This window comes from Rhodoferax sediminis, from assembly GCF_006970865.1.
Classification (GTDB): Bacteria; Pseudomonadota; Gammaproteobacteria; order Burkholderiales; family Burkholderiaceae_C; genus Rhodoferax_A; species Rhodoferax_A sediminis.
Genome location: NZ_CP035503.1, coordinates 2,195,281 through 2,419,969, shown reverse-complemented (window position 1 = coordinate 2,419,969; position 224,689 = coordinate 2,195,281). Strand labels below are relative to the sequence as shown.

Sequence of the window (224,689 nt, the reverse complement as noted above, 5' to 3'; positions counted from 1 at the left end):
GATGCGCGAGACCATGCCGTTGCAGTAGTTGTTGATGGCGGTCAGGGGCTGGTTCAATTCATGCGCCACGCTGGACGCCATCTCGCCCATGGTGATGAGCCGGCTGGCCGATTGCGCGCGCTCGGCCTGCGAGGCGGACAGTTCCTCCGCGTGGCGCCGCGGCGTGATGTCGGTGGCAATCACCATCTGGGCCAGACGCCCGTCCACCCAGGTGAGGTAACGCGAGCGCACCTCGAGCCATTTGCCGAGCTCCGGCACAAAAACCTCGGAATGGCCCGCATGCGCCTGTGTCAGCGTATCGGTCGGCAGACCCATGAAGCCGTCGACGTCGTCCTGTGCGTCGTCGCTGCCGGGGTGGCTGCTGGAGACCACGCCCGCCTGCGCCACCAGTTGCAGGTGGCCCACCGTGTGAGAGCCAAACCAGAGCCGGTACAGCTTGTTGGCAAACAGCAGCTCCTTGCTGCCCAGCGGCGCCACCGACACCGAAGCGTCGAGCGCCTCCAGCACGGTGGTGAAGCGCTCGTACGAGGCCGACAGCTGCTCGCGAATGCGGTTCGGCTCGGTGATGTCGGTCATCGAGGTCATCCAGCCGGTTTGCTGGCCGCGGGCGTCGATCAGCGGCGAGGTGTACATCCGGGCATCGAACAGCGAGTTGCTCTTGCGCTTGACACGCACCTGAAAGCCGCCGGGGATGGTGCGCCCGTGCAGCTCGTCCTCGAGCCGCGCGGACAGCGATTCGAGGTCGGCCTCGGGCCAGTAGGGGAAGGGCGCGGTGCGTCCCACCAGCTCGCGCTCGCTCCAGCCCGTCATCTGGCAGAAGGCCGCGTTGACGTAGGTGATGCGTCCCTGCAGGTCCAGCGCACGCATGCCGGTCAGCATGGAGTTCTCCATCGCACGGCGGAAGTTGGTTTCCGACACCAGCGCCTGCTGCACCTGCACGCGGCGCCGGGTGTGGCGCCAGGTGGCAATCAGCATCCAGGCCGTGAGCATGCTCAGCGCGCTGACCAGCCAGAACAGGCCACTGCCGATCACCCCCATCGACGTCCGGTAGGCCTGGGCCCGGATGATCAGGCCGTTGCCCACGGGCGAGACCGGCACCTCGTACTCGTTGGGCGGCGTGGTCCACGGCAACAGGCTGGCCGCGGGGTTGCGTGCCGGCACCGTATTGCCCGCCAGCAGTTTGCCTTTGTCGTCGAGCAGCGCCACGGAGTACTTGGCAGACACCTCTGTCGGCACGCCGTAGCGCAGCAGGCCGTCGAGCGAGTATTCGCCCAGTACCACACCGGCGAACTTGCCGCCGTCGGCCAGCGGTACGTGCAACTGCAGCAGGGCGACCCGGTCGGCACGCGCCGGCGGCTGGGCATACACGGGCTGCTGCAGCTCGCGCGTCAGGCTGTAGCTGTTTTCGGTCTCGCCGATCTTCAGGATGTCGCCCGCGGTGCGCTGCTGGGCCGTGGGAACGCTGGGCGCGGCCCGGCTGGCGATGATGCGGCGCCTGGCATTGATCCAGGTGATGGCCAGCATTTCGGGGTACTGCGCCTCCAGCGATTCGGAGCGGGCCATGAATTCTTCGGGGTCGACTTCCTTGTTGGACACATCGCGCGCCAGCCGCATGAGTTGTTCCTGGCGCTCCAGCAGGCGCAGGCGCACTCGCTGCTGCGCGTACTCGACATCGCGTTTGACGGCTTCCTGCTCCCGGTCGATTTCCTCCACCTGCAGGTACCAGAAGGCCACGACGATAGCGGCCAGGAACAGCAGCACCGAGGCCATCGGCGCCAGCAAGGCCAGTCGATCCTGATGGGTCGGGCTCTGGCGGCGCCACCAGTTGCGCCATGAAGTGATCGGCGCGGCGGCCACTGGTTTGGCCGTGCCTGGCTGGCTTGGCGGGGGACGGTTCTGCATGGCTGAAGTGTAGGTGACTGACTTCGAAAGGGTGGACGCATTTATTAATTCTAAATTTCATATAACGGCATTTATAGCCACTATTTGAAATTTGAGAAAAATATGAGAAACTAGAGAAGTCGTACTAAATTACGTCTTAAATACGAGGAGATAAAAATGTCAGCATTGCCCGAAAACGCGTTTGGTGCGCCGGCGAATGACGCAGATTCCCAGGAAACCCGCGAATGGATGGATGCCCTGTCGGCCGTGATCGAAAGCGAAGGCCCCGAACGGGCTCACGCCCTGCTGGAGCAACTGCTCGAGCATGCGCGGCAGAACAGCATCGACATGCCGTTTTCGGCCAACACGGGCTATGTGAACACCATCGAGCCCGACCAGGAGGAGCGCAGTCCCGGCAACCTGCAGATGGAAGGCCGTCTGCGCGCCTACATGCGCTGGAATGCGATGGCCATGGTGGTCAAGGCGAACCGCCACCACCCCGAGGACGGCGGCGACCTGGGCGGCCACATCGGCTCGTTCGCCTCGGTGGCCAGCATGTTCGGCGCCGGCTTCAACCACTTCTGGCATGCCGAGAGCGAAAACCATGGCGGCGACTGCCTCTACATCCAGGGCCACAGCTCGCCCGGTGTCTATGCACGCGCCTATCTGGAGGGCCGGCTCACCGAGGAGCAGCTGCTCAATTTCCGCCAGGAGGTCGACGGCCGGGGCCTGTCCAGCTACCCGCACCCCAAGCTGATGCCCAACTTCTGGCAGTTCTCCACCGTCTCCATGGGCCTGGGGCCGCTGATGGCGATCTACCAGGCGCGCTTCCTCAAGTACCTGCATGCGCGTGGCATCGCCAACACCGAGAACCGCAAGGTCTGGGTGTTCTGCGGCGACGGCGAGATGGACGAGGTGGAAAGCCTGGGTGCGATCGGCCTGGCCGCGCGCGAGAATCTCGACAACCTGATCTTCGTGATCAACTGCAACCTGCAGCGCCTGGACGGTCCGGTGCGCGGCAACGGCAAGATCATCCAGGAGCTGGAGGGCACGTTCCGCGGTGCCGGCTGGAACGTCATCAAGCTCTTGTGGGGCACGGACTGGGACCCGCTGCTGGCGCGCGACAAGGACGGCGCACTGCGCAGGATCATGATGGACACGCTGGACGGCGACTACCAGGCGTTCAAGGCCAACGACGGCGCCTACGTGCGCAAGGAATTCTTCGGTCGTGACCCGAAGGCGCTGGAGCTGGTGGCCAAGATGAGCGACGACGACATCTGGGCCCTGCGCCGCGGTGGGCACGATCCGCAAAAAGTCTATGCGGCCTACCACGCGGCCGTGCACCACAAGGACCAGCCCTCGGTGCTGCTGGTCAAGACCGTCAAGGGCTACGGCATGGGCAAGATGGGTGAGGGCAAGAACACCGTCCACCAGACCAAAAAGCTCACCGATGAAGCGGTCAAGGAGTTTCGCGACCGCTTCAACATCCCGATCCCGGACAGCCAGCTGGCCGACATCCCGTTTTACAAACCGGCCGACGACACGCCCGAGATGCAGTACCTGCACGAGCGCCGCAAGGCGCTTGGCGGCTACCTGCCGCACCGCCGCGCCAAGGCCGACGAGCAGTTCACCGTGCCCGCGCTGGACATCTTCAAGCCGGTGCTGGAGCCCACGGCCGAAGGCCGCGAAATCTCGACCACGCAGGCCTTCGTGCGATTTCTCACGCAACTGCTGCGCGACAAGGCGCTGGGGCCGCGCGTGGTGCCCATCGTGGTGGATGAGGCCCGCACCTTCGGCATGGAAGGCCTGTTTCGCCAGATCGGTATCTACAACCCGGCCGGCCAGCAATACACGCCGGTGGACAAAGGCCAGGTGAGCTACTACAAGGAGGACAAGCAGGGCCAGGTGCTGCAGGAGGGCATCAACGAGGCCGGCGGCATGGCCAGCTGGATCGCGGCGGCCACCTCGTACAGCACCAGCAACCGCATCATGGTGCCGTTCTATGTGTACTACTCGATGTTCGGCTTCCAGCGCGTCGGCGATCTGGCCTGGGCCGCGGGCGACATGCTGGCGCGCGGCTTTCTGCTGGGCGGCACCGCGGGGCGCACCACGCTGAACGGCGAAGGCCTGCAGCACGAGGACGGCCACAGCCACATCCTGGCCGGCACCATTCCGAACTGCGTGAGCTACGACCCGACCTTCGCGCACGAGGTCGGCGTGATCATGCAGCACGGCCTCAAGCGCATGGTGGAAAAGCAGGAGAACGTGTATTACTACATCACGCTGCTCAATGAGAACTACCCCATGCCGGGTCTGAAGGCCGGCACCGAAGAGCAGATCATCAAGGGCATGTACCTGTGCAAGGAAGGCCCCAAGCTCAAGACCACCGTGCAGTTGCTGGGCTCGGGCACGATCCTGCGCGAATCCATTGCCGCCCAGGCGCTGCTGGAGCAAGACTGGGGCATTGCCGCCAACGTGTGGAGCTGCCCGAGCTTCAACGAGCTGGCGCGCGAGGGCCAGGATTGCGAGCGCTGGAACCTGCTGCATCCGACGGAAGGTCCACGCGTTTCCTTTGTGAGCCAGCAGCTCGAGCCGCACAGCGGCCCCGTGGTGGCGTCCACCGATTACATCAAGGCCTTTGCCGATCAGATCCGTCCCTTTATCCCGAAGGGGCGCACCTACAAGGTGCTGGGCACCGATGGTTTTGGCCGCAGCGACTTCCGCAGCAAACTGCGCGAGCACTTCGAAGTCAATCGTCACTACATCGTGGTCGCCGCACTCAAGGCCTTGTCCGAGGAGGGCGCCGTGCCGGCCGCGAAGGTGGCCGAGGCGATCAAGAAATACGGGATTCAGGCCGATAAAGTCAATCCACTGCACGCCTGACCCATTGTCGATACGAGCGCAGCGTGGCAACCCCGGCGGACTGCCACGCTGCGCGCGCAATAAGAACCCGAATAACTGGAGACGAAGAATATGTCCGTCATAGAAATCAAAGTTCCCGACATTGGCGATTTCGACGAGGTTGCCGTCATCGAGTTGCTGGTCAAGCCGGGCGACTCCGTCAGCGCCGAGCAATCGCTGATCACCGTGGAATCCGACAAGGCCTCGATGGAAATTCCGTCCTCGGCCGCCGGCGTGGTCAAGGAACTCAAGGTCAAGCTGGGCGACAAGGTCAAGGAAGGTTCGGTGCTGCTGCTGCTGGAAGCGGAAGTGGCTGGCGCCGCCGCGGCCCCCGCCGCCTCTTCATCTGCTCCCGTTGCACCGTCAAAACCTGCTGAAGCCCCCGCCCCTCAAGCGCAAGCTGCTACAAATGTTGAAGCGGCCGCTGCTCCGGCGAGTGCGGGCCTGATCGAAGTGCGGGTGCCCGATATCGGCGACTTCAAGGATGTGGCGGTGATCGAAGTCATGGTCAAGGCGGGCGACAGCGTGAAGGTGGAGCAGTCGCTGATCACGGTCGAGTCCGACAAGGCCTCGATGGAGATTCCGTCCTCGGCAGCCGGCGTGATCAAGGATCTGAAGGTCAAGCTGGGCGACAAACTCAACATCGGCGATTTGCTGGCCATCGTGCAGGGTGCGGCTCCAGCGGCCGGCGCGGCCGCGCCAGCGGCACCCGCCGCGCCGGCATCCGCACCTGCAGCTGCCGCACCCGCTGCGCCTGTGGCCACCTCATCTGTTGCGGCCCTCGCCGCGCCGGCCGTTGCCGTGCCGCCTCACGATCCGACGGCGCCGCAGGGCCATTTGCCGCATGCCTCGCCGTCGGTACGCAAGTTCGCGCGGGAGCTCGGTGTGCCGCTGGCCGAGGTCAAGGGCAGCGGCCCCAAGGGCCGCATCACGCAGGACGACGTGCAGGGCTTCACCCGGGCCGTGATGGCCGGCGCGGCGCAGACCCAGGCGCAGGCCGCCAGGGCACCGGCGGGCGGCGGCGATGGCGCGGCGCTGGGTCTGATCCCGTGGCCGAAGGTCGACTTCACCAAGTTCGGGCCAGTCGAGCGCCGCGATCTCTCGCGCATCAAGAAGCTCAGCGGTGCCAACCTGCATCGCAACTGGGTGATGATCCCGCACGTCACGAACAACGACGAGGCCGACATCACCGAGCTCGAAGCCTTTCGCGTCGCCACCAACAAGGAAAACGAGAAGTCGGGCGTGAAGGTCACGATGCTGGCCTTCGTCATCAAGGCGGTGGTGGCGGGGCTGAAGAAGTTCCCCGACTTCAACACCAGCCTGGACGGCGACCAGCTCGTTTACAAGCAGTACTACAACATCGGCTTCGCGGCGGACACGCCGAACGGCCTGGTGGTGCCGGTGCTCAAGGACGCCAACAGGAAGGGCATTCTGCAGATCAGCGCGGAGATGGGCGAGCTGGCGAAGAAGGCGCGCGACGGCAAGCTGGGCTCGGCCGAGATGCAGGGCGGGTGCCTGTCGATCAGCTCGCTCGGCGGCATCGGCGGCACGCACTTCACGCCCATCATCAATGCCCCCGAAGTTGCCATTCTGGGGCTGTCCAGGGGCCAGATGAAGCCGGTGTGGGACGGCAAGCAGTTCGTGCCACGCCTGGTACTGCCGCTGTCGCTGTCGTACGACCACCGCGTGATCGACGGCGCCTCCGCCGCGCGCTTCAATGCCTACCTCGGCCAGGTGCTGGCCGACTTCCGGCGCATCCTTCTGTGACGACGGTGGTTGTGGTCAAGAAGGCGGGCCAGGTGGCGATTGCCGCCGATACGCTGGTGACGTTTGGCGATACGCGCCTGGGTCACCGTTTCGAGGCCAACAGCAAACTCTTCAAGGTGGACACGGTGGCCGGGGTCAGTTATGTGGGGATTGCGGGCACGGTGGCGCACTTTCCGGTGCTGCGCAAGGCCATGACGGCGCTGCCGCCGGACCAGCTCAAACTGGGCAGCAGGGACGAGGTGTTCGACACCTTCACCAGGCTGCACCCGCTCCTGAAAGAAACGTTCTTCCTGCAAACCAAGGAAGACGACAACGACCCCTACGAATCGAGCCAGTTCAGCGTGGTGATTGCCAACGCGAGTGGCATTTATGGCCTGTACAGCTACCGCGAAGTGTTCGAGTTCAAGGAGTTCTGGGGCATCGGCTCGGGGCGCAGCTTTGCGCTCGGCGCCATGCACGCCAGCTGGGACAGGGCCAAAACGGCCCGCGAAGTCGCCACCGTCGGCGTGCATGCGGGTTGCGAATTCGACAGGAACTCCGCCGGCCCGGTGGAAGTTTTCACCATCAAATTGAAGCAATAAGACAAGAGAGACAAACATGGCACTCCTGGAAATCAAGGTTCCCGACATTGGCGATTTCGATGAAGTCGCGGTCATCGAGCTGCTGGTCAAGCCCGGCGACACGGTGCAGGCCGAGCAGAGCCTGATCACGGTAGAGAGCGACAAGGCCTCCATGGAGATTCCGTCAAGCCACGCCGGCGTGGTGAAGGAGCTCAAGGTCAAGCTGGGCGACAAGGTCAAGGAGGGTTCCGTGCTGCTGCTGCTTGAAGCCGCTTCCGTTGAAGCTGAGTCTGTCAAAGCCCCTGCGAGTCCTTTGACAGGCTCTGGGCGAACGGAACCACAGCCAAAACAGGCTGCGGCCACCGCTGCGCCTGCGCCAGCCGCTACACAAAGCGTAGCAACGCCGGCGCCCGCCGCCGCCAGTTTTGCCGGCACGGCCGATCTGGACTGCGACGTGCTGGTGCTCGGCGCCGGTCCCGGCGGGTATTCGGCCGCGTTCCGCGCCGCCGACCTGGGTCTCAAGGTGGTGCTGGTGGAGCGCTACGCCACGCTGGGCGGTGTCTGCCTCAACGTGGGCTGCATCCCGTCCAAGGCCTTGCTGCACGTGGCCGCCGTGATGGATGAAGTGAGTCACTTCGAGGCGCTGGGCGTGAGTTTCGGCAAGCCGGTGGTGAACATCGAGAAGCTGCGCGCCCACAAGGACAAGGTCGTCGGCAAGCTGACCGGCGGCCTGGCTGCCATGGCCAAGATACGCAAGGTCACTACGGTGCGCGGCTACGGCTCCTTCGTGGGCGCCAACCACGTGCAGGTCGAGGAAACCACGGGCGACGGCCAGGAGAAGACCGGTAAGACGCAGACCATCGCATTCAAGAATTGCATCATCGCGGCCGGCTCGCAGGCGGTGCGCCTGCCGTTCATGCCGCAGGACCCGCGCGTGGTCGATTCCACGGGCGCGCTGAACCTGCAGAGTGTTCCCAAGCGCATGCTGGTCCTGGGCGGCGGCATCATCGGCCTGGAGATGGGCACCGTCTACAGCACGCTGGGCGCGCGCCTGGATGTGGTCGAAATGCTGGACGGCCTGATGCTGGGCGCGGACCGCGATCTGGTCAAGGTCTGGCAGAAGCTGAACGCGCCGCGCTTTGACAACATCATGCTCAAAACCAAGACCGTGGGCGCCAGGGCGACCGCGGCCGGCATCGAGGTGACGTTCGCCTCGGCCGGAGAGGGCGGCAGCGCGCCCGCACCGCAAACCTACGACCTGGTGCTGCAGGCAGTCGGGCGCTCACCCAACGGCAAGAAGATCGGCGCGGAGAAGGCCGGCGTGGCCGTGAGCGATCGCGGCTTCATCCCGGTCGACATCCAGATGCGCACCAATGTGCCGCACATCTTCGCGATCGGCGACATCGTGGGCCAGCCCATGCTGGCGCACAAGGCGGTGCACGAGGCGCATGTGGCGGCCGAGGTGATCGCCGGTGAACTGCAGGGCAACAGGGAGCTTGCCAGCACCGCCTTCAACGCCCGCGTGATCCCGAGCGTGGCCTACACCGACCCCGAAGTGGCGTGGGTCGGCCTGACCGAAGACCAGGCCCGGGCCGAAGGCATCAAGGTCAGGAAGGGCCTGTTCCCCTGGACCGCATCCGGCCGCGCCATCGCCAACGGGCGCGATGAAGGCTTTACCAAGCTGCTGTTCGACGACAGCCCGGAGGCGCACGGACACGGCCGGATCCTGGGCGGCGGCATCGTCGGCACCCACGCGGGCGACATGATCGGCGAGATTGCGCTGGCGATCGAAATGGGCGCCGATGCGGTCGATATCGGCAAGACCATCCACCCGCACCCCACGCTGGGCGAGAGCATCGGCATGGCGGCGGAGGTGGCGCACGGCAGCTGTACCGATTTGCCGCCTGCGCGAAAATAGCCCTGCGACGCGCGCCTCAATACAGGCTTCCAAGCAAGGCCCGAGCCGTCGACGGTTCGGGCTTTTTACTTTTTGCGTGGGGCCGGAATTTCACCCGCCTCCTACCAATTTGCGCTCATTCGACAAGATCCGTTCGCGCTGAGCTGGTCGAAGCCGGGGAGCCTTTCGACCCTTCGACGGGCTCACGCCGGCCCAAGCTCCAGGCGAATGGTTTCTGCGAGCCATCAGGCAAGACGTGACATTCGACCTCTTGAAACCATTTTGGCAGACCCTATTTCCAGAAACGAGCCGGCAGGAACGGGTCTCCAGCCGGTGCCTTTGAACCATCGGAGGACATACCATGTATGCATCGTTGTTGAATCAGCCGAACAGCCTGTTCGGTCAATTTGATCTCTTGCGCCGGGAGCTGGACCAGGCGTTCGGCGTGTTGGATCTGCCCAGCAGCATCCGTTCGGTCACGCCGGGCACCTTGCCCGCCATCAACGTGGGGCAAACGCCTACCAGCGTGGAGGTCTACGCCTTCGCGCCGGGCCTGGATGCCTCGAAAATCGACGTGAGTCTGGACCATGGCTTGCTGCGCATTGCCGGCGAGCGAGCTCCCGACATCCCGGATGAAGACGCCAACATACACGTTTACGCCCACGAGCGTGGTACGGGCAGCTTCAGCCGCGCGATCTCGTTGCCAGACGACGTCAATCCGGACGCAGTAAACGCGAGCTACCGCGACGGCGTCTTGCAGATCAGCATCGCCCGACGCGAATCGGTCCAACCCAAGCGCATTGCCGTGCAGTGACGCGCAACGCATTCAAGGAGAAACCACCATGAGCGACAACAAGCAAGTGACGAACCCGGCATCGGGCTCTGTAACGGCAGTGCAGGAGCAGCAGCGCGCCGTGCTGCCGCCAGTCGACGTGTTCGAGGATGCCAGCGGCATCACGCTGCTGGCCGACATGCCGGGTGTTCCGAAAGAGAAACTGGAGTTGAAGGTTGAAGGAGATGCCCTGTTGATTGAAGGCGACGTGCAGTCGCACACCCCGGACGGTCTGGAGGCCCTCTATGCGGAGTTGCGCGTGCCGCGCTATCGGCGCAGCTTCACCCTGAGCCGTGAGCTTGATACAACCCGCATCGAGGCCAACCTGAAAGACGGCGTGCTGAAACTGCGCATTCCCAAACAAGCGCATGCGCAGCCGCGGCGGATTGCCGTGACGGCGGGTTGACATCCGCAGTGGGTAGAACCTGATGCGAACTTTCGAAAGGATGAACCATGACCAAGCTTGCAGAACAACTGAAGCAGGGCGCGGATCAGGCCTGGGAGTCGCTGTCGGAAGGCTGGCGCGAGCTCAGCGCCCGCGCCAGCGGCGCTCTGACGCGCTTCTGGCCCACAAGCGCCGACCCATTGCCAACCAGCCAGCCCACGGCGCCGGAGGGTTTCATGCCCCGGCAGACGGGCTGGGCCTTCATGGCGGCAGACGTGTTCGATGACGCTGACAAGGTGATCGTGCGCATTGAAGCACCCGGCATGCGGCGTGAGGACATCCATGTCGAGCTAAACGGCGACATGCTGACAGTGTGGGGCGAGAAGCGCATCGATCGCGAGGCGACCGAAGGCCGCTGGCGTGCCGTGCAATGCGCCTACGGCAGTTTCCGCCGCGACGTGGCCTTACCGGTGTCGGTGAAGGCCGACAAGACGCAGGCCAGCTACCGCGACGGCGTGCTGCGCATTCAACTGCCCAAGTCCGATGCAGCGCGCGCACGGCGCATCGAGGTGCAGACCGCCTGAATTCCTGGTTCGGCATGCACGCCAGGATCGGCCCGTTGGTCGAGACCGCCCGGCAACGTCCGGGCGATCTGTTTGCGGGGACCGAAACCTCCGTGGTGGTTTAAAGGATAGGATCCGGTTTGAAAGTGAATTCGGTGAAGATCGCGAACAAAGGCGTATTGCGGTACCCGTAGCAAATTCCAGTGAAGCAGCCTCCGCCTCTCGTGTTCTCGGCGAGAACGGCTACAAATCCGGTCCATCGCAAGTTCGTCCATCGGTGCCCTGGTGGGCGGCATCTACGCCACGCAAAAGCTCGCAGTCTATGCGGAGTGGGTTCTGGCGCTGGAACGCATGCTTGCTCGGCCCGCGCTGCGAGCAATGGTCCTCAGTGGCTCCGCTGGCAGTCACCCTGTGTCCGGTTGACGTTGCCAGTCGTGCGTTGCGAAATTGCGGCGCCGACAAGCGATGCGGTGCGCTGCACACGCCGCACTGCATCACGCGCCAGGAGGTAGGCCTGCGTTTGCCGCTCCGAAATATACGCAGCAGCGCCAGACCGGGTGGCCGAATTTCGGCCGGCAAGATTTTTTCCCGAAGTGGGAGTCACAGAAGGCAAATTCATCATCAAACTCCTTTCGTCTATCGGTACGCTGGGTACTCATAGGGAGCGAAGAAAAATCCGCTCCTTAGAATAAGAGCTGAGAGTTTAAATTTCAAGGGGGGTAGTTTTTGCAGAAAGTTGGCAAAACCTGGCCTGAGCCCAGTGACCGCCTATAGCACGTTGGGCGCGGACCGCGACCTGGTCAGGGTCTGGCAGAAGCTGAACGCGCCGCGTTTTGACAACATCATGCTTGGGGACCAAGACCGTGGCCCTGTCCGAGCGTGGCCTACACCAACCCTGAGGTGGCTTGGGTCCAGAGGTCCGGCGGTCCAAGAGCCCGGTTTTGCGGCCACAGCGTCAGGCGGAGTCTGGCGGCAGCCTGGCGCGCAGATAGGCCAGCAGGTCCGTGAGGGTGACGAGCGCTCCGTAGTCCGACTCGGCAATTTCGACCTTCAGCTGCTGGCTCAGACCGATCAGGAAATTGAGCCAGTCCATCGAGTCCAGGTCCACCTGCTGGCGCAAGGGCCGGCTGTCACGCAGCAGGGCCACATCGACCTCGGGCGCAATTGATAGCAGCGTGGCCAGTACGGTGGCACGTAACTGGGAATCGTTCATGTGCGGGGTTCTCCGGTGAAATTTTTCGCGCCGGGACAGCGCTTCTACAAGGCCTCTGGCTCCTGCAGCAATTCGCGCAGCTCGGCCAGAAAAAGCGCTCCGCGGTGGCCGTCCGACACCCGGTGATCGGCGGCCAGGCTCGCGATGACGGTCGGCAGGGCGCCCAGCCTGCCTTCGGCATCCACCCATGGGCGCCTGGCCACGCTGCCAAAGCCCACCAGCGCCACCTGAGGGGGGTAAATAACACCCATGACCGCCTCCACGCCCCGGTCGCCCAGGTTGGTGACGGTCACGCAGGCGTCGCTCATTTCAGAGCTGCGCAGCGAGCCGGCGCGGCATCGCCTGACCAGGTCGGCCAGCTCCTGCATCAGCGGCGCCAGTGGCTTGGCTGCAACGTCGTGCAGGGCCGGGGCGATCAGTCCGCCCTGCCGAAGCGAGATCGCCACGCCCAGGTGGATGGCGGCAGCCGGCTTGAACTGCCCGTCCTGGTACACGCCGTTGAACTCGGGGTATTTTTTCAGCGCCAGCGCGACCGCCTTGAGCTGCAGCACGGCCATCAGCAGCCGCTCAGTGATGGGTCGGGCGGCGTTTTCCTGCTCCAGCCATTGCTGCGCCCGCGCCATCGGAACGGTCTCCAGCAGGTAGTAGTGGGGAATCTCGCGGTTGGAGCGGCTCATGGCGGCGGCGATCGCGCGGCGGGTTTCCAGCTGGCGGTCTGCCGTGGGGGCGGTGGGTTGGGGCGTGGCGGGTGTTGGCGCGCCCGCCGATGCTGCGGCCCGTTCGATGTCGGCCAGCGTGACGGCGCCGTCCGCGCCGCTTCCGGAGAGGGTACTGATGTCCAGCTTCAGCGCCTGGGCTTTCTGGCGTGCCGCCGGGGAAATGCGCTGGCGGCGCGTGGCTGCTGGCGGGGCCGCCGGCGGGGCCGTTTCGCCCGGGGCCATCAAGGTCGCCAGTGCCGCTCCTACCGGCAGCTTGTCGCCGGGCTCGGCCAGCAGTTCCCGCACCGTGCCGTCCTGCCAGATCTCGATGTCGATGGCCGCCTTGGAGGTGTCCACAACGGCCACGACCTGGCCCTTGTGCACGACCTCGCCGGGTTTGACTTTCCACTGCAGCAGCGTGCCCTCGTCCATGTCGGCGCCCAGCGACGGCAGCTTGAACTCAAACATTGAGCATCCCCCTTACGGCGGCGATGATTTTCGCCACCTGCGGCAGCGCGGCGTCTTCCAGGTGTTTGGCATAGGGAATCGGCACCTCCTCGCTGCACACGCGGGCTACCGGGGCATCCAGTTCGTAAAAGCAGTTTTCCATGAGCCGCGCCATGATCTCGGCCGCCAGGCTGCAGGTTTTCCAGCCCTCGTCGACGATGACGGCGCGGTGCGTCTTGCACACCGACGCTGTCAAGGTGTCGCTGTCCAGCGGCCGCAGCACGCGCAGGTCTATCACTTCCGCGTCTATGCCTTCGCTGGCCAGTTCGCTGGCCGCCTGCATGGCCTTGGGCAGGCTGCCGCCGTAGCTGATCAGCGTGAGCTGCGTGCCGGGGCGCCGCACGGCGGCGTGCGTGATGTCGCACTGCCAGTCATCGGGCAGCTCGTCCTCCAGGTTATAGAGTTGCGCATGCTCGAACATCACCACCGGGTCCGGGTCGGCCAGGGCTTGGACGAGCATGCCGCGCGCGTCGGCCACGGTCGCCGGCGCCAGCACGCGGATGCCGGGAATGTGGGCGTACCAGTTCTCCAGGCTGTGCGAATGCTGGGCCGCCAGTTGCCGGCCCGCGCCGGTGGCCATGCGCACGACCAGCGGCACCGAAAACTTCCCGCCCGACATGTGGCGCAGTGCCGCCGCCGTGTTCACGATGGGGTCCAGCGCCAGCAGGCTGAAGTTCACTGTCATCACTTCAACGATGGGCCGCATGCCGCCCAGCGCCGCGCCCACGCCCGCGCCGACGAAGCCCAGCTCCGATAGCGGCGTGTCACGAATGCGTTCCGGGCCGAACTCATCAAGCAAGCCTTTGGACACGGCATAACTTCCGCCATAGCGGCCCACGTCCTCGCCCATCAGGAACACGCGCGGATCGGTGCTGAGTGCCTCGCGCAGGGCCTGGCGCAGGGCTTCGCGGTAACTGATTTTCATGACGTTTCCTGCGACGTGTAGACATCCTTCAGCAGATCGGCTATCGGCTCCATCTCGGCCGCTTCGGCATAGGCCACCGCATCCGCCACCTCGGCCTCGGCGCTGGCGTCCAGGGCCAGAAACGCCTCCTCGGTCAACTCGCCGGCGGCCTTGAGCTGCGCCGTGAAGCTGTGGATGGGGCCTCGCTGCTTCCATTGCTCGATTTCCGCCTTGTCGCGGTACAGGTCCGGGTCGAACATGGAATGGGCGCGGAAACGGTAGGTGGCGTATTCCAGGAAGAAGGGGCCGGCGCCCGCGCGCACCTGCTGCGTGGCCTGGCGCGTAGCCTCATGAACCGCCCGCACGTCCATGCCGTCCACCTCGACGGCCGCCACCCTGTAGCTCGCGGCCTTGGCGCACAGGTCGGTCTGCGACTCGGAGCGCGCCAGCGCCGTGCCCATGGCGTACAGGTTGTTCTCGCAGCAAAACAGCACCGGCAAGCGCCACAGCGCGGCCAGGTTGATGGCCTCGTGGAAGGCGCCTTCGGCCATGGCGCCTTCGCCAAAAAAGCAGGCGGTGACGCGCGCAATGCCCTGCAGTTTGTCGGCCAGCGCCAGACCCACGGCCAGCGGCAGCCCACCGCCCACGATGGCGTTGCCGCCATAAAAGCGCCGGGCGGCGTCGAACAGGTGCATGGAGCCGCCGCGGCCTCGGCAGCAGCCGGCCGCCTTGCCGTACATCTCGGCCATGATGGCGCGCAGGGGCACGCCGCGCAGCAGCGCGTGGGCGTGTTCGCGGTAGGTGGCGACGATGTTGTCCTCGGGCGCCAAGGCGCGCAGGGCGCCTGCCGCGCAGGCTTCCTCGCCGATGTAGAGGTGCAGGAAGCCGCGTATCTTGCCGGCGCCGTAGAGCTCGGCGCATTTTTCCTCCATGCGGCGTATGCGCAGCATGTCGGCCAGCAGTTGCAGCGACAGGGGCTGGCCGGATTCGGGTGGAGCGGTCATGCGCCTGCCTCCAGCGTGGAGGTGTCGCCTTCGGGCAGGCCCAGCTCGCGCGCCTTGAGCAGGCGCCGCATGATCTTGCCGCTGCGCGTGCGCGGCAGCGTGGCCAGGAAATCGATCTCTTTGGGCGCCACGGCGGCGCCCAGCTTCTTGCGGGCGTGGCCCAGCAGTTCCATGCGCAGCGCTTCGCTGGGCTCGAAGCCTTCTTTCAGCGAGACGAAGGCTTTCACCACTTCGCCGACCAGCGCGTCGGGCTTGCCGATGACGCCGGCCTCGGCCACTGCCGGATGTTCCATGAGCGCGCTTTCCACCTCGAACGGGCCGATCAGGTGCCCGGCCGACTTGATCACGTCATCAAGCCGGCCGACGAACCAGTAGTAGCCATCGGCATCGCGCCGCGCCAGGTCGCCGGTGAGGTACCAGTCGCCCGCAAAGCATTTGCGGTAGCGCTCCTCGTTGTTCAGATAGCCGCGCAGCATCGAGGGCCAGCCGCGCTTGAGGGCCAGTTCGCCCTCCCGGCCGGGCTGGTCCAGCACCTCGACCGGGCCATCGGCGTGCTGCCGCACGATGGCGGCCTCGACGCCCGGCAAGGGCAGGCCCATGGAGCCTGGTTTGATGTCCAGCGCCGGCAGGTTGGCGATCATGATGCCGCCGGTCTCGGTCTGCCACCAGTTGTCGTGAATCGGCTTGCCCAGCACATCCAGGCCCCACCAGACGGCTTCCGGGTTCAGCGGCTCGCCCACGCTGGCGACAAAGCGCAGCCTGGGGTAGCTGTACTTGCGGGCCAACTCCGCCCCGGCCTTCATGAGCATGCGTATCGCCGTGGGCGCCGTGTACCAGACGCTGACCTGCTGCTCGTGCAGGATGCGCCACCAGCGCTCGGCGTCGAACTCGGCCTCGTCGACGATGGAGGTCACACCATGCAGCAGCGGCGCGATGATGCCGTAGGACGTGCCGGTGACCCAGCCGGGGTCGGCGGTGCACCAGAAAATGTCGTCGGCGTGCAGGTCCAGCGTGTAGCGCCCGGTCGCCCAGTGCGTCACCACCGCGCCATGCACATGCAGCGCGCCCTTCGGTGTGCCGGTGGTGCCGCTGGTGAAGTGCAGCAGGGCAGGGTCTTCCGCCTGCGTGGCGACGATGTCGAAGGCGTCCGGGGCTTGGGCCATGAGCCGGGCCAGATCGTGCGTGTCCGGCAGGTTGGTCGGCTGCCCTTCGTCGCCCACCAGCAGCACATGCCGCAGCGCCGGCAACTGCTGGCGGATTTTCGCCACCTTGTGCTCGTACAGCCCTTCAGTGGTGACCAGCACCGCGCCCTCGCCGAGCTTCAGGCGCGTGGCCAGCGGCTCGGGACCGAAAGCGGAAAACAGCGGCGACACCACGCAGCCGTTCTTGAAGCTGCCCAGCACTGCCGTGTACAACTCCGGGATGCGCCCGGTCAGCACGAACACGCGTTCGCCACGCTGGACGCCCAGTGTCTTGAGCACGTTGGCAAAGCGATTGGTGAGCCGTGACAGTTCGCGATAGCTGATGTCGCGCTGGGCCTGGCTGCCCAGAAAGCGGAACGCCACATGGTCGGCGCGCGCGCCCTGCGCATGGCGATCCACCGCCTCAAAAGCGATGTTCAAGCCGCCGCCGGGCAGGCCCGCCAGTTCACGCCGGGCCGCGTCCCATGAAAACGCACGGCAGGTGGCGGCGTAGTCGGCCAAGTGAGGCGGCACCGCCAGGTCGGCGGCAGTTTTGTGAATGATGGCAGGGCGACCCATGGCGCGCTCCTTGAATTCAGGTCATTGTGGAGACCTGCCTGCCGCGCTGGCTTGATGTGCGTCAAGCCCGGCCTTGATCCGGCAGCCGTTCAGGCGTAGCCCAGCGCGTGCGCTACGGCGGGGTGCGTGACGCGGCCGTTCTGCACGTTGAGCCCCATGGCCAGGTGCGCATCGTCTGCCAGCGCCTGGCGCCAGCCCTTGTCGGCCAGCGCGAGCGCAAATGGCAGCGTGGCCTGGGTGAGCGCGAACGTCGAGGTGCGCGCCACCGCGCCCGGCATATTGGCCACGCAGTAATGCACGATGCCATCGACGACGAAGGTCGGGTCGGCATGGGTGGTCGGGTGGCTGGTCTCAAAACAGCCGCCCTGGTCGATGGACACGTCCACCAGCACCGAACCCGGCCGCATGCGCGCCAGCCACTCGCGTTGCACCAGCCTGGGAGCCGCGGCTCCCGCCACCAGCGCCGCGCCTATGACCAGGTCAGCGCCCAGCACCAGCGTTTCAATGGCGGTCGTGGTGGCGTATCGGGTCTGGATGCGGTTGCCGAACACCTCGTCAAGACGGCGCAGGCGCTGCGCCGTGCGGTTCAGGACTGTGACCTGGGCTCCGAGTCCCACGGCCATCATGGCGGCGTTACCGCCCACCACGCCGGCCCCCAGGATCACCACCCTGCCCGGTGCAACGCCGGGCACCCCGCCCAGCAGCACGCCAGCGCCGCCATGGGGCTTTTCCAGGCAGGCCGCGCCTGCCTGGATGGCCATGCGGCCCGCCACCTCGCTCATGGGCGCCAGCAGCGGCAGGCCGCCGTTCGGGCTGGTCACGGTTTCGTAGCCGATGGCGGTGACGCCCGACGCCAGCAGCAGCCGGGTCAGGTCCGGATTGGGGGCCAGGTGCAGGTAGGTGAACAGCACCTGGTCAGGGCGCAGCAGCCGGCATTCATGCGGCTGGGGCTCCTTGACTTTCAGGATCAGGGCGGCCAGGGCAAAGACCTCCTGCGGTGTGTCGGCCAGTTCGGCACCGGCGGCCAGGTACTGGGCGTCAGTCAGGCCTATGGCAGCGCCGGCGCCTTTTTCCAGCAGCACCTGGTGCCCATGCGCGACCAGTTCCCGAACGCCGTCAGGCGTGGCGCCTACCCGGTATTCGTGGCTCTTGATTTCCCTGGGTATGCCGACGAGCATGGCGCAACTCCCTGATAAGGCCTCCGGCCAGCGACAGGCTGATCAGGGGGTGTGGTCGATACAGACAGTTAACAGCTTCAGACTATCACAAGCGCTCGAAAATCGCTGCAATGCCCTGGTCGCCGCCTATGCACATTGCGGCCAGCGCGCCCAAAGCCGCACAAGCGCCTCGCACACCCATTCCGGGAAACGTCCCCTACCCTGTTCAGGGGATGGGCTGCGACAGCGCAGGCGCGTAGGCTGGATGGGGTCGTGATTCTTTGGCATCTTGGACCGGAGGCAGGCATTGCAGGCTGTTTCCTGTTGGCAATGGCACGTCAGCGCAACGGGGCCGTCGCTGGCTGCTTTGATGCGTGAGGCCTCTTTGTCTGAAGGAGAACCAATATGGTTACGTACATTGCACTTTCCAACTTTACCGATCAGGGGATTCGCACCATCAAGGACAGCACCAAACGAGCCGATGCCGTCAAGGAGGCCGCGAAAAAATTTGGTGCCACCATGACGCATATCTACTGGACGCTGGGGAAATATGATTTGGTGGCGATCATCGAAGCACCAGATGACGCGTCGGCCACCGCATTCGCGCTGGCCATTGGAACGGCGGGCAATGTGCGCATGCAAAGCCTGCGCGCTTTCTCCAGGGATGAGATGAACGGGATTCTGGCCAAGATGGCCTAGCGGCGCGGCTGCCCATTCCCTCAGGCGTGTGCGGCACCGCCTTCGAATGCCGCAGCATATGGAGAACATCCCATGAAAATGCTACTGACGGTCGAGATTCCCCATGAGCCTTTCAACTCCCTTGTCCGAAGTGGCAAGGCGGGCGAGATCATTGGCCGCATCCTCGAAACCATCAAGCCAGAGACCGCCTACTTCACGGAGCAAGACGGAACACGCGGCGCAATCTTCGTGATTGACGTAAAAACCCCCTCGGATGTGCCCAGCTTTTCAGAGCCCTTCTTTCTCAACTTCCAGGCCGATTGCAAATTTCGTATTCTGATGAGCCCGGAGGATTTGCAAAAGGCGGGACTGGAGGCGCTCGGCAAGAAGTGGGCGTGATATCTGCCTAACTATGTCTTGAACCGCAAATCGCCCATTTCCGAAAACTCGCACATCGGCGCCCAGGCCACTTCCCAGTAATGGCCGTCCAGGTCGGTAAAGTAGCCGCTGAAACCGCCCCAGAAGGTGTTGTGCGGCGGAGTGACGATGGTGGCGCCGGCGGCTTGGGCGGCCTCAAACGCGGCGAGCACGTCTTCGCGGCTCCCGACGTTGTGACCCAGGGTGATACCGCTGAAGCTGCGCGCGGTGGGCTCCAGTGCGGGGTCCAGTGCCGGTGAGATGTCGCGCGCCAGGTCCGCGCGCGGGTACAGCGCGATCCAGACGCCGGGCAGGGTGAAGAAGGCCACGCCCTCGTTGTCGCCGGTGGGCGCGGTGCCGAAGACGCGGGTGTAGAACGCCCTGGCGCGTGCGAGATCGTTCACGCCCAGGGTAATCAGGCTCATGCGGGGGATGGTCATCGTGGGGCCTCGTCTTTTGATGGTCCACCAGAGTACGACTTCTTTTACAGCCGGGCAACACGGCGACCCGCCTTGGCGGCTACCGCTGCCTGTCAGCGCTCAGCGCGCTCAGGGTTGTGAACGGGGTGTGAAATCAGCGCAGCAGGGCAGCCGCGGCAGAAGCAGAAACCGGCGTTGAAACGGGCGCGGCAGAAGTCACCGCCCTGTCGGCGTTGGCCGTCTCGACGCGGCGGGCGCCGTTGAAGCGCGAACGCCAGTAGCTCCCGCCCATGTCCTCGACCCGAATTTCGGCGCCGGTACGGGGAGCATGGATGAATTTGCCGTTGCCCACGTAGATGCCGACGTGGCTGAAGGCGCGCCGCATGGTATTGAAAAACACCAGGTCACCGGGTTGCAGGTCCTTGCGGTCGATGGCCTGCGTGGCGGCGGCTTGCTGGTCCGAGCGGCGCGGCAGCACCAGACCCAGCGTTTGCTCATAGATGGCGCGCACGAAGCCGCTGCAGTCAAAGCCGCCGGTATCGACCGAATTGCCACCATATTTGTACGGTACGCCAAGGAACCCCATGGCGTTGACCACCAGGTCGGAAGCCTTGCTGCTGACCGACTGGCGAACCTGCTCGAGCTGGCCGCCGATCTGGGTGATCAGGCCCCTGTCGCTGAGAAGTTTGTCCATGTCGTCCGTACCTGGACTGGAGGAAGGAGCGGCTCGGGCACTTGCGCAGAGGAACAGGAAAAGCAGGAGCCATTTGGACATGGGCTGCAGGTTAGGGGCATTTTGCTGCGAAGTCAAGTGAAGAAGCCGTTGTAAGTTATTGATTCATAATGAGTTCGTTGAACTTTACTTTACTGAACCTCACAAAATGGCTATTTGGGGAGCTTGCCAGCGGCACCGGCCATCCGATAAAAGTGTTTCAATTCAATCCACTCTAACCCCATTTTTCTGGAGACGAATCCATGTTCAAAGCCCTGCTGCTGGAAAAAAACGAGACATTCTCGGCCACCGTCAAAGAGGTGGATGATGCAGCGCTGCCGGCCGGCGATGTGACTGTCAAGGTGGATTACTCCACGCTTAACTACAAGGACGGACTGGCCATCACCAACAAGGGCCCGGTGGTGCGCCACTGGCCCATGGTGGCGGGCATCGACGGCGCGGGCACCGTGCTCGAATCCAGCCACCCGGCCTGGCGCGCGGGCGACGCGTTCATTCACAACGGCTGGGGCGTTGGCGAGACGCAGTGGGGCTGCCTGGCCGAAAAGGCGCGGCTCAAGGGCGACTGGCTGGTCAAGCTGCCGTCCGCCTTCACCGCGCGCCAGGCCATGGCCATCGGCACGGCGGGCTACACCGCCATGCTGTGTGTGCTGGCGCTGGAAGATCACGGCGTCAAACCCGAGGCTGGCGAGGTGCTGGTCACCGGTGCCACCGGCGGCGTCGGCAGCGTGGCGATCGCGCTGCTGGGCAAGCTGGGCTATACCGTGGTGGCGGCCACGGGCAAGGCGAGCGAGGAGGCCTACCTCAAGTCTCTGGGTGCCGCGTCGATCATCGACCGCGCCGGGTTGTCCGCCGCGGGCAAGCCGTTCCAGAAGGAGCGCTGGGCCGCGGTGGTGGACCCGGTCGGCTCGCACACGCTGGCCAATGCGCTGGCGCAGACGCGCTACGGCGGTGTGGTGGCGGCCTGCGGGCTGGCACAGGGCGCGGATCTGCCGACCACGGTGATGCCCTTCATCCTGCGCGGCGTCACACTGGCCGGTGTGGACTCAGTCATGGCGCCTTTGCCGAAGCGCCAGCGCGCCTGGGACCGGCTGGCGCGCGACCTGAACCCCCAGTTGCTGGAATCGATCACCACGGAAGTAACGCTGGACGCCGCGATTGCCAAGGCCCATGAATTGATGTCGGGCCAGTTGCGCGGGCGCGTCGTCGTGAAGATCGGCTGACCGGTGCTGCCTTTGATTACGAGGGAAATATGCCTCCAGCCCTTGTCAAACAAGCGCTTGTAGCTATTGTTTTGATAGTTTCCGGCTGGAGTGCCCAAGCCCAGACCGTGCGCCCCGAGGTGGTGGCGACCCACCTCGAACATCCCTGGGCCGTGGCGTTTTTGCCGGAAGGGCGCTTCCTGGTGACCGAACGCCCGGGGCGCCTGCGCGTGGTCGAGGCCGACGGGCATCTGGGCGCGCCCGTGGCGGGCGTGCCGGCGGTGGCTGCGGGCGGGCAGGGCGGCCTGCTCGACCTGGTGCTGGACTCGGGCTTCGCGCGCAACCGCACGCTGTACTTCTGTTATTCGGAGCCCGCCGCCACCGGCAACACCAACGGCACGGCCCTGGCACGCGCCGAACTCTCGCCGGACCGCACGCGGCTCGAGAACGTCCGGGTGATTTTTCGCCAGCAGCCCAAGGTCGCCGGCAGCCTGCAGTTCGGCTGCCGGATTGTCGAGCGGCTAGAGGATGGCAAGCCCGATGGCACGCTGTTCCTGACGCTGGGCGAGCGCTACACGCACATGCAGGATGCACAGACGCTGGACAACGACCTCGGCAAGATCGTGCGCATCGCCAAGGACGGCACGGTGCCTCAGGACAATCCGTTCGTGGGACGGCCCGGGGCCCTGCCCGAGATCTGGAGCTATGGGCATCGCAATCCGGAGGGCGCCACGCTCGCGCCCGATGGCACGCTGTGGGAGCACGAACACGGCCCGCAGGGCGGCGACGAGATCAACCTGCCGCTGCCCGGGCGCAACTACGGCTGGCCCGTCATCACCTATGGCGAAAACTACGGCGGCGGCAAGATCGGCGCGGGGCTGACCGCCAAAGGGGGCATGGAGCAGCCGCTGCATTACTGGACGCCGTCGATCGCGCCGTCCGGCATGACCTTCCTGAGCAGCGAGCGCTATGGCCGCGCCTGGCGGGGCAACCTGTTCGTCGGCTCGCTCAAGTTTCATTACCTTGACCGGATCGAGCTGAGCGAGCCGTTCAAGGGCCGGGTGGTGCATGAGGAGAAGCTGCTGACCGAACTCGATGAGCGCATCCGCGATGTGCGGCAGGGGCCGGATGGCCTGTTGTATGTGCTGACCGATAATCCGGCAGGCCGGCTGATCCGGCTGTTGCCTCAGTGAACCCACCGGTCTGAAACCCGGCCCAAATTTCTCAACATCCCCGTCTGCTGTCCATGATTCCCTTTTCCATTCTCGACCTGTCCCCCATCATCGAAGGGGGCGACGCCGCCCTGTCGTTTCGCAACACCCGTGATCTGGCCCAGCACGCCGAACGCTGGGGCTACCGGCGCTTCTGGCTGGCCGAACACCACGGCATGCCGGGCATCGCGAGCGCGGCGACCTCGATCCTGATCGGGCACGTGGCCGGCGCGACCTCGACGATTCGCGTGGGCGCCGGCGGCATCATGCTGCCCAACCATTCGCCGCTGGTGATCGCCGAGCAGTTCGGCACGCTGGAGTCGCTGTATCCGGGGCGCATCGACCTCGGACTGGGCCGCGCGCCCGGTTCGGACCAGGTCACGGCGCGTGTGCTGCGGCGCAACCTCGCCTCGGACGCCGACGAGTTTCCGCAGGACGTGGTCGAGTTGATGGCGTACTTCGCGGCCGATCCGCGCCTGCCGGTGCGCGCCGTACCCGGCTCCGGCGCCAACGTGCCGGTCTGGATCCTGGGCTCCAGCCTGTTCGGCGCCCAACTGGCGGCGGCGCTCGGCTTGCCGTATGCGTTCGCCTCGCATTTCGCGCCCGCCCAGATGATGGAGGCCGTGGCGCTGTATCGCGAAAGGTTCAAGCCGTCCAAGCAGTTGCAAAAGCCCTATGTGATGCTGGGCTTCAACGTCATCGCGGCCGACACCGACGAGGAGGCCGCGTTTCTGGCCACCTCGAAGCAGCAGGCCTTTGTGAACCTGCGCAGCGGGCGTCCGTCGCGCCTGCCGCCGCCGATGGCCGACTATTTGAGCCGCATCGGCCCGCAGGAGCATGCGCTGCTCGCGCAGGTTCTGTCGTGCTCGGCGATCGGCTCCCCCGCCACGGTGCAGGCAGGGCTCCAGTCCTTTATCGACCGCACCGGCGCGGACGAGTTGATGATTGTGGCGCAGTGCTTCGACCATGGCGCAAGCCTTCGCTCCTACGAGATCACGGCGCAAGTCCGAAGCGCATTGCGCTGAGCCGGGCGCCGACAAGGCCCCTCTGGCATGGCCCCTGCCGCCGCGCAGGCACTGACTGTCCAGTGTCGCCCTGCGCATAAATTCAGTTACGATTCACCCGTATTTGGTGCGCGCGGTAACCCCATAGCACCAAGGCAGGATCCGGACGGCGAGCGCTACCCGCGCGTGCCGATCCGGCCACAGCGACCAGACGCAAGACATGATCGAGCGAGGAGTGACGCGAATGAGCCAGAACGAACCCCTGCATCTTCACGTGCCGGAGCCAACCGGGCGCCCCGGCCGCGAGACCGACTTTTCCTACCTGGATTTGTCCCGCGCCGGCGAGGTGCGCCGGCCACCGGTGGATACCTTGCCGGCCGACACCGGCGACCTCGCTCATAGTCTGGTGCGGGTGCTCGATGACGACGGCCATGCCGTCGGACCCTGGACGCCGCAGGTTGACACAGAGCTGCTGCGCCGCGGACTGCGCGCCATGATGAAGACGCGTGTCTTCGATGCCCGCATGCTGATCGCGCAGCGCCAGAAAAAAATCTCGTTCTACATGCAATGCCTGGGCGAGGAGGCGATTGCCACCGCGCATGCACTGGCGCTGGCACCCGGCGACATGTGCTTTCCGACCTACCGGCAGCAGGGCCTGCTGCTCTCGCGCGACGATATTTCCCTGGTCGAGATGATCTGCCAGCTCATGTCGAACGAGCACGATCCGCTCAAGGGCCGCCAGCTGCCCGTGATGTATTCGTACAAGCGCGCCGGCTTCTTCTCGATCTCGGGCAACCTGGCGACGCAGTTCATCCAGGCGGTGGGCTGGGGCATGGCCTCGGCGATCAAGGGCGACACCAAGATCGCCTCGGGCTGGATCGGCGATGGCGCCACCGCCGAAGCCGATTTCCATACCGCGCTCACGTTTGCCCACGTGTACCGCGCGCCCGTCATCCTCAACGTGGTGAATAACCAGTGGGCAATCTCGACCTTCCAGGCGATTGCCGGCGGCGAGGGCACGACGTTCGCGGGACGCGGTGTTGGCTGCGGCATCGCCTCGCTGCGCGTCGACGGCAATGATTTTCTTGCGGTGTACGCCGCCTCCATGTGGGCCGCCGAGCGCGCGCGCAGCAACCTCGGGCCGACGCTGATTGAATGGGTGACCTATCGGGCCGGCCCGCACTCGACCTCGGACGATCCCAGCAAGTACCGCCCCGCCGATGATGCCGCCCGCTTCCCGCTCGGCGATCCGATCGCTCGTCTGAAGCAGCATCTGATCGGCATCAAAGCATGGTCACCGCAGGAGCACGAGCGGCTGCAAAAGGAACTGGAGGCCGAGGTCGGCGCCGCGCAGAAAGAGGCGGAGCGCTATGGAACGCTGACCGACGGCCGAATGCCCAGTGCCGCGACCATGTTCGAGGGCGTGTACAAAGACATGCCCGAGCACCTGCGCCGGCAGCGTCAGCAGCTCGGAGTCTGACCATGGCCGATGAAAACAACAACCTGAAAAAGACGCCGATGTCCATGATCCAGGCGCTGCGCTCGGCGATGGATGTGATGCTGGCGCGCGACAGCAACGTCGTGGTGTTCGGCCAGGACGTGGGTTATTTTGGCGGCGTGTTCCGCTGCACCGAAGGGCTGCAGGCGAAGTACGGCACTTCGCGTGTGTTCGACACGCCCATCTCCGAGGGCGGCATCGTCGGTGTCGCGGTCGGCATGGGCGCCTACGGCCTGCGCCCGGTGGCCGAGATCCAGTTTGCCGACTACTTCTACCCGGCCTCCGACCAGATCGTCTCGGAGGCGGCGCGCCTGCGCCATCGCTCCGCCGGCGATTTCACGGCGCCCCTGACGATCCGCATGCCCTGCGGCGGCGGCATCTACGGCGGGCAGACGCACAGCCAGAGCCCGGAGGCCCTGTTCACGCATGTCAGCGGATTGCGCACGGTGATTCCGTCCAATCCCTACGACGCCAAGGGCCTGCTGATCGCCTCGATCGAGAACGACGATCCGGTCATCTTTCTGGAACCCAAGCGCCTGTACAACGGGCCATTCGACGGCCACCACGACAAGCCGGTGGTGCCGTGGTTCAGGCACCCGCTGGGCGAGGTGCCCGAGGGCTATTACACGGTCCCGCTGGAGTCGGCCGCCGTCTTCCGCCCCGGCGCGCAATTGACGGTGCTGACCTACGGCACCATGGTATTCGTGTCCGAAGCAGCAGCTAGCGAGACCGGCATCGATGCCGAGATCATCGACTTGCGCAGCCTGTGGCCGCTGGACCTGGACACCATCGTCGCGTCGGTCAAGAAGACCGGGCGCTGCGTGGTGGTGCACGAGGCGACGCGCACCAGCGGCTTTGGTGCCGAACTGACGGCGCTGGTGCAGGAGCACTGCTTCTACCATTTAGAGGCACCCATAGAGCGCGTGACCGGCTGGGACACGCCGTATCCGCACGCGCAGGAGTGGGCGTATTTCCCCGGGCCGGCGCGGGTCGCGGCGGCGTTCCAGCGCGCGATGGAGGCATGATGGGCGTTCATGTAATCAAAATGCCGGACATCGGCGAAGGCATTGCCGAAGTGGAACTGGTGGCCTGGCGCGTGCAGCCCGGCGAGACGGTGGCCGAGGACCAGATTCTGGCCGACGTCATGACCGACAAGGCGACCGTCGAGATTCCCTCGCCGGTGGTGGGCAAGGTACTGGCGCTCGGCGGCGCGGTCGGTCAGGTGATGGCGGTGGGCAGTGAGTTGATCCGCATCGAAGTGGAGGGCGAGGGCAATGCCAGTGCCACCAGTGCGGCCGCCGCTCCCCCCCCAGCCCCCGCTTCGGTCCCACCTCCTGTGGCGAAGGCTATGGCACCGGCCCCGCCTGCCGTCTCTGTGGCCCCGGCGGCGGCCCAGCCCAAGCCCGCGCCGGGGCGCGCTGCGCCGGCTACTGCTGCACCGTCAACGCGCCAACCCGGCGACAAACCAATTGCCTCACCGGCGGTGCGCCGACGCGCCTGGGAGCTCGGCATCGAGTTGCAATATGTGCACGGCAGCGGTGCCGCGGGCCGCATCATGCACGAGGACCTCGACGCTTACGTCGCGCGCGGCGCGGCAGGGCAGCAGCAGCCAGTTGCCGGTGGCGCGCGTTACGCGCTGCGGCATGACGAAGAGGCGATTCCCGTCATTGGGCTGCGCCGCAAGATCGCGCAGAAGATGCAGGAAGCCAAGCGCCGCATTCCGCACTTCACCTACGTCGAAGAAATCGATGTGACCGAACTGGAGGCGCTGCGCAAGCGTCTGAACGAGCGCTGGGGCGCCGAGCGCACGCGTCTGACGGTACTGCCCCTGCTGATCCGCGCCGTGGTGCTGGCGGTGCGCGAGTTTCCGCAGATCAACGCACGCTTCGACGACGACACCGGTGTGGTGACGCGCCACGGCGCCGTTCACATCGGCATTGCCACGCAGACCGAAGCCGGCCTGATGGTGCCGGTGTTGCGCCACGCTGAAGGCCACGACCTGTGGGCCAGCGCGGCCGAGATCGCGCGCCTGGCCGAGGCTGCACGCACAGGCAAGGCCACGCGCGAGGAACTGACGGGTTCGACCATCACCATCACCAGCCTGGGTGCGCTGGGCGGCGTTGTGTCCACACCGGTGATCAACCACCCGGAAGTGGCGATCGTCGGCGTCAACCGCATGGTCGAGCGCCCGATGATGCGCGCTAGCGTGGTGGTGCCGCGGCTGATGATGAACCTGTCGTCGTCGTTTGATCATCGCGTCGTCGACGGCCTGCATGCCGCCGAATTTATCCAGGTGCTGCGCGGCTTGCTCGAGTGCCCGGCCACCCTGTTTGTGGAGTAAGGCATGGCCACGCAATCAACCAAGCTGCTGGTCATCGGTGGCGGCCCGGGCGGTTATGTTGCCGCGATCCGCGCCGCGCAACTGGGCGTCGCCACCACGCTGGTGGAGGGTGAGCAACTGGGCGGCACCTGTCTGAACATTGGCTGCATCCCGTCCAAGGCGCTGATCCACGCCGCCGAGGAGTTCGAGAAGACATGCCACTATGCGCAGGATTCCGCGCTGGGCATTCATGTCGCAGCGCCACGCATCGATCTGGCGCAAACGGTGCGCTGGAAGGATGGCATCGTCCACAAGCTGACCAGCGGCGTGGCCGCGCTGCTGAAGAAAAACGGCGTGCAGGTGGTGCGGGGCTGGGCCAGGATCATCGACGGCAAGACGGTCGAGGTGCAGGAACACGGCGCGAGTGCAGAGGCCGCGCCGCGGCGCATCGTCTGCGAACAGCTGCTGCTGGCGCCGGGCTCGCTGGCGGTGGCCCTGCCGTTCATGCCGTTTGGCGGGCGCGTCATCTCGTCCACGCAGGCGCTGGCGCCGCTAACGCTGCCCAAGCGTCTGGTCGTCGTCGGTGCCGGTTACATCGGTCTGGAACTGGGCATGGCCTACCGCAAGCTCGGGGCCGAGGTCGCGGTGGTCGAGGCGCTGGACCACGTGTTGCCCGCCTACGACGAAGAACTCACCAAACCGGTGCTGGCGTCGCTGCGTCGCCAGGGCGTGCAACTGCTGCTCGGTCACACGGTGCAGGGCTTGAATGCCAGTGGTGATGCGGTGCGGGTGCGCGATGTGAAGGGTGAAGAATCGGAGTTGCCGGCTGACCAGGTGCTGGTGGCCGTTGGCCGGCGCCCGCGCACGCAGGGCTGGGGGCTGGAAACCCTGGCGCTCGACATGAAAGGGCCGGCGGTGCAGATCGACAACCAGTGTCGCACCTCGATGCGCGGCGTCTGGGCGATCGGCGACTTGACGGGCGAGCCCATGCTGGCACACCGCGCCATGGCACAGGGCGAAATGGTGGCGGAGATCATTGCAGGCAAGCGCCGGCACTTTGCGCCGGCAGCGATCCCCGCCGTGTGTTTTACCGATCCCGAAGTGGTAGTGGTTGGCCAGACGCCGCAGGACGCGGCCCAGGCTGGCCTGGACTGCATCACTGCATTGTTTCCCTTCGCCGCCAACGGCCGCGCGATGACGATCGAGTCGACCGACGGTTTCGTGCGCGTCGTGGCGCGGCGCGACAACCACCTGATCGTCGGCTGGCAGGCGGTGGGTCGTGGCGTATCGGAGCTTGGCGCCGCATTCTCGCAATCCATCGAGATGGGTGCACGGCTCGAGGATGTGGCCGGCACCATTCATGCACACCCTACGCTCGGCGAGGCCGTGCAGGAAGCCGCATTGCGCGCGCTGGGCCACGCGCTGCATATCTGAGGTGCCCCAGAGAATGGCCACGCTGCCGTCCGGCGGAGCACTGCGCTGCGCACTCATTCGGAGACGACCAGCGTGCCGTTCATGTCCTCATGGCCGCTGCCGCAGAATACGTCGCACAGGAACGTGAAGCTGCCGGCCTTGTCCGGCGTGAACTGGAGTGTGTTGATCTTGCCGGGAATGACGTCGGTGCGCACGCCGAAGTCGGGCAGGTTGAAGCCCATTGGCACTTCAGGCGCCGTGAGTTGCAGGACCACGGGTTGCCCCTTCCTGACATGAATCTCGCCCGGCACGAACACGAACTTCTTCGCGATGACATTGATCACCACCGGCTTGGGCTGGGCCAGCAGCCGGGCCGTCAGCGGAACCAGGGCCAGGGCGGTGGCGGCGCTTATCAGCGCTCGTCGGTTGGTATCCATGGAGCGGCCTCAGGCTTGTCGTACCGGGAACTCGGTGATGGCGTAGTCAGCCGTCTTGGGTTCCGCCTCGATCTCACGGAACCCGAGCCCGCGATAGGGCTGCGCCGGGTCCCAGTCCAGCGGCGTTCGCTTGGGTTGCGAGCCAGGCGCCGGCAGCGGGTAGATCAACGATCTGGCCGAGTGGTGGGCGATGTGCCCGGTCATGTGGTGGTTCTCCTGGTGGATGTGGCCATAAAACACCGTCACGTTCGCATGCGGCAGCAGCAAATCAACCGCCTTGGCGCCGTCGCGCGTGGCCCAATCCCACTGCGGGTACAGGTCGAACAGCGGCCGATGCGCGAATACGACGATGCGCGCGTCGGCCGGCTGGTGCTGGAGGTCATCGGCCAGCCAGGCCAGCTGTGCATCGCCTAGCTGGGCGGCGGGGTCGCTCACATTGTCGAGCGCGATGAAATGCACGCCCTTGTGGTCAAAGGTGTAATTGGTCGGTCCGAAGAATTCCTTGAAGGCTCGGCCGTTGTCGAGCGCAGCGTCGTGCTCGCCCGGAATGAAGCGCACCGTCTTGACTTTCAGGGTGGCCACGATGTCGCGAACCTCCGCCATGCGTTTGCGGCGCTCCCGCGGGTCGTCGGTGGTGTGGGTCAGGTCGCCGGTGAAGATCACGAAGTCGGGCGCTTCACTGAGCGCGTTGACGGCGGCCACGGCCTTGGGCAGCGTGCCTCTGGCGTCCGGGTTGGGCGGGCCTTCGAAGCCCCAGTGCGCGTCGGACAGCTGCACGAAGAAGAAATCGTCGTAGCCCGGTCCGGTCCTGGTGCCCGCAGCGTATGCCATGCCGCCGAGGCCGGAGACGAACACAGCACCCCCGACGCCGGCCAATTGCAGAAACTGTCTTCGGTAGCAAGTGCTCATAATGATCTCCTGGGTTGAGCGAGACGCTGCGTGTCGCTGGCTTGCGAACTGCGCAGCCTCATATGGGATACCGGTACGAGGCCGGGAAAATTCCCGGCTCGACCGATAGCCGGACGAATCGTCCGGGTTTCGGGAAATTCGGGAATAAATGCGGGGCGCTGCCGATATGACACACACAGAGAGGGTTCCCTGTGACCGAAAGTGACGATCTGCGGCGGTTCGAAATACTGGTGATTCCACACCTGGACGCGGCCTACAACCTCGCGCGCTGGCTGACCCGCAACGACCAGGATGCGCAGGACGTGGTGCAGGACGCGTCAATGCGCGCCATGCGCTACTTTGGCGGGTTTCGCGGCGACCAGGCGCGTGCCTGGTGGCTGCAAATCGTGCGCCACACCTGCTACGCCTGGCTCAAGGAAAACCGTCCTGCGGAGGTGGTGGCCTTTGACGACGGCGAGGACGCGTGGCGCGAGCTCGCCGCGCCGGCGGCCGATGAGCCGCACGCCATCGCGGTGCGCAACGCCGACCGGGCCCAGATCAACCAGGCCATTGCCGCGCTGCCCATCGCCTACCGCGAGGTGCTGGTGCTGCGCGAGCTGGAAGACCTGCCGTACAAGGACATCGCACGCATCGCCGATATTCCTGTGGGTACCGTGATGTCGCGCCTGGCGCGTGCCCGCGGCCTGCTGCGCCAGGCACTGTTGCACGGCGCCCGGCCCGTGTTGCGCACGGTGGCGCGGTCCACACCCGGTGGAGTGAAATGATGGCCCCTGAACTTGATACCCGGCAATTGAATGCCTTCATTGATGGCGAGCTGGACCTGCACAGCCAGCTCGAGATCGAGGCGCGCCTGGTCCACGATGCCGGCTTGCGCACGCAGGTGGAGGCGCTGCGTGGCCTGCGCCAGGTTGTGATGCGCCACGCCGACTATCATGCGGCACCGGCCGCACTGCGCGCCCGCATCGAGGCGCTTGGCGCTCCGCCGGCGTCGGCGCCCGCACCGACGCCGCGTGGCCCGTCGGCCTGGCCCGCCGCTGTGCAGCGCTGGTTCGCATGGCGCCCGCTGGTGGCGTCGTTCGGTGTGCTGGCGGTGTTGACCGTTGCGCTCAACCTCGCGCTGCTGCAGTCGGGCCGGGATGAGGCGTTGGGGCAGGAGGTCATCGCGAGCCACGTGCGCGCGACGTTGACGCAGCACCTGGTCGACGTGGCCTCGTCAGACCACCATACCGTCAAGCCGTGGCTGTCGGCCAGGCTCGATTTTTCACCGCCGGTGCCTGAACTGAACTTGCCGGGATCGACTTTTCTGGGCGGCCGGGTCGACTACCTGGACGGTCGCCCCGTTGCCGTCCTGGTGTATCGGCAGGGGGCGCATATCGTGAATTCCTTCGTGTGGCCGGGCGCCGGCGACAGCCGCATTGCGTTCGTATCGCAGCGCGGCTTTCATCTTGCCCACTGGTCGCGCGGTGGTATGACCCATTGGGTGGTCTCGGACGTAAGTCCTGACGAGTTCGCCACCGTTGTGCACGCGATCGATCACGCCGACGAAAGCCACTGACGCTAGTTGGATGCACGCCTGGATGGCAGCGTCGCCTGCACGCTGGGCAAATCCACCATCACCGGCTGACCCGGCGTGGTGCAGCCCGTGTCACAGCATCGGCCCGGTTGCCGGTTCTTCGTGATGGCGCGGTCGGGGTCGTGCGCCACGCCGCGGTCCAGCAGCCGCTCGACCAGCTCCACCTTGGAGCCGATCGGGTAATTTCGGTAAATCTCCTGCTTCATCGCGGCGGGGGAGCCACCGCCGTGCAGGCTGATCACGCTGTACCAGCCGCCCTGGTAGCCGGCCGTCAGGTCTTCGATGAAACGCGCCGTCTCGATGCGCTGCTCATACGGCACGTCGGGGTTGGCGCGCAGCACCTCCGATAGCCGCGCGGCGGTCTCGGGGTTGTGGTCCTCGTCGGGGCCGGGCAGGGTGACGATCAGGCCGCCACTCACGTAGTGGGCAATGCGGTGCATGTCGTAGATTTTGGTGGCCAGCAGCAGCTTGCCGATGTTGCTGAACACCGGGTCGGGCATGAAGGTGTGGCTGTGTTCGTCGGCCTTGCCATACACGCTGGCAGCGACGCCACAGGCGAAGAAGCTCTCAACGATGGTGATGAGTTCGACCATTTGCTCGCGCAGGTGCGACTCCTTGCCCGGATCGAAGCCGTTGGCCTCGCACATCAGCGCGCCGGCGCCGATCAGCAGATCGCCAAAACCGGCGCGCGCACCAATGCAGGTGTGGCGATGATGCGTGGCGTAGCTGTAGGTCAGGTGGCCCGAATGTTCCCACTCGCCGGCATAGAACACGTGCTCCATCGGCACAAACACCTTGTCGAACATCACCACGCCGGTGCTTTGGCCGTATTTGCGGCTGAACAGCGCGGCGCCGTGCTCGACCTTTTCGCCGGGGCGGCCCGCGGGCCGGGCCACGATGGTGAGGCCCGGTGCGTCGATGGGCACGGCGCAGCAGACGGCGAAGTCCGCGTCCTCGCGGCCCATGTTGCGGCACGGCATGACCAGCAGCTCGTGCACGTAGGGCGCGCCGGTCACGATGGCCTTGGTGCCGCTGATGACGATGCCGCGCCGGCCATTGCGCAGCGCGCTGCGCTCGACGACGTGAAGATACGTGTCGATGTTGGCCTGTTCGTGCGGGCGCCGGCTGCGGTCGCCCTTGGCATCGGTCATGGCCACGCCCAGCGTCAGGTCCTGGTCCTGCACGCGGTGCAGGTACTCGGTGAAGCGCGCGGTGTTCTCGGTCGTGCCGCGGGCGTCGTCAATGCGCGCGCTGACCTGGCCGATGGCGTTGAGCGCGTCGTGCGTCAGGTAGCGCTGGGCGCAGCCGGTTTCCTGGCAGACCAGGCGCACGGCCTCGAGCTTGTTGAGCAGATCGCCCGAACTGGTGTTGATATGGCTCAGCCGGTTCACCAGTTTGCCGCTGGTGTGCTGCACCGCTGTCATGAGGGGCGCGTACTGGGGTTTCAGGGCGTAGTCGTAGGTCAGCGCGATGGCATTGATGCCGGGCTGGAACGTCCGCTCGTCGGCCACGCTGTCGACCTTGCGGCCATCGACATAGATGGTGGGCTGGTAGCGGCGCAGCGACTCGCGGTAGTCGGCGCCAGACATCATCAGAGCGGTGGGGGCGGGCGTGTTCATGGCAGAGCTTCCTTGTATTCAGGAAAGGGGTTACAGGTGACAAAAGCTGATGGAAAAGTCATTTAATTGGTGAATGTACAATAAATTAAACGTTGTTCAAATTAATTTTCTAGTGTTCGTAAAATTAATGAGTGTGTCAAATGGGCCGCTATAGTGAACCCATGCAAGCCAAGCTCCAGCGCCAGCAAACCATGACCGATGCACGCCGCGCCCTGGTGCTCGACGCCGCTCGCGCGGTGTTTTCTGAGGCCGGCATCGAAGGCGCCAGCATCCGCGAAATTGCCAAAAAGGCTGGCTACACGCCGGGCGCGATTTATTCCTATTTCGACAGCAAGGAGGCCATTTACGGCGTGCTGCTGGGTGAGTCGCTGGAGCGTCTGAACGGTGCGGTCGAGGCGGCGCGGGTGGTGAAGAACCGGCCCGACAAAACCCTGCAATCCAAGGCCCAGGCCTGGTTTGGCTTTTATGCGGCCAACCCGCGCGATCTGGATCTGGGCTTTTACCTGGTGCAGGGCCTGCGCCCGCGCGGCCTGACCAGCGAACTCAACTCCCGGCTTAACAAACGCCTGCATGACGCGCTGCGTCCCTGCGAGGTGGCGTTGCGGGCGATGGGCTTGGCACCGGGGGACGCGCTGCGCGAAGCCACGGCGCTGTTCGCTCATGGCGTGGGCCTGCTGCTGCTCCAGCACACCGGTCGCATCCGCATGTTCGGGCAATCGGCGCCGGCGCTGTTCAAACGCTACGTGGAACAACTGGGCGCGCGGTATGTCCAAACGGATGCGTTGCTGAATGCAGGCGGCGCGGAATCAGACCCGGCCGCCTCGCCGCAGGCCGATCTTTTTTGAGCGATGGTGCGCGCTGCGGTTAAAGTTGAATCGCAACCCGCCTTGCGCTCTTTAGAAACTGCTAACTCCCACCGGATGCCCATCATGCTGCTCGACGCCGCCGAATCCCAACTCGTGCTGGTGGACTACCAGATCCGCCTGCTGCCTGCGATTTTTGAGGGCGCAGCGGTCGTCGCCAATGCCGTGCGCCTGGGGCAGCTGGGCCGCCTGATGGGTGTGCCCGTGTGGGGGACCGAGCAAAACCCGTCCCGGCTTGGCGAAAATGCGCCCGAGCTGCGCGCCCTGTGCGACAGGACGCTGAGCAAAATGCACTTCAGCGCGGTGGAGGAGGGCCTGGGCGAATGGCTGCGCCCGCCCGTCAAAGCGCCGCAGGGCAATGCACGCAGTCTGCCCAAGCACCTGCAAAAACCGGCTGGCGGGAGCGAGCGCGACATGATTGTGATCGCCGGTTGCGAGGCCCATGTCTGTCTGCTGCAGACGGCGCTCGATTTGCTCGAAGACGAGTTCGACGTGTGGGTCGTGACCGACGCCTGCGGTTCGCGTACCGAGCGCAACCGCGATGCCGCCTTTGACCGGCTGGCCGGTGCGGGGGCCGAGCTGGTGACCACCGAAATGGTGGCGTTCGAGTGGCTGCGCACGGCCGAGCACCCGGACTTCAAGGCGGCGCACGCGTTGATCAAGTGAAATTGAAGTGAAGTAAAGTGGAGTGCAACAAGATTCGAAGGAGACATGGATGACGAAGTACGCCGACTTTTACCGCCGCTCGCTGCACGATCGCGACGCCTTTTGGTCCGAGCAGGCCGGGCTGATCGACTGGAAAACCCCGCCGCAGCAGATCTGCGACTACAGCAAGCCGCCGTTCGTGCGCTGGTACGTCGGCGGCACCACCAACCTGTGCCACAACGCGGTGGACCGGCACCTCAAGGACCGGCCCGACCAGGCCGCCCTGATCTACGTATCGACCGAAACCGGCACCGAGAAGACCTACTCGTTCCGCGAGCTGCACGCGGAGGTGCAGCGCACTGCCGCCGTCTTGAGGGAGATCGGGGTGCAAAAGGGCGATCGCGTGCTGATCTATATGCCCATGATTGCTGAAGCCGCTTTTGCCATGCTGGCGTGCGCGCGCATCGGGGCCATTCATTCCGTGGTGTTCGGCGGCTTTGCCAGTGTCAGCGTGGCCAGCCGCATCGAGGATGCCAGCCCCAAACTCATCATCAGCGCCGATGCGGGCTCGCGTGGCGGCAAGGTGGTGGAGTACAAGCCGCTGCTTGATGAGGCGATTCGCCTGTCCAGCCACAAACCCGACGCCGTGCTGCTGGTGGATCGCGGCCTGTCTGCCATGAAGTTGATCGCTGGCCGCGACCATCTGTGGGCGCCTTTGCGGGAAAAACACATGGATGCGACGGTGCCCTGTGAGTGGCTCGAATCCAACGAGATCAGCTACACCATCTACACCAGCGGCACCACGGGCAACCCCAAGGGCGTGCAGCGCGACACCGGCGGCTACGCGGTCGCGCTGGCTGCCAGCATGAAATACATCTTTGGTGGCAAGGCAGGGGAAACCTACTTTTCCACCAGCGACATCGGCTGGGTGGTGGGACACAGCTACATCGTCTATGGCCCCTTGATTGCGGGCATGGCCACGATCATGTACGAAGGCTTGCCGACCCGCGGGATCGATGGTGAACCCAACCCGGGCATCTGGTGGCAACTGGTCGAGAAGTACAAGGTCACGCAGCTGTTCTCGGCGCCCACGGCGGTGCGTGTGCTCAAGAAGCACGACCCCGCCTACCTCAAGAAATACGACATTTCCAGCCTGAAAACCCTGTACCTCGCCGGCGAGCCGCTGGACGAACCCACCGCGCAATGGATCAGCGATGCGCTGGGCGTGCCAGTCATCGACAACTACTGGCAGACCGAGACCGGCTGGCCCATCCTGACGATTGCCAACGGCGTCGAAAAAGCGCCCAGCAAATTTGGCAGCCCGGGGGTTGCGATGTATGGCTTCGACGTGAAACTGCTCAACGAGCTCACCGGCGAGGAGCTGGTCGGCGCGGGCGAGAAGGGGGTGGTGGCGATCGAGGGGCCGTTGCCACCGGGCTGCATGCAAACGGTGTGGCGCGATGACGCGCGGTTTGTCAAGACCTACTGGGAGACGGTGCCCGGAAAAATGGTTTACAGCACGTTCGATTGGGGCATCCGCGACAAGGACGGCTACTTCTTCATCCTGGGCCGCACCGATGACGTGATCAATGTCGCCGGCCACCGGCTGGGCACCCGCGAGATCGAGGAGAGCATCTCCAGCCATCCCAACGTCGCCGAGGTGGCCGTGGTGGGCGTGGCGGACAAGCTCAAAGGGCAGGTCGCCATGGCTTTTGTCGTGGCCAAAGACGCCAGCACCGTGAGTGAAGAGCGGACCCGCCTGCAGCTGGAGGGCGAAGTAATGAAGCTGGTCGAGGGGCAACTGGGGGCCTTCGCCCGGCCGTCACGCGTGCGGTTTGTGACGCTGCTGCCAAAAACACGCAGCGGCAAATTGTTGCGCCGCGCCATCCAGGCGGTGTGCGAAGGCCGCGACACGGGGGATTTGAGCAGCATGGACGACCCGTCGGCGCTGCGCCAGATCAGGGATCTGGTCGCCAGCGCCTAGCAACCTTGCCTGTGCGGACGCGGCAGGGCAGTGTGCCCTCGGCCGGTTCAGTGGCACAATTGCGGGTGGACCCAGGCCCTTCCAGCCACTGTCGCATCCGCCAATCGGTCTAGCCGTGTCGCGGGAGGTAATTTAACCAGCTTATGTTTCCCGGAGGGAAACGGAGGTCAGCGCAATATGAGCGAGCAATCGTCGACGCCGCCAGTGTCGGCATACCAGGCCTATCAAGGCAACACCTATCTCTTCGGCGGCAACGCGCCTTATGTTGAAGAGTTGTACGAAAACTACCTGGGCAATCCGGGCAGTGTGCCCGACAACTGGCGCGATTACTTCGATGCCCTGCAGCATGTGCCTGCCGTCGATGGCAGCAATGCGAAGGACGTACCGCATTTGCCGGTTGTCAACGCCTTCGCCGACCGTGCCAAACAGGGGCAGACGCGAGTGGTCGTGGCCAGCGTCGACGCAGAGATGGGGCGCAAGCGCACCGCGGTCCAGCAACTGATTGCCGCCTATCGCAACGTCGGTGCCCGCTGGGCCGACCTCGACCCCCTGAAGCGGACCGAGCGGGAGAAGATTCCGGAGTTGGAGCCGTCGTTTTACGGCTTCACCGATGCCGACCAGGAAACGGTGTTCGACACCGGCAACACGTTCTTCGGCAAGGACACCATGTCCCTGCGCGATCTGCTCAATGCGCTGCGCGAAACCTATTGCGGCACGATCGGCGCCGAGTACATGTACGCCACCGACCAGATCAAAAAGCGCTGGTGGCAGCAAAAACTCGAGAGCATCCGCAGCAAGCCCAATTTCACCCCGGAGAAGAAGCTGCACATCCTGGACAGGCTGACCGCAGCCGAAGGCCTGGAGCGCTTTCTGCACACCAAGTACGTCGGCCAGAAGCGCTTCTCGCTGGAAGGTGGAGAGAGCTTCATTGCCAGCATGGACGAGTTGATCCAGCGTGGCGGAGAGATGGGCCTGCAGGAAATCGTGATTGGCATGGCGCACCGCGGCCGCCTCAATGTGCTGGTGAATTCGCTGGGCAAGGTGCCCGCCAATCTGTTTGCCGAGTTCGATCACACGGCCCCCGAAGAGCTGTCCAGCGGCGACGTGAAATACCACCAGGGTTTCAGCTCCGATGTGACGACACCTGGCGGACCGGTGCATTTGTCGCTGGCTTTCAACCCGTCGCACCTCGAAATTGTCAACCCTGTGGTCGAGGGCTCGGTGCGCGCCCGCATGGACCGCCGCGACGACCCGCACGGCAAGCAGGTGCTGCCGGTGATCGTGCACGGCGACGCGGCCTTCGCTGGCCAGGGCGTGGTGATGGAAACGCTCGCACTGGCCGAAACACGCGGCTATTTCACGGGCGGTACCGTGCACCTCGTGATCAACAACCAGATCGGCTTCACCACCAGCGACCCGCGCGACACACGCTCCTCGCTGTACTGCACGGACGTGGTCAAGATGATCGAAGCACCGGTGCTGCATGTGAACGGCGACGATCCAGAGGCCGTAGTGCTGGCGACCCAGATTGCGCTCGACTACCGTATGGAGTTCCAGAAGGACGTTGTGGTCGACATCGTGTGTTTCCGCAAGCTCGGCCACAACGAGCAGGACACCCCGGCGCTGACGCAGCCGTTGATGTACAAGAAAATTGCCGCTCACCCCGGCACGCGCAAACTCTACGCCGACAAACTGTCGGCACAAGGCATGGGCGCGACGCTGGGGGACGACATGGTCCGGGCGATGCGCGCCGCGCTGGATGCGGGCAAGAGCACTTTTGATCCGGTGCTGACCAATTTCAAGAGCAAATACGCGGTCGACTGGGCGCCCTATCTCGGCAAAAAATGGACCGACGCCGGCGACACTGCCATTCCCATGGCGGAATGGCGGCGACTGGCTGAAAAAATCACCACCATCCCGGCCACGGTGACGCCGCACATGCTGGTGAAAAAGGTCTACGACGACCGTGCCGCGATGGGCCGCGGCGACATTCCGGTGGACTGGGGCATGGGCGAGCACATGGCCTTTGCGTCGCTCGTGGCCAGCGGCTACCCCATCCGGTTGTCGGGAGAAGACTCCGGGCGCGGCACCTTTTCGCACCGCCACTCCGTGATTCACGACCAGAACCGCGAAAAATGGGATATCGGTACCTACACGCCGCTGCAGAACGTGGCCGAAAACCAGGCCCCGTTTACCGTCATCGACTCGATCCTGTCGGAAGAAGCGGTGCTGGCCTTCGAGTATGGCTATGCGTCCAACGATCCCAACACGCTGGTGATCTGGGAAGCCCAGTTTGGCGACTTCGCCAACGGTGCCCAGGTGGTGATCGACCAGTTCATTGCGAGCGGTGAAGTCAAATGGGGCCGCGTCAATGGCATTACGCTGATGCTGCCGCACGGCTACGAGGGACAGGGTCCGGAGCACAGTTCGGCGCGGCTCGAGCGCTTCATGCAGCTGTCAGCCGACACCAACATGCAGGTGGTCCAGCCCACCACGGCGAGCCAGATCTTCCACGTGCTGCGCCGCCAGATGGTGCGCAACCTGCGCAAGCCGCTGATCATCCTGACGCCGAAGTCGCTGCTGCGCGCCAAGGATGCGGCCTCGCCGCTGTCGGAGTTCACCAAAGGCAGCTTCCAGACCGTGATTCCGGAGCACAAGGAAGAAATCAACAAAAAGGCCGACAAGGTCAAGCGCGTCATTGCGTGCTCTGGCAAGGTGTACTACGACCTGGTCAAGAAGCGTGTGGAAAAAGAGGCGGACGATGTCGTCATCCTGCGCGTGGAGCAGCTCTATCCATTCCCGCACAAGGCGTTTGCGGCGGAGTTGAAGAGGTATCCGAACGTGGCTGACATTGTGTGGTGTCAGGACGAGCCGCAGAACCAGGGCGCCTGGTTCTTTGTCCAGCACTACCTTCACGAAAACATGCGCGAAGGACAGAAGCTGGGCTACTCGGGCCGCGCCGCCTCCGCATCGCCGGCGGCGGGCTATTCGCATCTGCACCAGGAGCAGCAAAAAGCCCTGGTGGACGGTGCGTTTGGCAAACTCAAAGGCTTTGTGCTGACCAAATAACTTCGGTTTGTCATTCCAGAGAGCGGGAATCCGCGTCGTGCGTCGTGGGCACTGGCGCTTGCGGGAATGGCAGCCTAAAAACCAACAGAAAGAATTCAAATGGCACTCGTAGAAGTCAAAGTTCCGCAACTGTCCGAATCGGTTGCCGAAGCAACCATGCTGCAATGGAAAAAGAAGGTTGGAGACCCGGTCGCGATCGACGAAATCCTGATCGAGATCGAAACCGACAAGGTCGTGCTGGAAGTCCCTGCGCCCGCGGCTGGCGTGATTGCCGAGTTGACGGTTGGCGACGGCGCCACGGTCGTGGCCGAGCAGGTGATCGCCAAAATCGATACCGAAGGCAAAGCGATTGCCGCTGCTGCGCCGGCACCTGTTGCCGCAGCTGCGGCAGCGGTGGCTGTGCCCGCGCCGGTCGCCTCCGCAACGGGGGGCGCCGTGGCGGGTGTCGCCATGCCGGCGGCCGCCAAGCTCATGGCCGACAACCAGCTGGCGGCCGGCTCCGTGCCCGGCAGCGGCAGGGATGGCCGTGTCACCAAGGGCGATGTGCTCGGCGCGGTGGCCGCGGGCGCTACAAAACCTGTAGCTGCTATCGCAATATCCACAGGGGCTCCGACCAAATCCTTGCCTCAAGTGGCGGCGCCGGCCGTGAAACTGGGCGATCGCCCCGAGCAGCGTGTGCCCATGAGCCGCCTGCGCGCGCGCGTGGCCGAGCGGCTGCTGCAGTCGCAGGCCACCAATGCCATCCTGACCACCTTCAACGAGGTCAACATGGCGCCGGTGATGGAAATGCGCAAACGCTTCCAGGAGAAGTTCGAAAAGGAGCATGGCGTGAAGATCGGCTTCATGAGCTTCTTCGTGAAGGCGGCGGTGCATGCGCTGAAGAAATACCCGGCGATCAACGCCTCGGTCGACGGCACCGACATCGTGTACCACGGCTACTTCGATATCGGCATTGCGGTCGGTTCGCCGCGCGGCCTGGTGGTGCCGATCCTGCGCGACGCCGACCAGATGGGCTTTGCCGATATTGAGAAGAAAATTGCCGAGTACGGCGCCAAGGCGCGTGACGGCAAGCTGTCGATGGAAGAGCTCACCGGCGGCACCTTCTCGATCTCCAACGGCGGCGTGTTCGGCTCGATGCTGTCCACCCCCATCATCAACCCGCCGCAGTCGGCCATCCTGGGCGTGCACGCGACCAAGGACCGCGCCGTGGTCGAGAACGGCCAGGTGGTGGTGCGCCCCATGAATTACCTGGCCCTGAGCTACGACCACCGCATCATCGACGGCCGCGAGGCCGTGCTCGGTCTGGTGGCCATGAAGGAGGCGCTGGAAGATCCGGCGCGCCTGCTGTTTGACATTTAATCCACCCCGTTGCCTGCTCACTTCGTGTAGCCGCCTCCCCCTCGAGGGGGGCAACGCCAGCGGCCCGGCAGAGCCGGCTCCGCGGTGTTTCCCGAGCGGGCTTCGCTGCGCTGGCCGAATGTGGCGCAATGGCGTGGCCTGATCTGTGTAAAACCAACTTGAGAGATTTCAAATGTCCAAGCAATTCGATGTGATCGTCATCGGCGGCGGTCCCGGCGGTTATATAGCGGCGATTCGGGCCGCCCAGCTGGGCTTTAACGTGGCCTGCATTGACGAGTGGAAGAACGCCAGGGGCGGTCCGGCACTGGGCGGCACCTGCACCAATGTGGGCTGCATCCCCAGCAAGGCGCTGCTGCAGTCTTCCGAAAACTACGATCAGGCCGGGCATCACTTTGCTGACCACGGCATCGATATCAAAGGCCTCGCCATGGACGTGGCGAAGATGCTGGGCCGCAAGGACGCGGTGGTCAAGCAGAACAACGACGGTATCCTGTACCTGTTCAAGAAAAACAAGGTCACGTTCTTCCACGGCCGTGGTACTTTCGCGAAAGCCTCGGATGCTGGCTACGAAATCAGCGTCGCGGGCAGTACGCCGGACACGCTGGTGGGCAAGCACGTCATCGTCGCCACCGGCTCCAATGCGCGCGCCCTGCCGGGCGCACCATTTGACGAAGAGATGATCCTGTCGAACGACGGCGCCTTGCGCGTCGGCGCCGTTCCCCAAAAGCTGGGCCTGATCGGCTCGGGTGTGATCGGTCTGGAAATGGGCTCGGTCTGGCGCCGCCTGGGCTCGCAGGTCACGGTGCTCGAGGCGCTGCCGACCTTCCTTGGCGCGGTCGACGAGCAGATTGCCCGGGAAGCGAAAAAGGCCTTCGACAAACAGGGCCTGAAGATCGAGCTCGGCGTCAAGGTCGGCGAGGTCAAGACCGGCAAGAAGGGCGTGAGCGTGGCCTGGACCAACGCCAGGGGCGAGGCGCAGACACTGGAAGTGAACAAGCTGATCGTCTCGATCGGCCGCGTGCCGAACACGATTGGCCTGGGTGCCGAGGCCGTGGGTCTCAAGCTCGACGAGCGCGGCGCCATCGTGGTCGATGGCGATTGCAAGACCAGCTTGCCCAACGTCTGGGCCGTCGGTGACGTGGTGCGCGGGCCCATGCTCGCGCACAAGGCAGAGGAAGAGGGTGTGGCCGTGGCCGAGCGCATCGCGGGCCAGCACGGGCACGTCAACTTCAACACCGTGCCCTGGGTGATCTACACCAGCCCCGAGATTGCCTGGGTTGGCCAGACCGAGCAGCAACTCAAGAGCGCAGGGCGCGCCTACAAGGCCGGCACCTTCCCGTTCCTGGCGAACGGCCGCGCGCGTGCCTTGGGCGATACCACCGGCATGGTGAAATTTCTGGCCGACGCTGCCACCGACGAAATCCTGGGTGTGCATATCGTCGGCCCGCAAGCCAGCGAACTGATTTCCGAAGCGGTGGTGGCCATGGAGTTCCGTGCCAGCAGCGAGGACATCGCGCGCATCTGCCACGCCCATCCGTCTTTGAGCGAGGCAACCAAGGAAGCGGCGCTGGCCGTTGACAAGCGCACCCTGAACTTCTGAGGTGGCGCCGGGTATGTCGGTGACGCATTCAGTCAGACTGGCTTACGAGACCGAACTCACGGCGCGGGGTTACAGCAGCGATCCGGCGCAGTTGCGCGCCGTCGAAGCGCTGGAGCGCTGTGCCAGCGAATGGGCTGCCTACAAGGACAAACGCTCGAACGCGCTGAAGAAACTGATCAACCATCCGGACATTCCGCGCGGTGTCTACATGTACGGCGGTGTCGGGCGCGGCAAGAGCTTCCTGATGGATTGCTTCTACAACGCCGTGCCGCTGAATCGCAAGACCCGGCTGCACTTTCACGAGTTCATGCGCGAAGTGCACCGGGAGCTGACCGAGCTGCAGGGCACTGCCAACCCGCTCGATGAGCTGGGCCGGCGCATTGCCCGGCGCTACCGGCTGATCTGTTTCGACGAATTCCATGTCTCGGACATCACCGACGCCCTGATCCTGCACCGGCTGCTCGCGGCGCTGTTCGAAAACGGTGTGGGATTCGTGACAACCTCGAACTTTCGTCCCGATGACCTTTACCCGGGAGGGCTGCACCGCGACCGCATCCTGCCCGCGATTGCGCTGCTCAATGAAAAGCTCGAAGTCATCAACGTCGACAATGGATTTGACTATCGCCAGAGCACGTTCGGGCAGCTCAAGATGTACCACACGCCGCTCGGCGCCCAGGCCGACAAGGCGATGCGGGACGCCTTCAACCGGCTGGCCGAAACGCACGATGAAGATCCCGTGCTGCACATCGAGGCCCGGGAAATTCGCGCCCGGCGCAAGGCCGGCGGCGTCGTCTGGTTCGACTTCAAGACGCTGTGCGGCGGCCCGCGTTCGCAGAACGATTACCTGGAGATCGCGAGCCAGTTCCATACCGTTTTGCTCAGCGACGTGCCGCACATGCCGGTTCGCATGGCCTCGGAGGCGCGGCGCTTCACCTGGCTGGTGGATGTGCTGTACGACCGGCGCGTCAAACTCATCATGTCGGCGCAGGTGCCGCCCGAGGCGTTGTACACCGAAGGGCCGCTGGTGCACGAATTTCCGCGCACGGTGTCGCGCCTGACCGAAATGCAGTCCGCCGAGTTTCTTGCGCTGGAGCGCCGCAACGTGGATACCAGCCTGACATGAATCGTTTTCTAGTCGCTATGGTTTTTATAGCATCCTGCGCAGCAGCGGCGGGGCAAACAGCCACTATTTCTGCAGATCAGGCGGCCGATGCCGAACGTGCCGCGATCAGCGCCGAGCGCAGCCGCAGCGAGGCTGACTACCTGCAGGAGCAAAAAGCCTGCTACCAGAAGTTTGCGGTGAACGACTGTCTGCGCGCTGCCGGGGCGCGTCAGCGCAAGATTCTGGCCGATTTGCGGCGCAGGGAGATTGCCCTCAACGATGCCCAGCGCAAGCGCCAGGCGGCGCAGCAGGCCCGCGCCCGGCAGGAAAAGGCCGCGGCCGAACAGCAAAAGCAGGCCGACCGGCAGGGCGAGGATCAGCGTGCCAGGGCGGCACAGGATGTTCAACAGCGTCAGGACCGCGCCGCCAGCAGCGCGAGCGATCGCGCGAAAGCCGCGGCCGGCGAGAGTAAAAACGTGCAGGACGCCAAGGCCAGAGAGCAGCGGCACCTCGACGAGACCGCCTCCCAGGCCAGCAAGGCCGCTGCAGCCGCGAAGCAGCGGGCCGAGTACGACGAAAAAATCAAGGCCGCTGCCGAGCGCAAGGCCGAGCTGGAGCGGCGGCGCCAGGAAAACCCGAAGCCCCCTGCCAATCCCTTGCCGATGCCTCCCTGAGGAGGAGCCTGATCCGAAACAGCTCGGGCGCTATGGCGCCAGGGGTTCCAGCTTGACGATCACCAGCGACATGTTGTCGCCGGCGCCGCGTGCACGGGCCCGTGCCTTGTCCACCATGAACTCTGTGGCTTCCCGCGGCGACAGGGCAGACAGCAGCGAGCCCATTTCTTCCGGGCTGAAGTAATGCCAGACGCCGTCGCTGCAGGCTATCAGCACGTCGCCCGGACGCAACTGGGGAATGAAATGCGTGCTCATCGGCGGCTCGGCTTCCGTGCCCAGGCAACCCATCAGGATGTTGGATTGGGGGTGTGAGTCGGCCTCGGCCTCGGTGATCTCGCCGCGATCGACCATCGCCTGAACCAGCGAGTGATCGATGGTTCGCTGAATCATTTTGTCGCCGCGGAAGTGGTATACGCGCGAGTCGCCCGCGTGAATCCAGTGGCAGTCGCCACGCGGGTTGATCAGAAACGCCGCAATCGTGCTGTGCGGTTCCTGCTCGGCAGAAATGGCGGTCAGCTTGATGACAATGTGGGCCTCCTCCACCAGTTGCTGGAGCATGGCAACGGCATCATCGCTCTCGGGTGCATAGCGCTCGAACAGCTGCCTGGCGGTCATCACCACCTGGTCGGAGGCTTTGCGCCCGCCGCTGCGCCCACCCATGCCATCCGCGATGACACCCAGCAGGCAGCCGGCCGCGCGCGGATGGTTCAGCAGGACGACCTGATCCTGCTGGTATTCGCGGTCGCCCTTGTGCAGGCCTGTCGAGGCGGTAAGCCGGTAACCTTTAGCCATATTGGGTTTTTCAGGCGCGTGGGCGCTCGATTAATCGACGTTAAACACGTATTATCAGGTGAACCCGAACACAGCCCGCACGGGCTGGTATTGATTGAATTTTTGGACTCAAACCTGCATTCCCCGGAACGGCGCCTGATCGAGTTGCGCATGGAGCACGCCGACCTGGACGCGCTGATCGACCGCACCAGCCACGAGACGCCGCTCGATGAACTCATGATGCGCCGGCTGAAAAAGCGCCGGCTGGCGCTGCGCGACCAGATCTACCGGCTGGAGCTGGCGCTGGACCCCAAAGAGCCGGCATGAGCCTGCAAGAACTGGTCCGCGAAGCTTTCGCGCCCGACGGCGTGCTGTCGCGCGCGGCCGAGCATTTCAAGCCGCGCGAGGAGCAGGTGGCGATGGCGCTGGCCGTGTCACGCACCATTGAAAATGGCGGCGTGCTGGTGGTCGAGGCGGGTACCGGCGTTGGCAAAACGTTTTCTTACCTGGTGCCTTCACTGCTCAGTGGCGAACGCGTCTTGCTGTCAACCGCCACCAAAACACTGCAGGACCAGCTGTTCGGCCGCGATCTGCCGCGCTTGGTGCAGGCACTCGGGCTGCCCGTGCGCAGCGCTTTGCTCAAGGGCCGGGGCAGTTATCTGTGCCTGCACCGGCTGGAACTTGCGCGCCGCGAGGCGCAGTTGCCTGATCGGGGCTCGCTGCGGACTCTGGCCAAGATCGAGCAATGGGCGCAGGTGACGCGCACCGGCGATCTGGCGGAATTGCCGGGGCTGGACGAGCGCTCGCCGCTGATCCCGCTGGTCACCTCCACCCGCGAGAATTGCCTGGGCGCGCAGTGTCCCCAATTCCGCGCCTGCCACGTCAACCTGGCACGGCGCGAGGCGCTGGCGGCCGACGTGGTGGTCATCAACCACCACCTGTTCTTTGCCGACCTGGCGGTGCGCGAGTCCGGCATGGCCGAGCTGCTGCCGACCGTGCGCGTGGCGATTTTCGACGAGGCGCATCAGCTCAACGAGACCGGTGTGCAGTTTCTCGGCACGCGTCTGACCACGGGGCAATTACTCGACTTTGCGCGTGACCTGCTGGCCGCCGGCCTGCAACACGCGCGCGGGCTGGTCGATTGGCAACAAGTGGTGTCTGCGCTCGAGCGGGCAGCGCGGGAACTGCGCCTGGCGGTGGGCAAGGTCTATCCGGGCAGCAAATTGCGCTGGACGGGGGCCGTGCCAGAGAACGTTTCTGCGGATGCCTGGACCCAGGCGCTGCAGGAGTTGCATGCGGCCTGCACCCAGGCCATGGCGGCGCTGGACACGGTCAGCGAGATGGCGCCCGATTTCGTGCGGCTGCACGAGCGTGTCAGCCAGTTCGCCGAGCGGGTGGCGTGTTTTTCGGGCAAATGCGCACTGGAATCGGTGCGCTGGGTCGACGTGGGCACGCAGCTGCGGCTGGTGGAGTCGCCGCTGGATATCGCCAAAACGGTGCAAACAAGGCTGCTGCAAGAAGGCCAGGAGGCGCAGGCGCTCAAGGCCTGGATCTTCACCTCCGCCACGCTGGGCGATGATCCGCAACTGCGCTGGTTTACCGAGCCGTGCGGGCTGACCGAGGCCGAAGTTCTAAGGGTGGGCAGCCCGTTCGACTACGCGCGCCAGGCGGCTGTCTATGTGCCGCGGCATTTGTCCAGGCCGAGCGATCCGGCGCACAGCGCGCAGGTGGCCGCTCTGGTGGAGGCGGCGCTGCGCCGGCTCGGTGGCCGCACCCTGGTGCTGACCACCACGCTGCGCGCGCTGCGCAGCATCGGCGAGACCTTGCAAAGCCGTTTTGAAAGCGAGGGCCTCGTCGATGTTCTGGTGCAGGGCCAGATGCCCAAGCGCCGCCTGATGGAGCGATTCCGCGAGGGCGATGCCAACGGCGCGCCGGGCTGTGTGCTGGTGGCCTCGGCCTCCTTCTGGGAGGGCATCGACGTGCCGGGCGACGCCTTGCAACTGGTGATCATCGACAAGCTGCCATTTCCGCCACCCAACGACCCACTGGTGGAGGCGCGCGCGCAGCGCCTGGAGGCAGCGGGGCGCAGCCCCTTCAACGATTATTTTGTGCCCGAGGCGGCGGTGGCGCTGAAGCAGGGCGCCGGCCGGTTGATCCGGCGCGAGTCGGACCAGGGAGTGCTGGTGGTTTGCGATACGCGACTCGCCAGCATGGGTTATGGCCGGCGCCTGCTGGCGGCGCTGCCGCCGATGCGGCAACTGCAGTCCGAAGATGAATTCCTGGAGGCGCTGGAGGCCCTGAATGCCGGGCGAGTGGCGGCGGACGCTACCAGATCTTCCACCATGGATCCGAGCTGGACTTGAAGCCGCGGCTCAGGTAAGTGCTTTTCGGGTAGCTTTTTTCCATCACGCGGTTGGTATCGTCGCGCAGCTGCGTCATACCCAGTGCGTCATAGGATTTCACCATGATGTACAAGGCCTCTTCGAGCGCAGGAACATCGCGGTAGTCGCGCAAGGCCACCTCGGAGCGGTTGATGGCGGCCACATAGGCGCCGCGCGTGTAGTAGTAGCGGGCTACATGCACTTCATAGGCGGCCAGCGAGTTGACGATATAAGTCATGCGCTGGCGGGCGTCCGGGGTGTAGCGCGAATCGGGGAAACGGGTCGCCAGTTCCTTGAAAGACTCGAACGAATCCTTGGCCGCCTTCTGGTCGCGCTCCGACAGATCCTGGCGTGTCAGGAACGAGAACAGGCCCAGATCGTCGTTGAAGTTGACCAGGCCCTTGAGGTACAGCGCGTAGTCCATGGCCGGGCTGGCGGGATGCAGTTTCATGAAGCGGTCCAGCGTGGCAATCGCCTGCGCCTGCTCGCCGCCCTTGTATTGCGCGTACGCCTTGTCGATTTGCGCTTGCTGCGCCAGAGGCGTGCCGGCGGCGCGGCCTTCGAGCTTTTCAAACAGGGGAACGGCCTTGTCGTAGCCGCCCGAGTCCATATTGTCCTTGGCTTCGGCGTAAATCTTGTTCGGACTCCAGCCAGCGGTCTCGTCCTTGGTCGTGGTGGAGCAGCCCGATACGAGCGCGCCCAAGCTCACCAGCAGCAAGACGGGGACAACCGATAATTTGGCACGAAGCGTCACAGGCAACTTTCTTGAAACAAAGCCAATTGATTATATCGAGCGTCCCTGCGGGCGACGAACCCTCGCCGGTCCTGGAAGACGCCGCGGAGGCCGGGCCCGAGGTCGAACTGCGCAGCCTCACCATGGGCCCGGCGCAGCATGGCGAGCGGCTGGACCGGGCGCTGGCGGCGCTGGTGCACGAGTTCTCGCGCAGCTACCTGCAGCAGTTGATCGAGGCGGGGGCGGTCAGCGTCAATGACAAGCTGTGCCGCAAGCCCTCCGTCCGGGTCAAGGCCGGCGACCGGGGCTTGATCGAACTGCGGCCCACGCCGCAAAGCCAGGCATTCAAACCCGAGGCCATGCCGATCGACGTAGTGTTCGAGGACGAACATCTGCTGGTGGTCAACAAACCTGCGGGGCTGGTGGTGCATCCGGCGCCCGGCAACTGGAGTGGCACGCTGCTCAACGGCTTGCTGGCACGCGACGAGGCGGCCCGGCTGCTGCCGCGCGCCGGCATCGTGCACCGGCTGGACAAGGACACCAGCGGCCTGATGGTCGTGGCGCGCACCCGGCAGGTGATGGATGCGCTGGTGCAGTTGATCGCGGCGCGCGAGGTGAGCCGGCAGTACCTGGCATTGGCGCACCGCCGCTGGAGCGGGCCGGCCGCGCGGCTGGTGGAGGCGCCCGTGGGACGTGATCCGCGCAACCGCCTGCGCATGGCGGTCGTGGATATGAATCAAAACGCCGGCAAGCCGGCCAGCACCATGGTGGAGCTGCTACAAGATTGTGAGCTTGGCTGTTGGGTGCGTTGTACTTTGCAAACCGGCCGCACGCACCAGATTCGGGTCCATATGGCCTCCATTGGCCATCCGCTGGTGGCGGACGAGGTGTATGGCGGCGCGCCCGCGGCGGGCCTGCAGCGCCAGGCCCTGCACGCCTTCCGGCTGGCGTTTGTGCATCCGGTGACGGGGCAGGCGCTCGAGTTCCACGCGCCCCTGCCGCCCGATATGGAACGGGCCTTGATGGCCTGGAGCCTAAGTTACAATGCTGCGTCAGGAGCCTAGTGCTCGCGCCTCGCTTGCCAGCTTGAGGTGCGCGTTGCCTGAACTGCGGCTTCCCGGCCACGCTCCGAATTGAATCGTCCCTGATTTTTGCGCTTCAAGAAGCGCCTTTTCCCGGAAATTGCAATACATGAATACGGCGGATGCCAAACGCGTCCTCGAAACGGCCTTGATCTGTTCGCAGCAACCGCTGCCGGTGCGCGAGCTGCGCGTCCTGTTCAATGACGAACTGGGCGCCGACACCATCAAGTCGCTGTTACAGGATCTGCAAAACGACTGGACCCCACGCGGCGTCGAACTGGTCAGCGTGGCCACGGGCTGGCGCTTCCAGAGCCGCCCCGAACTGCGCGAATACCTGGACCGGCTGCACCCCGAAAAGCCGCCGCGCTACAGCCGCGCGACGCTGGAAACGCTGGCCATCATTGCGTACCGGCAGCCGGTGACCCGGGGCGACATGGAAGACATTCGCGGCGTCACCATCAACTCGCTGATCCTCAAGCAGCTGGAAGACCGCGGCTGGGTGGAGGTGATCGGCCACCGTGAGACCGTCGGCCGCCCGGCACTGTTCGCCACCACCAAACAGTTTCTCGACGACCTGGGCATCGAATCGCTGGACCAGCTGCCCGTGTCGGACAACGCATCGGGGCAGGCCGGCATGCTGGACGCCTTGAACACGCTGGAGGCATCGCAGCCGGCGCTGCCGATGGCCGAGCCGGCGGCAGACGCTGTTCTGGTACCCGGTGATGCGCTCGACGCGGACGACACCACCGCCTACGAATCGGCGCCAGCAGCCCTGCTGGCCGACACCCCTGCCGGGGACGAAACCACCCCACTCAACGGGACTCAAGCATGAACGATCACAACACCCCCGAGCCGACCTCTCCAGCGGAACTGGATGATGAGGAAAAGAAGGTTCCAGCCCATGCTGCGTCTTCGCAGGATGCTACTGATTTGGTAGTGCACGAGAAATGGGACGACGACGAGGACTCCGAGGACTCCGACGAGACCGATGACGGCTCGCTGGCCCAGCGCAGCAAGCCGCCAGTCAATGCCCCGCCCGTGCCGATCCGATTCGCCGATGTGGTCTCGGGGCAGTTCGACGCCGACGAGGAGAGCGAAGAGCTGCCCAGCCTGAAGCGCGTGCTCGCCCCGCAGGCCGAGAGTCCCAAGCTGCACAAGGTGCTGGCGCAGACCGGCCTAGGTTCGCGGCTCGAGATGGAGCAGCTCATCGTGGAAGGGCGCATCTCGGTCAACAACGAGCCGGCGCACATTGGCCAGCGCATCCAGTTCGGCGACCAGGTCAAGGTCAATGGCAAGCCGATCCGCTTTCGCGTCGACCCGCCGCCAGCGCGCGTGATCGCGTACCACAAGCCGGTGGGCGAGGTGGTCACGAATGACGATCCGCAGAACCGCCCCACGGTGTTTCGCCGCCTGCCCAAGCTGGTGCAGGGCAAGTGGCAATCGGTCGGGCGGCTGGACCTGAACACCGAAGGCCTGCTGCTGTTCACCAACTCGGGCGAGCTGGCCAACAAGCTGATGCACCCGCGCTTCGGGCTGGAGCGCGAGTACGCTGTGCGCGTGCTCGGCGCGCTGAGCAATGACGAGAAACAGCGCCTGCTGGAGGGCGTGAAGCTGGACGACGGGGTGGCCCAGTTTGGCTCGATCGAGGACGGCGGCGGAGAAGGTTCCAACTGCTGGTACCGCGTGACGATTTCCGAAGGCCGCAACCGCGAAGTGCGCCGCATGCTCGAGGCTGTCGGTCACGCGGTCAGCCGCCTGATCCGCATCCGCTACGGCGCCATGGTGCTGCCGCGCGGCCTCAAGCGCGGCGCCTGGCTGGAACTGGACGAGCGTGACATCCGCGCGCTGGTGCAGGCGGCAGGCTCCGCCAATGGGCAGGGCCGTGGCGAGGTGCGCGGCCCGGGCGCCGGCGAATCGCAGGGGCGTGACGGCGCCGGCCGCGCGGGCGGGCGCAACCGGCGCCGCGGCGGACGCGGTGCGGGCCCGCGAGGCTCCGGCGAGGGGCAGCGCAATGCGGCGCCTGCCGGCGCGCCCGGAAACAACCAGGGTAAAGGTCAGGGTCAGGGCCAGCGGCGCAAGGGCGGCGAGCGCGATGACCGGCAAAGCGCCAGCGCGCAGCCCGACCCGATGAAGACGGCGTTTGGCTACATCGGCGCCGACAGCTTCACCCGGCAGCGCCAGGGACAAGGGCAGGGCCAAGGCCAGGGTCAACGCCGCAGCGGTGGTGGCGGTGGCGGAGGAGGCGGCCAGCGCCGTGGCGGGGGTGGCCGCGGCCGATAACAGGCGCCAGCCGCCGCCCGGACAGGACGGAACCACCGGCCCCTTGCACTGATCCTCCCTGACGCAATGCCGAAGGCGAATTCATGGTACCGGTTAAAATACAAGGCTTTGCCCGTGGGGCGAAAATCAACATCCAAGCTCAGGAAAAATACATATGGCTATCGAACGCACCCTCTCCATCATCAAGCCCGATGCCGTTGCCAAAAACGTGATCGGCCAGATTTATGCCCGCTTCGAGGCCGCCGGCCTGAAAGTAATCGCCGCCCGCATGGCGCACCTGTCGCGCGCCGAAGCCGAGGCCTTCTACGCCGTGCACAAGGCGCGGCCCTTCTTCAAGGACCTGGTGGACTTCATGATCTCCGGCCCGGTGATGATCCAGGTGCTGGAGGGCAAGAACGCCATCCTGAAAAATCGCGACCTGATGGGCGCCACCGACCCCAAGAAGGCCGACGCCGGCACCATCCGCGCCGACTTTGCCGACAGCATCGACGCGAATGCCGTGCATGGCTCCGATGCCGCCGAGACGGCGAAAGAAGAAATCAGCTTCTTCTTCGCGGGCATGAACGTTTACTCGCGCTGATCCATCGATTGATCATGCGATGACGGCCAACCTGCTCGACTACGACCTTGAGGGCCTGGCCGCCTTTTGCGAGCGGCACGGAGAAAAACGCTTCCGTGCCACCCAGTTGTTCCGCTGGATTCACCAGAAGGGCGCCTGCGATTTCGACCAGATGACCGATCTGGCCAAGTCGCTGCGCGAAAAACTCAAGGTGGCGGCCCATATCCAGGGCCTGCAGGTCATCTCGCAGCACGAATCATCGGACGGCACCATCAAATGGCTGTTCGATGTGGGCGCCGGCAACGCGGTCGAGGCGGTATTCATCCCCGAAGAGGATCGCGGCACCCTGTGCGTGTCGTCCCAGGCGGGCTGCGCGGTCGGCTGCCGATTCTGCTCGACCGGGCACCAGGGCTTCAGCCGCAACCTGACCAGCGGAGAGATCACCGCGCAGCTGTGGTTTGCCGAGCATTTTCTGCGCAAGCACCTGGCGCGCGACGAGCGTGTCATCTCCAACGTGGTGATGATGGGCATGGGCGAGCCGCTGCAGAACTACGCGGCGCTGATCCCCGCCCTGCGCACCATGCTCGACGACCACGGCTATGGCCTGTCGCGCCGGCGCGTGACGGTGTCGACCTCCGGCGTGGTGCCCATGATCGACCGTCTGGGCCTGGACTGCCCGGTGGCGCTCGCGGTCTCGCTTCATGCCCCGACCGACGCCTTGCGCGACAACCTGGTGCCGCTGAATCGCAAGTACCCTTTGAATGAATTGCTCGATGCCTGCAACCGCTATCTGGCCCATGCGCCGCGCGACTTCATCACGTTCGAGTACTGCATGCTCGATGGGGTGAACGACCAGCTGGAGCAGGCGCGGCAACTGGTCAGCCTGGTGCGCCAGCATCAGGGGCAGGGCATCTGGTGCAAGTTCAACCTGATTCCCTTCAATCCCTTTCCCGAATCCGGATTGCTGTGCTCGCCGCCGGAGCAGGTGGCCGCGTTTGGCAAAATTCTGAGCGATGCGGGGATCGTGACCACGGTGCGCAAGACGCGCGGGGACGATATCGATGCCGCCTGCGGCCAGCTCGCAGGCGATGTCAAGGACCGAACCGGCGTGGGCAAGCGCATCGCGCGCCAGCGCATCGTGATGTTGAAACCGGTCGAGGCAACCGCTGTTGCCACCAAGGAGATTTGAGGCATGAAGAACCCCGGTGTAGGCAAGCGGCAGGTTGTCCTGTGGCTGGCGCAGGCCTGTTTCGTGGTGTCGGCGCTGGCCGGCCTGGCGGGTTGCGCGGCGAATTCAGGCACGACGGGCGCGTCTGACGCCGGTACCGACATCGCCACCGAATCGGATGCAACGCCGGCCCGCAAACGGGCGCAAATCCGGCTGGACCTCGCGGTGGACTACTTCAACCGGGGCCAGACGACGATAGCGCTCGACGAGCTCAAGCGGGCCATCGTGACGGACCCCAGCTATGGCGAGGCCTACAACCTGCGCGGCCTGGTCTACATGCGGCTGGACGACCCCAAATTGGCCGAGGACAGTTTTCGCCGCGCCATGGCCTTGAAGCCGCGCGACGGCGGCATCCTGCACAACTACGGCTGGATGCTGTGCCAGCAGCGCCGCTACCCGGAAGCGGACCAGGCCTTCAAGCAGGCGCTGGCCATCCCGCTCTATGGCGAAAAAGCCAAGACCCTGATGACGGAAGGCTTGTGCCAGATGCAAGCCGGCCACAAGGCAGAGGCGGAAGCCACGCTGTCCCAGTCGTACCAGCTCGATGCCGGCAATCCCATCACGGGCTACAACCTGGCCAGCCTGCTGTTTCAGCGCAACGAGCTCACGCGCGCCCGGTTCTACATCCGGCGCATCAACAACACCGATCTGGCCAACGCGGAATCGCTGTGGCTGGGCATCAAGGTCGAGCGCCGCATGAACAATCGCGAGGCCATGCTGCAACTGGCCGACCAGTTGCAGCGGCGTTTTCCCCAGTCGCCCGAGCTGGTGGCGTATCAGAAGGGGGCTTTTGATGAGTGAGCCCATGCAGCCCATCCCGGGCGGCTCGTTTTCCGCTGAGGCCGCGGCGGCGCCGGAGCTGAGCGCGGGAACGCTGCTGCGGCAGGCGCGTGAGGCCGCCGGCCTGCATATTGCCGTACTCGCGGTCTCGCTGAAGGTGCCTGTGAGGAAGCTGGAGGCGCTCGAGGCGGACCAGTGGGGCGAACTTCCCGATGCGGTGTTTGCGCGGGCCCTGGCGGCGACCGTGTGCCGCATGCTCAAGATCGATCCGGCCCCGGTGCTCGCCAGGCTGCCGCAATCAACGGCGCCGCGCCTGACGCCGGACGACGAGACCATCAACGCGCCGTTTCATGCGCCGGGCGAAAACCTCCGGTCCGGGTTCTGGGACCAGCTCTCGCGCCCCGTGGTGATGGCGGTGCTGGCGCTTTTGCTGGGCGCACTGGTGCTGATCCTGCTGCCCAGCTTCACTCGTGAGGCCAGTGTCGCGGACGCCGCACCCGTGACGGCCGCGCCGGTGCCTGTAGTGGCTGCGGCTGCCGTGCCCGGGCCCGCCGCCGATAAGGTGGCCGACCCGCCGGTGACGACCACGGCGGCGCCCCTGCTCACGTCGGCGCCCGAGACTGGCGCCGCGCCCACAACGGCGCCGCCGCAGCCGGCGGTAGCGGCAGCAGCGCCCACCCCGGTGGATGGAGCCCCCGGTGCCGTCCTTGTATTCAATGCGCGGGCCGCGTCCTGGGTGCAGGTGATCGACGCCAAAGGCAAGGTGGCCTTGCGCAAGACGCTGGCGCCCGCAGAAGTGTCTGAAGTCTCCGGTGCGTTGCCCTTGTCGGTGGTGGTCGGCCGCGCCGATGCCATCCAGGTGCAGGTCAGGGGCAAGCCCCTTGATCTGGCATCTTCGACCAAAAACAATGTTGCACGTTTTGAGGTGAAGTAATGGCCTCCGATCTCCCTATCGAATTTGCCACGCCCCGGCCGCGTCACTCTCGCCAGGCCCGTGTGGTCTGGGGTTCGCGCAGCGTGACGGTGGGCGGCGACGCGCCGGTGCGCGTCCAGTCCATGACCAACACCGACACGGCCGACGCCATCGGCACCGCGATCCAGGTCAAGGAACTGGCGCTGGCCGGCTCGGAGATGGTGCGCATCACCGTCAACACACCCGAGGCCGCGCAGGCGGTGCCGCACATCCGCGAGCAACTCGACCGCATGGGCATTGATGTGCCGCTGATCGGCGACTTTCACTACAACGGCCACCGGCTGCTGACCGATTTCCCGGATTGCGCGCAGACCTTGTCCAAGTACCGCATCAACCCGGGCAACGTCGGCAAGGGCAGCAAGCACGACAAGCAGTTCGGCCAGATGATCGAGGCGGCGATGCGCTGGGACAAGCCGGTGCGCATCGGCGTGAACTGGGGCAGCCTCGACCAGGAACTGCTGGCCAGCCTGATGGACCGGAACAGCCTGCGCAGCGAGCCCTGGGATGCGAAACAGGTGATGTACGAGGCGCTCGTGAGTTCGGCCATCGACTCGGCGCGCCGGGCCGAGGAAATGGGCATGCCGGGCCACCAGATCATTCCCTCGTGCAAGGTCAGCGGTGTGCAGGATCTGATCGCCGTGTACCGTGAGCTGGCCAGGCGCTGCGACTACGCGCTGCACCTGGGCCTGACCGAGGCCGGCATGGGCGCCAAGGGCACGGTGGCGTCCAGCGTGGCCCTGTCGATCCTGCTGCAGGAAGGCATCGGCGACACGATTCGGGTCTCGCTCACACCGCAACCCGGTGAAGCACGCACCCAGGAGGTCGTCGTGGCGTCGGAGATCCTGCAGGCGCTCGGACTGCGCAGCTTCAATCCCAGCGTGACCGCCTGCCCTGGCTGCGGGCGCACCACCAGCAGCACCTTCCAGGAGCTCACCAAGCAGATCGACGACTTCCTGCGGGCGCAAATGCCGGTGTGGCGCGAGCGCTATCCGGGCGTGGAGAAACTCAAGGTGGCGGTGATGGGCTGCATCGTCAACGGTCCGGGCGAGAGCAAGCACGCCGACATCGGCATCAGCCTGCCGGGCACCGGCGAGGCGCCGGCGGCGCCGGTCTACATCGGCGGCGAAAAGAACGTGACCCTGCGCGGCGAACACATCGCGCAGGAGTTCCAGGCCATCGTGGAAAACTACATTGAAAAACGCTTTGGCACCCGGCGCACGGCCGAGACGGTCTGAGTCAGGCTTTCAGTTTTTGAATAAAAACAGGCTGTAGCCTGTATCAGTGCTGCGCAGGCAGCTATCACTTAAGTAGCAGACAAAAATTCAATGGCCGAGAAGTTAACCGCCGTCAAGGGCATGAACGACATCCTGCCGCCCGAGTCGGCGCGCTGGGAGTGGTTCGAAGACAAGGTGCGCGCGCTGATGCGGCGCTATGGCTACGCCAATGTGCGCACCCCCGTCGTCGAGCCGACGGCGCTGTTCGTGCGCGGCCTGGGCGAGGTTACCGATATCGTCGAGAAGGAGATGTATTCCTTCACCGACTCAATGAACGGCGACCAGCTCACGCTGCGCCCGGAGGCCACCGCCGGCATCGTGCGCGCGATGGTCGAGCACAACGCGCTGTACAACGGCCCGCTGCGCGTGTGGACCATGGGTGCCGTGTTCCGCCATGAGCGTCCGCAAAAAGGCCGCTATCGCCAGTTCCACCAGATCGACGTCGAGGCCCTGGGCTATTGCGGACCCGATGTGGACGCCGAGCAGATCCTGATGTGCCGCGCGCTGTGGCAGGAGCTGGGCCTGGTCGAAGGCGAGGACGTGCGGCTCGAGATCAACAGCCTGGGCCAGGCGGACGAGCGCCGACAGCACCGCGAGGCGCTGATCGCCCACTTCGAGGCCCATGCGTCGGTGCTCGACGAGGACGCCAGGCGCCGCCTGCACAGCAACCCGCTGCGCATCCTCGACAGCAAGAACCCGGCGATGCAATCGATCGTCGAGTCGGCGCCGCAGCTCATGAGCTTTCTGGGCGAGGCCTCGCTGGCGCATCTGAACGCGGTGCGCGCCATCCTCGATGCCGCGGGGCTGGCCTACCGCGTGAATCCGCGCCTGGTGCGCGGCATGGACTACTACAACCTGACCGTCTTCGAATGGGTCACCGACAAGCTGGGCTCGCAGGGTACGGTCTGCGGCGGCGGGCGCTACGACGGCCTGTTCGAGCAGCTCGGCGGCAAGCCGACGCCGGCCGTCGGCTGGGGCCTGGGCGTGGAGCGCCTGCTGCTGTTGCTGGAGGCCGTGGGCCCTGTCATCGCGCCGCCCGTGCCCGACGCCTACGCCGTGATTCCCGATGCGGCGGCGCTGCCTGTGGCGATGTGCACGCTGCAGGCCCTGCGCGCGGCGGGCGTCAACGTGCAGATGCATGCCGGCACCGGCGAGGGCCGGGGCAGCATGAAGTCGCAGCTCAAGAAGGCCGATGCCAGCGGCGCCCGCCATGCCCTGATCTTCGGCGCGGACGAACTGGCGCAAAACCTGGTGGCCGTCAAATCCCTGCGCGACGGCAGCGGCCAGCAGGTGATGCAGCCGCTGGCCGACGTGTCCGGCTGGGCCGCCACCCTACAATCGCTGACTTAAACGAATCACACACCATGGCTACACCTCTCGATCTTCAAGAACAGGAACAGCTTGATGAACTCAAGCATTACTGGAAAAAATACGGCGACCTGATCACCTGGACATTGCTGCTGGTGTTTAGCGCGCTGGCCGCCTGGAACGGCTACCAGTACTGGCAACGCGACCAGGCCACCAAGGCATCGGCGCTGTACGACGAGGTCGAGCGTGCCGCGCAGGCGGGCGATACGGCCATGCTGGAGCGCTCCTTCAGTGACATGAAAGACCGATACGGCCGCACCACTTACGCGCAGCAGTCGGGCCTGCTGGTGGCCAAGGTGATGGATGAAAAAGGCAATATCGACGGGGCCAAGGCGGCGCTGGCCTGGGTGGCCGACAAGGCCTCCGACGAGGGTTACCAGTCCATCGCCAAATTGCGCCTGGCGGCCGTGTTGATGCAGGCCAAAGCCTACGACGAGGCGCGCAAGCAGCTCGCCGGCTCGTTCCCGTCCGAGTTCGCGGCGCTGGTGGCGGACCGCCTGGGCGATATCGATGTGCTGCAGGGCAAGAAGGCTGATGCCGTGACGCAGTACAGCCGGGCCTACAAGGGCTTCGAGGCGCAGTCGCAATACCGGCGCGTGGTTGAAGTCAAGCTGAACGCCCTGGGCGTGGACCCGGGGGCTGCACCAGGCCAGGCAACGGCGCCGCAGGCCAACGCGTCTGCCACCGGGGAACACTCGTGAGTTTGAGACATTTTATGCCTTCAGCCCTTGCACCGAGGGCGCTGGTAGCTATCGTTTTCGTAGCATCCCTGGCGGCGTGCTCGAGCGGCTCGCCGCCTCCGAAGCCAACGCCCCTGGCCCCCAACGAGGCACTGATCGGCGTGCGCCAGGTCTGGACCGCGCATGTGGGCGCCATCGACTTTCCGCTCGATGTCAACGTGAATGGCAACACGGTGACGCTGGCCGGCGCAGGCGGCACCGTAGCGGCGATCGATGCGCGCACCGGGCGCGACCTGTGGCGCACCTCGGTGCGCACGCCGATCGCCGCCGGTGTCGGCAGCGACGGCAAGCTGGCCGCAGTGGTGACGACGGGCAACGAGCTGGTCGCGCTGCAGGGCGGGCGTGAGTTGTGGCGCCAGAAGCTGCAGGCGCAGGCCTATACCGCACCCCTGGTGGCCGGCGCGCGCGTCTTCGTACTCGCGGCGGACCGCTCGGTGAGCGCCTACGATGGCCAGTCCGGGCGCCGCTTGTGGCTGCAAAAACCGCCCAGTGAACCGCTGATCCTGCGCCAGGGCGGCGTCCTGCTGGCGGTTGGCGACACGCTGGTGGTGGGCTTGTCGGGCCGCATGGTGGGCCTCAATCCCCTGAACGGCAGCCTGCGCTGGGAGGCGCCGATCGCGTCCCCGCGCGGCACCAACGATATCGAGCGGCTGGCCGATCTGGTGAGCCCAGTGAGTCGGGTGGGCAATGAAGTCTGCGCGCGGGCGTTCCAGACGGCGGTCGGCTGCGTCGATGCCGTGCGCGGCGCCGTGCTGTGGACCCGGCCGGCGAATGGCGCGCAGGGGCTGCAGGGCGATGACCGGCTTCTGTTCGGCACCGAGATGGACGGCAAGGTTGTGGCCTGGCGACGCGCCAATGGCGAGCAGGCCTGGAGCACCGACAGCCTGAAATACCGCGGCCTGAGCGCGCCCTTGGCGCTGGGGCGCTCGGTGGTGGTTGGCGACAGCGCCGGCTTCGTTCACTTGCTGTCGCGCGAAGACGGGTCCTTGCTGACCCGGCTCACGACCGACGGCTCGGCCGTGGTGGCGGCGCCCGTGGCCGCCGGCAATACCCTCGTCGTGGTGACACGCAACGGGGGTGTCTATGGCTTCCAGCCGGAATGAGCTGCTAGGCAGTCGCACGTGAAGCCCGTCCTGGCCCTGGTCGGCCGCCCCAACGTCGGCAAATCCACCCTGTTCAACCGGCTCACCAGGTCGCGCGACGCCATCGTGGCCGACTTTGCGGGCCTGACGCGCGACCGGCACTACGGCAACGGGCGCCAGGGCCCGCACGAATTCATCGCCATCGACACCGGCGGCTTCGAGCCGGACGCGGCCAGCGGCATCTACAAGGAAATGGCGAAACAGACGCGTCAGGCAGTGGCCGAGGCGGATGTGGTGATTTTCGTGGTGGACGCGCGTGCCGGCCTGTCGGCCCAGGATCACGACATTGCCAAATACCTGCGGCGTCTGGGCAAACCCACAGTGCTGGCCGCGAACAAGGCCGAAGGCATGCAGGCGGGCGCGCAACTGTCCGAGTTTTATGAGTTGGGCCTGGGCGAGGTATACCCGATCTCGGCTTCGCACGGCCAGGGCATCCGCGACCTGGTGGAGCTGGCGCTGGAGCCCCTGCATCTGCCGGAGCCGGACGACAGCGCGGCGGAAGTCGACAGCGGCGTTATCAAGCTGGCGGTCGCAGGGCGCCCCAACGTCGGCAAATCGACCCTGATCAACACCTGGCTGGGCGAGGAGCGGCTGGTGGCATTCGACCTGCCCGGCACCACGCGCGACGCGATCACGGTGCCATTCGAGCGCAACGGCCAGCGCTTCGAGTTGATCGACACCGCGGGCCTGCGCCGCAAGGGCAAGGTATTTGAAGCCATCGAGAAGTTCTCGGTGGTGAAGACGCTGCAGGCCATTGAAACCGCCAACGTGGTGCTGCTGCTGCTCGATGCGACCCAGGGCGTGACCGACCAGGACGCGCATATCGCGGGCTACATCTTGGAGAGCGGCCGCGCCGTGGTGCTGGCGGTCAACAAATGGGATGCGATCGACAACTACCAGCGCGAGCTGGTGCAGCGCTCCATCGAGACGCGCCTGCCGTTTCTCAAGTTTGCCGCGATGCACGTCATCTCCGCCCAAAAGCGCCAGGGTTTGGGGCCGGTCTGGCTGTCCATCATTCAGGCCCACAAGGCGGCCAACTGCAAGATGTCCACCCCGGTGCTGACGCGCGTGCTGCTGGAGGCGGTGCAGTTCCAGAGTCCCAAGCGCGCCGGCATGTTCCGGCCCAAACTGCGCTACGCGCACCAGGGCGGCATGAATCCGCCGGTCATCGTGATCCACGGCAACTCGCTGGAACACGTCACCGATGCCTACAAACGGTTCCTGGAAGGGCGCTTCCGCAAGGAATTCAACCTGACCGGAACGCCGCTGCGCATCGAGATGAAAACCTCGCACAACCCGTACGCCGACAAAGAGTAGGCCGGCGCCCCGTAGCTGCCCCGTTTTTTCTTGTGAAATTGCGCTTTGGGGCCGTCGCATCGGTGCGGCGCTGTGGTAAGGTTCCAGTTCCTACAACAACTTCTGAACACGGAGAATATCGTGAGCAATAAAGGGCAGCTACTTCAGGACCCCTTCCTCAACGCCTTGCGCCGCGAGCATGTGCCGGTGTCCATCTATCTGGTGAACGGCATCAAGCTGCAGGGCCAGGTGGAGTCATTCGATCAATACGTTGTGCTGCTTCGCAACACCGTGACGCAAATGGTGTACAAGCACGCCATTTCGACCATTGTGCCGGGGCGTGCCGTCAACTTCTCGGCCGTCGAGAGCGCAGCCGCAACCGCCGCGGACGCACCCTGATTCCGCAGGCCAGCATCCGGTCAACGTTGTGCCGACACTGCAACCCCTGATCCGCTGATCCAGATTTGTCCGATTCACCCGACCGCCAATTTGCCCCGACCGTCCTGGTCGGGGTCGACTTTGGCTTGCCTCATTTCGACGGCGAGCTGGAAGAGCTCGGGCTGCTGGCCCAGACCGCGGGCTTGAGGCCCGTGGCGCGTATCACCTGCAAGCGCAAGGCGCCCGATGCGGCGCTGTTTGTGGGCAGCGGCAAGGCCGATGAAATCAAGTTCATGGCAGAGCAGTTGGGTGCGACCGAAGTGCTATTTGACCAGAGCCTGAGCCCGGCGCAGCAGCGCAACCTGGAGCGGCATCTGGGCCTGCCTGTGAACGACCGCACCTTGCTGATCCTGGAAATCTTCGGCCAGCGCGCACGCAGCCACGAGGGCAAGCTGCAGGTCGAACTGGCCCGCCTGCAGTACCTGAGCACGCGTCTGGTGCGGCGCTGGTCGCACCTGGAGCGCCAGCGCGGTGGCATCGGCGCGCGCGGCGGCCCCGGCGAGGCCCAGATCGAGCTGGACCGGCGCATGATTGGCGAATCCATCAAGCGCACCTCGGCCCGGCTGGAAAAGGTCAAGCGCCAGCGCCACACCCAGCGCCGCCAGCGCGAGCGGCGCGACGCCTTCAATATCTCGCTGGTGGGCTACACCAATGCGGGCAAATCGACGCTGTTCAATGCGCTGGTGAAGGCGCGCGCCTACACCGCCGACCAGTTGTTCGCCACGCTGGACACCACCACACGGCAGCTTTATCTCGGGGAGGCCGGGCGCTCCGTTTCGCTGTCGGATACGGTCGGCTTCATCCGCGACCTGCCGCACGGGCTGGTCGACGCCTTTCAGGCGACCTTGCAGGAGGCCGTGGATGCCGACCTACTGCTGCATGTGGTGGATGCTGCGCGGCCGGATTTCCCCGAACAAATGGCCGAGGTGCAGCGCGTGCTGGCGGAGATCGGCGCGGCGCGCGTGCCGCAGCTTCTCGTGTTCAACAAGCTCGATGCCCTTGAAAAAGAGCAACGGCCGCTGCACCTGAGCGATACGTTCGAAGTCGACGGCAGCCGTGTCCCGCGTTTGTTCGTCAGCGCACGCACGGGCGAAGGATTGCCGGGGCTGCGTCAGCAATTGGCCAGCATGGTGGCGGGCAGGGCGGGAGCCGGTGCGGCCTGTGCGCAAGCCCCCGAATTTCATGAGGCTGCTCCCTGATTGGGCACAATCGGGGACAACACAAGAAGAGAATTTGCGCATGAATCTGAAATTACGAGTCCCGGGGTGGACTGCACTGCAAGGCCGCATCAGGGGCATGTTCAATCTGAACGACCCGCGCTGGGGGCGTGGCGACGACAAGCCGTCCGACAACATCAGGGCAGACGCACCCCGGCCCGAGGGCGAGCCGCCAGCGCCGCCGCCGCAATCAGGCAACGGCCGCGGACAAGGCCCGAATCAGGGCCCGCCCGATCTCGATGAACTGTGGCGTGACTTCAACCGCAAGCTGGGCGGGCTGTTCGGTGGCCGTAAAAATGGCGGTTCCGGCAACAACGGCGGCGGCTTCGGTGGCCGTGGGCCGGGCGGCGGTGGGTTTCAGCCGGACGGTAAAAGTGCCGGGATCGGTGCGGGGCTGATTGCCGGTGTCGTCGTCCTGATCTGGCTCGGCTCGGGATTTTTCATCGTGCAGGAAGGCCAGCAGGCCGTGATCACGCAATTCGGCAAGTACCGCGCCACGGTCGGGGCCGGCTTCAACTGGCGCCTGCCATACCCGATCCAGCGCGATGAGCGGGTGTTCGTGACGCAGATCCGCTCGGTCGATATCGGCCGCGACAACATCATCAAGGCCACCGGTCTGCGCGACTCGGGCATGCTGACCGCCGACGAGAACATTGTCGAGATCAAGTTCGCGGTGCAATACCGCCTGAAGGACGCGCGCGCCTATCTGTTTGCCAGCCGGGACCCGGCCGGCGCCGTGGTGCAGGCGGCCGAGTCGGCGGTGCGTGAAGTCGTGGGCAAGATGCCCATGGACGCTGCCCTGGGCGAAGACCGCGACAAGATTTCGCCGCAGGTTCGCGCGCTGATGCAAACCATTCTGGACCGCTACGACGTCGGCATCGAAGTCGTCAACATCAACCTGCAGCAGGGTGGGGTGCGCCCGCCCGAGCAGGTGCAGGCCGCGTTCGACGACGTGCTCAAGGCCGGGCAGGAGCGCGAGCGCACCAAGAACGAAGCCCAGGCCTATGCCAACGACGTGATTCCGCGTGCCGTGGGGACGGCCTCGCGCCTGAAGGAAGAGTCCGACGGCTACAAGGCCCGCATCGTGGCGCAGGCCGAGGGGGATGCGCAGCGCTTCAGCTCGGTGCTGGCCGAGTACCAGAAGGCGCCGCAAGTGACGCGCGACCGCATGTACCTGGACTCCATGCAGCAGATCTACAGCAACGTTACCAAGGTGCTGGTGGATTCGCGCCAGAACTCGAATCTGCTGTACCTGCCGCTCGACAAGATCATGCAGATGACCGGCCAGAGCGCACCCGCGGCGGCAGACACGTCCACGCCACCGGCGCCTGCCGGCGCGGTGGTGCCGGTGACGCCGCCCGGTTTGTCCAATGATGATGCGCGCAGCCGTGACGGCGCGCGCTCGCGCGACCGCGAAACACGCTAGGAGCACCCCGTGAACAGAGTTGGTTTTATTGTTTCTTCACTGCTGGTGGTGCTTGCGGTGCTCAGCTCCATGCTGTTCGTGGTCGATCAGCGCCAGTTCGGCATTGTCTATGCGCTCGGGCAGATCAAGGAAGTCATCACCCAGCCGGGGCTCAACTTCAAGCTGCCGCCGCCGTTCCAGAACGTGTCCTATCTGGACAAGCGCCTGCTCACGCTCGACAGCACCGACGCGGAGCCGGTCTACACCGCGGAAAAGCAGCGCGTCGTGATCGACTGGTACGTGCGCTGGCGTGTGACCGACCCGACCGAATACATCCGCAACGTCGGGCTGGACGAAAACGCGGGCGCGAACCAGCTCAACCGCGTGGTGCGCAACGCGTTCCAGGGCGAGATCAACAAGTACACGGTCAAGGAGTTGCTGTCCGCCAAGCGCGAAGCCTTGATGTCGGCCGTCAAGAGTCAGGTGCTGGCCACGGTGCGCGGCGCCAAGCCGTGGGGGGTGGATGTGGTGGACGTGCGCATCACGCGCGTCGACTATGTGAGCGACATCACCGATTCCGTGTACCGGCGCATGGAGGCCGAGCGCAAGCGCGTGGCCAACGAGTTGCGCTCGACCGGCGTGGCCGAGGGCGAAAAAATTCGCGCCGATGCCGATCGCCAGCGCGAGGTGACGGTGGCCAACGCCTACCGCGAGGCCCAGAAAATCAAGGGTGCCGGCGACGCGCAGGCCACCCGCATCTACGCCGAATCGTTCGGCCGCGATCCCCAGTTTGCGCAGTTTTACCGCAGCCTGGACGCCTACAAGTCCAGCTTCAACAAGAAGAGCGACGTGATGGTGATCGACGAATCGTCGGAGTTCTTCAAGGCGATGCGCGGCTCCGGTGGCAGCACCAGCGCGGCTCCTGCCGCCAGGCCGGCCAAGAAGTAAGCCGCGGACGCCCGGGCCTTGGACAGCGGTACGTTCTGGGTGGCGCTTGCCCTGGTGCTGGTCATCGAGGGCTTGCTGCCGTTGGCGTCGCCCGCGGCGTGGCGGCGCATGTTCACGCAAATCCTGCAACTGCGCGATGGGCAGCTGCGTTTTTTCGGCCTGTGCAGCATCGCCGCGGGACTTTTCATGCTCTGGCTGCTGTCGTGAAGCAGGACGGGCCGGCAAGCCCGGTAAAATCCCTGTTTTAACAGCCTCCCAAAATATTCATGTCCGCTTGGGTCCTGCCGGATTACATCGCCGATGTTCTGCCTTCCGAGGCCCGGCACATCGAAGAGCTGCGCCGCTCTCTGCTCGACACGGCTCGCGGCTACGGCTACGAGCTGGTTATGCCGCCGTTGCTGGAGCATCTGGAATCGCTGCTCACCGGCACCGGCGAAGCACTCGATCTGCAAACCTTCAAGCTGGTGGACCAGCTGTCGGGGCGCATGATGGGGCTGCGCGCCGACACCACATCGCAGGTGGCGCGCATCGACGCGCATTTGCTCAACCGCAGCGGCGTGACCCGTCTGTGCTATTGCGGTCCGGTGCTGCACACCCGGCCCGACCGGCCGCATGCCACGCGCGAGCCGCTGCAGTTCGGTGCCGAAATCTACGGCCACGCGGGCCTGGAAGCGGACCTGGAGATTTTGCTGCTGTCGCTGGACTGCCTGAAGGCGGCGCAGGTGCAGGGCGTCAGCGTTGACATGGCCGACGCCCGGATCGTGCGTTCGCTGCTCGCGGACGTGCCGCTCGACGCCGCCGGCTCGGCCCGGGTGCATGCGGCGCTGGCGGCCAAGGACGCGAGCGAGCTGGCGGCGCTGACCAAAACCTTTCCGGCCGCGTCGCGCGAAGGCCTGCTGGCGCTGGTGCAGCTGTATGGCGATGAACGCGTGCTGATTGAAGCTGAAAAGACCCTCAAGCCCTCGCCGGCTCTACGCGAGGCGCTATCAAATCTGAAATGGCTTGCGAACCGCCTGGCGGGCACGCACGTCACGTTCGATCTCGCCGACCTGCGCGGCTACGCCTATTACAGCGGCGCGCGCTTTGCCATCTATGCGCAGCATGCCAGCGCCGCGCTGGTGCGCGGCGGCCGCTACGACGAGGTCGGCGCCGTGTTCGGCCGCAACCGGCCGGCCGTGGGCTTCAGCCTGGATGTGAAGCAACTGGTGGCGGCCGTGGCCCCGCGCGCGCTGCGTGCGGCCATCCGCGCCCCATGGGGTGATGCGCCCGAGTTGCGCGCGGCCATCGCGGCCCTGCGCGGTCGGGGCGAAACCGTGGTCTGCGTGCTGCCGGGCCATGAGAGCGGCGTCGATGAATTCCACTGCGACCGCGAGCTGGTCCATGCCGCGGGGCAGTGGATTGTGCAAGCTATTTGAGAAACATCCGAGATGAATACAAGCAAAGTACAGGCGCCAGGACGCAACGTGGTCGTGGTCGGCACCCAATGGGGCGACGAAGGCAAGGGCAAGCTGGTGGACTGGCTGACCGAGAGCGCCCAGGGCGTGGTGCGCTTCCAGGGCGGCCACAACGCCGGCCACACGCTGGTGATCAATGGCGTGAAGACCGCGCTGAACCTGATCCCGAGCGGCATCATGCGACCCGTCGTGAAGTGCTACATCGGCAACGGCGTCGTGCTCTCGACCGATCATTTGTTCAAAGAGATCGAGCGGCTCGAGGCGGTGGGCGTGGAGGTGCGTTCGCGCCTGCGCATCAGCGAAGCCTGTCCGCTGATCCTGCCGTTCCATGCGGCGCTGGATGTGGCGCGCGAAGCCGTGCGCGAGCAGGGCGGCAGCGAGAAGATCGGCACCACGGGCAAGGGCATCGGTCCGGCCTACGAAGACAAGATCGCGCGCCGTGCGCTGCGCGTGCAGGACCTGAAATACCCCGAGCGCTTTGCCGCCAAGCTGCGCGAATTGCTGGCACTGCACAACTTTGTGCTGACGCAGTATCTGCACGCTCCCGCGATCGAGTTCGACGCGGTGTATGACCAGGCCATGAGCCATGCGGAGCAGCTCTTGCCCATGATGGCCGACGTCTCGCGCGAGCTCAACGATGCGCACCGTGATGGCGCCAATTTGCTGTTCGAGGGCGCGCAGGGCACACTGCTCGACGTCGACCACGGCACCTACCCGTACGTCACATCCAGCAACTGCGTGGCCGGCAATGCCGCGGCCGGCTCGGGCGTGGGCCCCGGCCTGCTGCACTACATCCTGGGCATCACCAAGGCCTATTGCACGCGCGTGGGTGGTGGCCCGTTTCCGACCGAGCTCGACTGGCAAACACCCGGCACGCCGGGCTACCACATGAGCACCGTGGGCGCCGAAAAGGGCGTGGTCACCGGGCGCAGCCGGCGCTGCGGCTGGTTCGACGCGGCGCTGCTCAAGCGCTCGGCGCAGGTCAATGGCCTGTCCGGCCTGTGCATCACCAAGCTCGACGTGCTCGACGGCCTGGACCAGCTGGAGCTGTGCACCGGATACACGCTCGACGGCGAACTGATCGACATCCTGCCCATGGCGGCCGAAGAAATCGCGCGCTGCGTGCCGGTGTACGAGACCATCGCCGGCTGGAGCGACTCCACCGTGGGTGTCACGCAATACGACCATTTGCCAGCCAATGCGCGCCTGTATCTGAAGCGGATTGAGGAGGTGACCGGCGTGCCGATCGCCATGATTTCCACCAGCCCGGATCGTGACCACACCATCCTGCTGCGCCACCCGTATGCACCGGCTTGAGGCCATCAACCAGGAAGAGAATCGACTTCAAGCCCTTATGTGACATTCGCCTCTAGCTATTAATTCAGGAGCATACCCCATGTTGACGGAAGACGGCAAACACCTGTACGTGAGCTACGACGAGTACCACAACCTGATCGAAAAGCTGGCCATCAAGGTGCACCAGTCGGGCTGGCAGTTCGACACCATCCTGTGCCTGGCGCGCGGCGGCATGCGCCCCGGCGACATCCTCTCGCGCATTTTCGACAAGCCGCTGGCCATCATGTCCACCAGCTCGTACCGCGCCGAGGCGGGCACACAGCAGGGCAAGCTCGACATCGCGCACTACATCACCACGCCCCGGGGCGAGATTGCCGGCAAGGTGTTGCTGGTGGACGATCTGGCGGACACCGGCCATACGCTGAACGTTGTGATTCATCAGCTCAAAAACAATTACAGGCCGATCACCGAACTGCGCAGCGCGGTGATTTGGGCCAAGGGGGTATCGAGCTTCACGCCCGACTACGCGGTCGAATTCTTGCCGACCAACCCGTGGATTCACCAGCCGTTTGAAAGCTACGACACCATGAGCCCCGAGCAGCTCCAGGCCAAGTGGGTCGTATAACTAGCGCCCCCACGGCTTGCCACTGCGTATGCTGCGCTGCCCCCCGAGGGGTCTGAACTTGCTCGGGGCGGCCCTTCGCGGCGTTCGCGGTTGGCGTTTGTCACTTCACGGGAGCCTGGCTCCCGTTTTTATTTCAGCGTTACCATTTGCCGATGAGCGAAATTTCCACCCGGCTGATTCATCATCCCTATTCCCCGCCCGAAGGCTTTGCCGCGCCGCAGCCGGGCATCCACAAGGCCTCCACGGTGTTTTTCGCGAATGTCGCGGCCATGCGCACGCGCGAGTGGAAAGACAAGTCGGGCTACACCTACGGCCTGCACGGAACGCCCACCACGTTTTTGCTGGAAGAGCGCCTGTGCACGCTCGAAGGCGGCCTGCAATGCCTGCTCGTGCCCAGCGGCCTGGCGGCGATTGCCAACGTGGCGCTGGCGCTGCTCAAAACCGGTGACGAGGTGCTGATCCCCGACAACGCCTATGGCCCCAACAAGACACTGGCCGAAGGCGAGCTGATGGCCTGGGGCATCACGCACCAGTTTTATGACGCGATGAACCCAGCCGATCTGGCACAAAAAATCAGCGCGAAAACCCGGCTCGTGTGGCTGGAGGCCGCAGGCTCGGTGACCCTGGAATTCCCGGATCTGAGGGAGCAGGTGCGCATCTGCCGCCAGCACAAGGTGACGGCGGCGCTGGACAACACCTGGGGCGCGGGCCTGGCCTTTCGGCCGTTCGATCTGGACGGTGACGGGAGCGGCAGCCTGGCGGTCGACATCTCGGTGCAGGCGTTGACCAAATACCCCAGCGGCGGCGGCGACGTGCTGATGGGCAGCATTGTCACGCGCGAGCCCGCGCTGCACATGAAAATCAAGCTTACCCACATGCGGCTGGGGCTGGGTGTGGCGGCCAACGACACCGAGACGGTGCTGCGCTCCCTGCCCAGCATCGAGTTGCGCTACGGGGCGCAGGACGCGGCAGCGCGCGAACTGGCACTCTGGTGCCAGGCCCGCCCCGAGTTCGCCCAGGTGCTGCACCCGGCGCTGCCGGGCAGTCCGGGGCACGAGCACTGGCGCGCGCTGTGCCGCCATGAAGCTGGCGGCGCCGCCAGCCTGTTCAGCGTGCTGATCGATGCGCGCTACGGCAGCGCCCAGGTGGACGCCTTTTGCGATGCGCTCCGGCTGTTCAAGCTGGGCTACAGCTGGGGCGGACCGATCAGCCTGGTGGTGCCTTACGAGCTGGAGAGCATGCGCACCGCGTGGCCGGCCCATCTGGCGCGCGGCACCCTGGTGCGCTTTGCCATCGGCCTGGAGGCCGTGGCCGATCTGCAGGCCGATCTGGCGCAGGCCCTGCAGGCGATGGCTTGAAATATCCGCCCCATGCGTTCATGCTTGCACCTCAAACTGTTAAAGTGACATCCACCTATTGAAAGAGAACCTTGGCTACACCTAATTACGGATACGAAAAGCGCCAGAAAGAGCTGGCCAAAAAGCGCAAGAAAGAAGACAAGCTCAAGGCCAAGGCTGGCCGCAAGGTCGGCGACCCTGCGCAAGGCGATGCGCAGCAGGATGATTCAACGTCGTCCAGCGACGCGACCGGTCAAACGCCGGGCACGCCGGCCCGGTCCTGAGTCTTTTCTGCATCTTCACGAGCCCCTGTTTGAGCTACTGGCTCAAACTGCTCGTTCATGTGCTCTCCGCCAGGATCTGGCGAGCCAATTGACCCATAGCCCCCGCAGAGCGGTCGCTGGCCGCTATCTTTTTTGAAGTTCCGTACTGGCTGAAGTTGCGCTGTATCGAGCGCGCATAGCCCGGGTCGTAATGCGTCGTGAGTAGTTCACGCACCACGGCTTCGATCTGGCCGGTGTGCACTTTGCCCTTCCAGGTCTGCACCAGGGCCTTGCCGCGCAGCTCGACCAGGGCGTCCAGCCGGTCGCAAAACAGGGCCGTGTCCTGCACGAAGAAATCGTAGTCTTCGAGCAGCAGCGCCACGCGCTCGTCGTCCGACAGCTGCAGGTCCAGGCAGGGGCTGGCGCGCATGGCCAGCATCAGGCTGTCGGGGATGGCCAGGTTGCCGACCTTCTTGCTCTCGCTCTCGATAAACACCGGGCGCGCCGGGTCGAACTGGCGTAGCGCATTCCATACCAGATTGTCAAAGCGCTTTTGCGATGGCTGGGGCTGGCCCGGAATCTGTCCCAGCACCGAGCTGCGGTGGCTGGCCAGCGCTTCGAGGTCCAGCACCTGCGCACCGGCCTGGGCCAGCGCCTGCAGCAACCGCGTCTTGCCGGATCCGGTAGGGCCGCAGATCACGCGATACGACAGGCTGGGGGCCAGCTCGGGCAGGCTGGCCAGCACGGCACCGCGAAAGGCCTTGTAGCCGCCTTCGATCACCGCCACGCGCAGGCCGATCTCGCCCAGCACCAGCGCCAGGGCGTTGCTGCGCTTGCCGCCGCGCCAGCAATAGATCAGCGGCTGCCAGGTCTTGGGCTTGTCCAGCAGCTCGCGCTCGATATGGCGCGCGATATTCGCCGCCACCAGCGCCGCACCGCGCTTTTTCGCCTCGAACGGATTGACCTGCGTGTAAATGGTGCCGATCAGCCGGCGCTCTTCGTTGTTGAGCGAAGGCCAGTTCACGGCGCCGGGCAAATGGTCCTCCAGGTATTCGTCTTCGCTGCGCGCATCTATCACGGCGCTGTAGGCGTTGAGCTGGGCGATGGCGTCAGCCGCCGATACGTGTTTGACGTTCACTTGAGCAACTTCTTCAGTTCGGGCCAAACGTTGTTCAGCAGAGTCGGGTGGGCCGCGGCGATGGGGTGGATGCGGTCGCTCTGGAACAGCTGCGCGGCATTGGGCGCGTCGGCAACGCCCTTGAGCAAAAACGGCACCAGCGCCGCCTTGTTGGCCCGGGCGACCTGGCCAAAGGTCGCGGCAAAGTGGTTGGCGTAGTCGCTGCCGTAGTTCGGTGGCACCTGCATGCCGAGCAGCAGCACCTTCGCACCGGCCTTTTGCGCGGCCTGCGTCATCTGGTTCAGGTTGTCCCGCGTCATGGCCAGCGGCAGGCCACGCAGCGCATCGTTGGCGCCGAGCTCCAGAATCACGATGCCGGGCTTGTCGGCGGCAAGCAGCGCGGCCAGCCGCGAGCGCCCGCCCGAGGTGGTCTCGCCGCTGATGCTGGCGTTTTGCACGGTTGCCGGGATTTTTTCAGCCGCCAGGCGCTTTTGCAGCAGGGCGACCCAGCCGCTGCCGCGCGGCAGGCCATACTCGGCGCTCAGGCTGTCGCCCAGCACCAGAATGGTCTTGGGTGTGGCACCATGTGCGGCCGGCCCGCGTGGCTTGTTCTGGGCGGCCCAAGCCCCCATGGCCCAGAGCCCGGCGGCCGCCGCGATAAAGTGTCTTCGAATCAAAACTTCAAATCCTTCATGTCCACCGTGTCCGGCTCCGCCATTATTTCCGTCGAGCATCTCTTCAAATCAGTGACCGACTCGACCGGTACCCTCGACATTTTGCGCGATATTGATTTCTCGCTGGCACCGCGCGAGACCGCAGCAATTGTCGGCGCCTCGGGCTCGGGCAAGAGCACGCTTCTGTCCATCATCGCCGGCCTGGATACGCCCACGCGCGGCACCGTGCGGCTGGACGGGCAGGACCTGTTTGCGCTGGACGAGGACGAGCGCGCCGCGCTGCGCGCGCAAAAGGCCGGCTTTGTGTTCCAGAGCTTTCAGTTGATGGGCAACCTGTCGGCGCTGGAAAACGTGATGCTGCCGCTGGAGCTGGCCGGGCGCAAGGACTCGCGCCGTGCCGCCACCGAGATGCTGGCGCGCGTGGGCCTGTCGCAGCGCCTGGGCCACTACCCCAAGGTCCTGAGCGGCGGCGAACAGCAGCGCGTGGCGCTGGCCCGCGCCTTTGTCGTGCAGCCGGCCGTTCTGCTGGCCGACGAGCCCACCGGCAGCCTCGACTTCGCCACCGGCGAGACCATCATGGCGTTGATGTTCGACCTGAACCGCGAACTGGGCACGACGCTGGTGCTGGTGACGCACGACCGCGGCATTGCCGAGCGCTGCGAGCGGCGCATCAATATTGAAGCCGGACGGATCGTGCCCGCAGAGGAGGGGGCGGTCCGGTCACTGGCCGGCGGATACTGAGGGACTGTCGTGTGGCATGTGCCCCGCGGCGCGTCCTGCCTCGAGGCTTGCGCGGTGTGTGCCCACGCAAAATGATGGCAGGATGGGATGGACATTTGCAATCATGAGGTGTTGATGCCGATCGAGCAATGTGCGAGGTTGTTGACCAGGATCAGGCCAGCAACGGGACCGCCAGGGGACAATTTTGTTTCATGAGATACCGTCCCCTCTTCCTCGCGCTTTCCTGCGCGGCGCTTTGTGCCTGTTCCTCGCTGTTGCCGCGAGCCAGCACCGATACACCCGCGGGTTTCGCCAGTTTCGAAGAAGCTGCAGCGGCGGCGCAGCGGATCGTGGCTCTGCAGACGCGCACCTCTGAACTCAAGAACATCGGGTTCGACCCGGTCGACGGGCGCAATGTCACGCTGATTCCCTACCCCGAGATTGTGGGGCGACTGGTGCCCAATCCGGGCGTACCCCTCGCCAAACTCGACCCCGGCATCCGCCAGTGCATCGAGGCGCAAACCACCTGCCGCGGCTACCAGTTTCATTTTGAGCGGCAACATCGCCAGCGCGAAGGCAGTTTCTGGCTGGACTTTTTGAACGTTCGCCGTACCACGAAGGTGACCGGGTGGTGGTTTGACGCATTGATTGTGATCAGCGGCGATACCGTGCTGTTTCGCAACTTTGCGGGGCAAGCCTATACCGACCGGATCGAGCAACAGAACAATCCGCTCGGCCCGTTGCAGTCGGGTGCGGATGCCGCCGCTGTCGCGGTGCATTAAGGCTATTCATGGGACTCGCCCAATGGCTCGCTCGCAACGCGCACCGCCGCGGTTACTGGGCAACGGGGAGCGAGCTCTCAAATCCCGGGATTCCGGCGAGGGCCAAAAACAAACTTATTGCTTGCGCCGGCGTATTGCGGCAATCCCCAGAATGCCCAAACCTAGCAAAGCCAAAGAGCCCGGTTCGGGGACACTGTTGCCCACGGGCAAGGTCGCGGTCCAAAAGCCGGCAGTGGGAAAGCCGGCGAAGGCACTGCCGTTATTGAGCGCATTGAACTGGTCTTTGACAGCGTTCGACACCGGGTTGTCGAATGTGATCGACAGAAAAGTGGTTGCGTCGTTGATGGAAGCACCCGCAAAAGCGATCAGCGCCAGTCCTTGCTGATCGTCGTGAAAAACCAGAGCGCCGGTAACTGGATTGACATAGGCGCCAAAATCGAAGCCGAATGTGCTCACCACGGAATTGTTGAATGTCAGTCCAGGATAGAACAGCTGGATGTTTGAAATATCGTTCGCGGTTATTTTCCCGCTTTGAACGGCGCTTAGGCTTGCGTCAAATGTGGCCGATGACGGTTGGTCCACATGTTGTCCGAAACCCTGGCTGGTCGTCGTCCAGGTGTAGGTGACAACGGGGTCTGCCTTTGCCTGCAGGGCAAACAAGCTCCCGGAAAAGGCCAAAACGATCGCTACGACACGGATGCTTTTTAATGAAAACATGGTTCCAATCCAGGGCTAAGTTGTTTGGGCAGTTTGAAAACTTCACGTTTCAAACTGAATTATTTGTTACAAAGCAACTTTGGTGCCTATTGAATTTGTTCAATGAAATCAATGTGCTGAATTTATTTCGTAAAGAAGGCTCTTCGCTTTGTAAGAAATCCCGACACTTAAGTTGGCGGCGATCTTGCTTGTGCGGGTTTCAATGCCGCTACAGTCGTTCTACCCAGTGGGCAAGCGAAGGTAGCTATCTATTTAATAGCGCCTACCCAGCGTCGATAATCTCGCCATGTCGTCCCCCAAAGTGCTTTTCGGCTTCCATGCCGTCGGCGTGCGCCTGAAGACCGCGCCGCAATCCATCATCGAGATTTTTTACGAACCGACGCGCCGCGACGCGCGCATGCGCCAGTTCCTGGAGCGCGCCACCGAGGCCGGGGCGCGGCTGATCGAGGCCGATGGCCTGCGGCTGGCCAAGCTGGCGGGCAGCCATGGGCACCAGGGCGTGGCGGCGCGGGTGCAGCCGCTGGCGCAGGCGCATTCGCTCGACGATCTGCTCGATCAGGTCAGCGGTCCACCGCTGCTGCTGGTGCTCGACGGCGTGACCGATCCGCACAACCTGGGGGCCTGCCTGCGCGTGGCCGACGGCGCCGGTGCGCACGCCGTGATCGCGCCCAAGGACCACGCGGCCGGCATCAACGCCACCGTGGCCAAGGTTGCCAGCGGTGCCGCCGAGACGGTGCCGTACTTCATGGTGACGAATCTTGCGCGCACGCTGGGCGAGCTGAAGGAGCGCAGCATCTGGTGCATCGGCACCAGCGACGACGCGCCCAAATCCATCTACCAGGTGGACCTCAAGGGCCCGGTGGCGCTGGTGCTGGGCGCCGAGGGTGACGGCATGCGCCAGCTCACGCGCAAGACCTGCGACGAGCTGGTGAACATCCCGATGCGCGGTGCGGTGGAGAGCCTGAACGTGTCGGTGGCCAGCGGCGTGTGCCTGTACGAGGCGCTGCGCCAGCGCCTCGGTTAATCATCAGGCGGTCAGGCCAGCCCCAGCGCGCCCAGGAGCGCGCCGGCACCCAGCAGCCACAGCAGGTGGATGCGGGTCTTCCAGACCACCAGCGCCGTCACGACGGTGAGCAGCCACAGCGGCCAGTCCTGAGCCGGGTGGTTGTGCCCGGCGGTCAGCACCCAGCCGGTGGAAAGCAGCAGCGCAATCACGATCGGCGCCACGCCCTGCTTGAAGGCGCGCACCGGGCGCAGTTCGCGGTTGCGGTGGCCCCAGCGCGCCGCGAAAAAGGTCAGCGTGGCGCTGGGCAGCATCATGCCGACCATGGTGACGGCGACGCCCAGCAGGGCGAAGCCCCAGCCGGCCATGCCCGCGCCGAGGCCGCCGCCGGCGTTGAGCCCCACGTTCCAGCCCACCAGCGCGACGAACAGCACGTTGGGGCCAGGTGCGGCTTGCGCCAGCGCAATCGACGAGTTGAATTGCGCATCCGTCAGCCAGAGCCTGTCGTTCACAAGGTAGCGCTGCATCTCGGGCGCGGTCGTGATGGCGCCGCCGATGGAGAGCAGCGACAGCGTCATGAAGTGGGTGAACAGGCCCAACCAATCGGCATGCGTCATCACGATGCTCAGGGGCGGGTGGCTCATTGGCTGGCTCCTACGGCCCTGAGGGCGCCGAGCTGCCGGTACGCCCACATGCTGGCGAGCCCGCCCAGCACCAGCAACACCCATAGCAGGCGTATGCGCAGCAGCGCGATAGCTATGAAAGTAATAGCTGCCAGCGCCCAGCAGATGCGGGCTCCCATCACATTTGTATGCAAAGCTCCGATCAGCTTGAGCCCGGTGGCGGTGATCAGCCCGGCTGCCACAGCGCCCATGCCGCGCAGCGCACCCTGGGCAGCCGGCACGTCGGCGATGCCTGCAAACAGCAGGGCCATGGCCAGTACCACCAGCAGCGGCAAGGTCAGCATGCCGGCCAGCGCGACCAGCGCGCCGCGCAGGCCGAAGTAGCGGTCGCCGATCATCATCGACAGGTTCACCACATTGGGGCCGGGCAGGATCTGCGCCACGGCCCAGTCGTCGACAAACTCCTCGCGCGTGAGCCATTGTTTCTTCTCGACCAGCTCGCGCTGCACCACGGCCAGCACGCCGCCAAAACCCTGCAGGGCCAGCAGGGTGAAGGACATGAACAGGTCGCTCAGGGATTGCGGCTGCGGGTGTTTTTGGGCGGGCAGGAAACTCATGGCCCGATTATCACAGCCGCAGTTGCCAGGTTTCGCCGACCAGGTCGTGTCCGAAGCCATGGTAGGGCTCGCTTTTGACCAGCTTGAAGCCGCGCCGGGCATAGATGTTGCGCGCGGCAGTGAGGCAGCTGTTGGTCCACAACAGCATTTTTTTGTAGCCCTGGGCGCGTGCAAAGGCCATGCATTCATCCGTGAGCCGGGCGCCCAGGCCCAGGCCGCGTGCCTGCGGCGCGAGAATCAGCAGGCGCAGCTGGGCCACGGCCTTGCTCTTGCGCATGACAAAGATCGAGCCCACGCGCTCGCCGTCGAGTTCGGCGATCCAGCAGCGCTCCCATCCGGGCTGGTAGTCCTTGATGAACCCGGCCACGATGCCGGCGACGAGGCCCTCGAACTCGCTGTTCCACCCATATTCGCGCGCGTAGAGCTCGCCGTGTTGCTGCACGACCCAGCCCATGTCGCCGGGCCGCATATCGCGCAGCAGGACAGTGCGCGTGGGCGGTGTTGCCTGGCTCGTGTCGAGCAGCCGCTGCACCGTGGCCATCGCCTCGATCAGCTGGCGCTGGCCCGCTGCGGGCAGGGCGCCGAGCAGGGCGGCCGCCTGGTCGCGCGACTTCTGCTGCAGCGGCGCGAAGGCCTGGTGGCCGGCGTCGGTGAGCTTGAGCAGGCTTTGCCGCGCGTCGGCTGGCGACGCGACCCGCGCCAGCCAGCCCTTGGTCTCGAAGCTGCGCAGAATGCGGCTCAGGTAGCCCGCGTCGAGCGCCAGGTCGCGGCCCAGTTCGGCGGCGGTGGGCTGGTCGCGGTGCGCCAGCTCGTAGAGCACGCGCACCTGTGTCAAGGCAAGCTCGCTGCCCAGGTAAGGGTCGAGCACGCCGATGCGCTGGGTATAGAAGCGGTTGAAGGCGCGGACGGCCTTGACGTCATCCTTCGAAGCGGTGGTGGTAGGGGTGTTCATGATTGATATAGTCAACCATATAGATGACTAAGTCAAGTATTTGGGTTCTTTCAAAAGCATGCGCGAACCGGCTTGACAGTCGCGCCGTGCACGCGCAGGCTTATGTTTCGTGATGACCCACCCGATGCCTGCCCTGCTCCTGGAGCAGATCGCTTTCCCCGAATCGCCGCGCTGGCACGACGGCGCGTTCTGGTTTTCGGACTTCTACACGCACCGCGTGCTGCGCGTGGGATTGGATGGCGTGCCTGAAACCATGGTGGAAGTGCCGGGTCAACCGTCGGGGCTGGGCTGGCTGCCCGACGGTCGTCTGCTGGTCGTGTCGATGATCGACCGGCGCCTGCTGCGCCTGGACGGGACGCGTCTGACCGAGGTGGCCGACCTCTCCAGCCTCGCGCCTTTTCATTGCAACGACATGGTGGTGGACGCACAGGGCCGCGCCTACATCGGCAACTTCGGCTTCGACCTGCCGGCGCGCGAGGCGCCCCGGCCCACCGTGCTGATCATGGTGACGCCGGATGGCGCGGCCCGGGTGGTGGCCGATGAGCTGCATTTTCCCAATGGCACGGTGATCACGCCCGATGGCGGCACGCTGATCATTGGCGAGAGCTACAAAGCGCGGCTCACGGCGTTCGACATTGCGGCGGACGGCGCGCTGCGCAACCGGCGCCTCTGGGCGCAGCTTGAGGGCGCCGCGCCCGACGGCATCTGCCTGGACGCGCAGGGCGCGATCTGGGTGGCGTCACCGATCAGCAGGGAGGTGTTGCGCGTGCTCGAAGGTGGCACGGTCACGCACCGTATTCCCTTGCCGGCAGCGGCCGTGGCGTGCATGCTCGGTGGCGATGATCGCCGCACGCTCTATATATTGACCGGCAAGGTGATGACGACACCCGAGCAATCGCGCGCCGCGATGTCCGGGAGGGTGTACACGCTGCGCGTGGATGTGCCGGGGACGGGATGGCCCTGAGTCGGGGGGCGCTTCAATACACCGGCTGGTGTTTGCGGATCGTGTCCTTGACTTGTGCCGTCAACGCAAAGCCGGGCCCGAACTTGGTCGCCAGCGCATCGGCGCGCTGCACAAAGGCGTCGACCCCCATGCTGTAGATGAATTGCATGGCGCCGCCGGTCCAGGCCGGGAAACCAATGCCGAAGATGGAGCCGATGTTGGCCTCGAACACCGTGGTCAGCACGTTCTCGGACAGGCAGCGTGCGGTCTCGACCGCCTGGCGGTACAGCAAACGGTCCTTGACTTCTTCGATGTCCCAGGCGGTGTCCGGCTTTTCAAACAGGGCTTTGAGCTGCGGCCACAGGCTCTTGCGGGCGCCTTTCTCGGCCGGGTAGTCATAGAAGCCGCTGCCCGCCGCGCGGCCGTTGCGGTCGAACTCCTTGACCATGCGCTCCACCAGCAGTTCGCCGGGCGTGGCGAGGTAGGTTTTGCCCTCAAAGCGGTAGTCGGCGCGGGTTTGGTCCAGCACATGAACGCTTAAAGATAGCGCGGTCTCGTCCAGTACCGCCAGCGGTCCCACCGGCATGCCGCACTGGATGCCGGCGTTTTCAATCACGGGCGCCGGAATGCCTTCACCCAGCATGGCCGCGCCTTCCATCACGAAGGTGCCGAAGGTGCGGCTGGTGTAGAAGCCGCGCGAATCGTTCACCACGATCGGGATCTTGCCGAGCGACTGCACGTAGTCGAAGGCGCGCGCCACGGTTTCTTCGTCGGTCTGCTTGCCGCGGATGATTTCCACCAGCTTCATCTTGTCCACCGGACTGAAGAAATGGATGCCGATGAATTTCTCGGGTTTGGCGCTGGCTTTGGCCAGGCCCGAGATCGGCAGGGTGGAGGTGTTGCTGGCAAAGAAGCCGCCCGGCGCCAGCAGGGGCTCGGCCTCCTGCGTGACTTTGGCCTTCAGGTCGCGCTGTTCGAACACCGCTTCGATGATCAGGTCGCAACCCTGGAGGTTGGCGGCCTTGTCGGTGGGTGTGATGCGATCGAGCAGGGCCTTCTGGTCGTGCGGGCTCATGCGGCCCTTGTCGACGCGCGGCTGGGTCAGCTTGACGCTATAGGCCTTGCCGTGTTCGGCCTTGTCCAGGCTCACGTCTTTCAGCACCGTGGCAATGCCCCGGCTCGCCTGCACATACGCGATGCCCGCGCCCATCATGCCGGCGCCGAGGACGCCGACCCTGGCCGGTTTGTATTTGGGCACGTCCCTGGGCCGCGACTGCCCGCTCTTGATCGCGTTCAGGTTGAAGAAGAACGTGTTGATCATGTTCTTCGCCACCGGACTGACGATCAGCCGGGCGAGATACCGGCTCTCGATGCGCAGCGCGGTGTCGAAGTCCACCTGCGCGCCCTCCACCATGGCGGCCAGCGCATATTCGGGAGCCGGGTACAGACCGCGCGTGGTCTTCTTGAGCATGGCGGGCGCGACCGCCAGCGCGCCCGCAATTTTCGGATTCGCCGGCGTGCCGCCGGGGATTTTGTAGTCCTTGGCGTCCCAGGGCTGCTGCGACACCGGGTTGGCAGCGATCCAGGCCAGCGCCTTCTCGCGCAGCTGCGTGGCGTCGCTCGCCAGCTCGTGCACCAGGCCCAGCTCCAGCGCCTCGCGCGGGCCGAACAATTTGCTTTCCAGGATATAGGGTTGCGCCCCCAGCAGACCGAGCAGGCGCGTCATCTTGGTGATGCCGCTGGCGCCCGGAATCAGGCCGAGCGTGATTTCGGGCAGGCCGAACTGGATCTTTTTGTCGTCCATGGCAACGCGGTGGTGGCCCACCAGCGCCACCTCCCAGCCGCCACCCAGCGCCGTGCCGTTCAGGCAGGCCACCACCGGCTTGCCGAGAGTCTCGAGCGCGCGGAAGTTCTTCTTGGTTTGCTCGATCCCGGCGAACACGCGCGGCGCGTCCTCAGGTTTGAGCCGCATGGTGCCCTTGAGGTCGGCGCCCGCAAAAAACGTGGTCTTGGCGGAGGCCAGGATGATGCCCTTGATGGTGTCCTTGTCCTTGACCACCTGCGCGGTGACCTCGGTCAGGTCGTCCTGCCATTGCTGGCACATGGTGTTGACGGGCGAGCCTGGCTCGTCGAAGGTGAGGGTGGCGATGCCATCGGCGAGTTCGTATCGAATGGTTTTCATGGGTGTCCGTTTACTATGAAATTGATAGCGTCCTGTCAGTACCACATAGGGGCTTCAGGCCGAAATGGCTTAAATCCGCTCGACAATGGTCGCAATCCCCATGCCGCCACCCACGCACAGCGTGGCCAGGCCGTAGCGCAGTTGGCGCCGGTGCAACTCGTCGATCAGCGTGTTCAGAATCATCGCGCCGGTGGCGCCCAGCGGGTGGCCCATGGCGATGGCGCCGCCGTTGACGTTGACCTTGTCGTGCGGCACGTTCATTTCCTGCATGAATTTCATGGGCACGGCGGCAAACGCCTCGTTCACCTCGAACAGATCGATCTGGTCAATGGTCATGCCGGCCCTGGCCAGCGCCTTGCGTGCGGCGGGCATCGGGCCGGTCAGCATGATGGTCGGGTCGGCGCCGGACAGCGCCGCCGCGACGATGCGCGCGCGCGGCGTGAAGCCATGCGTCTTGCCCGCGGCCTCGGAGCCGATCAGCACGGCCGCCGCGCCGTCCACGATGCCGGATGAATTGCCGGCATGGTGCACATGGTGAATGCGCTCGACCTGCGGGTAGCGCGTGAGCGCCACCTGGTCGAACCCCATGGCGCCGAGCTGCTCGAAGGCGGGGCGCAGGCCGGCCAGGGCCTCCATCGTCGTACGCGACTTGATGAATTCGTCCTCGCCCAGAATGATCTGGTCCAGCGCGTCCTTCACCGGGACGACCGAGCGCGCGAACAGGCCGCTATCGCGTGCCCTGGCCGCGCGCTGCTGGCTCTCCATGGCGAAGGCATCCACGTCGCCCCGCGTGAAGCCCGAGAGCGTGGCGATCAGGTCGGCGCCGATGCCCTGCGGCACGAAGGCGGTGGCGCTGTTGGTTTCGGGGTCCTGCGCCCAGGCACCGCCGTCGGAGCCGATCGGCACGCGGCTCATGCTCTCCACGCCGCCGGCCACCACCAGGTCTTCCCAGCCGGAGCGCACCTTCTGCGCCGCCAGGTTCACGGCCTCCAGGCCCGAGGCGCAAAAGCGGTTGATCTGCACGCCCGAGCAGCGAAAGTCCCAACCCGCCTTGAGCGCGGCCACCTTGGCAATCACCGAGCCCTGCTCGCCAATGGGCGAGACCACGCCCATCACCACGTCGTCCACCTGCGCGGTGTCGAAATCGTTGCGGCGCTGCAGTTCTGATAGCACGCCAGCCAGCAAATTAACGGGCTTGACCTCATAAAGGCTGCCATCTTTCTTGCCCTTGCCGCGCGGGGTGCGAATGGCGTCATAGACGAAGGCTTCGGTCATCATGTGCTCCTGAAAGGGGTGTTGTCGTCCTGGCCGCCACCGCAATGACAGGCCGGCGGGCAGAGTCGCTGGAAAGCAGTATATTCATTTCACCAAGCAATTGCTTTGCAAAAATATCAAATCGTGCGCATCGCCGTCATTTCCGATATTCACGGCAACCTGCCGGCGCTCGACGCCGTGCTGGCCGACATCGCGCGGCGCGGCGCGGACGTGATCGTGAACTGCGGCGACATCCTGTCCGGCCCGCTGTGGCCCGCGGAGACGGCCGACCGCCTGATGGCACTGGCGCTGCCCACCATCGCGGGCAACCACGAGCGGCAGTTGCTGGGCTGCGCCCACCAGCCAGGAAGCCCCGTGGACCAGTATGCGTTTGAGCACAGCACGCGCGCGCAGCAGCAGTGGCTGGCCTCGCTGCCGGCCACGCTGCAGCTTGCGCCAGATGTCTACGTATGCCACGGCCAGCCCGCGACCGACATGGAATACCTGCTGGAGACGGTGGCGCCCGGAGCCGGCTCGCGCATGGCGCGTCCCGCCGTGGTGGCCGCGCAGCTTGCAGGCAGTGCGGCGGCGCAGGCCAGTCTGGTGCTGTGCGGCCACAGCCATCTGCCGCGCATCATGATGGTGGCGGGCGTTGCCGGGGGCAGGACGGGCGGCACGCCGTGCGTGAATCCCGGCAGCGTCGGCCTGCCGGCGTTTGACGATGACCACGTGGCCTTCCACATACACGAAACCGGCGCGCCCCACGCACACTATGCGCTGTGCGAGCGCCTGCCAGCCGGCTGGGCGGTGGCGCAGGTGGCCGTGCCTTACGACTGGAACAGCGCCAGCGCCAAGGCGGCACGCGAAGGCGCGGCGGGGTGGGCGCACTGGCTGGCTACGGGTTACGCATAACAGAAACAGAGAGAAGGCAACATGATTGAACGCACCCTTTTCAGCCCCGACCACGAGGCTTTTCGCGACAGCTTCCGCCGCTTCTGCGATAAGGAAATCGCGCCCCACCACGAAGCCTGGGAGGAGCAGGGCTATGTCGACCGCGAGGTCTGGCGCAAGGCCGGCGCCAACGGCTTCCTGTGCATGACCATGCCCGAAGAATATGGCGGCTCGGGTGCCGACAAGCTGTACTCCGTGGTGCAGATGGAGGAGCTCTGGCGCGGCGGCTTCAGCGGCATTGGCTTCGGCTTGCACAGCGAAATCGTCGCGCCCTACCTCCTGCACTACGGCACCGAAGCGCAAAAGAAAAAGTACCTGCCGCGGCTGGCCAGCGGCGAGATGGTGGGCGCCATTGCCATGAGCGAGCCCGCCGCGGGCAGCGACCTGCAGGGCATCAAGTCCACGGCGCTCAAGCAGCCCGACGGCAGCTACCTGCTGAGCGGCAGCAAGACCTTCATCACCAACGGCTGGCATGCGGATCTGGTGATCGTGGTGGCCAAGACCAACCCCGCGGCCGGGGCCAAAGGCACCAGCCTGCTGCTGGTCGAGCGCGGCATGCCGGGCTTCGAGACAGGCAAGCGCCTCAAAAAGCTGGGCCTGAAGGCGCAGGACACGAGCGAGCTGTTCTTCGACAACGTGCGCGTGCCGGCCGACAACCTGCTGGGCGGCGCCGCGTTTGAAAACAGGGGCTTCATCTCCCTGATGGAGCAGTTGCCCTGGGAGCGCATGCAAATTGCCATCACCGCCGTGGCCGCGGCGCAGGCGGCGATCGACGGTACCGTGGCTTACGTGAAGGAGCGCAAGGTGTTCGGCCAACCCGTGGCCGCGTTCCAGAACACGCGCTACCGCCTGGCCGAGCTGCAGACCGAGGTGCAGATCGCGCAGGTGTTCGTTGACAAATGCACGGAACTCGTGTGCCAGGGCAAACTCGACACCGCCACCGCCAGCATGGCCAAGTACTGGTGCTCGGACCTGCAGTGCAAGGTGATGGACGAGTGCGTGCAGCTGTTCGGCGGCTATGGCTACATGTGGGAGTACCCGATCACGCGGGCCTACGCCGATGCGCGCGTGCAGCGCATTTATGGCGGCACCAACGAGATCATGAAAGAGGTGATTACGCGGGCCATGGGGCTGGGGGAAAAGTAGCGGTCGTTGCGCGACGCCACCAGGCGGGCAAGGGCTCGGCTTATCCGGGGCCGGACCGCGGGGTCATTGGACGGGTGGCTCTTTTTCGATTCTGCTGTCCGCGTAGGTGGGCAGGTGCCAGTGATACTGAAGCGAGAGGTAGCGCAGGCCGATGCACACCGCCATGGCGAGCCAGGGACTCCAGTCGGTGGCCCAGCCCAGGGTCCGGGCGCCCACCTCGATCACGGCGCCCGCCAATGCCGCGGACGCATAGATCTCCCGCTGCAGGATGACGGGAACCCGGGTCAGCAGCACGTCGCGTATCACGCCGCCGCCGACCGCAGTGGTCGTTCCGAGGAGGATGGCAACCTCGGCGTTGTGGCCATACAGCAGCGCCTTTTGCGCGCCGGACACGGCAAACAGGCCCAGCCCCACAGCGTCGAACAGCAGCACGGGCTGGTTCAGGCGCTGCACCTGCGAGTAGGCGCCAAGCGTCACCAATACGGCCACGAGGGCCACCATCAGATAGCGCCAGTTGGCTAATCCTGCCGGTGGAATGGCACCAATGCACAGGTCGCGCACGATGCCGCCGCCGCACGCCACGCTGTAGGCAATGACGACGATGCCGAACAGGTCCAGGTTGCGCTGCTTGGCAGCAACGGCGCCGCTGATGGCAAAAGCAAATGTGCCTGCGAGATCGAGAATGGTGAACAGGCGGTGGTCGTTCAGGCCGGCAAGGGCCAATTCGTGGATGTTCATGGGTTCGGTTCGAGAGAAAAACGCGGGCTCCCGCCGCGTAGCATAGTGACGGGCGTCGGATGGCAATGCAGATGGAGGCGGTCGGCTACCACATCACCACGAGAGGTCTCCTCAGGCCGCGGTGCCAGCGCACAGCCACGCGCTGGCGGCGGTCAGCATGGCCTGCAAGCCGGTCTCGAGCGTCGGGTGGATCTGCGGCGCAAACTTCGGCGAGTGGTTGCTGGGGATCTTGTTGACGGCCTTGTCCTGTTTGGCTTTGGCGTAGACCGCCGCGTCGGTACCGCCGACGAACCAGAACACATAGGGCACGCCCCAGGTGCGGCCGAAAATGCTGAAGTCTTCGCTGGCCGACGCCGGACTGGGCGCCAGCGAGGCGTTCTTGCCAAACTGGTGGCCGAACGCCTGTGCCACCCTTTGCGTAGTGACCAGGTCGTTTTCGGTCAGCGGGTAGCTGTTGATGGTGGTGAACTCGGGCGGGCGCTCCGCACCGGAGGCGTCGCATTCGGCGCAGCAGATGCGGCGGATCGACTTGAGCATGTACTCGCGCGTGTCCTCGCTGAAGGTGCGCATGTTCAGCTTGATGGTGGCGTCGTCGGGGATAATGTTTTCCTTGGTGCCGGCCTGCAGCGAGCCTATCGTGAGCACCGCCGGCTCAGTCGGTGCGATCTCCCGCGAGACGATGGTCTGCAGGCGCAGCGTAGTCGCGGCAGCCACGATCACCGGATCGATCGAGGTCTGTGGCTGGGAGCCGTGTGAGCCGCGCCCGAACAGTTTGATCTTCAGGCTGTCTCCGGCCGACAGCGTGACGCCGGGACGGTAGTTCACGGTGCCGGCCACACCGACCATCACGTGCTGGCCCAGGATGATGTCGGGCTTTGGGAAGCGGCTCTCGCCCCAGTCGCGCACCATGGCGCTGGCGCCTTCGGCCGTTTCCTCGCCCGGCTGGAACACGATCATCAGCGTGCCGCGCCAGGCGGCGCGATTCGTGGACAGGATGCGCGCGGCACCGATCATCCAGGTCACGTGCATGTCGTGGCCGCACGAGTGCGCAACGCCAACCTCGACGCCGTCCGCGTCGCGCGCCGTCACGGTGCTGGCATAGGGCAGCCCGGTGTTTTCGGCCATCGGCAGCGCATCCATGTCGGCGCGCAGCATCACGGTCGGGCCGGTGCCATTTTTCATCACACTCACCACGCCGGTCACGCCGATGTTGCGCGTCACCTCGTAGCCCAGACCCTCCATCTCGTCGGCGACGATCTTCGCGGTGCGAACTTCCTGCATCGACAACTCGGGATGCTGATGGATGTCCTTGTAAAGAGCTTCGAGATTGGTCATCAAGCCGGGTTCGGCGGAGGCGAGCGCTTGGGTGAGGGCATTCATGATGGCTCCAGAAGTGGCGAAGTGAAGTTGAAAGAAGTCTGACAGAAAGCGTGCTTGAGAACAAATGGTCGGCGCTTGACATGAGGATAGAGAATTCAGGCCTGCGCCTTCGTCCCCTTGGGCACCGTGAGCATGATTGAGATGATGGCCATCACGATCATCAACACGTTGAAGCCCAGCGCAACGATGGCGGCCTCCCGCACGGCCAGGTTGTCCTGGCGGCCACTGAAGGTGATCACGCCGTCCAGCCAGTTCACGCTCGAACTGTTACCACTCAGCGCGGTGAAAATGGCGGCTGAAATCGCCACGCCAAAGGCGGCGCCGAGCGACGAAGCCATCTTGTAGATGCCCGAACCCGAACCCGCCTGGGCAGCTGGCAGGTTCGATAGCGCCGCATCGGTCGAGGGGGTGGCATAGAACGCCAGACCGACACCGAACAGCGTGTAGCCGGCGCTCGCGAGGATCTTGTAGTGTGACAGCAGGAGGTTGGCGGGCGACACCATCAGGATCGCCAGGCCCGTAATCAGGCAGCCCCAGATCATCGGCTTGCGCGGGCCGAAGCGTTGCAGCAGTTTTTCGCCCACGCGGATGAAGGCGATGATGGCAATCGCATAGCCCAGCGTCAGAAAGCCTGCCTGTTGGGCGTTCATATTGCCACCGAGCTGCACCAGTTGCAGCGACACGATCAGCGTGCCCGCAGTACCGTTAACCAGGAAATTGGAGATCGTCGCGCCGGTGTAGGTCGCGTTTTTGAACAGGCCGAAGTCGAAGAACGCGTTGGAGGCCTTGTCCTCGATGCGGAAAAACAGCCAGCCGAAAGCCGCCGTTGCCGCCAGGAGACCCAGGCTAATCGGGCTGGTCCAACCCAGCTTGTTGCCCTGCGTCACCAGTACCTGCAGTGCCACCATAGTGACCATGAAAGCAAGCACGCCAGACAAGTCGAACTTGTACTCGCCCCTGGTTTCGGCCTTGCTCTCGGGCGCGCCGCGCATCATCCACAGTCCGAGCGCGCTCACGGCGATGGCTACCCAGAAGATCGAGCGCCAGCCAAAGTTCTGCGACATCAGGCCACCGACCAGCGAGCACACGCCCGAACCGCCCCAGGAACCGATCGACCACATGCTGATGGCACGCTGGCGTTCGGCACCGTCCCAAAAAGCTTTCACCAGCGCCAGACTGGCCGGCATGATGCAGGCGGCCGACAGGCCTTGCAGCGCGCGGCCCACGAGCAGGACCGGTGTTGCCAGCTGACCCTGCGGCGTGATGGCCACCAGCAACGAGCCGGCGATGTTCAGGTAAAAGCCAATGCGAGTGATCTTCAGCCGGCCAACACGGTCGGCCAGGCCGCCCATCACCACGATGAAGATCCCCGAGAACAGCGAGGTGATGGCCACCGCGACGTTCATCATGCTCACATCCATGCCGAGGTCGCGACTCATGTCGGGCGCAATGTTGAGCGTCGTCTGGGCAAACAGCCAGAACGCGATGACACCCATGATGATGCCGAAAAGCAGCCGATCGTTGCCTTTGTATGGCACCTTGGGTTGAGCGCTGATATTCATGCCGTTCTCCATTGCGTCTACGCGAACGGGCTTATGTCGACGGCTGCGTTACCCAGAAGGCACTGTCGACCCTGCGGGCGTCAACAGCTGCGGGGGTGAGAGCTCATGGATTCATCCTCCAGGATTTCAACCATCATACGCGTCACGGTTGTTGATGGAACGCCCGAAAGTGGGGCATTATCTGAAGCTCAGAAAGGCTTGGCCATGTCTTATGAGTTGTATTACTGGCCCACGATCCAGGGCCGCGGCGAATTCGTGCGGCTGGCGCTCGAAGCCGCAGGGGCGGACTACGTGGATGTGGCGCGCGGCAGCGCGGCTGAAGGGCGGGGCATGCCGGCGCTGCTGCGCTTTCTGCCTGACGGCGGGCAAGACGCCGGCCTCGTGCGCCCACCATTCGCGCCGCCGTTTCTCAAGCACGGCAGGCTTGTCGTCGGGCAGACTGCCGCGATCCTGCTCTACCTCGGGCCGCGCCTGGGCCTGGTCGGCAAGAGCGAGGCCGCTCGCCTGTGGACGCACCAGCTCCAGCTCACCATGGCCGATATGGTGACGGAGGTGCATGACACCCATCACCCGATCGCCAGTTCGCTGTATTACGAAGACCAGAAACCTCAGGCGCTGCAGCGCGCGCAAGACTTTCGCAAGACGCGGTTGCCCAAATTCCTGGACTGGTTCGAAGCAGTACTGGAAAGCAACCCCGTGGGCGGTGCGCGTGGCGGGCCGTACCTGGTGGGCGGGCGCCTGAGCTATGCCGATCTGTCGCTGTTTCAACTGGTGCAAGGTTTGCGGTACGCGTTCCCCAAGGCGATGAAGCGTGCCCTCAAAAACGCCCCGCGGGTGGCCGCGCTGCACGATGGTGTGGCGCAGCGGCCGCGCATTGCCGTCTACCTGGGCAGCGAACGGCGCATTGCCTTCAACGAGGACGGTATCTTCCGGCGTTATCCGGAGCTGGACGGCTGAGCCTGTTGCATCGAAGGTGCGTGGACTCAGTCGGGCATGTTGATGACGCGTTCGTGGTCTTCGTCGGACTCTATGCCTTCGGGCGGTACAAGGCCTTCGTCGGGCTCCACCGGCAAGTCGTCGGGTTCCTGGTCCGGTGGCAGGGTCGGGACTGAATCGGGTTTGGATCTTGGCATGAGGGATCTCCTGGTTAGCCGTGATCTTCGTGTGGCTGCGTTCACCCGCGGGACAGGAAAAACGCAGTTTCTGTGTGCGGGCCCGCTGACAGGTCCTGCGCTGGCCGGACTCGCCCTACACTCTGTGTGTGAAGGTGTTTTATTGAATTCTAGTCCGCCCCAGCATCCCGTGGAACCTCCTGTCATCAGCTGGACCGAGGCGGGCCACGTCTGCTGCGCGCGCTGGCGCTCCGAGAGCGGTTCGCCCGTGCCCCGGCGCGTGGTGCTGGCCGACGATACTTTGAGCGCCGATGCCGCCTACCGGCTGGCCTGCGAAGGCACGGCCATGCTGTGGCGCGGCGATTTTCAGAATGCACGCCAGTTGTTACAGGCGCTGGCGCGCCGGGTTGACCGCAAGCCGCGCAAGCATCGCCAACAAACCGCATCGCCGCCGGCGCCGGTATCGCCCGCGCATGCCTTCAACCTGTACCGGCTGGCGCGCTCGCAACGCGCCCGCACGCTGGGCATGCTGCTGCTGCCCTTCGACGCGGGTCACAACCTGCCTTTGCGGCGCGCCCCGGATGTGCGCCGCGCCTGCACCGAGGCGTATGGCCCGGCACCCGAGCCCTACGTGACTTCGTTGCGGGAATTGCTGGGCCTGATCGGCGCGCACGAGTGGCGCAAGAAGGGCGTCGAGATTGCGGCGCTGGCCGACCCGGCGCCCCAGCGCATCTATCCACACTACGGCGTGTATTCGCCGGTGCGTGGCGAGTACGTGGGTCTGGTGGCGAGCGCACCATTGCCGGCTTTGATGGATGAGAACAGTCTTGCTTTCGACATCGGCACCGGCACCGGTGTGCTCGCGGCGGTGCTGGCACGTCGCGGCGTGGCGCGCATCGTCGCCACCGACCAGGACCCGCGCGCAATGGCCTGTGCCCGCGAGAACCTGGCGCAACTGGGACTTGCTACCCGGGTGGACGTGGTGCAGGCCGACCTGTTTGCGCCGGGGCGCGCAGCATTGATCGTTTGCAACCCGCCATGGGTTCCGGCGCGGCCCAGTTCGCCCATTGAACATGCGGTGTACGACCCCGAGAGCCGCATGCTGCGCGGCTTCCTGGAAGGGCTGGCGGCGCACCTGGAGCCGGGCGGCGAAGGCTGGCTGATCCTGTCCGATCTGGCCGAACATCTGGGCCTGCGCCCGCGCGATGAATTGTCGGCGTGGATCGAGGCGGCGGGCCTGAGGGTGCTGGGGCGCCTGGATGCGCGCCCCGTGCATCCGAAGGCGTTGGATGACACCGATCCGCTGCACGCTGCGCGCGCGGCCGAGGTGACGTCGCTGTGGCGGCTGGCACCGAAGTAGCAAACAGACCGGGAGGCTATTACCATTGCGCCACCCCTTGTTTAACCAGGAGCCATTGATCATGAACCACCGCCCTTCGATTCGCACGGTTTTCGCGGCCGCGGCCGTCGTGTTTGCCGTTGCCGGTTGCAGCGTGCTGCGGCCCAATGCCAACCTCGCCGCCTTCAGCACCACCATGACGGGCGCCAACGAGGTGCCGCCGGTCATGACGAATGCGACCGGGACAGTCTACGCACAGCTCAACACCGATACCCGGCTGCTGAAGTGGAAGGTGTCTTATACCGGCCTGAGCGGCCCAGCGACCATGGCCCACTTTCATGGACCCGCCATTGTTGGCGCGAACGCGAAAGTCACGCTGCCGTTCCAGCCCCCGGTCACGAGTCCGTTCGAAGGCCACGCCACACTGACGCCCGAGCAGGCGGCGGATTTGCTGGCCGGCAAGTGGTATGCGAATGTCCACTCGGCCGCCCATCCAGGCGGTGAAATCCGCGGGCAGATGATTTTGCGCGAATAGTCGCGCGTCACCCGGCCCCGAGCAGCCGCGCGCGCCGCAGGCGCCACTCGCCGTCGCGCGCGCCGTCGTACACGTCTTCCAGTGTCGTGCCGGTTTCAGTCAGGTGGGTGTCCAGCGCAATGCGGTTGTCGAACACAAAGCACTCACCCTCCCAGTCCTTGTCCGCGTCCGGCATCTCGATGAAGTAGTTGAGGATGCCGCCCTCGAGCTGGTACACGGGCAGGCCCAGATCCATCATCCATGCGCTGGTCTTCTCGCAGCGGATGCCGCCGGTGCAGTACATGGCCACGCGTTTGCCCTCCATCTTCCAGTCCTCGATGTGGTCCTTCACGTAGTTGGGAAAGTCGCGGAAGTTGGCCACCTGCGGGTTGATGGAATTCTTGAACCGGCCCAGCCGGTGTTCAAAACTGTTGCGGTTGTCGATCACGACCACATCGTCTTCGTGGATGAGTTTTTGCCAGTCGGCCGGGCTGACGTTGATGCCGGTGCGGCAGGTGGCATCGATTCCCTCAATGCCCAGCGGCACGATTTCGGCTTTGCGGTGGATCTTGAGCTTGTTGAAGGGTTTGGTGATGCACGGGCTGCGCTTGAAGTGTATGCCGGCGAATTTGCCCTGAAAGCGGGGGTCTTGTGTGAGCGTTGCCCGAAACGTGTTCAGGGCTTGCTCGGACCCTGCCAGCATGCCGTTGATACCCTCGCTGGCGACCAGCACGCTACCCAGCAGATTCTGGGTGATACCCCGCAAATGGGTGACCAGGGCGTCCGGGTCCTCAATGGTCACGAACTTGTAAAAAGCGTCGTGACAGGTGTCCAAAGCGGCGGGGATGGCGGCGTGGGGAGGCAGATCAGGGTCCATGGCCTTGACTTTATCAGCTGATTACCGTTACGGAGGCAATTTAGGGTGCGCAGACCAGAGGGAACCCTTACACTGGCCGGTTATCCGAAAACCTATGAACGCCCCGATCGACGTCTCCTTTTTCGCGCGCGCCGCCAAGCCGCTCACCAGCTACCGCAAGTACTGGGCGGCCCGCTTTGGCACGGCCAAATTCCTGCCCATGAGCCGCGCCGAGATGGAGGTGCTGGGCTGGGACAGCTGCGACATCATCATCGTCACCGGCGACGCGTACGTGGATCATCCGAGCTTCGGCATGGCGGTGATCGGCCGCATGCTCGAGGCGCAGGGTTTTCGCGTCGGCATCATCGCCCAGCCCGACTGGCAAAGCGCCGACCCGTTCAAGGTACTGGGCAAGCCGAACCTGTTCTTCGGCGTGACCGCCGGCAACATGGACTCGATGATCAACCGCTACACGGCCGATCGCAAGATTCGCAGCGACGACGCCTACACCCCCGGCGACGTGGGCGGCAAGCGGCCCGACCGCGCCGCGATCGTGTACAGCCAGCGCTGCCGCGAAGCCTACAGGGACGTGCCCATCGTGCTCGGCGGCATCGAAGGCTCGCTGCGCCGCATCGCGCATTACGACTACTGGTCCGACAAGGTGCGCCGCTCGATCCTGGTGGATGCCAAGTGCGATCTGCTGCTGTACGGCAACGCCGAGCGCGCGATTGTCGAGATCGCGCACCGGCTCGCCGCCAGGGAGCCGGTGGCGGACATCACCGACGTGCGCGGCACCTCGTTCATCCGCCGCGGCACGCCGCCCGGCTGGTTCGAGATCGATTCGACCTCGGTGGACACGCCGGGCCGCGTCGAGTCGCACATCAACCCGTACCAGAACACCTCGGAGCAGGCGGCCGGGCAGGGCGCCACCTGTGCGAAGGAAGACGGCGAGAAGCCGGGCGCGACGGCGCAGGCCAACCCCGCCATCCAGCCGATCACCTTCTTCCCCAGCCTGGCGCCCAAAGCCGGCTCCACGGCCACGACTACCGGCAAGCTCAAGGTGCCGCCACGCGACCACACCGTCATTCGCCTGCCGTCGTACGAACAGGTCAAGAGCGATCCGGTGCTGTACGCCCATGCCAACCGCGTGCTGCATCTGGAAACCAACCCTGGCAACGCGCGCGCACTGGTGCAGGCGCATGGCGAGGGTGCGACGGCGCGCGAGGTGTGGCTCACGCCGCCGCCGATTCCCTTGACCACGGCGGAAATGGACTTCGTGTTCGACCTGCCGTACGCGCGCTCGCCACACCCGGCCTACGCGGACGAGCGCGGCAGCCATGACGGCGCGACCAAGATCCCGGCATGGGAGATGATCCGCTTTTCCGTCAACATCATGCGCGGCTGCTTTGGCGGCTGCACCTTCTGCTCCATCACCGAGCACGAGGGCCGCGTGATCCAGAGCCGCTCGGAAGACTCGGTGATCCGCGAGATCGAAGACATCCGCGACAAGGTGGCGGGCTTTACCGGCACCATTTCCGACCTGGGCGGGCCGACCGCCAACATGTACCGCATCGGCTGCAAGTCGCCCGAGATTGAGGCCGCCTGCCGCAAGCCGTCGTGCGTGTACCCCGACGTGTGCCAGAACCTCAACACCGACCATGCGCCGCTGATCAAGATGTACCGGCGCGCGCGCGCACTCAAGGGCGTCAAGAAGATTTTGATCAGCTCCGGGCTGCGTTATGACCTGGCGATCAAGTCGCCCGAGTACGTGAAGGAGCTGGTGACGCACCACGTGGGCGGCTACCTCAAGATCGCGCCCGAGCACACCGAGCAGGGGCCCTTGTCGAAGATGATGAAGCCCGGCATCGGCAACTACGACAAGTTCAAGACGCTGTTCGAGAAATACAGCCTCGAGGCCGGCAAAAAGCAGTACCTGATTCCCTACTTCATCGCGGCGCACCCCGGCACCAGCGACGAAGACATGATGAACCTGGCCGTGTGGCTGAAGAAAAACGGCTTTCGCGCCGACCAGGTGCAGACCTTCTATCCGTCTCCGATGGCCACGGCCACGGCGATGTACCACACCAGCAAGAATCCGCTGCGCAAGGTCACGCGCAGTCTTGAGGCCAGCGAGACGGTGGACATCGTGCGCGGCGAGCGGCGCCGGCGCCTGCACAAGGCGTTCTTGCGCTACCACGACCCGAACAACTGGCCGCTGCTGCGGGAAGCGCTCAAAGCCCTGGGCCGCGCCGATTTGATCGGCAACGGCAAGCAGCACCTGATCCCGACCTTTCAGCCTTTGAGCGACGGCGGCTACACCAGCGCGAGGCGCAAGAACTCCACGGTGGCCACTGACAAGGTGGCGCTGGGCCGGGTCCAGCCCGGCCGCGGCAAGCTGCTGACGCAGCACACCGGCCTGCCGCCACGCGCCATGGGCGCGGCGAAGTCCGCCGGAAATTTGAACAAAAAGCCGCGCTAGCCCTTGATGGGTATTGGCAGTTTGCTATTTAGTAGATAGCAAATAATGCTGTCGTTCGGCAGGGTTTTGTGGGAATCGCTTGAGCCATCGCGCGCCAACTCGGGGCCGCTTGCCCTTGCGATCGCTGTCTCCGGTAAGCGTTATCGATGGCAATGCATATAATTGGCAAATCATCTATTGGTATGCCATGTATATGAATGCTCCAGACCCGGCACGTATCGACGACGTCCACAGGGGCTTCATGTCCCTGATGGCGCATATCAATCGGCAATGGCGGCGCGTCATCGATCGCCGGCTCCAGCCTCTTGGGTTGACACAGGCGACCTGGCTGCCGCTGCTGCATCTGGCGCGTGCTGCGCAAGCGATGCGCCAGAAAGACCTGGCCGCGTCCCTGGCGCTGGACAGCTCCTCGGTGGTGCGCCTGCTGGACGGGCTGGAGTCCGCCGGCATGGTCGAGCGCTGCGAGGGCACGGACCGGCGCGCCAAGACAATCCACCTGACCGCTCTCGGCCTGAGCACGATCAAACGCGTCGAGGAACTGGTGGGCGAAAGCCGGGAGGACATTCTTGCCGGTGTGCCGGCACACGATCTGGAGAAGGCGTTTGGTGTGCTCGAACAAGTCGCCGAGGCACTTGCGCTGGCGCAGGAGGAAACCCCCGCGTGAAGCCGCCGGACACCGTCGGCCAAAGAGCCCCGCTGTGGCTGCTGGTCCTGATCACCATCAGCGGCACCCTGGCGATGCACATGTTCGTTCCGGCATTGCCGACCGTCGCGCACGATTTTGGCGCCAGCATTGCCGCGATGCAGATGACCATCAGCGTGTACATCCTGGGGCTCGCCGGCGGACAACTGGTCTATGGCCCGCTGTCCGACAGCTTTGGGCGCCGGCCGCTGCTGATCGTGGGGCTGGCCCTCTACGTGGTGGCGGGGTTTGCGGCAGCGATGGCGACCAGCGTGCACACGCTGGTCGCGGCCCGGCTGTTCCAGGCGTTGGGCGGTTGTGCCGGCCTGGTGCTGGGGCGCGCCATCGTGCGTGATACGGCGCCGGCCGGCGAGGCCGTCAGGGACCTGGCCCTGCTCAACCTCGTCATGATGATCGGGCCCGGCCTGGCGCCCTTGCTGGGGTCGGCATTGGCGGTGGGCTTTGGCTGGCGTTCCATCTTCGTGGTGCTGGCCTTGCTCGGTGCCATCACCTTCGTGTTCACCTGGCGTCTTCTGCCGGAGACCGCACGCCCGACGGGAGGCGTCAGGGCTGCATCGCTGCTGCGCGACTACCGGCTGCTGCTGCGCTCGCCATCCTTCGCGGGCTTTGCCGTGGGCGGCGGTTGCTCGACGACGTCCATCTTTGCCTTCATCACCGCGGCGCCGTTTATCGTGGCCTCGGAGCTGCATCGCCCCGTGCATGAAGTCGGGCTCTACCTCGCCCTGCTGATGCTGGGTATGGCGCTGGGCAATGCCATCACACGTTTTCTCGTTCGCAGGGTAGCCCTGGAGCGCCTGTTGATCGGCGCCAACGCCGTGAGTGTCCTGAGTGCCGTGTCCCTGCTGGGGGTTGTCCTGCTGGGGGAACTGACGGTCGCCAGCGCGGTGGGGCTCATGTTTTTGTTTGCGGTCGGCGCGGGGGCGACGAGCCCGGCCGCCCTGACGAAAGCCTTGAGCGTCGACGCAAGGCTGGTTGGCTCGGCCGCGGGCCTGTACGGATTCACGCAGATGGCGGTGGGCGCGCTTTGTACCTCGCTGGTGGGGATCGGCCACAGTGCCGCGTTGGCGTCTGCCGTCGTCTTGAGCGTGGCGGCGGCTCTGGGGCAAGCCGGTTTCTGGGTCGGCTTGCGCTGGGAGCGTGCTGTGGCCGGTTCACTGGGGCACGGCGGCCTCATACCTGATGAAGTTTCGTGAGTGTGCAGCGCGTGATCCGGTGAGGGCGGGGCTCGTGACGTTTTGAGCGATCCCTCAAGAGGGTGATCCAGGTTCTAGATAGAAAACGGGCTGTAGCCCTTACCTGTTCTTCGCAAACAGCTATTAAAACAGGAGTGATGGGGCTGTTGCTCAAAAATTAGGGGATACATCCTGCTACTGGATGGTCACCTGCGCATCCTTGACGAGCTTGGCGAACTTCTCAGTGTCGGCTTTGATCTGCAGTGCCATCTGGTCGGCGCTGTTGCCGATCGGCTCAGCACCGAGTTCGCCCATGCGCCTGCGGAACTCCGGCGATCGGATGACCTTGACCATCTCGACATTGAGCCGGGCCACGATGTCCTTGGGCGTGGCCGCTGGGGCGAGCACTCCGAACCATGTTCCGATGTCGAAGCCTTTGAGTCCGGCTTCGTCCAGCGTCGGCACGTTCGGCAGCGCGGACGAGCGTTTGCCCGTAGTGACCGCGAGGGCCCGCATCTTGCCGCTCTTGATGAACGGAAGGACGGGCGTCACGGTGTCGAACGACATCGTAATCTGGCCGCCCAGCAGATCGACGTCCATCGGGCCGCTGCCCTTGTACGGGACGTGGACCAGCGTGGTGCCGGTGAGATTCTGGAACTCCGTGCCAATGAGATGCTGCGCCGTGCCGTTCCCATTGGAGCCGTAGGTCAACTTGCCCGGTTGCGCCTTGGCCAGCGCGACCAACTCGGCGACGCTCCTGGCCGGCGTACTGGCATTCACGACCAACACATTTGGCACCAGCGCGATGGTGGTGATCGGCGCGAAGTCCTTCTGAAAGTCGTAGGGCAGGTTCTTGTAGACGCTGGTGGCGATCGTGTGGTGAATGGCGCCGATAAGCAAGGTGTATCCGTCCGGCCTGGACTTGGCCACATAGTCCGCACCCAGCGTGGCGCCGGCGCCGGGCCTGCTCTCCACGATCACAGCCTGGCCGAGACTCTGCGACAGCTTATCGCCGAGCGTGCGGGCCAGCACGTCGGTGGTGCCTCCTGGGGGGAATGGCACGATCAGGCGGATCGGCTTGCTTGGCCAGGCTTGTGCCATGGCACTGCCGCCTGATATTGCAACGGCCAGCGCGATCGTCTGTGCCAGGCGGCGACGGGTGATGGTGTGAATGTTTTTCATGTTTGTCTCCAGGTTGCGCTCATTGAGCGCAGAGTGCCCGAACTGTACGAGTCGGGCATGCATCCGAATCATCCTCAAAGTGAATCCGGTATTAACTTCATTTCAACAATTTCGCGCACGATCCGACGCGTGAAGGCCAATACGCACGCTCACCTATCGCAAAGAATGAACCGTCGCGCGCCCGGCGAACTGGGCCGACTGCCCGAGCTCTGCTTCGATGAGCAGCAGCCGGTTGTACTTGGCCATCCGGTCCGAACGACACAGCGAGCCGGTCTTGATCTGGGTCGCTGCTGTGCAAACACTGAGGTCGGCGATCGTTGTGTCTTCGGTCTCGCCCGAGCGATGCGAGATCACGGATGCAAATCCTGCCAGGTCCGCCATGGTGATCGCCGCCAACGTCTCGGTCAGCGTTCCGATCTGGTTCGGTTTGATCAGGATGGCGTTGGCCGCGCTGCGCGCGATGCCCTGTTGGAGAATCTCGGTGTTGGTTACGAAGAGATCGTCGCCCACAAGTTGCACCTGCTTGCCCAGCTTGGCAGTGATGAGTTCCCAACCATCCCAGTCTCCTTCGGCCATCCCGTCCTCGATCGTCACGATCGGATAGGCGTTGACCCATCGTGCCAGGTAGTCGACGAACTGCGCCGAGTCGAAGCGCTTGGCTTCGGAAGCGAGTTCGTAGACGCCGTTCTTGCAGAACTCGGAACTCGCCACGTCCAGGCCCAGGGCGATGTCCTGACCCGCGCTGAATCCGGCCTGCTCGATCGCTGCGAGGATGACCTCGATCGCAGCCTCGTTGGACGGGAGATCGGGTGCGAAGCCGCCCTCGTCACCCACCGCAGTCGACAGGCCCCGCTTCTTGAGCAGGCCCTTCAGCGAGTGGAAGACCTCGACGCCCCAACGCATCGCTTCCGAGAACCGAGGCGCGCCCACCGGCACGATCATGAACTCCTGCATGTCGACGTTGTTGTCGGCATGGGCGCCGCCGTTGATGATGTTCATCATGGGCATCGGCAATCGAGCGCTGCGATCGCCTCCCAGGTATCGGTACAGCGGCAGCCCGACCGAGGCTGCAGACGCCTTCGCGAGCGCCAGCGATACGGCGAGGATTGCGTTCGCACCCAGGCGCGCCTTGGTCGGTGTGCCGTCGAGGTCGATCATCAGGCGGTCCGCTGCTACTTGATCCGCCGCGTCACAACCGAACAGCGCCGCGCTCAGTTCCTTATTGACGTGTCCCACTGCCTTGGTTACGCCCTTTCCGAAGTAACGGAGCTGGTCTGCGTCGCGCAATTCGAGTGCCTCGCGGGAGCCGGTTGAGGCACCGGACGGAGCCGCCGCAAAGCCGCGAGCGCCGTCCGACAACACGACTTCGGCCGCGACGGTAGGGTTGCCCCGCGAATCGAGAATCTCGAAGCCGCGCACTTGTTGAATCGTTGCCATGAGGATCTCAGTCGATCTGCGCGATGCGCAACAGATTGGTGGAGCCAGGCGTGCCGAAAGGCATGCCGGCGGCAATGACGATGGTCTGGCCTCGCTCTGCAAACTGCAGCTTCTTGGCAGTCTCGACGGCGCGTTCGGTCATGTCGTCGACGCCGGTCACGTCGTTGCACACGACCGGATTGACACCCCACACCAGCGCGAGGCGGCGTGCGGTCTCCCGCTTGGGAGTCATTCCGATGATGGGAGCGCGGGGCCGCTCGCGCGCCATGCGCAGGGCCGATGAACCCGAGCTGGTGTAGGCTACCATCGCCGCCACGTCGAGCAGCCCGGCAACCGAACGAGCGGCCCAGCCGATGGCGTCGGGCGTGTTGGCGAGGGGCTGCGTGTGCGAAGCGTCAATCGCAGCGCGGTAGTGCGGATCGGCCTCGGTCTGGGCGATGATGCGGTCCATCATCGCCACCGCCTCGACCGGGAACTTCCCCGAGGCCGACTCGGCCGACAGCATTACCGCATCGGCCCCGTCGTAGATCGCGGTGGCCACGTCCGAGGCTTCGGCGCGAGTTGGCACCGGCGCGCTGACCATTGACTCCAGCATCTGCGTGGCGACGATTACCGGCTTGCCGAGCTTGCGACATTCACGAACGATGCGCTTCTGGATCGCCGGCACCTGCTCGGCCGGCATTTCGACACCAAGGTCGCCACGCGCCACCATTACCGCATCGGTGACGGCCAGGATTTCGTCGAGGCACTCGATGGCCGCCGGCTTCTCAAGCTTGGCGACGATGCCGGCGCGTCCCCGGATGATCGCCTGGGCCTCGACGATGTCGGTGGCGCGCTGTACGAACGACAGCGCGATCCAGTCGATGCCCAGTGTCAGCCCGAAGTCCAGATCGGCGCGGTCCTTCGCTGTCATCGCGGACAGCGGCAGCACGACACCGGGGACGTTGACGCCCTTGCGGTCGGAAAGCATGCCGCCGTTGATGACGGTCGTCTCGGCGAAGTCCTTGCCTGACTTCTCCACCTTGAGGCGAAGCCGCCCATCGTCGAGCAGCAGTTCTGTGCCTGGCTTGAGCGCGGCAAAAATTTCCGGATGCGGCAGCGGTGCGCGCAACGCGTCACCCGGCCTGTCGCGATCGAGGTCGAGACGGAACGCGGCGCCTTCGACCAGTTTCACGGGGCCGTTAGCGAAGGTGCCGACTCGCAGTTTCGGTCCCTGCAGATCGAGCAATACGCCGATCGGGCGGCCGATGTCGGCCTCGATCGAACGGATCAGGTCGAGCCGCTGCTTGTGATCAGTATGCGTGCCGTGGCTGAAATTCAGGCGGAACACGTTGGCACCGGCGCGAACCAGCGCTTCGATGGTGGCGCGATCCGCGCTCGTAGGACCGAGCGTGGCGACGATCTTGGCGTTACAGGGGCGTTGCATCATTTGTCTCCGGTGGGGTGGTCATCGATCACGATGGCTCTGAAGTCGTTCACATTGGTCAGCGTCGGCCCGGTTACCACCGAGTCGCCGAGCGCCTCGAAGAAGCCGTGTCCGTCGTTGTCGTCGAGGCGCTCGCGTGGCCTCAGGCCCTGCGCCCATGCGCGGGCCAGTGTGTCCGGCGCCAGCAGCGCGCCGGCGATCTCATCCTGGCCGTCGACACCATCCGTGTCACCGGCCAGCGCATGAATGCCAGGCTCGCCATTCAGTGCAATGCCGAGAGATAACAGGAACTCGACGTTGCGGCCGCCGCGGCCCTGGCCGCGCACGGTCACCGTAGTCTCGCCGCCAGACAGCAGCACGCACGGTGCAGGCACAGGCTGCCCCCGGCGCGCCACCTGCAGCGCAATTCCGGCCATCGCCTTGGCGAAATCGCGCGCTTCACCTTCGATGGCATCGCCCAGGATGTAGGGCTGCAGCCCGGCACCTCGTGCCACCGCGGCCGCTGCTTCGAGCGCCATTTGCGGTGTCGCGATGAAGCGGTTTTCGATGCGGGGCAGGCGAGCATCGCCCGGCTTCAGCGTCTCGCCTTCGCCGCTTTCGAGCAGTGCAAGCGCCCGCGGCGGTATATCAAGGCCATGGCGACGCAGGATATTGAGCGCGTCGGCACAGGTGCTCGGGTCAGGGACGGTCGGCCCGGAGGCGATGTCAATGGGATCATCGCCCGGAACGTCGGACAGCAGCAGGTTCACGACCCGGGCCGGGTGGCATGCCGCGGCAAGCCGCCCGCCCTTGATGGCCGACAGGTGCCGCCGCACGCAGTTCATTTCGCTGATGCTGGCGCCGCTCGCAAGCAGGGCGCGGCTGAGCGCCTGTTTGTCACCCAGCGTGAGTCCGGGCAGCGCCAGCGGCAGCAGCGATGAGCCACCACCGGAAATCAGGCACAGCACAAGGTCGTCCTGCGTCAGTCCCCGGACCAGGTCCAGTATCCGCCGGGCGGCTGTCTCGCCTGCGGCGTCCGGCACCGGGTGGGCTGCCTCGACGATCTCGATGCGCTTGCAAGGCACCGCATAGCCGTAGCGAGTCACCACCAGGCCTGAAAGGGGCCCGCACCAGTTATCTTCGACGGCGCGAGCCATCGCTGCCGAGGCTTTGCCGGCACCGATCACCACCAGTCGTCCCTTCGGTGCAGCCGGAAGGTGGCGAGGGACGCACAGCGCGGGCTGTGCGGCGGCAATCGCGGCGTCGAACATGGTGCGCAACAGGGCGCGCGGATCTGCAAAGTTCATAATGGTCCCTTGAACCTACGGGGCAGGTCGCTGCCCGTAAAACCTCGGCCGAGGATGTCGCTTCCCTGACCGACCTCGTGACCCGGCAAGCCGCCGGCAAAGAGATTCACGTCATCGCGGACAACCTCTCGGCGCACAAAGCCCAACGCGTCTAGGCGTTCCTGACGTAGCACCCCAGTTCGTTTGCCCCTCACCCCAACCTATTCGTCCTGGCTTAACGAGGTCGAGCTGTGGTTCGGCAAGATCAAACGCGATGGCATCGCACGTGGCGTCTTCACCCGGGTGTCCAATCTCAAGCGAAAGCTCATGCACTAAATCCGTCACTACAACGAACCAGCCAAGCATGTGAAGTGGAAGTACTTCGATCCGTCGCGCATGATTACTTCTGAATCAATCATTCAGTCCGCCAGCGCTTCGCCAGCTGACAATTGCGGTTTCTGGGACCGCGCCAGCAGCAAGGTCAAGACGGCAGAAAGAACAAGCAGGGCAGCCACAAAGTAAAGACCACCCGCATAACTGCCAGTCGTTTTTTTGATCCAGCCAATCATTGCTGGGCCGGCAAATCCACCGAGATTGCCAATCGAGTTGATGGTGGCGATGCCAGTGGCGGCCGCAGCCCCGGATAGGAACATCGTCGGCATGCTCCATAGCGCTGGTTTGGCGCAGCTAATGCCGATATTGACGAGGGTCAGTGCGGCGATCAAGCCAATAATGCTGTTGGCGGAAGCAGCGACCACCAGTCCGATAACGGCTGCTAGACAGGCCAAAACGACGTGCCAGGTTCGCTCACCGGTGCGGTCGGAGTGGCGTGACCATAAAACCATGGCGACAACGGAAACAAGTGGTGGGATCGCATTCAGCCAGCCTACGGCCATGTTCGATACGCCGAGTTGCTTGATGATCTGTGGCGCCCATATGCCCATGGTGTACAAACCAGCCGACGTGCCGAAGTAGACAAACGCCAGCACGAGCACCCTGGGATTCGTCAGGCCAGCCACGATGCTGTGCTTTGCCGTCCCTGCTTTGCTGGCAGATTCGGCTTTCATGGCATCAACAATCCAGGTACGTTCGTCGTCCTTCAACCAGCGTGCCTTTTCAGGCTTGTCGGTCATGTAGAAAAGGACCACCACCGCGAGAATCAAAGCTGGGATCGCCTCGATGATGAAAATCCATTGCCAGCCGTTCAACCCCATGACACCGTGCATCTTGAGCAGGCCAGCCGTGATGGGCGAGCCTATGGCCGTTGAAAGAGGGGCAGCGGCCATGAAAAACGAGGTGACGCCAGCGCGATGACGGGCCGGGAACCAGTAACTGATGTACAAGATGATGCCCGGAAAGAAGCCTGCCTCCGCAGCGCCCAACAAAAAGCGCATGACATAAAAGCTTGTTGGCCCCTCGACGAATGCCATGCCTCCGGAAACGAGTCCCCAGGTCACCATGACACGGGCAATCCAAACGCGCGCGCCGAATTTGTGCAGGGCAATATTTGATGGAACCTCAAAGAAAAAGTAGCCCCAGAAGAAAATGCCCGCCCCGAATCCGAACATTGAAGCGGTGAGGCCCAAGTCACCCCTCATGGTCAGCCCTGCCATACCTATATTGACGCGGTCAATGTAGGCAACGAAATACAGCAGCATGATGAACGGCGTGATGCGCCACGATATCTTGCGCATCGTCCTTTTTTCGATATTCGGTTCCATGGGGATGTCTCCTGTTTTGTCGGTCAGGCAGCTTTGCGCCGCGAGCTGGCAAACAGCTGGCCGCATACGGCCTGCGTGACGTCTGCCGTGGTGGCATTCCCGCCCAGGTCGCGGGTGTGCAACGCCGGGTTGGCGGTGACCTGCTCGATGGCGCGCATCACGCGCCTGGCAGCCTCGGTCTCGCCCAAGTGGTCAAGCAGCATCACGACCGACCAGAAGGTGCCGACCGGATTGGCCAGGCCTTTGCCCATGATGTCGAAGGCCGAACCATGGATCGGTTCGAACATCGACGGGTAGCGGTGTTCGGGGTCGATGTTGCCGGTCGGCGCGATGCCCAGACTGCCCGCAAGGGCCGCGGCCAGATCGCTCAGGATATCGGCATGCAGGTTGGTCGCAACAATGGTATCGAGCGAGGCCGGGCGGTTGATCATGCGTGCCGTCGAAGCATCGACGAGTTCCTTGTCCCACGTAACGTCCGAAAATTCCCTGGATACCTGCAGCGCGATTTCGTCCCACATCACCATCGCGTGGCGCTGGGCGTTGCTCTTGGTGATGACGGTCAGCAGCTTGCGCGGTCGCGACTGCGCCAGCTTGAAGGCGAAGCGCATGATGCGCTCGACACCCACGCGGGTCATCATCGAAACGTCGGTGGCGGCCTCGATCGGATGGCCCTGGTGGACGCGACCGCCTACGCCCGAATACTCGCCTTCGGAGTTTTCGCGCACGATGACCCAGTCCAGGTCTTCGGTCTTGCAGCGTTTGAGCGGGCCGTCGATGCCTGGCAGGATGCGGGTGGGGCGAACGTTGGCGTACTGGTCGAAGCCCTGGCAGATCTTCAGGCGCAGGCCCCACAGCGTGATGTGGTCGGGGATGTGCGGGTCGCCGGCCGAGCCGAAGAGAATGGCGTCCTTGTCGCGAAGCGCGTCCAGGCCATCCTCCGGCATCATGACGCCGTGCTGACGGAAGTAGTCGCCGCCCCAGTCGAAATTCTCGAACTCGAATTTGAACTGGCCGTTGCCCGCGGCCAGGGCTTCCAGGACTTGCTGGCCGGCAGGTACGACTTCCTTGCCGATCCCGTCACCGGGGATGGTGGCGATTTTGTATGTCTTCATGGGGCGTCTCCGTGGGTGGGGGGTGAAGAATATCGATACTTTAGGCGCTGGACAGGACTCACACACGCCGCTAAAGTGAATCCATCGTTAACCTGGATTCAATAGTGGAGTGAACATGACGGGTGATATTCAACCGGCAGATCTCGGTTTCTTTTCTACGCTGGCCAGCGCTGGCAGCCTGAGTGCTGCAGCGCGAGAGCTTGGCGTCACGACGCCCGCCGTGAGCAAACATCTGGCGCTGATGGAGTCACGCGTCGGTGTATCGCTGGTCAACAGGACGACGCGGCGCATGGGCCTGACGCCCGAAGGCGAGCTGTACCTGGAGCATGCGCGCCGTATCCTGGGTGAGATTGACGACATGGAAGAGTTGATTGGTGTGGCCAAGGCTGTGCCGAAAGGCCTGCTCAGGGTGAATGCGACGCTTGGGTTCGGGCGCAGTCACGTGGCGCCGCTCATCTCCAGGTTCGCCCGCAAGCACCCTCAGGTCGAGGTGCAGTTGCAGCTGTCGGTCAATCCACCCCCTCTGACGGACGACTCGTTCGATGTCTGCATTCGGTTCGGCGCCCCGCCGGACGCGCGCGTGATCGCGAGGCATATCGCACCGAACCGCAGGCTGCTCTGTGCCTCGCCGGCCTATCTTGCCAAACATGGAACACCCAAAGTTCCAAACGACCTGACCCGGCACAACTGCATCGGCATCCGGCAGGGCGAGGAGGCGTATGGTGTGTGGCGCTTGACAAGCGGTCGTGGCAAAACCGTGGCCACCGAAGCGATCAAGACCCGAGGAAACCTGACGACCAACGATGGCGAGATCGCCGTCAACTGGGCGCTCGACGGCCACGGCATCCTGATGCGCGCCGAATGGGATGTCGAGCGCTACTTGCGCAATGGGCGCCTTGTGCAGGTGCTGCCTCAGTACTACACGCCCGATGCGGACATCTACGCGGTCTATCCGCAGCGTCACCAGCTTGCCGCACGGGTCCGGACATTTGTCGACCTTGTTGCGTTGTCTTTTGCGCAGCAGGCGGCATCTGGCAAATCGTGACCATGACAGTGACTCATTAGGCGCGATGCGCTTTGTAGATAGAAAAGAGGCTGTAGCCTATACGGGCTCTTCACGAGCAGCTATTAAAACAGGAGCGATCGGGTTGCTGCATCTGCTGCGGCCTGCCCCGCTTATAGTGGGAGCGACAAGAGCGACACCACGCAGACCCGATGCAGCAAGACGAGCAAATCACCCTGATCCGGCGCGCGCTGTCGCTGATCGATACCCATGGCAGCGAGCGCGGCGAGCCGGCCGTGAGTCCTATTGGTCGCTACCTCGATCCAGCGCGGTATGCGCGCGAGGTGGAACGCATCTTTCGCCAGCACCCGCTGGCGCTGTGCCCGTCGGCATCGCTGGCCCAGCCTGGCGATTCACTGGCCCTCGACGTGGCGGGCCTGCCGCTGCTTCTGGTGCGCGGGGAGGGCGGGCAGATCAATGGTTTCGTCAATGCCTGCCGGCACCGCGGCACACGGCTGCAGCCACCCGGCGTGACGAGCCAGCGTGCCTTTGTGTGCCCTCAGAACTCAGTCTTGAGGACGATGAATTTATCTCCAGATTGATCCTCGGACATAACTCGGTCCTTGAGCATCGGGTGCGGTGGGTAACCGGGCGACGCCGCGGAGATAACCTGCTGGCTCACTTTTGGAGCCGGCGGACGCGCCACAATCCTCAAGGAAACCTGAAAACTGGTGCTACCTTGCCCTGCGCCAACCGACATCGGCTGCATCAATGTAACCAAGGCAATGAAGATGGTTGAAGCGAAACATCGCTTCGCCCTCACGAACCCGGTAAGGGGACGCCGTCTTATGTTCAACGTCAATGGCTTCATTCCACGTTCCCGGGAGCAGTGGAAGAGCGTCGTAGTGTGACGGTTCGGTTATGCCGCCATTGGCGCAGGAATCGCGTCGTCAAATGCATAGAGCTGAGGGATGGCCTCGGGCGACGAATGCGCCAGCGCTTCCTCGAAGCTGAGCAGGGTGATGTCGCCGTGGGCTATTTCCGGTGCGTCCACGCTGTTATCGCGGCGGTTTGGTCTCAAGTACCAGTCGGTCTTGACAGACTGTGACGCGCGGGCTCCGCTTGAATAAATTCCCCGCAACGCCAGCCCTACACGCATCGCAGGCATCGCGCCGCAGGACACGGCTTTGGCCATGGCGCGCAGCGTGGCAGGGGGGACCTGGCACTCGACGAGCCAGTCATCGTCGATGCCGCCACTGTGACGCGCGAGCCCTACACTGGCGTGCGTGTAGTGCGGCGCCTTACCCAGCATTTGCGCCAGTTCTTTATGCTTGAGCCATATCCCGTCGTCAAGCGCGTGAAAGCCGATAGCCAGCGTGCAAGCCGCGTTGTCGGGGTCGCCAATGACTGCAATCGACCTGTCTTCAAGTGTGGCGATGCCTCGCACGAACAATGGCGACTCGGGTGTCAACCCGAGGCAGTCACCGTCAAAGCGCAACAGGTTAGCTTCGCTGGACGTCTGAAGTTGCCGGGCGTGCAGATACATCGTACGCCTTGGATTCAGGCAGTAAGTCTGTTCCCCGCCGTCGCGCGTTTCAACAACTAGTTTGTCCCCGTCTTCGGCCTTCACCTTGACTGGAATTGTGTTCCCGCTCATTCTCGTCCTCCGTTCGACGCTGACTCGTCGTTCAATGACTTTGCCCGTAAGCACTTATCGAGCAGTCGTCCGATGGCCCGGTTATGCAGTCATCATAGTAAGGCTCGTGTCCTGAAATTCATTCTGCTCAGGGTCTTCCTCGGACGGACGGTGCAGGTCAATCGAGGCCAAGTCGAAGCTGAGACGCGTAATATCGCCGTGGGCCATTTGCGGCGCGTCGGTGCCACTGTCTTTGGGATTCGGTTTCAGAAACCAGTCAGTCAGCGCGGATGGTCGGCTCCAGTCATCCGAATAGACCCCGCGCATTGCCAGCCCTAACGTCATGGCGCGCAGTGTGCCGGAAGACACAGCGCTGGAGATGGCCCGCAGCGTGTCAGCGGCAAGTTCGCACTCAACGAACCAGTCGTTGTTATCAATTTCCGGTTGGCGATGGATGTAGCCTAAGGTGACGTGGGTATAACGTGCCGTCGTACCTTGCTTGAGCGCCAACGCCTGGCGCTGTTTTCTTACCTCTTCATCGAACGCATTGAAGCCGATGCTGAACTCGCGCGATTTGGTGCCAGGCGCCCCCATGACCGAAATTGACCCGCCCCCAAGAGTCGCCTTGCCCCGCACGTAGAACGATGGGTCAGGCGCGGACCCAGGCTTGCCATTGCCAGTGCTGAACACGCACCCTTCTTCCTTGCACACCAGACCATTGCACGCCAGGCCCATCTCGTGGCACAACTGCAACTCCTGGACGTACAGATACATCGTCCTATGGGTGTTCAATTTGTAAGTTTGCTTCTTGCCAGCAGAGACTTCCATGACTAAAGAACCCGGGCCATCGGACCTTATCTTCGGAGCCGCATTTTTCTCAATCATTTCATGCTTCCGGTTGATGCCCGGGAATGGGCGGGAAGCCCAAGAGCCGTCGCTTTGCCGGGGTAACTAGATTTGGGTGCCACATCAATAACGACTCAACCCGAATATGCGCTTGAACGCGTGGTTGAATTTGATAAATGTCAATACCCTTTGCGAAGGCTCGAGCGACGTGGCCAAGCTGCAACTTAAATTTCAGAACCGCTGGCGATGTAGGTTTGGACCCGCCTGAAGCCCGCCCGCTCGCAAATGAACTTCAGGTCGCGCATCACCAGCTTGCCGGTTCCTCCGACGTTGACGGCTCGCAGGAGAGCAATGAAAACAGTCATCGAAAAATTCTAGCCACCTTGGCCGAGGGGTTGAGTGTCTGCGTCTGCTCGAATGCGGTCGTAACACAGGCCCAGCCCACCGGTATTCGGTAGCGGCCATCTCGGCATGCGTCACTTCGCCAGCGTATGCAGCGGAATGTCTTTTTCCACCGCCAGCTTGTCGAGCTGCTTGCGCGTGCGCGTCAGCAAAAAGGCCGCGATGGCCCGGTGTGTCGCCGGCGCGAACATGGCACGCATGTCGGCGCTGGCCACGCCGGCCGCCGCGCACAGCGCTGCGGCAAAGTGCGGCTCCAGCGCAGCCACGGCCACGCGGCCGTCCTTGCAGGGATACACGCGGTAACCTGCGTGGGCGCCGCCGACCGAGCCGGTGGGCAGCGTCAGGCCCCACGTGCGGGGCAGCGCGAGGTAGCCCGCGGCGCTTGACAGCGCGACTTCGATGAACACGCCTTTGCCTTTAGCCCGCTGCGCCAGCGTCGCCTGCAAGACGGCTTCGCTGGCCATCAGCGAGCCGCCCATGTCGGCGTACAACGTGGGCGGCAGTTCCAATCCATTGACCAGGCCGTTGTCGGCGAGGTAGGTCAGGTCGTGGCCGGGTTCTTCGGCGCGAACGCCGGGCGCGCCGACGATGGCAACTTGCGACAGGTCGGGGTATTGCTTGTGCAGGGCTTTCCAGCCGAGCTTCAACTTCTCCAGCGCGGAAGGGCGAAAGGAAGTGAGCAGCACATCGGCCCTGGCCAGCGCGCGGTGCAGCGCCTTCTGGCCCGCCTCGGTCTTGAGGTCGGCGCTCGATACCTTCACGCCCTCGTGCAGTTGCGCGTAGGCGGCCTTGTTGTAGTGGCCCATCGGGTCGCCGGAGGGCGGCTCGAGCTTGATGCAGCTGGCGCCCATCTGGCGGCAGCGCATCAGCGCCGCCGGGCCGGGCAGGTTGACGGCGAGGCTGAGAACGCGGATGCCCTTGAGGGGCTGGGGTGGTTTAAGCGATGGCGTGGGCATAAGCAATTTGCTATAAATTAAGGAGCTACTCGCGCATGTATCATAAGGGCTTGAGCGCTATTTCTCTTAAATTTATTACAAACGGCGGCTGCGCGCCGACCCGGTCAGTTCGTCTCCATTGGCAGGCCCACGTAGTTTTCGGCCAGCGCGGTGGACGCGGCACGCGAATGCACGAGGTAGTCGAGCTCGGCCTCCTGGATCTTCTGGCCGAACTCGCCCGTGTCGGGAAACTTGTGCATCAGCGAGGTGAACCACCACGAGAAGCGCGCGGCTTTCCAGACGCGGCGCAGGCAGTGGTCGGAGTAGTGGTCGATGCCGACGCTGGACTTCTCCTTATAGAACTCGATCAGCGCCTTTGACAGGTAGCTCACGTCCGAGGTTGCAAGGTTCAGCCCCTTGGCGCCGGTGGGCGGCACGATGTGTGCCGCGTCGCCAGCCAGGAACAGGCGGCCGAAGCGCATCGGCTCCGCCACAAAGCTGCGCAGCGGCGCGATGCTTTTTTCGATGGAAGGGCCGGTGACCAGGTGCTCGGCCGCCTCGGGATCCAGGCGCAGGCGCAGCTCGTTCCAGAAGGCCTCGTCGCTCCAGTTGGCCACCTTCTCGTCCATCGAGCACTGCAGGTAGTAGCGGCTGCGGTGGGTACTGCGCATGCTGCACAGCGCAAAGCCGCGCTGGCTGTTGGCGTAGATCAGCTCGTGCGCCACGGGCGGCGCATCGACCATGATGCCGAGCCAGCCGAACGGGTACACCTTCTCGTAGGTGCGCAAGGCACTGGCCGGCACGCTGGCGCGGCTGACGCCGTGGTAGCCGTCGCAGCCGGCGATGAAGTCGCACTCGATCTCATGCGTCTGGCCGTCCTTCTCGTAGCGCACGGTCGGCCTGGCGCCGTCGAAGTCGTGCACGCTGACGTTGCCGGCCTCATACACCGTGGTGAGGCCCGCGGCCTGGCGCGCATTCATCAGGTCGTGCGTGACCTCGGTCTGGCCATAGACCATGACCTTGCTGCCGCCCGTGAGCTCGCGCATGTCGATGCGGTGGCGCTGGCCCTTGAACAGCAGGTTGATGCCGTCGTGGATCAGGCCCTCCACGTGCATGCGCGCGCCGACACCTGCTTCGTCGAGCAGGTCCATGGTGATCTGCTCGAGCACCCCGGCGCGGATGCGCCCGAGCACGTAGTCGGCGCTTTTGCGCTCCACGATCACGGCGTCCACACCGGCCTTGTGCAGCAACTGGCCGAGCAGCAGGCCCGAGGGACCCGCACCGATGATGGCAACCTGCGTACGCATGATGTATCTCCTTGTCCTTGTTTGAATCCCGCTAGGTTAGGCCGGGCGCTGCCGCTGCGCCAGCCCTCGCGATGGGACAGTGTGCGATGATTGTGATAGTTGCGCGATGATCGCGCAGTCAGCGAGGCACCAGGCATGGACAGCAACACGGGTATCGCCAAGGCGGATTTGATTGAGGGCATGGCCCGCGGCATGGCCGTGCTGGAGAGTTTCAGCACCGAGCGCCAGCGGCTCAACGCCACGCTGGCGGCGCAGCGCGCCGGGATGACACGTGCGGCGGCGCGCCGGCATCTGCTCACGCTCGCGCATCTGGGCTATCTGGAGACCGATGGTAGCTATTTCTGGCTGTCGTCCAAGGTGCTGCGCTTTTCGGGCAGCTACCTGGCATCGGCGCGCCTGCCGCGTGTGCTGCAGCCCACGCTGAACCGGCTGGCCGCGCAGACGGCCGAGTCGTTCTCGGCCGTGGTGCTGGACGGCGAACAGGTGGTGATCGTGGCGCGCAGCGGCTCGACCCGCGTGCTGGCTTACGGCCTGCACCTGGGCGCACGGCTGCCGGCCCACGCGACCTCGACGGGCCGGGTATTGCTGGCCGCCAGGCGCAAAAGCGATTTCAACGCCTGGATGAAGGGCGAAGGGCAGCCCGGGGGCCGCGAGCTGCCGCGCCTGACGTCGCACACGGTGGTGGAGCCGAAGAAATTCCGCGCCCTGATCGAGCAGGTACGCGCCGACGACTACTGCGTGGCCAGCGAGGAGCACGAACTCGGCGTGCATGCGCTCGCAGTGCCGCTGCGCAACATGCAGGGCCGCACCGTGGCGGCACTCAACGTGGTGGCCTCACCGCAGCGGCTGGAGGCGGGCGTGATGCAGCGCGATTTGCTGCCGTTGTTGCTGGAAGCGGCGCGGGAGCTGCGCCCGCTGTTGTAGCTTCGTCATGGCGAGCCGACGAATGAGCCGTTCGTGGGCTACGGGCCGTTCGTGATGAATTCCGAGGCCGAAATCCGGCAGGCGTTTTTCGACTTTCAGAGCGGCCGCATGGGCCGGATCGCGGCCGCGGCTTCTGCTTGAGGGGTCGTTGCGTTAGACCCCGAGGTGCTGGCTCAGCACCTCGGGCCTGGCCAGCAGCTCGGCTGACGTACCGGAGAACGCCACCTGGCCCTTGACCAGGATCACGTTGCGGTCGGTGATCTGGGTGACCTGCTTCCAGTTCTTGTCCACGATCACGCTGCTGAGGCCGCTCTCGCGAATCACGCCACAGATGCGCCAGATTTCGCGCGCGATCAGTGGCGCCAGACCCTCGGTGGCTTCGTCGAGGATCAGCACATCGGGATTGGTCATGAGCGCGCGGCCGATGGTCAGCATCTGCTGCTCGCCGCCCGAGAGCTGCTGGCCGCCGTGGTTCAGCCGCTCCGTCAGGCGCGGAAAGGTGTCGAGCACGCGCTCGTAGGTCCAGTCGCGCTGCCCCTGCGTGCCCGCGCGCGCCGCCATTTTCAAGTTTTCCACCACGCTCAGATTGCCAAAGATGCCGCGGCCTTCGGGCACGTAGGCGATACCGAGCTGCGCAATCTCGTAGGGCGCGCGCCCCATCATCGATCGGCCCATGATCTCGACCGAGCCCGAGCGCGGCTTGACCAGGCCCATCAGGCTTTTGAGCAGAGTGCTCTTGCCCATGCCGTTGCGGCCCATCAGGCCGATGGTTTCTCCGCGCGCCACCGCAAAATCGATGCCGCGCAGGATGTGGCTGGCGCCGTAGTAGGTGTTGAGTTTTTGGGCGTTGATCAGCATCGGTGCCATGTCAATGCTCCTCGCCCAGATAGGCCGCCTGCACACCCGCGTCGGCGCGTATTTCCGCCGGCGTGCCGCTGGCGATCACCTGGCCGTTCACCATGACGGTGAGCCGGTCGGCCAGTGCGAAGACGGCGTCCATGTCGTGCTCGACCAGCAGCATGGCGTGCTCGCGCTTGATGAGCAGCAACAGCGCCACCATGCGTTCGGCCTCCGCCACGCCCATGCCGGCCAGCGGCTCGTCGAGCAGCAGCACCTGCGGCTCGGTGGCCAGCGTCATGGCGATCTCGAGCTGGCGCTGCTCGCCGTGGCTGATGGTGCTGGCCACCGCACGCCGCCGGTCTTTCAAGCCGGAAAGCTCGATAGCCCTTTCGCAGCGTGCATGAGTAGCTACTGATTTCGTAGCGACACGGCGGGTGTCGGAGAACCAGCCGAGCGGGTTCCATGGGCTTTGGGCCTCGCGTGACTGGGCCGCCAGCCGCACGTTGTCCCATACCGTGAAGGGCAGAAAGATATTCGTCTTCTGGTAGCTGCGGCCCAGTCCCTGGTGCGAGATCCGCTCGGGCGCCCAGCCCGTCACGTCCTTGCCACCGATGGACACCGAGCCCGTGGTCGGCGGCAGGTCGCCGGACAGCAGGTGGGTCAATGTCGATTTGCCGGCGCCATTGGGGCCGATCACGGCGTGAATGCGGTTGCGCCACAAATCAATGGAGACGTCGTTGACCGCGGCCAGGCCACCAAAGCGTTTGACGAGGTTGGTGGCGGACAGGAGGACTTCACTCACCGGCGCTCTCCTTGCGCGGGCGCAGGCGTTGAACCAGGCCGAGCAGCCCGCGCGGCGCAAACGTCACGACCAGGACGATGAACAGGCCTATCCACAACTGCCAGTGTTTGCCCAGATTGATACCGCCGACCTGCGGCAGATCCTTGAACACGTTCAGCAGGACCTCGAACGCAAACGCACCGACAATCGCCCCGGCGAAATTGCCCATGCCGCCCAGGATCACCATCATGAGGGCGTCGGCGCTCATGTAAAAACCCATCAGCTCGGGATTCATGTAGCCGGTCTGGCAGCCCCAGAGATAGCCCGCGAGCCCGGCCAGCGCACCGGCCAGCGTAAAGGCCGAGAGCTTGTAGCCAAAGGTGCCGAAGCCCATGGCGCGCATGCGGTGCTCGTTCACGCGAATGCCGGCGAGCGCGCGGCCAAAAGGACTCCACAGCAGGCGGCGCAGGAACACATAGACCAGCAGCATGAGGGCCAGCGTGACGTAGTACATCGTCGCCTTGCTGTCCAGATCGAACGGCACCCAGCCGAAGATGCTGGCATCGGGCTTGAAGTTGATGTACAGCCCGTCGGAGCCGCCCAGCACCTTGTTGTCGAAGAACAGGTAGAACACCATCTGCGCGAATGCCATGGTGACCATGATGAAGTAGATGCCCTGGGTGCGCACCACGAAGAAGCCGATGATGAGCGCCGCCAGGCCCGAGGCCGCCACGGCGGCCGGCAGCGTCCACCACAGGCTGACCGCGGCGCCCGCAGGAGTCAAAAAGGCCAGTGCATAGCCTGCCAGCCCGAAGTAGGCGGCATGACCGAGCGACACCAGGCCGGTGACGCCCTGCAGCAAGTCCAGGCTCATCGCAAAAATCGCCATGATCATCATGCGCGTGACCATCTGCGTATAAAAATCGCTGCCGGCAAACGGGAAGGCGAGCAGCGCTCCCAGACCGAGCGTCAGCGCCACCTGCACGCTTCGCGGCAGAACCTCCAGATTGGCCTTTGGCGCGCTCATGTAGCCCCCACGCTTGCCGCTGCGCGTGCGGCGCTGCCCCCCGAGGGGGCCTTCGTACCTTGGAGCGGTCCTGCGTTACTCATTGCTTGAACAAACCTTGCGGCTTCCACAGCAGCACGGCGGCCATCAGCATGTACACCAGCATGCCCGATATGTGCGGCAGCAGGACCTTGCCGAAGGTGTCCACCAGGCCCACCAGCAGCGCCGCGATCAGCGCACCGCGCACCGAGCCAATGCCGCCAATCACCACTACCACGAAGCACATGATCAGCACCTGCGAGCCCATGTTGGGATAGACGCTGGAAACGGGCGCGGCAATCATGCCTGCCACCGAGGCCAGCGCGACACCCAGCGCAAACACGATCGCGTGGATCAGCTTGATGTTGACGCCCAGCGCCTCGGTCATGTCGCGGTTGAAGGCACCGGCGCGAATCTTCATGCCCAGGCGGGTTTTCGAGATCAGCAAATACAGTCCGATGGCCAGTGCCACGCAGACACCGGAGATGACCAGCCGGTACACGGGGTACGACAGGGTGTCGGTCAGCGGGATGGAGGCAGCGAGGACATCCGGAATCGGCACGCTGTGCACATCGTCACCCCACAGGATGGAGCGCATTTCTTCAAAAATGTAGATCAGGCCAAACGTCAGCAGCACCTGGTCCAGATGGTCGCGCTCGTAAAAGTGGCGAAACAGCAGCCACTCCAGCGCCAGGCCAAAAATGACCGACAACACGGCGCCGCAGGCGATGGCCACAGCGAGGCTGCCCAGCAGGCTGCTGAGCGAATACGCCAGGTAGGCGCCCAGCATGTAAAAGCTGCCGTGCGCGAGGTTGACCACCCCTATGATGCCGAAGATCAGCGTGAGCCCGGCGGCCAGCATGAACAGCAGCAGGCCGTACTGCACGCTGTTGAGGAGCTGGATGAGGAAGGTGGGGAAGTCCATCAGTGAGAAATGAAAACGGCGGATGAGCTCCGCCGTTGATCGGTGCACCGCGCACCAAGCGAGTTTAACGCGGCATCACACCATCTTGCAGCCGGCGCCGCTGTCCGAGAGGGCCTTGGCCGCGACGCCGAGCACCTTGTTTTCGCGGTTCTCGACCACGCGCAGGTAGATGTCCTGCACCGGGTTGTGGGCTTTGCTCATGGTCCACTTGCCGCGCGGGCTGTCGATGGTGGCGGTCTCCATCGCCTTGTAGAACGCAGGCTTGCTGGCCAGATCACCCTTCACAGCGTTCGCGCCATGCACCAGCAGCAGGCCCGTGTCGTAGCCCTGCACCGCGTAAACGTCGGGCTGCGAGCGAAACGCCTTGGCGTACGCCAGACGGAAGGAATGGTTGCGCGGCGTATTCAGGGAATCGCTGTAATGCAGGGTGGTCATGATGCCGTCGGCGGCCGGACCGGCGGCGTCCAGCACGCCTTCGGTCAGGAAGCCCGAGCCGTACAGCGGAATCTTGCCTTTGAGGCCGGCAGCGGCATAGTCCTTCATGAACTTGACGGCACCGCCACCGGCAAAGAAGCAGGCCACCGCGTCGGGTTTGAGCGCGGCAATCTCGGTCAGCAATGCCTGGAACTCGACGTTGGGGAAGGGCAGCCCGAGCTCCTTGACAATGGTGCCGCCGGCCTTGGTGTAGCTTTCCTTGAAGCCGCCAAACGCTTCGTCGCCCGCAGCGTATTTCCAGGTGATCCAGACTGCCTTCTTGTGGCCCCTGTCCATCAACACCTTGCCCAGCGCGAGCGTTGGCTGCGAGTTGGTGAAGCTGGTGCGGAACACATTGGGTGCGCACAGGGCGCGGGTGGCGGCCTCCACGCCGGCGTTGGGGATCAGGCTGAGCACGCCGGACTCGCGTGCCACCTTTTGGATGCCCATCTGCACGCCGGAGTGAACGGTGCCGACCAGCACATCGACCTTGTCGCGCTGCACCAGCTTGTTGGCATTTTCGATGGCCTTGGACGGATCGGACTCGTCATCCACCTTGAAGTATTCAATCTCGCGGCCGCCCAGCTTGCCGCCCTGCTCGTCAATCGCCATGCGAAAGCCGTTTTCGATCGCCACGCCGAGCTGTGCATAGGTGCCCGTGTAGGGCAGCATCAGGCCGACGCGCACCTTGTTGCCTTGCGCGCGGGCGATTGCAGGCAGCAGCAGGCCGGTAGAGGTGGCGCCGATGAGGGCGGCACTTTGGGTTAAAACGAGGCGGCGAGAGGTCATGAAAACTCCTTGGGTCATGCAGCGAAATACGGTGTTTGCATGTTACCGGCCTCAGGCCCCCCAGACCCTAGTGAAAAACCCGAAGTTTAGAGATGAATTGTTGAAGGTTAAATGAAATGCGCCGGCACACGTGAGCCGGACTCACGCCGCTGCGATTGCCCGGGCCAGCCATTCGTGGCACCAGGCGGTGCCCTCGGCCTCTGCCATCGTGCCGCTGCTGGCGTCGTGGCACCAGACCTCACCCACCCGCTGCGCGCCAAGGTCCTGCAGTCGCTCGTCGAATTTCTTGCCGCCGAAGCAGAAGGTCTGCTGGTGGGCGCTGTCGCCCAGCGCGATCACACCGTAGCGGACGTGCCCGAGGTACCGAGGCTGCGCGTCGAGCGACTCGTACAGGGCGCGCGCGTTGTCGGGTACATCACCGGCTCCGTAGGTCGAGGTGCAAATGAGATGGAGCAGCCCTTGTTCGGACGCATCGCCAAAGGCATGGATATCCAGGCCGTCCATCATCAGGACCTCGATCTCGTCCACCAGATCGGCGCAATCCATCTGGATGGCCTGCGCGACGTAGTCGGCGGTGCCCGTCATGGTTCCCACCAGGATTTTGAGTTTCATCAGTCAGTTCTCGAAAGAGGGGGTGGTCATTTGCCCGAGATCAGCTCAGCAGCAGAAAAATCAGCGTCAAGGTGGCCGGCAAGGCCTGCACAAACAGGATTTTTCGTGACGCCGTGGCCGCACCGTACACGCCGGCCACCAACACGCATATGGAAAAAAATACCTTGATCGAGAACCCGGCCTGACCCAGGCTCAAACCCCAGAACAGCCCAGCAGCCAAAAAGCCGTTGTACAGCCCCTGGTTGGCCGCTAGCACCTTCGTCTGCGCGGCGGAGGCAGGCGTCTGGTTGAAGGCCCGGAGCCCCAGCGGCTTGTCCCAGAGGAACATCTCCAGCATGAGGATGTAGACGTGCAGCAAGGCGAGAAGGGCGACGAGGGTATTGGCAATCAAGGTCACTGGATGTTCCTGAAAACGGAGGCGCCGCGTGGGCCGGTGGCGAGTCAGGCGCGATACTACCTGCGGTCACCAGGGCTGTCGATCTCGATGTTCCGGCACCGGTGCGCCGCGCGACCGTAGTGTTTGGTGCTCACCCCACCTTGGCACCTCGCTCGCTGAGCAGTTCGCGCAGCAGCGAGCGGTGGCAATGCGCCTCGTCTTCGCAATAGCAACCCATGGCGAAGTTGGCGTGGTGGGACAGCGCAGCGAGCAGGTCCAGGCTGCGGCTGGCATCCGGCTCGGCCATTTCCGCGCGGTATTTTTTTCTGAAGGCCGCCCACTCGCGAGCGCCACCAGGCTGGTCATGCTGGGTGGCCTGTGCGAACTTCATGGTTTCCACGCTGGGGGCGAGATTGGGGTACCACACGTCATACCAATTCTGCGATGAGAACTCGGCCTTGGGCACGCCGCGCGGTGGTCGCCTGACCGTGCCGATGCGAAGGCCCTCGTCAGCCGTTCTCGGCGTGCCGAGCCGGATGATGCGTGCGGTCATTGCAATCTCCTTCTGGATAACAAGCGTTGGCGGGTACTTTACGTCGTTCGGCTCGCCGCGGTTGTTTTGCACCCGGGCTGATTTTGCGGACCGATACGGCCCTTGTCACACGGCTCTCACGGTAGAATACCCGCTGTCGGGGCGTAGCGCAGCCTGGTAGCGCATCTGGTTTGGGACCAGAGGGTCGAAGGTTCGAATCCTTTCGCCCCGACCATTTATCAATGAAAAAAAGGCTCACTCCGTGGGCCTTTTTTCCATCTGCCCGTAGCTCAGTTGGATAGAGCAACAGCCTTCTAAGCTGTGGGTCGGGGGTTCGATCCCCTCCGGGCAGACCAAATCGGCATATCACCCCGTATCAAGCCGTCTCAAACTCCCCCATGGTTCTCGGTGTTGTCGGTTTTTTCGTCTCACGTCCGGAGCAACTGCTTCAGGCAAGGAAGCGCTCGACCAGCCTGACCCAGTAGCTGGCCCCGATCGGCAGAATCGCGTCGTTGAAGTCGTAGCCGGGGTTGTGCACCATGCAGCCGCCTTCGCCGTCCCCGTTGCCGATCGTGAAGTAGCAGCCCGGCTTTTCTTCGAGCATGAAGGAGAAGTCTTCACTGCCGGTCAGCGGCTCCATGTCGGGGATCAGCGACGCCTCGCCGAAGTGGTCTATCGCGACCTGGCGCGCGAACGCGGTCATGGCCGGATCGTTCTGCAGCGCCGGGTAGCGCCACTGGTAGTCGATTTCGGCGCTGGCGCCCAGTGTTTGCGCCTGTGCCTGCACCAGCGCGGTGATGCGTTCGCGCAACTGGGCGCGCACCTCGGGGCTGTAGGCCCGCACAGTCAGGCGCATCTCGGCTGTATCGGCGATCACGTTGGGCGCATTGCCGGCGTGGATGGCGCCGACGCTGATGACCGCCATCTGCCGTGGATCGACATTGCGCGAGACAATGCTCTGCAGCGCGATGACGATGTACGACGCCACCACCACGGCGTCGATCGACATGTGCGGCGCCGAGCCATGGCCGCCCCGGCCCTTGACCGTGATGATCACAGTGTCGGACGAAGCCATGAAGTTGCCGGCGAGGAAACCGAATTTGCCAGCCGGGAAGCCCGGCATGTTGTGGTACGCGAAGACCGCATCGCACGGAAACTTCTCGAACAGGCCATCCTCGATCATCTTGCGCGCGCCGGCCTGGCCTTCTTCGGCCGGCTGGAAAATCAGGTGCACGGTGCCATCGAAGTCGCTCTGGTGTGCCAGGTGGCGCGCCGCCGCCAGCAGCGTGGCGGTGTGGCCGTCGTGGCCGCAGGCGTGCATCTTGCCGCCGACCGTACTGGCATAGGACAGGCCGGTGGTTTCGTGAATGGGCAGTGCGTCCATATCCGCGCGCACGCCGATCGCCTTGCTGCCATGGCCTTTCGTCAAAGTGGCGACCACGCCCGTCCCGCCCAAGCCGCGATGGATGGCGTAGCCCCAGGCCCGCAGCTTCTCGGTGACGAGATCGCTCGTAGCGAACTCCTCGTAGGCCAGTTCGGGGTGCGCATGGATTCGGTGGCGCAGCGCCAGCATCTCCGGCAGGTTATCGACGATGTCAGGCAAAAGGGCGCTATCAGTGGTCATGTGTGTTCCTCTCGGGTCCGCCGGCGGCGCCACGGAATGCATCGCACGTGCGATACCTGTGCAGGTCTGGCCTCGGGCGAGTCCCACGCATTTTAGATTCTGTCGCGATGTGGGTGGCCGGCCAGCTCTCGGATGGCGCTGCACCGATCGGAGGGCATTTCGCGGAGCACCTCTGCGATTAGCTCCAAGGTTCTAACCGGCTCGATTGGCAGGTGCGCCTATACAACAGTGCTGCCTAAATTTCGTTCTGTTCGCGAGCGGCGCGCCGGATGCCACGGCCCTGTTGGTACACTTTTCCAAACCAGAAAAATGAGGGGGCAATTTGCGTGATCAAGAAGCAGGGGCGAGTCCCGTCCTTGCGGAGTTCTCTTTGCTTTCCTTGTTCAATCTGTTTTTCAAACTCCCGTCTCAAGCGAAGAGGACATCTGATCGTTCTCGCGCCGCCGGTGATTCTGCGGCTCGTCGGTCCGAACATGGGCAACAGGCAGCGGCACGTGCCAGGATGGTTGCCAATCGCGAGCTGGTGTTCAAGATAGTGCGTGATGCGATGCTCCTGTCCGAGGTTCTTTCGGGAAGCTACAAATTCAAGGTTCTCTCGTTGAGCCGAAAAGGCAACAAGTTCGCCGTTTTGATGGATACATCGGCACCCCTGCAGGGCGGCCCAGGTCGGCAAGTGGAAGTCGAATCGCTGGTCATCCGGCTGGCCGAGAGACGGCACGGGATTGTCGTCACGGCCATGTACTGGCGTTCGGTTGACCGCCAAGGTGCGGTTGCTGTGATGCAGGCCCCTCGCACTACCCGCGTGAATTTCGAGACTCGCGATGCGCTTGCCCGCGTGAACGCTGTGGGTCAGTCTGACCTGAGCTCAACGAATTTTGGCGAAATAAATTAACGAACATGAATCCGCAAATACCCTTGCTTCCAGCATTCATGCGAATTACAGCCTGATTTTCGACTCCCTGCGGGGATCGGCTATCGCTTTTGATACTGGGTTGCTCCAAACAATATCTCACGCTCCTTGTCACCGGTAATGGGCCTGCGCAAATCCGCCAGCACCTGCACGCCGCGCATGACGGCCGGGCGCTGTGCGATTTTGTCGAACCAGGCTTTAAGGTGCGGGTAGTCCGCCCAGTCGATGCCCTGGTTTTGCCAGCTGCGCAGCCACGGGAAGATGGCGATGTCGGCGATCGTGTACTGGCTGCCGGCGATGTAGGGGTTCTTGCCCAGCTGTCTGTCCATGACGCCGTAGAGACGTTTGGCTTCATTGGTGTAGCGGTTGATCGCGTATTCCAGTTTTTCGGGCGCGTACGTCCTGAAATGATGAGCCTGACCGAGCATGGGCCCAATGCTGCCCATCTGGAACATCAGCCACTGTAGTACTTCGTATTTCTGGTGATCGCTTTGGGGCAGGAACCTGCCCGTTTTCGCGGCCAGGTACAACAGGATGGCCCCCGACTCGAACAGCGAAATCGGCTTGCCTTCCGGTCCCTGCGGGTCGGTCATCGCCGGGATCTTGTTGTTCGGGCTGATCTTGAGAAAATCCGGCTTGAACTGGTCGCCAGCGCCGATGTTGACTGGGTGCACCCGGTAGGGCAGGCCACATTCTTCCAGCATGATGTGGATCTTGTGGCCGTTGGGTGTTGGCCAGGAGAAAATTTCAATCACGGAGAGACTCCTTTGCAAAGGAGCCATTTTCCTCCCGGCTGCCACCTTGTGCTGGCTCAGGAACGCAGCGAAGGGCCGCCCCGAGCAAGTTCAGCCCCCTCGGGGGCCGGACCGAAGCGTGATGCCTCGGCACGTGCATAGCGCAGGCCCGGCATGGGCTCGCTCCACTGTACAGCTGCGCGCACGGACGCTGCGCGAGCCCAGCGCAGCACACGCAGTGGCAAGCGTGGGGGCTCAACCTCCGCGCGTAATCGGCATCTGGACTTCGCCGTGCACCAGCAGGTGCCTGGCAAACTCCAGCTTGGCGAGCGAGGCGCGGTGCACTTCGTCCGGGCCGTCGGCCAGCCGCAGCGTGCGTTGGTGCGCATAGGCGTAGGCCAGCGGGAAGTCGTCCGACACGCCGCCGCCGCCGTGGGCCTGGATGGCCCAGTCGATGATCTGGCAGGCCATGGTGGGCGCGACGATTTTGATCATCGCGATCTCGGCCTTGGCCACCTTGTTGCCCGCCGTGTCCATCATGTAGGCGGCCTTGAGCGTGAGCAGGCGCGCCTGCTCGATCATGCAGCGGGCCTCGGCCACGCGCTCCTGCCAGACCGACTGGCGGGCAATCTCGCGGCCGAACGCCACGCGCGTGTTCAGGCGCTTGCACATCAGCTCCAGCGCACGCTCGGCCATGCCGATCGAGCGCATGCAGTGGTGAATGCGTCCCGGGCCAAGGCGCCCCTGGGCGATCTCGAAGCCACGGCCCTCGCCCAGCAGCAGGTTGGATGCCGGCACGCGCACGTTCTCCAGCAGCACCTCCATGTGGCCATGCGGCGCATCGTCGTAGCCGAATACCGACAAGGGGCGCAGCACCTTGATGCCGGGCGCATTGGCGGGCACCAGAATCATCGACTGCTGCTCATGGCGTCCGGCATCGGGGTTGGTCTTGCCCATCACGATGTAGATGGCACAGCGTGGGTCGCCGGCACCGGACGACCACCATTTGCGGCCATTGATGAGGTATTCGTCGCCTTCGCGGCGGATGCTGCACTGGATGTTGGTGGCGTCCGATGACGCCACTTCCGGCTCGGTCATCAAGAAGGCCGAGCGGATTTCACCCTTGAGCAGAGGCTCCAGCCAGTGGTCCTTGTTGGCCTCGGAGCCGTAGCGCTCAATGGTTTCCATGTTGCCGGTATCGGGGGCCGAACAGTTGAAGACTTCGGGCGCAAAGGGCACGCGGCCCATGATCTCGCACAGCGGCGCGTATTCGAGGTTGGACAACCCCTCCGGCGCGCGCGGCGAGTGCGGCAAAAACAGGTTCCACAGTCCTGCGGCACGGGCCTTGGGCTTGAGTTCTTCGATGATGGTGGTCGGGATCCAGGCATTGCCCTTGGCCCGGTTTTCGGCAATCTCGCGGATGAACCGGGCTTCATTCGGGTAAATGTGCTCGTCCATGAACTTGAGCAGGCGCGCCTGCATGGCCTTGACTTTGGGGGTGTATTCGAAATCCATAAGGGCTCCTGATGTCTCGGGGTTGAGGTGAATGAATGGTGCTCAGGCTTGCCGGGCAAATTTCCAGGCCATTTGCGCCAGCGGGACGGTGCCGGCGGCTGATTTCGCGGCCTGCGCGCTGGAGGCAGTTCCTGTCTCCACGCGTTTGGCGATGCCTTGCAAAATGGCCGCGAGGCGGAACAGGTTGTAGGCCATGTAGAAGTTCCAGTCGGCCTTGAGCGCCTCGGGGGTGCTCAGCCCGGTGCGTTCGCAATACAGGCGGATGTACTCGTCTTCGGTCGGAATGCCGAGGCTGGCCACATCCAGTCCGCCGATGCCGCGGAATGCGCCCGGTGGAATGTGCCAGGCCATGCAGTGGTAGCTGAAGTCGGCCAGCGGATGGCCCAGGGTGGACAGTTCCCAGTCCAGCACGGCCAGCACGCGCGGCTCGGTGGGGTGGAACATGAGGTTGTCGAGCCGGAAGTCGCCGTGCACGATGCTGACTTTGCTTGCATCCAGCGCACTGGCAGGCATGTGCGCGGGCAGCCATTGCATCAACTGGTCCATCTCGGGAATCGGCTGCGTGATGGAGGCCACGTATTGCTTGCTCCAGCGACCGATCTGGCGTTCAAAGTAATTGCCGGGTTTGCCATAGTTGGCGAGGCCGCGCTCGGCATATTTAACCTTGTGCAGCGCCGCGATGACGCGGTTCATTTCGTTGTAGATGGCGCCGCGCCCGGCCCGGTCCATGTCGGGCAGGGCTTGGTCCCACAACACGCGGCCCTGCATGAACTCCATGATGTAGAACGCCCGGCCGATGACGGACTCGTCCTCGCACAGGCAGTACATGCGCGGCACCGGCACATCGGTGCCCTGCAGGCCGCTCATCACGGCAAACTCGCGCTCCACCGCATGAGCCGACGGCAGCAGCTTGGCGACGGGTCCGGGTTTGGCGCGCATCACGTAGCTTTGTCCGGGCGTGATCAGTTTGTAGGTGGGATTGGACTGGCCGCCCTTGAACATCTCAACGCTCAAGGGGCCCGCAAATCCGTCCAGATTTTTATCAAGCCAGGCAGTCAGGGCCGCCACATCGAACAGATGCTGGTCAGAAACAGAACGGGTGCCGACGAAATGATCAAAGTCGCTCATGATGGGAGTTTTATGGTTTCAGTTGTCTGCATCAACGATGCGCATGAGCGCATCGCGGTTTCGGATCGTCAATCCAGCCGGCTCGATGCGAATGGCTTCCTCGCGCTCCATGGCCTTGAGTTCCTGGTTGACCCGCTGGCGCGAGGCTCCCAGCAACTGGGCCAGTTCTTCCTGCGCCAGATGCAGGCCGATACGCACTTCGCTGCTGTCCGACAGGCTCGGCACGCCATAGCTGCGCACCAGATGCAGCAACTGCTTGGCCAGACGGGCGCGCAGGGGCAGTGTGTTGAGGTCTTCGACCAGGCCATACAGCTGGCGAATGCGGCGGGCATGCAGGCGCAGCATGGCTTCGTAGAGTTCCACATGCGCCGCGAGAATCTTCTTGAAATCGGTTTTGGCCACGCACAGGATGGTGGTCTCGCCATGCGCATAGGCATCGTGGGTGCGCCGGTCTCCGTCGAAAATCGAGACATCGCCAAACCAGATGCCTGGCTCCACGTAGGTCAGGGTGATCTGCTTGCCCGAGATGGAAGTCGAACTGACTCTGACGGCACCCCGGGCACAGGCAATCCATTCCTCCGGCGGATCGCCGCGCGCAGCGATCAGCTCGCCATCCTTGTAACGTTTGACGTAGGCGCATCGAAGAATGTCGTGTCGTAGCGATGGAGAAAGTGATGAAAACCAGCGACCGGAATTGATCGCTTCACGTTCTTCGATGGTAAGAATGGGGTCGTCCATAACCTGTCTTTTGGGTGACTGATAACGCCTCCATTGTCGCGTGCGGGACCAGGCGCCCGCATTGGGGATGTCACCTGAGTGTCTGCCTTATTCAAGGCCGAGGCAAATGCCGGCGGCTATTCGAAGCGTGGCGTCTGCTTGCTTAAAAAGGCGGCGATCCCGATCCCGGCATTGGCGTGGTGCAGGTTCCGTACAAAGTGATCGCGCTCGGCTGCAAGCTGGCCGCTCAAAGTGTTGTGCGACGCCTCATTGACCAGCTCCTTGATGCTCGCCAGCGCATTCGGTGCCCGGGCGTTCAGGCTCGCGGCGAGCGCCAGGGCCTCGGTCAGTGCGCCGCCCGCATCGGCCAGCCGATTCACCACGCCCAGCTCATGCAGGCGCTGCGCGCTGATCCGTTCACCGCACATCATCAGCTCGGTGACCAGTTGACGGGGCAGGGCGCGGGCGAGGCTCCAGCTGCCGCCGCCGTCGGGCGACAGGGCGATGTTGCTGTACGCCATCACGAATACCGCGTTGGTGGCGGCGACGAGGAAATCGCAAGCCAGTGCCAGCGAGAACCCGGCGCCTGCTGCCGCACCTTCCACTGCCGCGATCACCGGCTTCGGGAAAGCGCGGATGGCCTCGATCCAGCTGTGCAAACCTTCGATGCTTTGCGCCTGGCAGTCCGGCGGCTGTTGCCGGTTGGCCAGCAGGCGCTGCAGATTGCCGCCCGCACTGAAGATCGCTCCTTCACCCACGACGACGACGCTGCGCACATCCGTGCTGGACTCCGCCACATTCAGAGCCTCGACGCCTGCGGCATAGATATCCGGCCCCAGCGCATTGCGATGCTCCGGATTGCTCAGTGTGAGCACCATGGTCTGGCCATGGCTGGTGCTTTTGAGTTCAGCGGGCATGATTTATTTGGTTGGTTGAGGACAGAGCTGAAGATCTGTCCCGCAAGGTATCACGGTTCCTCATGCAGCAGGCTCAGGCCAATCGCGCCGCGGCGCCGCAGCCACGGGCTGGGACGATAGCGCGGATCGCCATAGACGGTCTGCATGTTAAACAGCACCTCCAGCACATTGGCGGGGCCGTAGCGATCGCCCATGGCCAGCGGCCCCAGGGGATAACCCAGGCCCAGCGTCACGGCGGTCTCCAGGTCTTTGGGCGAGCAGATGCGCTGCTGGCACATATCGGCCGCGATGTTGATGATGGTGGCGACGACGCGCTGCGTCACAAAGCCACCGCTGTCGCGGATCACACTGACCGCCTTGCCGTCGCGGGCGAACAGGGCATGGGCCGCATCACGCATGTCGCTGCGCGTGGCCGGATTGGTGGCCAGCACGCGGCGTTTGGTCGTGGCGTCGTCCACCAGCATGTCGATGCCGATGGTGCGCGCAGGGTCGAGTCGTTCGACCACGGCAACGGTGGTGACATCGAACCCCAGAGGTGCGACCAACGTCAGCGCGGCGGGCGACGGCGATGCGCCGGTTTCAATCGAAGCCCCAAGGGATTTCAGCAACGCGAGCAGTTCCGCGCGACGGGCCGCGCGCGGCGACACCCACACTGGCGGCATTTCATCCACTTGCGCAACCGCAGGTTCGGGGCTGATTTGGGCTACGCCGTCCACATAGCGATAAAAACCCTCGCCGACCTTCTTGCCGACGACGCCGGCGGCCAGCCGCTGGGCCGTGATCACACTGGGGCGGTAGCGCGGTTCCTCGTAGTACTGCTGGTAGATGGACTCCATCACCGGATGCGAAACGTCCAGCGCCGTCAGATCCATCAACTCGAACGGCCCGAGTTTGAAGCCGACCTGGTCTCTCAAGATGCGGTCAATGGTGACGAAATCGGCCACGCCTTCGCCTACGATGCGCAGGGCTTCGGTGCCATAGCCGCGCCCCGCGTGATTCACGATGAAGCCGGGGGTATCCTGGGCCTGCACGGCGGTGTGGCCCATCTGCTTCGCATAGGCTGCCAGGTTGGCGCAGATGGCGGGATCGGTTTTGAGTCCGGCAACGGCCTCGACCACCTTCATCAGGGGCACCGGGTTGAAAAAATGATAGCCCGCAAACTGCTGCGGGCGCTTCAACCCTGCCGCAATGGCGGTGACGGACAGCGATGACGTATTGGTGGCCAGCACCGCGCCCGGACGCACCAGACTCTCAAGCTCCGAGAACAGCGCTTTCTTGATGTCCAGCCGCTCGACTACCGCCTCGATGATCAGGTCGCAGTCGGACAGCGACTGCAGCGAATCCGTCGCCAGCAAGCGGGCTTTCTGGCCGACAACCTGGGCCGCATCCATGCGGCCCTTTTCCTGCAGCTTGTCCCACTGCGCGAAGACCGCGTCGCGCGCCTTGGCGACGGCCCCGGGCTGGGTGTCAAACAGCTTGACGGTGCTTCCGGCTTGCGCCGCGATCTGGGCGATGCCCCGACCCATGGCCCCGGCGCCCACTATTCCCACATTTGCATAGACAGGTTTCATTCGGGACATTATCACGCAGCACGTAGCGTGGCGGTATGTCAGAATTCTTGTTACCTGATGGGTCCGACTGTGAATATCCGTAACTTTGCCGCTGGCGGCGCCCTGTTGCTTGCTGCGTTGAGCGGCCGTGCGCTCACCGTGGACGCCGTGCGGGGGGCCGCGCTGGTCGGTCAGCCACTTGACGTTTCCGTGCCGGTGGCACTTGAAGCGGGCGAAGACGCCTCTTCCCTGTGCTTTGATGGCAATGTTTTATATGCCAATACCCGGCTGGCGCCCAGCCGGGTCAGCATTGCGCCGCAGGCGGCATCGGCTCGCCAGGATGTCATCGTTCGGATCCGCTCGACGGTCGCGGTGGACGAGCCCGTGGTGACGGTGAATCTGCGCGTGGGATGTGCCGGGGCCGTGACGCGGCGCTACGTTTTGCTGGCGGATGCACCGAACGTCGCCATGGTGGCTCCGGCGCCGCTTGCCACGCTGAGCCCATTGCAGAGCAGCGGCGGCAGTGCATCTTCCGGCCTGAATCCCGACTCGGGCCCGACTTCACCGGGCATCGGCCAGACCGTCGCCACGCAAAGTCCGAAGGCAGCCTCGGGTGCCCGGCGCATCGCACGCTCACACACCCGCCGTTCGCCGCGGCGCCGTGTCGCAAATGCCACTGTCTCGCCCAAGGCGGCCACGCCGACGGCCGGCAAGCTCGCGCGCGAAGAGATCGCCTCCAAGGCACGGCTCAAACTGGACCTGCTGGCAGAACCTTCCCCTGATCTCAGGATTTCCAGTGTGCTGCAAACGCCTCCTGCCGAGAATGACCCCAAACGCGCAGAAGCGGCCGCCATGTGGCGCACCCTGAATGTCCAGCCGCAGGATGCATTGCAAGATGCGCTAAGAATGCGGGCGCTGGAGGCCGACATGAACACGCTGCGCGCCCAGAGCCTGAAAAACCAGGCCAGTCTGCTGGATCTCAGCACTCAACTGCAAAGGGCCGCAGACCGGCGGTTCAGTAACGCGCTGGTGTACGCGTTGCTGGCCTTGCTGGCGGCAGCAGTCGGTGTGGCGGCCTACCTTGGGTGGCAGATGCGTCGGGCGCGAGGCCCGGGCCGTCGATCCTGGCGGGGCGATGACCGTGGTTTGGCGGCTCATGACGGAGATGCATTGGGCCCCCTTGGCGCCACCATTGTGAGTCCGCTCAGCGAGCAATTTCCCCAAACTCCTTCTCGTGGGAGTGGCCGGTTCGGTGGCAGCCAGCAGATGGCGGGGCGCGTTGCAAAGTCAGGGGATGACGACCCTCTCAAACATCTCCCTGCCAGGCCGTCCCCGGACTTCTCTCCCAGCATGGCGCCGGCGGCGCGGGCGGTGAATGCCGAAGAACTGTTCGATATCCAGCAGCAGGCCGATTTTTTTGTCTCCCTGGGCCAGCACGAGCAGGCCATCGAGTTGCTGAGGCAGCACATCGGCGACAACGCCGGCACCAGTCCGCTGGCCTACCTTGACCTGCTCGGCATCTACCACAGGTTCGATCTCAGGGACGACTACGAGCGCCTGCGCGTGGACTTCACCCGGGCCTTCAACGTGCAGGTGCCGCCGTTTGGCGCATTCAGCGATGCCAGCAAAGGGCTGGCTTGAGGCGTACCCGGCCGCGTTGTCCCGCATAGAAGCGCTCTGGCCCTCCATTCAGGTTCTTGACGTCATTGAAGCTTCGATTTTTCGTCGGCCTGGCACCAGCGACGCTGAAGGGGAACCGTTTGATCCGGAGGCTTACCGCGAATTGCTGCTGCTGTTCTCGATTGCCAGGGAGGTGGCTGTTTCAACGGGCGCCGACAAGCACCTGGAGGCCCCCCGTGCCACCGCGATGTTGCCTGACACCATGCCTCCCTTGACACCGCCGCCGCCGTCTCCCCGATTGGGGCTCGATATTGATTTGAGCGACCCCTCCGGCCCTTGAGACCCCGAGGTGCCGCCAAAGGTGTCCGGGGTTCTGCCGGCAGGGAGGTCGTTATCGACGCACCTGTAGCGCGCCGGGGTTGACGATGTTGGTGGGCGTGCCCTTGATGTAGTTGACGACATTGTCGAAGGCCGCGCTGAAGTACATCTCGTAGCTGCTTTGCTCCACATAGCCGATGTGTGGCGTGCAGATGCAGTTTTCCAGGCGCAGGAGGGCATGACCCTGCAGCGGCGGCTCGGTCTCGTACACATCCACGGCCGCCATACCGGGACGGCCGCGGTTGAGCGCGCAGATCAGCGCGTCCGGCTCGATCAACTCGGCCCGGGCCGTGTTCACGAACAGGGCGGTGGGCCGCATGCGTGACAAATCGTCGAGGGTGACGATACCGTTGGTCTGGTCATTGAGCCGCAGGTGCACTGACAAGATATCGGCGCTGGAGAAGAATTCTTCGCGGCTACCCGCTGCCAGCAGCCCATCGCTGACGGCCTTGCTGCGCGAGGCCTCGCTACCCCAGACCATCACGTGCATGCCGAAGCATTTGCCGTAACCGGCAATGATGCGTCCGATCTTGCCGTAGCCCCAGATGCCCAGGGTCTTGCCATGCAGCACGCTGCCGATGCCGAAGTTCGGCGGCATCGAGGCGGTCTTGAGTCCCGATTGCTGCCAGGCGCCGTGCTTGAGATTGGAAATGTACTGCGGCAGGCGGCGCATCGCCGCCATGATGAGCGCCCACGTCAGCTCGGCCGGCGCCAGCGGCGAGCCCACGCCTTCGGCAATGGCGATGCCCCGCTCGGTGCATGCCGCGACGTCGATATGGCGGCCGACCTTGCCGGTTTGGGCAATCAGCTTGAGCTTTGGCAATTTTTCGATGAGTTGCCGGCTGAACTGGGTGCGCTCGCGGATCAGGACGATCACGTCGGCATCCTTGAGTCGAACCGCGAGCTGGCCCATGCCCTTCACGGTGTTAGTAAAAACCTTGGCAGAGTAGGCGTCAAGTTTGCTGGCACACTGCAGTTTGCGAACCGCGTCCTGGTAATCGTCAAGAATCACAATGTTCATAGCGCCATTGTGCCTTGGCTCCAGGCGTGCCGGCTCACAGCTGCCCAGCGCCTCACACCGCTGGCTGCATACCTTTCCATTCGTTACCAGGACCCATCACCATGTCAATTTCCATGTCATCTGCCAGCCTGCCGGTCTTTACCACCATGCTGGGCAACCTGAGTCATTTGCTGGACAAGGCACAAGCGTGTGCCGATGCAAAAAAATTCGACGCTTCGATCCTGATGCAGTACCGGCTGGCCCCCGACATGCTGCCTTTTACGCGGCAAGTCCTGATCGCCTGCGACACCGCAAAAAATGGCGTTGCCAGGCTGGCCGGGATGGAAGCGCCGAAGTTTGAAGATTTTGAATCCACCATCCCCGAGCTGAAGGCGCGAATTCAAAAGACGCTGGACTACCTGGCTACGGTGCCTGCCGGCGCGCTGGATGGAACGGAAGACAAGGACTTTACGTTCCCGGTCGGGCGCGATGCCACCCACACCATGAAGGGTGAGGCCTACCTTACGCGCTGGGTTTTGCCGAACCTGTTCTTCCACGTGACCACCGCCTATGACATCCTGCGGCATAACGGGGTGGAGATTGGCAAGCGCGATTATTTGCTGGGCGCAAAGGCCTGAGGCTCAGTGCAGGGTTGCTTCCCCGGCGGCCAGCCGTTCCAGTTCGGCGCATACATCCGCCATGCGGCCAGAGATGACCATCCGCCCGGCACTGGCCGGCGCTGCACTCGCGTCCACCACACGCAATACGCGCAGCGGCCTGTGCGTGCCTGTATTCGAATGATTTCGGCCTGAAGCCCTTGTGACATGGGCATGAGCAGCTATTGAGCTAATAGCACCTTGATAAGGCCGGGCATCCGCCGCCGGCTGGTGCGCCCAAGTGTTGCGGGGGATACCCGGCATCAGCCAGTTGATGGCGTTGTGAAGCGGTGCGAAGAGCCTGGAGGCTGTGAACAATGCGAGTCCCATGTGAAACCTTTCAATCAAAAAAGAGGGTCGAACACAGACAGGATTGCTTGAAACATCGCCACGCCAGGGTTGTGATCTGCTGCAGTACGGCAGCCATCAAACGCCCGTCACCTGGAGCGGCAACTTGAACCTACATGAGCATGGTGTTGCGGATCAGCCCCACAGCCAGGCCCTCGATTTCGAACGGCTCGCCGGGCTCGACGATGATGGTCTGGAAGTCGGGGTTCTCGGCGTGCAGCTCGATCAGGTGCTTGTTGCGCCGAAAGCGCTTGACCGTGACTTCGTCGCCCAGCCGTGCCACCACGATCTGGCCATTCTTGGCGTCTTTGGTGGCTTGCACGGCCAGCAGGTCGCCGTCCATGATGCCGGCGTCGCGCATGGACATGCCGCGCACCTTGAGCAGGTAGTCGGGCTTGCGCTGGAACAGGCTGCTTTCCACGTAGTAGGTCTGGTCCACATGCTCCTGCGCGAGAATCGGGGCGCCGGCCGCCACCCGCCCGACCAGCGGCAGGGCGAGTTGGGCCAGGCTTTGCAAGGGGAGGGAGAACTGCTTGAAGCGCGATTCGTTGATGGAGCGCAGCGCGTCGCTTTTGAGGCGGATGCCGCGCGAGGTGCCGCTGACGAGTTCGATCACGCCTTTGCGGGCCAGCGCCTGCAGATGCTCTTCGGCCGCATTGGCGGACTTGAAACCGAGCTCGGCGGCGATTTCGGCACGTGTGGGCGGCGCACCGGTGCGCGCAATGGCGCTCTGGATCAGGTCCAGAATCTGCTGCTGGCGGGCGGTGAGCTTGGGTGGGAACGGCGGCAGGTCGATCATGATGACTCCTTGGACTGCGCTTGAAACAGGGCCCGGATGGCGATTACTGTTTTAATACCCAGTAACTGTATTTTTAACCAGTTTTTGAAAGTTTGCAAGTCATGGCACAACAAATCGACAAAAAAATCGTGGTGCTGGGCACGGGCGGCACGATTGCCGGCACGGCGGACAGCGCCGCCGACAACATCGGCTACACGGCTGCACAGGTCGGCGTGGCGCAGTTGCTGGAGGCCATTCCGGCACTGTCCTCAGTCTTCGCCGGGCGTGCGCTGATCACCGAACAGGTGGCGCAGATCGACAGCAAGGACATGAGTTTTGCCGTCTGGCAGCAGTTGGCCAGCCGCGTGGCGCACTGGCTGGCACAGCCCGAAGTGCAGGGCATCGTCATCACCCATGGCACCGATACGCTGGAGGAGACCGCGTACTTCCTGCAGGCCGTCCTCAATCCAGCCAAGCCGGTGGTGCTGACCTGCGCCATGCGCCCGGCCACGTCCGTTGCGCCCGACGGGCCGCAGAATGTGCTGGACGCGGTGGCGGTGGCCATGCACGCCGGCGCGCGCGGCGTGGTGGCCGTCTGTGCGGGCACCCTCCACAGCGCGTTCGACGTGCAAAAAGTGCATCCCTACCGGATCAATGCCTTCAACTCGGGTGATGCCGGGCCGCTCGGGTATGTGGAGGAGGGTGCGCTGCGTTTGCTACGAAATTGGCCCGAAGCCCTTGTCGGGTCACAACAGCATGCTATTGAAAATATAGTAAACACCATGGACTGGCCGCGCGTCGAGATCGTCATGAACTACGCCGGCGCCAGTGGCGCCGTGGTGGAGGCGCTGGTGGCGCAGGGCGTGCAGGGCCTGGTCGTGGCCGCCACCGGCAACGGCACGCTGCACCACGATCTGGAGGCTGCGCTGCTCAAAGCCCAGCGCGCCGGTGTCAAGGTAGTGCGCGCCAGCCGCTGCCCCAACGGCCGGGTGCTGGGCCAGCCGGGTGATGCCATTCCCGATTCGCAGGGTCTGTCCGCCGCGAAGGCCCGCGTGGCGCTGATGCTGGCGCTGATGCCCGCTTGACTGAGGGTGCCGCAGCGCGAACGCAGCGTGCGATCAGCTCGCCAGCGCCGCAAGCGCCCGCGCCGTGATGTCTTCCACACTGCCGGTGCCGCTGATGGCACGGTATTTGGGCGCAGCGGCGGGCTCGGCTTTGGCCCAGCCGGCGTAGTAGTCCACCAGCGGCCGGGTCTGCGCGCTGTACACCTCGAGCCGCTTCTTCACGGTCTCTTCCTTGTCGTCGTCGCGCTGGATCAAAGGCTCACCGGTCACGTCATCCTTGCCGGCCACCTTGGGCGGATTGAACTTGACGTGGTAAGTGCGGCCCGAGGCCGGATGCGAGCGGCGCCCGCTCATGCGTTCGATGATGGCGTCAAAGGGCACGTCGATTTCCAGCACGTAGTCGAGCTTGACGCCCGCCGCCTTCATCGCGTCGGCCTGCGGAATGGTGCGCGGAAAGCCGTCGAACAGAAAGCCGTTGGCGCAGTCGCTCTGGGCGATACGCTCCTTCACCAGTCCGATGATGATGTCGTCGCTGACCAGCGCACCCGAGTCCATCACGGCCTTGGCCTGCAGCCCCAGCGGCGTGCCGGCCTTGACCGCGGCGCGCAGCATGTCGCCGGTGGAGATTTGCGGAATACCGTATTTTTGGCAGATGAACGTGGCCTGCGTGCCTTTGCCCGCACCGGGGGCGCCTAACAGAATCAGTCTCATGAATCTCCTCGAATTTGGTAAACCCAGGTGGCATCGCTGGGATCTGGAACCTGCAACGGATCCCGCGACGCTTCATTGGCGGCAAGAATAGCACGCAGGAGCTTCAGACTGGCTTACGCCGCGCCGATGCTAACGCAGCGAAGGGCCGCCCCGAGCAAGTTCGGCCCCCACGGGGGGCAGCGCAACACACGAAGTGGCAAGCGTGGGGGCTCTACGCCGCAAACAGTTTGCGCACGCGCTCCAGATCTTGCGGCGTATCGACGCCCGGGCCGGGGGCATGCTGCGTCACGTGCACGGCAATGCGGTAGCCGTGCCACAGGGCGCGCAGTTGCTCCAGCGCCTCGGCGTCTTCGATCGGCGCTGCCGCCAGCCTGGGGAACTCGCGCAGAAAGCCGGCGCGGTAGCCGTAGATGCCGATATGCCGCAGCGGCGCCACCGGCGGCAGCTGCGTGACGCCTTGCGCGGCGCCATCGCGCCACCACGGGATCGGGGCGCGGCTGAAGTACAGCGCCAGCCCTTGGGCGTCCAGCACGACCTTGACCACATTCGGGTTGACAAAATCCGCCAGCGTATCGATGGCATGCGCCGCCGTGCTCATGGCAGCCTCGGGGCGCTGCAGCAGCAGTTCGGCCACGGCATCGATCAGCAACGGCTCGATCAGGGGTTCGTCGCCCTGCACATTGACCACGATATCGTCGTCCGGCAAACCGAGCAGATCACAGGCTTCGGCCAGCCGGTCGCTGCCCGAAGGGTGGTCGGCGCGGGTCAACACCGCCTCGACGCCATGGGCCCGGCAGGCAGCAACGATCCGCGCGCTGTCGCCCGCCACCACCACGCGTACCGCCGGCATGCCGCCCCTGCCTGCCGTGCCGGACTGCAGGGCGCGCTGCGCCACCCGCACGACCATCGGCACGCCGCCGAGGTCGGCCAGCGGCTTGTTCGGCAACCGGGTGGAGGCCAGCCGGGCCGGAATGAGAACAGTGAAGCTCATGCGCGCACGTCCCGCCTCATTCAACCAGCGGTGTGCGCTTGGGCAGCTTTTCCAGTTCGTCGTCGCTCAAGGTGCGGGCCTCGTCCTCCAGCAGGACCGGAATGCCGTCGCGCACCGGATAGGCGAGCCGGGCGCTGCGCGAGATCAGTTCGTGGTGCGCACGGTCGTAGTCGAGCGGGCCCTTGGTCACGGGGCAGACCAGCAGTTCAAGAAGTTTGATGTCCATGGGCGGGTGTCTCAGGTGGCTGTGTGCGGTGATGATAGCTTTGCGTCCAGCAGCGCATCGACGGCCGCGAGAAAGGCCGGCTCGGGCGCAAATTGCAATGGCACGGCCAGTGCAGCGGGATGGCCGCGCCACAGTTTGAGTGCATCTTTTTCGGTGCAAATCAGGGTGTAGCCCTTGTCGGGTGCAGGCATCCAGCTATCAAAATCGTAGTGATCGGGCAACGCGACGGTGTGCGTCAGAGTCAGGCCGCGTTCGCGCAGCATGCTGAAAAACCCCTCGGGCCGCGCGATGGCCGCCACAGCGAGCAGCGACTGGCCCTGCAACTGCGCCAGGGGCAGCCGCGTGCCGTCCTGCCGGATGGCGAAATCTGCCAGTGCGCGCTTTGAGGTGAAGCCGGCAAAGGCGGGGTGCGCTCCGCTGTGCAGTACCAGATCGACCGGGCGCGGCCAGTGTTCGCGCAGCGGGCCTGCAGGCAGCAGGAAACCGTTGCCGACGCCGCGGTCGTCAAACACGCAAATCTCGATGTCGCGCCGGAGCGCGTAGTGCTGCAGGCCGTCGTCGCTGACGATCACCTGGGTGGCAGGGTAGGCCGCGAGCAGCGCACGGGCCGCGTCAACGCGCCGGCGTGCTACAAAAACAGGAGCGTCTGTAGCACGCCGGATCAGGGCGGGCTCGTCACCCACTTCCGAGGCCAGGCTGTCGCTTTGAACCTCGCGGCAATCGGTCGTCTGCCGTCCGTAGCCGCGCGAGATCACACCGACGACAAGTCCACGCGCCTGCCAGTGGCGCACCAGCGCCATGACGACCGGCGTTTTGCCGGCGCCGCCCGCCACCACGTTGCCGACGACCACAACCACCGGCAGATGTGCGCCGGCGCGGTGCGTCTTGAAGAGGCCAGTCCGGTACAGCGCGCGCCGCGCCGCGCTCAACACGCCGAAAACCAGGGAGACCGGCCACAGCAGCCAGGCCAGCGCGCCGCGTCGCGTCCAGGCCCGCAGCAATGCATCGCGCATCGCGCTACTTCGCGCCTGCCTTGGCCGAGGACTGGGTGGCAAAGGTGATCTGGTTCAGTCCGCTGCGCCGCGCCGCTTCCATCACGGTGATGACCGACTGGTGCGTGGCGCTGGCGTCCGCGCTGATGATGACCACGCTGTCCTTGCCGGCCTGCGCCGCGTCGGTCAGCGCCGCCGCGATGGCCTCGACGCTGCGGCCCGCGATCGGCGTCTTGTTGACCATGTAGCGCCCATCGCTGCTCACGGCCACGATGACTTCCTTGTTGTAGTCGCGCTGCGCCTCGGTGTCCGCCACCGGCAGCCTGAGCTGCATTTCGGTGAACTTGCTGTAGGTGGTGGTGAGCATCAGGAAGATCAGGATCACCAGCAGCACGTCGATGAACGGAATCAGGTTGATCTCGGGCTCGTCCCGCGATTTGGGCCGGAAGTTCATGGCGGGATCCCTCTACCGGCGCAAGGTCGCCAGATGCCGCACAAACCGCTCGGCTGCGAGCTCCAGCGTCAGCAGGTATTCGTCCACGCGGCCGCGGAAGTAGCGCCAGAAAATCAGCGATGGGATCGCGATGATCAGCCCGAACGCCGTGTTGTACAGCGCCACCGCGATGCCATGCGCGAGTTGCGCCGGGTTGCCGACGCCCGCCGCGCCACCAACGGCCGAGCCGAGGCCGCCGGGCGACTGCGAACCGAAGATCTCGATCATGCCGATCACGGTGCCCAGCAGTCCCAGCAGCGGCGCGGCCGAGGCGATGGTGGCGAGCGCGCTCAGGTACTTCTCCAGCCGGTGCGCGACGGCGCGGCCGGCCCCCTCCAGCGTGGCGCGCAGGTCAGCCTCGCTGCAGCGCGGGTCGATGTTGAGTGCGCGCAGGCCGCTGGCCAGGATTTCACCGAGCGCCGAGTTCTGCTCGAGCTGCGTCACCACGTCGGGCGTCGGCACGGAGGTGCGCGAGACCGAAATGGCTTCGTCGAGTAGCCGGGGCGGTGCAATCCTGGCGGTTTTCAGACTGGCAAAGCGTTCGATGACGAGGGCCAGCGCCACGATGGAGGCGGCAACGAGCGGCCAGATCGGCCAGCCGGCGGCTTGTATGATGGACAGCAAATGGAGTCTCCGCTCTGGAATAGGGCGCGTGGGTAGCGCTGGAAAAGTACGTGGGTGCGGGATGGGATTATGGCCCACCGTTCCAGGATTTTGGAGAATCAGTCGATGATGAATGCTTCGCGCAAGGCCCTGCGCCGGGCCGGCCCCTCGGCCCTTCTTCGGGCCTGGTTCGTGTGCGCGCTGCTGCTCATGGCGGGCGCCGCCGTGGCGGGCGGCCTCGAAGCGGTCAGCCCCTCCGTCTTGCGCACCCGGTACGCGGCGCTGGGCCCCCAACTGGCCAATAACCAGTTCAACGGACCGCTGTACCTGGACTCGGTCGAGACCTCGCAGCAAAGCGAGGGCGACATCTATGCCGTGGTCGATTACCCGTTTGCCACGGTCAGCAATGCGCTGAACAGCCCCGAGCACTGGTGCGACGTGCTGATCCTGCACCTGAACACCAAATACTGCCGCGCGAAGACCCTGGGCGCGGCGACCCAACTGGACCTGAGGGTCGGCAAGAAGTTTGATCAGCCAGTGGCCGACGCCTCCGAACTGGTGTTTGCCTATCGCGCAGTCACAGTTACACCGGAATATTTAGATATCGAGCTCGATGCACCGTCGGGCCCGTTCGGCACGAGCAACTACCGCATCCTGCTCGAGGCCGTATCCATCGAGGGCGGCCACACCTTCCTGCATCTGGGCTACGCCTTCGGTTACGGCGCTGTGAGCCGTATGGCTTTGCAGGTCTACCTGGCGACCGTGGGCCGCGGCAAGGTGGGCTTCACGACCTTGGGCGCGCCCCAGGCCGGGAGCCAGCCAACCTACATCGGCGGCATGCGCGGCCTGGTGGAGCGCAACACCATGCGCTACTACCTGGCCATCGACGCCTACCTGGGGGCGCTGTCGGCTTCGCCGGCGAATCAGCTGGAAAAGAGGTTGCAGAGCTGGTTCGCAGCCACTGAAAAATACCCCCGCCAGCTGCACGAGATGGACCGGGCGGCCTATCTGGAGATGAAACGCAGCGAATACCGGCGCCAGCAATCGCCACCTTGACGGCGGCTCACAGCATGTTTTCGGAAATCAGGTCGAGATTTTGCGTCAACCGGGCATGCACATACGACGTTACACTGCTTGGGATATGCGTAACAGTCCGTTGGGTTGTTACAACAGGTCTTTATATATCGCTTTTCGGTACATTAAGACTTGGTAGTATTCAAGGCCAATTCCCTTAACCCTCTGGAGAATCCTGTATGAAAAAAATCATTTTGCCTCTGAGTATCGCCCTGGCCCAAATGCTGGCCGTGAGCGCTTTTGCCCAAACCAAGGGTGGCGAAGCCGACCCAACGGGCGCCAAGGCGGCTCCGTCTGCCCCGGCGACCCCCGCCGAGAAGGCCGCTGCCAGAACCGATCGCAAGACTGAAGGCGCTGCTGCCGCGAAGAGCGAAACGCCGCAAGAGGGTATGCCCCAGAGCGCCGGCACTGCGCACAAGACCACCAAAGCACAGCGTAAGGCGGCCCACGCCAAGCGCAAGGCTGCTGCTGCTGCTGCAGTCAAGAGTGGCGAAATCCAGGCTGTACCTGGCCAGAAATAATCTGCCTGAAGACGCACTCGCTGCACAAAGGCGGACCCACTCGGGTCCGTTTTTTTTTTGGGGGGGGGTGCCCGTCAACAGGGCTCGGTGATGCAATAGGGGAGGCCGTGGAAGACGGACGTCAATCCTTTTGATTGTTGCGACAGGTCTTCCTATACTGGTGCACGGGGGGTTATGCAGAATTTGCAGTAACCGCGATCAATTTCGTTCAACCATCCACACAGGAGCCGGTATGAAAAAAATCATGTTGACGCTGGGCATCGCCCTGGCCCAGATGCTGGTGGTGAGTGCTTTTGCCCAGACCAAGGGCGGCGAAGCCGACTCTGCCGGCTCCATGGCGGCTCCCTCTGCCCCGGCGACCCCGGCCGAGAAGGCTGCGGCCAAAGCGGAACGCAAGGCTGGAGGCGCTGCCGCTGCCAAGAACGAGATGCCGCAAGAAGGCTCCGACAAGAGCGCCGGGACCGCCCGCAAGTTTACCAAAGCTGAGCGTGCGCAAGCCCGTGCAAAGCGCAAGGCCGAGACTGCCGAAGCCATCAAGAAAGGCGAAATCCAGTCCGGCGAGAAGTACTGACGACAGATTCGCTGCAACCCGGCGGACCCACTCGGGTCCGTTTTTTTGATGGGCTTATGTCCCGACCCCTACGCGCAGCAGGTCAGCGGGGCAGCCAAGCCGCCCCTGCACCGACTTTCTCCATGCCCCGATAATGCGGGACCGTGACGAGCCCGAAAAACCAACAGAAATTGTGGATAACTTTGTTGAGAAGTAGGCTCGCACCTTGTCACAAGCCGCGCCAGCGCATGAATGTGACAAAACGCTTACATTTTGAGCGGAAGAAATTTCAATGAAATCAATCGCTTGCACCATAACATCAGCGTTTGCGTCTGGGTTGGGTGCTTTATCCGGTATGGTGCCGGCCTCTGTGGAGGGTTGTCGCTTGCCGTCGCCGGGGTCAAGCCGTGCCTGAGGTACCCGCCCCAGCCCTGGCGCCGCGAATCTGGCAGGTTGGCGCGCTGTGCCGCGCCGTTGCTGATGCGCTGGACGCCCGCTTCAACCCGGTCGCGGTGCGCGGCGAGATTTCGAATTTTTCACGCGCAGCCAGCGGCCATTGCTACTTCTCGCTCAAGGACGAAACCGGCCAGATCCGTTGCGCCATGTTCCGGCGCGCCGCTGGCCTGCTCGACTTTGCACCGCGCGATGGGGAGCTGGTCGAGTTGCGCGGGCGCCTGGGCGTGTACGAGCAGCGCGGCGACCTGCAATTGATCGTGGAGAGCATGAGTCGGGCCGGGCAGGGCGCGTTGTTCGAGCAGTTTCTCAAACTCAAGGCCAGGCTGGAGCAGGAGGGCTTGTTCGATGCCGCCCGCAAACGCGAACTGCCCGCCATGCCGCGCGGCATCGGCATCGTCACGTCGCTGGGCGCCGCCGCGCTGCACGACGTGGTGACCGCGCTCAGGCGGCGCGTGCCGCACATCCCGGTGGTGCTCTCGCCCGCGCTGGTGCAGGGTGCCGGCGCGCCGGCGGATCTGGTACGGGCGCTATCAAATTTGTATCAGCTCACGCCCGCCAGACAAGGGCTAACAGCCGATTTGGCTTCAAGGAAAGGCGCGACGCAGAGTCCTTGCATCGACGTGATCCTGCTGGTGCGCGGCGGTGGTTCGATGGAAGACTTGTGGGCGTTCAACGACGAGCAGCTGGCGCGCACCATCGTGCAAAGCCCGGTGCCACTCGTCAGCGGCGTTGGCCATGAGACCGATTTCACGATCGCCGACTTCTGTGCCGATCTGCGCGCGCCCACGCCGACCGCCGCCGCCGAGCTGGTGGCGCAGCCGCGCGAGGTCTGGCTCGGGGCGCTGGCGCTGGCGGGGGAGCGGCTGCACGACGCGCTGCTGCGGCAGGTCGACAGCCAGAGCCAGCGCGTCGATCTGGCGGCCTCCAGGCTTGGCCGGCCATCCGCGTTGCTGGCTCGCCAGCAGCTGCGTTTGGGCCATCAGGCGCAGCGCCTGCGCTACGGCGCACTATCGAATTTGCAGCATAAAGCGTCCCTTGTACAAGGGCTGGAGGCCAATTTCCCTGAAAAGGTGCGGCGCGCGGCGGCCGCCGCGCAGGAGCGGCTGGCGCGCGCGCGTTTGCGCCTCGAGCTGCTCGATCCGCGGCTGGTCCTGCAGCGCGGCTATGCCTGGCTGGCGGACCTGGAGGGCAGCGCCATCACCCGCGCGAGCCAGACCCACATCGGCCAGGCGCTGCGTGCCACCCTTGCGGATGGCGAGGTTGATCTCACGGTATCGCCGCAACGCCTCATTTAATTCCTACAATCAACAATCCCGACAACAAACCACGAGGAAAGAAATCATGGAACACAAGCTGCCTGCACTGCCTTACGCGATCGACGCGCTGGCCCCCAGTTACTCCAAGGAAACCATGGAGTACCACTACGGCAAGCACCACAATGCCTATGTGGTGAACCTCAACAACCTGCAAAAGGGCACCGAATTCGAGAACATGGCGCTGGAAGACATTGTCAAAAAATCCAGCGGCGGCATCTACAACAACTCCGCGCAAATCTGGAACCACACCTTTTTCTGGAATTGCATGAAGCCCAATGGCGGCGGCGAGCCGTCCGGCGCGCTGGCCAAAGCCATTGCCGCAAAGTGGGGCACCTACGCCGCGTTCAAGGAAGCATTCGTGAAGTCGGCGGGCGCCAATTTTGGCTCCGGCTGGACCTGGCTGGTGAAGAAGGCCGATGGCTCGGTGGATATCGTCAACATGGGTGCCGCGGGTACGCCGCTGACCACGGCCGACAAGGCGCTGCTGACCGTGGACGTGTGGGAGCACGCCTACTACATCGATTACCGCAACCTGCGCCCGAAATACGTGGAAACCTTCCTCGACAAGCTGGTGAACTGGAGCTTTGCTGAGAAGAACTTCGGCTGAGGCGACCCTCACGCATGAAAAAGCCGGCGCGAGCCGGCTTTTTTGCCTTTAGTGCGGGTATCGCGACGCCTCGCTTGCGAAAAGAACGCGCCAGGCGGCAGGGTGACGGGCGTCAATGCCCCTCGAACGGTTTGCCGCCCAGCTTGAAACCGGCCTTGATCGCTCTTTTGGCAAACCAGCCCTGATTCATTTCCAGCACGTAACGCACGGGCCTGGTCGAGCAGTGCGAGTCGGTGGTCTGCGGCGCCATGTCGGCCAGGTTCACGATGGTGCCGTCATCCGCCACAAACGCAGCTGTCAGCGGCAAGATGGTGTTCTTCATCCAGAAGCATTGAATGGTCGGTACGTCAAACACAAACAGCATGCCCTCGGGCTGGGGCATCTGCTTGCGAAACATCAACCCGAATTCGCGCTGCTCGGGGGTCTGGGCCAGCTGGACGTCGATCTGGTACATGTCGGCTGTCAGCTTGATGCGCGGCAGCTCCAATTGCGGGCTGCCCTGGGCGTTCGCCGTGCCTGCCAGCAAGGCGAGGCCGATGACGAGGACGGATAACGACGCGGAGCGCAAATTCATGGCGTTCATCTTCGAAGGGCGGGCTCAAACGCAAAAATGCCCGCTGCTGCGGGCATTCTCGCGCAAAGTCAAAAGGACTTATTCAGTCTTGGGAGCAGCGGCTTTCGCAGCCTTCTTGGCTTTATGGGCCTTCCTGGCTTTGTGGGCCTTTTTGGTGGCCTTGGCAGGAGCGGCAGCGGCTGGCGTGGCAGCAGGTGCTTCGGCAGCGGCGGGAGCCGCAGGCGCAGCAGCGGGAGCGGCAGGCGCTTGTGCATAGGCACCAACAGCAAACAGACCAGCGATCAGGGCGCCGAGGATTTTGTTCATTTGAGAATTCCTTGAGGTAACGTTATGGTGAAGCTCCCTCCCAGTAATCGGAAGGCTCTTCTGTAACGGGGCCGCTTTGCGCTTGGTTGACAGAGGCGACAGAAATTTTTAAAGCTAAAATCCGCACGTTCCACTCGAATAGCAAAAGCGGCCGAATCAGGCCAGTCACCACCGGAGAAGTTTCCCCATGTATCAGCACATCAAGGTGCCCGCCGAGGGCCAGAAAATTACCGTCAACGCCGACATGTCCCTGAATGTGCCTGACCAGCCCGTGATCCCCTTTATCGAGGGCGACGGCACGGGCGCCGATATCACACCGGTGATGCTGAAAGTGGTGGATGCAGCGGTCGCCAAGGCCTACGGCGGCAAGAAAAAAATCCACTGGATGGAGGTCTATGCCGGTGAAAAGTCCACCCAGGTGTATGGCCCCGACGTCTGGCTGCCGGATGAGACCCTGGAGGCGGTGCGCGACTATGTGGTGTCCATCAAGGGTCCGCTGACCACGCCCGTGGGTGGCGGCATCCGCTCGCTGAATGTGGCGCTGCGCCAGCAACTGGACCTGTACGTGTGCCTGCGCCCGATCCAGTACTTCAAGGGTGTGCCCTCGCCGGTGAAGGAGCCCGAAAAAACCAACATGGTGATCTTCCGCGAGAACTCGGAAGACATCTACGCCGGCATCGAGTTCGAAGCCGAGTCCGACAAGGCCAAAAAGCTCATCAAGTTCCTGCAGGACGAAATGGGCGTCAAGAAAATCCGCTTCCCGAACACATCCGGCATCGGCATCAAGCCGGTGTCGCGCGAAGGCACCGAGCGTCTGGTGCGCAAGGCGATCCAGTACGCGATCGACAACGACAAGCCCAGCGTGACCATCGTGCACAAGGGCAACATCATGAAGTTCACCGAAGGCGGTTTCCGCGACTGGGCCTATGGCCTGGCGGCGAAGGAATTCGGTGCCCAGCTGATCGACGGCGGTCCGTGGATGAAGTTCAAGAACCCCAAGACGGGCAAGGACATCACGGTCAAGGACAGCATTGCCGATGCTTTCTTGCAGCAAATCCTGCTGCGCCCGGCCGAATACTCGGTGATCGCCACGCTCAACCTGAACGGCGACTACGTGTCCGACGCGCTGGCTGCGCAAGTCGGCGGCATTGGCATCGCTCCCGGCGCGAACCTGAGCGACACCATTGCCATGTTCGAGGCCACGCACGGCACGGCGCCCAAGTACGCCGGCAAGGATTATGTGAACCCGGGCTCCGAAATCCTCTCGGCCGAGATGATGCTGCGCCACATGGGCTGGACGGCCGCGGCCGACCTGATCATCAGCTCGATGGAAAAGTCAATTCTGAGCAAAAAGGTCACCTACGACTTCGCCCGCCTGATGGACGGCGCCACGCAGGTCAGCTGCTCCGGCTTTGGCCAGGTCATGATCGATCACATGTAAAGTTTGTACTGGCGCAGGCAGCCCACAGCCGCCCTGCACCGAATCACCGCCCCGCAGCGCCCTCTGCGGGGCGGTTTCGTTTTTCGGGCTTGAATGTGGCCCGGGCGTCACCAATTTACCCTCGTGGTGCAGTGCGGCAGCCTGCCCGATAGAATGATTCCATGGCAACCAAAATCCCCTCCAAACCCCCTGCGCCGAGGACTCAGCCGCCCGACGGGGAGAATGGCGACTCGGTCGTTCTGGAGCGGCGCACCCAGAAGGTCAAGCCCCCCCACATGCACCAGGTGGTGATGCTCAATGACGACTACACCCCGATGGAGTTCGTGGTGGTGGTGATCCAGGAGTTTTTCAACAAGGACCGCGAGACCGCGACGCAGATCATGCTCAAGATCCACCTGGACGGCCGGGGGGTGTGCGGCGTGTATTCGAGGGACGTGGCGGCCACCAAGGTCGACCAGGTCATGGACGCCGCCAACAAGGCCGGGCATCCGCTGCAATGTATCAGCGAGCCTGTTGAATAAATTACACAAGCGTCCATATAGAGTTCATCATTACAGCAAGGCAAAAAGGAAATCACATGATTGCCCAGGAATTGGAAGTCAGCTTGCACATGGCCTTCGTGGAGGCCAGGCAGCAGCGCCACGAGTTCATCACCGTGGAGCACCTGTTGCTCGCCTTGCTCGATAACCCCAGCGCTGCCGAGGTGCTGCGGGCCTGCTCGGCCAACATCGACGACTTGCGCAAGTCGCTCGCCAACTTCATCAAGGACAACACGCCGCAGGTGGCGGGTGCCGACGATGTCGATACACAGCCCACGCTGGGCTTCCAGCGTGTGATCCAGCGTGCCATCATGCACGTGCAGTCCACGGGCAACGGCAAGAAGGAAGTCACCGGCGCCAACGTGCTGGTCGCCATCTTCGGCGAGAAAGACTCGCACGCCGTGTACTACCTGCACCAGCAGGGCGTCACAAGGCTGGACGTGGTGAACTTCATCGCGCACGGCATCAAGAAGAGCGATCCGCCCGAGCCCGCCAAGAGCAGCGAATCGGCCGCCCAGGAAGGCGAAGAGGGCGGCGAGCGCAACGACAAGGCCTCGCCGCTGGAGCAGTACACGCAGAACCTGAACCAGCTCGCCAAGGACGGCAAGATCGATCCATTGATCGGCCGCGAGTACGAGGTCGAGCGCGTGATCCAGATCCTGTGCCGCCGGCGCAAGAACAACCCGCTGCTGGTGGGTGAGGCCGGTGTCGGCAAGACCGCGATCGCCGAAGGCCTGGCCTGGCGCATCACGCAAAAGGATGTGCCGGAAATCCTCGCCGAGTCGAACGTCTACTCGCTCGACATGGGCGCGCTGCTGGCCGGTACCAAATACCGCGGGGACTTTGAGCAGCGTCTCAAGGGCGTGCTGAAAAGCCTCAAGGACAAGCCCAATGCGATCCTGTTCATCGACGAGATCCACACCCTGATCGGGGCCGGCGCGGCCTCGGGCGGCACGCTGGACGCGTCCAACCTGCTCAAGCCCGCGCTGAGTTCGGGTCAGATCAAGTGCATTGGCGCCACCACATTCACCGAGTATCGGGGGATTTTTGAGAAGGACGCTGCGCTGTCACGGCGCTTCCAGAAGGTGGATGTGGTGGAGCCCACCGTCGCTGAAACCGTGGAAATCCTCAAAGGCCTGAAATCGCGCTTTGAAGAGCACCACAGCGTCAAGTACGCCGTGGCGGCCCTGCAGGCTGCGGCCGAGCTGAGCGCCAAGTACATCAACGACCGGCATCTGCCCGACAAGGCGATCGACGTGATCGACGAGGCCGGCGCGGCGCAACGCATCCTGCCCGCCAACAAGCGCAAGAAGACGATCACCAAGACCGAAGTCGAGGAGATCGTGGCCAAGATCGCGCGCATTCCGCCGGCCAATGTGTCGAACGACGACCGCGGCAAACTCAAGACGCTGGAGCGCGACCTCAAGAGCGTGGTGTTCGGCCAGGACAAGGCACTGGACGTATTGGCCAGTGCCGTCAAGATGGCGCGCTCGGGCCTGGGCAAGGGCGACAAGCCGATCGGCTCGTTCCTGTTCTCCGGCCCCACGGGCGTCGGCAAGACCGAAGCGGCCAAGCAGCTCGCCTACATCATGGGCATCGAGCTGATCCGCTTCGACATGTCGGAGTACATGGAGCGCCACGCCGTGAGCCGCCTGATCGGCGCGCCGCCGGGCTACGTCGGCTTTGACCAGGGCGGGCTGCTGACCGAGGCCGTCACCAAGAAGCCGCACGCGGTGCTGCTGCTTGACGAGATCGAGAAGGCGCACCCGGACATCTTCAACGTGCTGCTGCAGGTGATGGACCATGGCACGCTGACCGACAACAACGGGCGCAAGGCCGACTTCCGCAACATCATCATCATCATGACGACGAATGCGGGCGCCGAAACCATGAACAAGGCGATGATCGGCTTCACCACCCATCGCGAAGCGGGCGACGAGATGGCGGATATCAAGCGCCTGTTCACGCCTGAGTTCCGGAACCGGCTGGACGCCACGGTGAGCTTCAAGGCGCTGGACGAGACCGTGATCCTGCGCGTGGTCGACAAGTTCCTGCTGCAACTCGAGACGCAGCTGGCCGAGAAGAAGGTGGAAGTCACCTTCACCGACGCGCTGCGCAAGTACCTGGGCAAGAAGGGGTTCGATCCGCTGATGGGCGCGCGCCCGATGCAGCGCCTGATCCAGGACACGATCCGCCGCGCGCTGGCCGACGAGTTGCTGTTCGGTCGCCTGATGGAGGGCGGACGCCTGACGGTGGACATGAAGGTGACCACCGACGACAAGGGTGTCGAGAACGGCGAGGTGGTGCTCGACATCCAGCCGCTGCCCAAGAAGGAAGGCCGCGCCAAACCGGAGTCGGAAGAAGCGACCACCGGCTGATACTGCCTGCGGCAAAATGCAAAGGGTCGACAGCGTCAAGCTGCCGACCCTTTGCTATTTTAATAATAGCTAGATGCCGATATCCAGTAAGGTCTAAAGGCCTATTTCATCCATAAAACTCTCGGGTGACCATGCACACCTTTCTCTGGCACGACTACGAAACCTTCGGCACCCAGGTGCGGCGCGACCGGCCGGCCCAGTTTGCGGCCATCCGCACCGACGCCGATCTCAACGAGATCGGCGAACCGCTGATGCTGTACTGCCAGCCGGCGCCCGATTTCCTGCCCGACCCGCAGTCGTGCCTGATCACCGGCATCACGCCGCAGCTGTGCCTGGCGCGCGGCGTGCCGGAGCACCAGTTTGCCGCGCAGATCGAGCAGGCGCTGGCCGAGCCCGGCACGATTGGCGTGGGCTACAACACCATCCGCTTCGATGACGAGATCACGCGTTTCATGTTCTGGCGCAACCTGATCGATCCGTATGCGCGCGAATGGCAAAACGAGTGCGGGCGCTGGGACCTGTTAGATGTGGTGCGAACCGCGTACGCGCTGCGCCCGGACGGCATCCATTGGCCCAAAAATGCGCAGGGCGGCGCCAGCTTCAAGCTCACCGACCTGACGGCCGCCAATGGGCTCATCCACGAGGCAGCGCACGACGCGCTGTCCGACGTGCGCGCCACTATCGCGCTGGCGCGGCTGCTTCGGACGGCTAACCCCAATCTTTTTGAATTTTGCTTGAGGCTACACAAAAAGGACCGTGTCGCTAAAGAGTTGGGCTTGCCCACTAGCCAACAAACAGCGCGACCGTTTTTGCACGTGTCGGGTATGTTCCCGGCCGAGCGTGGCTGTCTCGCCGTCATGTGGCCGCTGGCCAACCACCCGACCAATAAAAATGAGTTGCTGGCATGGGACCTGGCGCGTAACCCAAGCGAGCTGCCGTTACTGGACGTCGCCACGCTGCGCCAGCGTTTGTTCAGCAAGTCGATTGATTTGCCTGAGGGCGTGCAGCGCCTGCCACTGAAGTCGGTTCACCTAAATAAGTCGCCCATGGTGATACGCACGCTTGAAAGATTGTCACCTGAGATGGCGGCCAAGTGGGGCATAGACATTGACGCTGCGCTTGCCAATGCCGAAATAGCCCGTGGCTTGCCCGACATGAGCGCGATCTGGCAGGAAGTCTTCCGCCGCCCCCCGGAGCCCACACCCGATGTGGACGAGGATTTGTACGGCGGCTTCGTCGGCAACAACGACCGGCGCAAGCTCACGCAGCTGCGCAGCCTCTCCCCGGAGAAACTGGCCTCTGCCCGCACCGGTTTTGACGACCCGCGGCTGGAGGAACTGCTGTTTCGCTACCGCGCGCGCAACTTTCCCGCCACCTTGTCAGACGACGAGGCCCGGCGCTGGGAAGAACACCGCGCGGCCCGCCTGTTCGAAGGCGAGGGCGGTGCGCGCACGGTGGAGCAGCTGTTCACCGAGGTCGATCAGTTGTCGGAAGCGGCCGACGAGCGCGGCGAAGAGATCCTGGGCGCGCTGTACGACTATACCGAGAGCATCGCGCCCTCGCGCTGAGGCCACTGATGTGTCCGGGCGCCCGATGACAATGACGATAACGACGACCGATCTGGCCGATTTCGCGCAGCGCCACCGGCGGCTGTTCGTGCTGACCGGCGCGGGCTGCAGCACGGATTCCGGCATCCCGGACTACCGAGATGCCAATGGCGACTGGAAGCGCGCCGCGCCCGTGACCTGGCAGGCCTTCATGGGCGAGGAGGCCACACGCCAGCGCTACTGGGCGCGCAGCCTGATCGGCTGGCGCGTGATGGGCCAGGCCCGGCCCAGCCTGGCGCACCACGCACTGGCCCGGCTGGAGGCTGCCGGGCGCGTGGAGCTGCTGCTCACGCAGAACGTGGACGGCCTGCACCGTGCCGCCGGCAGCCGGCGCGTGATCGACCTGCACGGGCGCATCGACAGCGTGCGCTGCATGGCCTGCGAAGCCCGCAGCCCGCGCGCGGCGCTGCAGGCCGAACTGCTGCGCCGCAACCCCGAATGGGCCGCGCTGGATGCGACGGCCGCGCCCGACGGCGACGCCGACCTCGAAGCCCGCGACTTCTCGGGTTTTGACATTCCCGCGTGCGCCCACTGCGGCGGCCTGCTCAAGCCCGACGTGGTCTTCTTCGGCGAGAACGTGCCGCGCGAGCGCGTCGAAGGGGCGCTGGGCGCATTGGCACAGGCCGACGCCGTGCTGGTGGCCGGCTCCTCGCTGATGGTGTATTCGGGCTTTCGTTTCGTGCAGGCGGCCGTGGCGGCCGGCAAGCCCGTGGCCGCCGTGAATCTGGGGCGCACGCGGGCGGATGAGCTGCTGACGCTCAAACTGGAGCAGCCTGTGGGTGAGGCGCTGGACTCGCTCGCCAGCGCCTTGGGCGAACGCTCTTAACCCGCCAGGCCCACAAACACGTTCTGCACGTCGTCGTTGGCGTCGATGGCCGCCAGGAAGGCTTCCACCTCTTCCAGCTCCGCGGCGCCCAGGCTCGCGGGGTCGATCGGGTTCTTCGGCCGGTAGCCGAGCTTGGCGGACAAGACGCTGAAACCGTGGGCGGGCAGGGCGCGGCTCACCAGATCGAGATCGGTGGGGTCGGTCAGGAACAGCGTGGTGCCGTCTTCCTCGCCCGGCTCGAAGTCCTGGGCGCCCGCTTCAATCGCGGCCAGTTCGGGATCGGCGCCCGCCGTGGCAGGTTCTGCTTCGATCATGCCCACATGGTCGAAATCCCAGGACACCGAGCCCGACGTGCCCAGCTGGCCTTTGCGGAACAGCACGCGCATCTCGGGTGCGGTGCGGTTCAGGTTGTCGCTCAAGCATTCGACCATCACGGGCACACGGTGCGGCGCAAAGCCCTCGTACATCACGTGCTCAAACTGCACCGCCTCGCCCGTGAGCCCGGCGCCCTTCTTGATGGCCCGGTCCAGGGTTTCCTTGGGCATGGACACCTTGCGTGCCTGCTCCACGACCAGCCGCAGGCGCGAATTCAGGGCCGGATCGGCGCCGCCGCGCGCCGCCACCATGATGTCCTTGGCCAGTCGCCCGAACAGCTTGCCCCTGGCATCCGCGGCCTGTGCCTTGCCTTTTGCTTTCCACTGCGCGCCCATGTGTGAGGTTCCTTGATGTTTTGCCGCATTGCTGCGTGAACCCTGCAGTTTATGCCAGGGGCCAGCGGCTCCTACAATCCTCCCCTTACTCAAAACACCCACCATGCCAACCACCGACGCCGAAGACGGAACAGAAAAAATTCAGGAACCGCGCCTGTGGCGCGACAACGGCTGGACCGCGCGCGTCATCAAGAACGAAGACGACGACGGCTGGGCCGTGGCCATGACGCTGCAAGGCCACGCGGAGCCGGCCCTGGTCGGGCCGTGGACCATGGGGCGCGACAAGAAAAACCCCAAGCCGCTGGATGTACCGGCGTTCAACACCCTGGTCAAGACCGCCGCTGAATTCGTGCGGCGGCATGAGCAGCAACTGCACGCCACGCTGCACCAGCAGATCGCCATCACGCACAACACCGAGCGCCTGAACATCTCGCTCGACATCGAACCCGACGAAGAGAATCCGTCCGCGCTGCTCCGCGCCCTGGATGCCTCTGGCGAGCTGCTGGCGGAAATCCGCGTGGCGCCTTCTTTCAAGCTGACCCGGGCCAGCGCAAGCGCCTGGGCCGAGGCCGGTTTCAGCGCGGATGCCGTGCGCAGGGCGTAGCGTGAGTGGAACCATGAAAGTCGCTGTCATGGGTGCCGGTGCCGTGGGCTGCTACTACGGCGGCATGCTGGCGCGCGCCGGCCACGACGTGGTGCTGATCGCCCGGCCCCCGCACGTGCAGTCCATCCACCGCGACGGCCTGCGCATGGAAACGCGCAGCTTCGACGAGCACGTCCGCCTGGCTGCCAGCGCCGAGGCCGGCGCGGTGCAGGGCGCCCACCTGATCCTGTTCTGCGTCAAGTCCACCGACACCGAATCGGCCGGCGTCCAGATGCGGCCGCACCTGCCGGCCGACGCCCTGGTGCTGTGTCTGCAAAACGGCGTGGACAATGCCGACCGGCTGCGCGCAGTGCTGCCGCAACACGCAGTGGCTGCGGCAGTGGTGTACGTGGCCACCGAGATCGCCGGCCCCGGCCATGTCAGGCATCACGGCCGCGGCGAGCTGGTGATCGAGCCCGCCCGTTCCGGCTCGTTTTCCAGCCAAGCCGTGGCGCGAGCGCTGATCGCCGCCGGCGTGCCCACCGAGGTCTCCGGCAATGTGCGCGGCGCGCTGTGGGCCAAGCTCATCCTCAACTGCGCCTACAACGCCGTCTCGGCCATCGCCCAGCTGCCCTACGGCAAGACCGTGCAGGGCGAGGGCGTGAAAGACGTGATGCGCGACGTGGTGGCCGAATGCCTGGCCGTGGCCCAGGCCGAGGGCGTGCAGGTGCCCGGCGACGCGGTGGCGGCGGTAGACACGCTTGCCGGCAGCATGCCCAGCCAGTTTTCATCCACCGCGCAAGACCTGGCGCGCGGCAAGCACAGCGAGATCGACTATCTCAACGGGCTTGTGGTGCGGCGCGGCGAGGCGCTGGGGATTGCGACGCCGGCGAACCGGGTGCTGTGGGCGTTGGTGAAGTTGATGGAATCAAAGCACGCGCAGGCTTAAAGCAGCGTCTTCGTGCGCCCTGAAGAGCAGGCCCAAGCGCCGTTCGCTTCAAGACTCCGGGCTGCCCAGCAGTTTTGAGATGACCCGCCAGTGCTGCGGCTCGACCGGCGTGATGGACAGGCGGTTGCCCTTGCGCAGTACCACCAGGTCTTCAAGCGCCTCATGGGCGCGCAGCTCGGGCAGCGCGAGGTTGCGCGTCTTGCGCAGCACCTGCACGTCCACCAGCAGCCAGCGCGGCTCCTCGGGTTTCGATTTGGCATCAAAGTAAGGCGACGTCGGGTCGAACTGGGTCGGGTCAGGGTAGGGCGTGGACGCCACCTGCGCAATGCCCACGATGCCAGGCTCCGCACAACTGGAGTGGTAGAACAGCACGCCATCGCCCACGCGCATTCCATCGCGCATGAAGTTGCGCGCCTGGTAGTTGCGCACGCCGACCCAGGGCACCGTGGCGTTGGGGGCCGCCAGCGCGTCATCTACCGAGCATTCCCCGGGTTCGGATTTCATGAGCCAGTAGCTTGTCATGGGGTTTGCCTCATTAACTGGTTTTTGACGGGGGTAGAGCCTGGCGGGAACAAAACGCCTGCTGTGCCGGGCTCCCATTTCGGGTATTTCAGCATGATTTGCGCATACAGCGCCGAGTTCACGAAGGCGGACAACCAGGTCTGCAATGGCGCCCAGCACTGTGCGGCGAACCAGCGGCTGTCGGTCTGCGCGAACTGGCGCACAAACGGTGCCAGCGCCATGTCGGCCAATGCCGCACGCTCACCGAACAGATAGCGGGTGGTGTGGAGCTGCGCGTCGAGCCGGTCCAGATAGGCCGCGGCCTGCGCCCTGTGTGTCAGCGCCGCAGCGCCGTCCGCATCTTCATGGCGGCCGGCGTATTTGTAGCGGTCCAGGTGGTATTTGAAGCCGTCATCGAATTCGGCGACCAGCGCCAGCATGGTTTCAAGATCCGCCCGTTCGGGCCGCAACCACTGGCCCGGATCGTTGCGCCGCAAGGCCCACAGCATAATCTCCAGGCTCTGCTCGATGACCCGGCCGTCGTCAATCACCAGGACCGGCACGGTGGCCTTGGGCGAGGCCTGCAGCAGCTCCGGGGGCTTGTCGCGCAAAACGACTTCGCGCAGTTCGCAGGCTTGTGCGCTCACCGCCAGCGCGAGGCGCGCACGCATGGCGTAGGGGCAGCGGCGGAAGGAATACAAAACGGTTGTCAAGGGTGTCGCCACGAGCGTTGCATTTCACAGAGAAATTAAAAGAATTCGTCTCCAGCCATTGACTGACGTACACAGACAGCTATTGTTCTTGTAGCGAGCACGCGCCTTGTCCGAATTGCCGCCGCAGCGTTTCGAGGTCTGCGAGGCTTTTCATGGCGCGCGTCTTTGCGGCCTATTTGGTCCCGAAGATGCGGTCGCCCGCGTCACCCAGGCCGGGCAGGATGTAGCCGTGCTCGTTGAGCTGGCGGTCGATCGCGGCGGTGTAGATCGGCACGTCCGGGTGCGCCCTGTGCAGCGCGGCGATGCCTTCGGGGCAGGTCAGCAGGCAGACGAATTTGATCGACTTCGGGTTCAGTTCCTTCAGCCGCTCGACGGCGGCGATGGCCGAATTGCCGGTGGCCAGCATGGGGTCGACGATCACGATGTCGCGCTCTTGCATGTCTTGCGGCATCTTGAAGTAATACTCCACGGCCGTCAGCGTCTTCGGGTCGCGGTACAGGCCCACGTGTCCCACGCGCGCGCCGGGCACCACGTTCAGCATGCCTTCCAGAATGCCGTTGCCGGCGCGCAGGATCGAGACGAACACCAGCTTCTTGCCGTCGATCACGCGCGCGGTCATGGTCTCCAGCGGGGTCTCGATCTGCACGTCCTGCATCGGCATGTCGCGCGTGACCTCGTAGGCCATCAGGCTGCTGATCTCGCCCAGCAGACGGCGGAAGGTGTTGGTGGACGCTTCCTTTTTTCGCATCAGCGTCAGCTTGTGCTGCACCAGCGGGTGATCGATCAGGTGCACATTGGCGGGCAGGGTGGTCATGGGGTCTCTTCTTCCTTTTTTTCAAAAAACGGTTCCGTCGCTCTCGATCGCGAGGGGTGGCGTGCCGCCGCGCAGGCGCTGCGCCAGCACACGGCCGGCGGCCCAGGTGCCGCCCTCGAGCACGCAAGCCAGCGGCATCTGCGATTCACTCAATCCTAGCTGCTCGCGCACCAGCGGTGCCAGTTCGTCCAGCAGGGCAACCGTCAGGGCGCGCCATTCGACGACGAATTCATCGCCGGCGCGGTGCGTCTGGGTGGCCAGCGCCGCGTCCTTCAGGCGCAGCACGCCGGCGTCCAGCAGCAGGCCGCCGTTGCGGTATTCGGGCAGGCCCGTGAGCGCATCGAGGCCGGTGACGGCGACGCCGGCCCACTCGAACGGCTCCAGCAGCGAATAGGTCAGCCACTGCGAGAGCTTGTGAAAGGGCATCCAGCCATCCGAGAGACCTTCGCCGCGCACGGCGGAATGTCGCCAGCAATCGCCGAGCGCTATGGATTCAATAGCGTTGTGTGTAGGCCAGATGGGAGCCAGGGCCGCTAAAAGTGTGGAAAGAATGCGGCTGGCCGGCACCGTGGGAGCGCCCTCGGTTGTATCTACGCCATCGTCGGTCTGCCCGGGCGCCGTGAGGTAATCGAACAGGCGCCCGGGTCGGCACAAGCCTCCCGCACCGCCAAAAATCCGGGGCTGATCGGCAATCACCTCGCCCAGGCGGCGCAGCAGCGCGGCGCGCCCGTCCAGCCCCACCATCGGGTTGTCGACACTGACCTGAAACGCGGCGCCGAGCTGCCGCGCGGTCAGCGCCATCAAGCCCGGCGCGTCGGCCTGGCAGCGCTGCGTCGGCTTGCTCGAAAACAGGCCCTTGCTGAAGGCGTTGAAACTCGCCACGCCCAGGCCTTCCGAGCGCGTCAGGCGCTGCCCGGAGCGCGGATCGAGGTAATGCCAGTCGGCCCCGGCCCCGGCGTCGAGCAGCACGCTGACGACGGCCAGATCGATCTGCGCGCGCGCGTGCCGCGGCGGCGATACCTTGCCCAGGGCTTCGTTCAGCAGCGCCACGCGGTCCAGCCCGCCGGCCTCGAAATGCCGCCAGCGGCTGTGGTACGGAATGATCAGGTCCGGGTAGCGCTCGCGGGTGACTTCGGCCACCAGCGCCGCTGCCTGGGCGAGCGCGTCGTCGTGCACCGTGAAGTACACGGACTCGCCCGCGCGCGCGCGCGCCAGCAGGCCCCGGGCGCGCGTGCGGATCGTGTCTGTGCTGCGTAATAAGGCTGCAGCCCTTGTTGCATCTGCGCTGTCTGCTATCAAAATAATATCTTTCATGTATCCAGTTGCCGGCCTTTGGCCTTTTTAAGCTCATCGGCATCCGGCACGGCGCCGGGCGTGAAATAGCCGGCCGCCATCTTGGCATCCATCTCGACCCGGGCATCGTCCGGGATCAGGGCATCGGGAAGATTCACGCGTTCGACGATCTCGATGCCGGCCTTCGTGATGGCGTCGAACTTCATGTTGCTCATGGACACGAGCCGGTGGATTTTCGTGATGCCGAGCCAGTTCAAGGTGTCGGGCATGAGCTCCTGAAAGCGCATGTCCTGCACGCCGGCCACGCATTCGGTGCGCGCAAAGTACTGGTCGGCCGTGTCGCCGCCGAGCTGGCGCTTGCGCGCGTTGTAGACCAAAAACTTCGTCACCTCGCCCAGCGCGCGGCCTTCCTTGCGCGAGTAGGCGACCAGCCCGACGCCGCCGCGCTGCGCGCCCTGGATGCATTCCTCGATCGCGTGCGTGAGGTAGGGGCGGCAGGTGCAGATGTCGGAGCCGAACACGTCCGAGCCATTGCACTCGTCGTGCACTCTAGCCGTGAGTTCGACCGCCGGGTTGGCCAGGTCGCGCGGGTTGCCGAAGATGTAAATCGTTTGCCCGCCGATCGGCGGCAAAAACACCTCCAGGTCGCTGCGCGTCACCAGTTCGGGGTACATGCCGCCGGTCTCCTCGAACAGCACGCGGCGCAAATCGGCCTCGGTGCAGCCAAAGCGCCTGGCCACTTCGGGCAAATACCAGACCGGCTCGATCGCGGCCTTGGTCACCATGGCCGCGCCGTTCGCGGTGAGGAACTTGCCGTCGGCCTTGAGCCGCCCCGACTGCAGCGCCTCGATCACCTCGGGCAGGATCACGTGCGCCTTGGTCACGGCGATGGTCGGGCGAATGTCGTAGCCGGCCGCCAGCTCGGCCGCGAACACTTCGGCGATGCGGGCGCCCCAGGGGTCCATCGAGACGATCCGCCCCGGCTCGCTCCACTGCGGGTAGGGGCCGATGACGTCGGTCGGCGAAGTGTTGGTCAGGTCGGCCTTGTGGTGCGGCGACAGCGCACCGGAGGCCACCGCCAGCGCGCGGTACACGCTGTACGAGCCGCTGTGCGTGCCGATCACGTTGCGGTGACTGCGCTTTGATGTGGTGCCGACCACCGGACCGCGCTCGGCCGCGCTGGCGGCTGCCCAGTGGATGGGCAGGGCGCCATGCCCGCTGGCATGCGAGGTCAGGCGAATATGGCTGGGGCCGGGAGCGGCGCCGGGGGCAACGGGATCGGGCGACTTCGGCGCAACTTCAATGGGCATCGCGGCTCCTCAAAGAATGCAATGTACAGAGGTGTGTCGGGGCTGACAAGGCTCGGTGAAAGGGGCGGGCACGCAAGGTCGCGTTCAAGGCGCCACCAACTGCGCAAAGCGCGCCAGATCCACGTTGCCGCCGCTGATGATCACGCCGACGCGCGCGCTCTCTAACGCCACGCCGCCATGCTGCGCGCCCGCAAAACCCAGGCAGCCGGTGGGCTCGACCAGCATCTTCATGCGCTCGGCGAAGAAGCGCATGGCCTGCACCAGTTGCGCGTCGCTCGCAGTCAGGATGTCGTCCACGTCGCGCCGGATGATGGCAAAGGTGTACTGCCCCAGGAACTGCGTTTGCGCGCCGTCGGCGATGGTTTGGGGAGTGTTGATGTGCACGATCTCGCCGCGTTGGAACGACTGCTGGCCATCGTTGCCGGCTTGCGGCTCCACGCCGTAAACCTTGCAGCGCGGCGACAGGGCGCGCGCGGCCAGCGCCGAGCCCGACAGCAGACCACCGCCGCCCAGGCAGACGAACAGGTGGTCCAGTTCGCCCACCTCGTCGAACAATTCCTTGGCGGCGGTGCCCTGGCCCGCCAGCACATCGGGATGGTCGTAGGGCGGGATCAGGGTCATGCCGCGCTCCAGGGCGAGCCGCTGGCTGATGGCCTGGCGGTCTTCGGTGAAGCGGTCGTAGGTGATGACCTCGGCACCATAGCCGCGCGTGGCCGCCAGTTTGGCGGCCGGCGCATCCAGCGGCATCACAATCGCGGCCGGCATGCCCAGGATGCGCGCCGACAGCGCGACGGCCTGCGCGTGGTTGCCCGAGGAGAAGGCCAGCACGCCGGTTTTGCGCTGCGCGGGCGTGAACTGCGACAGCGCATTGAAGGCCCCGCGGAATTTGAACGCCCCCATGCGCTGGAAGTTCTCGCATTTGAAGAACAGCTGCGCGCCCAGCAGGGTGTCGGCCGTGCGCGAGCGCAGCACCGGGGTGCGGTGCGCGTGGCCCTCTAACCTGCGCGCCGCGGCGGCGACGTCGTCATAGGTGGGGAGTTGCAGTGGGGGCATGGTGATCGGCTCCTTCAACGCTTCTTGCTGCCGAAGATGCCGCCCAGCACGCCGCGAATGATTTCACGCCCGACCGTGGAGCCCATCGTGCGCACCGCCGATTTGGCCATGGACTGGGCCAGGCCGTCGCGCTGGCCGCCGCGCGGGCCGGTGGAGCCGAACAGCACATCGCTCAGCCCGCCCAAAATGCCGCCGGACGCGGGCTGCGCCGTCGTGCTGCCAGGCGGATTCGCGCTGGCAGGTGCGGACGCCGTGCGGGCCTTGAGTTTTTCGTAAGCCGACTCGCGGTCCACGACCTTTTCGTAGACCCCGGCGACCAGCGAGCCGGCGATCAGCGCCTGGCGCTGCGCCGGCGTGATCGGGCCGATCTGGCTGCCGGGCGGCAGCACATAGGCCCGTTCGGTCACGTTGGGGCGGCCCTTGGCATCGAGCAGGCTCACCAGCGCCTCGCCCACGGCCAGTTCGGTGATGGCGGCTTCGATGTCCAGGCCGGGCTTTTGCCGCATGGTCTGTGCCGTGGCCTTCACGGCCTTCTGGTCGCGCGGCGTGAAGGCGCGCAGCGCGTGCTGCACGCGGTTGCCCAACTGGGCCAGCACGCTGTCGGGAATGTCCAGCGGGTTCTGCGTGACGAAATACACGCCCACGCCCTTGGAGCGCACCAGCCGCACCACCAGCTCGATGCGCTCGATGAGCACCTTGGGCGCCTCGTTGAACAGCAGGTGCGCCTCGTCGAAGAAGAACACCAGCTTCGGTTGCTCGGGGTCGCCGATCTCGGGCAACTGCTCGAACAGCTCGGACAGCAGCCACAGCAGGAAGGTGGCGTACAGGCGCGGCGCGTTCATCAGCTTGTCGGCTGCGAGGATGTTGATGACCCCCTTCCCATTGACCGTCTGTATGAAGTCCGCGATGTTGAGCATCGGCTCGCCGAAGAATTTCTCGCCGCCCTGGGACTCGATCTGCAGCAGACCGCGCTGGATCGCGCCCACGCTGGCCGCACTGACGTTGCCGTACTGCGTGGTGAACTGGCCGGCGTTGTCGCCGACGTATTGCAGCATGGCGCGCAGGTCCTTCAGGTCGAGCAGCAGCAGGCCGCTGTCGTCGGCGATCTTGAACACCAGATTGAGCACGCCGGCCTGGGTTTCGTTCAGATCGAGCATGCGCCCCAGCAGCAGCGGGCCCATGTCGGAGATGGTGGCGCGCACGGGGTGGCCCTGCTCGCCGAACACGTCCCACAGCGTGGCGGGGCAGGCCAGCGGCTCGGGCGGCGCGATGCCGCGCTCTTTCAGCACCTGCGCCAGCTTGCCGGCGATGCTGCCGGCCTGGCTGATGCCGGTCAGGTCGCCCTTGACGTCGGCCATGAACACCGGCACGCCGATTTTCGAGAAGCCCTCGGCCATGGTCTGCAGGGTCACGGTCTTGCCGGTGCCCGTCGCGCCCGTGATCAGTCCATGGCGGTTTGCCAGGGCGGGCAGCAGCTCGCACAGGGTGGCGGCGTTTTTGGCGATCAGCAGCGGTTCGGCCATGGTGGGGGTTTCCTCGGGGTAGGCGGGTCGTTGAAAAGTAAAATCGGCGGTGTAGATTAAATCAATACCAAAGGATTCTCCGTGGCCGGACACAGTAAATGGGCGAATATCCAGCACCGCAAGGGCCGGCAGGACGAGAAGCGCGGCAAGATCTGGACCCGCATCATCCGCGAAATCACCGTCGCGGCCCGTGCCGGTGGCGGTGATCTCGGCGCCAACCCGCGTCTGCGGCTGGCGGTGGACAAGGCCAAGGCGGCCAACATGCCGGCGGATCGCATCAAATACAACATCGACAAGGCCACCGGCAACGCCGAGGGCGTGAGCTATGAAGAGGTCCGCTACGAGGGCTACGGCATCGGCGGCGCCGCCATCCTCGTCGACACCATGACCGACAACCGCGTGCGCACCGTGGCCGAGGTGCGCCACGCCTTCAGCAAATTTGGCGGCAACATGGGCACCGAGGGGTCGGTGGCGTTCCAGTTCAAGCACTGCGGCCAGTTGATTTTTGCGCCGGGCACCAGCGAGGACAAGGTGATGGAAGTCGCGCTCGAAGCTGGCGCCGAAGACGTGATTGCCGACGAAGATGGCGCGATCGAGGTGCTGACGGCCTACACCGACTTTGAAGCCGTGAAGAACGCGCTGGAGGCGGCTGGCTTGAAGCCCGAGGTGGCCGGCGTCACCATGCGCGCCGAAAACACGGTTGATCTCAGCGGCGACGAGGCCGCGCGCATGCAGAAACTGCTCGATGTGCTGGAAGACCTGGACGATACCCAGGAGGTGTTCCACAACGCCAATATCGACGAGGCAGGCAGCGCATGAAGGTTCTCGTGATTGGCGGCGGTGGCCGTGAACATGCGCTGGCCTGGAAGCTGGCCCAGTCGCCCAAGGTGCAGCAGGTCTATGTCGCGCCCGGCAACGGCGGCACCGCGCTGGACCACCGGTTTGAGTGCGTCGATATCACGGAAGTCAGCGCCCTGCGTGCCTGGGCTGCCATGAACAAGATAGCGCTCACGGTGGTGGGGCCGGAGGGGCCGCTGGCGGCGGGCGTGGTCGATGAGTTTCGCGCGCATGGCCTGCGGATTTTCGGGCCCACCAGGGCCGCCGCGCAGCTGGAAAGCTCCAAGGCGTTTTCCAAGGCCTTCATGAAGCGCCACGGCATTCCGACCGCCGAGTACGAGACGTTTTCAGATGCCGCCGCCGCGCATGCCTATGTGGACAGGAAGGGCGCGCCGATCGTGGTCAAGGCGGACGGCCTGGCGGCCGGCAAGGGCGTGGTGGTGGCCATGACCGCTCTGGAGGCGCATGCGGCGATCGACTTCATGCTGCTGGGCGACAGCCTGGGTGTCACGCACAACGCGGGCGCGGATGGCCAGGCCGTGCCGCGTGTGGTGATCGAGGAGTTCTTGCACGGCGAGGAAGCCAGTTTCATCGTGCTGTGCGACGGCAAGAACGTGGCGGCGCTGGCCACCTCGCAGGACCACAAGCGTCTGCTCGACGACGACCAGGGCCCCAACACCGGGGGCATGGGCGCGTATTCGCCGGCGCCGGTCGTGACGGCCGACGTGCACGCCCGCACCATGCGCGAGATCATCTTGCCGACCCTCAAGGGCATGGAGAAAGACGGCGTCGCCTACACCGGCTTTTTGTACGCCGGGCTGATGATCGACGCCAGGGGCAAGCCCAGGACGCTGGAATTCAATTGCCGCCTGGGCGACCCCGAAGCGCAGCCGATCCTGCTGCGGTTGAAATCCGATTTGTTCGAGGTGCTGTGGGCCGCCACCGAGCCCGGCCTGCACGGCCGGCTCGATCAGGTCGACCTGCAGTGGGACCGCCGCACCGCACTTGGCGTGGTGCTGGCGGCGCACGGCTATCCGGTGAGCCCGCGCAAGGGTGACGTGATCACCGGGCTGCCGCCGGAGGCCAGCGACGCCGTGGTGTTCCACGCCGGCACGGCGCTGGAGGACGGCGTGCTGCGCACCTCGGGCGGGCGCGTGCTGTGCGTGACGGCGCTGGCCGACAACGTCAAGCTGGCGCAGCAGCGCGCCTACGAGCTCACGCGCAGCATCGCGTTCGACGGCATGCAGTACCGGCGCGACATCGGCCATCGGGCGGTCAAATGATGGCATCCGGCGGTGATACCGTGCGCGCGGTGCGAACCTATCTGCTGGAGTTGCAGCAAAGCATCACGTCGACCATCGCGGCGCTGGATGGCACGGCCTTTTTGACCGATGTCTGGGAAAAACCCCCCGGCGAGCCGCTGCAGGGCTCGGGCGTGACGCAGATATTGGAGAACGGTCCGGTTTTCGAGCGCGCGGGCTGCGGCTTCTCGCATGTCACGGGCCCGCGGCTGCCGCCCTCGGCCACGCAGCACCGGCCCGAACTGGCCGGCGCACCGTTCGAGGCGATGGGCGTCTCGCTGGTGTTCCATCCGCGCAATCCCTACGTGCCAACCGTGCACATGAACGTGCGCATGCTGGCCGCCACCACGGCGGGCCAGGCGCCCGTATGCTGGTTCGGCGGCGGCATGGACTTGACGCCCTTCTATGGCTTCAAGGAAGACGCGGTGCATTTCCACCGGACCTGCAAGGCGGCACTGCAGCCGTTTGGCGACGACAAATACCCGCGCTTCAAGCAATGGTGCGACGAGTATTTTTTCCTGAAGCACCGGGGCGAAGCGCGCGGTGTCGGCGGCGTGTTTTTCGACGACTTTGCCGAGCTCGGTTTCGAGCGCAGCCTGGCCATGATGCAGTCGGTCGGCTCGGCGTTTCTCGGCGCCTACCTGCCCATCGTGGAGCGCCGCAAGGACATGGCGTATGGCGAGCGCGAACGCAATTTCCAGTTGTACCGGCGCGGGCGCTACGTCGAGTTCAACCTGGTGTGGGACCGCGGCACGCACTTCGGGCTGCAATCGGGCGGGCGCACCGAATCCATCTTGCTGTCGATGCCGCCGTTGGCGAGCTGGTCCTACCTGCACCAGACCGAGCCCGGCTCGCCCGAAGAAGCGCTGTACACCCGGTTCCTGCCGCGACGGGAGTGGGTTTGACCGCCGGCCCGCGGCGCGTCGGCATGTTCGGCGGCGCATTCGATCCGCCCCACAATGCCCACGTCGCGCTGGTCCAGGCCGCCATGGCGCAATTGCAGCTCGATGAGCTGCGGATCTTTCCCACCGGCCACGCCTGGCACAAACCGCGGGTGCTGACGCCCGCGCAGCACCGGCTGGCGATGGCGCGGCTGGCGTTTGCCGGACTGCCCGGCGTGGTGGTGGACGACCGGGAAATGCTGCGTGCCGGCCCCACCTACACGATCGACACCCTGCGCGAACTGGCGCGGGAGCAGCCCGGCGCGCAGCTGTACCTGATCATGGGCGCCGACCAGGCACGCGCCCTGCCGAGCTGGCACCGGTGGCAGGATCTTTTGCGGGCCGCTACTATTTCAATAGCTGAACGCCAACAGCCGGAAAGGGCTGGCGCCGGATTTGATGCCAAAAATTATCCGCAGGGGCGGTTTGCGCCGCTGCAACTACCCCCCATGCCGGTCAGCGCCACCCAGGTCCGTGCGCTGGCTGCCAAGCCTCACAATACGGCTCAGGGGATCGCCCAACTGGTTCCCGGCCCCGTTGCACGCTATATTGAACAACATCACCTCTACCTTGCTCCTTGATGACCACCGAAACCAACGCCAAAAAAGACACCCAGAAACTCCAGCGCGCCATCGTCGATGGGCTGGAGGACGTGAAGGCACAGGACCTGCAGGTGTTCAACACCGAGCATCTGTCCGCGCTGTTTGAACGAGTCATCATCGCCTCGGGCAGTTCCAATCGCCAGACCAAGGCGCTGGCCAGCAGCGTGCGCGATGCCGTGCGCGACGCCGGTTTTCCCAAGCCGCGCATGGAGGGCGAAGCCAACGGCGAATGGATCATCGTCGATTGCGGCCGCGCGGTGGTGCACGTCATGCAGCCCACCATCCGGGCGTACTACAACCTGGAAGAAATCTGGGGCGGCACGCCGGTGCGCCTGAAGTTTGGCGCGGCCCGGCCCGAAGTGGCGCCCGCGGCCAAATCGGCAGCCAAGCCGGCGGCAAAAGCTGGCGCGAGGAAGCCGGCAGCGAAAAAGACCGAGTCAAAAGTGGCGCCAGCCCCCGCCAAATCTGCAAAGCATGCTGCAAAAATAGTAGAGAAGGTGGAAACATCGCCTTCACTGCGCCGCTCGTCCGCCGTCAAAACGGCGGCCCGGGCGGCCAAAACTGCGGCTAAAACGCCGGCCAGAGTGCCGGTCAAAGCACCGACCAAGACCGCGCTGCGATCGCGCGCCAAACCTGCTGCCAAAAAAGCGCCGGCCCGCAAGGCCTGACGGCGTCCCGGCTCGCGTGTCATGAAGCTGGTGATCGTGGCCGTCGGCCAGCGCCTGCCCGAGTGGGCGCAGGCGGCCTGCGACGACTACGCCAAACGCTTTCCGCCGGACTGCAAGGTCGAGATCAAGACGGTCAAGACCGAGCCGCGCGGCTCCAGGACGCTGGACACGCTGTACGCGGCCGAGCGAGAGCGTATCCAGGCGGCCATCCAGTCCAGCTGCGGCAAAGGCGCTCGCGTGGTGGCGCTGGACGAACGCGGCAGCACGGTCACGACCGCAGCGCTGGCGGCCAAGCTCAAGCAATGGCAGCTGGGTGGCGTGGACGTTGCGCTGGTGATTGGCGGGCCCGACGGGCTGGACCCGGCGTTCAAACAGGGCGCCCACGAGCGCATCCGTTTGTCGGACCTGACGCTGCCCCATGCCTTTGCGCGCGTGCTGCTGCTGGAGCAGCTCTACCGCGCCTGGTCCATCAACGCCGGGCATCCGTATCACCGTGAGTGAATTTCTGCCGTGAGTGACTTTATCTATCTCGCCTCGCAAAGCCCGCGCCGGCGCCAGGTGCTGGAGCAGATGGGCGTGCGCTTCGAGCTGCTGCTGCCCGATGCCGACGAGGACGCCGAAGCCATCGAGGCCGTGCTGCCAGGCGAGGCGCCGGCCACCTACGTCAAGCGCGTGACCGGTCTCAAGCTCGACGCCGCCGTGGCGCGGCTCAAACGCCGCGGCCTGCCGCCCGCGCCCATCCTGTGCTGCGACACCACCGTGGCGCTCGGGCGCACCATCTACGGCAAGCCGGTGGACGAGCGCGACGCCCGGCGCATGCTGCGTGAGCTCTCCGGCACCACACACCGCGTGCTGACGGCCATCGCGGCGCAGCATGGCCGCAAACGGCTGGCCGCGCTGAGCGATTCTCGCGTGACGTTTGCCGCGCTCACACCAGTGCAGATCAGGGCTTATGTCGCCTCGGGCGAGCCGCTCGGCAAGGCCGGCGCCTATGCGGTGCAGGGCAGGGCGGCCCTATTCATCTCCCGCTTGAGAGGCAGTTATTCTGGCATCATGGGACTGCCGATGTTCGAGACGGCGCAACTCCTCAGGGCCCTTGGCCTGCCATGCAACAAGACATTCTGATCAACTGGTCGCCCCAGGAAACGCGCGTCGCCGTGGTGGAAAACGGTGCCGTGCAGGAGCTGCATGTGGAGCGCACGCTCGAGCGCGGGCGCGTCAGCAACGTCTACCTGGGCAAGGTGGTGCGCGTGCTGCCGGGCATGCAGTCGGCCTTCATCGACATCGGCCTGGAGCGCGCCGCCTTCCTGCACGTGGCCGATGTCTGGCATCGCCAGGAGGGCGGGGAGCCGCCGCTGATCGCGCGCCACACGCAGCCGCAAGTGCCGATCGAAAAGCAGGTGTTCGAAGGCCAGGCCCTGATGGTGCAGGTCATCAAGGACCCGCTCGGCAGCAAGGGCGCGCGGCTGTCCACGCAGATCAGCATTGCGGGCCGGCTGCTGGTGTTCTTGCCGCAGGACGACCATGTGGGGGTTTCGCAGAAGATTCCCCCCGCGCAGCGCGACGCCTTGCGCGCGCGGCTGCAGGCGCTGGCGGGTGAGGCGGGGGGAGGCTTCATTTTGCGCACCAACGGCGAAGATGCCACCGACGCCGAACTGGCCGAAGACATCGCCTACCTGCGCAAGACCTGGGCGCGCATCAAGGAGGCATCGCTGCGCCTGCCGCCGCTGTCCCTGCTGCACCAGGACCTGAATCTGCTGCAACGCGTGCTGCGCGACATGGTGAGCACCGAGACGCAGGCCATCCGGCTCGACTCGATCGAGCAATTCGGCATGCTGCAGGCTTTCGGCCGCGAATTCATGCCGGCCGCCGCCGGAAAGCTGCAGCTCTACAAGGGCGAGCGCCCGATTTTTGACCTGTTCGCGATCGACGAGGAAATCGCCAAGGCGCTGGGGCGCCGGGTCGATTTGAAGTCGGGCGGCTACCTGATCGTGGATCAGACCGAGGCGCTCACCACGGTGGACGTCAACACCGGCGGCTTCGTCGGCGCCCGAAACTTCGACGACACGATTTTCAAGACCAACCTGGAAGCCACCTGGGCCATCGCGCGCCAGCTGCGCCTGCGCAATCTGGGCGGCATCATCATCGTGGACTTTATCGACATGGTGCGCGAAGAGCATCGGGAGGCGGTGCTGGCCGAGCTGCGCAAGCAGCTGGCGCGCGACCGCGTCAAGACCATGGCCGGCGGCTTTTCGCAGCTCGGCCTCGTGGAGATGACGCGCAAGCGCACGCGCGAGTCGCTGGCCCACATGCTGTGCGAACCGTGCGAAGCCTGCGGCGGTAAGGGCAGCGTGAAGACCGCACGCAGCGTGGCCTACGACATCCTGCGAGAGATCCTGCGCGAGGCACGCCAGTTCAACCCGCGCGAGTTCCGCGTGGTGGCGGCGCCCAAGGTGATCGAGCTGTTTCTTGACGAGGAAAGCCAGCACCTGGCAGGCCTGTCCGACTTTATCGGCAAGCCGATTTCGCTGCAAAGCGAAAGTGCAATCGGGCAGGAGCAGTACGACATCGTGCTGCTGTAGGGCACGGCGCGCGTTGGCCGCCAGCGCAGCCTCAAGCGACCATTTTCGCTGTGTGAGGCTCGTCGAAGCCCATGCGGTGCAGGCGCGCATACAGGCCGCGCTGCGCGACCAGTTCGGCGTGCGTTCCCTGTTCCACCACCTGGCCCGCCGCCATCACGGCGATGCGGTCCGCATGCTCGATGGTGCTCAGGCGGTGCGCGATGATCAGGGTCGTGCGCCCCGTCATGAGCCGCTGCAAGGCCTCTTGCACCAGCCGCTCCGACTCGGTGTCCAGCGCCGAGGTCGCCTCGTCAAGGATCAGGATCGGGGCGTCCTTGTACAGGGCCCGGGCAATGGCCAGGCGCTGGCGCTGCCCGCCGGAGAGCTGGGTCGCGTTGTGCCCCACCAGCGTGTCGATGCCGGCTGGCAGCGTGGCAATGTGACTCGCGAGATTGGCCGCCTCCAGGCAATGCATGACCCGCTCGCGGTCCACTGCCTGGCCGAGCGCCACGTTGGCCGCCAGGGTGTCGTTGAGCATGGTCACGTCCTGGCTGACCATCGCGATCTGGCGGCGCAGCGCCGGCAGTTGCCAGCTGGCGATGTCATGGCCGTCGAGCAGCACGCGGCCGCCCTGGGGCAACACAAAGCGCGGCAGCAGGTTGATCAGCGTGGTCTTGCCCGCGCCCGAAGGTCCCACCAGCGCCACGATCTCGCCGGGGGCGATGCTCAGTGTCACGTTGTTCAGGGCCGGCTCTGCCTCGTCGTTGTACTTGACGCTGACCGCATCGAAGGTGATTTGGCCCAAAGCGCTCTTGGCCTGATAGCTCCCGTCGGCTTCGGACGGTGTTTGCTCGATCAGATCGAGCCCGCGCTCGAGCGCCGCGAGCCCGCGGGTGATCGGGTTGGCCACTTCAGAGAGGTGCTTGATCGGCGCCACCAGCATCAGCATGGCCGAGACGAACGCCACAAAACTGCCCACGCTGATGCCGCTGGTGTTGTTTTGCCACAGTGCGATGGTGATCACCGCCGAAAGGGCCGCCGCCGCCAGCATCTGGGTCAGCGGCGTCATGGCCGCCTGCGCGGCGACCGACTTCATGGCGAGCCGGCGGATCACCTGGCTCAGCGTATCGAAGCGGCCGGCCTGGGAGGCCTGCGCATCATGCAGCCGCACCATCCGGTACGCCAGCACGTTTTCTTCCACCACATAGGCCAGGGAATCGGTCGCGTTCTGGCTCGCCTTGGTGATACGGTACAGGCGGCGCGAGAGCGTTTGCATGACGAACGCGACCGCTGGAAACAGCACGCCGACGATCAGGGTCAGCTTCCAGTTGAGGTACAGCAGGTAGCCCAGCAGGGCCAGCAGCGTCATGGAATCGCGCGCCAGCCCCGAGAGCGAATTGACCAGCATGGTGGCGCCGGTTTGCACCTCGTAGACCACGGTGTTGGACAGTGCACTGGCCGACTGGCGTGTAAACAGCGACATGTCGGCGTCGAGCAGACGTGCGAACAAACTCCGGCGCAGCGCCAGCATGCCGTCGTTGGTCACCTTGGCCAGCGCCAGCTGTGCCAGGTAGCCGCTGAAGCCGCGCACCGCGAACAGCAGCAGCAGCGCGGCCGGCACCAGCCACAGCGGCAAGGCGCCGCGCTGGAAGCCCCGGTCCAGCAAGGGCTTGAGCAGCGCCGGAATCAGGGGTTCGGTGGATGCTCCGACGATGGTCGCCACCACTGCCGCGAACCAGGCCAGGCGGGCCTGTCCGAAATACGGCAGCAGGCGCTTCAGGCCTCGCAAAGGCGGCGATGAGGGTGCCGGCACGGTGGCGTCCGCCGTCACGCCGCTGCCACCGGGGCTTGCGGGTGCTGCTCAAGGTTCAGTTTGAAGGCTCGAAACAAAAGATGACTCCGGTAAAGAAGGATGCGAGACAGTGCCATTGTCGCAATGGGCATAATGACGGCTGGCCTGATGATTATCAGACACGGCAGTTTGTGAGTTTTACCAGACAAGATGAATCGAAAAACAATCGAATCGCGCCGGCTCCTGCTGGCCGGCTTGTTGGCTGTTCCCCTGGCACCCGCCTTCGCACAATTCCGGGTTGAAGTCTCAGGCGTAGGCCTGACCCAACTGCCCATTGCGGTTGCGCCGTTTCGTGGCGAAGACCAGTCTCCCCAAAAAATTGGCGCCATCGTGCGCGCTGACCTGGAGCGCAGCGGCCAGTTCCGCGGTGTCGACGCTGCTGGCGTCGCGCTGGACGAAACGTCGCGCCCCGATGTTTCGGTGTGGCGGCAAAAAGGCGCCGATTCGCTGGCGGCGGGCAGCGTCACCAAACTGGCCGATGGCCGTTTCGACGTGCGGTTTCGCCTGTGGGACGTGGTGCGCGGGCAGGACCTGGGCGGCCAAAGCTACGCCGTGGTCGCGGGCGATCTGCGCCTGGCGGCACACCGGATCGCCGACTTCATTTACGAAAAGCTCACCGGCGACAAGGGTATTTTTTCCACCCGGCTCGCCTACGTGACCAAGAACGGGTCGCGCTACACCCTGTGGGTGGCCGACGCCGACGGCGAGAATGCGCAGGCGGCGCTGGCGAGCCCCGAACCCATCATTTCGCCAGCCTGGTCGCCCAATGGCGGCCAACTGGCGTATGTGTCGTTCGAGTCGCGCAAGCCGGTGGTGTATGTGCACGACGTTGCCAGCGGCAGGCGCCGCCTGATTGCGAACTTCCGCGGCTCCAACAGCGCCCCGGCCTGGGCTCCCGACGGACGCTCGCTGGCCGTCACGCTGAGCCGCGACGGCGGCTCGCAGCTCTACACCATCGGGGCCAATGGCGGCGAGCCGCGCCGGCTCAACCAGAACGCCAGCATCGATACCGAACCCGCGTATTCACCCGACGGCAAGAGCATTTACTTTGTCAGCGACCGGGGCGGTGCGCCGCAGATCTACCGCATGGCGAACACCGGGGGCAGCGCGACGCGCGTGACCTTCGCGGGCAGCTACAACGTGTCTCCCGCCCTCAGCCCGGATGGACGCTGGTTGGCCTACATATCGCGAATCAATGGCGCGTTCAAGCTGCAAGTCATGGAACTTACAAGTGGAAACGTGAACTCAATCACTGACACGTCCGCCGATGAACACCCGAGTTTCGCGCCCAACAGTCGCCTCATCGTCTACGCTACCCAGCAGCAGGGCCGTGAAGCGCTGATGACCACGACACTGGACGGCAAGATCAAGGCGCGGCTGGCCGGTCAGGGCGGCGACATCCGCGAGCCGAGCTGGGGCCCGTTCCAGAAACAATGAATTTTTACTTCAGGAGTTTGACTATGAAACGTATTTTGTTGGCATTTTCGATGGTAGCCCTCATGGCGGGATGCAGCTCGGGCGTTAATCTGAACAAGGCGCCGGTGGACGACAAATCCGGCAGCCTGGTGACGCCGGGCGCCGACAGCGGCAACGCGGCCAAGAGCAATGTGGCACCGGTCGATCTGAGCAAGTCGGCACAGAATGCTGCGGGCCCGGCCGGGGTGGACCACTCCGTGTACTTTGACTTCGACAAGTACATCGTCAAGCCCGAGTACCAGAGCCTCATCGAGGCCCATGCCCGGTTCCTGAAGGCCGACCCGAAGCGCCACTCGGTGATTGAAGGCAACACCGATGACCGCGGCAGCAGCGAGTACAACCTGGCGCTGGGCCAGAAGCGGGCCGAGGCCGTGCGCCGGGCGCTGGATCTGCTGGGCGTGAACGACAACCAGGTCGAAGCGGTCAGTTTCGGCAAGGAAAAGCCGGTCGCGCTGGGTGATGACGAGGCCTCGCGCGCTAAAAACCGTCGCGCCGACATTACCTACCGATGAGATCTGTGGCGACCCTGAAGCTGCTGCGCGGCTTCGTCCTCGCGATGTCGGCCTGTGCGGCCTTGACCGCCGCCCACGCCGGCCTGTTTGAGGACGACGAAGCGCGCCGCGCCATTCTGGAGCTGCGCCAGCGCGTTGATGCCAGCCGCCAGGCGGCCGACGCGGCCCAGGCCAAGCAGTCGGACGACAACGCCCAGCTGCGCCGCAGCCTGCTCGACCTGCAAAGCCAGATCGAGGCCATGCGCGCCGACATGGCCAACCTGCGCGGGCAGGACGAGCAGCTGGCGCGTGACGTGGCGGACCTTCAGCGCAAGCAAAAAGACATCGTGCAGAACGCGGACGCGCAGCAGGCCGCGACCCAGCCGGCGCAGGTTACGGTCGATGGCAAGACTTTCTCGGCCACCCCCGCAGAAAAAACCGACTTCGAAGCGGCGCTGGGCACCTTCCGCCAGGGTGATTTCGCGGGCGCGCAAACCGCATTCGCCGGCTTCGTCAAGCGCTACCCGCAAAGCGGCTACAACCCGTCCGCGCTATTTTGGCTCGGCAATGCCCAGTACGCGACGCGCGACTACAAGGGCGCCATCACCAACTTCCGCGCGCTGGTGGCACAGAGCCCCGATCATGCGCGCGCACCCGAGTCCATCCTGTCGATCGCCAATTGCCAGATCGAGTTGGGCGACACGAAATCCGCACGCAAGACACTGGGCGACCTGATCAAGGCCTATCCGCAATCGGAAGCTGCCCAGGCCGCCAAGGAACGGCTGGCCAAGCTGAAATAAGCGTGGCCGGCGAGGAGGTTGGGTGGCCGGTCCTGCGTCACCGCTCCTTTAAAATTGCGCGATGCAAATTTCTGATATCCAGGCGCTCACCACGCAAGTGCTGTGGGCCGCCTTCCTTCTCTCGGTCATCTTCGGGGCGATTGCCCAGCGCACACACTTTTGCACCATGGGTGCGGTCAGCGACGTCGTCAACATGGGCGACTGGACGCGCATGCGCCAGTGGGGCATGGCCATAGGCGTGGCCATGATCGGTTTCGCCGTGCTGGTGTACAGCGGGCAAATCGACCCAAGCAAAACCCTGTATGCCTCGAATCGCTGGATCTGGCTGTCGGCCACCGTGGGCGGTGCGCTGTTTGGCTTCGGCATGGTGCTGACCTCGGGCTGCGGCAGCAAGACCCTGATTCGCATCGGCGGCGGCAGCCTGAAGTCGCTGATGGTTTTTATCGTGATGGGGGTCGCCGCCTTTGCCACCCTCAAGGGCATCACGGCCGTGGCGCGGGTTGACACCGTGGATCAGGTTGCTATTGATTTTGCAGCGGGCACTGCACTGCCCAATTGGGCTGCAGCCGCTTTTGGCATTAAAGCCGCGCTGGCCGGGCTGATTCTGGCCGTGCTGCTGGGCGGCGCCCTGATCGTCTGGGCGCTGGCGGGGCCGGACTTTCGCCGCCCCGACAACCTGCTCGCGGGGCTGGGCATTGGCGCGGTGATTGTTGCCATGTGGTGGGTCAGCGGCCATCTCGGCTACGTGGCCGAACACCCCGAGACCCTGCAGGAGACCTTTCTGGCCACCAACTCGGGCCGGGCCGAAGCCATGAGCTTTGTTTCGCCCGCGGCCTACACGCTCGACTGGCTCATGTTTTTCAGTGACAAGAGCAAGGTCCTCACGCTCGGCATCGTCTCGGTGTTCGGCGTGGTGGTCGGCTCGGCAGCCTGCGCCGTCGCCATGCGCAACTTTCGCTGGGAAGGCTTTGGCAGCACCGAAGACGTGGCCAACCACATGTCGGGCGCCGTCTTGATGGGCGTGGGCGGCGTTACCGCCTTGGGGTGCACGGTGGGGCAGGGCCTGAGCGGCATCTCCACGCTGAGTGTGACCAGCTTTGTCGCCGTCGCCGCCATTTTGGCCGGTGCCGTGGCGGCGCTCAAGTACCAGATATGGCGCATGGAGCGCACGGCTTGAGCCAGCACGATCCGCTGCCCACCGCCAGCATGCCAGGCGATGTCGCTGTCGACGCCGAGCGCCGCTTTGGCGGGCTGGCGCGCCTGTATGGCGTGGCCGGAGCCGCGCGGATTCGCGCCGCCCATGTGGCCGTCGTCGGCGTCGGCGGCGTGGGCTCCTGGGCCGCCGAGGCGCTCGCACGCAGCGGAGTAGGGCGCCTGACGCTGATCGACCTGGACCACGTGTCCGAATCCAACATCAACCGCCAGATTCAGGCGCTGGACGCCACGCTCGGCCAGGCCAAGGTGCTGGCCATGCGCGAGCGCATCGGCCAGATCAACCCCGCGTGCGACGTTACCGGCATCGAAGAGTTCGTCGAGGCGACCAACTGGCCGCAACTGCTGCCTGCGGGGGTGGATGCGGTGATTGACGCCTGTGACCAGGTCCAGGCCAAAACCGCCATGGCCGCCTGGGCGCGCGCGAGCGGCGCCTTGTTCATCTGCGCCGGTGCGGCCGGCGGCAAGCGCCATGCGCACAAGGTCGACATCGACGATCTGGCCCACACCACGCACGACCCGCTGCTGGCCCAGCTGCGTTACCGCCTGCGCAAGGCGCACGGCGCGCCGCGCGAGGGCAAGAAAATCGGCGTCGCCTGCGTCTTCAGCCGCGAAGCCGTCATGCCGCCCGACGCCAGTTGTGCCGTAGAAGGTGACGGCTCCCTCAACTGCCACGGCTACGGCTCGGTGGTCAGCGTCACCGCCACCTTCGGACAGTGCGCGGCGGGCTGGATTCTCGATCAGTTGGCGGTGCAGCACTGAAAAAAGCAGGCGCCAATCACGTTATAATTTATGGCTTTGCTGGAAAGCAAAGATCAGGCGAAAGCCTTGAGGGACCTTAGCTCAGTTGGTAGAGCAGCGGACTTTTAATCCGTTTGTCGTGGGTTCGACCCCCGCAGGTCCCACCAATGAATTCAAGGGCTTAGCCGTGTGGCTAGGCCCTTTTCACATTGGAACGTGACGTAAACGTGACGAGTTCGACCACGTTTTCATCACGGACCCGCTGGAGCCGACTGGCCGCGACAGCCAGATGTTCCGTCGCGTACTTCGCGTAGCGGTCCACCATCACGCGGGATTTCCAGCCGCCCAATTCCTTGAGCTCATCCGCAAGACGTTCCCGCCTGGCGATGCCACGATGCCCATGTATGGCGCAAATCGTGAAACCGAAAGTTCCCGATGCCAGCAGCTTCTAACGCGCTGTACCAGGCAGTGTTGGTGATCGCCCTTTGAATTCGCTCACCCCGGAAGGTGAAGCAATACTTCGGGTTCTTACCGCGCTGCTCTTCCAACACCTCAATTGCATCTTCATTCAATAGCACTCCCCGAGGCGTACGGTGGCGACATGAGCGCGCACGTCAGCGAAAAGTGAGCGCAGTTTTGGAAGCTTGCCGATGAACTCCTTTAATTGATCGCCGGTGAGTTTTTCGTATTCTTTATTCATGCAAACGCCAGCGAGCCCGCTAGGTACTAATAGTCGGCAGTCAACAAGCTGACATACTATCAACATATTCACGGTACCAAAGGCGTCAGGATGGCCACGAAGACTAATATCATTGACAGAACGGAGTTCGCAGCTGCAGTGGACAAGGAAAAAATTGTCGCGCTCGTTGAAGACTTTGCGGACGCATGCGCGCCGCTAGAATGCGATCGCCTATTACTGTTGCAAGATAAGCGAACGGGCGCGGCATATATTGAATGCCATGTCGCGGCCAGCAAGCTGATGCACCTGGCCACAATTGACGTGCCAATCGATCCAGACGACCAAGCAGACTACCGTGCCAACAGAGACATTGTTGAAGACCATATCGCGTTCGAGCAAATGAAGCAAGACGCTATTGCCCAAAGAACGTTTAGCAACATCGTCTCCGAATTCAGTCGAGCGTTCGACCCCGAGCATCCAATCAAGATCATTGGAGGGCAGCATCGATACAGTGCGATAAAGGAAGCCTTTGATCGAGGTGTTGACGAATATCACGGGCTAAAAATTTATTTTGGGTTGGACAATGATCAGCGTATCGACGTTCAACTAATCTCGAACACCAACATTGCCGTTTCGACCGATCTCTTCGATCGAATGCAAGAGACATTAGCGGGACCAGCGCTCAGGGATTGGTGCCAAGCAGTGGGGCTACTCGCACCCAAGCAAGATTTTGCGGATAAGCGACTGCGGTCAAACCCGATTACAGTGCGGTCAGCCCGAACTTTCATCGTGAACTACTTCCGCGGCGCCGCCATTCCTGATAAAGCATTTGACTCTACTGAGACGACCCCAATGATCACCCGTTCTGGCGCAAACGATCCTGACTGGGATGAACTAAAAAAGGCCAAGCCCGCTCTTTGGTCTGATAAGGGACTTTTAGATGCTGGCAAAGCATTTGCAGCACTTATCGAAGCCCAAAGAAAAGCCTTCACACCGACCAATGCCAATAAGAAGGCAAAGGCAGGGCAAACAGACTTTGCAGAGAAGGCTTTGAATTTCGCCGTCTTGAGCGCATGGGCCTTTATCGCGGGCGTCCTATCAAACAACCAGGTACGTCTTGCCAGACATTACGCCCTGGCGGATCAAACCGGCCGTGACCCTTTAAACGCAGCATCGCTTGCCAAGGGTCGCCATAAAACGGACGCCGAAAACTATCGAGGCCTCGGGTATCGCACGGACGCAAAGGAAAGAGGTCGCCTAGCTGAACTCTTCTTTCTTCAGGCCGAGGACGCCAGTGGCATCACCGCGGCAAAGATCGACCTAGCAATCAAGAAATATCATGCAAAAGAAGCGCTTCTAGAAGTGAAGCGAGCCGAGTCGAAAGTCGAAGCATGATATCCATCGACAAGTTCTCAACGACGCTATTGGAAGAAGCCAAACGCTTCCTTGAAAAAGCAACGGAAACTACGGATCAAACTAGTGCAACGGCCTATTGTCATGCCTCGCTCCTCTTAGGGTTTAGTTCTTTGGAGGCCCATATGAACGCCTTAGCGGATGAATTGGGTATGCGTGAAGGTCTAGATACATTAGAGAAGTCGATCCTCCAAGAAAAAGACTTCATTCTGCGGAAAGGCGCATTTGAACTCAAGAAGGAACTAAAAATGTATCGACTGGAAGACAGATTGCTGTTTCTATTCGCAAGATTCTCAAATGGAGTTGAACCCACCACACATATTTGGTGGGGCGAGCTGAAGGGCGGAATGGATCTGCGGAACAGACTGGTTCATCCCAAAGACCCATTGCAACTCACTCCTGCGGAGACTGCAAAAGCTATGACCGCCATCATTGAATGTTTAAACGCGCTATTCATGGCCATCTTTAAGAGACCTCACCCGTCATACAACCGAAAACTGGATTCGATGCTGACATTCTGATTCAGCATGCCTCGCGGCCTAGCATACAAGCCCCTCCGAAGACTGCGTTATCAAAGCTTCTTCTTTGGTTTCCAGATCTTCCAAGGCAATTTCCAGCTCTGTGATGCGGACTGCGCGCCCGGCTGGGGTCATAACCCCTCTAATGCCTACGCCCCCGTCCATGGTCAAAACTGAGGAGAGAATCGGTCTCCTCAAAACCTGGGGCAATTCATCATTGCACCCGCCAGTTAGCTCTACGTTAGCTCATGTATGCCCCGCCTTATCTCTAGCTTACTAAAACGGATTACGCACACCGCCAGCGGCTTGCCCAGAAAACCGCCGATTGTGGTGCCACTGATTTTCTGGGCGACCCTGTACGCCATCTTTCATCGAACGCCCCAAGAGTTCCTTGGCGAAACATTTCCGATCGCCGCATTTCTGGCATTCATATCGTATAGTTTTTTCGTGATGAGATGGTCCTTGTTCGGTCACCCGAAGTTGAATGTTCATCTCTTCCTACTACCTATTCTGTACCTGCCAATATTGATCTTCGTTCTTACAGTCATGTATTGGGGTATCTGGGTTGCAATGCGAGACAGCTACGTGTGGCTTGAACATCAATCTCCACCGCGAGGCTTCTTCGTTGCCTTGATTGGAGTCTTGGTTGTCGTTGTTGGGTACATCCTTTTTTTGTTGCGCCTTCGCGCGCGCTTCTTCTTTGGTTTGACCGAGGCACTAACTGGCCTACTCATCGCTTTACACAACGTCCCGGCAAATGCTGATCCCGTCCTTTGGAGTTCCCAGATATTTCTGGTGATATTGACGGGGGGTGTGTTGCTCGTTGTTCAGGGATTCGACAACATGCGCACTGGGCTAAAGTCAGAATCTCGGGACGGATTTCTTGAAGCCTTCGATAAAACTGAATACGGCGCGTTATCAAGATCCTTGCGCGGTGATGACAAATGAGAGCTAACACGGCAATCGAGCGGACGCTCTGCCTAGCCCTGGATCAAGCAAAGGTCCACGGGAGCAGCAGTGAGTATGTTTAACGCAAGAATTGAGGTCGCCAATGAGCTGGCGAAGTGCGTAACCAGTATCGATGGAATCGTGCTCGATGAGTTTCTGAAGGCTCCGACGTTTCGCAACGCCGACTATTGGTTCAAGTCCGAAAATGTTGTTGCGGAGTTAAAGCAGCTCGAAGCAGATTGGTTCTCGCAGGACACCTTTCAAACGAAGCTTTCCACCCTCTATGCAGGGTGGATCAAACAAGGAACGGTACCGCGACCTAGCAGTTATCCGGTCCAAATTGAACTACAAAACCTCCCCGTCTATTGCGCCAGAGAAGTGCTAGACCCATTGAAGCGCAAGCTTGAAGTCACAACCGTGAAAGAGGCTAACAAGCAGATCAGAGAGACAAAGAAAAACTTGAATATTCCTAGCGCCAAAGGATTGCTGATCCTGGTCAATGAAGGAAATCGTGCCCTACGTCCCGAGGTTATGGGCCACCTGCTTCGTCGAATACTCAAGGCCGCGCACTCGAACATTCATTCGGTCATTTACTTCAGTGCCAATGAACTCGTGTCAATACCAAGTGTGAGTATGCCGTCGTATTTTTGGATCGACTGGGTTTTCCAGAGTCGCGAACCGGTGGCACGCGAACTGCTGACTAAGTTGCAAGACGCATGGATGCGTCATTACTCGACACTGATTCCAGACCCCCTATATGTGCTGGACGGAAAAAGCTCTACAGACCTCATGCGAAAAATAAACTTCGCCCAACAAACGTGACAATCTTGGCAAGCTCTGGCGAAACGTGACGAGCGAAGGCGAGTCTAAGTCATTGATAAATAAGGGTTTTAATCCCATTTAAATCCGTTTGTCGTGGGTTCGACCCCCGCAGGTCCCACCAAGCTACATATAGAAAGCCAGCTATCGAAACGATAGCTGGCTTTTTTGCTTCTCAGGGGCGGGTGGTGTTCGCGCGCCTGCAGACCCCGTCTTTTTTGCTCCGGGAAGTCCGCACCAAGGCTTCGCGGTATTGCAGGTGTGGGCGGCGCCCTTGCAGCCTGAGCTGCGTCGAACGGGAGCTTGGGCGGAAAATCGCCTGCGCCGTCTGGAGAACGAGCTTGAGCAAAACTGGCAAATCGGGTCCTGACCCTGATCGAACCGAGGCGCTGGCCCTGTACCGCCAGCGTGCCGCCCTGTACGACCTGGAAATGGCATTGTTCGAGCCGATCCGGCGCATGGCGATCTCGCGCCTTGCGCTCAAGCGCGGTGACGTCGTGCTGGACGTGGGATGCGGCACCGGGCTCAGCCTGGCCTTGCTGCGGCAGGGGCTCGGCGCCAAAGGCCGGGTTATCGGCATCGACCAGAGCCCCGAGATGATCGAGAAGGCTAGAGCGCGGGTCATGCAGAACGACTGGAGAAATGTGGTTTTGCTGTGCTCGCCGGTCGAGACGGCCGAGATACCGCGACCGGCAGATGCCGCCCTGTTCCATTTCACGCACGACGTCCTGCGCCGGTCCGATGCGCTCGCCAATGTGCTCCATCATTTGAAGCCGGGCGCGCGAGTGGTCGCCAGCGGGCTCAAGTGGAGCTGGGCCATCCCTGCCAACCTGTTCGTGTGGTCCGCGGCGCTGCACTCCGTCACGACGCTGGAGGGGCTCGATAAACCCTGGAGCCGGCTGGCCGAACGCATCGGGCCCCTGAATGTGGAAACACTGCTGCTGGATACCGTCTACATCGCCAGCGGACAACTCGCAGATCAGGCTTGATCCAGCGTATGCCTGCTTCAGGTTAAAGCGGCTTTTTGTGAGCCTCACGGGCAAAGCCCATCTCGTGGGTGAGGACCACCGTCCGGGTGTCAAAATTAGCGTTTCGGCCTTCTTTCGCTCACTTCAAGATTTCATCATGACCATTTCCATGTATCAGGCCAGCGTGCCGCGGCTGGCGAACATCCTCGGCAATTTGTCGAACATTCTGGACAAGGCGCAGGCTCATGTCGACGCCAGAAAGCTCGATGTTTCCACGCTGATGAACTATCGGCTGTTCCCCGATATGCTGCCTTTCACAAAGCAGGTGCAGATCGCCTGCGATAAAAGCAGAAGCGTCGTGGCACGCCTGGCGGGGCTGGATGTGCCGGTTTATGACGACAACGAAAAGACTCTGGCGGAACTCAAGGTGCGCATTGCCAAAACGATTGCCTTCATCCAGAGCGTGTCGCCAGCGCAGATCGACGGCACCGAAGACAAGGAGGTCGTGCTCAAGGTCGCGGGCAAGGAAACGCACTACAAGGGCATGCAACTCCTGCTGGGGCATTCCCTGCCGAATGTCTATTTTCACATCACGACTGCGTACAACATCCTGCGCCACAACGGCGTCGAGATTGGCAAACGCGATTACCTCGGCAATCCCTGACCCGGCTGTAACCCCGCCAATACCGCCTGCATCCGCATTATTCGGGTCAGCCGTTATGCACCAGCATCTTCGCCTGGGCATTGGCGACTTCAACGCCGTCCTGATTGGTGCAGGTGCCCCCGAGCGTGACCAGTCCGCCCTCGATCTTCGGTTTGGCATCGAGTGCGATGACCGTCCATTTCACCTTGAGCGTGTCGCCGGCGCGCACCGGGTGGGTAAAGCGGATGTGATGTTCAACATAGGCGATGGCGGTGCTGTGGAACAGCATGCCGAGCGGCGCGGCCATTGCATTGCTGGTCAGGTAGCCATGCGCAATGCGGCCGCCGTAGCGGCTTTTGGCGGCGAACGCTTCATCGACGTGCAGCGGATTGAAGTCGCAAAACAAGCCGGCACCGAGCACGATGTGCGCCTCCGTGAGTGTCAGGCTGGTTTCAAATTCATTGCCCAGGCTGAGTTCGTCGAAGCTGCGACCGATGTACATGTTCATGCTGAGATCCGCAAAGGTGGCCCGATCGGGCCATGCCAGCGCTTGAATGCTGGATGAAAGGCGCGGGCATCATGATAGACCAGCAGCGCCCCATCTCGCCCCAACTGCTTGTCTCCCGGGGTTTGTTCTTTTATGCTTGAAAATCAGTCACTGGAGACAAGCCATGATCAAAGTCAGCGTGATGTACCCCAATACCCCCGGGGCCCGTTTCAACCACGAGTACTACCGCGACAAGCACATGCCGCTGGTCAAGAGCAAGATGGGTGACGCCTGCAAGTACTACACGATTGACAAGGGGCTGGCCGGCGGCACTGCTGGCGCGCCCGCGACCTATGTGGGCATGTGCCACATCTTTTGCGATTCAGTGGAATCGTTTCAGGCCGGCTTCGGACCGCACGCGCAAGAGATCATGGGAGACATTCCTAACTACACCGATCTGACTCCGGTGATCCAGATCAGCGAAGTCGTTGTGGGCTGAAGGCGCGGGTTTTGGACGGCGCCGCAGGCGGCAACGCAAGCTGCGCCGTCTGCGCCACGCGCACGCAGTCCTGGATATGCTGCTCGCCCAGATAGCGGATCGCCGTGTAGCCCATGGCAGCGGACACGGCCTGGCCGGCCAGCGGCACATACTTGGCGGCCTGCTGCACCGTCAGGCGCATGCCGATCTTTTGCGCGGCCATAAAGACCAGCTCCTTGGTGATGAACTTGCCGATCAGCACCGACCCGACCACGGCGACAGCCTTTTGTACTTGCGCGCGCTGGCCTGGGTCCAGCCGGTCGAGTTGCGCCGGCGTGAGTCCGAACTCGGCGCTGATTTTGGGCAGCAGGCGCGACAGCAGGGCGGCGTCCACGGCCCAGTCCAGCCCCGGCACGGGTACCGTGCTGGCCACGGCGGCCACCAGTGCGCGCCGGTGCAGCAATTGGTGGCTGCGGCGCACGGCGGCCGACAGGGCCTCGTCGCCAGCAGCCATTTGCAGGGCGGTCAGCATGCCGTACCGATCAGGCGAGGGAGATCAAATCGACGGCCAGGCGACCGGGACTGTGCGTCATGGTGAGCGCTCCAAAAACGAATGAATCAGCGAACCACTCTACACCGCTGCGTGTCATTCGATCCCCTCAGGCGCCGGCGGTGTGCTCGATTTCCTCGGTCAGCTCCAGCCAGCGTTCTTCGAGTGCATGCAACTCGTCGCCGACCGCCTTGAGTCGCTTGCCGGTCTCGGCAATGGCCGCCGGCGCCAGCGGCGTCGCCAGCTGTGCCTCGATCCGCGCTTTTTCCTGCGTCAGTTCCGCCATGCGCCGCTCGCAGCCCTCGAGTTCGCGCTTGATGGGCCTGGCCTTGTCCGCATGCTGCTGCCGGCGCTGCGCGTCGAGTTTTCGCTGTGCCGGTGCGTTTTTTAAGCTAAATGTGCCTGTAGCCCCCTTGGGTGCTTCGCTTTCAGCTATTTTTGTTGTAGCAGCGACGGGCTCCTTCAACGACTCCTTGAGGCTTTCGCGCTGGCGCTTGGCCTCATCCAGAAGATAGCGCTGGTAGTCGTCAAGGTCGCCATCGAAGGGCTCGACACCGCCGCGCGTGACCAGCCAGAACTCGTCGCAAACGGCACGCAGCAGGGCGCGGTCGTGGCTGACCAGCATGACCGTGCCTTCAAACTCGTTGAGCGCCATGGACAGCGCCTCGCGCGTGGCCAGGTCCAGGTGGTTCGTCGGCTCGTCGAGCAGCAGCAGGTTGGGGCGCTGCCAGACGATCATGCACAGCACCAGCCGCGCCTTTTCACCGCCGCTCATGCTGCCCACGGCCTGCTTGACCATGTCGCCGCCAAAGTTGAACATGCCCAGAAAGCTGCGCAGGTCCTGCTCGCGCGTGCCCTGGCCGTGGTTTTGCCCGCGCGCCGCGGTCTCGCGGACGAGACGGATCATGTGCTCCAGCGGCGTGTCCAGCGGCCGCAGCACGTCGAGTTCCTGCTGGGCAAAGTAGCCGATGTTCAGGCCCTTGCCTTCGGTGAGCTCGCCGCCGATGGGCGCCAAGGCGCGCGCCACGGTTTTCACCAGCGTCGATTTGCCTTGTCCGTTGGCTCCGAGGATGCCGATGCGCTGGCCCGCCAGCACCGAGCGGTTGACGTGCTGCACGATCACGGTGGGCGGCGTGCCGGCCGGAGCGTCTTCGGGCGGCGGGTAGCCGAAGCTGGCGCCCGACATCGACAGCATCGGATTGGGCAGATTGGCCGGCTCCTTGAACTCGAAGCTGAAGTCGGCGTCGGCCAGCATTGGCGCGATTTTTTCCATGCGCTCGAGCGCCTTGACGCGGCTTTGCGCCTGCTTGGCCTTGCTGGCCTTGGCCTTGAAGCGGTCGATGAACTTTTGCAGGTGCGCGATCTTGTCCTGCTGCTTGCCAAAGGCAGCCTGCTGCAGCTCCATCTGCTCGGCGCGCATGTCCTCGAATTTGCTGTAGTTGCCGCCGTAGCGCACCAGCTTGCCGGCGTCGATGTGCAGGGTGACGTTGGTCACCGCATCGAGAAATTCGCGGTCGTGGCTGATCACCACCAGTGTGCCCTCGTAGCGCTTGAGCCAGGCTTCCAGCCACACCAGCGCATCCAGGTCCAGGTGGTTGGTCGGCTCGTCGAGCAGCAGCAGGTCGGACGGGCACATCAGCGCGCGCGCCAGCTGCAGCCGCATGCGCCAGCCGCCCGAGAAACTGTTCACCGGATTCGTCAGCTCGGTGGTCTTGAAGCCCAGGCCCAGGATCAGCGCCTGGGCGCGCGCGGGCGCATCGTGCGCGCCGGCGTCGTGCAGCTCCATGTAGGCATGCGCCATGCGCTCAAAATCGTCCGTCGCCTCGGCGGCGCGCACCTCGGCCTGCGCGGCCACCAGGGTGGTGTCGCCCTCGACCACGAAGTCGGTGGCGCTCTGGTCGGTCTCGGGCATCTCCTGCGCGACCTGGCCCATGCGCCACTGGGCCGGGATGTAGTAGTCGCCACCGTCCTCGTGCAACGTGCCGTTGAGCAGCGCAAACAGCGAGGACTTGCCGGCGCCGTTGCGGCCCACCAGGCCGACCTTCTCGCCGGGGTTGAGGGTCACAGAGGCGTTGTCGAGCAGCACCTTGGCGCTGCGGCGCAGGGTCACATTTTTAAGGGTAATCATGATGGTCGAGAGATTCGCGCGTTACCAGCAGCACCTGGTCCACGCCTGCGCTGGTTTCGAGCCAGACCGCTTCGAGGTGCGGAAAGGCGGCTTCAAAGTGCTCGCGCTCATGGCCGATTTCCAGCACCAGCACGGCGTGTTCGGTCATGTGCTGCGGCGCGTCGCGCAACAGCCGGCGGATGAAATCCATGCCGTCCGCGCCACCGGCCAGCGCCAGTGCGGGCTCGGCGCGGTACTCGGGGGGCAGGGCGGCCATGCTGTGCGTGTTGACATAAGGCGGGTTGCACACAATCAGGTCGTAAGGGCCACCCACCTGGGCCAGGCCATCGGACGGCAGCAGCGTGATGCGCTGTTGCAACTGGTGCCGGTCCACGTTGATGCGGGCGACCTCTAAGGCATCGGTCGAAATGTCGGCGGCATCGACATTGACCTCCGGATAGGCCATCGCTGCCAGCACCGCCAGGCTGCCGTTGCCGGTGCATAAATCGAGGACGCTGTGCGTGTGCGCGCCCAGCCACGGGTCGATGCCGCCATCTGCCAGCAGCTCGGCAATCAGGCTGCGCGGCACGATGGCGCGTTCGTCCACATAGAACGGCACGCCTTGCAGCCAGGCCTCGCGGGTCAGGTACGCGGCGGGTTTACGCGTTTCGATACGCGCTCTTAAAAGAGTAGCTATCTGTGCTTGCTCCAAGGGGGCTACGGGCCGATTTGCTACTGAACCGGGACCCTGCAGCGGGGTATCCAGCGGCAGGCCCAATTGCCACAGCACCAGCCAGGCGGCTTCGTCGAACGCATTGTTGGTGCCGTGGCCAAGGGAAACGCCGGCCCCTGCGAGCTGCTCGGCGCCCGCGTCGATCAACTCGATGAGGGTCATGCGGACAGCGTTTCCAGCACGCGGCGGTAGATGTTCTTGAGCGGCTCGATATCGGCCACCGCCACGCACTCGTCGATCTTGTGGATGCTGGCGTTAGGGGGCCCCAGTTCGATCACCTGCGGGCAGATCTTGGCGATGAAGCGGCCGTCGCTGGTGCCGCCGGTGGTGGAGAGTTCGGTCTCGAGGCCGGTCTCGGCCCGAATCGCGTCCTGCACCGCGCTGACCAGCGTGCCGGGCGTGGTCAAAAAGGGCAGACCGCCTACGGTCCACTGCAGCTCGTAGTCGAGGCCATGCCGGTCCAGCACGGCGTGCAGGCGCTGCTGTAAACCCTCGGGCGTCGATTCGGTCGAAAAGCGGAAATTGAAGTCGATCACCACCGTGCCCGGAATCACGTTGCCGGCTCCGGTACCGCCGTGGATGTTGCTCATCTGCCAGGTGGTGGGCGGGAAGAATTCGTTGCCGCGGTCCCATTCGACGGTGACCAGCTCGGCCAGCGCGGGCGCGACCAGATGGATCGGGTTTTTCGCCAGGTGCGGGTAGGCGATGTGGCCCTGCACGCCGCGGGCGGTGAGCTTGCCGCTCATGGTGCCGCGGCGTCCGTTCTTGATCATGTCGCCGGTGCGCTTGACCGAAGTCGGCTCGCCCACGATGCAATAGTCCAGCCGCTCGCCACGCGCCTTGAGGCGTTCGCACACCGTCACGGTGCCGTCCAGCGCCGGGCCTTCTTCGTCGCTGGTGAGCAAGAAACCGATGGACAGCGCAGGGTCGGGGTGCGCCGCGAGAAACTCTTCCACCGCCACCACCATGGCGGCCAGCGAGGTCTTCATGTCGGCGGCGCCGCGGCCGTACAGCAGGCCGTCCCGGTGCGTGGGGGTGAACGGGTCGCTGCGCCACTGCGCCAGCGGACCGGTCGGTACCACATCGGTGTGGCCCGCGAAAACTATCAATTTTGTAGCGTCTTGTGCCCGCGCAGGCTGGGCTTTCGCGCCAAAACCTCTGCGAACCGCCCACAGGTTGGTGACCTGAAAGTGGTCCGGGCCACCCAGCATGGTTTCGCATTCGAAGCCGAGCGGGGCCAGGCGCGCGCCGATGATCTTCAGGCAGCCCATGTCATTGGGCGTGACCGAAGGGCGGGCGATCAGCTGTTCGGCAAGATGGAGCGTGGAGGTCATGGAGTGGGTCTGCAATCAGGGTGTTGGCATTACAGCGGGCCAACGCCTGTCTTGCCAAAGCCAGTGGCACCAAAACCGGTGGCGCCGAACCCGGTCGTGCGCACATCCAGCGTGATTTCTGTGAATGAAGGATCGTCGCTTTGCGGCTCTTCTTCCAGCGCCTTGGCCGCCCTGACCTGGTTGTTCTGCAGGCGCCACATCAGGTTGGTGGGCGAATCCGAGTGGCCGAGGCCTTCCTTGCGCTCGACGCTGCCGTCCAGGATCAGGCGCGCGATGTCTTCCTCAAAGGTTTGCGAGCCCTCGGCAATGGAGTTTTCCATGGCTTCCTTGACGCCCGAGAAGTCGCCTTTCTCGATCAGCTCGGCCACCAGCTTGGTGTTGAGCATGACCTCCACGGCGGGCAGCCGCTTGCCGGAGGCCGTGCGCAGCAGGCGCTGCGACACCACGGCCTTGAGCGCGGCGGCCAGGTCGCCCAGCATGGTCGGGCGCACTTCCACCGGGTAGAAGCTCAGGATGCGGTTCAGCGCCTGGTAGCTGTTGTTGGCGTGCATGGTAGCCAGGCACAGGTGGCCCGACTGGGCGTAGGCGATGGCCGCGGACATGGTGTCGCGGTCGCGAATTTCGCCGATCAGGATCACGTCAGGCGCCTGCCGCAGCGCATTGCGCAGCGCGATTTGCAGCGATTCGGTGTCGGTGCCGATCTCGCGCTGGTTGATCACGGACTTCTTGTTCTTGAACATGTACTCGATCGGGTCCTCGATGGTGAGGACGTGGCCCACGGCGTTTTCGTTGCGGTGGTCGATCATGGAGGCCAGCGTCGTGCTCTTGCCCGCGCCGGTGGCGCCCACCAGCAGCAGCAGCCCGCGCTTTTCCATCACCAGCTGGCTCAGGATGGGCGGCAGGTTCAGCGTGTCCAGCGGCGGAATGTCGTCGGCGATGTAGCGGATCACGGCGGCATAGCTGCCGCGCTGGCGCAGGCCGCTGATGCGGAAATTGCCGACCCCATGGAGCGGGAAGGCCATGTTCAGTTCGCCGGTTTTTTCCAGCTCCTCGATGCGCGCCGGCGCCAGGATTTCGGCCAACAGGTTGCGCGGCGCCTCGGGCGGCAGCACCTGCGCGTTGATGGGAACGCTCTGGCCGTTGATCTTGATCAGCGCCGGCGAGTGGGCCGACAGGTACACGTCCGAGGCCTTGCGGTCCGCCATCAGGCGAAGAATTCTCTCCATCGTGTTCATCGTGCGTCTTTTCCCGAAAGTATTGTGAGGGGTGATCCGCTCAGTCGCGCAGCAGCTCGTTCAGGCTGGTGGTGGCGCGGGTTTTCGCGTCGACCCGCTTGACGATGATGGCGGCGTACATGCTGTACTTGCCGCCGGGCTTGGGCAGGCTGCCGCTGATCACGACCGAGCCCGCGGGAATGCGGCCGTAGCTCACCGTGTCGCTGGCGCGGTCGTAAATCGGGGTGCTCTGGCCCAGGTACACGCCCATCGAGACAACCGAGTTTTCTTCCACGATCACGCCTTCGACCACTTCGGAGCGCGCCCCGATGAAGCAGTTGTCCTCGATGATGGTCGGATTCGCCTGCAAGGGCTCGAGCACGCCGCCCAGGCCGACGCCGCCGGACAGGTGCACGTTCTTGCCCACCTGCGCGCACGAGCCCACGGTGGCCCAGGTGTCGACCATGGTGCCTTCGTCGACGTAGGCGCCGATGTTGACGTAAGAGGGCATCAGGATCGCGCCTTTGGCAATAAAGCTGCCGCGGCGCGCCACGGCCGGCGGCACCACGCGCACGCCGGTGGCGCGCATCTGCTCTGCGTCGAGGTGCGCGAATTTGGTTTTCACCTTGTCGTAGAAACCCAGATCGCCGGCGCGGATGACTTCGTTGTCGTTCAGGCGAAAGCTCAGCAGCACGGCCTTCTTGAGCCACTGGTGCGTGGTCCACTGGCCCACGCCTTCGCGCGTGGCCACGCGCAGATGGCCGTTGTTGAGTTCGCCGATGGCGTGCTCCACCGCCTCAATCACTTCCTTGGGTGCGGCCTTGGGCGACAGGTTGGCGCGGTCTTCCCACGCGGCATCGATGATTTTTTGCAGTTGCTGGGTCATGGTGAAAGTCTCGGGGTCGGGTTTTTGGGAATTAGGATTGGGTGTTGACAAATTGCACGATGCGCTGCGCGGCTTCGAGGCATTCCGCCGTTTCGGCGACCAAAGCCATGCGGATGCGGCCCTTGCCCGGGTTCAAACCATGGGCCTCGCGCGCCAGATAACTGCCGGGCAACACCGTCACATTGTATTGAGCCAGCAGTTCGCGCGCGAAAGCGGTGTCATCGCCGGGCTCGCCGCTGCGGCTGGCGGGCACCTTGGCCCACAGATAAAAGCCGGCGTCGGGCAGCGCCACCTCCAGCACTTGGGCCAGCAGTGGCGTGACCTGGGCAAATTTCTCGCGGTACAGCGCGCGGTTGTCCACCACATGCTGCTCGTCGCGCCAGGCGGCGATGCTGGCCGCCTGCACCACGCCGCCCATGGCGCTGCCGTGGTAGGTGCGGTAGAGCAAAAACTGCTTGAGCAGGGCCGCATCGCCCGCCACGAAGCCGCTGCGCATGCCGGGCACATTGCTGCGCTTGGACAGGCTGGTGAACGAGACCAGATTCTTGAAGTTGCTGGGCCCCAGTTGCGCCGCCGCCTGCAGCGCGCCCAGCGGCGGCTCCTCGCGAAAATAAATCTCGCTGTAGCACTCGTCCGAGGCAATCACGAAACCATGGCGCTCGCTCAACTCGAACAGCTTGCGCCACTCGGCCAGCGGCATCACGGCACCCGTGGGGTTGCCGGGCGAGCAGACGAACAACAGCTGCGTGCGCGCCCAGACCTCGGCCGGCACGCTGTCCCAGTCCACTGCGAAGTTACGTGCCGGATCGCTCGGTGCAAAGTACGGCTGCGCGCCCGCCAGCAGCGCAGCGCCCTCGTAGATTTGGTAGAACGGATTGGGGCAGACCACGGTCGCCCCTGGCCGGCTCGGGTCGAGCACGGTTTGCGCGAAGGCAAACAGCGCCTCGCGCGAGCCATTGACGGGCAGCACCTGGGTGGCCGGGTCCAGCGCCAGGCCGTAACGGCGCTCGAGCCATGCGACAAAGGCCTCGCGCAGTTGGGGCGAACCCGCGGTGGCCGGGTAAGCGGCCAGTCCGCCGGCCGGGTCGGCCGCGGCATTCATCAGGGCCTGTTTGACGAGGTCGGGAGTGGCATGCCGCGGCTCGCCAATGCCCAGGCTGATGGGGCGGTAGGAAGCGTCGGGGGTGATGCCGGCGAATAATTGCCGCAGCCGCTCGAAAGGATAGGGCTGCAATTGCTTCAACAGGGGATTCATCCCCGAATTATCCGGGATTGACTGCGCCCGGCCGCTGGACCGTCAGCGGAAAATGACGCAATCGTCCTTACTTCTTCCGTCCAGACGTGGTTTTCGGCTTGACTTCATCCGCCTTGGGCTGATCGCCAATCACGGATTTGAGCGGGCAAACACTGAAAGCCGGGCATTTTTTGCAGCCAACGGCGATGGCAATCGGGCAGAGGGTCATGGCGTTCTCCACTGGGGTGGTTGTTGCAGTATGCGCCTTCGGGTCAAGGCGGAACAGCCCGGGCCAATGGAGGCTTTCAGTCGTCGCATGATCGTTGTCTGTAGTTAATGTAATTGATTAAATAAATTTCATAGCTATTTGAAAATCATTGAATTTATAGAAATTCGTAAAATGACTCGGCAACGCGTTGACTCAGGATCGATCCGCGAGCGCAGACAGCTTGCTTGCGCGCCGTCATGGGGGGCGACCCGATTTCATGTAAAAGAGGGTCGCCCGGCGTTCAGCCATCCGGGATGCCGGAGGGGAAGATCGGAGCAATAAAAAGTCACACCATGAAGCCTCATCCATGAGCCGTTTTTTCCGCGCGCCGACATGTCTGCCGGTCCTGCTGTGTGTGGCTGCGGCATTGGCGGGCTGCTCGCACCACGACGACAACACGTATCAGGGCTATATCGAGGGCGAGTTCGTGTACCTCGGCTCGTCGCAGTCCGGCAAGCTCGCGCAATTGCCGGTGGCGCGCGGGCAGACGGTCGAGGCCGGCGCGCCGGTGTTCGCGCTCGAATCGGTTGACGAAGCCGCCGCGTTGCAGCAGGCGCAGCAGCAACTCGCTGTCGCGCGCGCGCAGCTGGCCGACATCCAGACCGGCAAGCGGCCGCCCGAAGTCAACGTCATCAAGGCGCAGCTCGCGCAGGCGCTCGCCAATGCGCGCAAGGCCGCATTGCAGCTCACGCGCGATGAGGCCCAGTTCCGCGTCGGCGGGATCGCGAAGGCGCAACTCGACGACTCGCAGGCCAACGCCGATGCGACCGCGGCCCAGGTGCGCGAACTGACGCATCAGGTCGATGTCGCCAGGCTTCCCGGGCGGTCCCAGCAGATCGGCGCGCAGAGCGCGCAGATCGAGGCGGCGCAGGCGGCCGTCGCCCAGGCGCAGTGGAAGCTGGACCAGACGCGTGTGAGCGCGCCGGCCCGGGGGCTCGTGTACGACACGCTGTATCGTGTCGGCGAATGGGTGCAGGCCGGCAATCCCGTCGTGCAACTGCTGCCACCGCAAAACGTGAAGGTGCGCTTTTTTGTGCCGGAGACGATCGTCGGCGCCCTGGCGCCGGGCCGCGCCCTGGCGATCCATTGCGACGGCTGCGCCGCGGACGTGCCTGCGAAGATCACGTACATCGCGAACAAGGCCGAATACACCCCGCCCGTGATCTACAGCAACGAGAACCGCGCGAAGCTGGTGTTCATGGTCGAAGCGCATCCGTCCGCGGCCGACGCCGCGCGGCTGCATCCCGGCCAGCCCGTCGCGGTGACATTGCAATGAGCCCGCCCGCGCCGCCCTACGCCATCGACGTGCAAAAGCTCAACAAACGTTTCGGCGACAAGCACGTCGTGCGCGACCTGTCGCTGCAGGTCGCGCGCGGCGAGATCTTCGGCTTTCTCGGGCCGAATGGCAGCGGCAAGACCACCTCCATCCGCCTGATGTGCGGGTTGCTCACGCCGGATTCGGGCACCGGCACCTGTCTTGGCTACGACATCGTGCGCGAGAGTGCGCAGATCAAGCGCAACGTCGGCTACATGACGCAGCGCTTCTCCTACTGGGACGACCTGACCATCCGGGAAAATCTCGACTTTGTCGCGCGTATCTACCAGATGCCGGCCCGCCGCGAAACGGTGGACCGCTCGCTCGAATCGCTCGGTCTGCAGAGTCGGGCGGATCAACTGACGGGCGCGTTGTCCGGTGGCTGGAAGCAACGGCTCGCGCTCGCTGCCTGCATGCTGCACGAGCCGCAGCTGCTGTTGCTCGACGAGCCCACCGCGGGCGTCGACCCCGGGGCGCGCCGCAACTTCTGGGAAACGCTGCACCAGCTCGCCGCGCGGGGCATTTCGGTGCTGGTCAGCACGCATTACATGGACGAGGCCGAGCGCTGCCACAAGCTCGCGTACATGGCGTGCGGCAGGCTGCTGGCGCAAGGCACCGCAAAACAAATCATCGACTCGCAGAATCTCGCAACGTGGAGCCTGCATGGCGAACATCTGAGCCAACTGTCGGATCGGCTGCGCGGGGTGCCGGGTGTCGATCAGGTCGCCGTGTTTGGTTCGGCGCTGCATGTCAGCGGCAGCGACCACGCTGCGCTCGAAGCCGCTATCGGGCAGGCGACCGCCGGCACGGGGTTGCGCATCGAGCGCATCGAGCGCATCGAGACTGGACTCGAGGACGTGTTCATCTACCTGGTGGACCGTTCGAGCGACAACGATGGAGCGCCATCGTGACGACGCGCGTTCTTTTCTCGTGGTCGCGCTGGTGGAGCATTGTGCTCAAGGAGTTCCTGCAACTGCGGCGCGACCGCATCACGTTCGCCATGATCATCGGCCTGCCGATCATCCAGCTCACGCTGTTCGGCTTCGCGATCAACACCGACCCCAAGCACCTGCCCACCGCCGTCGTCATGGGCGACCAGAGCGCCTTCACGCGCAGTTTTGTCGCCGCGATGACCAACTCCAGCTATTTCGACATCGTTGAAACCCTGCCCGACGAGGAAGCCGGCCGACGCGCGCTGGCACAGGGCCGGGTGCAGTTCGTGCTCAACATCCCGGTCGATTTTTCGCGCAGGCTGCTGCGCGGTGAGCGTCCATCGCTGCTGCTCGAAGCCGATGCCACCGACCCCACTGCGACGGGCAGTGCACTGGCGGCACTCCCCGGCCTGGTGCAGCCGGTTGCGGACAAGGACATCACCGGGCCGCTGGCCCACCTGAATGGCAGGCCTGCTGCGTTCGAAGTGCAGGTGCACAAGCTGTACAACCCCGAGGGCATTACGCAATACAACGTGGTGCCGGGCCTGATGGGCGTGATCCTGACACTGACGATGGTGATGATGACCGGCCTGGCGATCACGCGCGAGCGCGAACGCGGCACGATGGAAAACCTGCTCGCGACACCCGCGCTGCCGGTCGAGGTGATGACCGGCAAGATCGTGCCTTATGTGGTGATCGGGCTGGTGCAGGCATCCATCATCCTGGCCGCGGCGCGCCTTGTCTTTCATGTGCCGTTCGCGGGCAGCCTGCTCGCCATCTATCTGGCCTCGCTGCTGTTCATTGCGGCGAACCTGACGGTCGGCATCACGCTGTCGTCGATGGCCCGGAACCAGTTGCAGGCCATGCAGCTGACCGTGTTCTATTTTCTGCCGAGCCTGCTGCTGTCGGGCTTCATGTTCCCGTTCGCGGGAATGCCGGACTGGGCGCAATTCATCGGCAACCTGCTGCCGCTGACCTATTTCAACCGGCTGATTCGCGGCATTTTGCTCAAGGGCAGCGGCTGGGTCGACCTGTGGCCGTCGGTCTGGCCGATGGCGTTGTTCATGGTCATCGTGATGGGCATTGCGCTGCGCTTTTACCGGCGCACGCTCGACTGAGGGACCGGTCAATGAAGCCGCTCGCTCTTGTCGCCATCCTCGCGCTGTGCGGCTGCGCGGTCGGACCGGATTTTCGGCCGCCTGCCGCGCCGGACACCCAGACCTACACCCGCGAAGCCCCGCCTGCGGCAACGGTGGCGGCCGGTGGCGCGGCGGGGGCATCCCAGAGCTTTGTCACCGCGCCACACGCCGTCCCGATGTGGTGGACCCGGTTTCACTGCGATGCGCTCAACCGCCTGGTCGATCACGCGTTGCAGCACAGCCCGACGCTCGCGCAAGCGCGCGCAAAACTCACCGAGGCGCGCGAAAACTACAGGGCACAGGCCGGCGCAACCGACTTCCCGAAGATCGACGCGACGCTCGGCGGCGCGCGACAGCAGGTGGATATCGCGGCGTTCGGCATCCCGAATGTGCCGAATCCCGGCCCGTTTTCGTTGTACAACGCGTCGGTCGGCGTGTCGTATGCGCTCGATATCTTCGGCGGCAATCGCCGCGCGCTGGAAGCCTTGAAGGCGCAGGTCGACTACCAGTCCTTCGAACTCGAGGCGGCGCGGCTCACCCTGGCAGGCAACGTCGTCTTGGCCGCCGTTCGGCGCGCGTCGCTGGCGCAGCAGATCGCGCTGGCACAGCGCCTCGCCGACGCCCAGGCGCAACAACTGGCGATCACCGAGGGACGCTTCGCGGCCGGCGGCGTGGCGCAGCTCGACGTGCGCAGCCAGCGCACGCTGCTGGCGCAGACCCGCGCGTCGCTGGCGCCGCTCGCAACGCAACTCGCGCAGGCCGATCACCAGCTCGCGATCCTGCTGGGCAGCGCGCCGTCCAAGGCGGATTTCGGCGCCATCACGCTCGATGCGCTGCAGTTGCCGGACACGCTGCCACTTACGCTGCCGTCCACGCTGGCGCGCGAGCGGCCCGACATCCGCGCGTCGGAGGCGCTGCTGCACCAGGCCAGCGCGAATGTCGGCGTGGCGACAGCGAACCTGTATCCGCAGTTCATGATTTCCGCCGGGATCGGCTCGGAGCGCACCCGCATCGAAGATGTCGTGAACGGGCTCAATATCTGGAATGTGGGCCTGGCCCTCACGCAGCCGATTTTTCATGGGGGCGCACTGCAGGCGAAGAAACGCTCGGCGCAGGCGGCGTACGACGCAGCGCTCGCCGGCTACCAGCAGACGGTATTGCAGGCGCTGCAGCAGGTTGCGGACACGTTGACGGCGCTGGGCAACGACGCGCGCGAACTGCAGGCCCGCGATGAAGCCGCGCGGCAGGCGCAGGCGAGTCTTGCGATCGCGCAGGCGCGGTATTCCGCCGGCGGCGTCAGCCGATTCGACCGGCTCGATACGCAGCGCCAGGCGCTGCAGACGGCGCTGGAGCGGACCCGCGCACAGGCCGACCGGCTCGCCGATACGGCGGCGCTGTTTCAGGCGCTGGGTGGCGGATGGGTGTCTGCGCCCCTTGCCAATTCGTTGGAATAATGAGACTTGGACACAGGCATCAGCATGACTCGACAACTCATCAGCTCCGGATCGACCTTTGAGCAGGAAATGGGCTACTCGCGCGCCGTGGTGAGCCACGACGCGGGCGGCGACTGGATTTTTGTCTCGGGCACCACGGGGTTTGACTACGCCAGCATGACCATCGCCGGCGACGTGGTGGCGCAGACCGACCAGTGCCTGCGCAACATCCAGGCCGCACTGGCGCAGGCCGGCAGCAGCCTGGCCGACGTGGTGCGCGTCACCTATGTGCTGCCCGACGCGGCCGATTTCCCCGCCTGCTGGCCCACCTTGCGCCGCTACTTCGGCGATGTTCTCCCTGCGGCCATGATGATCTCGGCCGGGCTGGCCGATCCGCGTATGAAAATCGAGATCGAAGTGACGGCGCGCAAGCCCGGCCCTGCGACCCCATCCGTATAGAAATGATAGCTGCCGAGCCCCGGTTTCAAAGGGCTGCGGCGCTAAAAGGCTCAAATGTCGAGCACCAGTTGGGTCTGCGTCACCACCGCGCACAGTTTGCCCTGGGCGGTCAGGATCTTCGTCTGCCAGACCATCGTGGTCTTGCCCCGGTGCAAGGCCTCGCACTCGGCGGTCACGGTGCTGCCCACCCTGGCGGCACCGATGAACTTGGTGCTCGACTCCACCGTCGCCGTGCGCTTGCCCTCGGCAAGACTGACGAAGGTGCCGACTCCGCCCAGCGTGTCGGCGAACGCCATGATCGCGCCGCCATGCAGAATTTCGCCCGTGGTGCACAGGTTGGGCCGGACCTCCAGCGTGGCGACGACGCGATCCGGCGTGACCTCCACCAGCTGCATGCCGATGAGGCCGGGAAACAGCGGCGCGAGCAGTTCCTGAATGGAAGCAAGATCGTTCACGGTATCTCCTAGGATGTTTGCCAACGCAAGCTTCTATTTTGCGGGATTCACTGGCTGAGGGGAGGAGTTCTCAGTCAGTCGCGACATGGGCCGCCTCTGGGAAGGCGACTGAAATCCGCAACCCCGACTGCGCCGGCTCGCTCGCGTAACCGAGGTCGATTTTGGCTTCGAGCCGACCCGCAATGGTCTGCACGATGGACAGGCCCAGCCCGGACCCCACTTCGTCGTGGCCCACGACACGGTAAAAGGGATCGAACACGCGTTGGCGTTCTTCCGGCGCGATGCCCGGTCCCGTATCGGTGACCTGCAGGATCACCTGCCCCTCATTGGCGTGCACCGAGAGATTGATCTGGCCCCCGTTGGGCGTATAGCGGATGGCGTTGTCCACCAGGTTTTTCACCAGTGTCTTGAGGTCCGCCTCGGGGGCCGTGACGCGGGCATCCTGCGTGCCCACGACGCCCACGTCGATATTCTTGACTTCCGCCAGGGGCATCAGATCTTCCAGCACCTGCCGGAAAACCTGTTGCACCGACACCGTTCGGGTTCGCTCCCGGGAAGAATCCTGCACGCGGGCCAGCGTGAGCAGTTGGTCGACCAGACTCCGCGTGCGCCGGATGCCGCTGCGCAACACGGCCAGCCGCTCCCTCGCGTGCGCCGACATGTCCGCTGCGTCCAGTTGCTCCGCTTGCAGCGAAAGCGCCGTCAGCGGCGAGCGCAGTTCGTGCGCCGCGTCCGCGACAAAGCGCCGCTGCATCGACACCGACTGGCCCACCCGCGACAGCAACCGATTGATGGCCACCACGAAGGGGCGAACTTCCGAAGGAAGGTGCGCAGGGGCGACTTCGCGCAGATCCTGCTCGGAGCGCCGGTCAAGCTCCCAAGCCATCGTTTTCAGTGGCCGGAACATGTTGCGGATCAGGCCACCCACCAGCAGCAGCAAGACGGGAATCAGGATCAGGAACGGCATCAAAGTGCGCTGCGCGCTGTCGCGGGCGATCTCATCGCGCACTTCCGTACGTTGACCAATGGCAACCCGGGCTCCGGACGCCACTGTCTTCACGAACACCCGCCAGGATGTGCCGCCCAGTTTCGTGGTCTGGATACCATCGGATAAATTGGCTGGCAGGCCGGAGAGCGCCCCGGCAGGCTTGACGGACGCGGCGCTGGCAGGGCGCAGCCATTGCACCACCACGCGCGAGTCAGGGTCGCCCTCGAGCTTGTCCACGTGCGGGGCGGCGGATGGAACAGGCAACTGCTGCCCATCGAAGAGGGCCGCCATCTGGCGAAGCTGGTCGTCCTGCAGTTCGATGGCTTCCTGGAACGCCGACAAAAAAGAAACAATGCCGGCGGCGACTGCAATCACCGCGATGACCCCGCACAGCCAGGCCGACAGCCTGAACTGCAACGACTGCCTCAGCTTTCCCTGGAAACCATCCATCCCACCCCCCGTACATTTTTAATGGCGTCACTGCCCAGTTTTTTGCGAAGCGAGTGAATCAGGAATTCGACGGCATTGCTCTCGACCTCTTCGCCCCAGCCGTAAATCCGGTCTTCCAGCTCGCCGCGCGAGAGGATGGCGCCGGGCCGGACCAGCAGGGCTTGCAGCAAGGAAAACTCGCGCCCGGACAGGCGGTTTACCATGCCATTCACGGTGGCTTCCCGTGTGGCGGGGTCGAGCATCAAAGCACCGTTCGAGAGTACCGGGCTGGATGTGCCCCCCTTGCGCCGCAGCACTGCGCGCATGCGCGCCAGCAGTTCGGCCATCTCAAAGGGTTTAAGCACGTAGTCGTCGGCACCACCGTCCAGCCCGCGAATCCGCTCATTCAGTTCGTCGCGCGCCGTGATGATGAGAAGCGGTACGGGGTTGTCCCTGGCGCGGATCGAGCCCAACACGTCAAGGCCATCCTTCCCGGGCAAACCGAGGTCGAGCAAGACAAGGTCATAGTACTGGCCGGAGAGCGTATCGAGCGCCGCTTGTCCATTCTTCACCCAGTCGGTCGCGTAAGAAGCATCCCTCAAGGCACTCTGGATGGCTTCCCCAATCATGGGGTCATCTTCAACCAGCAGGACGCGCATTTACCCTCCGGCAGTCAATGGGCTTGTTTCGCCGCCTTTTGCGGGAAAAACAGGATACAAGTCAGCATCAACGCAAACAGCGCCGCCGATGCGGAGTAACGACTCAATGCCAGTCCGCCAGCATTCAAAGGCTTGTCGAGAAAGTCGCCCACCACAGCCCCAAGAGGGCGCGTGAGAATGAAGGCCACCCAGAACAGCAGAGTGCGAGAAACACTGGTCCGGTAGTACGCGGCCGCAACGAGTGCCAGCAGCCCGCCAAAGACCACCGCACTTCCCTCATAGCCGAGACCCGCCGTGCTGGCTGTCCAGTCACCCAGTGCGGTGCCCAGCGTTTGCGAGAACATGATCGTTACCCAGTAGAACATCTCGGCCTTCGGCGAACCGACGGTGTCGACCGATACCGTGCCCATGGATCGATACCAGATGGCCAGGGAGGCCATCAACAGGGCAAACAATATCGTCGATCCTCCCGCATAGCCAATGCCAAGAGAGCGATCGGCAAAATCTGCCATCGTCGTCCCGACCGTCGTCGTCGCAACGATGGTGATCCAGTACAGGAAGGGGTGAAAGGCCTTGGCCTTGATCTGGGCGACCACGGCAACCAGGAAGATCGCCGCAAAAATGGCCGTTGCCACGAGATATCCCAGGTTCATCGACATGGACACCGCGTCGCCGCCGGTTTCACCCAGTGTGGTGGCGGCAATTTTGATGATCCAGAAGATCAGGGTGACTTCCGGAACCTTGCTCAGCATTCGGGTTGTATCTTTACGTAAAACTGTATTCATGATTTTTCTCTTGATGAGATCAAGGGTGCGGGCTGAAAGGCGCCACTATCCCGGGCAAAACTTAGGACAGGGATAGGGGATAGGCCATTACTTCGCTACCCAGCCATGACGGATCAGTGGCGCGAAAACACGGTGATGCATGGCCGTCGCCCATGGAAGGAGGGGATTCACGAGCCAGCGTGCTTCGCGCCGGCAGAGGCCGGCGCTCAGGATGGCAACCAACCCGGCGCCGACCATGTCCAGAGGGAAATGCACCCCCAGGTAAATGCGTGCCCAGGCCACGGGGAGTCCCAGCAGGGCCAGCGGCGCGCCCGCCGCGCGGGACTCCCGATGCACCAGCAAGCCGAACGCGACGCTCCACAGCAGGGTCAGGTGATCGCTGGGAAACGAGGAGTCGGCCACGTGGGGAATCAACTGGTGGCCCAGCCCGATCATGAAAGGCCGCGGATGCTGCCACACCAGCCCGATCGCCTGAGCGATCAGCAGCCCCACCACACCCGAGAGCGCCGCTTCCAGCATCAGTTTACGGATGTGCTCGCCACCGCGCAGCCAGAGTGCCGCCAGGGACAGCGGCACCAGCCAGATTACGTAGCCCGCAAACAGTTCGGCGATTGCCAGTAAGACCGGGGCCGGATGGGCCGGTGCATTGATGAGCAGAAACAGTGATTGATTGAATTCTTCCATGAAAACTCCGAAGCTGGACCATTCAGGCCGGTCAGGGCGACCCCGTCCATCAGCATGCACACAGACATTTGCGTGACGCACCAGCGTACACAGACAAGCTTAGCCCGCACTGAGTGCCATCGGAGCCCTCCCGGCCAGGGCAATTGCCTCTCGTGAGCAAGGTATCATGACACCCTGTTCAGGGGCCATTCGGGATGCAGGCCTGCAGCCCGTTCGCCGTTCAAACCAACAAGTCAGCGTCCACCGCCCGTGCGTCTCAATTCCATCAAGTTATCCGGGTTCAAATCCTTCGCCGAGCCGACCAACTTCCTGCTGCCGGGGCAACTGGTGGGGGTGGTCGGGCCCAACGGCTGCGGCAAGTCCAACATCATGGACGCGGTGCGCTGGGTTCTGGGGGAAAGCCGGGCCTCCGAGCTGCGTGGCGAGTCCATGCAGGACGTGATCTTCAACGGCACCAACCTGCGCAAGGCGGCCAGTCGCTCCAGCGTGGAGTTGGTGTTCGACAATGCCGACCACCGCGCCGGCGGCCAGTGGAGCCAGTTCACCGAGATTGCGGTCAAGCGCGTGCTGACGCGCGACGGCACCTCCAGCTACTACATCAACAACCAGCCGGTGCGCCGGCGCGACGTGCAGGACGTGTTCCTGGGCACCGGCCTGGGGCCACGCGCCTACGCCATCATTGGCCAGGGTACGATCAGCCGCATCATCGAGTCAAAACCCGAAGAGCTGCGCCTGTTTCTGGAGGAGGCGGCGGGAGTCTCCAAGTACAAGGAGCGCCGCCGCGAGACCGAAAACCGCCTGTCGGACACGCGCGAGAACCTCACCCGCGTCGAAGACATCCTGCGCGAACTCAATGCCAACCTGGAAAAATTGGAAAAACAGGCCGAGGTGGCGCAAAAGTACAACACGCTGCAGGCGGACGTGACCCTGAAACAGCATCAGCAATGGTTCCTGAAGCGCGCCGAGAGCGAAGCGGACCAGGCCCGGGTCCGGCTTGACGCCGAAAAGGCGGTCAACGACCTCGAATCAAGGCTGGCCGACCTGCGCCATATCGAAGCCGACCTGGAGACCATTCGCCAGGCGCATTACGCGGCCGGCGACCAGGTCAACCAGTCGCAGGGCCTGCTGTACGAGGCCAGCGCCGAGGTCGGGCGGCTGGAGGCCGAAATCCGCTTCGTGGTGGAGGGCCGCCAGCGCGTCGAGCAGCGCCTGGCAACATTGACAGAGCAAACCGCGCAATGGGCCGCGCGCGGCGACGATGCACGCGCCGAGACCGAAACCCTGGCCGCGCAGGCACAGGATGCCGAAGAAAAGGCCGAGTTGCTGGCCGCACAGGTCGAAGAGCAGGCCCACGTGCTGCCCGATCTGGAAGACGCGCTGCGCCAGGCGCAAACCAAGGCCAACGAGCAGCGCAGCAGTGTGGGCCAGGTGCAGCAGCAAATCCAGGTGCTGGCGGCGGAGCAGCGCAGCATTGAGGAGCAGTCGCGCCAATTGAATCAGCGCCGCGAGCGCCTGGCCGCCGACAAGAATGCACTGGCGGCGCCCGACGAGGCGCGCCTGGTGAACCTGAACAACCAACTGGAGGCCGCGCAGGAAGCTGCCAGCGTGGCCGACGCGCGCCTGCACGAGCTGCAGGAGTCGGTGCCGCAGCTCGATGACGACCGCCGCACCAGGCAGCAGACGGTGAACAGCGAATCCGCCAAACAGGCGGATCTGTCGGCCCGCCTGGAGGCGCTCAAGGCCTTGCAGGAAAAGGTCAAGACCGGCGGCAAGCTCAAACCCTGGCTGGCCAAGCACGGGCTGGATGGCTTGCAGGGCCTGTGGAGCCGGATCCACATCGAACAGGGCTGGGAGAACGCGCTGGAGGGCGCGCTGCGCGAGCGCCTGGGCGCGCTGGAGGTGAGCCGGCTGGACATGGTGCGCTCGTTCAGTGGCGACGCGCCGCCAGCCAAACTGGCTTTCTACAGCCCGCCGCAGGCCGGTTTGCCCGAGAAGGCAGCGGCGCGGCCCCGGCTGGCCGACCTGCTGCGCCTGAACGATGCGGGTCAGAAGGCCCTGCTGACCGACTGGCTGCACGGCTGCTACACGGCGCCGAGTTTTGAAGACGCGCTCGCCAGCCGCGCCCAGCTGCAGCCGGGCGAGGTGATTTACGTCAAGACCGGGCATGCGGTCAGCTTGCACAGCGTGAGCTTTTACGCGCAGGACTCCGAGCAGGCGGGCCTGCTGGCGCGTGCCCAGGAAATTGAAAACCTGGAGCGCCAGTTCAAGGCGCAGGCGCTGATCAGCGAAGAGTCCCGCTCGGCCCTGGTGCGCGCCGAAGCCGCATATTCCGATGCGTCGCAGCGGCTGATCGCGGCGCGGCGCGAGGCGGCCGAGAGCCAGAGCCGCGCACATGAGCTGCAGGTGGAGACGCTGCGCCTGACGCAGCTGGCCGAACAGACCCGCGCCCGCAGCGAGCAGATCGCCGCCGACCTGCACGAGGTCGATGCCCAGCTGGGCGACCTGCAGGAGCGCCGCGTCACCGCGGAAGGCCGCTTTGAAGAGCTCGACATGCAGCTGGCCGACACCCAGGAGCGCCATGCGCAGCTTGACGAGCGCGTGATCGAGGCCGAGCGCCAGCTGACGCAGTGCCGCGAGCAGCGGCGCAGCCTGGAGCGCCAGGCCCATGAGGCCACGTTTGCCCAGCGCAGCCTGGAGTCGCGCAAGGCCGAGCTGGCCCGCGCGATGGAAACGGCTGCGCAGCAGGCCCAGAGCATCGCGCAGGAGCAGCAGCAGGCCCTTGATGAGCTGACCCGTCTGACTGCCGCCGCGGCCCAGGCCGGCCTGCAGAGCGCGCTGGCGCTCAAGCTGGAGCGCGAGGCCGCACTGGGCGCCAAGCGCAGCGAATACGACGACCTGACCGCCAAGCTGCGCGCCAGCGACGAACGCCGCCTGCAGCTCGAGCGCGAACTCGACCCGCTGCGCCAACGCATCACCGACTTCCAGCTCAAGGAGCAGGCCGCGCGACTGGGGCTGGAGCAATACACCCAGCTGCTGGCCGATGCCCAGGCCGACCTGGAGGCCGTGGCCAGGTCCGTCGAGGAAGGCAACGTGCGTTTGCCCGGCATGCAGGGCGAGATCGACCGTCTGCACCGCGAAATCGCGGCGCTCGGTGCCGTGAACTTGGCCGCGCTCGAGGAGCTGAACACCTCGCGCGAGCGCAAGCAGTTCCTCGATGCCCAGACGGCCGACCTGGTGGAAGCCATGACCACGCTGGAAGATGCCATCAAGAAGATCGACAGCGAAACCCGCGAACTGTTGGCCGGCACCTTCAACACCGTGAACGAGCATTTCGGCCGGATGTTCCCCGAGCTGTTTGGCGGCGGCAACGCCCGCCTGGTAATCACCGGCGAGGAAATCCTCGACTCGGGCGTGCAGGTGCTGGCCCAGCCGCCGGGCAAGAAGAACCAGACCATTCACCTGCTCTCGGGCGGCGAAAAGGCCCTGACCGCGATTGCGCTGGTGTTTGCGATCTTCCAGCTCAACCCGGCGCCGTTCTGCCTGCTCGACGAGGTGGACGCGCCGCTGGACGACGCCAACACCGAGCGTTATGCGAAACTGGTGCGCGCCATGAGCCGTGAAACCCAGTTCCTCTTCATCAGCCACAACAAGATCGCGATGGAAATGGCCGAGCAACTGATCGGCGTGACCATGCAGGAGCAGGGTGTGTCGCGCATCGTGGCGGTGGATATGGAATCCGCCGTCTCCATGGCCGAGGCGGCCTGACCCGCAGGAGCGACAGATGAGCACGTTGCAAATCAGTCTGGCCATCGCAGGAGGCCTGGTCTTGGCCGGTGTGGTGGCGCACAGCACCTGGAGCTCGCGCAGAAACGCGCCCCGGCAGGCACTGCCCGAGGCCGGCAATGGCGCCGGCCGCGCGGCGCCGGCGGACGGCACCGAGCCGGCGCGCACCGAACCCACCTTCGACGACGACCTGGCAGCGTCGCACCCGCTGCCGGTGCCCGAGAAAAAGCCGGGCATGGATGCCCTGATCGACGTCATCGCACCGATTGCGCTGGATGCCCCCGTCTCAGGCGACGCCGCGCTGGCCGCCATGCCGCCCACGCGCCGCGCCGGCAGCAAGCCGTTTGCGATCGAAGGCTTCAACGAGGTTGCCCAGCACTGGGAAACACCGGTGCCCGGCCAGCGCTACGGCGCCTTTCAGGCCGGTGTGCAACTGGCGAACCGCACCGGCGCCCTCAACGAGATTGAATACTCCGAGTTCGTGATGAAGGCGCAGGCCTTCGCCGACGCGGTCAATGGCGCGCCCGATTTCCCCGAAATGCTCGATGAAGTGGCCAGAGCCCGCGAGCTCGACCAGTTCGCCAGCGACCACGACGCGCAGCTCGGTTTCTCGCTGCGCGCGCAACGCGCCGCCTGGAGCCCCGGCTACGTGCAGCAGAACGCGGCGCGCCTGGGTTTCGTACCGGGCGTGATTCCGGGGCGCATGGTGCTGCCCGCGAGTGTGGCTGGACTGCCGCCCCTGCTCGGGCTGGCGTTCGATACCCAGGCCGCCATGGCCGACGACCCGGCGCAGTCGGCGCTGCGCGAAGTCACGCTCAGCCTGGATGTGCCGCAGGTGGATCGCGGCGAGCAGCCCTTCACGCGCATGCGCGAGGCGGCCGCAGCCCTGTGCGCGGCGATGGACGGCATCGTCACCGACGACAACGGCCAGCCGCTGGTGCCCGAGGCCATGGACGTGATCGGCGCCGACCTGGAGCAGCTGTACGACACACTGGACGCGCGCGATCTGTCGGCCGGCTCCGCGCTGGCGCGCCGCCTGTTCTCCTGAGTCGGCGCTCGCCGCCGCGCTGCGCCATGGCAAACCCCCATTTGTTTGCGCCGCCCGAGCCGGGTTCCGACGCCGCGCGCGTCGAGGCGCTGCGCCGCCAGCTGCACCATCATGCGCACCGCTACTACGTGCTCGACGAACCCGAAATCCCGGACGCCGAATACGACCGCCTGTTTCGCGAGCTGCAGGCGCTGGAGGCCGCGCATCCCGAACTCTTCAGTCCCGATTCGCCGACCCAGCGCGTGGGCGGCAAGCCGCTCGACCAGTTCGCCAGCGTGCGCCACGCCGTGCCGATGCTGAGCCTGCGCACCGAAACCGACACCGAACCCACGGGCGCCATCAGCTTCGATGCGCGCGTGCGGCGCGAGCTGGGCCTGACACCGGACGATCCCCCCGTTGAATACGTGACCGAGCTCAAGTTCGACGGCCTGGCGATGAACCTGCGCTACGAGGCCGGCACGCTGGTGCAGGCCGCCACGCGCGGCGACGGCGAAGTGGGCGAGGACGTGACGCAGAACATCCGCACCATCGGGCAAATTCCTTTGCGCCTGCCCACTGGCGTGCCCCACGTGCTCGAGGTGCGGGGCGAGATTTTCATGCGCCGCGACGACTTTGAAGCGCTCAACGCCAGACAGCGCGACAAGGGCGAGAAGACCTTCGTCAACCCGCGCAACGCAGCCGCCGGCGCGGTGCGCCAGCTCGACCCCGCGATCGCGGCGCAGCGGCCGCTGAGCTTTTTTGCCTACGGCCTGGGCGAAGTCACGCCCGCCGCGCAGGGCGGCCCCGAATTCCAGACCCACTACGAACTGCTGCAAACCCTCAAATCATGGGGTTTTCCGGTCGCAGCCCAGGTGCAGATTGCGCATGGCGCTATGGAATTAGTAGCGTATCACCAGTCCATCGGCAGCCAGCGCGACCACCTGCCGTTCGACATCGACGGCGTGGTCTACAAGGTCAACAACCTGGCGCTGCAACAGCAACTCGGTTTTGTCACGCGCGAGCCGCGCTGGGCGGTGGCGCACAAGTACCCGGCGCAGGAGCAGCTCACCACGGTGCTCGGCATCGAGGTGCAGGTCGGGCGCACCGGCAAGCTCACGCCGGTCGCCAAGCTGGCGCCCGTATTCGTCGGCGGCGTGACCGTGACCAACGCGACCCTGCACAACGAAGACGAGGCGCGCCGCAAGGACGTGCGCATTGGCGATACCGTGATCGTGCGCCGCGCCGGCGACGTCATTCCCGAGGTCGTGAGCGTGCTGCCCGAGCGGCGCCCGCCCGGTGCGAAGGTTTTCACCATGCCACGGCACTGCCCGGTCTGCGGCTCCGCGGCGGTGCGCGAGGAGGGCGAGGTGGACTACCGCTGCAGCGGCGGCCTGTTCTGCAGCGCGCAGCGCAAGCAGGCCATCCTGCACTTCGCGCAGCGCCGCGCGGTCGAGATCGAAGGGTTGGGCGACAAGCTGGTCGATCAACTGGTCGATGCGGGCGTCATCCGCACCTTGCCCGACCTGTACCGCCTTGGCCTGACGTCGCTCGTCGCTCTGGACCGAATGGCCGACAAGTCCGCGCAGAACATCGTCGATGCGCTACAAAAATCGAAGCAAACCACGCTGCCGCGGTTTTTGTTCGGGCTCGGCATCCGCCATGTCGGCGAGGCCACGGCGAAAGCATTGGCGCGCCATTTCGGCAAGCTCGATGCCGTCATGGACGCCACCGAGGAGCAGTTGCTGCAGGTGGGCGACGTCGGCCCGATCGTCGCCAGCAGCATCCGCACCTTCTTCGAGCAGCCGCACAACCGCGAGGTGGTCGAACAGTTGCGCGCCTGCGGCGTGACCTGGGAGGAGGGCGAGCCCGCCCCCGTGGCGCCGCAGCCATTCGCCGGGAAGACCTTCGTTCTCACCGGCACGCTGCCCACGCTGAGCCGCGACCAGGCCAAGGAACTGATCGAATCCGCCGGCGGCAAGGTGGCGGGCTCGGTCAGCAAGAAAACCAGCTACGTGGTGGCCGGAACCGAGGCGGGCAGCAAGCTGGCCAAGGCGCAGGAGCTCGAGGTCGCGGTGCTCGACGAGGCCGGTCTGCTGGACTTGCTGAACGCTCGGGCCTGAAGCGGCCGCTCCATCCAACGTCGATGGCCACGCAGTTGACAGATATCGAACTCGGGGAACGTGGCCGCGACAGCGCCTGGATGGTGTTTCTCGTGTTCCTGCGCCTGGGGCTGAGCTCGTTCGGCGGCCCGATCGCGCACCTGGGCTACTTCCGCGCCGAATTCGTCACGCGCCGGCGCTGGCTCAGTGAACGCAGCTTCGTCGATCTGGTGGCGCTGTGCCAGTTTTTGCCGGGTCCGGCCAGCAGCCAGGTCGGCATCGCGATCGGGCTCTCGCGGGCGGGCTTGCCGGGAGCGCTGGCCGCGTGGACCGGCTTCACGCTGCCCTCGGCCATCCTGCTGACGCTGTTTGCGCTCGGGCTGTCCGCCTGGGGCGACGCGCTGCCAGCCGGCATCCTGCATGGTTTGAAGGTGGTCGCCGTCGCCGTCGTGGCCCAGGCCGTGTGGGGCATGGCCCGCAAACTGTGCACCGATGCGGCGCGCATCGGTATCGCCCTGGCTGGCGCCTGCATCGTGCTGCTGTGGCCGACCGCCGCGGGGCAGGTCGGCGTCATCGCCGCGGCCACCGTGCTCGGCCTGCTGTGTTTCAAGCCCGCGCAAGACGGCGCGCACGACGCGCTGCCGGTCTCGGTCAGCCGCCGCACCGGTGCCATGCTGCTGGGGCTGTTCTTCGCGCTGCTGCTGGGGTTGCCTCTCGGGCTGGGCGTCTGGCCGAACCAGGCGCTGGCCGTGGTCAACGCCTTCTACCGCGCCGGCTCGCTGGTCTTTGGCGGCGGCCATGTGGTGCTGCCGTTGTTGCAGGCAGCGGCAGTGCCCAGCGGCTGGGTCACGAACGAAACCTTCCTCGCGGGCTATGGCGCGGCGCAGGCGGTGCCCGGTCCGCTGTTCACCTTTGCGGCGTTTCTGGGCGCCTCGATGACCAGTGCCCCGAACGGCTGGATCGGCGCCGCGTTGTGCCTCGTCGCGATCTTCGTTCCGTCGTTTTTGCTGGTCATCGGCACCCTGCCGTTCTGGGAGCCCTTGCGCCACAGCGTTCGCACCCAGGCGGCGCTCGCCGGGGTCAACGCGGCGGTGGTCGGCCTGCTGCTGGCCGCGCTGTACCGCCCGGTCTGGACCAGTGCCATCGGGCGGCCGCAGGACTTCGCGCTGGCGTTGGTTGCCCTGATGGCCCTGATGGCCTGGAAGCTGCCGCCATGGCTGGTGGTGCTGGGCAGCGGCGCGGCGGGCTGGCTGCTGGCAGCTGTGATGCCCTGATCCGTTGCCGATTCTGATTTCGACATTGGCACAACCCTGCCGGGCCAGCTATTGCCGGGCCGGCGCAGCCAGCTCTTCAATGAGCTACTGGCAAAAATCGTCTTTGCGGCGATTTCCGCAAGCATGGACTGGCGCGAGCCTGGAAATCCGGTTCGGTCATGGTGGCCTCTGGAGGAAGCGGCGCTGACGGGTTGATCCCACGCTCGCCTGCGGCGCGAGAGCAAGGCCCTGTGAGCGCTGCGCGCTTGCAGTCGCGCAAATGCGGTATTGCGGGCGGGGATTGCCGGGCTATAAACAAAATCGCGGCGTTGTCCGCATGGGTGGTTCGCCAGGGCTGGACGTCACCCCTACTGCGCTGCGCGCCAACCCGAGTCTCATCAATCATTGACTTGATGTGGAGGTTGAAATGACACGTAAATACATTGACTGCCGGGAATATCCGAGCGAGATGAATTGCACGGTCGCGCTCTGTGCCGACACGGACAAGGAGTTGCTTGCCGCCGCCGTGCAGCATGCCGTGGCGGTGCATCAGCATCAGGACACGCCGGAACTGCGCTCCCAGCTGCAGAAACTGTTCAAGGAAGGCAGCCCGCCGATCGAAGCTCCGCGCAAGTAGCGGGCGGCGCAAATGGCTCCGCCAGAGGCTACCGGGCGTAGAAGCCCGAAGCGACCAGGCCCGGGGTTCCATCGATCGTGATGAACTCGGAAAATGCCGCCTTGCCTTTGCTGTCGATCAGCGCTGCGGCCTTGTTGACCAGCGCTTCAACCTGCATGGTTCTGTCAGATGCCGGTGGGGACTGCTGCGCATTGGCAGGATTGACCATCGCCGAGGCGGCCAACACAGTGCAACCCAGGCTTTGCCTAAGCATCGATTTCTCCCTGGCAGATGTGGAAAAACCCCCATAAGGCTCGACCTGTGGGGCGAACGCGCGAGCTGGCGCCGCCATTGTGGTTCTAGTCTTGCCGCGGCACAAATTCAAGTGTGCGTACTTTCGGGCCAATCCTGTTCCGCGCCGGCCGAAGACCTGGCGTGCGGCTTCAATATCCCATGGTGTATCGCAAACGCTGCGGCTTCGGTGCGATTCGCCGATCGGGTTTTGCTCAGGATGCTCCGAATGTGGTTGGCCACGGTGTTCGGGCTGACAAACAGCGCGCTGGCAATGTCCCGGTTGCCGCGCCCGACCGCGACCAGCCGCAATACCTGCGCCTCGCGCTCGCTCAAGCCAGCGGGATAGTCCACAGCGGCTGAATCGGGCGTCGACTCCCGCCGGCAGCTCTCGATTTGCGTGCGCAGCGATGCCATTCCCAGTGTGCTGGCTTCGACGAGCGCGGCCTCCAGCAGCGCCCGCGCTTGCTGCCGATCGCCCGGTCCATGCCGGGCTATCAACATCACTGCGTACTGATGACGGGTGCGCGCCAATGCAGGACGCGCGCCCTGGCGCTCATTCATGGCCAGGGCGGCCCTGTAGTGGCGCTCGGCATCCTCTTCGCGGCCCATAGTTGCGCACAACATCCCAAGGAGCAGGTCTGCCGCACCAAAGCAGGCGATCGAGGTTCCGGCCAGCAGGTTGCGCCCCGCGTAGGGCGCCAGCCATCGATAAAGTGCCGCGGCGCTGTCCGTATCGTGCAGCGTGCAGCACACATGGGCGAGGTAGGCCAGACTCGCCAACCAGACACCATCGTGCACCAGCCCGGCAAAGCCATCTGCCGCCAGCCCATTGAACTCGCCTCGTGCGGCGTCCAGCTGGCCCAGCTCGGCGTAGATCAGCGCAAGCCCGGGCCGCCAGACATTGGCTTGCCCGGTCGCCGTGACAAGGTGCTGTAACAGCGGCGCCACCTCGGGCAGGCGGCCCTGTTCGCGGCGCAGCGTGAACATCTGCACACCGTACACGCCTGCCGCGTCCAGACCCGGCATGCGGTCGCCAATCTGCAGGGTGTGCTGCGCGAGCGCCTCGACCTGCGCAAAGCGCCCCTCGAACAGCGCATGCATGGTGCGCGAGCAGGCCCCCACATACTGCAGGAACGGCTGGCGCAATTCGTCCGCATCACGCTCGTAGGCCGCCAGGCCAGCTCGCCAGCTCTCCATGTCGCCCAGCTCGAAATGATCGAACATGCGCCACGCGGCGGCCTGTGACATCAGCAGCCGGTCGCCCGCTTGCGTGGCCAGGCGCAATGCCTCCTCGGCGTTGTCCATCCTCTGTGAGGTCCGTTCGTGCTGCCACCGCGCCGACAGCGTTGCAATCAGTGTCGTGGCCAGGGTTGAAGGATCGTTCGTGCGCCTGGCCATCGCCAGCGCCTGTTCGAGTACTTTCATCGCCTGCGCTTCCTCACCGCTGAAGATCAGGGCCCGCGATAGCGCGCTCAACAACTGAACCATCAAGGACAGCTCCCCGCCATCCAGCGTGACGAGCGCCTCGCGCAGCAGGCGGGCAGCGGCAACGCCCGGCAGGCCGGGTGCCCAGCTCGCGGCCTCGAATCCGAGCGAGGCACGTGCCAGCTCGTGGCTGTTGCCCGCGTCCTTCGCCATCTGGGCAGCCTGCGCGAACACCTCGCGCGCCTGCAGGTATTCGCCGCCTTGGGCATGAGCCTCCCCGAGCGCATTGAGCACCCGGCAACGCGACACGGCATCGGCGCTCGTGCCCGCATCCATGCCCTGCAGCGCCAGGCCGTAGTAGCGCACCGCCTCTTCATGCGCCATCAGCTTGTCGGCCTGCTCGGCCGCTCGCAGCGCGTATGCGACCGCCAGCGCGGGATCGCCGCCCGGCAGGGCCGCCCAGTAGTGATGCGCCAGGGCCGGCAGCTGGCGCCCGGGATCGTTGCGATGCGCGGCCTCCAGGGCACGGCCCACCTTCAGGTGCAAGCGCCCGCGCTTCGGGAGCGCGATCTCGTCATAGAGGATTTCCCTGAAAAGGGCATGCCCGAAGTGATACCGGCCAGGCGCCGTCGGCAGCGCCTCGATCACATTCGCTCGTAACGCCTCCTCCAGCGCGCCGGTCAACGCGTCTTCGTCCAGCTCGTCCACCAGATGCGCGAGCAGGGCAGTATCGAACGAGCGTCCGATCACAGCGGCGCAGGTGAGCACCTGATTGGCTTGCACCGAGAGCCGGTTCAGGCGTTGCCCGATGACCTCCTTGATGCCTTCGGGGATGCGCATCAGCCTGCCAGCAGGCGAAGCGGTTGAACTACCGCATGCCGCGCCTTCGAGGGCCTGTTCCTGCAAAAGCAGTCGTGTCATTTCGCTCACGAACAGCGGATTGCCCTCGGTCTGGCCGTGCACCCTGTCGAGCAGCACCGGCGGGACCACGGCGCCAACCGCCAGTTTCATCATGAGGGCTGTCTCGTCCCGACTCAGGCCGGACAGGCGCAGGCGCGTGAAGTGCTGGTGCCGGGCCAGCTCGCCAAGCGTGCCGGACAGCGGATGCTGGCGCGACAGCTCCATGTCGCGGTAGGTCACCAGGACCAGCACGTGGCAGGCGCCCAGATCCGGCGCGAGAAACTCGAGCAGGCGCAGTGACGATGCGTCCGCCCAATGAAGATTGTCCAGAATCAGCAGCAGCGGCTGCTCCTGGGCCGCCCGCCTCCAGAACTCCGTGATCGCATGGAACAGCCTGAAACGTGTCTGCAATGGGTCGGTCGTGGGCAGAAGCTGCGGGAGGTTCGGGAAGCGCTGCGCGACGTCGGGGACGATTTCTGCCAGCGCCGGCGCAGCGCGCGCCAGCGCACGGTGCACCGCCGTATCGTCGTGCGAATCGAGCCAGCCCTGTATGACTTCCAGCCAGGGCCAGTACGAGGGCGCCCCCGGCTCCTCGCTGCAGCGCCCCCAGAGCACCTGCATGCCGCGCGCCGCGGCGCGCCGGGCCAGCATCTGCGCCGTATGGGTCTTGCCGATCCCCGGGTCCCCGGCCAATGCTGCCGCGCCGCCCGAGCCGGCCAGCGCGCGCGTTAGCAGGGCGTCCAGGGCCGCCAGCTCGCGCTCGCGCCCGACAAACAATTCGGACGCAGGTTGAAGGGCCGCCTCTGCCATGGATGTGGTGCCAATGTCCGCGCACAGCGCCGCGCCGCAGCCATCGCAGAAGAGTGCGACAGGCCGGTTTTCGCGGCCGCAGAAAGCGCATTGCATTGGCATCGTCAGACCCGATCGCGGCGGTGAAGCCTGAAATGGATGAGCGCCAGGCCGTCAGGCGAACGACTCCGGACGGATCCGGCTGACCTCGACCACCACGTCGGCAGGCAGGTGGGCCAGTCGCGCCGCTTCGCGAATGGCGTCAGCGCTGGGCGCCTCGTACAGGCAGTAGGTCTTCTTGCGATCAGCCGACAGGAACGAGATCAGCCAGTTGACGCCGACATCGGTGTTGATCTGCTTGACGGCCGCGACACTTGCATCATCAAGTTGCAGTGCGTCGGCGAATTGGCGCTCGATCAGGAACAGTGGCATGGTTTGCACCTCCTGGATGGCCGCCGCCGGCCGTCCACCAAACATTCTGCGACGAACCGCAATCCCGGTCAACGCATCGCGCCAGCGGTCCCGGGATAGTCAATTTTGACCATTGACCAAGGCATCGGGTGCCTTGGAAAAATGATCAATCCGGCGGATTGTGCGCACGCCCTGCATCTCCTAGAGTGAACTGAGGTCGGCACGCCGGACCGGCCGGAACCCTTGATTCCCACTGACCAGGAGCTGTCATGTTCAACGATACCCAACTGCAAGCCTACAAGGCGCAACTGCGTGGCGCCCTCATCGAACCCGGCGACGCCGCCTACGATGCGTCGCGCAAGGTCTACAACGCCATGATCGACAAGCGGCCACGCCTGATTGCCCGCTGCGCCGATGTGGCCGACGTGATCGCCACGGTGAACTTCGCGCGCGAGCATGCGCTGCTGCTCGCGGTGCGCGGCGGCGCCCACAACGGCGCCGGCCTGGGCGTGTGCGATGACGGCCTGGTGCTCGACCTGTCGGCGCTGCGCGGCATTCGCGTCGATCCCAGGGCGCACACGGTGCGCGTCGAGGGCGGCTGCACCTGGGGCGATGTCGATCACGCCACCCATGCCTTCGGGCTGGCGACGCCGGCCGGCATCATCTCGACCACCGGCGTCGGCGGGCTGACCCTGGGCGGCGGCATCGGGCACCTGTCGCGCCGCTTCGGCCTGACCATCGACAACCTGCTTTCGGTCGACATGGTGCTGGCCAACGGGCAACTCGTGACGGCCAGCAGCAGGGAGAACGAGGACCTGTTCTGGGCGGTGCGCGGCGGCGGCGGCAACTTCGGCGTTGTGACCTCGTTCGAGTTCAAGCTGCATGCGGTCGACAACGTGGTGGCCGGCCCAACCCTCTGGCCCCTGGAGCGCGCGGCCGAGGTCATGCGCTGGTACCGCGATTTCATCGTCGGTGCGCCGCCGGAACTCAATGGCTTCTTCCTGTTCCTGACCGTGCCGCCCGCGCCGCCGTTCCCCGAGGCACTGCACCTGAAGAAGATGTGCGGCGTGGTGTGGTGCTACACGGGCGATCCGGCCCGGGCGGAACAGGTGTTCGAACCCGTGCGCGCCATGAGCCCTGCGCTCTACGGCATTCACGCCTTGCCCTACCCGATGCTGCAGCGTGCCTTTGACGGTCTTTATCCGCCCGGCCATCAATGGTATTGGCGCGCCGACTTCGTCGATGAGCTGCCCGAGGAGGCGATCGCCCTGCACGTCGAACACGGTCCGCGCGCGCCGACGATGCAGTCCTCGATGCATCTTTATCCCATCGATGGCGCCGTGCACCGGGTGGGCCGCAACGACACGGCGTTTTGCTACCGCAGCTCGAAATGGGCCATGGTGATTGTGGGGGTGGACCCCGATCCGGCCAATCGCGAGCACATCACCCGCTGGTGCAAGGACTACTGGGATGCGCTGCACCCCTATTCCGCCGGCGGCGCCTACGTGAACTTCATGATGGACGAGGGCCAGGAGCGTGTGCAGGCGACCTACCGGGAGCATTACCCGAAGCTCGCCGCGGTCAAGCAGAAGTTCGACCCCGGCAACCTGTTCCGTGTGAACCAGAACATCAAGCCGGCAGGCTGACCGCGAGTTTTCACGGAATCCTCCCGCAGCACCGGCGTTCAGATCGCCACCAGTTGCCGCACATCATCGGCCTCCACGTCCTTGCCTCGACGGCCCACGTACGTCACGAAAACGCCCTGACGCGACTGGCAGCGTCAGGAATCCGGGGCCGCCTCAGCCATTGACCGCAATGGTGCAGCAGCGTAGATTGATGCGTATTCACACCTCTTCTTTGAGAGACGCATCATGTTCCAGTCCACCCTGATGGCCGGCCAGCGCATTCTCGTCACCGGGGGCGGCACCGGGCTCGGCCGCGCGATGGCCGGGAAGTTCCTGTCGCTGGGCGCCGACGTGGCGATCTGCGGCCGGCGCAAGCAGGTCTGTTACGAGACCGCCGCGGTATGGCGTGACCAGTTTCCCAAACGCCGCGTCGACACCTTCGGCGTCGACATCCGCAATGCGCAGGACGTCGAAACGATGGTCGCTGCGCTATGGGACAGCGGCGGCCTGACGGGCCTGGTGAACAACGCCGCCGGCAACTTCATTGCACCGACCGAGAGCCTGTCGCCACGCGCTTTCGACGCCATTGCGGACATCGTTTTTCATGGCAGCTTTTACGTCACGCAGGCCGTCGGCAAGCGCTGGATCGCCGAGGCCAAGGCCGGCGCCTGGCAGCCAGGCCGACCGTACCGCAGCGTGATGAGCATCGTCGTCACCTGGGTCGACAACGGCTCGCCGTACGTGGTGCCGTCGGCGATGAGCAAGGCCGGGATCGAGGTGATGACCAAGTCGCTCGCGGTCGAGTGGGCGCGCTACGGCATCCGCCTGAACGCCGTGGCGCCCGGCGAGATTCCGACCGAGGGCATGAGCAAACGGCTCAGCCCGGGCGAGGAACCCGGCACGCGCAGCAAGCAGCGCAACCCGATGGCGCGCGCCGGCGAGATGACCGAGCTGCAGAACCTGGCGGCGTTTTTGCTGGCGCCCGGCCAGTGCGACTGGCTCACGGGGCAGACGATCGCGATGGACGGCGGCAATGCGCTGGCCACCGGCGGCAACTTCTACGAGCTGCGCGAGTGGAGCGATGCACAGTGGCAGGCCGCGCGCGAGCGCATCGAGGCGCAGAATCGCAAGGACAAGGAATAGCGCGGCGTACGGCACGCCGGCCTCGAAGCTTGGTCCAGATGCCTCATTCCGTCGTGGCGCCGGACTCCTTCACCACCTTGACCCACTTCGCGGTTTCGCTGCGAACGAAGGCGGTCAATTGCGCGGGGCTCATGTGGCCAGCCGACACGCCTTGCTCCTCGAAACGCTTCGTGACATCAGGCTGCGCCAGCACCTGTGCCAGTTCCTTGCTGGTGCGCTGGACGATCGCCGCCGGCGTGCCGTGCGGCGCCATCAGCGCAAACCAGGTCGTCATGTCGTACCCGGGCAGGCCGGACTCGTTGAGCGTTGGCACGTCGGGATAGGCCGGTGAGCGCGTGAGCGTGGTGACGGCGAGCGCCCTGACCTTGCCGCTGTGAATGTGGGGGTTGGCCGAAGGGCTGGTTTCGATCGCCATCTGGATCTGGCCGCCTATGACGTCCACCATCATCGGCGCACCGCCCTTGTACGGAATGTGCGTGATTTGGGTCTTCGTCATGGACCGGAAGAGCTCGCCCGAGATGTGTTCCGTGCTGCCGTTGCCCGCCGAGCCGAAGTTGACCGTGCCGGGATTGGCCTTGATGTAGGCCACCAGGTCGGCGACCGACTTGACCGGCAGTTGGGGGTTGACGATCAGCACATTGGGCGTCGTGGCGACGAGCCCCACCGGATCGAAGTCGCGCTGGAAGTCGTAGGGCAGGTGCTTGTAAATGCCGGGCGCGATCGCATGCGCGATGGTGGCCATAAAGAACGTGTAGCCGTCGGGCGGCGCCTTGGCCGCGATGGCGGCTCCCACGGTGCCGCCGGCGCCGCCGCGGTTGTCGATGATGACCGGCTGTTTCAGCGCCTCCGAGAGCTTGCGGCCGACCTCGCGCGCGACGATGTCGGTGGTGCCGCCTGGAGCGAAGGGCACGATGATCGTGATCGGCCTGGTCGGCCAATCGCCCGCGTGGGCACTGGCGGCTCCGAGGACGATGCACAAGGTACCGAGACCGGTACGCAGAAGGGTTTTCAAGGACTGTCGCATAGGAACTCCGTGGGGTTGTTGTTGAAAGGATCGCTCACTCCGAGCCGAGCTGCAGCCGGTTCGGTTGCCGCTTCTCGATGGCATTCTTGAGCAGCGCTGCCGAACGGAAGATGCCGTGGGCGAACTTGCCGTAGGGCAGCGTAAGAAAGAGCGCCATCACCACGCCGAGGTGAATGGCCAGTAGCAATGCCATCGCGCCTGTGTCGCGCCAGACCAGCAGGGCCAGGCCGGTGAGGCTGATAAGCAGCAGCAGCGCAATGAAGCCGCGGTCCATCGGTCGCTGCGCCAAGTCGCCGTGCGCCGGGTCGCGCCGCAGGTTGAGCCACAGCAGCCCGACCGGACCGATCACGAGGCCGATACCGCCTGAGGTGCCCAGTATCACCGGCAGGCTGGTCAGCGGGTAGGGCGCGTGCAGGTCGAGCAGGTAGTGGTAGAGCGTTGCGACGCTGGTGGCCGCGAAGCACAGCATGAAGCCGTAGAAGGTGAAGTGGTGGAAGCGCCGGCGCCATAGGGTGAACCGGTCGTCGGCGTTGTTGCAGCCTTCGCCGTGGCCACCGTCGAGGTACTTGAGGCGCAGCACGTCAGTAACGACTTCGACGGTGGCGTCGCGACGCAATGACGGCTCCTGCGATCTGCCCGTCTCCGAGGCTGGAGATACCTCGCGCCAGAAGCGCGCGACCCCGATGCCCAGCGCGAGCACGGCAAAGCCGAACACCACCCCGAACATCAGCGCCAGCATGTTGTGCGGAAAGATTGCGTAGAAGTTTCCAGCCAGCGGGCCCGGGAACAGCGTGCCCCGGGCGGCCATCGTGAGCACCAGGAACAGCACCAGCGCGAGCGCCGTGGCCAGGACGAGCGTGAGGCCGTTGCGCTTGTAGAGGCTGCCGAGCGCACCGGGCCATGCGTACTCGGCGTAGGTGTCGATGCGCACCCTGGCCATCGCTTGCGGCACGTTGACGGCGAACTCGTGCGGCGGCGCATATTGGCAGGCGTGCAGGCAGGCGCCGCAGCTGTGGCACAGGTTGGCCAGGTAGTGGATGTCGGCCTTGCCGAACTCGAGCCGCCGCGTCATCGCCGGAAACACGGCGCAGAAGCCTTCGCAGTACCGGCAGGCGTTGCAGATCTGCATCTGGCGGCCGACCTCTGCCTCGTTGGCGCTCAGGATCGGGATCACGGGGTAGCCACCGCCGGCCAGTGCGCTGGCCTCGCGGGTCAGGGCTTCAAGCTGTTGCATGTTCGACTTTCCTTGCGGCAGCGGCCGCCTGCGTGCCGGCGATGCGCCCGAAGGCGGTGCCAATGGCCATGCCGACGCCGGCGGTGTAGCCCTTGCCGAGCACGTTGCCGGCCATCATTTCGCCCGCAACGAAGAGGTTGGGGCTAGGCCGGCCGCCGAAGTGCACAGCGGCGCGGTCGTTGACCTTGAGGCCGAGGTAGGTGAAGGTGACACCCGGCTTGAGGGTGTAGCCATAGAACGGCGCCGTGTTGATCGGCCGCGCCCAGTGCGTTTTGGCCGGCGCGAGGCCGGAGGTAGCGCAGTCATCGAGCGCGGTGTGATCGAAGCTGCCGGGGCGGCACGCGGCGTTGTAGTCTTCCACGGTCTTGACGAAGGCCTGCTCGGGCAGCCCGAGCTTGCGGGCCAACTCGGCCAGCGTGTTGGCCGTGGTGCCTGGAAACACCGGCGGCATGAAGCGGCCGATCGCCTTCTGGTCGATGATGGAGTAGCCGATCTGGCCCGGCTGCTGGGCCACCAGCCGGCCCCAGATGGCGTAGCACTTGGGCCAGAAATCTTCCCCCTCGTCGTAGAAGCGCTGGCCCTCGCGATTCACCACCACGCCTAGCGAGACGCAGTCGATGCGGGTACAAATGCCGCCGTCATAGAGCGGCGCACGCGCGTCGATCGCCACCATGTGGGCTTGCGTCGGGTCGCCGATAGAGTCCGCGCCTGCGTCGATCATGTGCTTGAGCAGCATGCCTTCGTTGAAGCGCGTGCCGCGGATCAGAAAATTGTCGGACGGCCACTCGCCGCGCTCGTTCTGGCCCCAGGCTTCGCGCAACCATTCACGGTTCGATTCGAAGCCGCCGGCGGCCAGCACACAGCTTTTCGCTTCGATGCGTTCGCCCTTGGTAGTGCGTACGGCAACAAAGCGGTCGCCGTCGAGCTCGACCGACACCACCGGCGTGTCGTAGCGGACCTGCACGCCGAGTTTTTCGGCGCTGCGGAAGTAGGCGTTGACCAGGGCCTTGCCGCCGCCCATGAAAAAGGCGTTGGTGCGCGCCACGTGCAGCGCGCCCGACAGCGGCGGCTGGAAGTGCACGCCGTGCCGGCGCATCCAGTCGCGGCAGGTCGACGATGCGCGGATCGTGAGGCGCGCCAGGTGCTCGTCGGTGATGCCGCCGGTGACCTTCAGCAGATCCTGCCAGTATTCCTCTTCGGGGTAGGCGTCGATCAGCACGTCCTGCGGCGCGTCGTGCATGCAGCGCAGGTTGCGCGTGTGCTGCGAGTTCCCGCCGCGCCATTCGCGCGGGGATGCTTCGACCACCAGCACGGAAGCGCCCGCCTCGCGTGCCATCAGGGCCGCACAAAGGGCCGCGTTGCCGCCACCAATGACCAGTACATCCACCATGCGTTGCCCCCTCGTTGTGAGGAGCAGTTTAGGTGGCCCGCATCAACTCCGGTAGTGCCCAGCCAGGCAAGCCATCTTCATGATTCGTGAAGACTTGCACCTGCCCAATGGGACCCGGCCACCAGTTCGCGCACGACGTCCGTCAGCACAACCCGCGTGGCCAGGGCCGCAGGGGAGAGCTCGTCGTCCGACAGGCTGGCCAGCAGATTGCGCCGGCGCACGCCGGCATCCGCGACCTGCACAAGCCGAACCACGTCGGCAGGAAGGCGCGAGGTTGCCGCGCCGGGTTGGATGGTCGCCGCCAGCCCTGCCTGAACGGCATCCATGAGGATAGCCAGGCCGTCGATGTCGGCGACGATGTTCGGTTCGCACTTGGCCCGCGCGAATGCCGTCGCCACGATCGCCCGCAGCCCATGGGTTCCACTCGGCATGATGAGGGGTAGCGCTCCGATCTCCTTGAGCCGGACCTGCTTGCCCCTGGGCATGCCGGTCAACTGCGGGGAGCCGACGACAAAGAGACGCTCGTCCAGCAGCGGCGTCACGCTCCAGCGCTGGGCTGCTTCGGTCTCGAACAGGACAGCGAGGTCAAGTTGACGCGCATTGAGCATCGCAGCGAGGTTGCCCGACAAGCTTTCGACGAGATGCAGACGTATATCGGGGTAGCGGGCGCGCAACCCGCTCATGAGGGGAAGCGCCAGGACAGACGCCGTCGATGGCGCGAGGCCGACGCTCACATGCCCGGACAGGCGCGCGTGCTGCGCGGCGCGGGCGGCCTCGTCGACATGCCGCAGCGCGAGTTGCGCCTGGCGCCAGAACGCTACGCCGGCGTCGGTGGGGACGACGCCCGTCGTTGTGCGTTGCAGGAGGCGGGCGGAGAGTTCGCCCTCGAGTCGACTGATCTGTTGACTGAGCGCAGAGGTGACCACGCCCAGATCCGCCGCCGCTCGCCCCATGCTTCCGAGTTCGACCACGCGGATGAAATAGCGCAGTTGCCTTAGTTCCATGGCATGGTCAGTTTTCTTGTTTAATAACCGGTCCGGCAATATGCCAACAGCTTAACGGGCTTTATATTCCATTTTCTGAGGCGCCCCCTTGCGGTATGCACGGTTATCAGGCCAGTTGCAGCCGCCTTGCCTGACCCATCCACACACGACAACACCATGACCATTCGCGAAATCCTCAAAATGGGCGACCCGCGCCTGCTGCGCGTTGCCCAGCCCGTGACCGAGTTCGACACCGACGCGCTGCATTTGCTGGTGTCGGACATGTTCGACACCATGCGCGCCGTCGACGGCGCCGGCCTGGCTGCGCCGCAGATCGCGGTGGATTTGCAGCTGGTGATTTTTGGCACCGACGAGGTCAATCCGCGCTACCCCGATGCGCCACTGGTGCCGCGCACGGTGTTGCTGAATCCGGTCATCACGCCGCTCGGGCCCGAGGAGGAAGACGGCTGGGAAGGCTGCCTGTCGGTGCCCGGCCTGCGCGGCGTGGTGCCGCGCTTCTCGCGCATCCGCTACACAGGGTTCGATCAATATGGCGACCCGATCGAGCGTACGGCTGAGGGCTTTCACGCGCGCGTGGTGCAGCACGAATGCGACCACCTGATCGGCAAGCTGTACCCGATGCGGGTGCGCGACTTCACGAAGTTCGGCTTCACCGAGGTGCTGTTTCCGGGGCTGGATGCCGGCCAGGATGACTGAGAATTTAAGGAAAAAAGGCCTGTAGCCCTTATCAGTCATGGGCAATCAGCTACTAAAAAAGTAGCAACGGGGCGTTCCTGCGCACGCTTCAGGCGTTCAGGGCTTCCAGCAACTCGGTCTCAATCTCGATCTGCGCGCGGTTGTGTTGCAGCTCGGGCCCGTCGATCAGGAAGGTGTCTTCCACCCGCTCGCCCAGAGTCGTGACCTTGGCCAGTTGCAGGTTGAGCTTGTGGCGGGCCAGCACGCGCGCCACCGAGTAGAGCAGGCCGACGCGGTCGCTGGCCGAGATGCTGAGCAGCCAGCGCTGCGCCTTCTCGTCCGGGGCCAGCTCGACGCGCGGCGTCACGGGAAAGCTCCTGACACGGCGCGACACGCGGCCGCGACTCGGGGCGGGCAGCTCACCGGGCTGTTCAATGGCATGCGCCACGCCGGCTTCCACCATCCTGACGAGTTCGCGGTAATGCTCCGGCAAAAACGAGGTGACCACCTGGAAGGTGTCGAGCGCGAAGCCGTTGCTGGTGGTGTGCACCTTGGCATCCAGAATGCTGAGGCTGGCCTGGTCGAAATAGCCGCAGATGCGTGCAAACAGGTCGGGCTTGTCGGGCGTGTACACCAGCACCTGCAGGCCTTCGCCGACCGGTGACAGGCGCGCGCGCACGATGGCCTTGGACATGGCGGGCGCGGTAGCGCCGGCTTGCCGTGCCACATGGCGCGACAGCTGGCGCGCGTGCCAGGCGATGTCGGCCGCGTCGTGGCGCATGAAGTAGCCCACATCGAGCGTGTCCCATAGCGCCTTGTAGGCCTCGAAGGGTTCGGCGTGCAGGGCCAGCATCACCAGCGCCTCGCGCTTGCGCGCTTCAACGTCGGCACCGGGGTCGGGTGCACGGCCGCCCAGCACGCGCAGCGCAAGCCGGTACAGGTCTTCCAGCAGCTTGCCCTTCCAGGCGTTCCAGACCTTGGGGCTGGTGCCGCGGATGTCGGCCACGGTGAGCAGGTACAGCGCGGTCAGGTAGCGCTCGTTGCCGACGCGTTTGGCAAAGGCCGCAATCACGTCGGGGTCGCCCAGGTCCTGCTTCTGCGCGATCCGGCTCATGCTGAGGTGTTCCCTGACCAGGAATTCGATCAGCCTGATGTCCTCGCCGGCGATGTCGTGCTGGCGGCAAAAGCGCCGCACTTCGCTGGCGCCCAGCTCGGAATGGTCGCCACCGCGGCCCTTGGCAATATCGTGGAACAGCGCGGCGGTGTACAGGATCCAGGGCTTGTCCCATCCCGCGGCGAGCTGCGAGCAGAACGGGTATTCGTGGGCATGCTCGGCGATGAAGAAACGCCGCACGTTGCGCAGCACCATCAGAATGTGCTGGTCCACCGTGTACACATGGAATAGGTCGTGCTGCATCTGCCCGACGATGCGGCGGAACACCCACAGGTAGCGCCCCAGCACCGAGGTCTGGTTCATCAGCCGCATGGCGTGCGTGATGCCTTCGGGCTGCTGCAGGATGCGCTTGAAGTTTTCGCGATTCACCGGGTCACGCCGAAACTGGCCATCCATCACGCCGCGCACGTTGTACAGCGCGCGCAGGGTGCGGGCCGACAGACCCTTGACGCCGACCGTGGTTTCGTACAGCAGGAAGGTTTCGAGAATCGCGTGCGGCTGCTTCTCGTACAGATCGTCGCTGGCCACCTCGATCATGCCGGCCTTCTCGAAGAAGCGCTCGTTGATCGGATGCAGTTCGTGCGCGGACGAGCTCAAACGCTCCTCGATGTTCAGCAGCAGGATCTGGTTGAGCTGGGTCACCGCCTTGGCCGCCCAGTAGTAGCGGCGCATCAGCGATTCGCTGGAACGCATTGCGGGACGTTTCGCCGACGGGCCGCCCCCAGGCGAAACAGCCCCCTCGGGGGGCAGCGAGGACACGCTGGTGCCGAGCGTGGGGGCTCCATAGCCGAAGGACTCGGCTACGGCGGTTTGCAGATCGAACACCAGGCGGTCTTCGCGCCGGTGCGCCAGCAGGTGCAGCCGCGCGCGGATCAGGCACAAGAGCGCCTCGTTGCGCTTGATCTGCCGGGCCTCGAACGCCGTCGCCAGGCCACCTCTTGCCAGTTCGTCCCAGCTCTTGCCCAGGCCTGCCGCCCTGGCCACCCACAGGATCACCTGCAGGTCGCGCAGGCCGCCGGGCGACTCCTTGCAGTTGGGCTCCAGCGCGTAGGGCGTGTTCTCGAACTTGGTGTGGCGCTGGCGCAGCTCCAGCGTCTTGGCCACGAAGAACGCCGCGGGATCCATCGCGGCGTCAAAGCGCCGGCCAAATTCCGCAAACAGGGTTTTGCTGCCGGTGACTAGGCGCGACTCCAGCAGCGAGGTCTGCACCGTCACGTCCTTGGCGGCTTCGGCCACGCAGTCCGACACCGTGCGTACGCTCGAGCCGATCTCCAGCCCGGTGTCCCAGCAACTACCGATGAAGGCCTCGATCTGCCGCTTGAGCGGTGCGTTGTCGTCGGGATTCAGGTCGTCGGGCAGCAGCAGCACGACGTCCACATCCGAGTACGGAAACAGCTCGCCGCGCCCGTAGCCACCCACCGCGACCAATGCCAGCTGCTCGGAGAACGCCGCCATCTGCCACAGGGCCTGGAGCAGGGCGTCGGCCTGGCGGGCCAGCTTGTGCAGCACGCTGTGAATGCCGCGCGTGGATGCGCCGCTGGTGCGCACCGACTGGAACAGCGCGGCTTTCTGGAGACGGTAGTCGTCTCGAAGGGTTTGCAGGTCAGGCATTCGCCTGTGCGTTGACCTGTGCGTTGACAAAAGGCGGCGGCGGCGGGCTGCCCGCGGAGAGCGTGAGCACCTCGTAGCCGGTCTCGGTGACCAGGATGGTGTGCTCCCACTGGGCCGACAGGGAATGGTCCTTGGTCACAATGCTCCAACCGTCTTTTTCCGGGCCTTCCTTGATTTCCTTTTTGCCCGCGTTGATCATCGGCTCGATGGTGAAGGTCATGCCGGTTTTCAGCATCTCCATGGTGCCGGGCTTGCCGTAATGCAGCACCTGTGGCTCTTCATGGAACACCCGGCCAATGCCGTGGCCGCAAAATTCGCGCACCACGGAAAAGCCGTTGCTCTCGGCAAAGCGCTGGATGACATGGCCAATGTCGCCCAGGTGGATGCCGGGTTTGACCAGTTGGATGCCGTGCCACATCGCCTCATACGTCAGCGCCGACAGCCGCCTGGCCAGGATGGAGCCTTCGCCCACGATGAACATGCGGCTGGTGTCGCCGTGCCAGCCGTTCTTGATCACGGTCACGTCGATGTTGACGCTGTCGCCTTTTTTCAACGGCTTGTCGTTGGGGATGCCGTGGCACACCTGATGGTTGACCGAGGTGCAGATCGACTTGGGGTAGGGGATGTTGCCGCCGCCGGTGTAGTTCAGCGGCGCCGGAATCGCCTCCTGCACCTGGGTGATGTAGTCGTACGCCAGCTTGTCCAGCTCGTTGGTGGTGACGCCGACTTTCACGTAGGGCGTCAGGTAGTCCAGCAGCTCGGAGGCCAATCTTCCGGCAACGCGCATGCCGCGGATGCCTTCTTCGTCTTTGTAGGTAATGCTCATGGCCGTAATTATCCCACTGGGTGAATTTGCCCGCAGGTAGCCGGTGCGTCAGTTCGACAGGCGCGCAAACGATTCATGATGACGATCGGTGACCGCCTGCAGGTCACTGTACGGCCCTCCCATATCCAGTAAACTTTGATCAAAGGGGAGGGTGGGATAGTGAGAATGCTTTTATTTGCAGTACTGCTGCTGTCAGCGGCAGCACAGGCTGACACTATCTACTTGTGCAAGGCCTACAACGACAGCACCTTTTGGGCTAAGGCCCACTGCAACCAGCACCAAGCCTTTGTCGAGCGCATTGTCAGCGTTCCGGATGGCATGTCGTTTGAACAGCAAGTCAATCTTGCCAAGGGCGAAGTAAACGCTGCCTCGGCGGCAGCGGCGCAGCGGCAAGCCCAGGCTCAGCAGGTCGAGCGAAATACCCGCTGCCTCCAGTTGCATGCTGAGCGGGCCGAGATATGGAGCCGTTATGAGAACCGGAAGTTGCAGCCGATAGAGATCATCAATACGGACCAGATGCGTTGGAAGGGCATTCATGCCGAGCAGCAGCGATTGGGCTGCTCCATGCAGTAGAAGACTTTCAACAAGGGGAATTAAAAATGAGCCTTGATGACAGGGATTGGTATCGGAACATCCAGCGTCGGCGAGCTGGTCTAAGACCCAAATGGAATCTATGGAGGAGCAAGCGCAAGCAGCAGACTCCCGACCCTCGTTATTTCCCGAAGCAGTTTCGAGGCTCCCGATCCAACGCGCAGCGCCGGCGGGATTCAACCTACAACGATGAGTTTCGCCAGCCCGCAAAGACTTGGCATCCGATCCTGATTGCCATGGTCTGGACCGTTGTGCTGTTGGTCCTGTTTGTCATCTTCAAAAAGTCCGGTGGTTAATGCAACAGGCCGTGGACCACTCCTTGGACGATTGTTGGCCTGCGTAAAATAAAGGGTTTTTACGGATGGCTCGTGTCTGCTGCCGTCCCCACCCGAACCAGGCCCTAATAAGTGACCCTGCACCTTACCCAGCTTGAGGGCGGCAATGCCCTTAGCGACTTCCGCGCCCAGCAACTTCTGCCCCAACTGCAGGCGGTCCACGACAGGATCAGCGGCGTCGCCGCCCGATTCGTCCATCTGGTGGCATCCGCCGAGGCCCCGAGCGATGCGGAGCGGGCGCAGCTGGCGGCCTTGCTCACGTATGGGGAGCCTTATCAGGCGGCGAAAGGCGCTGCCGACGGCGCGCTGGTCGTCGTCACGCCGCGTTTTGGCACCGTTTCGCCCTGGGCGTCCAAGGCGACCGATATTGCGCACAACTGCGCGCTGGCCGTCAAGCGCATCGAGCGCATCACCGAGTACCGGCTCACGCTAAAAGCCAGTTTGCTCGGCAAGCCGGCGCTGAACCAGGAGCAGTTGCTGCAAGTGGCGGCCCTGCTGCATGACCGCATGACCGAGAGCGTCATGTTCGACCGCGATGCGGCCGCCGGTCTGTTCACCGAACTGCATGCGGCGCCCATGGCCTATGTGGATGTGCTCGACGGGGGCAGGGCGGCGCTGGCACAGGCCAACAGCCAGTTCGGCCTGGCGCTGGCCGACGATGAAATGGACTACCTCGTGGCCGCCTTCACCCGGCTGGGGCGCAACCCCAGCGACGTGGAGCTGATGATGTTTGCGCAGGCCAACAGCGAGCATTGCCGGCACAAGATTTTCAACGCCGAATTCACGATCGACGGCGCGGTGCAGGAACGCAGCCTGTTCGGCATGATTCGCCACACGCACCAGGCCAGCCCGCAGCACACGGTGGTGGCGTACTCGGACAACGCCTCGGTGATGGAAGGCACGGCCATTGAGCGGTTCATCGCAAAATCGCCTTCAACCCCAGGCGGGACGGGCGCTGTCAGCTATGAAAAGAATAGTGCCCTGAGTCACGTGCTGATGAAGGTGGAGACCCACAACCACCCCACCGCGATTTCGCCGTTCCCGGGCGCCTCGACCGGCGCGGGCGGCGAAATCCGCGACGAGGGCGCCACCGGGCGCGGCTCCAAGCCCAAGGCGGGTTTGACGGGCTTTTCGGTATCCAGACTCTGGGACGGCTGGTCCGACCAGCCGGGCGGCAAGCCCGGGCACATCGCCAGCCCGCTGCAGATCATGACCGAGGGCCCGCTCGGCGGCGCCGCCTTCAACAACGAATTTGGCCGGCCCAACCTGCTGGGCTACTTCCGCGAGTACGAGCAGACCGTGGCGTCCGACGTGGATACGATCCGGCGCGGCTACCACAAGCCCATCATGATCGCGGGCGGCCTGGGCACCATCGACGCCGGCCTGACCCACAAGATTGACTTCCCGGCCGGCAGCCTGCTGATCCAGCTTGGCGGCCCGGGCATGCGCATCGGCATGGGCGGCAGCGCGGCCAGTTCCATGGCCAGCGGTGCCAACGCAGCCGAACTGGACTTCGATTCGGTGCAGCGCGGCAACCCCGAGATCGAGCGCCGGGCGCAGGAGGTCATCAACCACTGCTGGGCCCTGGGCGAGGCGAACCCGATCCTGGCGATCCACGACGTCGGTGCCGGCGGCCTGTCCAACGCTTTTCCCGAGCTGACCAACGACGCCGGGCGCGGCGCGCGCTTCGACCTGCGCGCCGTGCCGCTGGAGGAGTCCGGCCTGGCACCCCGGGAAATCTGGTGCAACGAAAGCCAGGAGCGCTACGTGCTCGCGATTGCGCCCGAATCGCTCGCGCAGTTCCAGGCCTTCTGCGAGCGCGAACGCTGCCCGTTCGCCGTGGTGGGCGTCGCGACTGAAGAGAGAGACCTCATCGTGTCTGATGACGAAGTGGCCGCGCGCCGCGCCGGGCCGCCCCAAGCAAGCGCAGCCCCCTCGGGGGGCTGCGAGGACACGTCAGTGGCCAGCAGGGGGGCTCCAGTTCACATGCCCATGAACGTGCTGCTGGGCAAGCCGCCCAAGATGCACCGCGACGTCACGACCGTGGTGCGCCGCTTCAAGCCGATCGACCTGAGCGGTGTCGGCCTGCAGAGGGCGGCCATCGACGTGCTGTCGAGCGCCACCGTCGCCTCCAAGCGCTTCCTCATCACCATTGGCGACCGCACCGTGGGCGGCCTGTCGCACCGCGACCAGATGGTCGGGCCGTGGCAGGTGCCCGTGGCGGATTGCGCCGTCACGCTGGCCGATTACAAAGGCTTCGCCGGCGAGGCCATGAGTCTGGGCGAGCGCACGCCGCTGGCGGCCGTCAACGCGCCGGCGTCCGGCCGCATGGCGGTGGCCGAAAGCATCACCAATTTGCTGGCCGCGCCGATCGAACTGGCGCGCGTCAAGCTCTCCGCCAACTGGATGGCGGCCTGCGGCGAACCGGGCGAGGACGCCGCGCTGTACGAGACCGTGCGGGCCGTCGGCATGGAGCTGTGCCCGGCGCTGGGCATTTCCATTCCCGTGGGCAAGGATTCGCTGTCCATGCGCACGCAGTGGAGCGCGCCGCAAGGCGAGTCCGGCACGGGCGATGCACCCAAAAAAGTCACTTCACCCGTCAGCCTGATCGTGACGGCCTTCGCCACGCTGGCCGATGTGCGCGGCACGCTCACGCCGCAACTCGACGCGACCGAGGCCGACACGACGCTGGTGCTGATCGACCTCGGCCGGGGCCAGAACCGCATGGGCGGCAGCATGCTGGCGCAAACGCTGGGCCAGGTCGGCGACGCCGTGCCCGACCTCGATGACCCGCAAGACCTGGTCCGCCTGGTCAACGCCGTGAACACGCTGCGCGCACAGGGCAAGATCCTGGCCTACCACGACCGCAGCGACGGCGGCCTGTTCGCCACCGTGTGCGAGATGGCGTTTGCGGGCCACGTCGGCGTCTCGCTGAATGTGGACCTGCTGGTGACCGAGGGGGACGGCATTGCCGACAGCCGCGCCGAGTATGGCGACGCCAAGAACTGGGCCGGCCAGGTCAGCGCGCGGCGCGAAGAACTCACGCTCAAGGCCCTGTTCAGCGAGGAGCTAGGCGTGGTGCTGCAGGTGCGCACTGCTGAGCGCAACGACGTGATGCAAACCCTGCGCGAGCACGGCCTGAGCCGGCACAGCCATTTCGTCGGCAAGACGCGGCCGGCCAGTTCAACGATCGATGCCGGCAAGGGGCAACTGCAGATCTGGCGCGACACCAAGGCGGTGTTCAGTGCCAGGCTGCAAGACCTGCATCAGACCTGGGATGCGGTGAGCTGGAAGATCTGCGGGCAGCGCGACAACCCGGTGTGCGCGGACGCCGAACATGCTGCCGTTGGTGAGCCAAATGACCCCGGACT

The 224,689-nt window shown here is 64.5% G+C and carries 215 protein-coding genes, 3 tRNA genes and 2 pseudogenes (2 of these 220 running past the window's edge); 123 read left to right on the top strand and 97 right to left on the bottom strand.

Annotated features, from left to right (window positions below; genetic code table 11):
* Window positions 1–1,902: the 5' portion of a PAS domain S-box protein gene (locus EUB48_RS11670; RefSeq protein WP_142819280.1), read on the bottom strand. 666 nt of this gene lie to the left of the window's left edge; only the first 1,902 of its 2,568 coding nucleotides appear in the window; the start codon lies at window positions 1,900–1,902; its stop codon lies off the left edge, out of view.
* Window positions 1,903–2,058: 156 nt separating this feature from the next.
* Between EUB48_RS11670 and aceE the strand changes: the two genes are divergently transcribed.
* The 7 genes from aceE (at window position 2,059) to EUB48_RS11635 (ending at window position 10,807) form a co-directional block, all read left to right on the top strand.
* Window positions 2,059–4,764: a pyruvate dehydrogenase (acetyl-transferring), homodimeric type gene (gene aceE, locus EUB48_RS11665; protein ID WP_142819279.1), complete on the top strand. Its 2,706-nt coding sequence runs from the start codon at window positions 2,059–2,061 to the stop codon at window positions 4,762–4,764.
* A gap of 90 nt (window positions 4,765–4,854) precedes the next feature.
* Window positions 4,855–6,549 (top strand): dihydrolipoyllysine-residue acetyltransferase, encoded by a 1,695-nt coding sequence (aceF, locus tag EUB48_RS11660; RefSeq protein ID WP_142819278.1) that lies wholly within the window; start codon window positions 4,855–4,857, stop codon window positions 6,547–6,549.
* Window positions 6,546–7,130, top strand: a complete 585-nt coding sequence (locus EUB48_RS11655) for an Ntn hydrolase family protein (protein ID WP_142819277.1) — start codon at window positions 6,546–6,548, stop codon at window positions 7,128–7,130. The genes aceF and EUB48_RS11655 overlap by 4 nt, the downstream gene beginning before the upstream one ends.
* Before the next feature lie 16 nt (window positions 7,131–7,146).
* Entirely contained in the window at window positions 7,147–9,027 is a 1,881-nt protein-coding gene (lpdA, locus tag EUB48_RS11650) for a dihydrolipoyl dehydrogenase (RefSeq protein WP_142819276.1), read from the top strand.
* A 340-nt stretch (window positions 9,028–9,367) separates the two neighbouring features.
* Window positions 9,368–9,820, top strand: a complete 453-nt coding sequence (locus tag EUB48_RS11645) for an Hsp20/alpha crystallin family protein (RefSeq protein WP_142819275.1) — start codon at window positions 9,368–9,370, stop codon at window positions 9,818–9,820.
* Window positions 9,821–9,848: 28 nt separating this feature from the next.
* Entirely contained in the window at window positions 9,849–10,244 is a 396-nt protein-coding gene (locus EUB48_RS11640; protein ID WP_142819274.1) for an Hsp20/alpha crystallin family protein, read from the top strand.
* Window positions 10,245–10,291: 47 nt separating this feature from the next.
* Window positions 10,292–10,807: an Hsp20/alpha crystallin family protein gene (locus EUB48_RS11635; RefSeq protein WP_142819273.1), complete on the top strand. Its 516-nt coding sequence runs from the start codon at window positions 10,292–10,294 to the stop codon at window positions 10,805–10,807.
* A 934-nt stretch (window positions 10,808–11,741) separates the two neighbouring features.
* On the opposite strand, the gene EUB48_RS11630 is transcribed toward EUB48_RS11635, so the two are convergent.
* The 6 genes from EUB48_RS11630 to ald form a co-directional block, all read right to left on the bottom strand.
* Window positions 11,742–11,999 carry a phosphopantetheine-binding protein gene (locus EUB48_RS11630; RefSeq protein WP_142819272.1) on the bottom strand — a complete coding sequence of 86 codons (258 nt, stop codon included), beginning with the start codon at window positions 11,997–11,999 and terminating at the stop codon, window positions 11,742–11,744.
* 44 nt (window positions 12,000–12,043) lie between these two features.
* Window positions 12,044–13,165, bottom strand: a complete 1,122-nt coding sequence (locus EUB48_RS11625; RefSeq protein WP_142819271.1) for a dihydrolipoamide acetyltransferase family protein — start codon at window positions 13,163–13,165, stop codon at window positions 12,044–12,046.
* Window positions 13,158–14,129 carry an alpha-ketoacid dehydrogenase subunit beta gene (locus tag EUB48_RS11620; protein ID WP_142819270.1) on the bottom strand — a complete coding sequence of 324 codons (972 nt, stop codon included), beginning with the start codon at window positions 14,127–14,129 and terminating at the stop codon, window positions 13,158–13,160. The genes EUB48_RS11625 and EUB48_RS11620 overlap by 8 nt, the downstream gene beginning before the upstream one ends.
* Complete coding sequence (pdhA, locus tag EUB48_RS11615; protein WP_142819269.1) at window positions 14,126–15,112, bottom strand: pyruvate dehydrogenase (acetyl-transferring) E1 component subunit alpha; 987 nt, start codon at window positions 15,110–15,112, stop codon at window positions 14,126–14,128. Before pdhA ends, EUB48_RS11620 begins: the two co-directional genes overlap by 4 nt.
* Window positions 15,109–16,872 (bottom strand): acetate--CoA ligase, encoded by a 1,764-nt coding sequence (gene acsA, locus EUB48_RS11610; protein ID WP_142819268.1) that lies wholly within the window; start codon window positions 16,870–16,872, stop codon window positions 15,109–15,111. The genes pdhA and acsA overlap by 4 nt, the downstream gene beginning before the upstream one ends.
* Window positions 16,873–16,961: 89 nt before the next feature.
* Window positions 16,962–18,050, bottom strand: a complete 1,089-nt coding sequence (ald, locus tag EUB48_RS11605) for an alanine dehydrogenase (RefSeq protein ID WP_142819267.1) — start codon at window positions 18,048–18,050, stop codon at window positions 16,962–16,964.
* A 384-nt stretch (window positions 18,051–18,434) separates the two neighbouring features.
* Between ald and EUB48_RS11600 the strand changes: the two genes are divergently transcribed.
* Both EUB48_RS11600 and EUB48_RS11595 read left to right on the top strand, forming a co-directional pair.
* Window positions 18,435–18,728 carry a GYD domain-containing protein gene (locus tag EUB48_RS11600; protein ID WP_142819266.1) on the top strand — a complete coding sequence of 98 codons (294 nt, stop codon included), beginning with the start codon at window positions 18,435–18,437 and terminating at the stop codon, window positions 18,726–18,728.
* A 72-nt stretch (window positions 18,729–18,800) separates the two neighbouring features.
* Entirely contained in the window at window positions 18,801–19,106 is a 306-nt protein-coding gene (locus tag EUB48_RS11595) for a panthothenate synthetase (RefSeq protein ID WP_142819265.1), read from the top strand.
* An 11-nt stretch (window positions 19,107–19,117) separates the two neighbouring features.
* On the opposite strand, the gene EUB48_RS11590 is transcribed toward EUB48_RS11595, so the two are convergent.
* Window positions 19,118–19,564 (bottom strand): VOC family protein, encoded by a 447-nt coding sequence (locus EUB48_RS11590; RefSeq protein ID WP_142819264.1) that lies wholly within the window; start codon window positions 19,562–19,564, stop codon window positions 19,118–19,120.
* 133 nt (window positions 19,565–19,697) lie between these two features.
* A complete protein-coding gene (locus tag EUB48_RS11585; protein WP_142819263.1) occupies window positions 19,698–20,318 on the bottom strand; it encodes a C40 family peptidase in 621 nt (206 codons plus the stop codon).
* Window positions 20,319–20,518: 200 nt separating this feature from the next.
* On the opposite strand from EUB48_RS11585, the gene acuI reads away from it, so the two are divergent.
* The 7 genes from acuI (at window position 20,519) to lpdA (EUB48_RS11550) (ending at window position 28,942) form a co-directional block, all read left to right on the top strand.
* Window positions 20,519–21,496 carry an acrylyl-CoA reductase (NADPH) gene (gene acuI, locus EUB48_RS11580; protein ID WP_142819262.1) on the top strand — a complete coding sequence of 326 codons (978 nt, stop codon included), beginning with the start codon at window positions 20,519–20,521 and terminating at the stop codon, window positions 21,494–21,496.
* A 29-nt stretch (window positions 21,497–21,525) separates the two neighbouring features.
* On the top strand, window positions 21,526–22,668 hold the full coding sequence (locus tag EUB48_RS11575) for a PQQ-dependent sugar dehydrogenase (RefSeq protein WP_142819261.1): 1,143 nt from the start codon (window positions 21,526–21,528) through the stop codon (window positions 22,666–22,668).
* A 53-nt stretch (window positions 22,669–22,721) separates the two neighbouring features.
* Window positions 22,722–23,711 carry an LLM class flavin-dependent oxidoreductase gene (locus tag EUB48_RS11570; RefSeq protein ID WP_142819260.1) on the top strand — a complete coding sequence of 330 codons (990 nt, stop codon included), beginning with the start codon at window positions 22,722–22,724 and terminating at the stop codon, window positions 23,709–23,711.
* Between the two features lie 223 nt (window positions 23,712–23,934).
* On the top strand, window positions 23,935–25,170 hold the full coding sequence (locus EUB48_RS11565) for a 3-methyl-2-oxobutanoate dehydrogenase (2-methylpropanoyl-transferring) subunit alpha (RefSeq protein WP_142819259.1): 1,236 nt from the start codon (window positions 23,935–23,937) through the stop codon (window positions 25,168–25,170).
* A gap of 2 nt (window positions 25,171–25,172) precedes the next feature.
* The gene (locus tag EUB48_RS11560; protein ID WP_142819258.1) at window positions 25,173–26,213 is read left to right on the top strand and encodes an alpha-ketoacid dehydrogenase subunit beta; all 1,041 of its coding nucleotides are present in this window, start codon (window positions 25,173–25,175) and stop codon (window positions 26,211–26,213) included.
* Window positions 26,213–27,529, top strand: coding sequence for a dihydrolipoamide acetyltransferase family protein (locus EUB48_RS11555; RefSeq protein WP_142819257.1), 1,317 nt, complete (start codon window positions 26,213–26,215; stop codon window positions 27,527–27,529). Before EUB48_RS11560 ends, EUB48_RS11555 begins: the two co-directional genes overlap by 1 nt.
* Before the next feature lie 3 nt (window positions 27,530–27,532).
* Window positions 27,533–28,942 (top strand): dihydrolipoyl dehydrogenase, encoded by a 1,410-nt coding sequence (gene lpdA / locus EUB48_RS11550; protein WP_142819256.1) that lies wholly within the window; start codon window positions 27,533–27,535, stop codon window positions 28,940–28,942.
* Window positions 28,943–28,995: 53 nt separating this feature from the next.
* On the opposite strand, the gene EUB48_RS11545 is transcribed toward lpdA (EUB48_RS11550), so the two are convergent.
* Both EUB48_RS11545 and EUB48_RS11540 read right to left on the bottom strand, forming a co-directional pair.
* On the bottom strand, window positions 28,996–29,358 hold the full coding sequence (locus tag EUB48_RS11545; protein ID WP_142819255.1) for a cupredoxin domain-containing protein: 363 nt from the start codon (window positions 29,356–29,358) through the stop codon (window positions 28,996–28,998).
* A gap of 9 nt (window positions 29,359–29,367) precedes the next feature.
* Entirely contained in the window at window positions 29,368–30,267 is a 900-nt protein-coding gene (locus tag EUB48_RS11540) for a metallophosphoesterase family protein (RefSeq protein WP_142819254.1), read from the bottom strand.
* A gap of 191 nt (window positions 30,268–30,458) precedes the next feature.
* Here EUB48_RS11540 and EUB48_RS11535 point away from each other — a divergent pair, with 191 nt between their 5' ends.
* Together EUB48_RS11535 and EUB48_RS11530 are read left to right on the top strand one after the other, a co-directional pair.
* Window positions 30,459–31,031, top strand: a complete 573-nt coding sequence (locus EUB48_RS11535) for a sigma-70 family RNA polymerase sigma factor (protein WP_142819253.1) — start codon at window positions 30,459–30,461, stop codon at window positions 31,029–31,031.
* Window positions 31,031–31,822, top strand: coding sequence for an anti-sigma factor family protein (locus tag EUB48_RS11530; RefSeq protein WP_244618178.1), 792 nt, complete (start codon window positions 31,031–31,033; stop codon window positions 31,820–31,822). The genes EUB48_RS11535 and EUB48_RS11530 overlap by 1 nt, the downstream gene beginning before the upstream one ends.
* A 2-nt stretch (window positions 31,823–31,824) precedes the next feature.
* Here EUB48_RS11530 and EUB48_RS11525 read toward each other — a convergent pair whose 3' ends face one another.
* Window positions 31,825–33,459 (bottom strand): 4-hydroxyphenylacetate 3-hydroxylase family protein, encoded by a 1,635-nt coding sequence (locus EUB48_RS11525; RefSeq protein ID WP_142819252.1) that lies wholly within the window; start codon window positions 33,457–33,459, stop codon window positions 31,825–31,827.
* Window positions 33,460–33,620: 161 nt separating this feature from the next.
* On the opposite strand from EUB48_RS11525, the gene EUB48_RS11520 reads away from it, so the two are divergent.
* The 8 genes from EUB48_RS11520 (at window position 33,621) to EUB48_RS11485 (ending at window position 44,755) form a co-directional block, all read left to right on the top strand.
* The gene (locus EUB48_RS11520) at window positions 33,621–34,304 is read left to right on the top strand and encodes a TetR/AcrR family transcriptional regulator (protein ID WP_142819251.1); all 684 of its coding nucleotides are present in this window, start codon (window positions 33,621–33,623) and stop codon (window positions 34,302–34,304) included.
* 84 nt (window positions 34,305–34,388) lie between these two features.
* Entirely contained in the window at window positions 34,389–34,988 is a 600-nt protein-coding gene (locus EUB48_RS11515; RefSeq protein ID WP_142819250.1) for an isochorismatase family protein, read from the top strand.
* A 49-nt stretch (window positions 34,989–35,037) separates the two neighbouring features.
* Window positions 35,038–36,951 carry a propionate--CoA ligase gene (locus EUB48_RS11510; RefSeq protein WP_142819249.1) on the top strand — a complete coding sequence of 638 codons (1,914 nt, stop codon included), beginning with the start codon at window positions 35,038–35,040 and terminating at the stop codon, window positions 36,949–36,951.
* A gap of 177 nt (window positions 36,952–37,128) precedes the next feature.
* Window positions 37,129–40,020 (top strand): 2-oxoglutarate dehydrogenase E1 component, encoded by a 2,892-nt coding sequence (locus tag EUB48_RS11505; RefSeq protein WP_142819248.1) that lies wholly within the window; start codon window positions 37,129–37,131, stop codon window positions 40,018–40,020.
* Between the two features lie 99 nt (window positions 40,021–40,119).
* The gene (odhB, locus tag EUB48_RS11500) at window positions 40,120–41,379 is read left to right on the top strand and encodes a 2-oxoglutarate dehydrogenase complex dihydrolipoyllysine-residue succinyltransferase (RefSeq protein WP_142819247.1); all 1,260 of its coding nucleotides are present in this window, start codon (window positions 40,120–40,122) and stop codon (window positions 41,377–41,379) included.
* 172 nt (window positions 41,380–41,551) lie between these two features.
* The gene (gene lpdA, locus EUB48_RS11495) at window positions 41,552–42,979 is read left to right on the top strand and encodes a dihydrolipoyl dehydrogenase (RefSeq protein ID WP_142819246.1); all 1,428 of its coding nucleotides are present in this window, start codon (window positions 41,552–41,554) and stop codon (window positions 42,977–42,979) included.
* A gap of 13 nt (window positions 42,980–42,992) precedes the next feature.
* Window positions 42,993–44,102, top strand: a complete 1,110-nt coding sequence (zapE, locus tag EUB48_RS11490; RefSeq protein ID WP_142819245.1) for a cell division protein ZapE — start codon at window positions 42,993–42,995, stop codon at window positions 44,100–44,102.
* Complete coding sequence (locus EUB48_RS11485; RefSeq protein WP_142819244.1) at window positions 44,099–44,755, top strand: hypothetical protein; 657 nt, start codon at window positions 44,099–44,101, stop codon at window positions 44,753–44,755. The genes zapE and EUB48_RS11485 overlap by 4 nt, the downstream gene beginning before the upstream one ends.
* A gap of 30 nt (window positions 44,756–44,785) precedes the next feature.
* On the opposite strand, the gene EUB48_RS11480 is transcribed toward EUB48_RS11485, so the two are convergent.
* Window positions 44,786–45,547, bottom strand: coding sequence for a PP2C family protein-serine/threonine phosphatase (locus EUB48_RS11480; protein WP_142819243.1), 762 nt, complete (start codon window positions 45,545–45,547; stop codon window positions 44,786–44,788).
* 102 nt (window positions 45,548–45,649) lie between these two features.
* On the opposite strand from EUB48_RS11480, the gene EUB48_RS11475 reads away from it, so the two are divergent.
* Window positions 45,650–45,853 carry a YdcH family protein gene (locus EUB48_RS11475; RefSeq protein WP_142819242.1) on the top strand — a complete coding sequence of 68 codons (204 nt, stop codon included), beginning with the start codon at window positions 45,650–45,652 and terminating at the stop codon, window positions 45,851–45,853.
* Entirely contained in the window at window positions 45,850–47,889 is a 2,040-nt protein-coding gene (locus EUB48_RS11470; RefSeq protein WP_142819241.1) for a DNA repair helicase YoaA, read from the top strand. The genes EUB48_RS11475 and EUB48_RS11470 overlap by 4 nt, the downstream gene beginning before the upstream one ends.
* Here EUB48_RS11470 and EUB48_RS11465 read toward each other — a convergent pair.
* Entirely contained in the window at window positions 47,852–48,625 is a 774-nt protein-coding gene (locus EUB48_RS11465; RefSeq protein WP_420821451.1) for an outer membrane protein assembly factor BamD, read from the bottom strand. The genes EUB48_RS11470 and EUB48_RS11465 overlap by 38 nt on opposite strands.
* Window positions 48,626–48,672: 47 nt before the next feature.
* Here EUB48_RS11465 and EUB48_RS11460 point away from each other — a divergent pair, with 47 nt between their 5' ends.
* The 22 genes from EUB48_RS11460 (at window position 48,673) to EUB48_RS11350 (ending at window position 70,366) form a co-directional block, all read left to right on the top strand.
* Window positions 48,673–49,704: an RluA family pseudouridine synthase gene (locus EUB48_RS11460; protein WP_420821411.1), complete on the top strand. Its 1,032-nt coding sequence runs from the start codon at window positions 48,673–48,675 to the stop codon at window positions 49,702–49,704.
* Window positions 49,705–49,831: 127 nt separating this feature from the next.
* On the top strand, window positions 49,832–50,554 hold the full coding sequence (gene scpB, locus EUB48_RS11455) for an SMC-Scp complex subunit ScpB (RefSeq protein WP_142819239.1): 723 nt from the start codon (window positions 49,832–49,834) through the stop codon (window positions 50,552–50,554).
* The gene (locus EUB48_RS11450; RefSeq protein WP_142819238.1) at window positions 50,551–52,002 is read left to right on the top strand and encodes a pseudouridine synthase; all 1,452 of its coding nucleotides are present in this window, start codon (window positions 50,551–50,553) and stop codon (window positions 52,000–52,002) included. The genes scpB and EUB48_RS11450 overlap by 4 nt, the downstream gene beginning before the upstream one ends.
* A 154-nt stretch (window positions 52,003–52,156) precedes the next feature.
* On the top strand, window positions 52,157–52,582 hold the full coding sequence (gene ndk, locus EUB48_RS11445) for a nucleoside-diphosphate kinase (RefSeq protein ID WP_077562725.1): 426 nt from the start codon (window positions 52,157–52,159) through the stop codon (window positions 52,580–52,582).
* 19 nt (window positions 52,583–52,601) lie between these two features.
* On the top strand, window positions 52,602–53,750 hold the full coding sequence (gene rlmN, locus EUB48_RS11440; RefSeq protein WP_142819237.1) for a dual-specificity RNA methyltransferase RlmN: 1,149 nt from the start codon (window positions 52,602–52,604) through the stop codon (window positions 53,748–53,750).
* A 3-nt stretch (window positions 53,751–53,753) separates the two neighbouring features.
* Window positions 53,754–54,590, top strand: a complete 837-nt coding sequence (pilW, locus tag EUB48_RS11435; protein WP_142819236.1) for a type IV pilus biogenesis/stability protein PilW — start codon at window positions 53,754–53,756, stop codon at window positions 54,588–54,590.
* 4 nt (window positions 54,591–54,594) lie between these two features.
* Window positions 54,595–55,503 carry a helix-turn-helix domain-containing protein gene (locus EUB48_RS11430; RefSeq protein WP_244618177.1) on the top strand — a complete coding sequence of 303 codons (909 nt, stop codon included), beginning with the start codon at window positions 54,595–54,597 and terminating at the stop codon, window positions 55,501–55,503.
* On the top strand, window positions 55,503–56,777 hold the full coding sequence (gene ispG, locus EUB48_RS11425) for a flavodoxin-dependent (E)-4-hydroxy-3-methylbut-2-enyl-diphosphate synthase (protein WP_142819234.1): 1,275 nt from the start codon (window positions 55,503–55,505) through the stop codon (window positions 56,775–56,777). Before EUB48_RS11430 ends, ispG begins: the two co-directional genes overlap by 1 nt.
* Before the next feature lie 90 nt (window positions 56,778–56,867).
* Complete coding sequence (hisS, locus tag EUB48_RS11420) at window positions 56,868–58,166, top strand: histidine--tRNA ligase (protein ID WP_142819233.1); 1,299 nt, start codon at window positions 56,868–56,870, stop codon at window positions 58,164–58,166.
* A 14-nt stretch (window positions 58,167–58,180) separates the two neighbouring features.
* Window positions 58,181–58,885, top strand: a complete 705-nt coding sequence (locus tag EUB48_RS11415; protein WP_142819232.1) for a YfgM family protein — start codon at window positions 58,181–58,183, stop codon at window positions 58,883–58,885.
* A 14-nt stretch (window positions 58,886–58,899) separates the two neighbouring features.
* On the top strand, window positions 58,900–60,027 hold the full coding sequence (gene bamB, locus EUB48_RS11410; RefSeq protein ID WP_142819231.1) for an outer membrane protein assembly factor BamB: 1,128 nt from the start codon (window positions 58,900–58,902) through the stop codon (window positions 60,025–60,027).
* An 18-nt stretch (window positions 60,028–60,045) separates the two neighbouring features.
* Window positions 60,046–61,383, top strand: coding sequence for a ribosome biogenesis GTPase Der (der, locus tag EUB48_RS11405; RefSeq protein WP_142819230.1), 1,338 nt, complete (start codon window positions 60,046–60,048; stop codon window positions 61,381–61,383).
* A 120-nt stretch (window positions 61,384–61,503) separates the two neighbouring features.
* Window positions 61,504–61,761, top strand: a complete 258-nt coding sequence (hfq, locus tag EUB48_RS11400; RefSeq protein WP_077562716.1) for an RNA chaperone Hfq — start codon at window positions 61,504–61,506, stop codon at window positions 61,759–61,761.
* 65 nt (window positions 61,762–61,826) lie between these two features.
* Window positions 61,827–62,999 (top strand): GTPase HflX, encoded by a 1,173-nt coding sequence (gene hflX / locus EUB48_RS11395; protein ID WP_142819229.1) that lies wholly within the window; start codon window positions 61,827–61,829, stop codon window positions 62,997–62,999.
* A gap of 40 nt (window positions 63,000–63,039) precedes the next feature.
* Window positions 63,040–64,443: an FtsH protease activity modulator HflK gene (gene hflK, locus EUB48_RS11390; RefSeq protein ID WP_142819228.1), complete on the top strand. Its 1,404-nt coding sequence runs from the start codon at window positions 63,040–63,042 to the stop codon at window positions 64,441–64,443.
* A gap of 9 nt (window positions 64,444–64,452) precedes the next feature.
* Window positions 64,453–65,370, top strand: a complete 918-nt coding sequence (gene hflC / locus EUB48_RS11385; protein WP_077562713.1) for a protease modulator HflC — start codon at window positions 64,453–64,455, stop codon at window positions 65,368–65,370.
* A gap of 18 nt (window positions 65,371–65,388) precedes the next feature.
* Window positions 65,389–65,577 (top strand): DUF2065 domain-containing protein, encoded by a 189-nt coding sequence (locus tag EUB48_RS11380; protein WP_142819227.1) that lies wholly within the window; start codon window positions 65,389–65,391, stop codon window positions 65,575–65,577.
* Between the two features lie 59 nt (window positions 65,578–65,636).
* Window positions 65,637–66,785: an ATP phosphoribosyltransferase regulatory subunit gene (locus EUB48_RS11375; RefSeq protein WP_142819225.1), complete on the top strand. Its 1,149-nt coding sequence runs from the start codon at window positions 65,637–65,639 to the stop codon at window positions 66,783–66,785.
* Between the two features lie 12 nt (window positions 66,786–66,797).
* On the top strand, window positions 66,798–68,141 hold the full coding sequence (locus EUB48_RS11370; RefSeq protein WP_142819223.1) for an adenylosuccinate synthase: 1,344 nt from the start codon (window positions 66,798–66,800) through the stop codon (window positions 68,139–68,141).
* Between the two features lie 79 nt (window positions 68,142–68,220).
* Window positions 68,221–68,745, top strand: a complete 525-nt coding sequence (locus EUB48_RS11365; RefSeq protein WP_142819221.1) for a phosphoribosyltransferase — start codon at window positions 68,221–68,223, stop codon at window positions 68,743–68,745.
* Between the two features lie 152 nt (window positions 68,746–68,897).
* Complete coding sequence (locus EUB48_RS11355) at window positions 68,898–70,103, top strand: PLP-dependent transferase (RefSeq protein ID WP_142819219.1); 1,206 nt, start codon at window positions 68,898–68,900, stop codon at window positions 70,101–70,103.
* A 71-nt stretch (window positions 70,104–70,174) separates the two neighbouring features.
* Window positions 70,175–70,366 (top strand): hypothetical protein, encoded by a 192-nt coding sequence (locus EUB48_RS11350; protein WP_142819217.1) that lies wholly within the window; start codon window positions 70,175–70,177, stop codon window positions 70,364–70,366.
* A gap of 55 nt (window positions 70,367–70,421) precedes the next feature.
* Here EUB48_RS11350 and mnmH read toward each other — a convergent pair whose 3' ends face one another.
* The gene (mnmH, locus tag EUB48_RS11345; RefSeq protein WP_142819215.1) at window positions 70,422–71,483 is read right to left on the bottom strand and encodes a tRNA 2-selenouridine(34) synthase MnmH; all 1,062 of its coding nucleotides are present in this window, start codon (window positions 71,481–71,483) and stop codon (window positions 70,422–70,424) included.
* Window positions 71,480–72,094 carry an arylesterase gene (locus EUB48_RS11340; RefSeq protein WP_142821224.1) on the bottom strand — a complete coding sequence of 205 codons (615 nt, stop codon included), beginning with the start codon at window positions 72,092–72,094 and terminating at the stop codon, window positions 71,480–71,482. The genes mnmH and EUB48_RS11340 overlap by 4 nt, the downstream gene beginning before the upstream one ends.
* Before the next feature lie 60 nt (window positions 72,095–72,154).
* Here EUB48_RS11340 and EUB48_RS11335 point away from each other — a divergent pair, with 60 nt between their 5' ends.
* Window positions 72,155–72,877 (top strand): ABC transporter ATP-binding protein, encoded by a 723-nt coding sequence (locus EUB48_RS11335; RefSeq protein ID WP_142819213.1) that lies wholly within the window; start codon window positions 72,155–72,157, stop codon window positions 72,875–72,877.
* A gap of 128 nt (window positions 72,878–73,005) precedes the next feature.
* Window positions 73,006–73,638: a hypothetical protein gene (locus EUB48_RS11330; protein WP_142819211.1), complete on the top strand. Its 633-nt coding sequence runs from the start codon at window positions 73,006–73,008 to the stop codon at window positions 73,636–73,638.
* Between the two features lie 114 nt (window positions 73,639–73,752).
* On the opposite strand, the gene EUB48_RS11325 is transcribed toward EUB48_RS11330, so the two are convergent.
* Window positions 73,753–74,355, bottom strand: coding sequence for a PEP-CTERM sorting domain-containing protein (locus EUB48_RS11325; RefSeq protein WP_142819209.1), 603 nt, complete (start codon window positions 74,353–74,355; stop codon window positions 73,753–73,755).
* A 286-nt stretch (window positions 74,356–74,641) separates the two neighbouring features.
* Here EUB48_RS11325 and rlmB point away from each other — a divergent pair, with 286 nt between their 5' ends.
* Window positions 74,642–75,379 (top strand): 23S rRNA (guanosine(2251)-2'-O)-methyltransferase RlmB, encoded by a 738-nt coding sequence (gene rlmB, locus EUB48_RS11320; RefSeq protein ID WP_142819207.1) that lies wholly within the window; start codon window positions 74,642–74,644, stop codon window positions 75,377–75,379.
* 11 nt (window positions 75,380–75,390) lie between these two features.
* Here the strand turns inward: rlmB and EUB48_RS11315 are convergent, their stop codons facing one another.
* The 3 genes from EUB48_RS11315 to EUB48_RS11305 are packed head-to-tail and all read right to left on the bottom strand — an operon-like array spanning window position 75,391 to window position 77,550.
* Window positions 75,391–76,002, bottom strand: coding sequence for a chromate transporter (locus EUB48_RS11315; protein WP_210411620.1), 612 nt, complete (start codon window positions 76,000–76,002; stop codon window positions 75,391–75,393).
* Entirely contained in the window at window positions 75,999–76,598 is a 600-nt protein-coding gene (locus EUB48_RS11310; protein WP_142819205.1) for a chromate transporter, read from the bottom strand. Before EUB48_RS11310 ends, EUB48_RS11315 begins: the two co-directional genes overlap by 4 nt.
* A gap of 10 nt (window positions 76,599–76,608) precedes the next feature.
* Entirely contained in the window at window positions 76,609–77,550 is a 942-nt protein-coding gene (locus EUB48_RS11305; RefSeq protein ID WP_142819203.1) for a bifunctional helix-turn-helix transcriptional regulator/GNAT family N-acetyltransferase, read from the bottom strand.
* Window positions 77,551–77,674: 124 nt separating this feature from the next.
* On the opposite strand from EUB48_RS11305, the gene EUB48_RS11300 reads away from it, so the two are divergent.
* Entirely contained in the window at window positions 77,675–78,514 is an 840-nt protein-coding gene (locus tag EUB48_RS11300; protein ID WP_210411619.1) for an SMP-30/gluconolactonase/LRE family protein, read from the top strand.
* Window positions 78,515–78,527: 13 nt separating this feature from the next.
* Here the strand turns inward: EUB48_RS11300 and EUB48_RS11295 are convergent, their stop codons facing one another.
* Both EUB48_RS11295 and EUB48_RS11290 read right to left on the bottom strand, forming a co-directional pair.
* Window positions 78,528–80,675 carry a 3-hydroxyacyl-CoA dehydrogenase NAD-binding domain-containing protein gene (locus tag EUB48_RS11295; RefSeq protein WP_142819198.1) on the bottom strand — a complete coding sequence of 716 codons (2,148 nt, stop codon included), beginning with the start codon at window positions 80,673–80,675 and terminating at the stop codon, window positions 78,528–78,530.
* 69 nt (window positions 80,676–80,744) lie between these two features.
* On the bottom strand, window positions 80,745–81,950 hold the full coding sequence (locus EUB48_RS11290; RefSeq protein ID WP_142819196.1) for an acetyl-CoA C-acetyltransferase: 1,206 nt from the start codon (window positions 81,948–81,950) through the stop codon (window positions 80,745–80,747).
* A 123-nt stretch (window positions 81,951–82,073) separates the two neighbouring features.
* On the opposite strand from EUB48_RS11290, the gene EUB48_RS11285 reads away from it, so the two are divergent.
* Both EUB48_RS11285 and EUB48_RS11280 read left to right on the top strand, forming a co-directional pair.
* Window positions 82,074–82,841 (top strand): metallophosphoesterase family protein, encoded by a 768-nt coding sequence (locus EUB48_RS11285; RefSeq protein ID WP_142821220.1) that lies wholly within the window; start codon window positions 82,074–82,076, stop codon window positions 82,839–82,841.
* 21 nt (window positions 82,842–82,862) lie between these two features.
* Window positions 82,863–84,026, top strand: a complete 1,164-nt coding sequence (locus EUB48_RS11280; protein WP_142819194.1) for an acyl-CoA dehydrogenase family protein — start codon at window positions 82,863–82,865, stop codon at window positions 84,024–84,026.
* 63 nt (window positions 84,027–84,089) lie between these two features.
* Here the strand turns inward: EUB48_RS11280 and EUB48_RS11275 are convergent, their stop codons facing one another.
* The 3 genes from EUB48_RS11275 to EUB48_RS11265 all read right to left on the bottom strand — a co-directional run bounded on the left by EUB48_RS11275 (window position 84,090) and on the right by EUB48_RS11265 (window position 87,706).
* Complete coding sequence (locus EUB48_RS11275; protein WP_420821410.1) at window positions 84,090–84,764, bottom strand: trimeric intracellular cation channel family protein; 675 nt, start codon at window positions 84,762–84,764, stop codon at window positions 84,090–84,092.
* 111 nt (window positions 84,765–84,875) lie between these two features.
* Window positions 84,876–86,144 carry a M20 family metallopeptidase gene (locus EUB48_RS11270; RefSeq protein ID WP_142819192.1) on the bottom strand — a complete coding sequence of 423 codons (1,269 nt, stop codon included), beginning with the start codon at window positions 86,142–86,144 and terminating at the stop codon, window positions 84,876–84,878.
* 95 nt (window positions 86,145–86,239) lie between these two features.
* Window positions 86,240–87,706, bottom strand: coding sequence for an MFS transporter (locus EUB48_RS11265; protein ID WP_142819190.1), 1,467 nt, complete (start codon window positions 87,704–87,706; stop codon window positions 86,240–86,242).
* Between the two features lie 204 nt (window positions 87,707–87,910).
* Here EUB48_RS11265 and EUB48_RS11260 point away from each other — a divergent pair, with 204 nt between their 5' ends.
* Entirely contained in the window at window positions 87,911–88,663 is a 753-nt protein-coding gene (locus EUB48_RS11260; RefSeq protein ID WP_142819188.1) for a glutathione S-transferase, read from the top strand.
* A gap of 26 nt (window positions 88,664–88,689) precedes the next feature.
* Here EUB48_RS11260 and EUB48_RS21370 read toward each other — a convergent pair whose 3' ends face one another.
* The gene (locus EUB48_RS21370) at window positions 88,690–88,839 is read right to left on the bottom strand and encodes a hypothetical protein (RefSeq protein WP_168226741.1); all 150 of its coding nucleotides are present in this window, start codon (window positions 88,837–88,839) and stop codon (window positions 88,690–88,692) included.
* A gap of 169 nt (window positions 88,840–89,008) precedes the next feature.
* Between EUB48_RS21370 and EUB48_RS11255 the strand changes: the two genes are divergently transcribed.
* Both EUB48_RS11255 and EUB48_RS11250 read left to right on the top strand, forming a co-directional pair.
* The gene (locus EUB48_RS11255; RefSeq protein WP_244618176.1) at window positions 89,009–90,178 is read left to right on the top strand and encodes a methyltransferase; all 1,170 of its coding nucleotides are present in this window, start codon (window positions 89,009–89,011) and stop codon (window positions 90,176–90,178) included.
* A 61-nt stretch (window positions 90,179–90,239) separates the two neighbouring features.
* Entirely contained in the window at window positions 90,240–90,692 is a 453-nt protein-coding gene (locus tag EUB48_RS11250; protein ID WP_142819183.1) for a CHRD domain-containing protein, read from the top strand.
* Between the two features lie 7 nt (window positions 90,693–90,699).
* Here EUB48_RS11250 and trhO read toward each other — a convergent pair whose 3' ends face one another.
* Window positions 90,700–91,548, bottom strand: coding sequence for an oxygen-dependent tRNA uridine(34) hydroxylase TrhO (gene trhO / locus EUB48_RS11245; RefSeq protein ID WP_142819181.1), 849 nt, complete (start codon window positions 91,546–91,548; stop codon window positions 90,700–90,702).
* A gap of 94 nt (window positions 91,549–91,642) precedes the next feature.
* Here trhO and EUB48_RS11240 point away from each other — a divergent pair, with 94 nt between their 5' ends.
* The 3 genes from EUB48_RS11240 (at window position 91,643) to EUB48_RS11230 (ending at window position 95,902) form a co-directional block, all read left to right on the top strand.
* A complete protein-coding gene (locus EUB48_RS11240; RefSeq protein ID WP_142819179.1) occupies window positions 91,643–94,006 on the top strand; it encodes a YgiQ family radical SAM protein in 2,364 nt (787 codons plus the stop codon).
* 193 nt (window positions 94,007–94,199) lie between these two features.
* Window positions 94,200–94,670 carry a MarR family transcriptional regulator gene (locus EUB48_RS11235; RefSeq protein ID WP_244618175.1) on the top strand — a complete coding sequence of 157 codons (471 nt, stop codon included), beginning with the start codon at window positions 94,200–94,202 and terminating at the stop codon, window positions 94,668–94,670.
* Window positions 94,667–95,902, top strand: coding sequence for a multidrug effflux MFS transporter (locus EUB48_RS11230; protein ID WP_142819177.1), 1,236 nt, complete (start codon window positions 94,667–94,669; stop codon window positions 95,900–95,902). The genes EUB48_RS11235 and EUB48_RS11230 overlap by 4 nt, the downstream gene beginning before the upstream one ends.
* Window positions 95,903–96,076: 174 nt before the next feature.
* On the opposite strand, the gene EUB48_RS11225 is transcribed toward EUB48_RS11230, so the two are convergent.
* The 4 genes from EUB48_RS11225 to EUB48_RS11210 all read right to left on the bottom strand — a co-directional run bounded on the left by EUB48_RS11225 (window position 96,077) and on the right by EUB48_RS11210 (window position 101,212).
* A complete protein-coding gene (locus tag EUB48_RS11225; RefSeq protein ID WP_142819175.1) occupies window positions 96,077–97,063 on the bottom strand; it encodes a Bug family tripartite tricarboxylate transporter substrate binding protein in 987 nt (328 codons plus the stop codon).
* Between the two features lie 153 nt (window positions 97,064–97,216).
* Entirely contained in the window at window positions 97,217–98,500 is a 1,284-nt protein-coding gene (eno, locus tag EUB48_RS11220) for a phosphopyruvate hydratase (protein WP_142819173.1), read from the bottom strand.
* A 7-nt stretch (window positions 98,501–98,507) separates the two neighbouring features.
* On the bottom strand, window positions 98,508–99,926 hold the full coding sequence (gene pyk, locus EUB48_RS11215; protein WP_142819170.1) for a pyruvate kinase: 1,419 nt from the start codon (window positions 99,924–99,926) through the stop codon (window positions 98,508–98,510).
* Complete coding sequence (locus tag EUB48_RS11210) at window positions 99,926–101,212, bottom strand: glycerate kinase type-2 family protein (protein WP_142819168.1); 1,287 nt, start codon at window positions 101,210–101,212, stop codon at window positions 99,926–99,928. The genes pyk and EUB48_RS11210 overlap by 1 nt, the downstream gene beginning before the upstream one ends.
* A 183-nt stretch (window positions 101,213–101,395) precedes the next feature.
* On the opposite strand from EUB48_RS11210, the gene EUB48_RS21855 reads away from it, so the two are divergent.
* A complete protein-coding gene (locus EUB48_RS21855; protein ID WP_210411618.1) occupies window positions 101,396–101,527 on the top strand; it encodes a transposase in 132 nt (43 codons plus the stop codon).
* 83 nt (window positions 101,528–101,610) lie between these two features.
* Here the strand turns inward: EUB48_RS21855 and EUB48_RS11200 are convergent, their stop codons facing one another.
* A complete protein-coding gene (locus tag EUB48_RS11200; RefSeq protein WP_142819166.1) occupies window positions 101,611–102,912 on the bottom strand; it encodes an MFS transporter in 1,302 nt (433 codons plus the stop codon).
* 23 nt (window positions 102,913–102,935) lie between these two features.
* Window positions 102,936–104,024, bottom strand: a complete 1,089-nt coding sequence (locus tag EUB48_RS11195) for a tartrate dehydrogenase (RefSeq protein ID WP_142819164.1) — start codon at window positions 104,022–104,024, stop codon at window positions 102,936–102,938.
* A gap of 115 nt (window positions 104,025–104,139) precedes the next feature.
* Between EUB48_RS11195 and EUB48_RS11190 the strand changes: the two genes are divergently transcribed.
* Complete coding sequence (locus EUB48_RS11190) at window positions 104,140–105,069, top strand: LysR substrate-binding domain-containing protein (protein ID WP_142819162.1); 930 nt, start codon at window positions 104,140–104,142, stop codon at window positions 105,067–105,069.
* Window positions 105,070–105,239: 170 nt separating this feature from the next.
* A complete protein-coding gene (locus EUB48_RS11185) occupies window positions 105,240–105,629 on the top strand; it encodes a Rieske 2Fe-2S domain-containing protein (RefSeq protein WP_142819160.1) in 390 nt (129 codons plus the stop codon).
* Window positions 105,630–105,946: 317 nt separating this feature from the next.
* Here the strand turns inward: EUB48_RS11185 and EUB48_RS11180 are convergent, their stop codons facing one another.
* The 5 genes and pseudogenes from EUB48_RS11180 to pobA all read right to left on the bottom strand — a co-directional run bounded on the left by EUB48_RS11180 (window position 105,947) and on the right by pobA (window position 110,153).
* Window positions 105,947–106,684, bottom strand: a complete 738-nt coding sequence (locus EUB48_RS11180) for a hypothetical protein (RefSeq protein ID WP_142819158.1) — start codon at window positions 106,682–106,684, stop codon at window positions 105,947–105,949.
* 81 nt (window positions 106,685–106,765) lie between these two features.
* On the bottom strand, window positions 106,766–107,548 hold the full coding sequence (locus EUB48_RS11175) for a hypothetical protein (protein ID WP_142819156.1): 783 nt from the start codon (window positions 107,546–107,548) through the stop codon (window positions 106,766–106,768).
* 188 nt (window positions 107,549–107,736) lie between these two features.
* Window positions 107,737–107,874, bottom strand: a pseudogene (locus tag EUB48_RS11170) (DUF1697 domain-containing protein); the annotation flags it as partial.
* Window positions 107,875–107,985: 111 nt separating this feature from the next.
* Entirely contained in the window at window positions 107,986–108,867 is an 882-nt protein-coding gene (locus tag EUB48_RS11165) for a CoA transferase (protein WP_142819152.1), read from the bottom strand.
* A 104-nt stretch (window positions 108,868–108,971) separates the two neighbouring features.
* Window positions 108,972–110,153, bottom strand: a complete 1,182-nt coding sequence (gene pobA, locus EUB48_RS11160; protein ID WP_142819150.1) for a 4-hydroxybenzoate 3-monooxygenase — start codon at window positions 110,151–110,153, stop codon at window positions 108,972–108,974.
* 135 nt (window positions 110,154–110,288) lie between these two features.
* Here pobA and EUB48_RS11155 point away from each other — a divergent pair, with 135 nt between their 5' ends.
* Together EUB48_RS11155 and EUB48_RS11150 are read left to right on the top strand one after the other, a co-directional pair.
* Window positions 110,289–111,077 (top strand): IclR family transcriptional regulator domain-containing protein, encoded by a 789-nt coding sequence (locus EUB48_RS11155; RefSeq protein WP_142819147.1) that lies wholly within the window; start codon window positions 110,289–110,291, stop codon window positions 111,075–111,077.
* A gap of 9 nt (window positions 111,078–111,086) precedes the next feature.
* Window positions 111,087–111,218 (top strand): annotated as a pseudogene (locus EUB48_RS11150) (pirin-like C-terminal cupin domain-containing protein); the annotation flags it as partial.
* 12 nt (window positions 111,219–111,230) lie between these two features.
* Here EUB48_RS11150 and EUB48_RS11145 read toward each other — a convergent pair.
* The 8 genes from EUB48_RS11145 to EUB48_RS11110 form a co-directional block, all read right to left on the bottom strand.
* Window positions 111,231–111,944: an ABC transporter ATP-binding protein gene (locus tag EUB48_RS11145; protein WP_142819143.1), complete on the bottom strand. Its 714-nt coding sequence runs from the start codon at window positions 111,942–111,944 to the stop codon at window positions 111,231–111,233.
* 1 nt (window position 111,945) lies between these two features.
* Window positions 111,946–112,719: an ABC transporter ATP-binding protein gene (locus tag EUB48_RS11140; protein ID WP_142819141.1), complete on the bottom strand. Its 774-nt coding sequence runs from the start codon at window positions 112,717–112,719 to the stop codon at window positions 111,946–111,948.
* Window positions 112,712–113,725 carry a branched-chain amino acid ABC transporter permease gene (locus tag EUB48_RS11135; protein ID WP_142819139.1) on the bottom strand — a complete coding sequence of 338 codons (1,014 nt, stop codon included), beginning with the start codon at window positions 113,723–113,725 and terminating at the stop codon, window positions 112,712–112,714. The genes EUB48_RS11140 and EUB48_RS11135 overlap by 8 nt, the downstream gene beginning before the upstream one ends.
* A gap of 79 nt (window positions 113,726–113,804) precedes the next feature.
* Complete coding sequence (locus EUB48_RS11130; protein WP_142819137.1) at window positions 113,805–114,668, bottom strand: branched-chain amino acid ABC transporter permease; 864 nt, start codon at window positions 114,666–114,668, stop codon at window positions 113,805–113,807.
* A 75-nt stretch (window positions 114,669–114,743) separates the two neighbouring features.
* Complete coding sequence (locus EUB48_RS11125; protein WP_142819135.1) at window positions 114,744–115,931, bottom strand: ABC transporter substrate-binding protein; 1,188 nt, start codon at window positions 115,929–115,931, stop codon at window positions 114,744–114,746.
* Between the two features lie 141 nt (window positions 115,932–116,072).
* Window positions 116,073–116,543, bottom strand: a complete 471-nt coding sequence (locus EUB48_RS11120) for a flavodoxin domain-containing protein (protein ID WP_142819133.1) — start codon at window positions 116,541–116,543, stop codon at window positions 116,073–116,075.
* 40 nt (window positions 116,544–116,583) lie between these two features.
* Window positions 116,584–116,940, bottom strand: coding sequence for a DUF1304 domain-containing protein (locus EUB48_RS11115; protein WP_142819131.1), 357 nt, complete (start codon window positions 116,938–116,940; stop codon window positions 116,584–116,586).
* 130 nt (window positions 116,941–117,070) lie between these two features.
* On the bottom strand, window positions 117,071–117,472 hold the full coding sequence (locus EUB48_RS11110; RefSeq protein WP_142819129.1) for a DUF488 domain-containing protein: 402 nt from the start codon (window positions 117,470–117,472) through the stop codon (window positions 117,071–117,073).
* A 137-nt stretch (window positions 117,473–117,609) separates the two neighbouring features.
* Between EUB48_RS11110 and EUB48_RS11105 the strand changes: the two genes are divergently transcribed.
* Window positions 117,610–117,686 (top strand) — tRNA-Pro (locus tag EUB48_RS11105).
* Window positions 117,687–117,730: 44 nt separating this feature from the next.
* A tRNA-Arg gene (locus EUB48_RS11100) sits at window positions 117,731–117,807 on the top strand.
* 92 nt (window positions 117,808–117,899) lie between these two features.
* Here the strand turns inward: EUB48_RS11100 and EUB48_RS11095 are convergent.
* The gene (locus EUB48_RS11095; RefSeq protein ID WP_142819127.1) at window positions 117,900–119,075 is read right to left on the bottom strand and encodes a M20 aminoacylase family protein; all 1,176 of its coding nucleotides are present in this window, start codon (window positions 119,073–119,075) and stop codon (window positions 117,900–117,902) included.
* A 322-nt stretch (window positions 119,076–119,397) separates the two neighbouring features.
* Here EUB48_RS11095 and EUB48_RS11090 point away from each other — a divergent pair, with 322 nt between their 5' ends.
* Window positions 119,398–119,967, top strand: coding sequence for a hypothetical protein (locus EUB48_RS11090; protein ID WP_142819125.1), 570 nt, complete (start codon window positions 119,398–119,400; stop codon window positions 119,965–119,967).
* A gap of 80 nt (window positions 119,968–120,047) precedes the next feature.
* Here EUB48_RS11090 and EUB48_RS11085 read toward each other — a convergent pair whose 3' ends face one another.
* The 6 genes from EUB48_RS11085 to EUB48_RS11060 all read right to left on the bottom strand — a co-directional run bounded on the left by EUB48_RS11085 (window position 120,048) and on the right by EUB48_RS11060 (window position 126,567).
* Window positions 120,048–120,740, bottom strand: coding sequence for a glutathione binding-like protein (locus tag EUB48_RS11085; RefSeq protein WP_210411617.1), 693 nt, complete (start codon window positions 120,738–120,740; stop codon window positions 120,048–120,050).
* 234 nt (window positions 120,741–120,974) lie between these two features.
* A complete protein-coding gene (locus EUB48_RS11080; RefSeq protein ID WP_142819121.1) occupies window positions 120,975–122,234 on the bottom strand; it encodes an acyl-CoA dehydrogenase family protein in 1,260 nt (419 codons plus the stop codon).
* A gap of 42 nt (window positions 122,235–122,276) precedes the next feature.
* Window positions 122,277–123,362 carry a phosphotransferase gene (locus tag EUB48_RS11075; RefSeq protein ID WP_142819119.1) on the bottom strand — a complete coding sequence of 362 codons (1,086 nt, stop codon included), beginning with the start codon at window positions 123,360–123,362 and terminating at the stop codon, window positions 122,277–122,279.
* Window positions 123,363–123,380: 18 nt separating this feature from the next.
* Window positions 123,381–124,100 carry a Crp/Fnr family transcriptional regulator gene (locus EUB48_RS11070; protein WP_077561214.1) on the bottom strand — a complete coding sequence of 240 codons (720 nt, stop codon included), beginning with the start codon at window positions 124,098–124,100 and terminating at the stop codon, window positions 123,381–123,383.
* Window positions 124,101–124,216: 116 nt separating this feature from the next.
* Entirely contained in the window at window positions 124,217–124,996 is a 780-nt protein-coding gene (locus tag EUB48_RS11065) for an oxepin-CoA hydrolase, alternative type (protein ID WP_142819117.1), read from the bottom strand.
* A gap of 50 nt (window positions 124,997–125,046) precedes the next feature.
* A complete protein-coding gene (locus EUB48_RS11060) occupies window positions 125,047–126,567 on the bottom strand; it encodes a 3-hydroxyacyl-CoA dehydrogenase (protein WP_142819115.1) in 1,521 nt (506 codons plus the stop codon).
* Window positions 126,568–126,636: 69 nt separating this feature from the next.
* Between EUB48_RS11060 and EUB48_RS11055 the strand changes: the two genes are divergently transcribed.
* Together EUB48_RS11055 and EUB48_RS11050 are read left to right on the top strand one after the other, a co-directional pair.
* Window positions 126,637–128,187, top strand: coding sequence for a type IV pilus assembly protein FimV (locus tag EUB48_RS11055; RefSeq protein WP_142819113.1), 1,551 nt, complete (start codon window positions 126,637–126,639; stop codon window positions 128,185–128,187).
* A complete protein-coding gene (locus EUB48_RS11050) occupies window positions 128,165–128,506 on the top strand; it encodes a hypothetical protein (RefSeq protein ID WP_142819111.1) in 342 nt (113 codons plus the stop codon). Before EUB48_RS11055 ends, EUB48_RS11050 begins: the two co-directional genes overlap by 23 nt.
* Window positions 128,507–128,557: 51 nt before the next feature.
* On the opposite strand, the gene EUB48_RS11045 is transcribed toward EUB48_RS11050, so the two are convergent.
* On the bottom strand, window positions 128,558–129,565 hold the full coding sequence (locus EUB48_RS11045) for a D-2-hydroxyacid dehydrogenase family protein (protein ID WP_142819109.1): 1,008 nt from the start codon (window positions 129,563–129,565) through the stop codon (window positions 128,558–128,560).
* Window positions 129,566–129,666: 101 nt separating this feature from the next.
* On the opposite strand from EUB48_RS11045, the gene EUB48_RS11040 reads away from it, so the two are divergent.
* Complete coding sequence (locus tag EUB48_RS11040) at window positions 129,667–130,182, top strand: DUF1993 domain-containing protein (protein ID WP_142819107.1); 516 nt, start codon at window positions 129,667–129,669, stop codon at window positions 130,180–130,182.
* Window positions 130,183–130,660: 478 nt separating this feature from the next.
* On the opposite strand, the gene lexA is transcribed toward EUB48_RS11040, so the two are convergent.
* Window positions 130,661–131,347, bottom strand: coding sequence for a transcriptional repressor LexA (gene lexA / locus EUB48_RS11030; protein ID WP_142819102.1), 687 nt, complete (start codon window positions 131,345–131,347; stop codon window positions 130,661–130,663).
* Between the two features lie 101 nt (window positions 131,348–131,448).
* On the opposite strand from lexA, the gene EUB48_RS11025 reads away from it, so the two are divergent.
* Complete coding sequence (locus EUB48_RS11025; RefSeq protein WP_142819100.1) at window positions 131,449–132,411, top strand: asparaginase; 963 nt, start codon at window positions 131,449–131,451, stop codon at window positions 132,409–132,411.
* Window positions 132,412–132,444: 33 nt separating this feature from the next.
* Here EUB48_RS11025 and adk read toward each other — a convergent pair whose 3' ends face one another.
* From adk to EUB48_RS10990, 6 genes are all read right to left on the bottom strand, one after another.
* Entirely contained in the window at window positions 132,445–133,101 is a 657-nt protein-coding gene (gene adk / locus EUB48_RS11020) for an adenylate kinase (RefSeq protein ID WP_142819098.1), read from the bottom strand.
* 211 nt (window positions 133,102–133,312) lie between these two features.
* A complete protein-coding gene (gene kdsB, locus EUB48_RS11010; protein WP_142819096.1) occupies window positions 133,313–134,092 on the bottom strand; it encodes a 3-deoxy-manno-octulosonate cytidylyltransferase in 780 nt (259 codons plus the stop codon).
* Window positions 134,093–134,108: 16 nt separating this feature from the next.
* Entirely contained in the window at window positions 134,109–134,318 is a 210-nt protein-coding gene (locus tag EUB48_RS11005) for a Trm112 family protein (RefSeq protein ID WP_077561195.1), read from the bottom strand.
* Between the two features lie 11 nt (window positions 134,319–134,329).
* Window positions 134,330–135,331 (bottom strand): tetraacyldisaccharide 4'-kinase, encoded by a 1,002-nt coding sequence (gene lpxK, locus EUB48_RS11000; protein ID WP_142819094.1) that lies wholly within the window; start codon window positions 135,329–135,331, stop codon window positions 134,330–134,332.
* A gap of 4 nt (window positions 135,332–135,335) precedes the next feature.
* Window positions 135,336–135,764: an ExbD/TolR family protein gene (locus tag EUB48_RS10995; protein ID WP_142819092.1), complete on the bottom strand. Its 429-nt coding sequence runs from the start codon at window positions 135,762–135,764 to the stop codon at window positions 135,336–135,338.
* A 12-nt stretch (window positions 135,765–135,776) separates the two neighbouring features.
* Complete coding sequence (locus EUB48_RS10990; protein ID WP_142819090.1) at window positions 135,777–136,427, bottom strand: MotA/TolQ/ExbB proton channel family protein; 651 nt, start codon at window positions 136,425–136,427, stop codon at window positions 135,777–135,779.
* 105 nt (window positions 136,428–136,532) lie between these two features.
* On the opposite strand from EUB48_RS10990, the gene EUB48_RS10985 reads away from it, so the two are divergent.
* The 5 genes from EUB48_RS10985 (at window position 136,533) to EUB48_RS10965 (ending at window position 140,930) form a co-directional block, all read left to right on the top strand.
* Window positions 136,533–137,462 carry a hypothetical protein gene (locus EUB48_RS10985; protein ID WP_142819088.1) on the top strand — a complete coding sequence of 310 codons (930 nt, stop codon included), beginning with the start codon at window positions 136,533–136,535 and terminating at the stop codon, window positions 137,460–137,462.
* 197 nt (window positions 137,463–137,659) lie between these two features.
* Window positions 137,660–138,001, top strand: coding sequence for a hypothetical protein (locus EUB48_RS10980; protein ID WP_142819086.1), 342 nt, complete (start codon window positions 137,660–137,662; stop codon window positions 137,999–138,001).
* A gap of 232 nt (window positions 138,002–138,233) precedes the next feature.
* Window positions 138,234–138,572 carry a hypothetical protein gene (locus EUB48_RS10975; protein ID WP_142819084.1) on the top strand — a complete coding sequence of 113 codons (339 nt, stop codon included), beginning with the start codon at window positions 138,234–138,236 and terminating at the stop codon, window positions 138,570–138,572.
* 386 nt (window positions 138,573–138,958) lie between these two features.
* A complete protein-coding gene (gene xseA, locus EUB48_RS10970; protein ID WP_142819082.1) occupies window positions 138,959–140,302 on the top strand; it encodes an exodeoxyribonuclease VII large subunit in 1,344 nt (447 codons plus the stop codon).
* Window positions 140,303–140,348: 46 nt separating this feature from the next.
* Window positions 140,349–140,930 (top strand): superoxide dismutase, encoded by a 582-nt coding sequence (locus EUB48_RS10965; protein ID WP_142819080.1) that lies wholly within the window; start codon window positions 140,349–140,351, stop codon window positions 140,928–140,930.
* 112 nt (window positions 140,931–141,042) lie between these two features.
* Here EUB48_RS10965 and EUB48_RS10960 read toward each other — a convergent pair whose 3' ends face one another.
* A complete protein-coding gene (locus EUB48_RS10960; protein ID WP_244618174.1) occupies window positions 141,043–141,504 on the bottom strand; it encodes a DUF192 domain-containing protein in 462 nt (153 codons plus the stop codon).
* Between the two features lie 78 nt (window positions 141,505–141,582).
* Complete coding sequence (locus EUB48_RS21365) at window positions 141,583–141,810, bottom strand: hypothetical protein (RefSeq protein WP_168226740.1); 228 nt, start codon at window positions 141,808–141,810, stop codon at window positions 141,583–141,585.
* A gap of 187 nt (window positions 141,811–141,997) precedes the next feature.
* Here EUB48_RS21365 and icd point away from each other — a divergent pair, with 187 nt between their 5' ends.
* From icd to EUB48_RS10930, 5 genes are all read left to right on the top strand, one after another.
* Entirely contained in the window at window positions 141,998–143,251 is a 1,254-nt protein-coding gene (gene icd, locus EUB48_RS10950) for an NADP-dependent isocitrate dehydrogenase (protein WP_077561178.1), read from the top strand.
* Window positions 143,252–143,412: 161 nt separating this feature from the next.
* Entirely contained in the window at window positions 143,413–143,772 is a 360-nt protein-coding gene (gene clpS / locus EUB48_RS10945) for an ATP-dependent Clp protease adapter ClpS (RefSeq protein ID WP_077561176.1), read from the top strand.
* 56 nt (window positions 143,773–143,828) lie between these two features.
* The gene (clpA, locus tag EUB48_RS10940) at window positions 143,829–146,168 is read left to right on the top strand and encodes an ATP-dependent Clp protease ATP-binding subunit ClpA (protein WP_142819073.1); all 2,340 of its coding nucleotides are present in this window, start codon (window positions 143,829–143,831) and stop codon (window positions 146,166–146,168) included.
* A gap of 131 nt (window positions 146,169–146,299) precedes the next feature.
* Window positions 146,300–147,736, top strand: a complete 1,437-nt coding sequence (gene sbcB / locus EUB48_RS10935) for an exodeoxyribonuclease I (RefSeq protein WP_142819071.1) — start codon at window positions 146,300–146,302, stop codon at window positions 147,734–147,736.
* Window positions 147,737–147,767: 31 nt separating this feature from the next.
* On the top strand, window positions 147,768–148,601 hold the full coding sequence (locus EUB48_RS10930) for an NAD-dependent protein deacetylase (protein WP_244618173.1): 834 nt from the start codon (window positions 147,768–147,770) through the stop codon (window positions 148,599–148,601).
* Here the strand turns inward: EUB48_RS10930 and EUB48_RS10925 are convergent.
* The gene (locus EUB48_RS10925; RefSeq protein WP_142819067.1) at window positions 148,598–149,311 is read right to left on the bottom strand and encodes a YebC/PmpR family DNA-binding transcriptional regulator; all 714 of its coding nucleotides are present in this window, start codon (window positions 149,309–149,311) and stop codon (window positions 148,598–148,600) included. The two genes, EUB48_RS10930 and EUB48_RS10925, sit on opposite strands and share 4 nt — an antisense overlap.
* Window positions 149,312–149,414: 103 nt before the next feature.
* On the opposite strand from EUB48_RS10925, the gene EUB48_RS10920 reads away from it, so the two are divergent.
* The gene (locus EUB48_RS10920; RefSeq protein ID WP_142819065.1) at window positions 149,415–149,915 is read left to right on the top strand and encodes a hypothetical protein; all 501 of its coding nucleotides are present in this window, start codon (window positions 149,415–149,417) and stop codon (window positions 149,913–149,915) included.
* 13 nt (window positions 149,916–149,928) lie between these two features.
* The gene (locus tag EUB48_RS10915) at window positions 149,929–150,843 is read left to right on the top strand and encodes a ketopantoate reductase family protein (RefSeq protein WP_142819062.1); all 915 of its coding nucleotides are present in this window, start codon (window positions 149,929–149,931) and stop codon (window positions 150,841–150,843) included.
* Between the two features lie 48 nt (window positions 150,844–150,891).
* Here EUB48_RS10915 and EUB48_RS10910 read toward each other — a convergent pair whose 3' ends face one another.
* The 7 genes from EUB48_RS10910 to EUB48_RS10880 all read right to left on the bottom strand — a co-directional run bounded on the left by EUB48_RS10910 (window position 150,892) and on the right by EUB48_RS10880 (window position 158,050).
* Complete coding sequence (locus EUB48_RS10910) at window positions 150,892–151,365, bottom strand: EVE domain-containing protein (protein ID WP_142819060.1); 474 nt, start codon at window positions 151,363–151,365, stop codon at window positions 150,892–150,894.
* Complete coding sequence (locus tag EUB48_RS10905) at window positions 151,362–152,057, bottom strand: glutathione S-transferase (protein ID WP_274595955.1); 696 nt, start codon at window positions 152,055–152,057, stop codon at window positions 151,362–151,364. The genes EUB48_RS10910 and EUB48_RS10905 overlap by 4 nt, the downstream gene beginning before the upstream one ends.
* 172 nt (window positions 152,058–152,229) lie before the next feature.
* The gene (gene upp, locus EUB48_RS10900) at window positions 152,230–152,871 is read right to left on the bottom strand and encodes a uracil phosphoribosyltransferase (RefSeq protein ID WP_142819058.1); all 642 of its coding nucleotides are present in this window, start codon (window positions 152,869–152,871) and stop codon (window positions 152,230–152,232) included.
* 21 nt (window positions 152,872–152,892) lie between these two features.
* Window positions 152,893–154,185 carry a URC4/urg3 family protein gene (locus EUB48_RS10895; RefSeq protein WP_142819056.1) on the bottom strand — a complete coding sequence of 431 codons (1,293 nt, stop codon included), beginning with the start codon at window positions 154,183–154,185 and terminating at the stop codon, window positions 152,893–152,895.
* On the bottom strand, window positions 154,182–155,474 hold the full coding sequence (locus EUB48_RS10890) for a GTP cyclohydrolase II (protein ID WP_210411616.1): 1,293 nt from the start codon (window positions 155,472–155,474) through the stop codon (window positions 154,182–154,184). Before EUB48_RS10890 ends, EUB48_RS10895 begins: the two co-directional genes overlap by 4 nt.
* A gap of 84 nt (window positions 155,475–155,558) precedes the next feature.
* A complete protein-coding gene (locus EUB48_RS10885) occupies window positions 155,559–156,527 on the bottom strand; it encodes a threo-3-hydroxy-L-aspartate ammonia-lyase (RefSeq protein ID WP_210411615.1) in 969 nt (322 codons plus the stop codon).
* Window positions 156,528–156,541: 14 nt separating this feature from the next.
* Window positions 156,542–158,050 (bottom strand): helicase HerA-like domain-containing protein, encoded by a 1,509-nt coding sequence (locus EUB48_RS10880; RefSeq protein WP_142819054.1) that lies wholly within the window; start codon window positions 158,048–158,050, stop codon window positions 156,542–156,544.
* A gap of 81 nt (window positions 158,051–158,131) precedes the next feature.
* Between EUB48_RS10880 and EUB48_RS10875 the strand changes: the two genes are divergently transcribed.
* From EUB48_RS10875 to rng, 8 genes are read left to right on the top strand one after another with little or no spacing between them, the layout of a single operon-like run.
* Window positions 158,132–158,869, top strand: coding sequence for a YebC/PmpR family DNA-binding transcriptional regulator (locus EUB48_RS10875; protein WP_142819052.1), 738 nt, complete (start codon window positions 158,132–158,134; stop codon window positions 158,867–158,869).
* Window positions 158,866–160,170 (top strand): phosphoribosylamine--glycine ligase, encoded by a 1,305-nt coding sequence (purD, locus tag EUB48_RS10870; protein WP_142819050.1) that lies wholly within the window; start codon window positions 158,866–158,868, stop codon window positions 160,168–160,170. The genes EUB48_RS10875 and purD overlap by 4 nt, the downstream gene beginning before the upstream one ends.
* Window positions 160,167–161,093: an oxygen-dependent coproporphyrinogen oxidase gene (hemF, locus tag EUB48_RS10865; protein WP_142819048.1), complete on the top strand. Its 927-nt coding sequence runs from the start codon at window positions 160,167–160,169 to the stop codon at window positions 161,091–161,093. The genes purD and hemF overlap by 4 nt, the downstream gene beginning before the upstream one ends.
* 23 nt (window positions 161,094–161,116) lie before the next feature.
* Window positions 161,117–161,710, top strand: a complete 594-nt coding sequence (gene nadD, locus EUB48_RS10860) for a nicotinate (nicotinamide) nucleotide adenylyltransferase (RefSeq protein ID WP_142821210.1) — start codon at window positions 161,117–161,119, stop codon at window positions 161,708–161,710.
* Window positions 161,710–162,399: a ribosome silencing factor gene (gene rsfS, locus EUB48_RS10855; RefSeq protein WP_142819046.1), complete on the top strand. Its 690-nt coding sequence runs from the start codon at window positions 161,710–161,712 to the stop codon at window positions 162,397–162,399. Before nadD ends, rsfS begins: the two co-directional genes overlap by 1 nt.
* A gap of 21 nt (window positions 162,400–162,420) precedes the next feature.
* Window positions 162,421–162,900, top strand: coding sequence for a 23S rRNA (pseudouridine(1915)-N(3))-methyltransferase RlmH (gene rlmH / locus EUB48_RS10850; protein ID WP_142819044.1), 480 nt, complete (start codon window positions 162,421–162,423; stop codon window positions 162,898–162,900).
* A gap of 9 nt (window positions 162,901–162,909) precedes the next feature.
* Window positions 162,910–163,524: a Maf family protein gene (locus EUB48_RS10845; RefSeq protein WP_142819042.1), complete on the top strand. Its 615-nt coding sequence runs from the start codon at window positions 162,910–162,912 to the stop codon at window positions 163,522–163,524.
* Window positions 163,506–164,981 carry a ribonuclease G gene (gene rng / locus EUB48_RS10840; protein ID WP_142819040.1) on the top strand — a complete coding sequence of 492 codons (1,476 nt, stop codon included), beginning with the start codon at window positions 163,506–163,508 and terminating at the stop codon, window positions 164,979–164,981. Before EUB48_RS10845 ends, rng begins: the two co-directional genes overlap by 19 nt.
* Window positions 164,982–165,012: 31 nt before the next feature.
* Here rng and msbA read toward each other — a convergent pair whose 3' ends face one another.
* Entirely contained in the window at window positions 165,013–166,791 is a 1,779-nt protein-coding gene (msbA, locus tag EUB48_RS10835; protein WP_142819038.1) for a lipid A export permease/ATP-binding protein MsbA, read from the bottom strand.
* A gap of 171 nt (window positions 166,792–166,962) precedes the next feature.
* Here msbA and tolB point away from each other — a divergent pair, with 171 nt between their 5' ends.
* From tolB to EUB48_RS10805, 6 genes are all read left to right on the top strand, one after another.
* Window positions 166,963–168,249, top strand: a complete 1,287-nt coding sequence (gene tolB, locus EUB48_RS10830; RefSeq protein WP_142819036.1) for a Tol-Pal system beta propeller repeat protein TolB — start codon at window positions 166,963–166,965, stop codon at window positions 168,247–168,249.
* Between the two features lie 23 nt (window positions 168,250–168,272).
* Window positions 168,273–168,800 (top strand): peptidoglycan-associated lipoprotein Pal, encoded by a 528-nt coding sequence (gene pal / locus EUB48_RS10825; protein WP_244618172.1) that lies wholly within the window; start codon window positions 168,273–168,275, stop codon window positions 168,798–168,800.
* Window positions 168,797–169,579, top strand: a complete 783-nt coding sequence (ybgF, locus tag EUB48_RS10820) for a tol-pal system protein YbgF (RefSeq protein ID WP_142819032.1) — start codon at window positions 168,797–168,799, stop codon at window positions 169,577–169,579. Before pal ends, ybgF begins: the two co-directional genes overlap by 4 nt.
* A 61-nt stretch (window positions 169,580–169,640) precedes the next feature.
* Window positions 169,641–170,756 carry a YeeE/YedE family protein gene (locus EUB48_RS10815; protein ID WP_142819030.1) on the top strand — a complete coding sequence of 372 codons (1,116 nt, stop codon included), beginning with the start codon at window positions 169,641–169,643 and terminating at the stop codon, window positions 170,754–170,756.
* 29 nt (window positions 170,757–170,785) lie between these two features.
* Window positions 170,786–171,553 (top strand): tRNA threonylcarbamoyladenosine dehydratase, encoded by a 768-nt coding sequence (locus EUB48_RS10810; RefSeq protein WP_142821208.1) that lies wholly within the window; start codon window positions 170,786–170,788, stop codon window positions 171,551–171,553.
* A 70-nt stretch (window positions 171,554–171,623) separates the two neighbouring features.
* Window positions 171,624–171,699, top strand: a tRNA-Lys gene (locus EUB48_RS10805).
* A 192-nt stretch (window positions 171,700–171,891) separates the two neighbouring features.
* Here the strand turns inward: EUB48_RS10805 and EUB48_RS21695 are convergent.
* Together EUB48_RS21695 and EUB48_RS21850 are read right to left on the bottom strand one after the other, a co-directional pair.
* A complete protein-coding gene (locus EUB48_RS21695) occupies window positions 171,892–172,083 on the bottom strand; it encodes a tyrosine-type recombinase/integrase (RefSeq protein ID WP_244618433.1) in 192 nt (63 codons plus the stop codon).
* A gap of 17 nt (window positions 172,084–172,100) precedes the next feature.
* A complete protein-coding gene (locus tag EUB48_RS21850) occupies window positions 172,101–172,232 on the bottom strand; it encodes a hypothetical protein (RefSeq protein ID WP_274595954.1) in 132 nt (43 codons plus the stop codon).
* Between the two features lie 90 nt (window positions 172,233–172,322).
* On the opposite strand from EUB48_RS21850, the gene EUB48_RS10795 reads away from it, so the two are divergent.
* The 6 genes from EUB48_RS10795 (at window position 172,323) to EUB48_RS10770 (ending at window position 177,541) form a co-directional block, all read left to right on the top strand.
* Window positions 172,323–173,606 (top strand): hypothetical protein, encoded by a 1,284-nt coding sequence (locus EUB48_RS10795; protein ID WP_142819028.1) that lies wholly within the window; start codon window positions 172,323–172,325, stop codon window positions 173,604–173,606.
* The gene (locus tag EUB48_RS10790) at window positions 173,603–174,145 is read left to right on the top strand and encodes a hypothetical protein (protein WP_142819026.1); all 543 of its coding nucleotides are present in this window, start codon (window positions 173,603–173,605) and stop codon (window positions 174,143–174,145) included. Before EUB48_RS10795 ends, EUB48_RS10790 begins: the two co-directional genes overlap by 4 nt.
* A gap of 249 nt (window positions 174,146–174,394) precedes the next feature.
* Window positions 174,395–175,090, top strand: a complete 696-nt coding sequence (locus tag EUB48_RS10785) for a hypothetical protein (protein ID WP_142819024.1) — start codon at window positions 174,395–174,397, stop codon at window positions 175,088–175,090.
* A gap of 75 nt (window positions 175,091–175,165) precedes the next feature.
* A complete protein-coding gene (locus EUB48_RS10780) occupies window positions 175,166–175,912 on the top strand; it encodes a hypothetical protein (RefSeq protein ID WP_142819022.1) in 747 nt (248 codons plus the stop codon).
* Window positions 175,913–176,250: 338 nt separating this feature from the next.
* The gene (locus tag EUB48_RS10775; protein ID WP_244618171.1) at window positions 176,251–176,898 is read left to right on the top strand and encodes a class I SAM-dependent methyltransferase; all 648 of its coding nucleotides are present in this window, start codon (window positions 176,251–176,253) and stop codon (window positions 176,896–176,898) included.
* A 37-nt stretch (window positions 176,899–176,935) separates the two neighbouring features.
* Window positions 176,936–177,541 carry a DUF1993 domain-containing protein gene (locus EUB48_RS10770; RefSeq protein ID WP_338052381.1) on the top strand — a complete coding sequence of 202 codons (606 nt, stop codon included), beginning with the start codon at window positions 176,936–176,938 and terminating at the stop codon, window positions 177,539–177,541.
* Window positions 177,542–177,587: 46 nt separating this feature from the next.
* Here the strand turns inward: EUB48_RS10770 and EUB48_RS10765 are convergent, their stop codons facing one another.
* Entirely contained in the window at window positions 177,588–178,028 is a 441-nt protein-coding gene (locus EUB48_RS10765) for a MaoC family dehydratase (RefSeq protein WP_142819019.1), read from the bottom strand.
* Window positions 178,029–178,191: 163 nt separating this feature from the next.
* On the opposite strand from EUB48_RS10765, the gene EUB48_RS10760 reads away from it, so the two are divergent.
* A complete protein-coding gene (locus EUB48_RS10760) occupies window positions 178,192–178,506 on the top strand; it encodes an EthD family reductase (protein ID WP_142819017.1) in 315 nt (104 codons plus the stop codon).
* On the opposite strand, the gene EUB48_RS10755 is transcribed toward EUB48_RS10760, so the two are convergent.
* From EUB48_RS10755 to EUB48_RS21360, 8 genes are all read right to left on the bottom strand, one after another.
* Window positions 178,484–179,017: a hypothetical protein gene (locus EUB48_RS10755; protein ID WP_142819015.1), complete on the bottom strand. Its 534-nt coding sequence runs from the start codon at window positions 179,015–179,017 to the stop codon at window positions 178,484–178,486. The genes EUB48_RS10760 and EUB48_RS10755 overlap by 23 nt on opposite strands.
* A gap of 127 nt (window positions 179,018–179,144) precedes the next feature.
* Window positions 179,145–181,163, bottom strand: a complete 2,019-nt coding sequence (locus EUB48_RS10750) for an ABC-F family ATP-binding cassette domain-containing protein (RefSeq protein ID WP_142819012.1) — start codon at window positions 181,161–181,163, stop codon at window positions 179,145–179,147.
* Window positions 181,150–182,037 carry a 50S ribosomal protein L3 N(5)-glutamine methyltransferase gene (gene prmB, locus EUB48_RS10745; RefSeq protein WP_142819010.1) on the bottom strand — a complete coding sequence of 296 codons (888 nt, stop codon included), beginning with the start codon at window positions 182,035–182,037 and terminating at the stop codon, window positions 181,150–181,152. The genes EUB48_RS10750 and prmB overlap by 14 nt, the downstream gene beginning before the upstream one ends.
* A complete protein-coding gene (dapE, locus tag EUB48_RS10740) occupies window positions 182,034–183,209 on the bottom strand; it encodes a succinyl-diaminopimelate desuccinylase (protein WP_142819008.1) in 1,176 nt (391 codons plus the stop codon). The genes prmB and dapE overlap by 4 nt, the downstream gene beginning before the upstream one ends.
* 29 nt (window positions 183,210–183,238) lie before the next feature.
* A complete protein-coding gene (locus tag EUB48_RS10735) occupies window positions 183,239–184,444 on the bottom strand; it encodes a PilT/PilU family type 4a pilus ATPase (RefSeq protein WP_142819007.1) in 1,206 nt (401 codons plus the stop codon).
* Between the two features lie 40 nt (window positions 184,445–184,484).
* On the bottom strand, window positions 184,485–185,309 hold the full coding sequence (gene dapD, locus EUB48_RS10730) for a 2,3,4,5-tetrahydropyridine-2,6-dicarboxylate N-succinyltransferase (RefSeq protein WP_142819005.1): 825 nt from the start codon (window positions 185,307–185,309) through the stop codon (window positions 184,485–184,487).
* Window positions 185,310–185,340: 31 nt separating this feature from the next.
* Complete coding sequence (dapC, locus tag EUB48_RS10725) at window positions 185,341–186,564, bottom strand: succinyldiaminopimelate transaminase (RefSeq protein WP_142819003.1); 1,224 nt, start codon at window positions 186,562–186,564, stop codon at window positions 185,341–185,343.
* A 67-nt stretch (window positions 186,565–186,631) separates the two neighbouring features.
* On the bottom strand, window positions 186,632–186,772 hold the full coding sequence (locus EUB48_RS21360; protein ID WP_168226739.1) for a hypothetical protein: 141 nt from the start codon (window positions 186,770–186,772) through the stop codon (window positions 186,632–186,634).
* Between the two features lie 346 nt (window positions 186,773–187,118).
* On the opposite strand from EUB48_RS21360, the gene EUB48_RS10720 reads away from it, so the two are divergent.
* From EUB48_RS10720 to EUB48_RS10700, 5 genes are read left to right on the top strand one after another with little or no spacing between them, the layout of a single operon-like run.
* Entirely contained in the window at window positions 187,119–188,087 is a 969-nt protein-coding gene (locus EUB48_RS10720) for an HlyD family secretion protein (RefSeq protein WP_142819000.1), read from the top strand.
* Window positions 188,084–189,037, top strand: coding sequence for an ABC transporter ATP-binding protein (locus tag EUB48_RS10715; protein WP_142818998.1), 954 nt, complete (start codon window positions 188,084–188,086; stop codon window positions 189,035–189,037). Before EUB48_RS10720 ends, EUB48_RS10715 begins: the two co-directional genes overlap by 4 nt.
* Window positions 189,034–190,176: an ABC transporter permease gene (locus EUB48_RS10710; RefSeq protein ID WP_142818996.1), complete on the top strand. Its 1,143-nt coding sequence runs from the start codon at window positions 189,034–189,036 to the stop codon at window positions 190,174–190,176. The genes EUB48_RS10715 and EUB48_RS10710 overlap by 4 nt, the downstream gene beginning before the upstream one ends.
* 11 nt (window positions 190,177–190,187) lie before the next feature.
* Window positions 190,188–191,651 carry an efflux transporter outer membrane subunit gene (locus EUB48_RS10705; RefSeq protein WP_142818994.1) on the top strand — a complete coding sequence of 488 codons (1,464 nt, stop codon included), beginning with the start codon at window positions 190,188–190,190 and terminating at the stop codon, window positions 191,649–191,651.
* 24 nt (window positions 191,652–191,675) lie between these two features.
* Window positions 191,676–192,089, top strand: a complete 414-nt coding sequence (locus tag EUB48_RS10700; RefSeq protein WP_142818992.1) for a RidA family protein — start codon at window positions 191,676–191,678, stop codon at window positions 192,087–192,089.
* A gap of 50 nt (window positions 192,090–192,139) precedes the next feature.
* On the opposite strand, the gene EUB48_RS10695 is transcribed toward EUB48_RS10700, so the two are convergent.
* The 5 genes from EUB48_RS10695 to EUB48_RS10675 all read right to left on the bottom strand — a co-directional run bounded on the left by EUB48_RS10695 (window position 192,140) and on the right by EUB48_RS10675 (window position 196,089).
* A complete protein-coding gene (locus EUB48_RS10695) occupies window positions 192,140–192,544 on the bottom strand; it encodes a PaaI family thioesterase (RefSeq protein ID WP_210411613.1) in 405 nt (134 codons plus the stop codon).
* 70 nt (window positions 192,545–192,614) lie between these two features.
* Complete coding sequence (locus EUB48_RS10690; RefSeq protein WP_142818990.1) at window positions 192,615–193,982, bottom strand: ATP-binding protein; 1,368 nt, start codon at window positions 193,980–193,982, stop codon at window positions 192,615–192,617.
* Window positions 193,958–194,620, bottom strand: a complete 663-nt coding sequence (locus EUB48_RS10685; protein WP_142818988.1) for a response regulator transcription factor — start codon at window positions 194,618–194,620, stop codon at window positions 193,958–193,960. The genes EUB48_RS10690 and EUB48_RS10685 overlap by 25 nt, the downstream gene beginning before the upstream one ends.
* 14 nt (window positions 194,621–194,634) lie before the next feature.
* The gene (locus tag EUB48_RS10680) at window positions 194,635–195,405 is read right to left on the bottom strand and encodes a COG4705 family protein (protein ID WP_244618170.1); all 771 of its coding nucleotides are present in this window, start codon (window positions 195,403–195,405) and stop codon (window positions 194,635–194,637) included.
* 87 nt (window positions 195,406–195,492) lie between these two features.
* Complete coding sequence (locus EUB48_RS10675) at window positions 195,493–196,089, bottom strand: undecaprenyl-diphosphatase (protein WP_142818986.1); 597 nt, start codon at window positions 196,087–196,089, stop codon at window positions 195,493–195,495.
* Window positions 196,090–196,338: 249 nt separating this feature from the next.
* On the opposite strand from EUB48_RS10675, the gene smc reads away from it, so the two are divergent.
* From smc to EUB48_RS10650, 5 genes are all read left to right on the top strand, one after another.
* Window positions 196,339–199,854 carry a chromosome segregation protein SMC gene (gene smc, locus EUB48_RS10670; RefSeq protein ID WP_142818984.1) on the top strand — a complete coding sequence of 1,172 codons (3,516 nt, stop codon included), beginning with the start codon at window positions 196,339–196,341 and terminating at the stop codon, window positions 199,852–199,854.
* A 16-nt stretch (window positions 199,855–199,870) separates the two neighbouring features.
* Complete coding sequence (locus tag EUB48_RS10665) at window positions 199,871–200,920, top strand: cell division protein ZipA C-terminal FtsZ-binding domain-containing protein (RefSeq protein WP_142818982.1); 1,050 nt, start codon at window positions 199,871–199,873, stop codon at window positions 200,918–200,920.
* 26 nt (window positions 200,921–200,946) lie between these two features.
* Window positions 200,947–203,019 (top strand): NAD-dependent DNA ligase LigA, encoded by a 2,073-nt coding sequence (ligA, locus tag EUB48_RS10660; protein WP_142818980.1) that lies wholly within the window; start codon window positions 200,947–200,949, stop codon window positions 203,017–203,019.
* A 23-nt stretch (window positions 203,020–203,042) separates the two neighbouring features.
* Window positions 203,043–204,272: a chromate efflux transporter gene (gene chrA, locus EUB48_RS10655; protein WP_210411612.1), complete on the top strand. Its 1,230-nt coding sequence runs from the start codon at window positions 203,043–203,045 to the stop codon at window positions 204,270–204,272.
* A 406-nt stretch (window positions 204,273–204,678) separates the two neighbouring features.
* Window positions 204,679–204,888 (top strand): DUF1059 domain-containing protein, encoded by a 210-nt coding sequence (locus tag EUB48_RS10650; RefSeq protein WP_077561070.1) that lies wholly within the window; start codon window positions 204,679–204,681, stop codon window positions 204,886–204,888.
* Between the two features lie 28 nt (window positions 204,889–204,916).
* Here the strand turns inward: EUB48_RS10650 and EUB48_RS10645 are convergent, their stop codons facing one another.
* The 3 genes from EUB48_RS10645 to EUB48_RS10635 form a co-directional block, all read right to left on the bottom strand.
* Complete coding sequence (locus EUB48_RS10645) at window positions 204,917–205,141, bottom strand: hypothetical protein (protein WP_142818977.1); 225 nt, start codon at window positions 205,139–205,141, stop codon at window positions 204,917–204,919.
* Window positions 205,142–205,248: 107 nt separating this feature from the next.
* The gene (locus EUB48_RS10640) at window positions 205,249–208,296 is read right to left on the bottom strand and encodes a helix-turn-helix transcriptional regulator (RefSeq protein WP_168226738.1); all 3,048 of its coding nucleotides are present in this window, start codon (window positions 208,294–208,296) and stop codon (window positions 205,249–205,251) included.
* A gap of 153 nt (window positions 208,297–208,449) precedes the next feature.
* Entirely contained in the window at window positions 208,450–208,707 is a 258-nt protein-coding gene (locus tag EUB48_RS10635; protein ID WP_142818973.1) for a DUF4242 domain-containing protein, read from the bottom strand.
* A 248-nt stretch (window positions 208,708–208,955) separates the two neighbouring features.
* Between EUB48_RS10635 and EUB48_RS10630 the strand changes: the two genes are divergently transcribed.
* The gene (locus tag EUB48_RS10630; protein WP_142818971.1) at window positions 208,956–210,332 is read left to right on the top strand and encodes an FAD-binding oxidoreductase; all 1,377 of its coding nucleotides are present in this window, start codon (window positions 208,956–208,958) and stop codon (window positions 210,330–210,332) included.
* A gap of 225 nt (window positions 210,333–210,557) precedes the next feature.
* Window positions 210,558–211,454 carry an SDR family oxidoreductase gene (locus EUB48_RS10625; RefSeq protein ID WP_142818968.1) on the top strand — a complete coding sequence of 299 codons (897 nt, stop codon included), beginning with the start codon at window positions 210,558–210,560 and terminating at the stop codon, window positions 211,452–211,454.
* 43 nt (window positions 211,455–211,497) lie between these two features.
* On the opposite strand, the gene EUB48_RS10620 is transcribed toward EUB48_RS10625, so the two are convergent.
* From EUB48_RS10620 to EUB48_RS10605, 4 genes are all read right to left on the bottom strand, one after another.
* Window positions 211,498–212,478: a Bug family tripartite tricarboxylate transporter substrate binding protein gene (locus EUB48_RS10620; protein WP_142818966.1), complete on the bottom strand. Its 981-nt coding sequence runs from the start codon at window positions 212,476–212,478 to the stop codon at window positions 211,498–211,500.
* Window positions 212,479–212,512: 34 nt separating this feature from the next.
* Window positions 212,513–213,712: a tricarballylate utilization 4Fe-4S protein TcuB gene (gene tcuB, locus EUB48_RS10615; RefSeq protein ID WP_142818964.1), complete on the bottom strand. Its 1,200-nt coding sequence runs from the start codon at window positions 213,710–213,712 to the stop codon at window positions 212,513–212,515.
* Window positions 213,699–215,102, bottom strand: a complete 1,404-nt coding sequence (gene tcuA, locus EUB48_RS10610; protein WP_142818962.1) for an FAD-dependent tricarballylate dehydrogenase TcuA — start codon at window positions 215,100–215,102, stop codon at window positions 213,699–213,701. The genes tcuB and tcuA overlap by 14 nt, the downstream gene beginning before the upstream one ends.
* Window positions 215,103–215,179: 77 nt before the next feature.
* A complete protein-coding gene (locus tag EUB48_RS10605) occupies window positions 215,180–216,106 on the bottom strand; it encodes a LysR family transcriptional regulator (protein WP_142818960.1) in 927 nt (308 codons plus the stop codon).
* Window positions 216,107–216,262: 156 nt separating this feature from the next.
* Between EUB48_RS10605 and def the strand changes: the two genes are divergently transcribed.
* Window positions 216,263–216,802: a peptide deformylase gene (gene def, locus EUB48_RS10600; protein ID WP_142818958.1), complete on the top strand. Its 540-nt coding sequence runs from the start codon at window positions 216,263–216,265 to the stop codon at window positions 216,800–216,802.
* An 88-nt stretch (window positions 216,803–216,890) separates the two neighbouring features.
* On the opposite strand, the gene EUB48_RS10595 is transcribed toward def, so the two are convergent.
* On the bottom strand, window positions 216,891–219,566 hold the full coding sequence (locus tag EUB48_RS10595) for a [protein-PII] uridylyltransferase (protein ID WP_142818956.1): 2,676 nt from the start codon (window positions 219,564–219,566) through the stop codon (window positions 216,891–216,893).
* A complete protein-coding gene (gene map, locus EUB48_RS10590) occupies window positions 219,559–220,392 on the bottom strand; it encodes a type I methionyl aminopeptidase (protein ID WP_142818953.1) in 834 nt (277 codons plus the stop codon). Before map ends, EUB48_RS10595 begins: the two co-directional genes overlap by 8 nt.
* Before the next feature lie 165 nt (window positions 220,393–220,557).
* Here map and EUB48_RS10585 point away from each other — a divergent pair, with 165 nt between their 5' ends.
* The 3 genes from EUB48_RS10585 to purL all read left to right on the top strand — a co-directional run.
* Window positions 220,558–220,965, top strand: coding sequence for a hypothetical protein (locus tag EUB48_RS10585; RefSeq protein ID WP_142818951.1), 408 nt, complete (start codon window positions 220,558–220,560; stop codon window positions 220,963–220,965).
* Window positions 220,966–220,991: 26 nt separating this feature from the next.
* Window positions 220,992–221,279: a hypothetical protein gene (locus EUB48_RS10580; protein ID WP_142818949.1), complete on the top strand. Its 288-nt coding sequence runs from the start codon at window positions 220,992–220,994 to the stop codon at window positions 221,277–221,279.
* Window positions 221,280–221,390: 111 nt separating this feature from the next.
* Window positions 221,391–224,689, top strand: the 5' portion of a protein-coding gene (gene purL / locus EUB48_RS10575; protein WP_142818948.1) for a phosphoribosylformylglycinamidine synthase. Its footprint extends 823 nt past the window's final position; the window shows 3,299 of its 4,122 coding nt (coding positions 1–3,299); the start codon lies at window positions 221,391–221,393; its stop codon lies off the right edge, out of view.

Bases quoted from the DNA above. Each gene is read 5' to 3' on its own strand.
- aceE (WP_142819279.1), top strand. From the start codon at position 2,059: ATGTCAGCATTGCCCGAAAACGCGTTTGGTGCGCCGGCGAATGACGCA.
- aceF (WP_142819278.1), top strand. From the start codon at position 4,855: ATGTCCGTCATAGAAATCAAAGTTCCCGACATTGGCGATTTCGACGAG.
- lpdA (WP_142819276.1), top strand. From the start codon at position 7,147: ATGGCACTCCTGGAAATCAAGGTTCCCGACATTGGCGATTTCGATGAA.
- EUB48_RS11645 (WP_142819275.1), top strand. From the start codon at position 9,368: ATGTATGCATCGTTGTTGAATCAGCCGAACAGCCTGTTCGGTCAATTT.
- EUB48_RS11640 (WP_142819274.1), top strand. From the start codon at position 9,849: ATGAGCGACAACAAGCAAGTGACGAACCCGGCATCGGGCTCTGTAACG.
- EUB48_RS11635 (WP_142819273.1), top strand. From the start codon at position 10,292: ATGACCAAGCTTGCAGAACAACTGAAGCAGGGCGCGGATCAGGCCTGG.
- EUB48_RS11630 (WP_142819272.1), bottom strand. From the start codon at position 11,999: ATGAACGATTCCCAGTTACGTGCCACCGTACTGGCCACGCTGCTATCA.
- EUB48_RS11625 (WP_142819271.1), bottom strand. From the start codon at position 13,165: ATGTTTGAGTTCAAGCTGCCGTCGCTGGGCGCCGACATGGACGAGGGC.
- EUB48_RS11620 (WP_142819270.1), bottom strand. From the start codon at position 14,129: ATGAAAATCAGTTACCGCGAAGCCCTGCGCCAGGCCCTGCGCGAGGCA.
- pdhA (WP_142819269.1), bottom strand. From the start codon at position 15,112: ATGACCGCTCCACCCGAATCCGGCCAGCCCCTGTCGCTGCAACTGCTG.
- acsA (WP_142819268.1), bottom strand. From the start codon at position 16,872: ATGGGTCGCCCTGCCATCATTCACAAAACTGCCGCCGACCTGGCGGTG.
- ald (WP_142819267.1), bottom strand. From the start codon at position 18,050: ATGCTCGTCGGCATACCCAGGGAAATCAAGAGCCACGAATACCGGGTA.
- EUB48_RS11600 (WP_142819266.1), top strand. From the start codon at position 18,435: ATGGTTACGTACATTGCACTTTCCAACTTTACCGATCAGGGGATTCGC.
- EUB48_RS11595 (WP_142819265.1), top strand. From the start codon at position 18,801: ATGAAAATGCTACTGACGGTCGAGATTCCCCATGAGCCTTTCAACTCC.
- EUB48_RS11590 (WP_142819264.1), bottom strand. From the start codon at position 19,564: ATGACCATCCCCCGCATGAGCCTGATTACCCTGGGCGTGAACGATCTC.
- EUB48_RS11585 (WP_142819263.1), bottom strand. From the start codon at position 20,318: ATGTCCAAATGGCTCCTGCTTTTCCTGTTCCTCTGCGCAAGTGCCCGA.
- acuI (WP_142819262.1), top strand. From the start codon at position 20,519: ATGTTCAAAGCCCTGCTGCTGGAAAAAAACGAGACATTCTCGGCCACC.
- EUB48_RS11575 (WP_142819261.1), top strand. From the start codon at position 21,526: ATGCCTCCAGCCCTTGTCAAACAAGCGCTTGTAGCTATTGTTTTGATA.
- EUB48_RS11570 (WP_142819260.1), top strand. From the start codon at position 22,722: ATGATTCCCTTTTCCATTCTCGACCTGTCCCCCATCATCGAAGGGGGC.
- EUB48_RS11565 (WP_142819259.1), top strand. From the start codon at position 23,935: ATGAGCCAGAACGAACCCCTGCATCTTCACGTGCCGGAGCCAACCGGG.
- EUB48_RS11560 (WP_142819258.1), top strand. From the start codon at position 25,173: ATGGCCGATGAAAACAACAACCTGAAAAAGACGCCGATGTCCATGATC.
- EUB48_RS11555 (WP_142819257.1), top strand. From the start codon at position 26,213: ATGGGCGTTCATGTAATCAAAATGCCGGACATCGGCGAAGGCATTGCC.
- lpdA (WP_142819256.1), top strand. From the start codon at position 27,533: ATGGCCACGCAATCAACCAAGCTGCTGGTCATCGGTGGCGGCCCGGGC.
- EUB48_RS11545 (WP_142819255.1), bottom strand. From the start codon at position 29,358: ATGGATACCAACCGACGAGCGCTGATAAGCGCCGCCACCGCCCTGGCC.
- EUB48_RS11540 (WP_142819254.1), bottom strand. From the start codon at position 30,267: ATGAGCACTTGCTACCGAAGACAGTTTCTGCAATTGGCCGGCGTCGGG.
- EUB48_RS11530 (WP_244618178.1), top strand. From the start codon at position 31,031: ATGGCCCCTGAACTTGATACCCGGCAATTGAATGCCTTCATTGATGGC.
- EUB48_RS11525 (WP_142819252.1), bottom strand. From the start codon at position 33,459: ATGAACACGCCCGCCCCCACCGCTCTGATGATGTCTGGCGCCGACTAC.
- EUB48_RS11520 (WP_142819251.1), top strand. From the start codon at position 33,621: ATGCAAGCCAAGCTCCAGCGCCAGCAAACCATGACCGATGCACGCCGC.
- EUB48_RS11515 (WP_142819250.1), top strand. From the start codon at position 34,389: ATGCTGCTCGACGCCGCCGAATCCCAACTCGTGCTGGTGGACTACCAG.
- EUB48_RS11510 (WP_142819249.1), top strand. From the start codon at position 35,038: ATGACGAAGTACGCCGACTTTTACCGCCGCTCGCTGCACGATCGCGAC.
- EUB48_RS11505 (WP_142819248.1), top strand. From the start codon at position 37,129: ATGAGCGAGCAATCGTCGACGCCGCCAGTGTCGGCATACCAGGCCTAT.
- odhB (WP_142819247.1), top strand. From the start codon at position 40,120: ATGGCACTCGTAGAAGTCAAAGTTCCGCAACTGTCCGAATCGGTTGCC.
- lpdA (WP_142819246.1), top strand. From the start codon at position 41,552: ATGTCCAAGCAATTCGATGTGATCGTCATCGGCGGCGGTCCCGGCGGT.
- zapE (WP_142819245.1), top strand. From the start codon at position 42,993: ATGTCGGTGACGCATTCAGTCAGACTGGCTTACGAGACCGAACTCACG.
- EUB48_RS11485 (WP_142819244.1), top strand. From the start codon at position 44,099: ATGAATCGTTTTCTAGTCGCTATGGTTTTTATAGCATCCTGCGCAGCA.
- EUB48_RS11480 (WP_142819243.1), bottom strand. From the start codon at position 45,547: ATGGCTAAAGGTTACCGGCTTACCGCCTCGACAGGCCTGCACAAGGGC.
- EUB48_RS11470 (WP_142819241.1), top strand. From the start codon at position 45,850: ATGAGCCTGCAAGAACTGGTCCGCGAAGCTTTCGCGCCCGACGGCGTG.
- scpB (WP_142819239.1), top strand. From the start codon at position 49,832: ATGAATACGGCGGATGCCAAACGCGTCCTCGAAACGGCCTTGATCTGT.
- EUB48_RS11450 (WP_142819238.1), top strand. From the start codon at position 50,551: ATGAACGATCACAACACCCCCGAGCCGACCTCTCCAGCGGAACTGGAT.
- ndk (WP_077562725.1), top strand. From the start codon at position 52,157: ATGGCTATCGAACGCACCCTCTCCATCATCAAGCCCGATGCCGTTGCC.
- rlmN (WP_142819237.1), top strand. From the start codon at position 52,602: ATGACGGCCAACCTGCTCGACTACGACCTTGAGGGCCTGGCCGCCTTT.
- pilW (WP_142819236.1), top strand. From the start codon at position 53,754: ATGAAGAACCCCGGTGTAGGCAAGCGGCAGGTTGTCCTGTGGCTGGCG.
- EUB48_RS11430 (WP_244618177.1), top strand. From the start codon at position 54,595: ATGCAGCCCATCCCGGGCGGCTCGTTTTCCGCTGAGGCCGCGGCGGCG.
- ispG (WP_142819234.1), top strand. From the start codon at position 55,503: ATGGCCTCCGATCTCCCTATCGAATTTGCCACGCCCCGGCCGCGTCAC.
- hisS (WP_142819233.1), top strand. From the start codon at position 56,868: ATGGCCGAGAAGTTAACCGCCGTCAAGGGCATGAACGACATCCTGCCG.
- EUB48_RS11415 (WP_142819232.1), top strand. From the start codon at position 58,181: ATGGCTACACCTCTCGATCTTCAAGAACAGGAACAGCTTGATGAACTC.
- bamB (WP_142819231.1), top strand. From the start codon at position 58,900: ATGCCTTCAGCCCTTGCACCGAGGGCGCTGGTAGCTATCGTTTTCGTA.
- hflK (WP_142819228.1), top strand. From the start codon at position 63,040: ATGAATCTGAAATTACGAGTCCCGGGGTGGACTGCACTGCAAGGCCGC.
- EUB48_RS11375 (WP_142819225.1), top strand. From the start codon at position 65,637: ATGTCCGCTTGGGTCCTGCCGGATTACATCGCCGATGTTCTGCCTTCC.
- EUB48_RS11370 (WP_142819223.1), top strand. From the start codon at position 66,798: ATGAATACAAGCAAAGTACAGGCGCCAGGACGCAACGTGGTCGTGGTC.
- EUB48_RS11365 (WP_142819221.1), top strand. From the start codon at position 68,221: ATGTTGACGGAAGACGGCAAACACCTGTACGTGAGCTACGACGAGTAC.
- EUB48_RS11355 (WP_142819219.1), top strand. From the start codon at position 68,898: ATGAGCGAAATTTCCACCCGGCTGATTCATCATCCCTATTCCCCGCCC.
- EUB48_RS11340 (WP_142821224.1), bottom strand. From the start codon at position 72,094: ATGGGGGCTTGGGCCGCCCAGAACAAGCCACGCGGGCCGGCCGCACAT.
- EUB48_RS11335 (WP_142819213.1), top strand. From the start codon at position 72,155: ATGTCCACCGTGTCCGGCTCCGCCATTATTTCCGTCGAGCATCTCTTC.
- EUB48_RS11330 (WP_142819211.1), top strand. From the start codon at position 73,006: ATGTGCGAGGTTGTTGACCAGGATCAGGCCAGCAACGGGACCGCCAGG.
- EUB48_RS11325 (WP_142819209.1), bottom strand. From the start codon at position 74,355: ATGTTTTCATTAAAAAGCATCCGTGTCGTAGCGATCGTTTTGGCCTTT.
- rlmB (WP_142819207.1), top strand. From the start codon at position 74,642: ATGTCGTCCCCCAAAGTGCTTTTCGGCTTCCATGCCGTCGGCGTGCGC.
- EUB48_RS11315 (WP_210411620.1), bottom strand. From the start codon at position 76,002: ATGAGCCACCCGCCCCTGAGCATCGTGATGACGCATGCCGATTGGTTG.
- EUB48_RS11310 (WP_142819205.1), bottom strand. From the start codon at position 76,598: ATGAGTTTCCTGCCCGCCCAAAAACACCCGCAGCCGCAATCCCTGAGC.
- EUB48_RS11305 (WP_142819203.1), bottom strand. From the start codon at position 77,550: ATGAACACCCCTACCACCACCGCTTCGAAGGATGACGTCAAGGCCGTC.
- EUB48_RS11300 (WP_210411619.1), top strand. From the start codon at position 77,675: ATGCCTGCCCTGCTCCTGGAGCAGATCGCTTTCCCCGAATCGCCGCGC.
- EUB48_RS11295 (WP_142819198.1), bottom strand. From the start codon at position 80,675: ATGAAAACCATTCGATACGAACTCGCCGATGGCATCGCCACCCTCACC.
- EUB48_RS11290 (WP_142819196.1), bottom strand. From the start codon at position 81,950: ATGACCGAAGCCTTCGTCTATGACGCCATTCGCACCCCGCGCGGCAAG.
- EUB48_RS11280 (WP_142819194.1), top strand. From the start codon at position 82,863: ATGATTGAACGCACCCTTTTCAGCCCCGACCACGAGGCTTTTCGCGAC.
- EUB48_RS11275 (WP_420821410.1), bottom strand. From the start codon at position 84,764: ATGAACATCCACGAATTGGCCCTTGCCGGCCTGAACGACCACCGCCTG.
- EUB48_RS11270 (WP_142819192.1), bottom strand. From the start codon at position 86,144: ATGAATGCCCTCACCCAAGCGCTCGCCTCCGCCGAACCCGGCTTGATG.
- EUB48_RS11265 (WP_142819190.1), bottom strand. From the start codon at position 87,706: ATGAATATCAGCGCTCAACCCAAGGTGCCATACAAAGGCAACGATCGG.
- EUB48_RS11260 (WP_142819188.1), top strand. From the start codon at position 87,911: ATGTCTTATGAGTTGTATTACTGGCCCACGATCCAGGGCCGCGGCGAA.
- EUB48_RS21370 (WP_168226741.1), bottom strand. From the start codon at position 88,839: ATGCCAAGATCCAAACCCGATTCAGTCCCGACCCTGCCACCGGACCAG.
- EUB48_RS11250 (WP_142819183.1), top strand. From the start codon at position 90,240: ATGAACCACCGCCCTTCGATTCGCACGGTTTTCGCGGCCGCGGCCGTC.
- trhO (WP_142819181.1), bottom strand. From the start codon at position 91,548: ATGGACCCTGATCTGCCTCCCCACGCCGCCATCCCCGCCGCTTTGGAC.
- EUB48_RS11240 (WP_142819179.1), top strand. From the start codon at position 91,643: ATGAACGCCCCGATCGACGTCTCCTTTTTCGCGCGCGCCGCCAAGCCG.
- EUB48_RS11235 (WP_244618175.1), top strand. From the start codon at position 94,200: ATGAATGCTCCAGACCCGGCACGTATCGACGACGTCCACAGGGGCTTC.
- EUB48_RS11225 (WP_142819175.1), bottom strand. From the start codon at position 97,063: ATGAAAAACATTCACACCATCACCCGTCGCCGCCTGGCACAGACGATC.
- eno (WP_142819173.1), bottom strand. From the start codon at position 98,500: ATGGCAACGATTCAACAAGTGCGCGGCTTCGAGATTCTCGATTCGCGG.
- pyk (WP_142819170.1), bottom strand. From the start codon at position 99,926: ATGCAACGCCCCTGTAACGCCAAGATCGTCGCCACGCTCGGTCCTACG.
- EUB48_RS11210 (WP_142819168.1), bottom strand. From the start codon at position 101,212: ATGAACTTTGCAGATCCGCGCGCCCTGTTGCGCACCATGTTCGACGCC.
- EUB48_RS11200 (WP_142819166.1), bottom strand. From the start codon at position 102,912: ATGGAACCGAATATCGAAAAAAGGACGATGCGCAAGATATCGTGGCGC.
- EUB48_RS11195 (WP_142819164.1), bottom strand. From the start codon at position 104,024: ATGAAGACATACAAAATCGCCACCATCCCCGGTGACGGGATCGGCAAG.
- EUB48_RS11190 (WP_142819162.1), top strand. From the start codon at position 104,140: ATGACGGGTGATATTCAACCGGCAGATCTCGGTTTCTTTTCTACGCTG.
- EUB48_RS11185 (WP_142819160.1), top strand. From the start codon at position 105,240: ATGCAGCAAGACGAGCAAATCACCCTGATCCGGCGCGCGCTGTCGCTG.
- EUB48_RS11180 (WP_142819158.1), bottom strand. From the start codon at position 106,684: ATGAGCGGGAACACAATTCCAGTCAAGGTGAAGGCCGAAGACGGGGAC.
- EUB48_RS11175 (WP_142819156.1), bottom strand. From the start codon at position 107,548: ATGATTGAGAAAAATGCGGCTCCGAAGATAAGGTCCGATGGCCCGGGT.
- EUB48_RS11165 (WP_142819152.1), bottom strand. From the start codon at position 108,867: ATGCCCACGCCATCGCTTAAACCACCCCAGCCCCTCAAGGGCATCCGC.
- pobA (WP_142819150.1), bottom strand. From the start codon at position 110,153: ATGCGTACGCAGGTTGCCATCATCGGTGCGGGTCCCTCGGGCCTGCTG.
- EUB48_RS11155 (WP_142819147.1), top strand. From the start codon at position 110,289: ATGGACAGCAACACGGGTATCGCCAAGGCGGATTTGATTGAGGGCATG.
- EUB48_RS11145 (WP_142819143.1), bottom strand. From the start codon at position 111,944: ATGGCACCGATGCTGATCAACGCCCAAAAACTCAACACCTACTACGGC.
- EUB48_RS11135 (WP_142819139.1), bottom strand. From the start codon at position 113,725: ATGAGCGCGCCAAAGGCCAATCTGGAGGTTCTGCCGCGAAGCGTGCAG.
- EUB48_RS11130 (WP_142819137.1), bottom strand. From the start codon at position 114,668: ATGGACTTCCCCACCTTCCTCATCCAGCTCCTCAACAGCGTGCAGTAC.
- EUB48_RS11125 (WP_142819135.1), bottom strand. From the start codon at position 115,931: ATGACCTCTCGCCGCCTCGTTTTAACCCAAAGTGCCGCCCTCATCGGC.
- EUB48_RS11120 (WP_142819133.1), bottom strand. From the start codon at position 116,543: ATGAAACTCAAAATCCTGGTGGGAACCATGACGGGCACCGCCGACTAC.
- EUB48_RS11110 (WP_142819129.1), bottom strand. From the start codon at position 117,472: ATGACCGCACGCATCATCCGGCTCGGCACGCCGAGAACGGCTGACGAG.
- EUB48_RS11095 (WP_142819127.1), bottom strand. From the start codon at position 119,075: ATGACCACTGATAGCGCCCTTTTGCCTGACATCGTCGATAACCTGCCG.
- EUB48_RS11080 (WP_142819121.1), bottom strand. From the start codon at position 122,234: ATGGATTTCGAATACACCCCCAAAGTCAAGGCCATGCAGGCGCGCCTG.
- EUB48_RS11075 (WP_142819119.1), bottom strand. From the start codon at position 123,362: ATGAGCGACTTTGATCATTTCGTCGGCACCCGTTCTGTTTCTGACCAG.
- EUB48_RS11070 (WP_077561214.1), bottom strand. From the start codon at position 124,100: ATGGACGACCCCATTCTTACCATCGAAGAACGTGAAGCGATCAATTCC.
- EUB48_RS11065 (WP_142819117.1), bottom strand. From the start codon at position 124,996: ATGCCCGCTGAACTCAAAAGCACCAGCCATGGCCAGACCATGGTGCTC.
- EUB48_RS11060 (WP_142819115.1), bottom strand. From the start codon at position 126,567: ATGAAACCTGTCTATGCAAATGTGGGAATAGTGGGCGCCGGGGCCATG.
- EUB48_RS11050 (WP_142819111.1), top strand. From the start codon at position 128,165: ATGCCAGCAAAGGGCTGGCTTGAGGCGTACCCGGCCGCGTTGTCCCGC.
- EUB48_RS11045 (WP_142819109.1), bottom strand. From the start codon at position 129,565: ATGAACATTGTGATTCTTGACGATTACCAGGACGCGGTTCGCAAACTG.
- EUB48_RS11040 (WP_142819107.1), top strand. From the start codon at position 129,667: ATGTCAATTTCCATGTCATCTGCCAGCCTGCCGGTCTTTACCACCATG.
- lexA (WP_142819102.1), bottom strand. From the start codon at position 131,347: ATGATCGACCTGCCGCCGTTCCCACCCAAGCTCACCGCCCGCCAGCAG.
- EUB48_RS11025 (WP_142819100.1), top strand. From the start codon at position 131,449: ATGGCACAACAAATCGACAAAAAAATCGTGGTGCTGGGCACGGGCGGC.
- adk (WP_142819098.1), bottom strand. From the start codon at position 133,101: ATGAGACTGATTCTGTTAGGCGCCCCCGGTGCGGGCAAAGGCACGCAG.
- kdsB (WP_142819096.1), bottom strand. From the start codon at position 134,092: ATGAGCTTCACTGTTCTCATTCCGGCCCGGCTGGCCTCCACCCGGTTG.
- EUB48_RS11005 (WP_077561195.1), bottom strand. From the start codon at position 134,318: ATGGACATCAAACTTCTTGAACTGCTGGTCTGCCCCGTGACCAAGGGC.
- lpxK (WP_142819094.1), bottom strand. From the start codon at position 135,331: ATGCGCGATGCATTGCTGCGGGCCTGGACGCGACGCGGCGCGCTGGCC.
- EUB48_RS10995 (WP_142819092.1), bottom strand. From the start codon at position 135,764: ATGAACTTCCGGCCCAAATCGCGGGACGAGCCCGAGATCAACCTGATT.
- EUB48_RS10985 (WP_142819088.1), top strand. From the start codon at position 136,533: ATGATGAATGCTTCGCGCAAGGCCCTGCGCCGGGCCGGCCCCTCGGCC.
- EUB48_RS10980 (WP_142819086.1), top strand. From the start codon at position 137,660: ATGAAAAAAATCATTTTGCCTCTGAGTATCGCCCTGGCCCAAATGCTG.
- EUB48_RS10975 (WP_142819084.1), top strand. From the start codon at position 138,234: ATGAAAAAAATCATGTTGACGCTGGGCATCGCCCTGGCCCAGATGCTG.
- EUB48_RS10965 (WP_142819080.1), top strand. From the start codon at position 140,349: ATGGAACACAAGCTGCCTGCACTGCCTTACGCGATCGACGCGCTGGCC.
- EUB48_RS10960 (WP_244618174.1), bottom strand. From the start codon at position 141,504: ATGAATTTGCGCTCCGCGTCGTTATCCGTCCTCGTCATCGGCCTCGCC.
- EUB48_RS21365 (WP_168226740.1), bottom strand. From the start codon at position 141,810: ATGAACAAAATCCTCGGCGCCCTGATCGCTGGTCTGTTTGCTGTTGGT.
- icd (WP_077561178.1), top strand. From the start codon at position 141,998: ATGTATCAGCACATCAAGGTGCCCGCCGAGGGCCAGAAAATTACCGTC.
- clpS (WP_077561176.1), top strand. From the start codon at position 143,413: ATGGCAACCAAAATCCCCTCCAAACCCCCTGCGCCGAGGACTCAGCCG.
- clpA (WP_142819073.1), top strand. From the start codon at position 143,829: ATGATTGCCCAGGAATTGGAAGTCAGCTTGCACATGGCCTTCGTGGAG.
- sbcB (WP_142819071.1), top strand. From the start codon at position 146,300: ATGCACACCTTTCTCTGGCACGACTACGAAACCTTCGGCACCCAGGTG.
- EUB48_RS10930 (WP_244618173.1), top strand. From the start codon at position 147,768: ATGACGATAACGACGACCGATCTGGCCGATTTCGCGCAGCGCCACCGG.
- EUB48_RS10925 (WP_142819067.1), bottom strand. From the start codon at position 149,311: ATGGGCGCGCAGTGGAAAGCAAAAGGCAAGGCACAGGCCGCGGATGCC.
- EUB48_RS10920 (WP_142819065.1), top strand. From the start codon at position 149,415: ATGCCAACCACCGACGCCGAAGACGGAACAGAAAAAATTCAGGAACCG.
- EUB48_RS10915 (WP_142819062.1), top strand. From the start codon at position 149,929: ATGAAAGTCGCTGTCATGGGTGCCGGTGCCGTGGGCTGCTACTACGGC.
- EUB48_RS10910 (WP_142819060.1), bottom strand. From the start codon at position 151,365: ATGACAAGCTACTGGCTCATGAAATCCGAACCCGGGGAATGCTCGGTA.
- upp (WP_142819058.1), bottom strand. From the start codon at position 152,871: ATGACCACCCTGCCCGCCAATGTGCACCTGATCGATCACCCGCTGGTG.
- EUB48_RS10895 (WP_142819056.1), bottom strand. From the start codon at position 154,185: ATGAAAGATATTATTTTGATAGCAGACAGCGCAGATGCAACAAGGGCT.
- EUB48_RS10890 (WP_210411616.1), bottom strand. From the start codon at position 155,474: ATGCCCATTGAAGTTGCGCCGAAGTCGCCCGATCCCGTTGCCCCCGGC.
- EUB48_RS10885 (WP_210411615.1), bottom strand. From the start codon at position 156,527: ATGCCCCCACTGCAACTCCCCACCTATGACGACGTCGCCGCCGCGGCG.
- EUB48_RS10880 (WP_142819054.1), bottom strand. From the start codon at position 158,050: ATGGCCGAACCGCTGCTGATCGCCAAAAACGCCGCCACCCTGTGCGAG.
- purD (WP_142819050.1), top strand. From the start codon at position 158,866: ATGAAGGTTCTCGTGATTGGCGGCGGTGGCCGTGAACATGCGCTGGCC.
- hemF (WP_142819048.1), top strand. From the start codon at position 160,167: ATGATGGCATCCGGCGGTGATACCGTGCGCGCGGTGCGAACCTATCTG.
- nadD (WP_142821210.1), top strand. From the start codon at position 161,117: ATGTTCGGCGGCGCATTCGATCCGCCCCACAATGCCCACGTCGCGCTG.
- rsfS (WP_142819046.1), top strand. From the start codon at position 161,710: ATGACCACCGAAACCAACGCCAAAAAAGACACCCAGAAACTCCAGCGC.
- rlmH (WP_142819044.1), top strand. From the start codon at position 162,421: ATGAAGCTGGTGATCGTGGCCGTCGGCCAGCGCCTGCCCGAGTGGGCG.
- rng (WP_142819040.1), top strand. From the start codon at position 163,506: ATGCAACAAGACATTCTGATCAACTGGTCGCCCCAGGAAACGCGCGTC.
- tolB (WP_142819036.1), top strand. From the start codon at position 166,963: ATGAATCGAAAAACAATCGAATCGCGCCGGCTCCTGCTGGCCGGCTTG.
- pal (WP_244618172.1), top strand. From the start codon at position 168,273: ATGAAACGTATTTTGTTGGCATTTTCGATGGTAGCCCTCATGGCGGGA.
- ybgF (WP_142819032.1), top strand. From the start codon at position 168,797: ATGAGATCTGTGGCGACCCTGAAGCTGCTGCGCGGCTTCGTCCTCGCG.
- EUB48_RS10815 (WP_142819030.1), top strand. From the start codon at position 169,641: ATGCAAATTTCTGATATCCAGGCGCTCACCACGCAAGTGCTGTGGGCC.
- EUB48_RS10810 (WP_142821208.1), top strand. From the start codon at position 170,786: ATGCCAGGCGATGTCGCTGTCGACGCCGAGCGCCGCTTTGGCGGGCTG.
- EUB48_RS21850 (WP_274595954.1), bottom strand. From the start codon at position 172,232: ATGAATAAAGAATACGAAAAACTCACCGGCGATCAATTAAAGGAGTTC.
- EUB48_RS10795 (WP_142819028.1), top strand. From the start codon at position 172,323: ATGGCCACGAAGACTAATATCATTGACAGAACGGAGTTCGCAGCTGCA.
- EUB48_RS10790 (WP_142819026.1), top strand. From the start codon at position 173,603: ATGATATCCATCGACAAGTTCTCAACGACGCTATTGGAAGAAGCCAAA.
- EUB48_RS10785 (WP_142819024.1), top strand. From the start codon at position 174,395: ATGCCCCGCCTTATCTCTAGCTTACTAAAACGGATTACGCACACCGCC.
- EUB48_RS10780 (WP_142819022.1), top strand. From the start codon at position 175,166: ATGTTTAACGCAAGAATTGAGGTCGCCAATGAGCTGGCGAAGTGCGTA.
- EUB48_RS10765 (WP_142819019.1), bottom strand. From the start codon at position 178,028: ATGAACATGTACATCGGTCGCAGCTTCGACGAACTCAGCCTGGGCAAT.
- EUB48_RS10760 (WP_142819017.1), top strand. From the start codon at position 178,192: ATGATCAAAGTCAGCGTGATGTACCCCAATACCCCCGGGGCCCGTTTC.
- EUB48_RS10755 (WP_142819015.1), bottom strand. From the start codon at position 179,017: ATGCTGACCGCCCTGCAAATGGCTGCTGGCGACGAGGCCCTGTCGGCC.
- EUB48_RS10750 (WP_142819012.1), bottom strand. From the start codon at position 181,163: ATGATTACCCTTAAAAATGTGACCCTGCGCCGCAGCGCCAAGGTGCTG.
- prmB (WP_142819010.1), bottom strand. From the start codon at position 182,037: ATGACCCTCATCGAGTTGATCGACGCGGGCGCCGAGCAGCTCGCAGGG.
- dapE (WP_142819008.1), bottom strand. From the start codon at position 183,209: ATGACCTCCACGCTCCATCTTGCCGAACAGCTGATCGCCCGCCCTTCG.
- EUB48_RS10735 (WP_142819007.1), bottom strand. From the start codon at position 184,444: ATGAACACGATGGAGAGAATTCTTCGCCTGATGGCGGACCGCAAGGCC.
- dapD (WP_142819005.1), bottom strand. From the start codon at position 185,309: ATGACCCAGCAACTGCAAAAAATCATCGATGCCGCGTGGGAAGACCGC.
- dapC (WP_142819003.1), bottom strand. From the start codon at position 186,564: ATGAATCCCCTGTTGAAGCAATTGCAGCCCTATCCTTTCGAGCGGCTG.
- EUB48_RS21360 (WP_168226739.1), bottom strand. From the start codon at position 186,772: ATGACCCTCTGCCCGATTGCCATCGCCGTTGGCTGCAAAAAATGCCCG.
- EUB48_RS10720 (WP_142819000.1), top strand. From the start codon at position 187,119: ATGAGCCGTTTTTTCCGCGCGCCGACATGTCTGCCGGTCCTGCTGTGT.
- EUB48_RS10715 (WP_142818998.1), top strand. From the start codon at position 188,084: ATGAGCCCGCCCGCGCCGCCCTACGCCATCGACGTGCAAAAGCTCAAC.
- EUB48_RS10705 (WP_142818994.1), top strand. From the start codon at position 190,188: ATGAAGCCGCTCGCTCTTGTCGCCATCCTCGCGCTGTGCGGCTGCGCG.
- EUB48_RS10700 (WP_142818992.1), top strand. From the start codon at position 191,676: ATGACTCGACAACTCATCAGCTCCGGATCGACCTTTGAGCAGGAAATG.
- EUB48_RS10690 (WP_142818990.1), bottom strand. From the start codon at position 193,982: ATGGATGGTTTCCAGGGAAAGCTGAGGCAGTCGTTGCAGTTCAGGCTG.
- EUB48_RS10685 (WP_142818988.1), bottom strand. From the start codon at position 194,620: ATGCGCGTCCTGCTGGTTGAAGATGACCCCATGATTGGGGAAGCCATC.
- EUB48_RS10680 (WP_244618170.1), bottom strand. From the start codon at position 195,405: ATGAATACAGTTTTACGTAAAGATACAACCCGAATGCTGAGCAAGGTT.
- EUB48_RS10675 (WP_142818986.1), bottom strand. From the start codon at position 196,089: ATGGAAGAATTCAATCAATCACTGTTTCTGCTCATCAATGCACCGGCC.
- EUB48_RS10665 (WP_142818982.1), top strand. From the start codon at position 199,871: ATGAGCACGTTGCAAATCAGTCTGGCCATCGCAGGAGGCCTGGTCTTG.
- ligA (WP_142818980.1), top strand. From the start codon at position 200,947: ATGGCAAACCCCCATTTGTTTGCGCCGCCCGAGCCGGGTTCCGACGCC.
- chrA (WP_210411612.1), top strand. From the start codon at position 203,043: ATGGCCACGCAGTTGACAGATATCGAACTCGGGGAACGTGGCCGCGAC.
- EUB48_RS10650 (WP_077561070.1), top strand. From the start codon at position 204,679: ATGACACGTAAATACATTGACTGCCGGGAATATCCGAGCGAGATGAAT.
- EUB48_RS10645 (WP_142818977.1), bottom strand. From the start codon at position 205,141: ATGCTTAGGCAAAGCCTGGGTTGCACTGTGTTGGCCGCCTCGGCGATG.
- EUB48_RS10640 (WP_168226738.1), bottom strand. From the start codon at position 208,296: ATGGCAGAGGCGGCCCTTCAACCTGCGTCCGAATTGTTTGTCGGGCGC.
- EUB48_RS10635 (WP_142818973.1), bottom strand. From the start codon at position 208,707: ATGCCACTGTTCCTGATCGAGCGCCAATTCGCCGACGCACTGCAACTT.
- EUB48_RS10630 (WP_142818971.1), top strand. From the start codon at position 208,956: ATGTTCAACGATACCCAACTGCAAGCCTACAAGGCGCAACTGCGTGGC.
- EUB48_RS10625 (WP_142818968.1), top strand. From the start codon at position 210,558: ATGTTCCAGTCCACCCTGATGGCCGGCCAGCGCATTCTCGTCACCGGG.
- EUB48_RS10620 (WP_142818966.1), bottom strand. From the start codon at position 212,478: ATGCGACAGTCCTTGAAAACCCTTCTGCGTACCGGTCTCGGTACCTTG.
- tcuB (WP_142818964.1), bottom strand. From the start codon at position 213,712: ATGCAACAGCTTGAAGCCCTGACCCGCGAGGCCAGCGCACTGGCCGGC.
- tcuA (WP_142818962.1), bottom strand. From the start codon at position 215,102: ATGGTGGATGTACTGGTCATTGGTGGCGGCAACGCGGCCCTTTGTGCG.
- EUB48_RS10605 (WP_142818960.1), bottom strand. From the start codon at position 216,106: ATGGAACTAAGGCAACTGCGCTATTTCATCCGCGTGGTCGAACTCGGA.
- def (WP_142818958.1), top strand. From the start codon at position 216,263: ATGACCATTCGCGAAATCCTCAAAATGGGCGACCCGCGCCTGCTGCGC.
- EUB48_RS10595 (WP_142818956.1), bottom strand. From the start codon at position 219,566: ATGCCTGACCTGCAAACCCTTCGAGACGACTACCGTCTCCAGAAAGCC.
- map (WP_142818953.1), bottom strand. From the start codon at position 220,392: ATGAGCATTACCTACAAAGACGAAGAAGGCATCCGCGGCATGCGCGTT.
- EUB48_RS10585 (WP_142818951.1), top strand. From the start codon at position 220,558: ATGCTTTTATTTGCAGTACTGCTGCTGTCAGCGGCAGCACAGGCTGAC.
- EUB48_RS10580 (WP_142818949.1), top strand. From the start codon at position 220,992: ATGAGCCTTGATGACAGGGATTGGTATCGGAACATCCAGCGTCGGCGA.